Source organism: Variovorax sp. GW821-FHT09B01 (genome assembly GCF_059418345.1).
On the sequence record NZ_JBWKPQ010000009.1, the window covers coordinates 54,884 to 278,446 of the forward strand.

Below are 223,563 nucleotides of genomic sequence, written 5' to 3' on the forward strand. Positions count from 1 at the left end.
AGCGACCATGCGTCTACGTTGACAGTCCCCGCGGTGTTGCTGTCGGCCCTTTACCCGATGACCCCATGGGCGCCTGAGACGCCCCCCCCACCGCGCTGCGCGGCGGCTTCCCTGAGTGCATTGGTTGCGGCTTCGCCGCCGCACGCCATCCTGCACTGCGTCTACCGAACTTGATCGCCTGACCGACCTTGCGCCGCTGGCCTCTTGTGGGCCGGTGCGGCGCGTCGGTCGCGCCCTGCCGTGTTCGTCGAGCTGTGCTCGGCGCATCGGTATGGTCCGACAACCTATCCGCAGGTTCGTCAGGAGACTCCATGTTCCCCATTTCTTTTCCGGCTGCGCCGATCGCTCGATCCGCTCGCCACCCCTTTCGCCCTGTTTGTCTCTGGGCTGTAGCGCTGGTGCTGAGCGCGAGTACCTTCGCATTGAGCGCCCACGCACAACAGTCGCTTTCCCTTGACGCTGCGCTGCGGCTGGCCGAGGAGCGTTCGCGCCAGCTTGTGGCCCAGGACGCGGCCGCCGGCGCCGCACGCGCCATGGCTGTGGCAGCCGGGCAGTTGCCCGATCCCGTATTGAAGGCCGGCATCAGCAATTTGCCGGTCAATGGCAGCGACCGTTTTAGCCTCACGCGCGACTTCATGACGATGCGTTCGATCGGAGTGATGCAGGAATTCACCCGTTCCGACAAACGCCAAGCCCGCGCGGCACGCTTTGACCGCGAAGCCGAGGTCGCCGATGCGGGCCGCGCCGTAGCCTTGGCCAACCTGCGTCGCGACACTGCGACCGCCTGGCTCGACCGCTACTACCAGGGGCGAATGCGGGACCTGTTGCAAACGCAACGAGCCGAACTGAACCTGCAGATCGAGGGAGCGGACGCCGCCTACCGCGGCAGTCGTGGCACGCAGGCCGATGTGTTCACGGCGCGTTCCGCACTGGCTCAACTGGACGACCGCATCCTTGGGCAGGAACGCCAGATCGCCACAGCCCAGACGCGTCTGGCGCGCTGGGTTGGGGCAGGCACGTCCCAGCTCTCGACGGCACTCCCGGATCTGAGCGCCGTCCGCCTGGATGCCCGCAATCTGGAAGCTCAGATCGCCGAGCATCCGCAGATCGTACTGTTGGCGCGGCAAGAGGCCGTAGCGCGCGCGGAAGCCGACATCGCGCAAAGCAACAAGCGCTCCGACTGGAGTGTCGAGCTGATGTACAGCCAGCGCGGCGCGTCGTACTCGAACATGGTGTCGCTGAACGTGTCAATTCCGCTGCAGATCGACCAAAAGAATCGCCAGGAGCGGGAGCTCGCGGCCAAGTTGGCGTTGGTGGAACAACTGCAGGCTCAACGCGAGGAAGCGACGCGAGAGAGTGCAGCCGAGGCGCACTCCTGGCTGCAGCAATGGCAGAGCAACCGGAAGCGACTGGCGCTGTACGACAGTTCGCTCATTCCGCTCGCCGCCGAACGCACGAAAGCGGTGTTGGCTGCGTACCGCGGCGGCGCGGGCACCTTGAGCGCCGCGCTCGAGGCGCGGCGCATGGAGATCGACACGCGCATGGAGCGCCTGCGCCTCGAGATGGAAACCGCCGCCCTATGGGCCCAACTCGAATTCCTGATTCCCGCCGGCCACCCGGCACTCGCCGCCGGCGCGTCGACAACGGCCGTGGACGCCAAGGAGCCACAACAATGAAAACCAAACCCTTTTTCCTTGGATTGATCGCTGCGGCGGTCCTCGCTGCAGCCGCCGTTGGCGCGTACACCTTCGGGTTGCAGCGCGGCAGGAGCATGGCCTCGCCACCCGCCGCCGGGAGCCCTGCGGCATCGGTGCCCACGGCGAGCGCCCAGATGGCATCGCCAACTTCCCCTAACGAGACCGGCGAGGACGCCACACGGCGCCACATTGCAGCAGGACTGAAGGCCGGCGACACCGACCCCGCCAACGGCAAGAAGATCCTCTATTACCACGACCCCATGGTGCCCGGAAACCGGTTCGACAAGCCGGCCAAGTCGCCGTTCATGGACATGATGATGTCGCCCGTCTACGCAGGCGGTGAGGGCGACCAGAACAGCGTGACGGTGAGTGCACGGGTGCAGCAGAATCTGGGCGTGCGAACCGCTCTCGTGTCCGAGGGCAGCGTGTCGCCACAGGTGTCCACAGTCGGCAGCATCGCCTTCAATGAGCGCGACCAAGTCATCGTGCAGGCCCGCGCGACCGGCTACGTCGAACGCCTGAACGTGCGTGCCACGCTCGATCAGGTTAAAAAAGGCCAGGCCCTGGCCGAGCTCTACGTCCCGGACTGGATCGCGGCACAGGAGGAATTCCTGTCGGTGCAACGCATGCGCGGCACCGACCTGGCCTCGCTGGTCGACGGAGCGCGTCAACGCATGCGCCAGGTCGGCATGAACGATGGGCAGATCGAACTGGTTGCGCGCAGCGGCCGCACTCAGCCTCGCATCACCTTGGCCGCGCCCATCGGGGGCGTGGTCACAGAACTGGCCGCGCGCGAAGGCATGACGGTGAGCGCGGGAACCACGCTGTTTCGCATCAACGGCCTTGCCACCGTCTGGGCCAACGCCGAAGTGCCCGAGAGCCAAGCAGCGCTGGTGCGCCTGGGCGCCAGGGTGCAGGCCAGAACGCCTGCCGCGCCCGGCGAGACCTTCGACGGCAAGGTGCAGGCCATTCTTCCCGATGTGAATCCGGCCACACGCACCCTGAAGGCGCGCATGGAGCTGACCAATCCGACCGGCCGGCTGGTGCCCGGCATGTTCGTGTCGATGCAGTTCACGGACGCGCGCGCCGACAAGGCACTGCTGATCCCGACCGAGGCCGTCATCCAGACGGGCAAGCGCTCGGTTGTCATGCTGGCGGAAGACAACGGCCGGTTCCGGCCGGTCGATGTCGAAATAGGCCTCGAAAGCGGCGGGCAGACCGAGATAAAGCGCGGGCTGCAGGCTGGCCAGCGCGTCGTGGTGTCCTCGCAGTTCCTGATCGACTCGGAGGCCAGTCTCAAGGGTGTCGAGGCGCGCCTGAACGCTGCGCCCAGCGCGGGGGCGCCTGCGACGGCGGCCGCTGCCACGCCGGGTGCACCGGCTGCGGGCGCCCCAAGGCATGTGGGCGAAGGCAAGGTGGAAAGCATCACCAAGGACGCGATGACCTTCTCGCACGGGCCGATCCCGACGATGAAGTGGGGAGCGATGACCATGGAGTTCAAGCTGCCGCCCGGCGGCGCACCAGGCAACCTGAAGCCCGGTGACCGTGCGAGCTTCGAGTTCTTCATCGACACGGACGACTTGCCTCAACTGACCCGAGTGACGCCGATGGCATTCACTCCTGCAGCAGGCCCAGTCGCAGACCCCAGAGCGGCCTCGGTCGCTGCGCCAACTGCGCCCGCAGTTCCCGGAAGCAAGCCATGATCGCCAAGCTCATTCGGTGGTCCATCGCCAACCGCTTCCTCGTGCTGCTGGCCACGGTGATGCTCAGCGCTTGGGGCGTGTACTCCGTCCTGCGCACGCCGCTGGACGCACTGCCCGACCTCTCGGACGTGCAGGTCATCATCCGCACGACCTATCCGGGCCAGGCACCGCGCATTGTCGAGAACCAGATCACGTACCCGCTCACGACGACCATGCTGTCGGTGCCGGGCGCCAAGACGGTCCGCGGTTACTCCTTCTTCGGGGACTCGTTTGTCTACGTGCTGTTCGAGGACGGGACAGACCTGTACTGGGCGCGCTCGCGGGTGCTGGAATACCTGAACCAGGTGCAGTCGCGCCTGCCGGCTGGCGCCAAGGCCTCGCTCGGCCCGGATGCCACCGGGGTGGGCTGGATCTATCAATACGCGCTGGTCGACCGCGGCGGCACACAGGACGCCTCTCAACTGCGCGCCTTGCAGGACTGGTTCCTCAAGTACGAGCTGAAAACCGTGCCTAACGTGGCAGAGGTGGCCTCCATCGGTGGCATGGTGCGTCAGTACCAAGTCGTGCTCGATCCCGCGAAACTCGCCGCCTACCGGATTCCACACACCAAGGTGGTGGAGGCGATCCAGAAAGCCAATCAGGAGACCGGTGGCTCGGTGCTCGAGCTCGGCGAGGCCGAGTACATGGTGCGAGCGTCGGGGTATCTGCAGAGCCTAGAGGATTTCCGCAAGATTCCGCTGATGACGACCGATGCCGGTGTGTCGGTTCGCCTGGGCGACGTCGCGCGCATCCAGGTCGGTCCGGAGATGCGCCGCGGCATCGGCGAGCTCGATGGTGAAGGCGAGGCCGTCGGCGGCGTGATCGTGATGCGCTCGGGCAAGAACGCGCTGGAGACAATCACCGCCGTCAAGGAAAAGCTCCAGACCCTGCAGGCCAGCCTGCCCAAGGGGGTAGAGATCGTGCCGATCTACGACCGATCCAACCTGATCGAGCGCGCGGTCCGCAACCTGGGTTTCAAGCTGCTCGAGGAATTCATCGTCGTCGCGGTGGTGTGTTTCATCTTCCTGTTCCACCTGCGCTCCGCGTTCGTCGCGATCGTCTCGCTGCCGATCGGCATCCTGGCGGCCTTCATCGTGATGCGCTACCAGGGCGTCAATGCCAACATCATGTCGCTCGGTGGCATCGCGATCGCCATCGGCGCAATGGTGGATGCCGCCGTGGTGATGATCGAGAACGCTCACAAACACATCGAGAAGTGGAAGCACGATCACCCGAACCAGACGCTGCACGGAGAAACCCATTGGCGCGTGATCGCGGACTCGGCCGCCGAGGTGGGCCCCGCGCTGTTCTTCTCGCTGCTCATCATCACGCTGTCGTTCATCCCGGTCTTCACGCTGGAGGCCCAGGAAGGACGCATGTTCTCGCCGCTGGCCTTCACCAAGACTTACGCGATGGCCGCCGCCGCCGGCCTCTCGGTGACATTGATTCCGGTGCTGATGGGCTACCTGATTCGCGGCAGGATTCCCGATGAGAAAACCAACCCGTTGAACCGGCTTCTCATCGCGGTCTATCAACCGTTGCTGAACGCAGTGCTGCGCTGGCCCAAACTGACGCTGTCGGGCGCCGTGGTCGTGCTGGTGCTGAGTCTGTGGCCGCTGCAGCACATCGGCGGCGAGTTCATGCCACGCCTGGACGAAGGCGATCTGCTCTACATGCCCTCGGCACTGCCAGGCCTCTCGGCGGGCAAGGCCAGCGAACTGCTGCAACAGACCGACCGTCTGATCAAAACAGTTCCCGAGGTGGCGAGCGTATACGGCAAGGCCGGACGCGCCGAGTCGGCAACCGATCCGGCACCGATGGAGATGTTCGAAACGACCATCCAATTCAAGCCACGCGAGCAGTGGCGCGCCGGCATGACGCAGGACAAGCTGGTCGAAGAACTGGATCGCATCGTCAAGGTGCCTGGCCTGACAAACATCTGGGTGCCGCCGATCCGCAACCGCATCGACATGCTGGCCACAGGTATCAAGAGCCCGGTAGGGGTCAAGGTGGCAGGCACGGACCTCGCGACCATCGACCGCATCACAGGCGAGATCGAGCGCGTCCTAAAGGACGTGCCGGGCGTGTCGAGCGCGTTGGCCGAGCGGCTGACTGGCGGGCGCTACGTGGATGTGAACATCAAGCGCGACGATGCGGCGCGGTTCGGCATGAACATCGCCGACGTGCAATCTGTCATCGCCTCGGCGGTGGGCGGCGAGAACATTGGCGAGACGGTCGAAGGCCTGCAGCGTTTCCCGATCAACGTGCGCTACCCCCGGGAGATCCGCGACTCGCTGGAGCAACTGCGAGCCCTTCCGATCGTCACCGAGCGCGGCGCACGGCTCGTGCTCTCCGACGTGGCTGACATTCGTGTCACCGACGGGCCGCCGATGCTGCGCAGCGAGAACGCGCGGCTGTCCGGCTGGGTCTATGTGGACATTCGGGGACGAGACCTGCGCTCGGCGGTGCAAGACATGCAGCGCGTGGTGACCAAGGAGGTGAAGCTGCCGCCGGGCTACGCGGTGTCATGGTCCGGTCAGTTCGAGTTCCTGGAGCGGGCCACGGCGAAGCTGAAGGTGGTGGTGCCGTTCACGCTGCTGATCATCTTCGTGCTGCTGTACCTGACCTTCAAGCGCTTCGACGAAGCCCTGCTGATCATGGCGGCACTGCCATTCGCATTGGTCGGTGGCATCTGGCTGCTCTATCTGCTCAGCTACAACCTGTCCGTTGCCGGCGCGGTCGGATTCATCGCGCTTGCGGGGGTGTCGGCGGAGTTCGGCGTGATCATGCTGCTGTACCTGAAACACGCCTGGGACGACCGCATCGACCAAGGCAAGACGAGCACGGCTGACCTGCTGGACGCGATCCGGGAAGGCGCGGTGTTGCGTGTGCGCCCCAAGGCCATGACAGTGGCCGTCATCCTGGCGGGCCTGTTCCCGATCATGTGGGGAACCGGCACCGGCTCCGAGGTGATGCAGCGAATTGCCGCACCGATGGTGGGCGGGATGATCACAGCGCCTTTGCTGTCGATGTTCGTGATCCCTGCGGCGTACCTGCTGATGCGCCGGCCGCGGGAGTCCGGAGCCTCACGGTGGATGTTCTGGAGACGTCGTCATGTCGCCGCTTGAGCATTCAAGCCGTCGTCACATCGGATGGGCGACCGCAATCGGCCTTTGCCTGGCCTTGCTGCTGGGCTCTGCAGCGCGTGCGACAGGCTCCGTCGCGACGCTCCAGCAAACGGGGCCCATCATGGTCGCCTCGAGCGCTTCGGGTTCCCAGCCCGCAAGCGCCGAGGATTGCCAGACATGCGCGGCCTGCGCCATGGCTCCCGCGCCGGCCGCCGATGGGTTCACCGGCGAGGCCGAAGCTCGAGAGCACGAACCCGAAACATGGAGCAGGCAGGCGGTATCACAGCCGGCTTCTGCCTGGTTCTTCGACGCCGGAGACGGACGTCTGCGATGGCCTGTACGCATCGCGTTCTGCCGGTGGTTGGATTGATCAGATCGGTTTCCCCGAACTCTCAGATCCGATCAACCATAGGAGAACATCATGAAAAAGCTGCTTATTTCCGTCATCGGCGCCTTGACGTTCAGCGCGGGCTGGCCCGCACTGGCAGGCCCCGACTTCCAGGCCATCGAGAAAGCGCGTGCGAACAGACAAGCGGCAGTGGCCGCTCAAGGCACCAGCACCGTCAGAGTCGACAGCACCACAGGCCAGCCAGTGAAGTGCCCGCCCGATCCTCTGGTGCTTCCGCTCGACCACGGCCCCCGCGCACTGACCACGCCAGGGGAGAACCGGATACGCAAGGCGCGCTACGAAGCTCAGTTGAAGGCATGTGCAAACCCCGCGCTATGAGCCACTGAAAACGCTTTCACCGTAGGGACTCGCCGGAGGGCGAGTCCCATTCAAACTCAGAAAAGGAAATCCATCATGAAATTTTTCTCGACCGCAACCTTGATCGCTGCTGTGTCTTTTTCCGTGGCGACCTTCGCCCAGACCGGCGACACGGGCCACATGAAGATGGAGGGCAAGGACATGCACAACTGCATGAACATGAAAGGGATGAAAGGGATGGAAGGGATGGAAGGCATGGACATGAAGGACATGGATGCCAAAAAGTGCCAGGACATGATGAAGGGCATGGATGACAAAGGCGCGACGAAGGCAGTCAAGTCCAGAATTCACGAGGCCGATGCCGTCGTCAAGGCCGTCGATGCAGCTCAAGGCAAGGTGACCTTGGCGCACGGCCCCGTCAAGAGCCTGGGCTGGCCCGCGATGACCATGGCCTTTGCCGTCAAGGACAAGGCGCTTCTCGACAAGCTCGCTGTCGGGAAGAAGGTCCACGTCGGGTTCCAGAAGGAAGGCGACAGTTACGTCGTGTCCTCGGTCAAGTAGGGCGAGCTACGAGACGGCGCGAGCCATCCCACAGGAGCGAGAACTCCGCACTGCGGGCTGTCCGCGCGTCCTGCAGCGCAAAGCGGGCGGCCGAGCACTTTGCACCGTCGTCTTCTGGTGCCCTGAGGGCACAGTAGCTATGCCACGGCCGCCGTCACGTTGAAGAAACGCGATCCGCGCCTACGCGTAGGCGCGGATCGCCTCCGCAACATGACCTCTGCGCCTGGATTGGTGGGCATTTCACCGACCCGAACGAGCAAAACACGCAGCAATCGCCGGGCAGTGGACGCAGCAAGCGCTTGCATCTTTCGCACTCGTAGAAGAACTGGCAGGCGTCTACAGGCATGTCTTCGCACTTCGCATGGCCGCAATGCGGGCACGTCAACACCGAGTCGAGAACCATCGCGTTGTGCAGATTCTGTCCTTGGGTCATGGATGTACCCGCCCGCTCTCGCAGCCAGCCGCGCAGCAACGCTCATGTGCGGGTGACAGGAGGTCCCAGATCGAAATGCCGACCATCAACGCCAGACCCATGTACAGCAGATTCGCGGTCCACCACCGACCAAAGAACAGAAGCATGGCCGCGAGCACCATCACCGGACCGACCATGCCCAGTACGCTGCGGTGCCATTGCCGATGACGCAACCAGCCAAGCGCGTTGGCGATCAGTGCAATCGCCGCGAAGAGCGGGAGCAGTGTGTTGATGAAGAGGCCTTCATACTCGGCGAAGCATCCCAGGCCCATGGCCGAGCCGAGACCAGCGAACGCGGGAAAGCATGTCGGGCATGAGGCTGCCGAGACGATGCTGCCCAAGGCGCCGGCCTTGTCGGCGACACGCGTGATCCATTCCATTGGTCGGTTCCTTGTCTTTCGAGAGAGCCACAATACTTCCGTAGTCAAGTACGGAGTCAAGTGGCATGGACAACCTGAGCATCGGCGTGTTCGCAGACGCAGCCGGGGTCAATGTGGAGACCATCCGGTTCTACCAACGCAAGGGGCTGCTGCCGCAGCCGGTCAAGCCATATGGCGGCATCCGGCGCTACGGTCAGAAAGATGTGGCGAGAGTACGGTTCGTGAGGGCTGCGCAACGCCTCGGTTTCAGTCTCGACGAGGTGGCGGGTTTGCTGACATTGGAAGACGGAACGCATTGCGCCGAAGCTCGTCAGCTTGGGGAGCAAAAACTTGCCGTGGTGCGAGCCAAGCTGGCAGACCTGCATCGCATGGAGTCTGTCCTGGCGAACTTGGTTGACGACTGCTGCTCGAGTCGCGCCAGCCTGCCGTGCCCATTGATCGCGGCGCTGCAGGAATAGCCCGGGCGCGCATCTTCCAGGGAGCACGAAAGGAAACCCGGGTTCGCGCTTCCCGGCGCAACTGTTTGGACTAACCTTCTCGTTGCGCTGCGGAGACCAACTCGCCAAGGATGCCGCACTCTTTCGCTTGATGCCCCGAGGAGCATCGGGCGCGAAGTGCGGTCAGCTGTTTTTCCAGTGCTTTCAAGCTGGTCAAGCGGGCACGCACCCTCGCAATCTGCTCATCGACCAGTCGGTTGATGTCTTCGCAATCCTCATCCGGACGGGATGTGAAATTCAGCAGTCGCCTGACATCAGCCAGCGGAATATCCAGGGCCCGGCAGTGGCGGACAAAGGACAGTCCGTCGACGTGCTCCGGCCCATATGCCCGGTATCCGTTGGTCTGCCGGGCAGGCGGCGGCAGCACACCCGTCTTCTCGTAGAACCGGATCGTGTCGGCGTCCACGCCGGTGGCGTGGCTCAACTCACCAATTTTCATTGCGCAACGCTCGCATGTTATCGGGACAAGCATCGTAGCCGCTTGACCTTGGAGCCGCTCCAAGGTGTGAAATAGCCCCTGTAGGTGGGAGCACAAGGCGACCGGCGCCTGTTCCAAGGCTGGTGGCATCTGCGCTTCGGCTCTCCTGCGCAGAGACTGGCAGGGCCGGCCGGCCTCACCACCTGACTCTTGAAGACGAACGGATCGATCAATGAAAGCAGACACCGAAACCTCCTGCACCACAGCGTGCTGTTCAGCGGGCGCGACGGCGATCGTCGAGCCACTCGTGACCCATTTCGGGATCGCCAACATGGACTGTCCCAGCGAGGAGGCCCAGATCCGCAAGCGCCTGGCGCAGGTCGATGGCATCCGGGGGATGGTTTTCGACCTGGCCGGTCGCCGCCTCGAGGTCACACACGAACCAGCCGGTCAGAACGCCATCCTGCGCGCGCTGCACGACATCGGCATGCAGGCGGCCGTGGCACCCGCATCGCAGCAGGTCGTCTACTTCATCGAGGAGATGGACTGCCCCAGCGAAGAGCGTCAGTTGCGCTCGGCGCTGGAGCCTCTGGAGGGCGTACAGGCCGTGGACTTCGATCTGAAGGCCCACACACTGACGGTGTCCCATTCGCTCGCCGATACGGCCTCCATTGCCCGAACCATCCAGGGCCTGGGAATGCGGCCCGTCGAGAAGGCCGAAGGCAGCGCGGCGCCGGCTGCTGACGACCCGGCCCCCGTGGTGGCTTCGCATGCGCCCCTTGCAGCACCTGCAATAGGAAACGCCACGCGCTTCTTCATCTCCAACATGGACTGTCCGACGGAAGAGGCCACGATTCGCAAGCGCCTCGGCGCAGTCGACGGCATTGAGCGGCTGGATTTCGATTTGATGGGGCGTCGGCTCGATGTCCAACATCACCTGCCGGACACCGCCCCGATCCTCAAAGCGCTAAGTGACGTGGGCATGAAAGCGACCGTCGAGCGCGCTGGCGGCCAGGGCCCTCAAGGTCAGGCCGTGTACCTCATCGAGAAGATGGACTGCCCGACCGAAGAAGGCTTGCTGCGCAAGGCGCTCGAGGGCATGCCGGGCGTGAAAGCACTGGACTTCAACCTGATGGGCCGCACGCTGACGGTGAGCCACGAGCTTGCCGACCTCGCCCCGGTGACGGCGGCGATCGAGAGGCTCGGCATGGCGCCGGTGCTGCGAAGCGCCAGTGAGCCAGCGCCTTCTGTCACGCGTAAATTCGGCACTGGCATTTCGCGTGGGCAATGGATTCGCATGGTCCTCTCCGGCGTGCTGGCGCTTGGCGCCGAGGCCATGGTCTTCGCCGGGACGCCAGAGGCCTCCTGGCCCATCATTCTGGCCAGTCTTGCCGCGATTGGTTTGGGCGGCACGCAGACCCTCAAGAAGGGCTGGATCGCGCTGAAGACGCGGTCGCTGAACATGAACCTGCTGATGACGGTTGCCGTCATCGGCGCGGCACTGATCGGTCAGTGGCCCGAGGCTGCGGTGGTGATCTGGCTTTTCGGCATCGCCGAGATGATCGAAGCATTGAGCCTGGACCGGGCCCGCAATGCGATCCGCAAGCTGATGGACCTCGCGCCAGAGAGCGCGCTGGTGCGCCAGCCCGACGGGCAGTGGAGCGAAGTCAAGGCGGACACGGTGCCCCTTGGGAGCGTCGTGCGCGTGCGTCCAGGGGAGCGCATCGCGCTCGATGGCGAAGTCGTCGCGGGTCAATCCTCGGTGAACCAGGCGCCGATCACCGGCGAGAGCATGCCGGTGGAAAAGGTCGTTGGCGCCACGGTCTTTGCCGGCACCATCAACGAACGCGGCACGCTGGAATTTCGCGTTACCTCGCGCAAGGGCGAGACCACGCTGGACCGCATTGCGCGATCGGTCCAGGAAGCGCAGGGTCAGCGTGCACCCACGCAGCGCTTTGTCGACAAATTCGCCAGCATCTACACGCCCGCGGTGTTCGCGGTCGCGCTCGCCGTCGCGGTCGTTCCTCCGCTCGCCTTCGGCCAACCGTGGTTCGAATGGGTCTACAAGGCGCTGGTGATGCTGGTCATCGCCTGTCCCTGTGCGCTGGTGATCTCCACGCCGGTCACCGTGGTGAGCGGCCTGGCTGCTGCTGCGCGTCGCGGCATCCTGGTCAAGGGTGGCCTCTACCTCGAGCAGGGCCGACACCTGAAGTCCGTGGCGCTGGACAAAACCGGCACGCTGACCCATGGGCGTCCCGCGCTCACGAACGTCATCCCGCAGGGCGCCATGACGAAAGACGAGGCACTGCGCCTCGCCGCAAGCATCGATGTGCTGTCGGAGCACCCCGTGGCCACGGCCATCGTCTCTGGATACGGCAATGCGCCGCTGGTCACCGTCGAGCGGTTCGAAGCGATCCCCGGGCGCGGCGTCAAGGGCGATGTGGACGGCCGCACCTACTACGTGGGCAATCACCGGCTCATCGAGGAGCTTGGCATCTGCTCGCCCGAACTGGAAGCGCAGCTCGATGCACTGGAATTTCAGGCAAAGACCGCCGTAGTCCTGGCCACCACGCAAGAGGTCCTGGCGGTGTTGGGCGTGGCCGACACCGTGCGCGAAACCAGCCGCCAGGCCATCGAGGAACTCAAGTCGCTCGGGATCGAACCGGTCATGCTTACCGGCGACAACAAGAAAACCGCGCAGGCAGTGGCGACCCAGGTGGGTATCGCCAATGCGAAGGGCGAGTTGCTGCCGCAGGACAAACTGCAAGCCATCGAGGAACTGCTCGGACGTGGTCCCGTTGGCATGGTGGGAGATGGCGTCAACGATGCGCCCGCGCTGGCGAAGTCGAGCATTGGCTTTGCGATGGGCGCGGCCGGCACGGACACGGCGATCGAGACCGCCGATGTGGCGCTGATGCAGGACGATCTGCGCAAGCTGCCGGAGTTCATCCGGCTGTCGCAGCGCGTCGGCGGCATCTTGACGGCCAACATCGTGTTCGCCCTCGGGATCAAGGCCATCTTCATGGTCCTTGCGTTCACCGGCCATGCCAGTTTGTGGCTCGCGATCCTGGCCGACATGGGTGCCAGCCTTGCGGTCGTCTTCAACGGTCTGCGCCTGCTGCGCCCGCCCGCAGTAGCCAAGGTCCACAACAGCTGAAAGGGGATTTCTCGGGCCTTGCGGCCCGCCCCTTGTCTTCGCGCGGCTGCCTGGAGTCACTTCCACCATTTACCCAGGCGGCAATGCGAGCCATCGATAAAATGAGAATCAATAGCACTACTACAACATGAAAATGCTCTCCCTCCGCGTCAGGCGATTCCTGGCAATGGCGGCGCTTCTCGCGCTCTGGTCGTCTTCTCTTGCCTGGGCTGCGGACTCCGCTGCGAGTGACCAGGCCAAGCAGACCTGGCAGTTGCTGGATTACCTTGCGGTCGATTACGGCGGCGCCGTGCGCGACGGCAAGGTCCAGAGCGCCAGCGAATACGAAGAGATGAAGGAGTTCGCTGCAACGGCTGGGCAGCAGCTCGCCGCACTGCCGAGCACGCCGGCGCTCCCGGATCTGCAACGCCAGGCCACAGCGCTGAGCGAGCTCATCGCGGCGAAGTCAGATGCAAAGGCGGTGGCCGACAGCGCCCATTCATTGGCTGCGGCACTGGTCAAGGCCTACCCGTTCCCGCTCTCGCCATCCAAGCCGCCAGATCTCGTGCGCGCCAAGGTGCTGTTCGAAGCCAACTGCGCCGCATGCCACGGGGCGACCGGCCGGGGCGATGGCCCACTGGGCGCCAAACTGACCCCGCCGCCGATCGCGTTCACCGATCGCGACCGGGCCCGCTCGCGCAGCGTGCTCGCGCTCTATCAGGTCGCCTCTCAAGGTGTCGCCGGCACGCCGATGCCCAGTTTCGCGACGCTCCCCGACGAGGATCGATGGGCATTGGCATTTTTCGCTGGAACGCTGTCGCACGACGATGCGATGCGCACGCGCGGTGAACAGGCATGGGGACGAGATGCTGCCGCCAAGGCCGTCTTTCCGGACCTGGCGGCCGCTGCCACACTGACCGAGGCTGCCTTGTCGGAGCGGATGTCTCCAGACGCGGCGCGCGACCTCACCGCCTACGTTCGAAGCCACCCGGAAGCCACCGTTGCCGCGAGCGGTCCGGGCGGACTGGGCCTGGCCCGCTCGCGTCTTCAGGAGAGCCTTGCCGCAGCACGCGCAGGTGACCAGGCCAACGCGACGCGCTTGGGTCTGTCGGCCTACCTGGATGGGTTTGAGCCACTCGAGCCTGCATTGCGCGCGCGCAACCAGGTGCTGCTCACCGAAGTGGAAAACTCCATGCTGGCCTATCGCGGTGCGCTCGCCAGTGGCAAGCTGGAGCAAGCCGATGCTGCGGCGCAGAAGCTGGACTACCTCTTTGCACAGGTCGACAACGAACTGGGGGCGGACAAGGCCGATCCGCTGACCACGTTCATCGCCTCGCTCACCATCCTGCTTCGAGAAGGCGTGGAAGCGCTGCTGATCGTCGTCGGCATGGTGGCCTTCCTGAAGAAAGCGGAACGGCGCGATGTCCTGGCCTACGTGCATGGCGGTTGGATCGTGGCGCTCGCTTGCGGCGGCCTGACCTGGGCCGTGGCAACCTATTTCGTGAGCATCAGCGGCGCCAGCCGGGAGGTGACCGAAGGGGTGTCGTCGCTCTTCGCGGCCATCGTGTTGCTGAGCGTGGGTCTCTGGATGCACCAGAAGAGCACCGCCGGTAAGTGGCAGGCCTATTTGAAGGAAAAGCTCTCCGCAGCGATGACGCGTCGCTCGGCGTGGGCACTGTTCGCACTGTCGTTCATCGCTGTCTACCGCGAGGTCTTCGAGACGGTGTTGTTCTACTCGGCGCTGGCCGGTGATGGCAACAACGGCGCCTTGCTCGGCGGGCTGCTGGGTGGGATGGCCATCCTCGCGGCCATCGGATGGCTCATGCTGCGCACCAGCGCTCGCATGCCCATAGGTAAATTCTTCAGCCTCAGCTCGATCCTGGTGGCCGTGCTCGCAGTGGTGCTCGCGGGCAAGGGTGTTGCCGGCCTCCAGGAGGCAGGGTGGCTCAGCGCCAGTCCAATCCACTGGCCCCGCATCGAGGTACTCGGGATGTATCCGTCCGCGGAGACCACCATCGCGCAAGCCGTGGTCCTGATCATTGCGCTGGCGGGCTTTGCGCTGAACTCGATGAGGGCTCGCCAACTGCAGTCGGCATGATGCTCAACGCAATTTCAAGGCGCTTTGACTTCGGCCCAATGCGTTGACCGCGCTGCATGCGCCCGCCTTTCGGGAGGACGCAACGTCGCATGGCAAGGGGCCGCCCGAAAAACCCGCCCTGGTGGTCTCTGTCGTTGCGTTGCCCTCCAATGAACGCGTCGATATACTGATTTCAGCGGAGATGGCATACCTCCCAAACCGCCCACTCGGGCTGATGATGCCTACCAAGGTCCCCAACGGGCCAGCGTAGGTATTGCCGATGCGTCAACCGCACCCAGCACCGTTCGCTCTGGCCTCTTTGACCAAGGAGCGACATGAGCGGCTTTTCATTCCTTGCAGTCTTCGGTGGTGCCGGTTGCGGCGCTTTGCTGCGCTGGTGGCTTGGCGGGTGGCTCAACCCGGTGTTTCCCACCATCCCCTTGGGAACGCTGGCCGCCAACCTCATCGGCGGTCTGCTGGTCGGCGCGGCCAGCGCCTTCTTCACGCACAACGCCGGCGTTGCTCCCAAGTGGCGGCTGCTCATCATCACCGGCTTCATGGGCGGCCTGACGACGTTCTCCACCTTTTCCGTCGAGGTCGTGACGCTGATCGGCCGGCATGAGCATTGGTGGGCCCTGGGCGCGGCGAGCGTGCACCTGGTCGGCTCGCTGATCCTGACCGGGATCGGCATCCTGATCGCCAACGCCTTGTTCGTCAGGGCCTAACAGGAGTTGCCATGGACTCCTTCACCGCGCGAACACACCCCACAAGCAGCCGCATCGAACCCAGCGCAACGAGCCGAAGGAGGCCCATCATGCAAGGCATCTACCTCAAGTTCTACGTCCAGGAGAACCGCCGCCACCACGGCATCCTCGCCTACGAATGGCTGCTCGAGGAGGCCAAGAAAGTGGGAATCCATGGCGGCTCGGCCTTTCGTGCGATCGCGGGTTACGGCCGCCACGGCAAACTGCATGAAGAACACTTCTTCGAACTCGCCGGCGATGTATCGGTGGAAGTCGGCTTCGCACTCAGCGAGCAAGAAGCAAAGAGCTTCCTCGACCATTTGGATGGCGAGGAGCTCAAGCTGTTCTACATCAAGGTGCCGCTGGAGATGGGCGTGGTCGGGGGCACGTCATGACCAGCACCTGGGCGCTGGCTGCGCTCTGGCTCGGGCTGGCCCTGGCCGCAACGCTGCTGTCGATCTGGCTGCGGGTCGCCACTGCCCTGTCGGAGATCGTCGTTGGTGCGATCGCCCAACTTCTGATCGGTGCCTTCATCGGCGGTGCGGCGCTCGGCGTCGGCGAGTCGTGGGTCACGTTCCTTGCGGGGACCGGCGCCATCGTGCTGACGTTCCTAGCCGGGGCCGAACTCGATTCGCGCGTGCTGCGCGCCAAGTGGAAGGAGGCCTCGGCCATCGGCTTGGTGAGTTTCGCCGTGCCCTTCTTCGGATGCACCGCCGTCGCCTATTGGGGTCTGGGTTGGTCCGGCCCGGCGAGCTGGCTGGCCGGCATCGCGATGTCCACCACCTCGGTGGCCGTCGTGTATGCCGTGATGCTGGAGTTCGGCTTCAATGCGACCGACTACGGCAAGACGGTGCTGGCCGCGTGCTTCATCACCGATCTGGCCACCGTGCTGGCGCTGGGCTTCATCTTCGCGCCGTTCACATCCAGGACATTGATCTTCTTCGCGGCGTGCGGTGTTGCAGCCATCGTGCTGCCCTGGCTCACTCCCAGGTTCTTCAAGCGCTTCGGCGGGCGGCCGTCGGAACTGGAGGCCAAGTACCTGATGTTCCTGCTGTTCGGATTGGGGGCGTTGGCGGCCTGGGCGGACAGCGAGGCGGTGCTGCCCGCCTACCTCACTGGCATGGTGCTGGCCGGCACCGTCGGCAAGGACCACGCACTGGTGCGACGGTTGCGCACGCTGACCTTTGGCCTGCTGACGCCGTTCTACTTCATCCGCGCCGGCTCGCTGGTCTCTGTGCCGGCGCTGGTGGCCGCACCCGGCGCCTTCCTCATCCTCTTGGCAGCCAAGATGGCCACCAAGGTGGCTGGCGTCTATCCGCTGTCGCGTTGGTTTGGAGCACCTCGCAAGGAGGCCTCATACACGACACTGCTGATGTCCACAGGGCTCACTTTTGGCACCATCTCGGCGTTGTTCGGGCTGTCCCACAAGGTGATCGATCAGGCGCAATATTCGTATCTGGTGGCCGCCGTGATCGGCAGCGCGGTGGTGCCCACGCTCATCGCCAATGCGTTCTTTCTGCCGCGGCACCTCCTGGGCCAGGTCGAACTGCCCGAGGAAGCTCCAACGACGCAGGCCACGGCGTCGTCAGGGACCCCGCGATGACCTCGTGGTCGGTCATCGCGACTGCGCGCTGGCAAACCGGCCAGCAGGAAAGGAGACACCATGTTCGGCAAAGTCCTTCTGGCGTACGACGGAAGCCAGACCGCTGACCTTGCGTTCACACGCGCCCTTCAAGTGGCGCAGGAAGCCCATGCGCCCCTGCACGTCGTGGCCGTCGCATGGTCTCCTGAGGTAGAGACGCACGCATCCCTGGACAAGGCGCGAGACCAATGCTGGGAATACCTCAACTTGCTGCGCAGCAAGGCGACGGCCGCGCAGGTGGTCCTCGAACTCGAGGTCGTCGAGGGCAACTGCTCCGATCAGATCGTCGCAGCGGCCGATCGCCTGGAGGCCGACCTGATCGTCATCGGCCACCGGCAGCGCACGCTGATGCAACGCCTGTCAGAGGCGTCGCTTGCCAAGCGGGTCGTCGATCACGCGCATTGCTCGGTGTTGATAGCGAGATGAGCGCGAGGCGAGGCGCTTTCACCTCCACTCGTGCGCCGGAATGCACGCGAGTGCATCACCGGCAACACTCGCCTGACACGCGTCCTGGCTGCTCATTCGAATGGCCGCCAGCTGACCCTCCACCGAACTGAGGCTGTACCACTGCCCATCAACCTCGGGCGGCGTGACACTCGCAAGCCACAGCACGGCAAGTGCCCAAAGCGCCAGCGCGATCAGTAGCGATGAATTCGCGCGCAGCCAATCGCCGAAAGTTGGTGCACGCCGAAGGTTGCGAACTGTCAGCATGGTCTGTCTCCTGGTCGTGGCTTTTCAGAAATCAGCGGGAACCCGGGCCATCGTGCGCGAGCGGCAATTCGCAGAGAAACAGCACCGCGCGGACCTTGCGAAGCTCTTCGGCGTGTTCGTGCATGAAGGCGCGCAACCGCTCCTCCGAATCGAGCAGCTCCAGGCATTGCGGATGCTTCATTCCCGACACTTCCGGGTGGTGATGTGTCAGGCGTTCACCCGGCAGGTAGCCCGAACTGATCTGGTGCAGCAACGCCTGCTGGATCTTCGCGCGCCGTGCGACCGCGAGCAGATGCTGGGCGAGCACCGGCGCGCTCAGGTGGTGCCAGAACCGCGTGGCCCTGGCGCGGCTGCCCGCCGGGAAATACAGGCGCAAGGCCGTCAGCTTGTTCTCGCTGGCGTGGCCGGTGATCGTGCTGAAGCTGCCTGTCATCACTGCTTCTCCTCGGGGTTCGCGGCCTTCTTGGCAGCCGCTTGCTTGCGGTATTGGGCGATGTCCGCGATCCGCAGTTCTTCCGGCAGTGTTCGCCGGTGCTTGCTGTGGCCCACGCGCTGCGCGTGATAGATGCCCGCGTGCCCCGAGAACAGGTAGCTGGCAATGCACGCGATGGCCGCAAGCGGGCCGATGGCCGGGCCGAATAACTCCACAGCCATGACGATGGTCGCCACCGGCGTGTTGGCGGCGCCAGCGAACACGGCAACGAAGCCGATGGCCGCAAGCATCGAGAACGGCAGGTGCAGCAGCGGCGCCATGGCGTTGCCGAGCGTGGCGCCGATGTAGAACAGCGGCGTCACCTCGCCGCCCTTGAAGCCGGTGCCGAGCGACGCGACGGTGAAGGCCAGCTTGCCGAAGAAGTCCCACGGGGCAAGAGGTGCCTGGAAAGCCTCGACGATGGTCGGAATGCCCAGCCCGATGTAGCGGTAGCCATCGAGCGCCCAGACCGCCGTGGCGACGACGATGCCGCCCAGCAGCGGGCGCAGCGGCGGGTAGGCGATCCAACGCTTCATCAGCCCGCTGAGCTGGTGCGTGGCGGTTGCGAACACGAGCCCGGTGAGTCCGAACACGATGCCCGCGGCCACCACGGCAACCACGCTCCAGAACGCCACAGGCACCACTTCGCTGACGACATAGTGCGTGTGATGAACGCCCCAGGCCAGGCCGACCTGATCGGCCACGATGGCAGCCACCATGCAGGGGAACAGCGCGTCGTAGCGCATGCGGCCGATGGCCAGCACCTCCAGCCCGAAGATCGCGCCGGCCAGCGGCGTACCGAAGACCGAGGCGAACCCGGCGCTGATGCCCGCCATGAGCAGGATCCGGCGGTCCTCGTGCTTCATGCGGAACAGGTGCGTCAGCTGGTCCGCCAGCGCGCCGCCCATCTGCACGGCCGTGCCTTCGCGCCCGACCGAGGCGCCGAACAGGTGCGAGATCACCGTGCCCCCAAGCACCAGCGGCACCATGCGCAGCGGAACCACCTTCTTCGGGTCGTGGATCTCGTCGATGAGCAGATTGTTGCCGGCGTCCACCGGCTTGCCCAGGCGGTAGTAGACCCACCCGACCGCAAAGCCCGCGATCGGCAGCAGCCAGATGGCTTGGCGGTGCGCCTCGCGCCAGTTGGTGGCCCAGTCGAGGGCAAAGAGGAAGAACGCGGAAGCGGAGCCGGCCAGGAAGGCCACGACGCTGGAGATGATGAGCCACTTGCCGATGTACGGCAGCAGTTCGAGTTGTTCGGGGCGGCGAAAACTGGTCATGTGGATCAGGAGCGGGAACAAGGGGCCTGATCGACCAGCAAAGCAAGATGTGAACGCGAACGCCTACAGCCCTGTGATGTGATCAGGTGTCTGTAGGCATCATCAGCTGCGGGCGATGCCGCGGCGGTTCATGGAGGAATGCCATCTCCAGTGGCGGCGATTATATCGGGCCTTCCTATCGCCCCGACCATGCGACGAACCACAGCCAGAGCCACCCTGCGACCGCCGACAACGCGAACGCGAGCATGAGCGCCGTCGACGCGCGGCCGAGCCAGCCTGCGCAGACGCCGATGCAGTCGTCGCTTCGGGTACGGCACTCTTGCCAGACGCCCCGCGGCAGCATGCGCAATGCCAGCCAGGACAGGACCGCAAGCAACACCAGATCGTCCAGGTAGCCCGGCATGGGCAGCACGTCCGGGGTCCAGTCCACGGGACTCGCCGCGTAGGCAACAACGAACAGCCCGATGGCCTTGGCCGCACGCGGCGTCTCGCGATGCCAGCAGCTGAGCCATAGCGCCAGCAAGGCGCGTGCGCAATGGCGTGACCACGCGGTGGGATTCATGACGCTCTCTCCTTATCGAAGCCACAGCCACAAAGCTACCCCAACACCGAGCCAGACGGCAACAACGAATGCGATGCCCCACGGGCTGCGCGGCTTGCCCTCACCGCGCCGCATCCAGTCGTCCGCCTGTACACGGCATTCGGCGAGCACGTCCTTGGGCAGCAGCCGGATCGCCAGCCATATCAGACCGGGCAACAGGAGCGCATCGTCCACGTACCCCAGCACCGGGATGAAATCCGGGATCAGGTCGATCGGGCTGAGCGCGTAGGCCACGACAAAGGCCGCCAGCGCCTTGGGCAGCCACGACGTGCCCGGATGGCGGCACGCCAACCACAGGGTTACGGCGTCGCGTTTGACGCGGCGCGCCCACTGGCGGATGTTTTGCAGGATCGACAACTGGAACTTCCTCGTGAATACGGTTGCGGGCGGCTTGCGCCGCTCGATCTTTACCGATACATTGATGATGTAACGACCGCTACATTATCCATGAATCAAGAAAAAAGACCCAGTTGGCTCCTATTGACCTACAAGGTGCCCGCCGAACCCTCCAAGTTCCGCGTAGCCATCTGGCGCCGCATCCGCAGCCTGGGTGCCGTCTACCTGCAGAACAGCATCTGCGTGCTGCCCACCACGACCGAACACCAGCGCCAGTTCCGCATGGTCCAGGCCGACATCGACCGCGCTGGCGGCGAGGCCGTGATCTTCGAGACCCTGGCCCTCGACGCAAAGCAGGAGGAGCGCGTCGTTGCCTACTTCAAGCACGACCGCGACCAGGACTACGAGGAGTTCCTGGACAAGTGCGTCGACTACAAAAAGGAGATCGAGAAGGAGGTCAAGGCCGATCACTACACCTTCGCGGAGGTGAAGGAGAACGACGAAGACCTGAAGAAGCTCAAGAACTGGCTGGAGCGCATCAAGACGCTGGACTTCTACGGCGCACCAGCACGCGCGACGGCAGAGCAGCGCCTTGTCGAATGCGAAGAGCTGCTCGAGGCCTATGCCAACGAGGTGTTCGAGCGCGAGCAGAACGCCAAGGGCGAGCCGCTGGAGAAGCCTGCCGCGGCCAAGCGCCCGATCGCAAAGAGCTCGGCGAAGAGTTCGGCCGCAAAGAAGCCTGCAGCGAAGAAGGCTGGCAAGCGCGGAGGTCCAGCATGAAGCTCAAGGTCCTGACCTACAACACGCTGTTCGGCGGCCGTGACGGCACCGATGATCGTCGCGCCCACGCACAGATCGGCCTGATCAACGAGCTGCGCCCGGATGTGTTCCTTATGCAGGAAGCCAAGGGCTTCGAAGCCAACGGCAGCGCGTGGCTGTATGCCCTGGAGGCCAGCCTCGGGATGCGCGGCTTTCTGGCGCTGGCACCGCGTACCGGACAGAACGTGGCCATCTTCTTGCGCGAGCCGCTACAGCCCTTGAGCTTCGATGCCGACGGCGCGCACTTCCACCACGCCCTGGCCACCCTGAAAGTGGCGTTGCCAGGCAGCGATCGCGTGCTGACGCTCATGAGCGCGCACCTGTGCCCGAACGGCCCCGATGTGCGGCGCCGGGAGGCGACCTACCTGGGCGTGCTGGCCGCACCGGACAACCTCACGTTGCTGACTGGGGATTTCAACTCGGCCTCGCCGCATGATCCCGAACCGGAAGGGTTTGACGTGTTGCCGCCCCATCACCAGGCCCGCTACCTGGCCGACGATCTGCGCACGGCCGATCGCACGGTGCTCGCCCGGCTGGAGGCGGCCGGCTGGATCGATGTCGCCCATGCGTTGGGACAGCACGGCGTGCCGACCGTTCCCACCGCCGACTTCACAGGGACCGAGTTCGCCGTGATGCGCTGCGACTACATGCTGGCGTCGAAGGCCTTGGCGGGCTGTGCGCGTGCCTGCGAAGTGGTTCGCACACCGGTCACCGACATGGCCTCGGATCACTATCCGGTGCTCGCCACGTTCGAGATCGCGCCATGAACGGGGAGCCTGTCCATGGTGCCGCCGACATTTTGCGCGCGGTTCCCCATACGGTGGCCGCGGCGCCACGCCGTTGAGGACGAGTCGATGAGTCGCCTGCCCACCCCTTCGGATCGCGCCTCAGACACAGATCCGCAGGAGCACCTGCCCGCGCCCAAAGCGCGCTGGTTCAATCGCACCGTCGCTGGCGCTGGCGTGACCAGTGCCCTGGGAGATTTCTGCTACGAGACCACGACCGTGATCCTGCCGGGCTTCCTCGCGGTGCTGGGCATTCCGGCTGCCGTACTCGGGATCATCGAAGGCATCGCCGACGCCGTCGCCAGCTTCACCAAGATGGTGTCGGGCTACATCGCCGACAAGCTCGGTCACCGCAAGACGCTGGTGCTTGTTGGGTATGCATTGACACCAATCGGGCAGGTGTTGCTCGCGCTGGCGACCGGATGGCCGTTGCTGCTGCTGGGCCGCATCGTGTCGTGGTTCGGAAAAGGCCTGCGTGGTCCGTTGCGCGACGCCATCGTGATCCAGGCTGTCAGCCCGGAAACGCGCGGTCGAGCGTTCGGCTTTCATCGCGCGATGGACACGATCGGCGCGGTCGCGGGCCCATTGCTCGGGGTTGCACTGCTGGGTTGGGCGCAGGGCTGGCATCTGGCCGATGCGACTGCGCCGTTCCGGCTGGTCCTGTGGCTGAGCGTAATTCCCGGTGTGCTGGCCGTCCTGGCGTTCCTGCTGTTGGTTCGGGATCCTCAGCACTCACCGAACCCTGCGCTCAAGTTCTTCAGCGCGCTGCGCGGTCTGCCTGCGCGGTTCAAGCGCTATCTCGGCGCCGTGGGCGTCTTCGGGCTGGGGGATTTCTCGCACAGTCTGCTGATCCTCGCGGCCACCCAGTTGCTCACAGCTTCGATGGGCGTTGTCCATGCGGCGCAGGTGGCTGGGCTTCTGTACGTCGGACGCAACGTGGTCCAGGTCGTGGCGTCCTACCCGATCGGCGTCCTGGCGGACCGCTTCGGCTCGCTGCCGGTGCTGGTCTTTGGGTACGCCTTGGGCACGCTCACTGCGGCGCTCATCGCGTTGGCCTTCTGGTTCCAGACGGCCAGTGTGCCGCTGCTGGCCGGCGTCTTCTTCGTCGCCGGGCTCTATGTCGCTGTGCAGGAAGCCCTGGAATCGACCGTCACAGCGGACATGGTGCGCGCAGACACCCTGGCCATGAGCTATGGCGCGCTGGGCACGGTCAACGGGGCGGCCAAGTTCGTATCGAGCGCATCGGTCGGCCTGCTGTGGACGGCGATGTCGCCGGTTGCTGGACTCGGGCTCGCGGCCGTGCTCATGGCGGCCGGCACGTTGGCCATGGCGCGTCTTCGCGCCAACTAGAAAAAGGAAAAACTCAATGATTGTCTGGACTTCTGCTGCACCGTCTGTGCTCGCATCCTTCATGGCCTCGACGGTAGAGTTCGTCGAGGCGCTGACCATCGTGCTCGCGGTGGGTGTTGTGCGCGGCTGGCGCTCCGCCTTGCTGGGCACCGCTGCCGCGTTGGCGGTGCTCGTGGGCCTGGTCGCCGTCCTCGGCCCCTCGTTGACTCGCATTCCGCTGCCAATGGTGCAGTTGGTCGTGGGCACCTTGCTGCTGCTGTTCGGCCTGCGCTGGCTGCGCAAGGCAATCCTTCGCTCGGCCGGCGTGCTGGCGCTGCATGACGAGGCCAAGGCCTTTGCTGAAAAGACCGCAGCCCTGCGCGCTCAGGGTGCTCAGGGCGGCGTGGCTCGCCAGGTCATCGACAAGCTGGCCTTCGCCACCGCGTTCAAGATCGTCATGCTCGAAGGCATCGAGGTGGTGTTCATCGTGATCGCCATCGGTGCCAGCGGGCAGATGATGCTTCCAGCCTCGATCGGTGCCTTGCTGGCGCTGCTGGCCGTGGTGCTGCTCGGCCTGTGGCTGCACCGGCCGCTGGCACGCGTGCCGGAGAACGCGCTGAAGTTCGGCGTCGGTGTGATGCTGGCCGCGTTCGGGACTTTTTGGGTCGGCGAAGGTATTGGGCTCGAGTGGCCCGGTGCCGACTGGGCAATCCTTGCCTTGATCGGCGTCTTTCTGATGGTCGCACTCGCACTGGTGCAGGTGTGCATTCGACTGCGCAAGGCGTCTGTGGCCGCGTCCAAGGCTCCAGGCAAGGCCGCTTCGGCCGCCGCCGCCAAACCGGGCGTGCTCGCCGTGATCGGCAGCGAATTGTTCGGGCTCTTCTTCGATGATGGATGGCTTGCCGCCGGCATCCTGGTCTGGGTGCTGGCCGCCTGGTTCGGCGAAACCCGCCACACCTTTGTCAGCCCCGTCGACGGGGTGCTGTTCGCCGCGGGTCTCTCGGCTGTGCTGGCGGCCAGCGCCGCTCGCCGTGCAAAGGCAAGGTGACGCGCATTTCGTCGCGGTTGATCCTGATTCGCCACCGGGAGTCGCTGTGGAACCGGGAACAGCACTTCACGGGCTGGGCCGATGTCGATCTGACCGCGGAAGGCGTGGTCCAGATGCAAGATGCCGCTCGCGTGCTGCGTGATGCGGGCGTCGATATTGACTTGACGTTTTCCTCGGTCTTGCGTCGCTGTATTCGTTCGCAGTGGATCCTGCTGGAGTCGATGCATTGCATCTGGGTGCCGCAGGTGCTGGACTGGCGGCTCAACGAGCGCCACTACGGCGCGCTTACCGGGCGCCTGATGTCCGAGGCGGAAATGGAATACGGCCATGCGACAGTGCAGATGTGGCGTCGCTCGTACGCCACCGCGCCGCTGGCGATCGACGCTGCTGCCGCAGCGCATGTGGCCATCGATCGCCGGTACGCCCAACTGCGATCCGACCAGATCCCTGTTGGCGAATCGCTTCAGCAAACCGTGGCGCGCGTGCGCACCCTCTGGCAACAGTCGATCTCCACGGCATTTCGCACCTCCAGGTCCGTGGCTGTCGTCGGTCACGGCAACAGCTTGCGGGCACTGATCAAGATTCTCGAAGACCTGTCGAACGACGAAATCATCGGTGTCGAGGTCGGCAACGGCACGCCGATCGTCTACGAGCTCGACGTGCTTGCCGTCCCTCCACGGCGGGCGTCAGAGATCCTGTGAGCGGGCAGACCTCCGTCTGAGGACGCATGTACCGCTACGTGCCGGCTGTACCGCCGTGCGCCCTGGCCTTTGCGATGCAGCGTCGCCCGAACCTCCAGAACGCCAGGAAGGTGACCGCAAGCACGGCGGCAAGCAACAGGCCTGCCGCAATGTCCAGCGGGAAGTGGACACCGACGTAGACGCGCGCCCAGCCCGTGACAGCGGCAATCACGGTCAGAGCGATCCCTACAGCGCGAAGCCGTCGCCGCACCAGAAACAGCAATGCAGCGGTGAACATGACCACGGCATGCGTGCTTGGCAGGGCTCCACGGCTGGCGTGTTCAATGTAGGCAGGACTCAGTCCGGCCATGAAGGGCCGGGGCAGATTCACCTTGGCCGCAATGGCATGGGACAGGATGGCTGCAACGCCGCAAAGAGCCGACACGGCCACAACGTAGTTGCGCTCTGAAGGTTGGCGCCACCAAGCCCAACCCATCAGAAGGATGCAGATCCAAGCGCCCCCACCGGGGGCGATCGCGCGCGCAAAAAAGAGAATCCAAGGGGTGGGCGTGTAGCCTGCGCCGATCCATTCGAAGAGAAAGGAATGGAGCGCCGTCATGTGCGCTCCCGCATTGCACCAGCAGGCACGCAAAAAGACAGCCAGGGCGGGTGCCGGCCAGATCCGCCGGCACGGCGGTGCACCGACTCGAGATATTGAGACATGGGAAATCCTTCGACCACGAAGAAGAAACCCACCGCGCTGAGCACGGCAGGACCTTCGACGCCGCTTGGGCGTCGTGCTTCAGGTCGCCAAAGGAGGCGCTGTCTTCGGTGGCTGTCGAAGCCAAATGGTTGCTGGCGGAGATGCTCCCGACGGCGGTGGGCGGTCAACTCGGACATCCTTGCCGCCGGGCACTGCGAACAGGCAAAGCGCTACCGTCAGCGGCAGCAGCAAGAACACAAGCGCCATCAGGCCATCAAGGCCGTGTTGGAATGTGTCCGGGTGATCGATGTTCGCCGCGGCCGGCACGAACACGGTGGTTTCCAGCTCGTTTGAGTGGTCCGCGCGGTCGTCGGGCTCGAACTGGGCCGAGGCGCTCACATTGCGGATACGAAACCCCGGCTCATCTTCCCAACCATCCTGGCAAAAGTGAACGGCCAGAAAGGGCTGCAAGGCGGCGAACAATACCCAGGCCAGGCACCAGAACGCCGGGTGCATGGCAACAAGGTGATGGACACGCGCGCTTCGCATCGAGAATTCTATGAGCGGCTCGCGGCGGAAGATGAACTCGGGCTGAACATGCGCACGCAGTTGAAAGGCCAGAAAGGACCATCGCTGGCAGCCGTCGATGAAGATCACATCGTGAGTTGTCCGACGATCAGAGTCCTGATTTCAATGCGCTTCAATAGCGCGCGGCGCCGTTCTCATGTCGGCCGTCATGACCACCAGTGCGAGGCACGCGGACAGGCCAAGCATGGAGGAGAACCATAGCGCGCCATCACCCCACCGTTCCACGGCGATACCGAAGAGAAACGGTGCCCCGGCTTGGACGATGCGCGCCGGCACCATCAGGAACCCTTGGCGCTGTCCGTAGCCTTTCGCGCCAAAGATCAGGAGCGGTAAGGTTCCGATAGCAATGGTCAGGATGCCATTGCCCAGGCCATGCAGCACCGCGAAGGCCGCGGCGGCCGATGTGCCGATCAGACCCAGACAGAGTGCGCCCATCGGATGGGCCAGCGTGGCCAACCGGGCCGACAACAGCGGATGTGCACGTTTGAGAAAGGTGAACTCGATCACCCGTCCCACCACCTGCGCCGGCCCGACCAGGGCGGCGATGCCGACGGCCGCGGCGAGTGTGGCACCGCTGGCCAGTAGCAGTTCCGGCAAGTGCGCGGCCATCGCTGTGCTGATGAACCAGGTCACTGCGAAGACGTATGCCATCAGGAACGCAGCGCGACGCTGATGCGCCGGAGAGAGACCGGCACCAACATCCTGCGCAGTGGCGGTGGACTTCTGCGCAGGGACGGCTTGAGAAGCATGCGGCAGCAATATGTTGAGCGGCAGGCCGATCAGCAGATGCATGGCCGCCCAGGCAAGGCACGCCCCACGCCAGCCCACAGTGCTTTCCAGACACGCCGAAAGTGGCCATCCCACAGTGCTCGCAAAGCCCGCGAACAGTGTGATACCGGTGATGGCTCGTCGCGCATCCTGGCCGTGCAGACGTACCACGGTGGCAAACGCGGCCTCGTAGAGTCCGCTGCCCATCGCCAGGCCCATCAACGCCCAGGCAGCAAACACGTGGCTTGCATGCGTGGACAGGCTCAGTACAGCCAACCCTGCCGCGAAAACCAAGTTGCTGGCAATGAGCACCGGCCGGCCACCCAGACGGTCGATGCGTCGACCGGCGACGGGTCCGATGCCCGCGGCGACGAGTAGTGCCACCGAGAAAGCACCGAAGACCGTGGACGTGGAGATGCCAATGTCCTTGCTGATGGCACTGGCTAGAACTGCCGGCAGGTAGTACGACGAGGCCCACGCCAAAGTCTGCGCTACGCCCAGCATCACCGTCGTCGTGGTCCTGCTTTGCACCTTGGCTTCGCCTCGCTCAGATGCTGCGCAGGTTGACGCGCTTCGACAGGGCTTCTGCGCTTTCGCGCCGCTCGCTGTAGCGGTCGACCAGGTATTCGGCGCAGTCTCGCGTGAGCAGCGTGAACTTCACCAGCTCCTCCATCACGTCGACCACTCGCTCGTAGTACGGCGAGGGCTTCATGCGGCCTTCGTCGTCGAACTCGAGGAAGGCCTTGGCCACCGACGACTGGTTGGGGATGGTGAGCATGCGCATCCAGCGGCCGAGCACGCGCAGCTGGTTCACCGCGTTGAACGATTGCGAGCCGCCCGACACTTCCATCACCGCGAGCGTCTTGCCTTGCGTGGGCCGCACCGAACCGACGGCCAGTGGTATCCAGTCGATCTGCGCCTTCATGATGCCGGTCATGGCGCCGTGGCGTTCGGGCGATGTCCACACCATGCCTTCGGCCCACTGAGCGAGGCCGCGCAGTTCCTGCACCTTGGGGTGATCGTCGGGCTCGGCGTCCGGGAGCGGCAATCCACGCGGGTCGAAAACCCGCGTCTCCGCACCCAGTGCGCGAAGCAGCCGCGCCGCTTCTTCCGTGAGCAATCGGCTGTAGGAGCGCTCGCGAACGGAGCCGTACAGCAACAGGATGCGCGGTGCATGCGTCGACCGCTGCGCCGGCAGCAGCAGGTTCAGGTCTGCCTTCCCGAACAGTTCGGGATCGACGTTCGGCAGCTCACGACTCATACCAACCCCGCGACGAATTCACGACCTTCACCACCGCCAGCATGATCGGCACTTCGATCAGCACGCCGACCACGGTGGCCAGCGCCGCACCCGAGTGGAAACCGAACAGGCTGATGGCTGCGGCCACCGCCAGCTCGAAAAAGTTGGAAGCGCCGATCAACGCCGACGGGCAAGCGATGCTGTGCTTCTCGCCGAGCTTGCGGTTGAGCCAGTAGGCCAATCCGGAGTTCAGCACCACCTGGATCAGGATCGGCACCGCGAGCATGGCGATCACCAGCGGCTGCCTGATGATCGCTTCGCCCTGGAACGCGAACAGGAGCACGAGCGTCAGCAGGAGCGCGGCAATCGACCACGGGCCGATGCGATGCATGGCCCGCTCGAACGCGGCCGGCCCCCCTTTCAACAGTTGCTTGCGCAACACCTGCGCGAAGATCACCGGCAGCACGATGTAGAGCGCCACCGACGTGATGAGCGTGTCCCACGGCACTGTGATCGCCGACAGGCCCAGCAGCAGGCCGACGATGGGCGCGAAGGCGAACACCATGATGGCGTCGTTCAGTGCGACCTGCGACAGCGTGAAGACCGGGTCTCCGCCAGTCAGGCGGCTCCAGACGAAGACCATCGCCGTGCAGGGCGCGGCGGCCAGCAGGATCAGGCCGGCCACGTAGCTGTCGAGCTGGTCGGCCGGCAGCGAACCGGCGAACACCTGGCGCACGAAGAGCCATGCCAGGAAGGCCATGGAGAACGGCTTCACGGCCCAGTTGATGAACAGCGTCACGCCGATGCCGCGCCAATGGTTTTTCACCTGCGCGAGGGCCGCGAAGTCGACCCGCAGCAGCATCGGGATGATCATCACCCAGATCAGCACGCCCACGGGGATGTTGACCTTGGCGACTTCGAGGCGGCCTACGGCCTGGAAGACGGACGGGAACAGTTGTCCCAGCGCGATGCCGACGACGATGCAGAGGAACACCCATACCGTCAGGTAGCGCTCGAACACGCTCATGGGGGCCGCGCTGGCGCGCGGGCTTTCGATGACTGCGCTCATGGTGTCAGTTCGCGGAGATGCGCTTCAACTGCTCTTGGAACTCGGCGTCGCTCATCGCTTCGGGGTTCTCGAGCGCGAGCAGTTGCAGCATGCGATAGGAGATCGCCTGGCGCGTCAGCTCGAAGGCATGGCGTTTTGCCGCATCGCCGCCTTCGGTGTTCGATGGGTCCGGATAGCCCCAATGAATCTTGACGCGCGTGCCCGGCCAGTACGGGCAGGTCTCCTGCGCCGCGCTGTCGCAGACGGTGATGACCACATGCATGACCGGCGTGGAGAACTCGTCCCAGCTCTTGCTGCGAAAGCCTTCGGTGTTCACGCCGGCGGCCTGCAGCACCTCGATGGCAAACGGGTTGATTCGTCCGCTGGGCGCACTGCCGGCGCTGAACGCCTTCACGTCCTTGCCGAGCTTCTGGGCCCAGTGGTTGAGCATGCCCTCGGCCAGCACGCTGCGGGCTGAGTTGTGGGTGCAGAGGATGAGTACGTTGAGCGTCATTGCGGTGCCTTTTGAACCTTGCCGATGTCGCGGATCTCGCGCTGGATGGCCATCGTGTCGAGCCGGGCCAGCGGCAGCGCCAGCATCAGCTCGATTCGGCGCTTCAGCGTGAGGGCCGTGTCCATGAACTGGCGCTCGGTGGCCTCTTCCGTGCCCGCGAAGGCTGCCGGATCTGCCACGCCCCAGTGCGCGGTCATCGGTTGGCCGGGCCATACCGGGCAGACCTCGCCCGCGGCCTTGTCGCAGACGGTGAGCACGAAATCCATCGCCGGCGCATCCGGCTTCGCGAACTCGTCCCAGTTCTTGCTGCGATAACCGGTTTCGGGCAAATGCATCTTGCCCAGCGTGAGCAACGCATAGGCGTTGACCTTGCCGGCCGGGTGGCTGCCGGCCGAATACGCCTTGAATCGCCCTTTGCCCAGGTGGTTGAGCAGGCCCTCGGCCATGATGGAGCGCGCGGAATTGCCCGTGCAGATGAAGAGCACGTTGTAGGTTTTTTCAGCCATGACGGTGTTTCTCGATGGGGTGAGTTGGGGGGATGTCTTTGAACATGCAGACGGCAGAGGCCGGGCACAGGCTCTTGAATTCGCTGCTCGCCTGTACGGAGGCCGGCAGCGCCGTGCGATCACAGCGCTCGAAGCCACGCGCCTCGAAGAACGGCTCTGCCGTGGTGGTCAGGATGCAGAGACGATTCACGCCTTTCGACGCGGCGAAGGCCTCCATGGTCTGCAGCGCCTGATCGCCCATGCCATTGCCGCGCGCGTCGGCGCGAACTGCGAGAGAGCGGAGCAAGGCGGTGTCGCCGAATCGCTCCAAGCCGACACAGGCCAGGATCCCTTCATCACCGGCGCGGCTGACGAAGAAGGCCTCCATGTGCTCTTCCCGAAGATCGGACTCGGGAAGGCCCGCGTCCCTGAGAAGGGCCCGCACGGGCGGCAAGGAGGCCGCCTCGGCGCGAACGAACAGCGATCTGACCAACGATTCGGACGGATCTTTGGACATGGTGCAGCTCTCAGCAGCAGGCGCTCTTAGCCTTGCTAGGTGCTTTGACTGCGACGCCTCGAATGGCGCCGGGCGCACAGCAAGCGGACTCGGCCTCGGCGGCGGGCCTGGGCTGCCCGTAGACCGGCACAGCGCCGTCCAGAGTCTTGAAATGCTCCCATGCGATCCCCTGCGGATCGGTGACCCAGTGCTTCTCGCTGCGCGCGTAGCAGCACACGGTTTCGCCTTCGTCGAGCAGGGTCCGGTCGGCGGCTTGGCTGCGAGCCTTCAGCTCGGTAAGTTCTGCTTCGTCCTCGGCCTGAATGCCGAGATGATCGATGCCTCTGCCCTGGCCGACCGTGGAAATTGCGAAGTTGACGCGTGGATCGTCGAGCATCCATTTCGCATAGTCGGCCTCGACGCGTGCGGGCGGTGACGCGAACAGGTTGGAATAGAACGCGATGCTCTTGGCGAGGTCATCCACGTGCAGGTGGACATGGAAGCGCTTCATGGGGTTCTCCTTCAGCATTCACAGGCAGTGGCGCTGGCAGGCAGGCAAGCCTCGCCCTGGCAGCAGTTCTCCGTGAGGTAGGCGAGCAGGTCATTCATTTGCTCGAACACCGCGCGGTAGATCAGGTTGCGACCGTCACGCTCCTGGCTGACCAGGTTGGCGTGCGTCAGCTCCTTGAGATGAAACGAGAGGCTGGTCGATGGCACGCCAAGCTGCTCCGCCAGTACGCCTGGCGTGAGACCAGCAGGACCAGCTACGACAAGAGCCCGAAAGACCTGAAGGCGAACGGGCTGGGCCAGGGCGGCCAAGGCTTGAATGACGTTTTTCTCTTCCATTGTTCAATAATAATTGAAATGTTTGATTAATTCAATGGGCTTCGACTTTTGAGGGATGGGCGAGGTTTCGCGTCGTGGTTCGAAGAGACCGAAGCTTTGCGGCGTACAGCCGAGGACGTTGGGGTGCGCTGACGCGCTACATGACCGACATCACGGAATTCCAGATCCCCGTTGGCAAGGTCTACCTGTCACCCATCGTCGATTGCTTCGATGGGATGGTGGTGAGCTGGTCCATCGGCACACGACCCGATGCAGAGCTCGTCAACACGATGCTGGACGCAGCAATCGCTTCAGTGAAAAACACAGGCGCACGACCTGTTGTTCACTCCGACCGCGGCGCCCACTACCGTTGGCCAGGATGGCCGTCACGCATCGCCCAGGCCAAGCTGGTACGTTCGATGTCACGCACGGGCTACTCGCCAGACAATGCGGCCTGTGAAGGTTTCTTCGGACGACTGAAGACGGAGTGGTTCTGCGCCCGCGACTGGCAGGCCACGACCATAGAGCAGTTCACTCAGACGCTGGACGCTTACATCCGCTGGTACAACGAGCAACGCATCAAGATCTCGCTGGGCGCCCGCAGCCCCGTCGAGTACCGCAGGGCCTTTGGGATCGCTGCATAACCCGTCCAAGATTTACGCCGCATCCCCGTGGGGGCACGTCCGAATGGAAATCAACAGCTTTTCCACTCGATGAAGTGAGTTGCCAATGTATTTTTGTGCGACTCACAACTTCCTATGAAAGGCCCCGCTGAAGATTCCAAGTTTCCTTGCAAATTCGATGTGGGATTTCAATCGAAACCATACATCGACTATTGCTTACTATGGAATCCAAAGTAACCTATTTACCTTCGTCTTCCTCCAAAGAACCGAAGAAGAAATCGTCAATCAGTTCAGATTCTGAGCTCTCAGAGCTGCATGAAATCTACAGTACTCTGGATCTCACTCACCATGTCGAATTCGTGGAAAAGGATCAGCAGACCAAGCTGCTGATCCATGAAGACTATGAGAAGCTGACCCCCTTCGCTCGAATCGAAAAAATGGTAGAGGAGCTACAGCTGTCCAGCGAGCTGGCATTCAATATCATGCGAACAGCACGAGGCAAGTTGATGCTGGAGAAGAGGGCGTTTTCGAGGTATTACGACGATGCCAAGACGGTCTTGGAGGTGCACGATGAGGGGTACTTCTACAGCCCGAGGATGCAGGCCTTCTTCGACTCCCTTGCTTCCTCTTCATCGCTGGGCATCAGTCTGAAAACGTTCGAACTGGGTCAGCCTCTGCAGGTCTGTCCGTCCTCGGGGTGGTATTACGCAGACATTTTCAACGAGCTGCTCGAGACCATTCGAGCGCATTGCCGAACGCCCAAGTACCGCGCGAGCCTAAGGAAGCACAGAAACAATTGCAAGCGTCCCGTGGGGCGCTTCCTCATGTGGGAAGCAGAATTGTTCCGCAGCCGGTCACGCCATCTGATGGTCGTGGTGCACCTCGGGTATCACCCACGGCACCGCATGCACGTGACGCCGGAGCTGATCCAGACTCATCTGGATCGGATGCTCGATGCTTCTTCGCATCCCTTGCTCAAGGGCATCTGGGACTATGCATGGCGGATTGAGGAAGGCAGGCGTACGGGGCTGCATGCTCATCTTCTGGTTTCCTATGACACCTGGCGCAACAACGGCATCGCGGTGGCACGTGAACTCGGTGAGTACTGGGCGGTCCATGCAACGGATGGCATGGGCAAGTATTGGAACGGGAATCGCGACGGGTGGATTCAACGTTCCAAGAAGCAAGGTACGGGGCTGGGGACAGGCAAAATCGACCACGATGACTTGGCAGCGCGGACCGGGCTACGCAAGATCCTGAGGTACATGGCCAAGGCCAATCAGTACCTCACGCGCAAGAGCGGCCCCAAATACCGGTCCTTCGCCTTGAGTCAGCCCGAGGAGAAGAAAGTTGAGGGACGGCCGCGCCGTGGGCAAGCGTCGTAGCGTCTTTCGGCCATGTCTTGGCGGCTAGTTCTCAAATGAGATCGTTGCTTTCTCCCACGATAACGAGAGCCCGCCATCCCTCTCAAGACTTTGCCTTGAGCTCTTCCAAAGTCAATCCTCGCTTTTCGGCCTCGCTCACCCACTTGGGCTTTCTGCCGATGCCGCCCCATGTCTTAGATCCCTCGGGATTCTTGTATACAACCGGCGGCGCCTTTTGAACGGCATTGTTTGGCTGGCGCTTGCCCGAACCTCTGCGTGAACTGGATGACTGCAGCAAGGCCATCGCCTCTTCCAGGCGCAGTCCATGCTCCGTCAAGGCGGCCTTGAAAGCATCGACGACGCGAAGCAGATCTTTTTGGCGCTCCTGAACTTCTTCGTCCGCAATTTGCGCCAGTCTTTCCTTAAGTTTCTGCGTTTCTTCAGCCAGTGCCTTCAATCGTTCATTTTTCATGGTGATAGGATTCTTGAGCAAAAACAGGAAACGATCGTGCAATCGATCGGGTTAATGTATCTGGCTCTCTTGCTTTCTTCTAGAGCGCTTCACTGGCCTTGCCTTTCGATTCAGCGGGCACTTGCGAGGCGGAAACAAGGGGCGGGCTGTCAAACAGACGATAGCGCATCGTTCGACCAACGGGGTATGAAACTACCCGGCCATCTTGGGTTAAGGCATTCAAGGCGCGTTCGACGCGAAGACGCGTCCAGCTGGCCTCAAGAAAGAGGAACTGCAGATCTCTCAGCGTCACCAGGGGCTGACCTACCATTCTTAGATCATGTAAACGTCGTTGCATTTCTGCTGCGTCTTGGGCGCGGCGATCTTGCACATTTTCTGGAGAGATCAAGCGCAGATACTGCCTAGCATGCCAGCGCACGATTTGGATCGCACGCACAAGTGTCTCGGCTGTGATTGGGCCATCAAGTCCATCTGCCACGTGCAGCACTGCGGCAACTCGGGTCGCTTGTTCCGTGAGTTTTGCCGCAAAGCCGCTCGCCTCGTGGTAGGGGCCCCAGCGGATCTCCCATTGCGCCGCATTGAAAGCCTCGCGAAAGACTTTCTGCGCATCCGGAGAAAGGGGCAGCGGTGTACGCCTATCGTCAATGCCCTCGGTAAGTTTCGCGCCGTCTTCGAGAAGTTGGGTGCATCGCTGCGCATAAGCAGCCAGATGCCTCTTCTCGGGCTCAGCTCCATCGATCCAGCGATTGCCGCTGGAAGGGGGAGGGCTAGTCCAAAGAAAACGATTGATCAAGCCGCTGTCTTCGGCCTCTCGGCCTCGGCGCTGCATGAAACGGTCCAACATTCCTGGCTGGATACCGAGAATCATGGATATTCGCGGTGCCGCCACCGAGACGCGCGCCTGGTTGTTTGCTCGATCCAAGTGAAGGGGGGCGCCGCCCCAGAGATCATTCCAAAAGGCCATGTCGCGCATCAAGCCACCCTTGAAGAAACTACTAGCCTCCATCGAATAAAGCAGCGCAGACGGCCAGCGCAAGCACAGTGATTGTTTCACCGCCAAGGGCGTCGCATCGTTGAAAAGGAGCTTCGGAATCGTCGCGGCCTTGGGTTGTGCGAGATATAGCTTCTTGAGTTCACGCGCGGCTCGGTCGGCTATTCTGCGATTGCCAAGATCTCCTCGATACTTTGCTTCCACCGCCTTTCTTTGCATTTCCCAGAGCTTCGTTGCCACCGCTAGGTCGATCCTAGCTTCGCGCGCCGCATCGGCGGCCTTCTGTTCAAAATCGTGAAATGGGCGCAGCAGTGCGTTCGCCGAAGCGTCCTTTCCTTCGCCAGAACCGGCAATGAGGATCACGTTCAAGGAGATGGAGCTGGGAGCCATCCCGGGCCGTTCAACGTTGTACTGGTTTTGAGCAGCACTGGCCATTGCTGCCAAGGCAACAGGCGCAATCATCTCCATCGGAATCTTGGTGTTTCTACTGTGTTCCTGGATCGCGGGAGCCAGGCACTTCCCGTACGCAGAAATGGGTAGCGCTTCGTCTGATTGGGGCGAGTGCATCACGAGCTCTCTAGAGACTGTTCAGGATCTCCCTTGGTGAGCATCGATCTCTCGTTCTGAGCGGGACGCCCAAGGGTAGGCGATGTCGAGTTTACTTGGTCTAACATGCACAGAGATGCAAAAACCTGTTGCAGGAACTATCTCGACGATGATTATTCGAGGCCTAAAGGGGATAATCGATAAAATCAGAATCTGAAAGCAACAAATTTGCTAACTAAGCGCATCAAAAGTTTTGCTCAAGGCTTTGATCAGATCGCCCGATTATTGAATCTGGAGAAAGGTTGAGCTCGAACGAAGCTGAGGGCAGTTTTCGGGTCCATTCATGAGCTTTGCGCTTCATCGTCGGGATCGTTCTTGATCAGGATGATGTGGATTTTTGAAAGCATTTCCGGACAATCGAGAGATTTCATGTTTCCGAAAAATAGGTCTGCCAAGATCGATTTGCGTGTGTAAAGTCACGGCGTCTTGCCGTGAAATATCAAGCACGGAAGGGAGAGGAGTTGAGATGAAAGAGATTGCTGCCGGCAAGAAAGAAAATACGCGAAGGCTCGGAGAGCAACTAGCGATTTCCGGAACCAGCTCGGACGCATCGACTTCATGCTCATGCTCATAAGAAATGCCAATGACTTCAGCCGCTACGAGGAAGCGCTGTGGAAACTTCCTGTCTCTCAAAGGGGTTCGTTTATCAGTCAGAGTCCGTGCGATGAACAAGTGGTCACGCAGCGGGTGGTGACCGAAGAAGATGATGCACTTGAGGGGATCAAGTCGGGCGCGTTGATGATCAAGTTGATTGTTGAATCCGATGGCGAGCTCTGCTCCATCAAAGAGCGGCGCATCACAAGGAAAGGCGCAATAGCTCGTCTTATGAAGGCGGTCAAGATCTTCGAACCACTAGCAGCGCATCTGGCGATATTGCGAAATCTTGGCCCGGATGAAATACGGAGATTGTTGCCTGGACATCGATTCAACCCTTACTTTGAGCTGTTGTGCAGAGTCATGGAGCGGATTGCTCATGTGCAACCTTCGCTTCATCATTGGCATATGTTCAGTGATGATGAGGCAGAGAAATTCGTCCGACATTTCAACAAGCTTACCAAGCTGGTACGAAAGAAAGGGCGTGGGCAGGAAATGCAAAATGCCCTGGACGGGTGGCGCAAGCGTATGCGCGCACGAACTGCTTCTTCTCGGGAATACATCGAGCAGATCTTTGCGCTGTACCCGGATGTGTTTTCAGTCCATCTGAATCTCAGCTACTGCATGCAAGAGAGTAAGGGAATGCCGGGCTGGGAATCGCCCGTTACCCTACAACAGGCAAAGGCTCATCTCGCAAAATTCGACCGTTTCCTGCGAGAGTACTTCCCGGTGATTGGGCATTTGTACTGGCGGGAGTACGGGTTGAATTCCGGCTTTCACTTTCGCGTCGTCTACTTCATGAACTGCTCGATCAAGAGCATGGACCATCGCGTCATGCCGCTGTTGGAAGAGCATTGGCGAAAGCACATCACCAAGGGATGGGGCCGGCACTACAACTCCCGTTCGGCGCAATATAGATATTTCGGTGCGGATCGATTGCGTGCACATGAGTTTCGCGAGAGCGCGCGCAAGGCATTGCTGAATGACCTGGAGCGACATATCACGCAAGTGGATTTCTGGGCGTTTCATAAGGAAGGCGGGAAATGCTTCGGGCGAGGACAGGCACCAGTGGCGCTTCTCCAGGCCATGACCGGAGGAGTCCGCAGAGGATGACGAGAGAATCTATGCTCAGCGCGAATAGAGGCTATGGTCCTACCTCTCGCTGATCGCAACCGCCGCTGGTGCTCGTGGCGCAGGCCCATCCGTCAATGAACGTCGAGTGCGCGCGTTTCGGCGCCTTGAGTTCTATTGAGAAAGTCCGATGGTTTAACCTAGAAGCACGTCACCTTTTCTCTTCGGGGCGAGAAGCGATCCATGCATCAAGCTCATCTTTGCGGTAGCCCATCGCGCTGTGGCCAATTTGCACCGCGCTGGGGAATGCTACGTCGAAGTAGCGGCTCTTGGGGTTTTACGGCTCGTAGAAGCTTGGGCGCGAAAGGTCGTTACGAACGATGGCTTCCTTGGGGTGAGGCAGTTGTGTGTCGGACTTGTAGAGTGGCGGCGTGGGCGGCGGCGCCCTTGATACTGCGTGCTGCATGGATAGTCCACCATCGTTTGCCTCATTGGCGCGACGCGCGGGTTCTCGCTGCGAGCCAGTTTTCAATTTCGCTTTCCAGCCAGCCAACGCTTGAACTGCCGAGTTTCACCTGTTTGGGAAAGGTGGGGTCATAGCGCGGGGAGTTTGCGTCGAGCCGGTCATAGATGGCCGAGCGTGACAACGAGGTTCGGGCCTCGACTTGGCGCCGGCGCAAGATCACGGTGGCAGTGCTGTGCCGCGTGGGTTCCACCGAAGTTTCTATGCTTTCCCTCGGTGATCGGTGAGTCTTGCCGTCCTGTTGGGAAGATGGCGGCTTCATTTTTGGCCGCGGGGATGCCGAGATCGGCGTCGTTACGGGAGCAGCGAGGTCAACGAGTGCGGTCGTACCTTCGGGGGCGTTGGTCGAGTCTGCTTTCACCGAATCACTTTGATGATCGGCTTCAAGTGCTTTGGGTGATGTTGCCGCTTTTGTGGCCGAGGCTTTCGGTTTCGAGGCCGAGTGGATGGAGCGAGAGCCCGGATCATCAACCGTGCGAAACCGATGTGCCTTGAGGTAGTTCAACGCATCTTCGCGACGGATGAAGATGTTCTTTCCTGCACGGCCCTCGTCGATGTGATGCTGGTTGAATGCGATGAGCTTGCCGGATGCGATTTCTTGCTGAAGTGCGAGGCGATGCTTCTCCTGAATCTGGAGTATCTGGTGGCCGTTGGCGGCAACCGTTTCTTCGCTCACAAACACGGGCCTCCAAGGGAGGCGATCAGGATGCTTCAGATAGGCATCCATGAACACCTCTCGCTCTCTTGGGGGCATACCGGCGTGTGGTGGCAGGCCTGGCAAGATTCGAAGCAGCGCTGTTCGTTCTGCCGCTGACATATCGGATTGGATCTCGAAATCCGAGGTCGGCAGCTTTACGAGTTTCTTCTGGAGCCAGGCATAGTCTTCGGCTTCTCGCATGCTGGGGCAGATGGACTTGGCGATGAGCCGGGTGAAATCCCAAAGATCGATGGGATCATCGAGGGGAAGTTGGATGTCAGTCTTCTGCACGCACGACTTTCTTGGAAAATGCCATCTGGATCTCGATTGTTCGACGGGGCGTGGAGCTCGGGGTCGAATGTATCAACCTTGATTGCCAGATAGGGAGTGAAAATTGAGAGGAAGGGAGCAGGCTGCCTGCCTTCAGGCTTCTTCTTTTTTCTCTACCTTGGAGCAGAAGTCATCCCATTCCTGCATCATCAAACGGCGCTTTTCCAGTGCATCCCCACGCCGATAGGCGGCCTCGACCTTGTTGTCCAGGGCGTGTGCAAGGGCCTGCTCAGCCAAGTCCCGTGGGTAGTTGGTGCGCTCTCTCGCCCAATCGCGAAATGTAGAGCGAAACCCGTGGGGCACGGCATCCACATCCATGCGGCGCATGACGGCAGTCATCGCCATGTCGGAAAGCTGCTTGCCCCGTGCGGAAGGGAACACCAACTCGTTATCTTTGAGGTGAGGTTGAGCACGGAGAATCCGAAGCGCTGATTCGGACAAGGGAACGCGGTGCTCCTTGGTGGCCTTCATTCGCTCTGGCGGGATGGTCCAGACACCAGCGTTCAGGTCGAACTCCGGCCAGACCGCGCCGCGCACCTCGCCGCTGCGCGCTGCGCACAGCACGGTGAACTCCAGCGCCTTGGCCGCAGTTCCTTCTCGTTGACGCAGGTCGGACATGAAAGGCACAGTGGCATCGATGGGTAACGCGCGGTGATGCTCTACCTTCTGAATTTTCCCGGGCGCCGGCAGCAACATGTCCAGGTGACCCTTCCATCGTGCCGGGTTCTCTCCTGTACGGTATTTGCGGACGGTGGCCCAGTCGAGAACGTTCTCGATTCGGCCTCGCAATCGTGATGCGGTTTCGTTCTTGGTTTTCCAGATGGGCTCCAGGGCCGCGAGCACATGCTCCTGGCCCACGTCACGAACGAGCAGATCGCCCATGACTGGATAGGCGTAGGTTTTCAGGGTGCTGGCCCATTGAGTGCGGTGCTTAGGGTTCTTCCAGGTGTCCCCATGCGCCTCCAGGAACCCTTCGGCCGCTTGTTGGAACGTTTTTTCGGTCGCTTGCTGGGCGCGCAGCAGGCTGGCCGCCGCTCTACGTTGCGCAATGGGATCAATACCTTGATCGATCTCGTCGCGAGCTGCTCTTGCCTTTTCTCTGGCTCGAGCAAGAGGGACATCGGGAAAGCCGCCGAGCCCCATGTGTCGGCGCTTGGTGCCGACCATGGTGCGAAGCACCCATGAGCGAGCACCTGCGTCATTGACGTACAGGTAGAGGCCGGACACGCCGCCAACGGCGTGGTTGCCTGGGGAGGTCAATCGACCCACTTGGAGTGCTGATAATTCCTTTGCCTTGCGCGCCATGACAGTCCTGCATCCTTAGATATTGACCTACCATCCTTTCTACCATAAAATTTAGGATTGAAGCGGATCGGAAGGGATCGGTCAGGAATGCTGTTGAGGCGTTTCCCCAATGAAGGAGCATGAAAATCGGTCGACTTAGGACTGCTTGGGACGTCGCAAAGGCAGACTCCCTCTCCTCCAAGAATGGCCCCGCAAGGGGCTATTTTTTTGCCTGCTCGCGATCGGAAACCCAGCAGGATCAAGGCCTTAGCCGATTCTGACGTCTGCGTTTCCGTCGATTCCCTACCGTCAAAAGCCGTTCCACACCGGCGTTCGGTAGGCATCTTTGTAGGCATCGAACGGCATCCGATCACGATGCCTACAAATACCCTCACCGACACTATCTGCAAGACGGCTAAGCCGGGCGAAAAGCCGATCAAGCTCTTCGACGGCCATGGCCTTCACCTCTTCATTTTCCCGGCGGGCGCCAAGGTCTGGCGCCTGGCCTATCGCATCGATGGCTTGCCGAAACAGAAGTCGCTTGGGGCATACCCCTTAGTCACGCTGGCGGAAGCTCGTATGCGGTCCGCAGAGCTGCGGAAAGGGCTGTTGCAGGGCGTGGCCCCAGTCACGAAGAAGAAGCGCCCGAAAACTACGTTCTGGGAGGACTGCGAGGCGTACTGGAAGGGGCGCGAAGATGTATCCGCCGACTACAAGGCCAACGCGCTCCGCGCTCTCGAGCTTCATTTAAAGCCGCAGCTCGGGGATAAGGCGACTGCAGAGATCGACCGGGCTATGCTGCTGACCGAGTTGAACAAGATGGACGCCAAGGGCGTTTTGTGTACGTCAGGGGAGAGGCTGTCCGCGTGTAGCGCCGATCATCGCGCGTACCCGTGACCTAATGCTTTACGAGGATGCCGAGCAACACCGCAAGAACCTCGAAACGCGGTTGGCGGTCATCGGTTCGGGTGATGTGGATGGCATGGCCGAGGACGAGAGCGAGACTGTCAAGGAGAGCCGCAGTATGGGCGAGCTGCCGAGCGGCGGGATGATGCAGGTTCCGTCCGGCACAAACCTCACCGTCGTGCAGCCCAACGCGGCGCCCGGGTACGTCGAGTACCTGAAGATGCAGCTTCACCTCATTGCCGCCGGCGCTGGCTGGACCTACGAGATGATGACGGGCGATGTGCGTGAGGTGAGCTACACCAGCGCACGTATCCGCAGGCTCGACTGTCGCCGCGAGGCTGAGCAAGAGCAGTGGCTGCACGTCATCCCGAAGTTGATCGCCCCGATAGTCCGTGCGTTCTCGAACGCGTGCGAGCTGGCGGGCCGAGTGAAGAAGGCCGACTACAACCTTCGCTATGCGACGCCGAAGTGGGAGTACACCAATCCGAAAGACGATGTGGCCTCGGACCTCGACGAGATCGCTGGTGGTCTCAGCAGCTTCAGCGAGAAGCTGCGCAGCCGCGGCTACGAGCCGGATGAGGTATTCGACGAACTGGCGGAAGACATCGACAAATTGCGGAAGCGCGGCATCTTGGACGTGATCCTGATGTTGCGAAAGGGCACGCAAATGGACGAGCTGGCTGTCAAGAATCAGCCGCCATAAAGAAGAACAGCTTTGCTGTCCGTGGGCCGTATTTCTTCTTCGTTTCCTCACTCTCAAGAAAGTCGGTATATTGACCGATGCACTTGCATCCGGATAAGCACTTTCGCTTGTGTATATCGATGTCTTTGATCCCACCCTGCCATGCCGAGGCAAGTAGCGCCCCGACAGTTTGGCTGTACACGTCGTTGTCTTGATACTCCCAGTTGGGATCGTCTAAGAGGATGTCCTTGAGGTGGGGAGCCAGGCGCAGGACACCGCCCGCGTTGCGAAGCATGAACATGCTTCCGAAGTCCCCCTTCTTATAGCCGGACTTGAATTCCTCAACGGAAGAGTAATAGCGATCCGTGGCGGGCTCACCCGTTTGCCATTCGGTTGGATTCTTTTTGGTAACCCATATCGAGGGAAGCCAATCTTCTGAAAGCAGATCTAACTTGAACCTAAAAAGAACGGGGCCATAGAAATTTCGCGACTTGGCGCGCTCATGAATATCCACGCTGTCGAGAAAGAGGTCATTCCAGATTCCAAACCTCTTGTCCAAGTCGTCAGATTTTTGAGCTGTCTGCTCCAAGCCTCTTTCTTCAACGGTGCCTCTGGAAAGAATTCGACCATGCTGAAGAAAGAGGCATGAAGTCTGCACCGTATTTGCATGGTGGAGCGTGTCAATGCCCTTGCTCTTTAGGACTTCGAGAACTTCGCGTGAGTTGAGTTCCATGGCTGCTTTCTATGGTTGACGTCTTCAAAGTGACTAAACCGGATGGGGCGTCCTAGGCATTCATATTGCAGTCGTCGCCATCCACTCAAAAGAGTCTAGCTTGTCTCATTTTTTCTTGGAAATGAGACGGCGTGCTGGGCACAGTGCTCGGCACGCCTCAAGCACAAGACACCACCACTCGCCGCGACGATCTTCCGCTGGCCGGTCGTTCCATGGAGCTTCGCGGCTTTACGCGCGTATCGGATGAAGGCACGGCACAAGCCGAGCCTTCGCTCGCTACCGCGCAGCTCGTCTTTGCCGCTGGCGCGTCCGTGCGGCGCTATAACTGATACCGCGAGCGCAGCTACCTAGAGCAGCTGGTAGTCGAAGAAGGCTCGATTCGTCTAGATCGCCTGACGCGCGGCGCGCCACTGCTCAACACGCACAACGCATGGAGCCTGGAGGCGCAGCTCGGCGTTGTCGAAAACCCAAGCATCGCATCAGGCGAGGGCCTATGCGATGTGACGTTCTCGCGTCGCGATTTCGTTGCCGGCTATGTGCAGGGCGTGGCAGACGGAATCATCCGCAATGTCTCGGTGGGCTACGTGCGTCACCGCGTCGAGATGGCAACTAAGACGAGTTTCAAAAAGGGCGATCTTGTCACTTGGAAAGACGGTCTGCGAGATCGGCTGCATCCTGAGCCTGGATGGCCGGCGATTGTTCTAGACATTTTTATCGATCCCATCATTGATCCCGTTCAAGACACGCAATCGCCCACGTTCAGACGGGAGTTTGATTTGCTCTGCGGTGTGGTTGTGGGGGGCGTTATGTACACGTACTTCTTCGAGAGTCGCCGGATGAGAAAATTTGAGGGTTCGGCTGAGGGGTTGTAGCGCTCGGTTCTGCGGTTGCTGCGCCGACAGCGCACGCCGGGCAAGTGCTCTCCGGGTGGCCAGCTATGCGAGGGGTGCCGTTGCTTTTTTGCACTTCGCTGGCCTTCAGCGCGTAGGCATTTTTGTAGGCATCTGTGCGCTAAAGGGGTTGGAAGCCGCATGAATGCTGACTGTTTGCCTCCCCTCCCTCTCCTTCAATGATTCAAGGGTCAGTGGCCACCAGGCTACTGACCCTTTCTCATTGGTGCCTCCCGCTTGCCCCCCCGGTCTCGCCTAGGCAGCCGGCAGCCCAAGCTCCGCCTGCATGCCCGAAACCCGCCGCACATAGAACTCCACGAAGGCCCGAATGCGCATCGGCATGTGTTCGCGGCTGGGATAGCAGAGGTAGTGCGCCCGCCCCTGGGGCGCATAGGCGTCGAGGCAACGGACCAGCTGGCCGGCGCGCAGATCGTCGGCGACCTGGTAGCCCGCGACCTGGGCGATGCCCAGGCCATCCCGCAAAGCGCCCACCACCAGTTCCGGATCGCTGTAGATCCGGCTGCCCTTCGGCATGAGCTTGCGCACCCGGCGACCGCCGCGCTCGTCGTCCGCGGGCGGCTCCATGAACTCCCATTCGTACAGTCCCCCCGATCCGAGACGGAACTGGATGCACGCGTGGCGCTCGATGTCCTCGAGCGTCTCGGGCAGGCCGTGGCGCGCCGCGTATGCGGGCGATGCGCACACCATCATCTCCATGGGCGCGAGCTGGCGCGCGATGATGCTGCTGTCCGCGAGGCGGCCGTTGCGGAAGCTGACGTCGATGCGGTCGGCGGTGAAATCGGTGATCCGGTCGTCGAGGATGAGCTCGACGTCGATGCCGGGGTGCAGCCTGTAGAAGTCGGCCAGCAGCGGACCGACGATCCGGCGGCCGAAGCCGATCGTCGAACACACGCGCAACTGCCCGCGCGCGGGCCCGTCCTGCAGTTCGTGCACCTGCTGCATCGCCTGCATGATCTGCTCGACGCCCGGGCGGCTGAGCTCGTAGAACATCTCGCCCTCGGGCGTGAGGGCGACATTGCGGGTCGAGCGCTGCAGCAGCCGCGTCTTCATCTGGGTCTCGAGCCGCTGCACGTTGCGGCTCACGGCCGAGCGGCCGAGGCCCAGGCGGTGGCCCGCCTTCATGAAGCTCAGTTCCTCGGCGACCGCCATGAACGACAGCACGCCGGTGTAGCTGGCGGCCAATCCGGAAGCCAGTGCATCGGGCATCGAAGGGGTGAGGACGGGATTCTTCATGGTCGATGGGTCGGGTGGAGCGGCGCGGGCCAAAGCATCGCGCGGCCTCGCCGGCAGGAGCGCTGGCTAATCATGGGAGGTAGGAGCGCCGATGTCGGTGCGCGTTCGCACAATCGGCGCGTGGTGGCCGGTCATTGGTGATCAAAGCTGGATATCGGATTGCATCGGGGCATGCCAATTTGCGCGGGCGTGCCTCCTACGATGGCCGTTTCAGACGGATCTCCCCGCCATGGCGCTCGCCCTTCATCGTCCAGTTCTTTTCTCCTCCAGCTCGGATCTCGCTTGGTCATGGCTGCCGCCATTTGCCGCGGTGCTCGCGTATCCGCATCTGCTCGCGGCGTTCTACCAACGCTTCAACGGCAGTCCGGTGCTCGCCGTGCTCGCCATGGCATCGGCCTTTGCGGTCACCGCCTTGGGATTTGCCTTCGCGTGGCGGCTGGGACACGCGCCGCATCCGACGGCGCGATCGCTGACCTCGCGCCGCTTCGCGTACCTCACGGTGGCGGCACCGCCGCTGTTCACCTTCATGGGCGTGCTGCTGTACCTGATGAAGATCGAGGGCGCGGATGCGGCGGTATGGACCGGCCTGTGGACGGCCGCGGCGGCATGGGTCGCGATGCTGCAACTCACGCGGCGGTCCGACGTGGACGCCGTCGATGAAGCCGGTGCCGCGGCAGGCATGCAGGCCACGCGCGGACTCGCGGCATTGCGAGTCACCCACGGCATCTCGGCGGCCGCGCTGATCGTCGTCTTCCTCGCGCCTCATCTGTTCAACCATCTCGTCGCCTGGCTGGGCGACCAGGCGCACCAGTCGCTGATGCTCCAGCTGCGCAAGCTCTATCGCCATGCCTGGGTCGAGCCCGCGATGCTGCTCGCGATGGCATTCCAGTTGCTGTCGGGACTGGCGCTGTGGTTGCCGAAGACGCGCCGGAAGGCGAATCTCTTCGATGTGCTGCAGCTGGCATCGGGCATCTATCTGACTTTCTTCATTGCCTCGCATGTCAATTCGGTGTTCGTGCTGGCCCGCCATTTCGGTGTCGACACAAATTGGGCCTGGGCCGTGAGCGCACCGGCCGGACTCACGGGCGACGCATGGAGCGTGCGGCTGATTCCCCACTACGCAATTGCGGTGTTCATGCTGCTCGGGCACCTGGCCTGCGGCCTGCGCGTCGTTCTGCTGGGACATGGCGTGAGCGATGCGAGGGCAGGGCGCTGGGCCTCGATCGCGCTGGCGGGGGCAACCATCGTCGCGATCGCCATTTCCGCGGCAATGCTCGGCGCCCGACTGTGAACGCGGGAATTGGCATGCCCGGACTCCGAATGCGCATGCCAATTGCAGAGTTGTTGAATTATTCTTTGAAGTCGATTGAACAAATAGCGTAAAGAATAATTTCTCCGAAATCGGAAAAACATTGACCCGGATTCGTTGCATTCATAGCATCGCCCCCGCTATTGAAGCGACTCCAAATCTTTTTTCTGATCAAGGGGAGATAGATGACATTTCGGTCGACTGTTCTTCATTTGACATTGCTGTTGAGCATTGTCACCAGCGGCTGTTCGGACGGCAACGCCAACGCGTTCTTCTACAGCAGCACATTGGACCAAAGAACCAAGGACGAGCAGCCCGCGGTGCTCAAGACCCTGGAGGAATTGGTCAATATCGAAAGCGGCACCAATGACGCCATCGGGATTCCTGAAATGGGCAATTACCTCGAAGGACGCCTCAAGGCACTCGGCGCCGAGGTCACGAGGACACCCGCCAGCAGCGGCGTGGTCGGCGACATCATCGTCGGTCAATTCAAGGGCAGCGGCGGTCGCCACATCCTGATGATGGCGCACATGGACACGGTCTATGTGCGCGGCTCGCTGGCCAAGGCGCCATTCCGCATCGATGGCGACCAGGTTCTCGGCGCCGGCATTGCCGATGCGAAGGGCGGCATCGCGACCATCCTGCACACGCTGGCATTGTTGAAGGCGCAGAGCTTCCAGCAGTTCGGCACCATCACCGTGATGTTCAACACCGACGAGGAAAAGGGCTCGCTGGGGTCGAACGAACTGATCCAGAAGCTCGCAGCGCAGAGCGACATCGTGCTGTCGTACGAAACCGGCTTCATCTACGAGGGCCAGGAGTTCTTCGTCACCGGCACCTCGGGCGTGGCGGTCGTGGAGGCACGGGTTCACGGCAAGGCGTCGCATGCGGGGGCCGCGTCCCCGACGGCGGTGAATTCCATGACCGAGGCCGCGGACCTGATCCTGCGAACCCAGGACCTGCAGGACCCGCAGCAGGAGCGGCTGTTCAACTGGACGACCATCAAGGGCGGCAGCGCCACCAACATCATTCCGGACCTCACGGTCGTCTCGGCTGACATGCGCTATGGCCGCAACGAGGATCTTCCGCTGCTGGAGGCCGCGCTCGCCGAGCGTGCGCAGAAGAAGCGCCTCGAAGGGGCGCGCATCGATCTCCAGGTGACGCGCCTCATCCCGCCGTACAACGCCACGGACGCCGCCCGGGGCGTGATGAACAAGGCCGTCGCCATCTACGCCGAAGTGGGCGCGAAGCTGGTGGCCGCCAACGTGCGCACCGGCGGCGGCTCGGACGCGGGCTGGGCCGCGCTCTCGGGCAAGCCGGTCGTCGAGAACCTGGGCCTGCCCGGCGGCAACCAGCATGCCGATGCCGGTGAGTACGTGCTGGCCTCGGCCATACCGCGCCGGCTCTACCTGTCGGCGCGCCTGGTCTCGGAGCTCGGGCAAGGGCTCTGAGCGAGGACCAAGGTCTACCGATTCAGTCGATTACCGACCGATCCGGTAAGCGCCTGCGATAGACTGCAGGCCGATGCCCAAGCCCACCCGCTCCCAGATCGACGCCGAAATCATCGACCGCGCCGCGGGCCTGTTCGCCAAGCACGGCTTCGCCCACACCTCGCTCCAGCAGATCGCGGACGCGGTCAACTATTCGAAGGCCGGGCTGCTGCATCACTTCCCGAGCAAGCAGGCGATCTACGACGCGGCGCTGCAGACCTGCCGCGACCAGGCGCAGGCGCTGCTCGATGCGGTCGGGCACCTGCCGCCAGGCGCGGCGCGCGAGCGCGTGGTGGTCGAGGCCTCGGTCGACCAGACCTACGAATGGCCGGGCGTGTCGGCGCTCGCGAACCGGCTCGCCGACAACGGCAAGGGCACCGATCCCGCTTTGACCGAGATGGCGGTGATGGTCTACAAGGCGCTCGGCATCGACCTGCAGGCCACCACCATGGAGCGCATCGTGCGCGTCACGAGCGCGCTGTCGGGCCTCGGCGCCTCGGCGATGGTCGCGGCCCACGTGGGGCTGCAGCGCGAATGGCGCACCCCCATCATCGAAGCGGCCATGGACGCGCTCGGCCACGGCGGCAAGCCGCAGCGCCCGGCGCGCAAGCGCGCCTAGTCTTCCGCGCCGGGCCGGCGCCTCAGAGGCCGCCGATCAGTCCGCTGAGCTTCGGTGCGAAGACGCCATAGCCCATGCTCACCGACACGCGCAACTCGGGCATGAAGGCCGCGAAGGACATGCCGAACCCGACCAGCCCGCCGACCACCAGACCGAGCACGGCGAGCGCTCTCCCGTGCTGCTTGAGGATCGACAGGGTGGCGTGGAGGAAGGTCAATGCGGTGTTCCTTGAAGGCGGAGCACCGGATTATTCAACCAATTTGGTTGGATTTCAACCATTTCGGTCGAAATCGATGGAGAGACCTTTCAAGCCGCGGGCAGAAACTTCCTCACATGCGCCGCGAAGGCCGCGGTCAGGGCGGTCGGTGCCTCGCGCGCCAGGGCCAGCGTGACGCCCACGCTCGGCAGCTCGGGAAAGCCGTTGCTCGCGTCGAGGATCTGCAGGTCTTCGGGCACGGCCGTGCGCGTGAGCACGGTGACGGCTTGGCCCGAACGCGCCATGCCCACCAGGCCCGACAGGCTGCTGCTCGCATAGGCGAGCCGGTAGGCGCGGCCCGCGGCCTCGAGCGCACGCCGCGGCAGCAGGTGGTCGAGCGCATCGGGCGCGCCGAGCGCGAGCGGCAGCGGATCGAGGGCGACGGCCGCGCTGCCGCGCTGCGCCACCCACACCAGCGGCTCGTGGCGGATCAGGTCGGCGCCCGCGGCATCGGCGGCCACCGACACCAGCGCGAGATCGACCGCGTGCCGCGCCAGGAGCTCGTGCAGCCGCGGCGTGGGCGCGCACATCACCTCGAGCTGCACGCCCGGATGCAGGCTCGCGAAGCCCTGCAGCAGGTAGGGCAGGAACACCACCGCGTAGTCATCGGGGCAGCTGAAGCGCAGCACGCCCGACAGCTGCCGGCCGCGCAGCTCGGCCAGTGCCTCGTCGTGCCGGCGCAGCAGTTCGTTGGCGCGCACCAGCAGGCGTTCGCCGGTCGCGGTGAGCGTCACGCCGCGGCCGGTGCGGTGCAGCAGCGGCTGCTCGACGATGCCCTCGAGCTTCTGCATCTGCATGCTCAGCGCCGATTGCGTGCGGCCCACGCGCAAGGCGGCCTGGCCCAGCACGCCGGTCTCGGCGATGGCGACGAAGCTGCGCAGCAGGTCGATGTCCAGCGATTGGCTCACGGCATGAGTTCCCTTGATAGCTGATCTCAAAACAATTCGCTTCCACGCGCGCGGGGCGCCGCGTAACGTGGGCATTTTGATCGGGAAGCACCCCATGAGCAGGAACGACGACCCCCAGTTCTGGCAACAGGCACAGCGCCATCTCGTGCGCTACGGCGGCAGCTTCGAGCCGCTGATCATCGAGCGCGCGCAGGGCTGTTTCGTCTACGACGCCGACGGCCGCGCGATCCTCGACTTCACTTCGGGCCAGATGAGCGCGCTGCTCGGGCATGCGCATCCCGAGATCGTCTCGGTGGTGTCGGAGCACGTGCGCACGCTCGACCACCTGTTCAGCGGCATGCTGTCGCGCCCGGTGGTGGCGCTGGCCGCGGAGATCGCGCGCCATGCGCCCGGTGCGCTCGAACGCTGCCTGCTGCTGAGCACCGGCGCCGAATCGAACGAGGCGGCGCTGCGCATGGCCAGGCTGGTGACCGGCGGCCACGAGGTGGTGGCCTTCACGCAGTCGTGGCACGGCATGACCGGCAGCGCGGCGGCCGCGACCTACAGCGCGGGCCGCAAGGGCTACGGCCCGGCGGCAGTCGGCTCGTTCGCGATCCCGGCGCCCAATGCCTACCGGCCGCGCTTCGCGACGAAGGAGGGCGAACTCGACTGGCGCCGCGAACTCGACGACGGCTTCGAGCAGATCGACCGCCAGTCGACCGGCGCGCTCGCGGCCTTCATCGCCGAGCCCATCCTCAGCAGCGGCGGCATCCTCGAGCTGCCGCCGGGCTACATGGCGGCGCTCAAGAAGAAGTGCGAGGAACGCGGCATGCTGCTGATCGTCGACGAGGCGCAGACCGGCGTGGGCCGCACCGGCCTGATGTTCGCGTGCGACCGCGACGGCGTGGCGCCCGACATCCTGACCCTGTCGAAGACCCTGGGCGCGGGCCTGCCGCTGGCCGCGATGGTGACCACGGCCGCGATCGAGGACGAGGCCCATGCGCGCGGCTTCCTGTTCTACACCACGCACGTTTCCGATCCGCTGCCCGCGGCGGTCGGCCTGAAGGTGCTTGAGGTGGTCGAGCGCGACGGGCTGGTCGAACGCGCGCGCGTCGCGGGCGAACGGCTGCAGCAGGGGCTGCGCCGGCTGCAGTCGCGCCACGAATGCATCGGCGACGTGCGCGGGCGCGGCCTGCTGCTCGGCCTCGAGGTGGTCAAGAGCCGCGACACGCGCGAGCCGGCCTTCGAGCTCGGCGAGGCCGTCACGCGCGAGTGCATGAAGCTGGGCCTGAGCATGAACATCGTGAAGCTGCCCTCGATGGGCGGCGTGTTCCGCATCGCGCCGCCGCTGACGATCAGCGACAGCGAGATCGCCCTCGGCCTCGAACTGCTCGACAAGGCCATCGCCACGGCGGTGCGTTTGCAGCCGGCTTCCTGAGCGATCGCCCGGACCTTCAGCCCGGCTTAAGTTTCGCGAACGATACTGGCTTCGACGGTCTTTCGGCGTTGGTAGAGGTTGCTTCGGCACCCGCTGGCTTGCAGCGGTTCCTCGAGCCGGAGGTCGTCACGAATTCCGCGGAACGGCGCACAGGATTGCGCCGGCGCCGACAACCGGCGCCTGCCGTCTTCCTACGTCCCGCCCGACGCGCCATCGCAGGATGGCCCCATGACAAAGGCATCCGCGGACCCGGCGGTCCACATCGGCATCTCCGGCTGGCGCTATGCCCCGTGGCGCGGCAAGTTCTATCCCGCCGGGCTCGCGCAGCGGCAGGAACTCGTCTTCGCCTCACGCGTGCTGCCGACCATCGAGATCAACGGCTCCTTCTATTCGCTGCAGCGGCCTTCGTCGTACGAGGCCTGGCGCGACGACACGCCCGCGGGCTTCGTGTTCGCGGTCAAGGGGCCGCGCTACATCACCCACCTGCGGCGCCTGAACGACGTGCGGGTGCCGCTCGCGAATTTCTTCGCTTCGGGGGTGCTCGCGCTGCGCGACAAGCTCGGGCCGATCCTGTGGCAGTTTCCGCCGCGCATGGCCTGGGAGCCCGAGCGCTTCGAGGCCTTCTTCTCGCTGCTGCCGGCCACCACCGCGGCCGCGCTGAAGCTGGCGCGCGAGCACGACGACAACGTGGCGGGCCGCACCTGGCTGCACGGCGGCGGGCGGCGGCGCCTGCGGCATGCGGTCGAGGTGCGCGATTCGAGCTTCGTCGACCCGGCCTTCATCGCGCAACTGCGCCGCCACGGCATCGCGCTCGTGGTGGCCGACACGGCGGGCCGCTGGCCGCTGCTCGAGGACCTCACGGCCGACTTCGTCTACCTGCGGCTGCATGGCGACAAGAAGCTCTATGCGAGCGGCTACGGCGAACCGGCGCTCGCGCACTGGGCCCGGCGCATCGCGGCCTGGCGCCAGGGACGGCAGGTGCGCGACGCGAAGCGCGCTTCGAAGGTGGCGGCACCGCGCGGCGCGCGCGAGGTGTTCTGCTACTTCGACAACGACATCAAGGTGCATGCGCCCTACGACGCGGCGCATCTGGCGCAGGCGCTGGGCCTGCCGGCACGGCTGGAGCAGGGCGCGCGCGACCGCTTCGCGCTGCCGCCGGGGATCTCGCTGCGGCCGGCGCGGAAGAAGAAGGCGTAGGACGCCCGCACGGCCATGCTCGCCTGCCAAGTGCATCCAGGTTGCAGCAGCGTCCTACAGGGGGGCCGGCGGACGCGCCCTACTTTCGGTGTCCCGAGGTCACCGACGAGGCGCACATGCCGAGGCCGAACGAGCAGGACGAAGACCGTGCCGGCGCCAGCGCAGGCGCTGAGCCTCCCGCCAAGCGCGGCTTCCTGAACCGCCTCGGCCCCGGCCTCATCACGGGCGCCGCCGACGACGACCCCAGCGGCATCGCCACCTACACCCAGGCCGGCGCGCAGTTCGGCTACGGCATGGGCTGGACCCTGCTGCTGACCTATCCGCTGATGGTGGGCATCCAGCTCGCGAGCGCGCGCATCGGCCGCACTACGGGGCGTGGGCTCACCTCGGCCTTCGCTGCCTTGTGGCCGCGGCCGGTCGTGTTCTTCGCGGTCGTGCTGCTGCTGGTCGCCAATATCGTGAACCTCGCGGCCGACATCGGCGCCATGGCCGAGGTCGCGCGGCTGGGCCTGGGCGGACCCGAGGCGCTCTATGCGCTGGGCTTCGGCCTGCTGTCGCTGGCGCTGCAGGCCTGGCTGCCGTACCACCGCTACGTGCGCGTGCTCAAGTGGCTCACGCTCTCGCTGCTGGCCTACGTGGGCGTGGCGCTGGTGGCGCACGTCGACTGGAAGGCCGCGCTCGCGGGCGCGCTGGTGCCGCGCATGCACTGGGATGCCGAGAGCATCAAGATGGTGGTCGCGATCCTCGGCACCACGATCAGCCCCTACCTGTTCTTCTGGCAGGCGGCGCAGGAGGTGGAGGAGATCGAACGCATCCCCGAGGACCATGCGCTCAGGACCCACCCCGCGCAGGCGCGCGCGCAACTGCGCCGGCTGCGGCTCGACACCTGGGTCGGCATGGGCTTCTCCAACGCGATCGCCTTCTCGATGATCGTGGCTTCGGCCGCCACCCTGCATGCCCACGGCCAGACCGACGTGAGCTCAACCGCGCAGGCGGCCGAGGCCCTGCGCCCGGTGGCGGGCAGCGCGGCCTTCGCGCTGTTCGCGCTGGGGATCATCGGCACGGGCCTGCTGGCGCTGCCGGTACTCGGCGGTTCGGCCGCCTATGCCTGCGCCGAATTCCTGCGCGTGCGCCGCGGGCTCGAGCAGCCGGTCGGGGCGGCGCCGGCCTTCTACGGCATCCTCGCGGCCGCCATGGTCTGCGGCATCGGCATCAGCCTGTGCGGCGTCGATCCGATGGACGCGCTGGTGTGGGCGGCGGTGATCAATTCGCTGATGTCGGTGCCGATCATGGTCGGCGTCATGTGGGCCGCCGGCAGCCGCCGCCTGATGGGCGAGCTGGTGCTGCCGCTGCACTGGCGGGTGCTGGGCTGGGCCGCGACCGGGGTCATGGCGCTGGCGACCCTGGCCTTTCTCTGGACCAGCCTGCGTTCCTGAGCGCTGCCCGCCCGCAGCCCGGGCCTCCGTTCCCGCTCCCACCGATTCCCGTAGTACTTAGTCGGGTTTTGTAATCTAGTGTGTTTAATTGCAACGAGTGTTATATTTTTGGCGAGAAACACTATTTAACACTTAGGCATTCAATCAATGGCGGGCCGCGAGGCTTTCCGGGGATGTTTCATCGATGGAAGCGCTTGAATTGCCATTCGGATCGCCAAAAAGCCCCAGTTTGGTGCATCGCCTGCCGGCCGACCGCCGGTCCTCCTCGGACCACGCATGACCGGTTTCAGCGCCTCGCCCCGCGACCGCCGGCCGCTGCTGAGCTTCAGCATCGAAGGGCTGCCGGCCCGTGACGAACTGCTTTTCAAGTCGCTGGTGCGGCTGCTCGACCACCGCACCCACCAGCACTGGGCCTGGCAGGTCGAGGGTGCCGACCTTCGCGTGGTGGGCGACCGGGCCGCGGTGCTGTCGGCCGAGGCGGCCGATTCGCCGCTGCCGCCCGTGCCGCTGCTGACGGTCGGCGACACGCCGCCGCCGCGCGGCCCCTTCCTGCGGCTGCCGCTGCATGCCGATGCGCTCGAGGCCATGCTCAACCGACTCGGCGCGATGGTGGTCCATGCGCGCGAACTCGGCCTTGCCGCGTCGGCCGAACGCGGCGCGCGCGGCGAGGAATACCGGCTACTGCGCTGGCCCTCGGTCGCGCTGCTCGACTCGCCCGTGCGCATGAAGCTCGCGACCCTGCTCGCGAGTCGCCCGTCCACGCTGGCGGCGCTGCAGCAGCGCTCGAACGCCAGCGCGCAGGAGTGCGCCGACTTCATCGCCGCGCTCGAGCGCGCCGGCTTCGTCGCGGGCCATGGCGGCGCCCCTTCGCGCGCGCCCGAATCGATCTGGCCCGATTCGCAGGTGCATCCCGGCAGCGAGGCGCCGCCCCCGGCGCGCGAGGGCGTGCAGCCTGGCCTGCTCGCGCGCATCCGCAGCCGCCTCGGGCTGCTGTCCTCGGGATCGCGCGCCTGATGCGCCGCGATCCGCCCTGCATGACCCCAACCGATTCCGATTGAGCGTGGAGCACAAGATCCTTTTCACCGGCACCATGGGTGCCGGCAAGACCACCGCCATCGCGGCGGTGAGCGAGATTCCGCCGGTCAGCACCGAGGTGCGCAACAGCGACACCTCGGTCGCCAAGGCCACCACCACCGTCGGCCTGGACTACGGCGAGCTCACGCTCGACAACGGCGAGAAGCTGCGCCTGTACGGCACGCCCGGGCAGATGCGCTTTGACTTCATGTGGCGCATCCTCGCGCGCGGCGCGCTCGGTCTGGTGATCCTGGTCGACAACAGCCGGCCCGATCCGCTGGCCGATCTCGAGGTCTACCTCGACGGCTTCGCCGAGCTCATCGAGCAGACCGCCTGCGTGGTCGCGGTGGGCCGCACCGAGACCCATCCCGAACCCGGCCTCGACGCCTATGCCCAGCGCATGCAGGACAAGGGCGTGCTGTGCCCGGTGCTGCCGGCCAACGTGACCGATCCGCAGCAGGTGGTGCAGCTGCTCGAACTGCTGCTGATCCAGCTCGAAGCCTGAGCGCGGCGCTCCTTTTCTTTCCTTTCTCTTCCGACATGAACATCCCACCCCGCCTCAAGGACGCCGCCGAGTCCGCCGTCGACACGCTCATGCGCGAGATCAAGGGCGTGAAGGCCGTCGTGATCTCGACCGAGGACGGCCTCGAGCTGGCCGCGCGCGTGGAGAACACCGCGCAGGTCGCGCGCCTGTCGGCCATCGCGAGCTCGCTGGCCGCGCTCGGCGCGGTGGCCGGCGAGGAGAGCGGCCTGGGCCAGTGCGAGAACGTTGCGATCGAGTCCGCGCTGGGCCACATCCTGATGCTGCAGGCGCGCCATGACGAGGCCGACCTGATCGTGAGCGTGGTCGCGGGCAAGGACGCGGTCATCGGCCAGGTCCTGTACTTCGCCAAGCAGGCGACGCTGGCGCTGCAGCGCGCCTGAGGCGCGCGCCTCCTCTCTTCACTCTTACCAACCGGCTGCCGCTCATCACTCGCCCGGGTGGCGGCCGATCCTCAGGGCGATGGACTACGAAAGACACCGATGGCAAATATCAAGCAATCCATGGACGAACTGATGACGATCGACGGCGCGCTGTGCGCGGCGCTGGTCGATTCCGGCAGCGGCATGATCCTGGGTCAGGTCGGCTCGGGCGTGGACCTCGAAGTGGCGGCCGCGGGCAATACCGAGGTGGTGCGCGCCAAGAACAAGACCATGCGCGCGCTCGGCCTGAACGACACGATCGAGGACATCCTGATCACGCTCGGCCGCCAGTACCACATCATCCGTCCGCTGCAGAAGCACGAGGGCCTGTTCGTCTACCTGGTGCTCGACAAGTCGAAGTCGAACCTCGCGCTCGCGCGCCGCAAGACGCAGGACGTGGAGCAGGCCCTGGCCGTCTGACGCGGCGCGCGTCGGCAACGGACAATGCCGGCGGCACGCACCACGCCGCCGACCCCACGCCGGACACCGCCGATTGAAGCCCTTTCCCCCCGCCCCGCCGTACCGCATCGTCGCAGCGGACCAGTTGCCGCCGGACCTCGAACAGGCCGCGGGGCTCGACTGGAAAGCCGCGCGGGTGCTGTCGTCCGCGCCCGCCGAGGCACCGCGCGACCAGGCCGCGCCGGCCCTGCCGCCGGCCGCGAGCTGGGCGCTCTACGACCTCGCGGCCGACCGGCTGCTGGGCCACGAGCCCGCGGCCGGCAGCTATCCGCCGGCCGGCCTCGCCAAGCTCGCGACCGCGATGCTGGTGGAGCGCAAGCTGGTCGCCGAACGGCGTGACCGCCGCGCCGAGCGCACGCCGGTCGCGGTCGGCGCCGAGGCCATGGTGCGGCTGTCGGTGCAGCGCCTGCTCGAGGCCGTGCTGATCGCCTCGTCCGACAGCGCGGCCTTCGCGCTCGCCGCCTGGCACAGCGGCACCACCGAGGCCTTCGTCGAGGCCATGAACCGGCAGGCCGCGGCCTGGGGCCTGCGCGACACCCGCTTCGCCTGCCCCGCGGGCCAGGACGAGAGCGCGCGCAGCAATGCCGGCGACGTGCTGCGGCTGGCCGCGCGGCTGATGCACGAGCATCCGGCGCTCGCGGCCATCGCGGGCAAGACCCGGCTCGATCCCTGGGAGCAGGCGCTGCCCAACGTCAACCTGCTGCTGGGCACGGTGCGCGGTGTCGACGGTTTGGCCGCGGCCTTCTCGCCCGCGACGGGCGCACATCAGATCGCCACCGCGGCGCACGAGGGCCGGCGCCTGCTGGCCGTGGTGCTCGGCGCGCCGGACCGCGTGGTCTGTGCCCGGCTCGCGGCGGCGCTGCTGCGCAAGGGTTTCTCGATGCCGGCGGCGGTGCCGGCGCCGGCCTGAGCGCCGCGGCCCGCGGTCAGGCGCGGCCCGACATCGGCCACAGCCGCACGGCCAGCGCCGCGGCCGAGGAGACGATCGCCAGTGCCGTCACCGCGGCCCAGCCCCATTGCGCGAGTGCCAGCGCACCCACCGCGGAGCCGATCGCCATGCCGATGAACATGGCCGTGAACAGCACCGCGTTGAGCCGGCTGCGCGCGCCGGGCTCGATGCCGTAGACGATGGTCTGGTGCGCGATCAGCGTGGCCTGTACGCCGAGGTCGAAGCCGACCACCGCCACCACGATCACCGCGAGCTGCGCGCCCGGCGCCATCAGCGGCGCGAGCGCCATCACCGCGAACGAGACCACCACCAGCGCGGCGCCCAGCCGCGTCACCAGTTCCGGGCCGCGGCGGTCGGCCAGCCGGCCCGCGAGCGGCGCGGCCAGCGCACCGGCCGCGCCCGCCAGGCCGAAGGCGCCGGCCGCGGTGCTGCCGAGGTGGAAGGGTTCGCCGTGCAGCATCACGGCCAGCGTGGACCAGAAGGCGCTGAAGCCGATCGAGATCAGGCCCTGCGCCCAGGCCGCGCGGCGCAGCGCGCCGTGGCGCTGCCACAGCGTGGCGAGCGAGCGCAGCAGCGCGCCGTAGGCCAGGTGCGTGGTGGCCTTGAAGCGCGGCAGCCCGCGCCAGGCGGCCGCGCCGATCAGCGCGATGCTGGCGGCGGCGGCCACGAACATCGTGCGCCAGCCGAAGTGCTCGGCCACGAAGCCGCTGACCACGCGCGACAGCAGGATGCCGAACAGCAGCCCGGTCATCACCGTGCCCACGGTCTTGCCGCGGCTGGCCTCGGGCGCCAGCGTGGCGGCGGCGGGCACGATGTCCTGCGCCATGGTGGCGGCCAGCCCGATCGCCAGGCTCGCGGCCAGCAGCATGCCGACCGAGGGCGAGGCGCCCGCGAGCAGCAATGCCACGCACAGCACGGCCGCCTTCGCGAGGATGATGCGGCGCCGGTCGTAGCGGTCGCCCAGCGGCGCCAGGAACAGGATGCCCAGCGCATAGCCGAGCTGGGTCAGCGTGGGCACGAAGCCGACCGTGCGCGTCGGCGCGCCGATGTCGGCCGCGAGCACGCCCAGCATCGGCTGGCTGTAATAGAGGGCGGCCACCGCGAAGCCGGCGCCGCTGGCGAGCAGCAGCACCAGCGAGGCGGGCAGGGCCGGCGCGGCCGGTGCCAGCGGTTCGGCACCCGCATGCGCTGCTTGAATGGAAGACATGGTATTTACCCTTGGATTCGGCGGAAAGTGCGCGGAGTTTGCAGGGCTGAGCGCTCGAACGGTAGTCCTCGGCAGCGAACAACGTATATACGCCTGATGCATACAAGGCGCAAAATCGCGCCATGGCAACGAATTCCGCCCCCGCAACGCCCGCCGTTCCGGTCGCCAGCGCCCCGGCCGACCGCGTCGAGCTCATGCAGACCTTCGTGCGCATCGTCGAGGCCGGCAGCCTGTCGGCGGCCGCAGCCCAGCTCGGCATGAGCCAGCCCACCGTGAGCCGGCGGCTGCAGGCGCTCGAGCGCTCGCTCGGCCTGCGCCTGCTGCGGCGCTCCACCCACGGCATGAAGCTCACCGAGGACGGCGAGCGCTGCTTCGTGCGCGCGAAGGAGCTGCTGGCCGACTGGGCCGCCTTCGAGGACGAGCTGCGCGGCGCCGGCCGCGCGGCCGAGGGCACGCTGCGCGTGATCGCGCCGCATGCGCTCGGGCAGGACCTGCTGATGCATCCGCTGTACCGCTACCTGCGCGAGCATCCGCGCGTGGACGTCGAATGGCTGCTGCACGACCGGCGCCCCGACTTCATCACCGAGAACATCGACTGCGCGATCCAGGTCGGCGAGATCGACGACCCCTCGGTGGTGGCGCTCAAGCTGTCGGAGATCCCGCGCATCGTGGCCGCCGCGCCGGCGCTGATGGAAGGCCGGCCGCCGATCGCGCATGCCTCCGAGCTCGCGGCGCTGCCCTGGCTGGCGCTGCGCACCTTCTACCGCACCGAGCTGCGGCTCTCGCACGTGACGACCGGCGAGGAATGCCGCGTGCCGATCCGCCCGCGCCTGAGCACCGACGGCCTCTACGCGCTGCGCAACGCGGCCGTGCTGGGGCTCGGCGCCTGCATGGGCTCGGCCTGGCTGCTCAACGACGACATCGCGCGCGGCCGGCTGCTGCGGCTGGTGCCGCAATGGCAGGCGCCGCCGCTGCCGGTGTACCTGGTCTATCCGCAGACGCGCTTCCAGTCGGCCAAGCTGCGGCACTTCATCGAGGCGGTGCGCGCCGCGCTGCCGCGCGCGATCGACGTGGCCGATTCGCTCGCGGGCGTGGTGGCCTGAGGCACGGCGACGCCAGCGGAGGACTTCATGCTCACCCACAAGCAGTTGCGCTACTTCGTCGACATCGTCGATGCCGGCAGCTTCAGCCTCGCGGCGGAACGGCTCTACATCGCGCAGTCGGCGCTGAGCCGGCAGGTCAAGGAGATGGAAACGCAGCTGCAGGTGCCGCTGCTCGAGCGCGGCACGCGCCAGCTCGAGATGACGCCGGCCGGCCGCTCGCTGTATGCCGACGCGCGCCAGATCCTGCGCGCGCTCGATGCCGCCGCGCTGGGCGCGCGCCAGGCGCAGCGCGGCATCGAGGGCACGGTGCAGCTGCTGCATTCGAGTTCGGTGCCGCTGTCGCCGGTGCTGCTCGGCGCGCTGCGCTCGCATGCGCTGCGCTGTCCGGGCGTGGCGATCGAGGTCGCGCAGGCCTCGTCCGAGCACCAGGCGCTCGACATCGCCGAGGGCCGCGCCGACATCGGACTCGCGCGCGCGCCGGTGCTGCGTCGCCATCCGGGCGTGGGCCATGCGCCGCTGTTCGACGAGCCGCTGGTGGTGCTGCTGCCCGCCGCGCACGCGCTGGCCGGGCGCGCGCGGCTGCGGCTCGCCGAGCTGCGCGCCGAGCCCTTCGTCGCGCTACCGTACCGCGAGCGCGGCGGGCTCAGCCATGCGGTGGCCGAACTGTGCCGCGCCGAGGGCTTCGAGCCCGTGGGCGCGCAGGTGCGCTCGCGCAAGTGGTCGCAGCTCGCGCTGGTGCAGGCCGGCTTCGGCCTCGCGATCGTGCCGGCCTCGATGGCCGCGCAGGCGCCCGCGGGCGTGCGCGCGCTGCCGCTCGACGGCGAGGGCTGCCGCAGCGGCGTGCTGGTGCTGTGGCGCGAGGGCGGGCCGCGGCATGCGCTCGCGCTGCGCGAGTCGCTGCAGGCCGCGTTCGCGCCATCGATCTGATTTCGAGATCGCCGCGCGTCGCATTCGGCATTGGCGCGGCGCGCCGCGAGCGCCTAGATTCGCGTTCGCCCCCACGAAGCGAACGCCCATGACCTTTTCGTCGTCCCTGCAGCACCTGCTGCCCTTCACGCCGCTGCAGCTACTGGCCATCTGTGCCGGCATCGTCGCGGCCTACGTGATCTTCGGCATCGCCGGCTTCGGCACCGCGCTGGTCGCCGGGCCCGTGCTCGCGCAGTTCGTGCCGGTGGCCACGGTCGTGCCGCTGCTGGCGCTGCTCGACTTCGTCGCGGCCGTGGTCAACGTGAGCCGCGACGCCGGCGCGGCCGACCGCGCCGAGCTGCGCCGCCTGGTGCCGCTGATGGCGTTCGGCAGCCTCGTGGGCGCCGCGCTGCTGCTGCTCGGGCGGCCGCAGGCGATGCTGCTGGCGCTGGGCATCTTCGCGGTCGCCTATGCGCTGTATGCGCTCAGCGGCTGGCGGCCGGTCGCGCGGCTCTCGGCGCGCGCGGCCGTGCCCTTCGGCTTCGTCGGCGGCATCTTCTCGGCCATGTTCGGCAGCGGCGGCTTCATCTACGCGATCTATCTCGCGGGCCGCATCGACGAAAAGGAACGCGTGCGCGTCACCCAGTCCACGCTGATCGGCCTCAGCACGCTCACGCGCGCGCTGCTGTTCCTGGCAGCGGGCGTGTATGGCGAGATCTCGATCCTCGCGCTCGCCGTGCTGCTGCTGCCCGCGATGCTGCTGGGCACCGCGCTGGGCCGGCGCATCACGCTGCGGCTGTCGCGCGAGCAGTTCCTGCGCGTGGTCGCGCTCGCGGTGCTGTGCTCGGGCGCCTTCCTGATCGTGCGCTACGCGATGGGCTGAAGCCCGTGCGCTCAGGCCGCCTGCAGCCGGGGCGGCGCGACCTCGGGTTCCGCGCGCGGTTCGGCGCGCCGCGCGGCGATCGCCTCGGCGAGGAATTCCGCGTCGCGCGCCACGCCCGAGAAACGTCCCGAACCCCAGGTATGCAGCCACGGCAGCCCGAGGAAATACAGCCCCGGCTCGCGCGTGACGCCGCGCTGGTGCACCGGGTGGCCGCGGCCGTTGAACACCGGTGCGTCGACCCAGGCGAAGTCGGGCGAGAAGCCGATGCACCACAGCACGCTGGTGATGCCCGCGGCCGCGAGATCGAGCCGGGTGCGTTCCTCGGCCGGCTCCCACACGGGCGCGTAGACCGAGGGCGGCGGCGCCTCGATGCCGTTGGTGGCGATGAACTTGTCGATCGAGGCGTTGATGCCGTTGTAGATGCGGTCGGCATGGTCGAGGTGCTCGCGCAGGTTGGGCTGGAACTGCAGCACGCCCTGGTCCAGGTCGGTCAGCAGGCCGAACAGTTCCATGCCCTCGCGCGCGAAGCGCCGCAGGTCGATGTCGCGCCCGCCGTCGCGGCCGGTCACGTAGTGGTTGGTGTTGTCGCGCACGCCCTCGCGCAGCGGATGGGCGGTGACCGGCATGTCGTAGTACTGCATGTCGGCCAGCCAGTCGACCACCTCGCGGCCGCGGTAGAAGCGCGCGCAGCGCGGTGCGTCGCCCGTGGCCAGGTAGACCTTGCGGCCGGCCAGGTGCAGGTCCTCGGCGATCTGCGCGCCCGACTGGCCGCAGCCCACCACCAGCACCGCGCCCTCGGGCAGTTGCGCGGGGTTGCGGTACTGCGCCGAGTGGTACTGCGCCACCGAGGCCGGCAGCTTCTCGGCCAGCCGCGGCACGATCGGCTTGTGGTAGCCGCCCGAGGCCACCACCACCTGGTCGGCGGTGTAGAGGCCGGCGTCGGTCTGCACCTCGTAGCGGCCGCGCTCGCCGCTTTGCGGCACGTGCACCACGCGCTGCACCGTCACGCCCTCGAGCGCGGGCGGCTTCACCTGCGCCACGAAGCCCGCGAGCCAGTCGTTGATCTGGTCCTTGACCATGAAGCCGTGCGGATCGTCGCCCTGGTAGGGCCAGCCCGGCAACTGGCATTGCCAGTTGGGCGTGACCAGGCAGAACGAATCCCAGCGCTGCGTGCGCCAGCTGTGGACCAGGCTGCGCTTCTCGATCACGAGGTGGTCGATGCCGCGCTGCTGCAGGCAGTGGCTCAGCGACAGGCCGGCCTGTCCGCCGCCGACGATCGCCACGCTGTAGTGGCTGCGGCCGCCGTAGGGATGCTCGGGATGGGTGGGGTGGGACATGGGGTCTCTCTTTCTCGATGGGGGCGCAAGGGGGAGGTCAGTCGAAGGCCAGCACGGTGACTTCGGCGGCGGGCTCGAAGCGCGCGGCGATGCGCTCGATCTCGGCGAGCTGGTCCATCGCCTGCGAACAGGCGAAGCCGTACTTCGCGCGCACGCGTTCGGAGGCGATGCCGAGCGCCTCGCGCGTGCGCCGCAGGAAATCGTCGAGCGCATAGCGTTCGCCGGGCGCGAGGAAGTCGCGCACCACCAGCGAGGGCGAGTAGCAGCGCGATTCGCTGGCATCGGGCCAGCGCACCTGGAAATGCATCACCGGCATGGGGCGGTCCTCGTCTCGATGGCGTGGGGGCGGCGCAGGCCTTCGCGGTACAGGGCGACGTGCCGCTGCGCGCTCTCGGCCCAGCTGAAGTGCCGCGCGAGCCGGGCCGCCGATCGCGCGATGCGCGCGTCGTCGCGCCGCGCGAGCGCATCGGCCAAGGCCTGCGCGATCGAGCCCGCATCGAGCGGGTCGGCCCAGCTCACGTCCTCGGGCGCGAGGTAGTCGATGAAGGGCGCGATGCGCGAGGCCACCACGGGCCGGCCGCTCGCCAGGCCTTCGAGCACCACCAGGCCGAAGCCTTCGCGCAGCGAGGGCATCGCGACCACGTCGGCCAGGCGATAGAGCGCGGGCATGTCCTCATCGGCCAGCGGCCCGGTGAGCCGCACGGCGCGGTCCGGACCTTCGGCCAGCCCGAGGCGCGCGAGCGCGCTGGCGAAGGCCTGCATGGTGGTGCTGTGGTCGAGCAGGCTCGCGCCGCCCGCGATCACCAATTGCGCATCGGCCTGGCCCGGGCGCTGCCGCAGCAGTGCGAAGGCCTCGAGCAGGCGCAGCGTGTTCTTGCGTTCCTCGACGCCGCCGACGGCCAGCACCACCGGCGCGCTGGTGCGCAGACCGAGCCGCCGCGCGAGCGCCGCGTCGCCGGCCTGCATGCGCGGCGAGAAGCGCGCGGTGTCGATGCCGTTCGCCACCTCCTGCGCCGCGATCCCGTGCTGCCGAGCGAGATGCTCGCACCAGAGCCGGCTCACGCAGAACACCTGTCGCGCGCGAACGAAGGCCTGGTGCTGCCAGTGCGCGAGCTGCGCATCGGCGAAGTCGTCGAGGTGATGGACCGTGCGCACGAAGCCCTCGATGCGGCCCATGTCCTGCAGCCGTGCCAGCGCATTGCCGCCGATGGAGTCGTGGGTGTGGAGCACGTCGAAGCGCTCGTGCTCGAGCAGCGCGCCCAGGTGATCGACGAAGGCCGCGATGCGCGTGCGCACCATCGCCACCGTGTCGGCCGGCGTGCCGTGCACCGGCACGAGCTCGGCGCGGCAGGGCGGTTCGCGGAAGAAGCGCTGGCCCGGCGCGGCCGGCGCGAACACGGTGACGGCATGGCCGGCCTCGTGCAGCGCACGCGCGAGTTCCAGCGTGTGGACCACGCCGCCGCGCGGGTTGACCGAATGCGTGAGCAGCCCGATGCGCAGCGGGCGCTCGAGGTCGTCGTCAGCCATGGCGGGCCTCCTCGCGCAGGCCGGACGGCGCCGGCGGCTGGATGAAGGCATCGCGGCCGAAGTCCCACAGCAGGGCCTCCTCGCCATCGGCGCGCAGGCGCACGGTGCGGCTGGGGTCCACGGTGCCGATCACGCCGCAGGCGATGTCGCGCGCCGCGAAGCGCGCGAGCACGCGCGCGAGCTGCGCGGGCGCGACGCTGAGCACGAAGCCGTAGCTCGGGAACGACGACAGCCAGCGCAGCAGCGGCACGCCCTCGGGCTTCGGCAGCGCATCGAGCTCGATCGAGGCGCCGACGCCCGAGCATTCGAGCAGCATCATCGCGGTGCCGACCGCGCCGGCCATGCTGATGTCCTTGCCGGCGCGGCACAGGCCGGCCTCGGCCAGCGCGGGCAGCAGCTCGAGGTCGGCGCGCAGCCGTGCGGCCGGCGCGCGCGTCGAGGCGTTCCAGTAGGGGAAGGGCTCCTCGTAGGCGCCGCGCAGGTCGGCCGCCATCACCAGCAGGTCGCCGGGCCGCGCATCGAAGCTCGTGATCAGCCGGCGCGCATGGCCGAGGATCGCGACCGCGAGTTGCGGCCGCTCGCTGCGGTTGTTGCTGTGGCCGCCGACGATCGGCACGCCGTAGCGCGCCGCGGCCTCGGCCATGCCGCCGAGCACCTGGTCGGCCGGGTTCATGCCGCTGCTCCACAGCGCATCGACCACCGCGGTCGGGCGCCCGCCCATCGCGTAGATGTCGCTCACGTTGACCATCACGCCGCAGTAGCCCGCGAACCAGGGCATGCGCACGATGAAGTCCTCGACCAGCCCCTCGATCGCGAACAGCAGGTAGCCGCCGCGGCCGTCGGGAATGGCGGCGCAGTCGTCGCCCACGGGCACGGCCTGCGCGAGCGCCGCGTGGCCGCCGGGCAGCGAGCGGCCCAGCGCGGCCACCACCTCGCTGATGTCGCGCTTGTGGGCGAAGCCGCGCGTGGCGCGCAGCGCTTCGGCGATCTCGGCGGCGCGGCTCATCGCGGCACCTTCGCGCGCGTGACGAAGCCGCTGACCGGGTCGTGGCAGGGCGGATAGAAGCCGAGGTCGGCGCGCATGCGCGCATGCGGGCGGCCCTGCACCTCGCATTCGCCGAGCGTGGTCCAGCCGAGCTTGCGGAACAGCGGCTCGTTCTGCAGCTGCACCTGCGCGAGGAACAGCGTGCAGCCCAGCGCATGGGCGCGCGACACCGCGAGCCGGATCAGCGTCGCGCCCAGGTGGCCCTGGCTGCGGAAGGCCGGGTGCACCGCGAGCCGCGAGCCCCACCATTCACCCGCGGCCGCGCCGCGGTGGATGCGTACCGTGCCCACCACCTGCTCGGGCATGCCGGCGTTGCACGACATCGCGACCAGCAGCAGCGCGTGGTCGTCGATCGCGTCGCGGTCGTCGCGCGCGAAGATGCCCTGCTCGATGCAGAAGACGGCGCGGCGCAGCGCCATCGCCTCGTCGCGTTCCCATTGCTGGGAAGCCTCGCGCACGAGGTATTCGACCGGCGCGTAGGCCAGCGGCAGCTCGCTCCAGGCTTTGGCGGTCTTCATCTCAGGCCTCGTAGACGGACAGGGACGAGCAGGCGCCGCACTTGCCGCAGCCGGCCTTGATGTCGGCCGAGCGCAGCCCGGCCGCCGCGACGCGCCGGCCCAGCGGCTCGAGCAGCGACTTCATGAACTCGGGCGTGGGGGCGGGATGGTCCTCGAGCGGCGTGCCGCTGATCGGTACGAAGGGCACGACGAAGGGATAGACGCCGCGCGCGAGCAGTTCGTCGCAGATCGAGAGGATGGCCTCGCGCGAATCGCCGAGACCCGCGAGGATGTAGGTGCTGACCTGGCCGCGGCCGAACACCGCCACCGCGGCCTCGAAGGCGCTCATGTAGCGCGACACCGGCACGCTGGCCTTGCCCGGCATGATGCGTTCGCGCACCTCGGGCGTGACCACCTCCAGGTGCATGCCCAGCGTGTCGATGCCCGCGGCCTTCATGCGCTGGAACCAGCGGTCGTCGTCGGGCGGCTCGCACTGGCCCTGGATCGGAATGTCGACCGCAGCCTTGATCGCGAAGGCGCTCTCGCAGAGCACCGCCGCGCCGCGGTCGGTGGCGTTGGGCGTGCCGGTGGTCAGCACCATGTGCTTCACGCCGTCGAGCAGCACGGCTGCGCGCGCCACCTCGGCGAGCTGCTGCGGCGTCTTGTGCGCGATGGTGCGGCCGGCCGCGAGCGACTGGCCGATCGCGCAGAACTTACAGCTCTTGCGCCGGCTCTCGTAGCGGATGCAGGTCTGCAGCACGGTGGTGGCGAGCACGTCGCTGCCGTGCAAGGTGGCGATGTGCGAATAGGGCACGCCGTCGAAGGTCTGCATCGCATAGAAGCGCGGCTGGCGCGGAAAGGCGATGTTTGCGATCGGGATGCTGCCGCGCATCACGCGGCTCACGCCCTGCGCGTTCGGCGCCTCGGCCGTGAACGGCGAATGCCAGGCGCTCGCGGTGTGCACCGGCACCATGATCGTGTGGCCGTCGACCAGCACGGCCTTGTGGTCCGAGGGGCCGGCGCCGCCGCGGCGGCTGGCGGCACCCGCGCCGGGATCAACCAGCCGCAACCCGAAGGACTGGAGCTCCGTCATCAGCTGGCGGCTGTCCACCGGCGCGGAATTCGGTGCGGGATTCGGTGCGAGGGCGGCGGTCGTCGTCATGGTCGGGGCTCCGTGGGTGGGAAGAAAGGGTGTGCATCGGCACGGTGGTGGCCGCGGGCCGGTCGTCGATGGCGAGCGAGAGCAGCTCGGGGCGCGCGTAGTGGCCCACCGAATCCATCATTCGCTTGCGCTTGGCGATCAGCGCCATGTCGAGGTCGGCGATCACCATGCCCTCGCCCTCGGTGAGCGGCGGCGCGAGATGCCGGCCCTCGGGCGAGACGATGGCCGTGTGGCAGCCGCCGCGCAGCGCCTTCTGCAGGTTCGGGTCGGGCGTGACGCTGCGGATCTGCTCGTCGCTGAGCCAGCCGGTGGCGTTGACCACGAAGCAGCCCGACTCGAGCGCGTGGTGGCGGATCGTCACCTCCATCTGCTCGGCGAAGATCGGGCCCACCAGCGAGCCCGGGAACTGCGCGCAGTGGATCTCCTCGTGCTGCGCCATCAGGCTGTAGCGCGCCAGCGGGTTGTAGTGCTCCCAGCAGGCCAGCGCGCCGACGCGGCCGATGGCGGTGTCGACCACCTTGAGCCCGGCGCCGTCGCCCTGGCCCCAGACCATGCGCTCGTGGTAGGTCGGCGTGATCTTGCGGCGCTTGAGCGCGAGCGTGCCGTCGGCGTCGAACACCAGCTGTGTGTTGTAGAGGCTGCCGTGGTCGCGCTCGTTCACGCCGAGCACCACCACCACGCCGCGGACGCGCGCCCGCTCGGCCACGGCCTGCGTGACCGGGCCGGGCACCACCACCGCGCGCTCGGCCAGCAGCAGGTGCGGCGCGCCCTGCAGCACCGGCGGCAGCACGAAGCTGAAGTAGGGGTAGTAGGGCACGAAGGTCTCGGGAAAGACCGCGAGCTGCGCGCCCTTTGAAGCGGCTTCGTCGATCGCGCTGCACACCCGATCGAGCGTGCCGTCGGGACGGTCGAAGTCCGGCGCGATCTGGATCGCCGCGGCGCGGACGATGCGGGGTGCGGTGGCCATCGCTTACAGCGTCCAGGTGTCGAGGATGAAGGCGTTCTGCTTGCGGTGCAGCAGGATCAGGTCGAGCACGTCGAGCGGGTTGATCGGCTTGATGCCCTCGATCAGCGCGCCCTCGCCGTGGCCGTAGAGCGCCTGCAGCGCGAAGCGGCAGGCGTAGACCTTGCCGCCCTCGGCGATGAAGGTGGCGATCTGCTTGTTGAAGTTCTGGTGGCCCGGGAAGGCCTCGTCGCCCAGGGTCGGGAAGCCGCGCTGCACGCCCAGCGTGACGCCGGGGCCGTAGAGAAGGATCGAGGTCTCGAAGCCCTTGCGCTTGAGGCGGGTGGCCTGCAGCAGGTTGACGAAGCCGATCGAGCCTTCGAAGGCCACGGTGTGGAAGGTCACGAGCGCCTTCTCGCCGGGCTCGGCCTTCACGTCTTCGAACACCTTCTCTTCGTAGTCGACGAGGAACTCGCCTTTTTCGTTGCGGGGACGGGTCACGGTGGGCATGGGGTACTCCGGTGAAAGGGATGAAGGAGAGGAACGCAGCAGCGTCTGCGCGCCTTCTTCTTCGCATGCCATGTGCCAAGGCGCGGGGCCCGCGATGCAATCAAGTTGCGATCAAGGCGCAGCGGTGCCGCATGCGGGCGCGAAAAAAATTTCGCGCGGGTGCCGCGAGCGGGTCGCGCGGCGTTCGCGGCGGGCCGGGCCGCACCGTGGCGAAGCGTTCGGCGTGCGATCAATGCACCCGATCAATGGGGTTGATCGCACCCGTTCGAGGCATCGCCGGCCCTGGTAACCCCCAGGGGACGGGCACGTTTCCTGCGGGTTGATCGGTCCCCCGATGCAATCAATGGATGCAATCAAGTGGCCGCCACCGACACCGCCCCGATCGCCCCCATCACGCTGCACTGGCGCAAGCAGCTGCGCGCCAGCGCCAAGCCGGCCTACCTGCTGCTGGCCGACCTGATCGCCGACGACATCCGCACCGGCCGGCTCGGCGCGCGCGACCGTCTGCCCACGCTGCGCGAGCTGGCGGCGGACCTGCAGCTCAACTACACGACCGTGGCGCGCGGCTATGCCGAGGCGCGCAAGCGCGGGCTGATCGATTCGCGCGCGGGCACCGGCACCTTCATCCGCACCGGCAGCCCGAGCCTGCGGCTGCGCGGCGGCAGCGGCGCCGAGATGACGATGAACATGCCGCCCGAGCCGCGCGACGAGCACCTGGTGGCGCGCATGCACGAGGGCGCCGCGCAGGCCTTCGCGCAGGCCGACCTCTACGACCTGCTGCGCTACCAGGACTTCGGCGGCACGGTGCACGACCGCGAGGCCGCGATGCAGTGGCTGCGCCCGCACGTGCCCGAGGCCGGCGTCGACCGCATCCTCGTGTGCCCCGGCATCCACGGCGTGCTGACCGCGCTGATCTCGCAGCTCGCGCGGCCCGGCGAGCTGGTGTGCGTGGAGTCGCTGACCTATCCGGGCATCAAGGCCATCGCGGCCCAGCTCGGCGTGCAGCTGCATGCGCTGCAGCTCGACGACGACGGCCCGATCGCCGATGCCTTCGAGCACGCCTGCAAGACCCTGAAGCCCAAGGCGCTGTACTGCAACCCGACCCTGCTCAATCCCACCACCGGCACCGTGAGCCGCGCGCGGCGCGAGGCGCTGGCCGACGTGGCGCTGCGCTACGCAGTGCCGATCATCGAGGACGACGCCTACGGCATGCTGCCGCGCCAGATGCCGCCCACGCTCGCCACGCTGGCGCCCGCGCTCACCTACTACGTCACCGGCTTCTCCAAGTGCTTCGGCGCGGGGCTGCGCAGCGCCTATGTCTGCGCGCCGACCGCGCGCCAGTCGCAGCGGCTCGCGGGCGCCCTGCGCGCCACCACGGTGATGGCCTCGCCGGTCACCAATGCGCTGACCACGATGTGGGTCGAGGACGGCACGGCCGACGCCATGCTGCAGGCGGTGCGCGCCGAATCGGCCGCGCGCCAGCTGCTGGCCGCGCGCCATCTCGGCGGCCACGGGCTGCAGGCCCATCCCGAGGGCTTCCATGCCTGGCTGCCGCTCACGCCGGGCTGGAGCCCGGTCGAGTTCGCCTCCTTCCTGCGCACGCGCAACGTGGGCGTGGTCGCGAGCGCGGCCTTCTCGACCGACGGCGATCCGCCCGACGCGGTGCGCATCTGCCTCGGCGGCCCGATGTCGCGCGAGGAGTGCGACGACGCGCTGCGGCTGATCGCGGACACGCTGACGCATCCGCTGCATCCGCACGCGACGGTGCAGGAAAGAGCCTTCTAGCTAGGCAGGGTCGTGGCAGCAGACGCAGAGCTTGTTGCCATCGGGATCGCGGAAGTAGGCGCCGTAGTAGTTGGCGTGGTAGTGCGGGCGCAGCCCGGGCGGGCCCTCGCAGCGCCCGCCGTGGGCCAGCGCCGCGGCATGGACGCGGTCGACCGTGGCGCGGTCGGCCGCCAGCAGCGCGACCATCTGGCCGTTGCCCACCGCCGGCTCCTGGCCGTCGAAGGGCGCGCCGATCAGGAACAGCGGGCGCGGCGCATCGGGGCGCTGCCAGCCGGCCCAGGGGCGGCTGTCGTCGCGAAAGCGCAGCGCATGGCCGAGCTCGGCCATGAGGGCGGCATGGAAGCCGAAGGCGCGCTCGAAGTCGCTCACGCCGAGGAATACGTGGGAAAGCATGGCGGCAGGCCCGGGAAGCGAGGGGGACGGCTATCGTGCCTCAAGGGCCGCGCTATCCCGGCCGGTTGTTACGGCGTGAAACACCGGCCTACAGCCCGGTAAGATCGCCGGACTGGCCGGAACGCCGTTCCGGCCGCCGGCTCCACCCGCACCCTCATCCATGGTTTTGGCCCGCTACCGAAGAAAAGGCGCTGCCTGATGGCGACCGCCGCCTCGATCACCAGCCTCACGCCCGTGCCGGCCTCCGCCGACGAGGCCGAGGCCTGGGTGCGCGGCGAGCTGATCCGCAGCCTGATGCGCTCGGCGCGCGGTTCCTACCTCGTGTCGGGCACCTTGATGGTCGGCATGGCGGCGCTCAACTGGTCGGCGCTGCCGCGCTGGGAGGTGCTGACCTGGCTCACCGCCGGCCTGATCTCGATGGCCTGCCGGGCCTGGGCCGCGCGCGTGTACGCGGTGCGCTACGTCGGGCGCAGCGCGCTGGCGCAGCAGCAGTACGCCGACCGCTATGCCTTCGTCTGGACCGCCAGCGCCTTCGTCTGGGGGCTGTCGGTGCTGCTGTTCTTCGAGCGCGTGCCGCAGGTCAACCAGTTCATCAGCTGGCTGGTGATCGCGGGCGTCGCGACCTCGCCGCTCAACGGGCTGGCGCTGCACCCGCCGCTGCTCAAGCGCTTCGTCAACACGCTGTTCGCCACCGTGCTCGGCTCGGTGCTGGTGCGGCTGGTGGTCATCAACCTCGAGCATCCGCAGTTCCAGTACGGCTTCCTGCTGCCGATCCTGCCCACGCTGCACTGGTACCTCCTGCTGCGCGCCGGTCATCACATCCACGAGACCGCGCGCAACAGCCTGGAGCTGCTGTTCCACAACCACATCCTGATCAAGTCGCTGACCCAGCAGCGGCAGGCGGCGGTGGCGGCCGTGGCGATGAAGAACCGCTTCCTCGCGAGCGCCGCGCACGACATGCGCCAGCCGGTGCTGGCCCTGTCGCTGTACGCCGACTGGCTGCGCAACGAGCCCGAGCTGGTGCTCGAGCTGGCACCGAAGATCGTGCGCGCCACCCATGCGGTCAATGCGCTGTTCGATTCCATGTTCGACCTCGCGCGTATCGACTCGGGCCAGGTGCGGCTGCACATCGAGCGCGTGGACATCGCCGAGCTGCTGCAGGACCTCGAGCTGCAGTACCGCCCCGTGGCCGAGAGCAAGGGGCTCGATTTCCGCGTCCACGTGACCGAGGGCAGCTTCCTCACCGACCCGATCCGCGTGCGCCGCATGATCGGCAACCTGCTGGCGAATGCGATCAAGTACACGCCCGAGGGCGGCGTGCTGCTGGCCTCGCGCCGCACCCGCGAGGGCATGCGCGTGGAGGTCTGGGACACCGGCATCGGCATCGCGCCCGAGCACCTGCGTGACGTGTTCCTCGAGTTCTACAAGGTGGCCGACCATGCCGGCACCTCCGACGGCTTCGGCCTCGGCCTGGCGATCGTCGCGCGCCTGTCGCACGTGCTGGGCCACCCGGTCAGCGTGCGCTCGCGCCTGGGCAGCGGCAGCGTGTTCCGCGTGGCACTGCACGATGCGGACGAGGCGGTGGCGCAGGCGCGGGTGAGCGCGGCGGTGGGCTGAGAGCCTCCGCGTCGTCGGGCCGACCTAGGGATTTGGCGCAGGGCCGAGGTGCCCGCTGCTGTTATCTTCCCCGCCATCTCGAAACGGAACCGCAGAGCCGCATCCAGCAGGCCGGTTCCGTTCTTTCAAGACAGGGCACGGGAGGGCCCGCAGAGATGATCCACAAGTTCAGATACGCCGTGGGAGCGGCCTTGGTCGCGATGTTGTGCGCATGTGGTGGCGGAGGCGGCGGTGGTTCCGCCGGTTTCGCTTTCCTGCCGCCGGTTGCTCCGCCCGCGACGGGCGGTCCTTCCGGTCCGTCCGGCCCCTCGGAACCCGAAACCCCCACGCCCACCGACAACGCGCCGCCGGTCGCCGCGGCTGCGAAGGCTTCGGCGGGCACGCTGGGGCTGGTCGCCACGCTCGACGGCAGTGGCAGCAAGGCTTCGGCGGGGCGGTCGCTGAGCTATGCCTGGATGCTGCAGTCCAAGCCGCTGGGCAGCCAGTCGGTGCTGGCCGATGCGAATGGCGCGAAGCCGTCGCTGCTGCTCGACGAGCAAGGCGACTATGTCGTGCGGCTGGTGGTGAACGATGGCGTGAAGGACAGCGAGCCGGCGTACCTCACCGTCACGCCCGTGCTACCCGCCGCTACAGGCCCGCTGTTCAAGTTCGCGCTGGTCGAAACCGTCGCCGCGGTCGATCCGGGCCGATCGGGCTCGTACTCGGACTGCCAAGCCTGGCGCGCTGGAGACCATGTACGCGACTTCTGGCCGGTCGACGTCAACGCGAGAGATTGCAACAGGGTAGGAAGCCTTCCATCCGATTTCGAGGTGCGGTCGCGCGGGCTCGGCAGCCTGTTCGGGCTCGAGCCCGAGCGTTTGCCCGTCTTCATTTCCACGGTCCTGGGAACGCCCAGGCTGGGCGTGTTTCCCGCGGATGCACCGGCGACGCCGGTCAGCACGAGCTATGAAATTTCGCCGGACATCGTTGCGCTGGCACGCACGCCATTCGGCAAGAGCACGGGCGCGTCGCTCTACTTCTCGCTCAACGGCAATCGGATGGTCTACCTGCCCGACGATCCGGGAGTTCTGCCGGTGCGTCCGAAGGCGCGCTATCGGATCGTGGGTGCGGTGCTGCCCGAGAACGCGCCCGAGGGCTGGGAGGCTGCCGTGGAGATCACGGTCCGGTTGCGCGTGAATGCCAGCGACCTCCTCACGCCGGTCGCGAGCTTCGACGTCTACTCGAAGCGCTTCAGTGCGGATTTCTCGGAGGACGTGATGCTCGATCTCAACGCGGCTGTCTATCCGCAAGCAGCCGGGGCGACGCAAGCGAGCTATCTGCTCGAGGTGACGCAGCAGGTGGCCTACCAGCGCAAGACGCTGCCTTGAGGCCGGAACCGATACCCCCCCGCGCCTGAAAAGAAAAAGCCGCGCCCAGGGGCGCGGCTCGTTCACTGCACTGCCGCAAGGGCCTCAGCCCGACAGCAACCCGTTCGTGCGCGCGTAGTGCAGCGCCTGCGTGCGGCTCTTCACGCCGAGGCGGCGGAACAAGCGCCACAGGTGAACCTTCACCGTGTGCTCGCTGATCTCGAGGTCGGTGGCGATGTCGCGGTTGCTCATGCCCTTGTCGAGCATGGCGATCAGCTGGGTCTGGCGCTTCGAGAGCTTGCTGTTGCTGGCCAGCGGCGGCTCGTCGGTTTCTTCCGAACCGGCCATCAGCAGGCCGCGCAGGGCCGCCGCCAGCTCGGCCGAGCTGGCCGACTTCTCGATGTAGGTGTCGGCACCGGCTTCGATGCAGGCGTCTTCCATGTCGGCCGAGGGCGCCGCCGAATAGACGGCGATCGGCACGTTGGGATAGACCTGCTTGACCGCGATCACGCCCGAAACGCCGTTGGTGTCGGGCAGCTTCAGGTCGAGACAGAAGAGCGTGGGCGCTCCGCGCTGCGCGACGGAACTCGCGAGCTTGTCGAGCCGTTCGAGCTCGACGATGTTCTCGGCCGGACGAAGGCGCCGCAGGACCATCACGATCGCGTCGCGCATCAGGGGGTGGTCGTCGATGACATATATGCTCATGTTTTCTTCCTTTGTGATCGCACCGTCTTCTCTCTTCACGTCCACCGGCGGATGGGCCGATGGCGGTTGCCGGATCATCCGCCCTTGGTGGTGGCGGTGGCCTCCGACAGTGCCTCCAGCGCCTCGCTCGCGGCGCGCAATCCTTCATCCGTGGCGATCGGCTCGAGCCGATCCGCATAAGTCGTCAAGGCCGCGCCGCGCTGCTCCTGCAGCGCCGCGATGGTACGGCCGGCCTCCTGCGGCGAGGCGAATGCTCGGCTCTGCAGCAGGGTTTCGCCGCTCGCGTCGAGCAGCTTGAAATAGAACATCCCGTCGCGCTCGCGGTACTGTTTGAAGCCGGCCTTGCCGGCCCCCTTGCCGCCCTTGCGCGCCTTGGCGCCGTCGCCCGCGTCGGCCAGGTTGCGCAGGCCGACCGCGTGGCGCAGCCGCGTCATGAACGGGCGCGACAGCGCGCGCGCCTTGTCGGCGCCGACGAGCAGCGTGCGCTCGATCTGCGCCGGGTCGGCCATCAGCGCCTCGTAGCGCTCGCGCAGCGGCGCCACCTCGCGGTCGATGCGCTCGAACAGCACCTGCTTGGCGTCGCCCCAGGCGATGCCCTCGGCGTAGGACTTGCGCAGCGCTTCCGTTTCGTCGGCGCTCGCGAAGGCCTGGTAGATCTGGAACAGCGCCGAGCCCTCGGTCTCCTTGGGCTCGCCGGGCGCGCGCGAGTCGGTCACGATGCTCGCGATCTGCTTCTGCAGCTGGGCGCGCGGCGTGAACAACGGGATCGTGTTGTTGTAGCTCTTGCTCATCTTGCGGCCGTCGAGGCCGGGCAGGGTGGCGACGGCCTCGTCGATCTCGGCGTCCGGCAGCGTGAAGTGATCGCCATAGAGGTGGTTGAAGCGCTGCGCCATGTCGCGCGCCATCTCGATGTGCTGCACCTGGTCGCGGCCCACGGGCACCTTGTGGGCGTTGAACATCAGGATGTCCGCGCCCATCAGCACCGGGTACATGAACAGGCCCGCGGTGACGTCGGCATCGACGTCCTCGCCCTTGGCCGTGTTCTTGTCGACCTGGGCCTTGTAGGCATGGGCGCGGTTGAGGATGCCCTTGCCGGTGACACAGGTCAGGAACCAGGTGAGCTCGGGGATCTCGCCGATGTCGGACTGGCGGTAGAAGGTGACGCGCTCGGGATCGAGCCCGCAGGCCAGCCAGCTGGCGGCGATCTCCAGCGTGGAGCGCTGGATCTTCGCGGGCTCCTGCACCTTGATGAGGGCGTGGTAGTCGGCCAGGAAGAAGTAGCTCTCGACGCCGGGTGCGACGCTCTGGCGCACCGAATGGCGGATCGAGCCGACGTAGTTGCCGAGATGGGGCGTGCCGGAGGGCGTGATGCCGGTGAGGACGCGCAGCGGGGAAGGGGAGGACGAAGCCATGGTCGGAACTGGAAACTAACGCAACATCAACGCAACAGGGCCTGCAGCGGCCCGATCAGCAGATCGAGCACCTCGTAGCCCACGCTCATCAGCGGCATCAGCCAGAACTTGCTGACGATGCCCGCGAGCACCAGGCCCATCACGATGAAGAAACCGTAGGGCTCGATGCGAGCGAGGAAATTCTGCGCCGGCCCGTTGGGCAGCAGCCCGGCCAGCACGCGGCCGCCGTCGAGCGGCGGCAGTGGAAAGAGGTTGAAGGCCCACATCACGAGGTTGACCAGCACGCCGCCCTGCGCCATCTTGACGAAGAAGGGCTCCTGCACGCCCACGCCGATGAGCACCGCCCAGATCACGGCCCAGAGGATCGCCTGGATGAAGTTCGAGGCCGGACCGGCCAGGGCCACCCAGACCATGTCGCGCTTGGGATGGCGCAGCCGGCCGAAATTGACCGGCACCGGCTTGGCATAGCCGAACAGGAAGGCGCCCGAGGTCGCGAAGTAGAGCATCAGCGGCATCAGGATGGTCCCGATGGGGTCGATGTGCTTCATCGGATTGAGCGTGACGCGGCCCATGACCGCCGCCGTGTTGTCGCCGAGGTAGCGCGCCACGTAGCCGTGCGCGGCTTCGTGCACGGTGATCGCGAAGATCACGGGCAGCGCATAGATCAGGACCGTCTGTATCAGATTGGAGATATCCACTGCGAGATTGTGTCAGACGGAACAAGAGAAGAACGAGGGTCGCATCACAGGCCCAGCACCGAGAGCGCCCCGCGCCCCTGCCGCACCACCACCGGATCGTCGCCGCTGCCCATGGGCGTGAGGTCGACCACGGTGGTCGGCTGGGAGGGGCAGGCGCCGGCGTCGATCACGCCCGCGATCTGCTTCTCGAAGCGCTCGCGGATGACCTCGGCGTCGTTGAGCGCCTCGGTCTCGCCGGGCGCGATCAGCGTGGTGGCCAAAAGCGGCGCGCCATGCAGCGCCAGCAGCTCGAGCAGCACCTTGTGGTCGGGCACGCGCAGGCCGATGGTCTTGCGTTGGGGATGGCTCACGCGCCGCGGCACTTCCTTGGTGGCTTCGAGCAGGAAGGTGTAGGGGCCGGGCGTGGCGGCCTTCAGCAGGCGGTACTGCTTGTTGTCCACGCGCGCGTAGTTCGCGAGCTCGCTGAGGTCGCGGCAGATCAAGGTCAGGTGGTGCTTGTCGTCGACCTGACGGATGCGGCGCAGCTGGTCGACCGCGTCCTTGTCGTCGAGGTGGCAGGCCAGCGCATAGCTGGAGTCGGTGGGCACGGCGACGATCTCGCCGCGCTGCAGCAGCGCCGCGGCCTGCTTGAGCAGCCGCTGCTGGGGGTTCTCGGGGTGGACTTCGAAGTACTGGGCCATGAAAAACGCTCCTGATCAGGATTCCGCCGGTTCGATCGGCACGCGGCGCTCGCGCACGGTGAGCCAGGCACCGGCCGCGCCGCAGACGGCGATCATCGCCATGCCGACCAGCGACACGACATCGGGCACGTGGGAGAACATCAGCCAGCCGCCGAGCATCGCGAACGCGATCTGCGCATAGAGGTAGGGCGTGAGGGTGGAGGCCGGCGCGCGCTGGTAGGCGAGGATCAGCATGAAGTGTCCCACCGTGCCCATCAGGCCCATGAGGCACAGCAGCGCCCACCAGTGCCACGAGGGCAGCGCGGTCCAGGCGAAGGGCACGGCCAGCGAGGCCAGCAGGGTGCCGACCCAGCCGGTGTAGAAGTGCATGGTCAGCGGGTTCTCGGTCTGCGCGAGCTTGCTCGTGAGCACCTGGAACCAGGCGTTGGTCATCACCAGCCCGATCGGCAGCAGGATGGCCCAGCTGAAGGCACCGCCGCCGGGCCGCAGGATGACCAGCGTGCCCGCGAAGCCGCCCGCCACCAGCGTCCAGCGCAGCGGCGAGACATGCTCCTTGAGCGTGGTGGCCGCCAGCAGCGTGATCACCAGCGGCGCGATCAGCACGATCGAGGTGAACTCGGCCAGCGGCATGTAGCGCAGGCTCATGAAGGCGAACAGGCTCGAGCCCAGCAGCAGCGCGCCGCGCAGCGCCTGGTAGCGCGGATGGGCGGTGCGCAGCAGCGCGGTGCCGCGCAGCGGCAGCAGCACGGCGGTGGTGGCCACGGCCTGGAAGGCATAGCGGAACCACACGCCCATCAGGATCGGCACGCTCGCGGTCGAGATCTTGGTGGCGGTGTCGAGCGTGGCGAAGCAGGCCACGGCCAGCACCACAAGGCCGATGCCGGCCAGGATGCGTTCGGATTCGCGGCTGGAGGCGGCCTGGGCCGCGGCGCGGGCCTGGGCCAGCGCCTGGGTGGCGGCGCTCTCGGTCGCGGTCCCGGACAGCTGGCTCACGCTTGTATTCGGTGAGCGAGCAGTTCCCATACCGGCGTGAGCGAAGCGTGCAGCGGCGGCAGCTTGCCGAGGTCGCAGTGGCTCTCGTCGGGGCTGTGGAAATCGCTGCCGCGCGAGGCGGCGAAACCGAACTCGAGCGCCTTGTCGGCGTACTCGACGTACTCGGCCGGGGTGTGGCTGCCGGTGACGACCTCGATCGCCTGGCCGCCATGCGCCTTGAACTCGAGGAACAGCGCGTACTCCTCGTTGGCGCTGAACTTGTAGCGGCCCGGGTGCGCGATCACGGCCAGGCCCTTGGCCGAGGTGATCCAGTGCACCGCGTCCTTCAGCGTGGCCCAGCGGTGCGGCACGTAGCCGGGCTTGCCCTCGGTGAGGTACTTGCGGAACACCTCGGGCGTGTCGCGGCAGTGGCCCTGCTCGACCAGGAAGCGCGCGAAGTGGGTACGAGAAATCAGCTCGGGGTTGCCGACGAACCGCAGCGCGCCTTCGTAGGCGCCCTGGATGCCGACCTTGGCCAGCCCCTCGGACATTTCCTGCGCGCGCTTGCCGCGGCCGCCGCGGGTGTCGTACAGGCCCTGGGTCATGGCGGCGTCGTCGGGGTCGAAGCCCAGGCCGACGATGTGCACGGTCTCGCCCGCGAAGGTGACCGAGATCTCGGTGCCGGTGAGGTAGCGCATGCCGTTCTCGCGCGCGGCGGCGGCGGCGCGGTGCTGGCCGCCGATCTCGTCGTGGTCGGTCAGCGCCCACAGGTCGACGCCATTGCTGGCGGCGCGCACGGCGAGTTCTTCGGGCGTCAGTGTGCCGTCGGACACCACGGAGTGGCAGTGCAGGTCGGCATTGAGAATGGAGGACACCGGTCGATTCTAGGCGCTCCGGCCTGTCGACACGGTCGCATGGGTGCTCGTATTTGCTACTAGATAAATAGCATTAACCGCAGCGGTGGAGCGGCTCAGCGCTTCTTCCTGAAAGCGGCCCAGGCGGCCACCGCGGTGAAGGTGGCGACGATCGCGACCACGATCCAGAAGCCGTGCTTGTGCTCGGCCAGCGGGATGCCGCCGACGTTCATGCCGAACAGGCCGGCCAGGATGTTGATCGGCAGCGCCAGCACCGTGACCACCGTCAGCACGAACAGGCTGCGGTTGTTGTCCTCGTTGACGTTGGCGGCGATCTCTTCCTGCAGCAGCTTGATGCGCTCCTGCAGCGCCTGCATGTCGCGCAGCACCACCGAGAACTCCTCGGTCGCGCCGCGCAGCTCCTGCGTGTCGTCCTCGGCCATCCAGCCCGGCGGGCGCTGCAGCAGCCGGAACAGCGCCGCCGGCTCGGGCGCCAGCAGCCGCTGCAGCCGCACCAGCAGCCGGCGCATCAGGCCCAGGCGGGCGCGCTTGTTGTCGAGCCGGCCGGCCAGCAGTTCGTCCTCGATGCGGTCGACCCGGCCGGTCACGCCGCGCACGATCTTCACCAGCACGTCGGCCTGCGCGCGCAGCAGGTGCTCGAGCAGCTCGGTGCTCGAGCGCGGCGCGTCGCCGGCCTTGACCGCGGTGCGCAGCGCGTCGACCGAGCGCAGCGGCTTGCTGCGCGCGGTCACGACCAGCCGCGCGCCGACCGCGATCCACAGCGTCGAGATGTCCGAGGGCTCGAAGCTGAAATCGAAGTGCACGTCGTTGATGACCGCGATCAGCGCATCGTCGGCGCGCTCGATGCGCGTGGAGGGGAGGCCGTCGTGCAGCGTCTCGTAGAAGGTGTCCGACAGCCGCGCATGGCGCTGCAGCCAGCGCTCGGCCTGGGCATGGCTCAGGTTGAAGTGCAGCCACGCATAGGGGCCCGCGTAGGCGCCTTCGGCAGGCGCGGCGGCCAGCTCCTCGTCGGGCGGCAGGGCGTCGAGCCAGGCCGCGGCCTGGCTCGAATCGATCTCGCGCGAGGCGTCGGGGCCCGACGCGCCGGGGTCGAACAGGTAGCCGCAGATCAGCCCGGCTTCGTCGCCGCCATACGAATTGGCGGCCAGGTCATGGAGTGCCGGCAAGGTGCGCGATGCTTCAGAACAGGTGCGTGAAGAACCAGTACAGCCCGCCCGACAGCAGCATCGCCGCCGGCAGGGTCAGCACCCAGGCCAGCGCGAGGTTGCGCAGCGTGGACATCTGCAGGCCCGAGCCGCTCGCGGTCATGGTGCCCGCCACGCCCGAGGACAGCACGTGCGTGGTCGAGACCGGCAGGCCGTACATGTCGGCCGCGCCGATGGTCACCATCGCCACCACCTCGGCCGAGGCGCCCTGGGCATAGCTCAGGTGGGTCTTGCCGATCTTCTCGCCCACGGTCACCACGATGCGCTTCCAGCCGATCATGGTGCCCAGGCCGAGCGCGATCGCCACTGCCACCTTCACCCACAGCGGGATGAAGCGGGTGGCGTCGTCGAGTTCCTGGCGCAGCGCGCCGACGCGGGCCTTGGTGTCGGCGTCGAAGCGCGCGGCACCGCTCTTGTCCAGATGGCGAATCGCCTCGGAGGTCAGGTACATGTCGTTGCGCACGTTGGCCACCGCGTCGGCCGGCAGGCGGGCCAGCGAGCCGTGCTGCTTGACCTGCTGCGCGATGCTGCCGGTGACCGAGGCCAGCGCGGGCACCACCGTGTCGTTGAACTCGCGGGTGCGCACGTAGGTCGCGAGCGAATCGCGCGCGGCCGCCGGCTGCAGCGCGGGCAGCGAGGTCGGCAGGCTGCGCTGCATCGCGCCCTGCGCCACCTCGGCCACGGCGACGAACTTCACCGTCTGGTCGGCCGGCATGGCGCGGTTGAGCGCATAGGCCATCGGCACCGTGCCCACCAGGATCAGCATGATCAGGCCCATGCCCTTCTGGCCGTCGTTGGAACCGTGCGCGAACGAGACGCCGGTGCAGGTCAGGATCAGCAGGCCGCGGATCCACCACGGCGGCGGCTCGCTGCCCTTGGGTTCTTCATAGAGCGCGCGGTTCTTGACGAAGGCGCGCAGCGCCAGCAGCAGCAACGCGGCGCAGCCGAAGCCCACCAGCGGCGACAGCAAGAGCGAATAGCCGACCTTGGTGGCCTGCGCCCAGTCCACGCCGCTGGTGCCGTCGCGCCCGTGCATCAGCGCATTGGCCACGCCCACGCCGATGATCGAGCCGATCAGCGTGTGCGAGGAGGAGGCCGGCAGCCCCAGCCACCAGGTGCCGAGGTTCCAGATGATGGCGGCGATCAGCAGCGCGAACACCATCGCGAAGCCCGCGCCCGAGCCCACCTGCAGGATCAGCTCCACCGGCAGCAGCGCGATGATCCCGAAGGCCACCGCGCCGCTGGAGACCAGCACGCCCAGGAAATTGAAGAAGCCCGACCACACGACCGCGAAGTTCGGCGGCAGCGAGTGGGTGTAGATCACGGTCGCTACCGCATTGGCGGTGTCGTGGAAGCCGTTGACGAACTCGAAGCCCAGCGCGATCAGCAGCGCCACGCCCAGCAGGATGTAGGGCACCCAGGTGGTCATGGGCGCGCCGGAGTCCGACACGTCGCTCACCAGGCTCCAGGCCGTGTAGAGCAGGCCGACGGCGAGCAGGCCGACGAAGGTGATCAGGGCGACCGGACCGGGCCGGGCGTCGAGCTTCGGGCGGTGGGCTGCGGACCCTGCCGGCGCGGCCGGCATGTCCGTATTCGGGGCGGCGAGCGTGTTCATGGGAGCGTTCTGGAGTGTTGTAGTGGGGAGAAATGGTGTTCGCGCCGTGTGACAACGGCGTGTCGGCCTACGGGAATCGGCCGCAAAACCGTCACGCCGGCGTCATCTGGTCCATGCAGCATGGTTTTCCCCGATCCCGCCACTCTTGCCCTTTCACCATGCCGACGAGCGCCCTTCCCGACCACGAAGAACTGATGCAGCGCATCGCCCGAGACCTCATCGACAGCTACGACGAGGAGCTCGAGCTGGAGATCGAGGACCGCAACATCGACGGCCTCGACGGCGAGCCCGCCGGCACCAACAGCGCTTCCGACAAAGCGGCCCGCCAGGCCTATTTCAAGGAACTGTTCCGCCTGCAGGGCGAACTGGTGAAGCTGCAGGACTGGGTCCAGCACAGCAAGCAGAAGGTCGTGATCCTGTTCGAGGGCCGCGACGCGGCCGGCAAGGGCGGTGTCATCAAGCGCATCACCCAGCGCCTGAACCCGCGCGTGGCCCGCGTGGCCGCGCTGCCGGCGCCGAACGACCGCGAACGCACCCAGTGGTACTTCCAGCGCTACGCGGCCCACCTGCCGGCGGCCGGCGAAATGGTGCTGTTCGACCGCAGCTGGTACAACCGCGCCGGCGTCGAGCGCGTGATGGGCTTCTGCTCGGACGACGAGTACGAGGAGTTCTTCCGCACCGTGCCCGAGTTCGAGAAGATGCTCGTGCGCTCGGGCATCAAGCTCATCAAGTACTGGTTCTCCATCACCGACGACGAGCAGCACATGCGCTTCCTCGGCCGCATCCACGATCCGCTCAAGCAGTGGAAGCTCAGCCCGATGGACCTCGAGAGCCGCCGTCGCTGGGAGGAATACACCAAGGCCAAGGAAACGATGCTGGAACGCACCCACATCCCCGAGGCGCCGTGGTGGGTGGTGCAGGCGGTCGACAAGAAGAAGGCGCGCCTGAACTGCATCAGCCACCTGCTGGGCCAGCTGCCCTACGAGATGGTGCCCCATGCGCCTGTGGAGCTGCCGGCCCGCGTGCGCCACGCGGACTACCTGCGCCAGCCCGTCCCGTCCAGCATGATCGTCCCCGAGGTCTACTGACCTTCCAGGGGCAGCGAGCGATCGCTGTCCCGTCCCGGCGCCATGCGTCACACTGCGCCATGGCCCGCCGTTCCACCGCTTCCGTCTTCGCCCGCGCCTACGAGCGCAACCTGAAGGCGCTCACGAAGCTCACGCTGCGCAACAGCCAGCGCGTGGCCGGCCAGGTGCAGCGCGCGACGGCCAAGCGGCTCAAGCCGCCGCCCGGCAAGGGTGACTGGCTCAGCGGCATGGCGATCGGTCCCGGCGGCGCGCGGCGCTATCACCTGTTCCGTCCCGCCGACCTGCATCTGCAGCCCGGCGAGAAGCTGCCGCTCATGGTCATGCTGCACGGCTGCGGCCAGACCGGGCGCGACTTCGCGGCCAGCACGCGCATGAACGCGCTGGCGGCACGCCAGCGCTTCCTGGTGCTCTACCCCGAGCAGGACCGGCTCGCGCATCCCCAGGGCTGCTGGAACTGGTATGAGCGCCGCTCCGGCAAGGCCGATGCCGAGGCCGCGACGCTGATGGCCGCGGTCGACCAGGCCTGCATGCTCTACCCGGCGGACCGCGAGCGCGTCGCGCTGGCCGGCCTCTCGGCCGGCGCCAGCATGGCGGCGCTGCTGGCCACGCGCTATCCGCAGCGCTTTCGCGCCGTGGTCATGCATTCGGGCGTGGCGCCCGGTGCGGCGAAGTCGTCGGCCACCGCGCTCGGCGCGATGCGCGGCCAGAACGTGCCGCCGATGCCCGTCACCGCCGTCGGCAAGGCGATGGGCGCCGCGGCCGTCCTCGCGACCCTGCCGCCGATGCTCGTGCTGCACGGCGATGCCGATGCCGTGGTCGTGCCCAGCAATGCCGTCAACAGCGCCGCCGTGTGGGCCACGGCCATGGGCGCGCGGCCCGGCGTGGCGCGCGACGTGCAGCGCGGCAAGCGCCGCCCGATGCGCGTGACCGACTTCAAGCGCAAGGGCCGCACGGTGGTCTCGCTGTGCGAGATCGCGGGGCTGGGGCATGCGTGGAGCGGTGGCGCGTCGAAGCTGATGTTCAGCGATGCGGCCGGGCCCGATGCCACGCGGATGGCCTGGGCCTTTGCCATGGCGCAGTTCAGGCACGCGGCCAAGCAGGCCTGAGGCGCTCTTTCACGCCGTGGCGTTCTCGCGCGCCGCGGCGCGCCATGCACCGGGCGCCATGCCCTTCTCGCGCTTGAAGGCCTTGCTGAAGGCGGCTTCCGATTCGTAGCCCACCGCGCCGGCGATGGTGCCCAGCGCGGCGTTGCCCTGGCCCAGCATGTTGCCGGCCTTGAACATGCGCCACTGCGTGAGGTATTCCAGCGGTGCCTGCCCCACGCGCTCGCGGAAGCGCTGCGCGAAGGCCGAGCGCGACAGGCTCGCGGCCGAGGCCAGCGATTCCACCGTCCAGGCGCGTGCCATGTCCTTGTGCATCGCGCGCAGCGCGGGACCGATGCGCGCATCGGCCAGCGCGGCCAGCCAGCCGGTCTGCGCATCGCCCGCGGCCGCGACGTGCGCGCGCACCGCCTGCACGAACACGATGTCGGCCAGCCGGCTCACGAGCAGGCCGGAGCCCAGGCCGGGCTCGCCGGTCTCCATCGCCAGCAGTTGCAGCGTGCCCTGCAGCGCGAGGGCGCGCGCCTGCTCCATCTTCACGTGCAGCAGCACCGGCAGCAGGTCGAGCAGCGGGCGCGCGGCGCGCTGGTCGAAGTGGAACCAGCCGCAGATCACCGAGGCCGCGGTGCCCGTGCCGCCCAGCTCGACGACGCCGCCGATGCGGTCGCGCACGACCGAGGCGCAGCTCACCGTGGGCGTGGTCGGATGGTCGCGCAGCACATAGGGCGTGCCGTGGGCCAGCACGTAGCAATCGCCCGCGGCGAGCGCGACGGGGTGGTCCGCCCCCTCGACCTCGAGCAGGCAACCGCCGCGCACCACGAGGCCGAAACGCGCGCTCTCGCCGCCGGCCAGGCTCACGCCCCAGGGCGCACCGGCCTCGAGCCGGGCATACAGGGCGCTGCGCACGCGCATGGCCGCGAAAACGTCGTCGAGAGGGTCCATGAAGGCTCCGGTGGCGGTGGACGAATGGACAAGATTGTCGGCTTTGCAGGCATTCACTGTCCATCGAGTGCGGCAGAAACTGCCGCTTCACTCTCACCGCACAGGAGCACACACCATGCATGCCAAGACCCGCTTCACCGAACTGGCCGACCGCTACGTCGCCCTCTGGAACCTGACCGACGCCGACGCCCGCCGCGACGCCATCGCCGCACTGTGGGTGCCCCAGGGCGAGCACTGCGTGCGCACGCTGCAGGCCAAGGGTTACGAGGCGCTGGCGCAGCGCGTCACCGGCTCGCACGAGAAGAACGTGCGCGATGGCGGCTTCCGCTTCATCGCCACCGGCGATGCGCAAGGGCTGCACGACACCGTGATGTTCCATTGGCAGATGGTCCCCGCCGCGGGCGGTCCCGTGGCGGCGCTCGGGCTCGAGTTCCTGCGGCTGGCCGAGGACGGCCGCATCGCCGTCGACTACCAGTTCATCCTGCCGACCCCCGGCGTCTGATCGCTTGACCTCCGGGGTCATTGCCGCAGCGCGCTCTCCCTCCAAGACTCGAGCCCGCCATGACGCAGTCCAACATCGCCGTTCCGGCGGCATCGCTTTCCTCCACGGCCGGCCAGAGCGCGGACGCGGCCAGGCCCGGCCGGCTGGCCCTGTGGGTCATGCTCAGCGGCACCTTCCTGGTGGTGCTGGACTTCTTCATCGTCAATGTCGCGCTGCCCTCGATGCAGCGCGAACTGCTCGCGAGCACCGCCACCTTGCAACTGGTGGTGGCGGGCTACGGTCTCGCCACCGCCGCGGGCCTGATCACCGGCGGCCGGCTCGGCGACCTCTTCGGGCGCCGCCGCATGTTCATGGCGGGCCTGCTGCTGTTCACGCTGGCCTCGACGGCCTGCGGCCTGGCGCCCAATGCCGAGCTGCTGGTGGCGGCCCGCGTGCTGCAAGGCCTGGCCGGTGCGCTGCTGCAGCCGCAGGTGCTCGCGATGATCGGATTGGTCCATACCGGCGAGGACCGTGCCCGTGCCTTCGCCGCCTACGGCCTCACGCTCGGCCTCGGCGCCACGCTGGGCCAGCTCGTGGGCGGGCTGCTGATCCAGGCCGACCTCTGGGGCCTCGGCTGGCGCAGCTGCTTCCTCATCAACCTGCCGATCGGCCTGCTCGCGCTGCTGCTGGCGCCGCGCGTCATTCCGCCGCTGGCCAATGGGGGCCACCAGAGCCGGCTCGATCCCGCCGGCATGCTGCTGGTGGCCGCGGCGTCGGTGGCGGTGGTGCTGCCGCTGGTCGAGGGCCGGCAGCAGGGCTGGCCGTTGTGGAGCTGGCTGTGCCTCGCGGCCGCGCTGCCGCTCGCGCTGCTGTTCGCCTTCCAGCAGCGCCGGCTCGCCGCGCGCGGCGGTGCGCCGCTGGTGGCGCCGGTGCTGATGGCCGATGCGCGCTTCGTCAACGGCCTGCTGACCACGCTGGCCTTCTATGTCGGCAATGCCTCGCTGTACTTCGTGCTCGCGCTGTACCTGCAGCAGGGCCTCGCGCTCGGCGCGCTGCGCTCGGGCCTGGTCTTCACCGCGCTGGCGCTCGGCTTCTTCGCCACCTCGATGGGCGGTGCCCGCATCGCGCGCCGCTTCGGCGGCAAGCCGCCGATCGCGCTCGGCGCGCTGCTGCTCGCGGCCGGCCATGCGCTGCAGTACCTCAACGTCGCGGCCTTCGCGGGCCATGCCCACCTGCTCGCGTGGATGGTGCCGCTGCTGCTGGTGCAGGGCGCGGGTCTGGGCCTGGTGATGGCACCCCTGGTCTCGAGCGTGCTCGCCGGCCTGCCGCCGCAGCATGCGGGCGTGGCCTCGGGCGTGCTGTCGATGGTGCAGCAGGCGGGCAATGCGCTGGGCGTGGCGCTGATCGGGATCCTGTTCTACGGGCGGCTCGGCGAACGGGGCGATGCGGCGGCCTATGCGGCGGGGCTCGGGGTGGCGCTGGTCTATCTGATGGGGTCGGCGTTGCTGGTGGCGGTGTTGCATTGGCGGGGCGCGCGGCGGCCTTCGACGAGCCGCTGACGAACCTGCCCAATCTGGGCACGAGCCTGCCCAAATTGGGTAAATGGAGGGCTCTCGGCGCGCATGTCACACTGACCGCCCCTCCAGAAAAGCCACCATGGATTCCGACCTCCAGACCCTCACCCAGGCCCTGCGCGACTTCGCCCGCGAGCGCCACTGGGAACCCTTCCACTCCCCCAAGAACCTCGCCGCGGCGCTCTCGGTCGAGGCCGCCGAGCTGCTCGAGCATTTCCAGTGGCTCACCGAGGCGCAGAGCCGCGAGCTGTCGGCCGACAAGCGCGCCGAGGTCGGCACCGAGATCGCCGACGTGCTGCTCTACCTGCTGCAGTTGGCCGACCAGCTCGGCATCGATCCCATCGAGGCCGCGCGCAGCAAGATGGTCGCGAACGCGCGCAAGTACCCGGCGCCGTAGCCCTGCGCGCCGTTGACGCGGCTGAGTACCTCCGTGTACGCCACCCGGCGTATTTCTCCTTCCTGGTGCATTCCGCAGACTCCCTCCCATCGCTCGGCACCGCGCCGGCGAACAGGTTCAACCCACCGGAGCAGGAGTCCACATGCAACGTCGTTTCACTCTCAAGGCGCTCACCGCCGCCGTCGCGCTGGCCAGCATCTCCGCTGTGCCGGCATTCGCCGCCGACACCATCAAGGTCGGCGTGCTGCACTCGCTGTCGGGCACGATGGCCATCTCGGAAACCGTGTTGAAGGACACGGTGCTGATGGCGATCGACGACATCAACGCCAAGGGCGGCGTGCTCGGCAAGAAGCTCGAGCCCGTGGTGGTCGACCCGGCCTCGAACTGGCCGCTGTTCGCCGAGAAGACCAAGCAGTTGCTCGGCCAGGACAAGGTCTCGGTGATCTTCGGCTGCTGGACCTCGGTGTCGCGCAAGTCGGTGCTGCCGGTGGTCGAGGAAATGAACGGCCTCTTGTTCTACCCGGTGCAGTACGAGGGTGAAGAGCTCTCGAAGAACGTGTTCTACACGGGTGCCGCGCCCAACCAGCAGGCGATTCCGGCCGTCGACTACCTGATGAGCAAGGAAGGCGGCGCCGCCAAGCGCTGGGTGCTGCTGGGCACCGACTACGTCTACCCGCGCACCACCAACAAGATCCTGCGCGCCTACCTCAAGAGCAAGGGCGTGAAGGACACCGACATCGACGAGAAGTACACCCCCTTCGGTCACAGCGACTACCAGACCATCGTCGCCGACATCAAGAAGTTCTCGGCCGGCGGCAAGACGGCCGTGGTGTCGACCATCAACGGCGACTCCAACGTGCCCTTCTACAAGGAACTCGGCAACGCCGGCCTGAAGGCCAAGGACGTGCCGGTGGTGGCCTTCTCGGTCGGCGAGGAAGAACTGCGCGGCGTGGACACCAAGCCGCTGGTCGGCCACCTGGCCGCGTGGAACTACTTCATGTCGATCAAGAACCCGACCAACACGGCCTTCATCAAGCAGTGGAGCGACTACGCCAAGGCCAAGAACATCGCCGGCCACAAGGACAAGCCGCTGACCAACGACCCGATGGAAGCCACCTGGATCGGCATCCACATGTGGAAGCAGGCGGTCGAGAAGGCCAAGTCGACCGACACCGACAAGGTGATCGCCGCCATGGCCGGCCAGACCTTCACCGCGCCCTCGGGCATCGTCTCGAAGATGGACGAGAAGAACCACCACCTGCACAAGAGCGTGTTCATCGGCGAGATCAAGGCCGACGGCCAGTTCAACGTGGTGTGGAAGACGCCGGGCCCGGTCAAGGCCAAGCCGTGGAGCCCGTACATCGAAGGCAACGACAAGAAGCCCGACTACCCGGCCGGCAAGTCGATGTAAGTGCGTTCCTCCCTCCCCCGCCCGGGGGAGGGCCTTTCCTACTTCCGCTTCAAGATGCTTCGACGAACCCTCCACTGCGCATTCGCCGCCATGCTGTTCATGGCAACGGCCGCCCAGGCGCTGACCGCCGACGAAGCCCGGGCCATCGCCGCCGGCGATTCCGAAGCCCGCATCGCGGCGCTCAACAAGGCCGTCACCAGCGCCGACGAGAAGACCGCCGCCTTCATCCAGGCGATGTCGGACGACGCGGTCAAGTACACCGAAGACAAGGTCTTCGTGATGAAGGACGACAAAGGCTACGACCCCGTGACCGGCGCCGAACTCAAGGTGCCCGACACGGCCGAGGACGTGGTCAACAACAACCTGATGCGCGGTGCGCTCGATGCCGCGCAGGCCGCGCTCAAGCTCGGCAGCAAGGACGACGCGGTGCGCGCCGAGGCCGCGCAGGCGCTGTTCAAGGAGCCCGACGAATCGCGGCTGCCGCTGGTCGAGAAGGCGCTGGCCGCCGAGACACATCCGAAGATCAAGGCGCAGCTCGAACTGGTGCGCGCCGCCAGCATGCTCGGCAGCGCCGACAAGGCCAAGCGCCTCGTGGCCGCGCGCGAGCTCGGCGAGAGCCGCAGCCCCGACACCAAGCTGCTGCTCAACCAGCGCCTGGCCGACGAGACCGAGGCCGACGTGAAGGCCGCGATCGTGGCCTCGATCGCCAGCATCGACGGCTCGCTGGTCTGGGGCGACCGCCTCAATGCCGTGTTCAGCGGCGTCAGCCTGGGCTCGGTGCTGCTGCTGGCCGCGCTGGGCCTGGCCATCACCTACGGCCTGATGGGCGTCATCAACATGGCCCATGGCGAGCTGATGATGATCGGCGCCTACGCCACCTACGTGATGCAGGGCATCTTCCAGAAGTACCTGCCCGAGGCCGCCTTCGGCTGGTACCTGGTGGCGGCGATCCCGGTCTCGTTCCTGGCCTCGGCGCTGGTGGGCGCGGTGCTCGAACGCGGCGTCATCCGCTTTCTCTACGGCCGCCCGCTCGAGACCCTGCTGGCCACCTGGGGCATCAGCCTGATGTTGCAGCAGCTGGTGCGCTCGCTGTTCGGCGCGCAGAACGTGGGCGTGGAGAACCCGGCCTGGATGAGCGGCGGCCTGTCGCTGCTGTCGAACGTCACGCTGCCGTGGAACCGCCTGTGCATCATCGTCTTCGCGGTGCTGGTGCTGCTGGCCATGGGCTGGCTGATCGGCCGCACGCGGCTGGGCCTGTTCGTGCGCGGCGTCACGCAGAACCGCCCGATCGCCTCCTGCATGGGCGTGAACACCGCGCGCATCGACACCTACGCCTTCGCGCTGGGCTCGGGCATCGCCGGCCTCGCGGGCTGCGCGCTGAGCCAGATCGGCAACGTCGGCCCCGACCTGGGCCAGAGCTACATCGTCGACAGCTTCATGGTGGTCGTGATGGGCGGCGTCGGCCAGCTCGCGGGCACCGTCTACGCGGCGCTCGGCCTGGGCATCCTCAACAAGTTCATCGAAGGCTGGGCGGGCGCGGTGCTCGCGAAGATCGCGGTGCTCGTTTTCATCATCATCTTCATCCAGAAGCGGCCGCAGGGCATCTTCGCGATGAAGGGCCGGAGCGCGGAAGCATGAGCAAGGTCACGTTGCCAACCAAGGGGCCGCTGCTGAGCGGCAAGGGCTGGACGGCCTTCTTCGTCGCGCTGATCGTGGTGTGCGCGGTGGCGCCCGTGCTCAACATGTGGGTGCCCGCCGACAGCCCGCTGCACATGAGCGACTACGCCGTGGCGCTGGTCGGCAAGATCATGTGCTACGCGATCTGCGCGCTGGCCATGGACCTGATCTGGGGCTACACCGGCATCCTCTCGCTGGGCCACGGCCTGTTCTTCGCGCTCGGCGGCTACATGATGGGCATGTACCTCATGCGCCAGATCGGCCGCGACGGCAACTACAAGAGCGACCTGCCCGACTTCATGGTGTTCCTCGACTGGAAGACGCTGCCCTGGCACTGGACCTTCAGCGACAGCTTCATTGCCACCTTGGTGCTGATCGTCGCGGTGCCGGGCCTGATCGCCTTCGTGTTCGGCTTCTTCGCCTTCCGCTCGCGCATCAAGGGCGTGTACTTCTCGATCATCACGCAGGCCCTGACCTTCGCGGCCATGCTGCTGTTCTTCCGCAACGAGACCGGCTTCGGCGGCAACAACGGCTTCACCGACTTCAAGCGCATCCTCGGCATCCCGATCGCCACGCAGGAGATGCGCATGACCATCTTCGCGCTCACCGGCGTGACCCTGCTGGCCTTCTTCCTGTTCGCCAAGTGGCTGATCGGGAGCAAGTTCGGCCGCGTGCTGCAGGCCATCCGCGACGCCGAGTCGCGCGTGATGTTCTCGGGCTACAACCCGCTGCCCTACAAGCTCAGCATCTGGGTCATCTCGGCCGTGATGTGCGGCGTGGCCGGCGCGCTCTACGTGCCGCAGGTCGGCATCATCAACCCGAGCGAGATGAGCGCGGCCAACTCGATCGAGATCGCGATCTGGGCCGCGGTGGGCGGGCGCGCGACCCTGATCGGGCCGATCATCGGCGCCTTCATCGTCAACGGCGCGAAGAGCTGGCTCACGGTGGCCTATCCCGAGTACTGGCTGTACTTCCTCGGCGCGCTGTTCATCGCGGTCACGCTGTTCCTGCCGAACGGCATCGTGGGGCTGGTGCGCCAGTGGCTGTCGCGCGAGAAGGCGGCGCCCGTTGCGGCATCGCCGGCGCGTGCCGAGGCCCAGCGTTCGCTGGCAACGGAACAGGGCATGGAGCCGGAAGCGATCGCCGCGCCGCTGCATGCGGAACCGAAGGGAGCCCGCGCATGACGCCCGACCTGATGGAAGCCGGCGCCGAGCGCGCCTCGCGCGCCAAGGGCCAGCCGCACGACACCGGCGCCACCGAATCGGGCGGCCGCACGGCGGGCTTCAGCCGCATCGCGACGCCCGGCGAGGTCGACGTGACCCACGGCCGCATCCTCTACCTGGAAGACGTGAGCGTGAGCTTCGACGGCTTCAAGGCGATCAACAAGCTGTCGCTCGACATCGCGCCGGGCGAGCTGCGCTGCATCATCGGCCCCAACGGCGCGGGCAAGACCACGATGATGGACATCATCACCGGCAAGACCCGGCCCGACGAGGGCACGGTGTTCTTCGGCAGCACCATCGACCTGCTGCGCCACAAGGAGGCCGAGATCGCGCAGCTGGGCATCGGCCGCAAGTTCCAGAAGCCGACCGTGTTCGAGCACCTCACGGTGTTCGAGAACCTCGAGCTCGCGCTCAAGACCGACAAGGGCGTGCGCGCCTCGATGCTGTTCAGGCTCGATTCGGCGCAAAGCGACCGGCTGGCCGAGGTGCTCGAGACCATCCACCTCGCGGCCAGCGTGTCGCGCATGGCGGGCAACCTGAGCCACGGCCAGAAGCAGTGGCTCGAGATCGGCATGCTGCTGATGCAGGACCCGAAGCTGCTGCTGCTCGACGAGCCCGTGGCCGGCATGACCGACGAGGAGACGGCGCGCACGGCCGAGCTGTTCCTCACGCTCAAGGGCAAGCATTCGCTGATGGTGGTGGAGCACGACATGAGCTTCATCCGCACCATCTCCGAGATCGTGACCGTGCTGTGCGACGGCTCGGTGCTCGCGCAGGGCTCGCTCGACGAGGTGCAGGCCGACGAGCGCGTGATCGAGGTCTACCTGGGCCGCTGAGGAAACCACGCCATGCTGACAGTCAAGAACATCCACCAGTACTACGGCGGCTCGCACATCCTGCGCGACGTGAGCTTCGAGGCCACGCTGGGCAAGGTCACGGTGCTGCTGGGCCGCAACGGCGTGGGCAAGACCACGCTGCTGAAGTCGCTGATGGGCCTGGTGCCGATCAAGAGCGGCAGCATCGAGCTCGAGGGCCGGCCGATCCACAAGGCCACGCCCTACGACCGCGCGCGCGCGGGCATCGGCTTCGTGCCGCAGGGGCGCGAGATCTTCGCGCGCCTCACGGTCGAGGAGAACCTGCGCATGGGCCTGGCCTACAAGCGCGGCGGCACGCCGATCCCGGCCGAGCTGTTCGAGCTGTTCCCGGTGCTCAAGCAGATGATCGGACGCCGCGGCGGCGACCTCTCGGGCGGCCAGCAGCAGCAGCTCGCGATCGCGCGCGCGCTCGCGCCCAAGCCGAAGCTGCTGATCCTCGACGAGCCCACCGAGGGCATCCAGCCAAGCATCATCAAGGACATCGGCCGCGTGATCCGCATGCTGGCCGACCGCGGCGACATGGCGATCGTGCTGTGCGAGCAGTACTACGACTTCGCGCAGGAGCTGGCCGACGACTACCTCGTGATGGAGCGCGGCGAGGTGATCGCGCGCGGCCTCGGCAAGGACATGGAGGCGCAGGGCGTGCGCCAGTTGGTGGCGATCTGACGCCTCAGCGCGCCCAGTCGCGGCGCAGGTCGGCCGCGAGGCGCAGCAGCAGTTGCGCGTGCGCCTCGATGGCGTCCGTCGACACTTCCTCCGCGGTGGGGAAGCTCACGTTCATCGCATAGAGACTGCCCGAGGGCGCGCGCAGCGGCAGCGCCACCGCGGTCATGCCCGCGGCCCAGCTTGCGTGGCAGAAGCCGCGCTCGCGCACGGCCTCGAGCGCGGCCTCCACCCGCGGCTGCAGCGCGCGCCATTCGGCGCCGTGCGCCTGCCGCAGCCGGCCCAGCAGGGCTTTGCGCTCCGCGGCCTGCATGCCGGCGAGGAAGGCGCAGCCCAGCGAGGTGCTCGCGATCGGGAGCCGCGAGCCCGGGAGGATGCGCCGGAAGATCCCGAGCCGGCTCAGGCGCACCGACTCCAGGTAGACCATCTCGAGCTGGTCGGCCACCGCCAGGCCGACGTTGACGCGCCGGCCCTCGGCCAGCGCGCGCATCAGCGGCAGCGCGCGCGCCAGCGTGGCCTCCGAACTGCGGAAGGACAGCGCGAGGCTCAGGCAGGCGGCCGTGAGGCGGTAGCCGCGCTGCTCGAGGTCGTAGGCGAGAAAACCCGCATCCACCAGCGAACGCGTGAGCCGGCTGACCGTGGGCCGCGGCAGCTGCGTGCGGTCGGCCAGCTCGGCGTTGGTCAGCACGTCTACGCCATGGCGGAAGGCGCGCAGCAGCGCGAGGCCGCGTTCGAGCGAATGGCTGCCGGGCGTGCTGCGCACGAAGGTGCCGGTGGCCTGCGTGCGGGCGCGCGTCGAGCCGGCGGTGGAGGGGCGGGGCGTGGCCATGATTTCGTTCTCCGAAATTCTAAGGTTGTCGCCGCCGGAGCCCGCCGGAATACTGGCCGCATGCCCATCGCAGGGCGCAACGGACCAGGAGACACGCTTGGATTTCACGCAACTGAGGTACGCGGCGATCGGCCGCGTGGCCTCGATCACCTTCGACCGGCCCGACCGGCTCAATGCCTGGACGCCCACGCTCGAGGCCGAGCTGCGCGCGGCCGTCGCGCAGGCCGAAGCCGACGACGCGGTGCGCGCCATCGTGCTCAGCGGCGCCGGCCGCGCCTTTTGCGCCGGCATGGACATGGCGGTGCTGTCCGACCCGGGCCGGCCACCCGTGCCGCAGGCCGACTCTGACGACGACGCGGCGCAGCGCTACGGCTACCTCGGCGCGCTCGCCAAGCCAATGATCGCCGCGATCAACGGCGCGGCCGCGGGCGTGGGCCTGTGCATCGCGCTGCATGCCGACTTGCGCTACGTGGCGGCCGGCGCGAAGCTCACGCTGCCCTATGCGCGCCGCGGCCTGGTGGCCGAGCACGGCACGGCCTGGCTGCTGCCGCGGCTGATCGGCCCGATGCATGCGGCCGACCTGCTGCTGACCGGCCGCACGCTGCAGGCCGAGGAGGCCGATCGCATGGGGCTGGCCAGCCTGCTGCCGGCCGAAGGCTTTCTCGATGCGGTGCTCGCGCGCGCCACCGAGATCGCCGAGCTGAGTTCGCCGCGCGCGGTGCGCATCATCAAGCGGCAACTGGTCGAGGCCCGCTACCAGACCCTCGGGCAGGCCACGCGCGTGGCCGACCGCGAGATCGCGGCCTGCCGCGACACCGAGGATTTCCGCGAGGGCGTGCGGCATTTCGTCGAGAAGCGCGCGCCCCATTTCACGGGACGCTGAACCATGACGGACGACGTGAACAACAACACCGCGCTGCCGCTGGCCGGCATCAAGGTCATCGAGCTCGGGCAGAACATCGCCGGGCCCTACGCGGGCGAGATCCTGTCCTCGCTCGGCGCCGAGGTGGTGAAGATCGAGCGGCCCGGCACGGGCGACGACGCGCGCGGCTGGGGCCCGCCGTTCTGGCGCGGCACCGCGACCACCTTCCAGGCCATGAACCATGGCAAGAAGAGCATCGCGCTCGACCTCAAGGACCCGGCGCAGGCGCAGTGGCTGCGCGAGCGCGCAGCCGAGGCCGACGTGTTCGTGCAGAACATGCGGCCCGGCTCGCTCGAGGAATTGGGGCTCGGTTCCGAGGCGCTGCGCGCGCTCAACCCGCGGCTGGTGTACTGCTCGCTCTGGGCCTTCGGCCACAAGGGGCCGATGCGCCTCGCGCCGGGCTACGAGCCGATGGTGCAGGCCTTCGCGGGCATCTTCAGCATCAACGGCGCCGAGAGCGGGCCGCCGGCGCGCGTGGGCATGCAGGTGCTCGACCTGGGCACCGGCGTCTGGGCCGCGCTGGGCTGCATCGCGGCATTGCTGCGCCGCGCTTCGACCGGGCAGGGCTGCGTGGTCGACACCTCGCTGTTCGAGACCGCGCTGGGCTGGCTGCAGGTGATGATGGCCGGCTTCCATGCCACCGGGAAGCAGCCCGAGCGGCACCGCAGCGGCAATCCCAACGTGGTGGTGTTCCAGGCGCTGCCGACCGGGGACGGCGAGATCGTGGTGGCCGCGGCCAACGACCGGCTGTTCGCCAAGCTCGCGCGCGCGGCCGGCCACGAGGAATGGACGCGCGACGAGCGCTTCGCGAGCAACGCGCTGCGCGTGCAGCACAAGGCGCTGCTGATCCCTGCGCTCGAGGCGGTGTTCCGCACGCGCTCGACGCAGCAGTGGCTCGAGGCGCTCGAGGCCCTGGGCATTCCCTGCGCGCCGATCCAGGACTTCGCGCAGGTGCTCGCGCAGCCGCAGACCGAGGCCATCGGCATCTTCCAGACCATTCCCGGCGAGGAGCTGCGCATCGTCGGGCTGCCGCTGTCCTTCGACGGCGAGCGGCCGCGGGTGCGGCACCGCGCGCCCGGCGTGGGCGAGCACAACGAGGCGCTCGGCGCGAAGGCCCCCGGCTGAGCGCGCCCTTCCATCGACACCAACAACAGGAGACGACATGCAGAGAAGACAGTGCCTCGCCGCGCTCGCGGCCTTGCCGTTCGCGGCCGCGATGGCGGCGGACAACCACAAGCCGATCCAGATCGTCGTGCCCTTCGGCCCCGGCGGCTCGGGCGACATCTCGGCGCGCATGCTGGCCGAGTTCCTCACGCGCAAGACCGGCCGCGCGGTGGTGGTCGACAACCGTCCCGGCGGCAACGGCATCATCGGCGTGGAGGCGGTGCGCAACGCGCCGGCCGACGGCTCGGTGCTGCTGCTGGCCACCACTTCCACCCACCTGGCCAACCCCAGCCTGTTCCGCAAGCTGCCCTACGACCCCGGGCGCGACTTCCGGCTGGTCGGCTCCTTCGGGCCCGGTTCCACCTACATGCTGGTGCGGCCCGACGCGCCCTACAGGACGCTGCAGGACTTCGTCGCCGCCGCGAAGAAGGCGCCGGGCACGATCAACTACGGCCACTTCAACGCCACCTCCAAGGTCACGGCGGCGCTGTTCGCGCACGAGGCCGGCATCGAGCTCGCCGCGATTCCGTACAAGCAGGTGAGCCAGGCGATGTCGGAGCTGATCGCGGGCCAGATCCAGGTGGTGTTCACCGACACCGTGGCCGGCGATGCCTTCGTGGCCTCGGGCCAGTTGCGCGCGCTCGCGGTGCACAGCGACGCGCGGCTCAAGCGCTATCCCGAGCTGCCGCTGATCGCCGAGAGCTATCCGGGCTTCAGCATCCGCGGCGGCTTCCTCGGCATCGCGGTGCCGGTCGCCACGCCGGCGGCGCTGCAGCAGCAGCTCAACCAGTGGATCAACGAGGCCGTGACCACCGATCCGATCCGCGCGCGGCTCGAGGGCTTCGCCTTCGCGCCCGCGAAGATCAGCCTGGCCGAGCTCGCGAGCTTCGAGCGCCAGGAGCGCGAGAAGTGGAAAGGCTACGTCGACATCGCGAAGCTGGAGGTGCAATGAGCGCGCTCGCTTCGCTGGACTCGGGCCATGAACACGTGGCGCTGCTCGAACTGCGGCGCGCGCCGTTCAACTACCTCGACGTGGCGCTGCTGCGCGAACTGGCCGACCGGCTCGCGCAGCTCGATGCCGATCCCGATTGCCGCGCCGTCGTGCTCGCGGCCGAAGGCCGGGCCTTCAGCGCGGGCGCCGACTTCAGCGGCAAGGACGATGCGCGCGATCCCGCGCCGCTCTACGAGCAGGCCATGCGCCTGTTCGGCAACGCCAAGCCGCTGGTGGCCGCGGTGCATGGCCCGGCCATCGGCGCCGGGCTCGGCCTCGCGCTGGCGGCCGACTTCCGCGTGGGCTGCGCCGAGGCGCGCTTCAGCGCCAACTTCAACCGCCTCGGTTTCCATCCGGGCTTCGGCCTGAGCCTGACCTTGCCGCGGCTGGTGGGCGCGCAGCAGGCCGCGCTGCTGTTCTACACGGGGCGCCGCGTCGGCGGCGAGGAGGCGCTGCGCATCGGGCTGGTCGACCAGCTGGTGCCGGCCGATGAAGTGCGCACCAGCGCGCTGGCGCTCGCGGCCGAGATCGCGCTGTCGGCCCCGCTCGCGGTGGAATCGACGCGCGCGACCCTGCGGCGCGGCCTGGCCGAGGCGGTGGCCGCGGCGAACCGGCACGAGCGCGAGCTGCAGTGCGTGCAGTTCGCGAGCGAGGACTTCAAGGAGGGCGTGCAGGCCATGGCCGAACGCCGCGCGCCGCGCTTCCTGCGTCGTTGAGCGGCAGAGGCAAAAAGGTATCGGACGGGGCGCAAGACCTCATCAGCGCGCGTTAAGGGTTTACCCTAAAATCGGGCTTTGCCCGCGCTCGCCGGGCATCCCCCCAGGAGCTCCGGCCTTGAACGCCCCACCATCCGCCCTCGAAGGCGCGGACACCCCCGCCATTCCGCCCGTCTCGTCGGCCCAGTTCCTGCGCGCCGTGCTCGCGCTCGGCGTCGGCGGCTTCGCCATCGGCACCGGCGAGTTCGTGATCATGGGCCTGCTGCCCGAGGTCGCGAACGACATCGCCGTCAGCATCCCGCAGGCCGGCCACGTCATCAGCGCCTATGCGCTGGGCGTGGTCATCGGCGCGCCCGTGCTCGCGGTGCTCGCGGCCGGCTGGCGCCGCCGCGCCTTGCTGATCGCGCTGATGGCCGTGTTCGCCGCCGGCAACTTCGCGAGCGCGATGGCGCCCGGCTACACCTCGCTGAACCTGCTGCGCTTCGCGACCGGGCTGCCGCACGGCACCTACTTCGGCGTGGCCGCGCTGGTGGCCGCCACGCTCGCGCCGCCCGGGCGCCGCGCGCGCGCCGTGGGGCTGGTGATGCTGGGGCTCACGGGCGCCACGCTGGTCGGCGTGCCGATCGCGGCCTGGCTCGGCCAGTTGTTCGGCTGGCGCGCGGCCTTCGTGTTCGTGGGCGTGATCGCGCTCATCGCCGTGGTGCTGCTGCGCCGCGACATCCCCGACCTCGCCGCGCCCGCGGGCGCCAGCCCCTGGCGCGAACTCGGCGCGCTCAAGCGCAAGCAGGTCTGGTTCACGCTGGGCATCGGCGCCATCGGCTTCGGCGGCATGTTCTCGGTGTTCAGCTACATCAAGCCCACGCTGATCGAGGTCGCCGGCATGCCGCTGGGCGGCGTGCCGCTGGTGCTCGCGCTGTTCGGGCTCGGCATGGTGGTCGGCAACCTGGTCGGCGCGCGGCTGGCCGACAAGTCGCTGATGCGCACCATCGGCGGCCTGATGGCCTATGCGGCGCTGGTGCTGGCGCTGTTCACCTTCTCGGCCCACAACATCTACACCGCGGGCTTCAACGTGTTCCTGATCGGCACCACCGTGGCCATCGGCCCGGCGCTGCAGATCCGGCTGATGGACGTGGCCGGCGATGCGCAGACCCTGGCGGCCGCGCTCAACCATTCGGCCTTCAACATGGCCAATGCGCTCGGCGCCTGGCTCGGCGGCGTGGCGATCGCCGCGGGCCTGGGCTGGACCTCGACCGGCTGGGTCGGCGCACTGCTCGCGCTCGCGGGCATGGGCGTCTTCTGCTGGGCGGTGGCGAGCGCGCGCGCCGATGCGCGGCGGCCGCGCGTCGCGGCGTGCGAAGGCTGAAGTCCTAGCGCGGCTTCAGCTGCTCGCGCAGGATGCGCCGGATCTCGAGGATCGCGAGCGGGTTCTCCTGCACGCTGTGCGCCGACGGGATCACCAGCTCCGAGGCCGCGCCGTCGAGGTGCGCGCTGGCATAGGGCACGATGCCGTCGCTCGACAGGGCTTGCGCCAGGCCCGGCGTGTCGTTGCCGATGATCGAGTGGAAGCGCACGCGCGGATTCATCGGCAGGCCCGAGGAGAGCCGCACGAAGGGATCGCGGTCGCTGAGGTTGTCGATGCTGTTGGGAATGCGCAGCGGCCCCGCGTCCTGCCGGCCCGGCGCGATGCGGATCAGCTCGCGCGAGATGTCGCTCAACTGCCCCAGCATCGCCACTGGCAGCGTGATGAGGTTGGCGACCCAGCGCGAGATGCGGTTGTTGGCGAAGTCGGTGCCGCGGTGCGGCGAGGCGATGAAGATCGCGTCGCTGACCTGCGGCAGCGGCTCGAAGCGCAGGTAGGGCGCGAGCTTCTCCTCGATGCGCCGCTGCTGCGCGTCCTGCATCGGGTAGCTGGCCAGCAGCGCGTCCCAGAGCTTGTCCTCCGACGACGACACCATCAGCCGCGACAGCACGCCGCCCATGCTGTGGCCGATCAGCGTGATGTCCTTCGAGGCCGGGGCCTGGCCCGTGGGATCGAAGTGCTGCAGCGTCTGCGTCACGGCCTCGCGGATCGCGAAGTTGTTGAGCGGCAGCGGCGCATTGGTCGGGTAGTAGACCTGCCAGATCTGGTAGCGGCGGCGCAGGGTCTCGTCGCCGAGCACCTCGTTGGCCACGTTGATCCAGGCCTCGGGGCTGCTCGCGAGGCCGTGCAGCATGATGACCGTGCGGCGCTCGGGATCGTAGGGCTGCATCAGGTAGATGCGCGGCTGCGTGAGCCCGTCGCGGCCGCCGAACAGGCTGCGCAGCGCCTGCAGCGCGAAGTCGGAGCGGGCCAGCCACAGGCCGTAGCCCGAGGTGAAGTTGGCGGCCAGCGGCACCTCCTGAGCGGCCAGCTGCACGTTGGCGGTGCGGTAGGGGTCGTAGGCCGCGATGCGCAGCGTGCGCGTGGCCAGCACCTCGGCGAGGTTGCCGCCGTCGAACAGCAGCAGCGCGGTGACGGCAGGGAAGGGCATCTCGCGGTAGGGCGGGCGCGGGTCGGCGGTAGCGAGCGCGGGCGCCTTCTCGTCGGTGCGCTGGCTGTCGGCCGCCACCAGCTCGGCGCCGAAGCCGTCGCGCCGGTAGGTGTTGCGCAGGCCCGAGAAGGTCAGCGAGGCGGCGGGGATCAGCTCGTCGGGCAGCGGCGCGTCGGCCGGCAGGCGCAGGCCCGAGACGTCGGCCTCGATGCGCCAGTCGCCCACGCGCGGCACCTGCGGCTGTGCCGCTGCGTTGCGCCGCACGCCGCGGTACAGGCCCGTGATGGCCTGCTGCACCGCGTAGTTGTAGTAGTCGCGCACCTGCGTCTGCCGGTCCTCGAAGGCGCGGTCGCGCGGCTTGCGCGCGGTGAAGAACAGGTAGGCATAGGCGTGGCGCGCGCTCTCGAGCCAGGCCTCGATGGCGGTCGTGTCGGCCGCCGAGCCCGGCTGCGTGGCACCGCCGCTCTTGTCGGCCGCGATCGCCACCTGCAGCCACACCTCCGACAGCGCCGACAGCCGCTGCTCGTCGCTCAGCCCCGGCGAGTCGGCCAGCGCGTTGCGGCAGGCCGGGCCGTCCTTGCCGCACAGCTCGGCGTCGGAGCCGATCACGCGCAGCACCTCCTCGGCCGAGGTGCTGAGCCGGCCCGTGGTGAGCACGTCGCCGCGGCGCTGCGCGAGGTATTCGGCGGGCGAGATCGAGCCCACCTTCACGCCCGCGCAGCCCGCGAGCAGCGCGGCGGCGCAGAGCAGGGCCGCCAGGCCGGGAAGACGCGCGCGCATCGTCACGGAGCCTCGGCGCCCGGCAGCCCCTGCCGGATCGCGCGCGAGAAATCGACGCCCGGCACGGCATCGCTCGCGATCGCGCGCTGCGTGATGCGCCCGTTCGCGCGCAGCGCCTCGAGGCTGTAGCCCGGCGTGAGCCCGCCCACGTCGTACAGGTAGTCGGGCAGGTAGCCCGAGGCCAGCAGCCGCCAGTCCATCGGCAGGCCCGGCACGATGCGCCTGGCGAGGTCGTAGACGATGGTGGTGCAGTTGGCCGTCAGCGTGTTGTAGAAGCTCGGCGCGCGCAGCAGCGCGGCGCTCTGGTCGAGGTAGGCCAGGAACAGCGAGCGCATCTCGGCCTGCGGCAGCCGCACGCGGTACATGTGGACGTCCTCGCCGCGCACGTTGGTGCGCACGCGCAGCACGTCGCGCTCCTCGGCCGCGACCAGGCTCAGCTCGAAGCGCCGGAAGAAGCCGCCGATCGACGAGAAGCTCTCGCCGCGCTCCTTGCGGATCTCGATCGAAAAGGTGAGGAAGCGGCCGTCGTCGAAGCCGAAGGACACCAGCGTGTGCGCGATCGCCGGGCCCATCCAGTACGAGACCGAGACATCGACCGAGCGCAGGCGCTCGAGGTCGTAGCGGCGCGTTTCCCAGCGCGGCGTGTAGTCGGTGTCGCTGCGCCAGTCGAAGTTGCGCACGTTCTCGAGCGTGACCATGTTGCCGTCGACGCGCGCCACCAGCTGGCGCGCGACGTCGTCGGCCCAGTCGCGCTGCTGCAGCGGCACGATGGTGTTCCACCAGCCCAGCAGCAGCGCGAAGCCGATCGCGTAGGACAGCAGGGCGCGCGCGGCCCGGCCGCGCCACAGCAGCACCAGGGCCGCGAGGCCGAAGCCGCTCCACAGCACGGCGGCGAGAACCTTGCCCGTCTCGCCCACGGGCAACTGGTACCAGAGCGCGAGGCAGGCCCAGCCCGCCGACAGCAGCAGCACCAGCGAGGCCGCGACGCGGCCAACGATGCGCAGCAAGGTCCGGAACCCGGCGGTGGAATGCGTGATGGCTGGGGAGGGGGAGGAGGAGGGGCTCATTCGGGAAACGCGTGATCGCCGCCGAGCTTAAACGCAGTCCCGCGCGCCGACCACGACCGCGCGCGGTGTGCCGAAACGAAGACGGGATCGGCGGCCCGATCCCGTCTTCAGCCGCTAAGGGCGCACCGCCGTCCTCGCGTGCAGCAGCGCCGCGAAATGGCGCAGCTCGGCCGCATTGAGGTCCGACACGGCCCAGGCCTGCATGCCGCCCTGGGTCCAGTGCGCGAGCTGGTAGCCCTGCCGCGTCGAGAAGGCCGGAGCCTGCGGCTTCGCATCGGCCGCGGGCCAGACGAAGACATTGATGACGTGCGGACCCGAGCGATAGACCAGCGCCGCCACCGTTCGGCCGTCGAGGTAGTCGAGCCGCCCGCCCGTCAGCGCGAAGCCCTCGGCGGCGAGGTCCACTACGGGCGGCGAGAAGTCGAGCTTGCCGGCGAACCAGGGCTTGACCGTGTGCTGGTCGGTGGAGGCCACGTCGGCCAGGTGCGAGGCCATCAGCGAGCGCACGTGGTTGGCCGTGACCTGCGCGCCCAGCAGCTCGAGGGGCGCCGGCGATGCCAGCAGCACCAGCGCCAGGCCCCAGGCCGCGGCCGCGCCGGTTCCGAACCCGAGCAGGCCCTGCCACCAGCCGTGACGGCGCGGCGCCGGCGTTGCGGGTGCGCCGGCCTCGGCGCGCACCGACAGCGCGATGCGCTCGGCCAGGCCGGCGGGCGGCGCATGGCGCGTGGCGTGCTGTCGCATCAGCGCTCCCAGCTCGTCGTCAGGAATTGGCATGCCGCGTCCTTTCCTGCGCCGGGCCCGGGCGCTCGTCGCGCAGGCTTTCGCGCAGCAGGGCCCGCGCGCGCGACAGCCGCGACATCACGGTGCCCAGCGGCACGCCGGCGATGCGTGCGATGTCTTCATAGCGCAGCTCCTCCAGTTCGCGCAGCACGATCGCTTCGCGGTAGACCGCGGGCAGGGCGTCGATCGCGGCATTGACGCGCTCGCCCTGCACGCGCCGCTCCCACAGCCGCGCGGGATCGCCGGCCTCCGGGGCCGTCGCGCCGGCCGACTCGCTGTCGCGCAGCTCGTCGAACTCCACCTGGTCGGCCAGCTGCCGGTTCTGCCGCATCCAGTCGTAGCAGGCGTTGCGCACGATGCCCAGCAGCCAGGGCCGCGCGTTCTCGCCGCGCAGCCCGTCGAAGAAACGGAAGGCCCGCAGGTAGGCCTCCTGCACCGCGTCCTCGGCCAGGCGGTCGTCGCGCAGCAACCAGCGCGCGAGATTCCAGGCCGCATCGAGATGCGGCAGGGCGGCGGCTTCGAACTGGCGGGTGCGGTCGGTCAAGGGACGTGCTTTGGGGGCATGACGCGGCGGGCGCGCGTTTTATTCCAGCCTCGCGCGAAAAAATTTCGGGGAATAGACGAAGGGCACCGCGCGTCATGCCCTGTGCCGATTCTCTTCCTCTCTTCTTTCAGGAGTCTTTCCCCATGACCGCCTTTCCAGGATTCGCACGCCTGCTCGCCGTTCTCGCGGCCTCCGGCGCCCTGGCCTTCCCGGCGCTGGCCGCCGGCCCCAAGGCCTATGTCGGCAACTTCAAGGACAGCACGCTCAGCGTGATCGACACCGGCAGCGAGCGCGTGCTCGCCACCGTGCCGGTGGCCGCGGGGCCCGACGGCATCGTGATCTCCCCGAACGGCCAGCGCGTGTTCGTCAGCGGCTCCAGCGCCTCGGCGGTGAGCGAGATCGACGCCGCGACCGACCGCGTGACGCACACCATCGAGGTCGGCCAGGGCCCGCAGGGCCTGGCCACCACCGCCGATGGCCGCTGGGTGCTGGTGGCCGTCAACGGCGACGACCGCGTGGCCTTCATCGACACCGCGACCCATGCCGTGGCCGCGAACGTGGCCGTGCCCAAGCCGCACACCATCGCCGTGCGGCCCGATGGCCGGCAGGCCTACGTGGCCTCGCAGGCACCGGGCCATTTCGCGCTCGTGGTGGTCGACCTGGCGACGCGCAAGGCGGTCTCGGAGATCGCGCTCGACAAGCCGCCGCGCGACCTCGAGTTCGGCCCCGACGGCAAGGCGCTCTACCTGACGCTGGCGGGCGTGCCCGCGGTGCAGGTGCTGGATGCGACCACCAACCAGTGGCTGGCGCCGATCCCCACCGGCGTGTCGCCCCACATCGCGCAGCACTTCGCGGGCATGGCGAGCGGCGTGGTCGTGGTGCAGGGGCCGGGCGAGGTGATGCTGTTCGACCCCGCGACGCGCACGCCGGGCCGCAGCATCGCGGTGGGCAAGCAGCCGCACTGGCTCGACATCTCGGCCGATGGCGGGAAGCTGTGGGTCAGCAACGAGGGCTCGAACGACGTGAGCGTGATCGACCTGGCCGGTGGTCCGTCGCACACCGTGGCGGTCGGCAATGCGCCGCGCAAGGTGGCGGTGCAGCGCGGCGCGCCGGCCGAGCATGCGGGCGGTTCGGCGCACGTGGCGATCCGCAACTTCGCCTTCGAGCCGGCGCAGATCACCGTGAAGGTGGGCCAGCCCGTGCGCTGGAAGAACGACGACGGCGCGCCCCATGGCGTGGTGTTCAGGAAGGGCGGCCCCGCGGGCATGGACCTGATGCTGCCCGGCCAGGACTTCACGCAGACCTTCGACAAGCCCGGTGTCTACGACTACGCCTGCTCGGTGCACCCCTACATGACGGCGCGCGTCACGGTGATTGCACCCTGACGTGCAGGCCTCGGGCGGCCTGCCTATGATGGTCGTGCAGCCACGCGCGTCTGCGCGGTTCGGCCGTTTCACAGGAACCATCCACCATGAGCATTCCCACCACCCGCCTGGGCCGCACCGGCCTGACCGTCTCCCGGCTCGCGCTCGGCACCATGACCTTCGGCCTGCAGACCGACGAGGCCGTGTCGCACCGCATCCTCGACAAGGCCGCCGAGGGCGGCATCAACTTCCTCGACACCGCCGACGTCTACCCGCTGGGCGGCACGGTCGAGACCACGGGCCGCACCGAGGAGATCATCGGCAACTGGCTCGAGAAGCAGGGCCCCGCGGGCCGCCGGCGCTTCGTGGTCGCGACCAAGGCGGTCAACAAGGTCGGCCCCAATCCCTGGGACCAGGGCGCCTCGCGCAAGCACCTGCTCGATGCCATCGACCTCTCGCTCAAGCGGCTGAAGACCGACCACGTCGACCTCTACCAGCTGCACATGGACGACCGCGAGACGCCGCTCGAGGAAAGCATCGAGGCGCTCGACACCATCGTGAAGTCGGGCCGCGCGCGCTATGTGGGCGTGTCGAATTTCCTGGCCTACCGGCTCGCGCGCGCGCTCGGCAAGGCCGACCTGCTGCGGCTCACGCGCTTCGTCTCGGTGCAGCCGCGCTACAGCCTGCTGTTCCGCGAGATCGAGCGCGAGCTGCTGCCGCTCGCGAGCGAGGAAGGCCTGGGCGTGATCCCCTACAACCCGCTGGCCGGCGGACTGCTCACCGGCAAGTACAAGCCCGGCGCCAGCCCCGAGGCGAACACGCGCTTCACGCTCGGCACCGCCGGCAACATGTACCAGGACCGCTACTGGAACGAACGCAGCTTCAACACCGTGACGCAGCTGCATGCGCTGGCCGACGAGGCGGGCGTGCCGCTCGCGACGCTGGCCGTGGCCTGGGTGATGGCGAACCCGCTGATCACCGCGCCGCTGCTCGGCGCGAGCCGGCCCGAGCAGCTCGACGCCACGCTCGCGGCGGCCGAGTACAAGCTCGACCCCGCGCTCAAGCAGAAGCTCGACGAGCTGACGGCCGAGTACCGCAAGGGCGACGCGCCGCGCTGAACGCGGCCGGAGGCGCCTTGCGCCTCAGCGCCAGCCGCGGTGCCAGCCCGCGTGCGGGTTGTACCAGCCCCAGCCGTAGTGCGGGTGGTAGCGCCAGCCCCAGCCGGGGCCGGGCGAGACATAGGTCGGGCCGATGATCGCCACGCCCACCGGCGGTTCGATCGGCGCGGCATACACGGCCGCGCCGTGCACCGGCCCCACCGGTGCCACCACGCAGGCACTGAGACTGGCCGCCGCGACGATGGCCGCGGCAATCGCTGCGAGTTTCATGGGTTGCTCCTGAAGAACGAGTCGTTGAAGGCTTCGGCTTCTTCAATGCCGCGACCGGTGCGCGAGCCGACGCGGCGGCGGTAAAGATTTCTTAGCGCGCGCCAACTGACAGCTTTGTCAGGAAGTCGACAGCGAGCGGTTGGAAGGCGCGGCCTAGAGTGGCCGCACCATGGCTCGCTCCGCTGCATCCTCCTTCCCCGACCTTCCGCGCCGCGCCCTGCGCGTGCCCGCCGCGGCCGCGCTGGCCGCGCTGCTGATCGCGGGCTGCGCGGTCGGCCCCGACTACGTGCGGCCCTCGATGGAGCTGCCCGCAGCCTACAAGGAAGACGGTGCGTGGAAGACCGCCACGCCGCAGGCCATCGATCCCTCGCACCCCTGGTGGGAGGCCTACGGCGACGCCACGCTGAACGGGCTGGTGGTGCAGGCCAATGCCGCCAACCAGAACATCCGCCAGGCCGAGGCCCAGTACCGCGAGGCGCGCGCACTGGCCTCGGCCGCGCGCGCCGGCTTCTATCCCACCCTCGGCCTGAACGCCGGCGCCAACCGCGCGCAGACCAACAGCACCGGCAGCACCGAGCGCCGCACCACCGACACCCTGGGCCTTGCCGCGAGCTGGGAGCCCGATGTCTGGGGCGCGGTGCGCCGCTCGGTCGAGGCCGGTGACGCCAGCACCCAGGCCAGCGCCGACGACCTCGCGGGCGCGCGCCTGAGCATCCAGACCACGCTGGCGCAGGACTACCTGCAGCTGCGCGCCATCGACCTGCAGCGCGCGCTCTACGCCAACACCACCGCCGCCTATGCGCGCGCGCTCGAGCTCACGCAGCACCAGTACGCGGCCGGCACCGTGCTGCGCTCCGACGTGGCGCTGGCCGAGAGCCAGCTGCGCACCGCGCAGGCGCAGGGCGTGGACCTCGAGGCGCAGCGCGCCCAGCTCGAGCATGCGATCGCGGTGCTGACCGGCCAGGCGCCGGCGCGCTTCACGCTGGCCGCGCTGCCGGCCAGCGAGAACCCCGCGCTCGCCAATGCGGGCACGCTCGGCGTCCAGCTGCCGCTCGCACCCGCGGGCCTGCCTTCGGAACTGCTCGAGCGCCGTCCTGACATCGCCGCGGCCGAGCGCCGCGTGCAGGCCGCCAATGCGCAGATCGGCGTGGCCAAGGCCGCCTACTTCCCGCAGATCGTGCTGAGCGCGAGCGGCGGCTTCAGCGCCGGCAAGCTCGCTTCGCTGTTCGATACGCCGAGCCGCGTCTGGTCGCTGGGCGCGGTGCTCGCGCAGACCGTGTTCGACGGCGGCCTGCGCAAGGCCCACAGCGAGCAGGCCGTGGCCGCCTACGACGCCTCGGTCGCGCTCTACAAGCAGACCGTGCTCGGCGGCTTCCAGCAGGTCGAGGACAACCTCGCCACCCTGCGCGTGCTCGACCACGAATCGCAGCTGCAGGCGCAGGCCGTGCAGGCCTCGCAGACCGCCGAGCGCCTCGCGCTGGCCCAGTACCGCGCCGGCACCGCCACCTACCTGAGCGTGGTGACCGCGCAGCAGCTCTCGCTGACCAACCAGCGCACGGCCGCGCAACTGCTGGCGCGCCAGCTCGCCGCCAGCGTGGCGCTGATCGCGGCCACCGGCGGTGGCTGGCATGCCGATGCCGATGCCACCACCGCCGCCGCTGCAACGACTTCCGGAACCTGATGCCATGACGAATCCCGCTCCCTCCTACACCGGCTCCGCCAGCGACGATGCCGTTCCCCCCGCGCGACGCAGCGTCGCCTGGTTCGCCGTCGCCGCCTTCGTCGCCGTGCTCGGCGGCGGCGCCTGGACCCTGGGCCACAAGGCCTCGGCCGCCACGCCCGAGGCCAAGGCGCCGCCGGTGCTGGTGACCACCGCGCCGGTGCAGGCGCAGGACGTGCAGGTCTACCGCGGCGGCATCGGCACCGTGGCCTCGATGGCCACCGTCACCGTCAAGGCGCGCATCGATGGTCAGCTCGACAGGATCGGCTTCGTCGAGGGCCAGGACGTGAAGGCCGGCCAGATGCTCGCGCAGCTCGACCCGCGCACCTTGCAGGCCCAGCTCGCGCAGGCCAGCGCCACCCAGGCGCGCGACCAGGCGCAGCTCGAGAACGCGCGCGCCGACCTCGCGCGCTACACCACGCTGATCGCGCAGGACGCGGCGACCAAGCAGCAGCTCGACACCCAGAAGGCGCTGGTCAGCCAGCTCGAGGCCACCGTCAAGACCGATGCCGCGCAGGTGCAGTTCGCGCAGGTGCAGCTGAGCTTCACGCGCATCGACGCGCCGATCGACGGCCGCGTGGGCGCGCGGCTGGTCGACCCCGGCAACATCGTGCATGCGGCCGACACCGGCGGGCTGGTGGTCATCAACCAGATCGACCCGATCGCGGTGCAGTTCACGCTGCCCGAGGACGCGGTGCAGGACATCAACCGGCTGCAGCCCAAGGGCGCGGCGCCGCTCTCGGTGGTGGCCTACGACCGCGCCGGCACGCAGCTGCTGGGCACGGGCAAGCTGATCCTGCTCAACAACCAGATCGACACCACCAACGGCACGGTGCAGCTCAAGGGCAGCTTCGCCAATCCTCAGCACACGCTGTGGCCCGGCCAGTACGTCAACGTGCGGCTGCAGCTCGACCGCCGCGCGGGCGCGCTGACCGTGCCGGCCGCGGCGGTGCAGCGCAGCCAGGACGGCACCTACGTCTGGGCCGTCGATGCCGAGAACAAGGCCGCCTCGGTGCCGGTGCACGTGGTGCAGATCGCCGACGGCACGGCCGTGCTCGACCAGGGCGTGGCCGCCGGCCAGCGCGTGGTGGTCGACGGCCAGTACAAGTTGCGGCCCGGCGCCACGGTGGCGGAGAACAAGACCGCGGCCAAGGCCGCGCCCCCGGCCGCCGCGGCCGGCGCCGGCAACGCGAGCGGGGTGCGCAATTGAGCATTTCCGCCGCCTTCATCAAGCGCCCGATCGGCACCACGCTGCTCGCGCTGGCCATCCTGCTGGTCGGCGCCGCCGTGTTCCCGCTGCTGCCGGTGGCGCCGCTGCCGCAGGTCGACTTCCCGACCATCCAGGTCTCGGCCAACCTGCCGGGCGCCAGTCCAGAGACCATGGCCTCGAACGTGGCGCAGCCGCTGGAGCGCCAGTTCTCGCTGATCGCGGGCCTGTCGCAGATGACCTCGACCAGCGGCCTGGGCAACACCCAGATCACGCTGCAGTTCGACCTCGACCGCAACATCGACGCCGCCGCGCTCGACGTGCAGGCGGCCATCAACGCCTCCACCGGCCAGCTGCCGGCCAACCTGCCGAGCCCGCCGACCTTCCGCAAGGTGAACCCGGCCGACTCGCCGATCCTGATCCTGTCGGTGCAGTCGAAGACGCTGCCGCTGACCGAGGTCAACGACTACGCCGACAACATCCTCGCGCAGCAGATCTCGCAGATATCGGGCGTGGGCCTGGTCAACATCGGCGGCGCGCAGAAGCCGGCCGTGCGCATCCAGGTCGACCCGGCCAAGCTCGCGGCGCTGGGCCTGAGCCTGGAGGACGTGCGCACCGTGCTGTCGTCGGCCACCGTCAACGCGCCCAAGGGCACGATCGACGGGCCGAACCAGAGCTTCACCGTCTACACCAACGACCAGCTGCTCAAGGCCCAGCCCTGGAACGACGTGGTGCTGGCCTACCGCAACGGCGCGCCGATCCGCGTGCGCGACCTCGGCGTAGCGGTCGACGGTCCCGAGAACGCGAAGATCGCGGGCTGGGCCTATGCCGGCGCCGCCGCGCCCGAGGGCAGCACGGTGCAGAACGGCCGCTCGATCGTGCTGGCCATCACCAAGCAGCCGGGCGCCAACGTGATCGAGACCGTGGACCGCATCAACGCCGCGCTGCCGCGGCTCAAGGCCTCGATCCCGCCGACGGTGGACGTCAACGCCATCATCGACCGCACCCAGACCATCCGCGCCTCGGTCAAGGACGTGGAGTTCACGCTGCTGCTGACCATCGCGCTGGTGGTGGCCGTGATCTTCGTGTTCCTGCGCAACGTGCCGGCCACGCTGATCCCCAGCGTGACGGTGCCGCTGGCGCTGCTGGGCACGGTGGCCGTGATGTACCTGCTGGGCTACAGCCTCGACAACCTCTCGCTGATGGCGCTGACCATCGCGGTCGGCTTCGTGGTCGACGACGCGATCGTGATGCTCGAGAACATCTACCGCTACGTCGAGGAGGGCATGGCGCCACTCGAGGCCGCCTACAAGGGGGCGGGCGAGATCGGCTTCACCATCGTCTCGATCTCGGTCTCGCTGATCGCGGTGTTCATCCCGCTGCTGCTGATGGGCGGCATCGTCGGGCGGCTGTTCCGCGAGTTCGCCGTCACCGTCACCCTGACCATCGTGGTGAGCGTGGTGATCTCGCTCACGCTCACGCCGATGCTGTGCTCGCGCTTCCTCAAGAACGAGCATGCGCGGCGCCATGGGCGGCTGTACCTGCTGTTCGAGCGCGGCTTCGATGCCATGCTCAATGGCTACAAGCGCGGGCTGCACGTGGTGCTCGACCACCAGTTCATCACCTTGATGGTGTTCATCGCCACCGTGGTGGCCACCGGCGCGCTGTTCGTGGTGATCCCGAAGGGCTTCTTCCCGCAGCAGGACACGGGCTTCATCTCGGGCTTCGCCGAGTCGGCGCAGGACGCCTCCTTCGCCTCGATGAATGCGCGCATGCTCGAGCTGGCCGACGTGGTGCGCAAGGACCCCGACGTGACCGGCTTCGGCATGAACGGCAGCTCGTCGACCTACAACACCGGCAACTTCTTCATCAGCCTCAAGCCCAAGGACGAGGGCCGCACCGCCAATGCCGACGAGATCATCGCGCGGCTGCGCCCGCAGCTCGCGAAGGTGCAGGGCGTGAACCTGTTCCTGCAGGCCGGGCAGGACATCCGCGTGGGCGGGCGCTCCTCGCGCACCCAGTACCAGTACACGCTGACCGACTCGAACCTCGACGAGCTCAACACCTGGGCGCCGCGCCTGCTGGCCAAGCTGCGCCAGGTGCCCGAGGTGACCGACCTGGCGACCGACCAGCAGAACGCCGCCGCCTCGGCCGTGCTGACCATCGACCGCGACCGCGCCTCGAGCTTCGGCATCTCGCCGGCCGCGATCGACGCCACGCTGTACGACGCCATCGGCCAGCGCCAGGTGGCGCAGTACTTCACGCAGCTCAACAGCTACCACGTGGTGCTCGAGGTGACGCCCGCGCTGCAGCAGGACCCGGCGCTGTTCAGCAAGCTCTACCTGAGCTCGCCGATCACCGGCCAGCAGGTGCCGCTGTCGACCTTCGTGAAGGTCGACACCAGCAAGACCGCCTACCTCTCGATCAGCCACCAGGGCCAGTTCCCGGCCGTGACGATCTCGTTCAACCTCGCGCCCGGCGCCTCGCTGGGCCAGGCGGTCGACGCGATCAAGGCCGCGCAGTCCGAGATGGGCATGCCGCAGTCGCTGACCGGTGCCTTCCAGGGCACGGCCCAGGCCTTCCAGGATTCGCTGGCCTCGCAGCCCTACCTGATCGCGGCGGCGCTGGTGGCGGTGTACATCGTGCTGGGCCTGCTCTACGAGAGCTACATCCATCCGCTGACGATCCTCTCGACCCTGCCCTCGGCCGGCGTGGGGGCGCTGCTGATCCTGATGGCGGGCGGCTACGACCTCAGCGTGATCGCGCTGATCGGCATCATCCTGCTGATCGGCATCGTCAAGAAGAACGGGATCATGATGATCGACTTCGCGCTCAAGGCCGAGCGCGAGCAGGGCATGAAGCCGCACGAGGCGATCTACCAGGCCTGCCTGCTGCGCTTCCGCCCGATCATGATGACCACCATGTGCGCGCTGCTCTCGGGCCTGCCGCTGATGCTGGGCCACGGCTCGGGCTCCGAGCTGCGCCGGCCGCTGGGCTACGCGATGGTCGGCGGGCTGGTACTCTCGCAGGCGCTCACGCTGTTCACCACGCCGGTGGTCTACCTCTACCTGGACCGCGCCCACTACTGGTACCTGCGCCGCAAGGAAGCGCGCCGGATCCGCAAGGGCGGCCAGGCCCCGGCGGCGGCCGAGGCGCATTGAGCACCGGAGACAACGCACCGCCTCGCACCGCAGCACGCCACGCCATGAAGATCCTGATCGTCGAAGACGAGTTGAGAACCGCCGACTACCTCTCGAAGGGGCTGACGGAGCAGGGCTGCGCGGTCGACATGGCGCACAACGGCATCGACGGCCAGCACCTGGCGCTCACGCACGACTACGACGTGATCGTGCTCGACGTGATGCTGCCGGGCCAGGACGGCTTCTCGGTGCTGCGCGGGCTGCGCGCCGTGAAGCAGACGCCGGTGATCATGCTGACCGCGCGCGATCGCGTGGAGGACCGCGTCAAGGGGCTGCACGAGGGCGCCGACGACTACTTGGTCAAGCCCTTCTCGTTCCTCGAGCTGCTGGCGCGGCTGCAGGCGCTGAACCGGCGCGGCCGCAAGCAGGAGCCGATGCAGCTGCGCATCGCCGACCTGCAGATCGACCTGCTCGCGCGCAAGGCCTTCCGCGGCGCCACCCGCATCGACCTCACGGCCAAGGAGTTCGCGCTGCTCGCGGTGCTGGCGCGGCGCCAGGGCGAGATCCTCTCGAAGACCGCCATCGCCGAGCTGGTGTGGGACATGAACTTCGACAGCAACACCAACGTGGTCGAGGTCGCGATCAAGCGGCTGCGCGACAAGATCGACGTGCCTTTCTCGCCCAAGCTGCTGCACACCATCCGCGGCATGGGCTACGTGATGGAGCTGCGCGAGGACGGCGCCACGCCATGAAGCGCTCGATCACCGCGCGGCTGGTGCTGATGTTCGCGGCGGCGGCGCTCGCCACCTTCGCGCTGATCGGCGCGGCGCTGCAGGGCGTGCTGCTGCGCGAGCTCGAGCGCCACCAGTACGAGGAGCTCGACACCACGGTCAAGAGCCTGCAGTTCTGGATCCAGGCCATCGGCACACCCGAGCGCTGGTCGCGCGTGCAGGCGCGCATGGACGCGCTGACGCCCGAGGACGGCAGCACCCGCTTCTGGGTGCTCAGTGACGATCCGCGCTTCCAGTACGGCAAGGGCATGGCCGAGATCGACGCGCTCACGCGCGAGACCGGCCGCAGCCTGCTGCTGCCCGGCGAGGAGAAGCCCTACCGCACGCTGTCGGCCCACATCCCGCCGTTCGAGCAGCGCCCGGCCGTGCGGCTGATCGTCGGCAAGAACACCGAGCCCTATGCGCGCACGCGCCGCACCTTCCTCACGGCGCTGGTGTCGCTGGGCCTGGGCGCGGTGCTCGTGGTGGCCGCCGCCGGCTACTGGATCGCGCGCGTCGGCCTGCGCCCGCTCGACCAGCTCTCGCGCGAGGCGCAGGCGCTGCGGCCCAAGATGCGCTCGCAGCGGCTGCGCTCGGGCGCGCTGCCGGTCGAGCTGTCGGGGCTGGCCGAGGCCTTCAACGGCGCGCTGGCGCGGCTCGAGGAGGCCTATGGCCAGCTCGAGGCCTTCAATGCCGACGTGGCGCACGAGCTGCGCACGCCGCTGGCCAACCTGATCGGCAGCACCCAGGTCGCGCTCTCGCGCCAGCGCAGCGCGCCGCAGTTCGAGGAGGTGCTGCAGGCCAACCTCGAGGACCTGGAGCGGCTGCGCTCGATCGTCAACGACATGCTGTTCCTCGCGCGCGCCGACCGCGGCGAGGTCGCCACCGGGCTGGTGCTGACGCCGGTGGCGCAGGAGGTGCGCAAGACCATCGAGTTCTTCGAGTTCGTGCTCGAGGAGAGCGGCGCGCGGGTCGAGATCGAGGGCGACGTGCTGGCCGAGGCGCAGCTCGAGACCGCGCTGTTCCGCCGCGCGATGTCGAACCTGCTGCAGAACGCGATCGAGCATTCCCCGCCGGGCGCGCGCATCGCGGTGCGGCTGCGCGAGACGCCCGCGGCGACCTGGATCGGCGTGTCTAATCCCGGCGCGCCGATCGCCGAGGCGCACCTGCAGCACCTGTTCGACCGCTTCTACCGCGTCGATGCCGCGCGCAACGACGGCGGCGAGCACCATGGCCACGGGCTCGGGCTGGCGATCGTGCGGGCCGTGGCCAGCATGCACGGCGGGCAGGTCGCCGCGGCCAGCGCGGACGGCGTGAATACCTTCGAATTCAGCGTCGCCCGGCCGGCGGCCTGAACCCGTCGCGCGGGGGCCGGCCATGACCCCCGAAACGCGCCGCAACCCGCATGGCCAATGGCCTCCCGGCGACAGGCCCTTGCGCCATGCCGCAGAATCCATGCCGCCCATGACCACGTTCGCACCCTCTTTCGCCATCACGGAGCCGTTGCCATGGCACAGCTGATGTCGCTGCTGGTGCAGAACGCGATCCTGGTGGTGTTCGCCGCCAGCTTCGCCGCCCGCCTGGGCCTGCCGGTGCCGGCGGCCGCGGTGCTGGTGGTCACCGGCGCGCTGCTCGCGGCCGGCGACATCTCGCTGGCCGGCGTGGTGCTCGCGGCGGTGGCGGCCAACCTGCTGGGCGACGGCGCCTGGTTCTATGCCGGCCGGCGCTTCGGCTACCGCTTCATGCGCCTCTTGTGCCGGATCTCGCTGGCGCCCGACTCCTGCGTGCGCCGCGGCGAATCGCTGATCGGCGACTGGGGCGGCCTGTCGCTGGTGGCCGCCAAGTTCGTGCCGGGCGTGTCGGTGGTGGCGCCGCCGATGGCGGGCGCGCTCGGCATGTCGGTGCCGCGCTTCATCGGCTTCGACATCGGCGCCGCGCTGATCTGGACCGGCCTGTTCCTCGGCCTGGGCTGGGGCTTCCGCAACCAGATCCAGGACGTGCTCGCGGTGATGGCGCAGGCCGGCGGCATCGCCACCATGGCCCTGGGCGTGCTGCTGGTCGTGTTCCTGGTGGTGCGCTGGTGGCGCCGCCGCGCCTTCATGCGGCTGACCGGCATGCCGCGCATCTCGGTCGACGAACTGCACGAGATGCTCGCGGGCGACGAGCCGCCGCTGGTGATCGACGTGCGCGGCGCGGCCGGCCAGCAGGTCGATCCGCGCCGCATCCCGGGTGCGCTGTCGTACACGCTCAAGGCGCTGCAGCAGCGCGGCCTCGACCTGTCGGCCGCGGCCGGGCGCGACGTGGTGCTGTACTGCAACTGCCCCAACGAGGTGTCGGCCGCGCAGGCCGCGCGCGTGCTGCTGGCGCGCGGTGCGCGGCGCGCGCTGCCGCTGACCGGCGGGCTCGATGCCTGGGTGGCCTCGGGCCGGCCGACTTCGCCGCACTGATCCTCATGCGCGGCGGGCGCGTGCCATGACCAAGACCCGCGTGCCCGCGCCTTCCATCGTCGCCGCGCTCGAGCGCGCGCTGGGCCCGGTCCATGGCTTCGTGCCGCTGGCCGAGGGCGAGGAATCGCAGGCCTTCGCCTTCCGCGCCGAGGGCCTGGGCAGCGCGGCCCAGGCCGAGCACGTGGTGCGCATCCACCGTTCGCGCGAGGGCTTCGACAAGGACGACTTCGCGGCGCGCCGCTTCGCGCGGCCGGGGCTGCCGGTGCCCGCGGTCACGGCCATCGGGCGCATCGAGGACCTGTCGTTCGACCAGAGCTTCGAGGGCCCGTTCTTCGGCAAGCCCTTCTATTGCGTGTCGCGGCGCCTGCCGGGCAGCACGCTGCAGGACCTGCCGATCGACATGCTGTCGCTGCTGGCCGAGCCGCTGGCGCGCACGCTCGACGACCTGGCCGCCAGCGACCTCGCGGGCACCACCGGCTTCGGCCGCTTCGACGCCAACGGCACCGGCGAGCATGCGAGCTGGCGCGCTTTCCTCGATGCGGTCGCCGAGCGCGACTGGAGCGCGGCGCGGCTCGATGCGCAGGCCCTGTGGCGCGTCGAGCGGCAACTGGCGATCGTGCGCGGCCTCGCGCCGTCCTGCCCCGAGGTCCGCCGGCTGGTGCACGGCGACTTCGGCTCGAACAACGTGCTGACCGACGGCCGCGAAATCACCGGCGTCATCGACTGGTCGGAGGCGCTGTTCGGCGATCCGCTCTACGACGTGGCCAACATCTTCTTCTGGCGCCCCTGGCTCGCCTGCATGGAGCAGCAGGCGCGCCACTTCGAGCAGGCCCTGCCGGCCGACCCCGGCACGGCCGAGCGGCTGCGCTGCTACCAGCTCCACATCGGCCTGCGGCAGATCCACGACTGCGCGCTGGCCGGCGAGGCCGAGGACCTGCTGTGGGCGCTCGAGCGCAACGCCCGGATCGCCGGCCAGGCCTGAGCCGGGGCCGCTGGCGGGGGCGGTGGTAGTCTTCGCGCCCGAGATGAACCTGCGCACCAAGATCGTGGCCCTGGCCGTCGCACCGCTGCTGGTGGCGCTGGTGCTGGTCGCGCTCGCCGTGCGGCACCAGGAACACGACCTCGCGCAGCGCGAGCGCGCGCTGATCGAGCAGAGCTACATGACCCAGCGGCGCAACGAGCTGCGCAGCTATGTCGATCTCGCGATCAGCATCGTCAAGCCGCTGTACGACGCCGGCCAGGACGACGAGGCCACGCGTGCCGAGGCGCTGCGCCGGCTGGCCGCGCTCGACTACGGCGACGACGGCTACTTCTTCGTCTACGACCTGCAGGGCCGCTCGCTGATGCACTCGCGCCAGCCCGACCTCGTGGGCCAGGACCTCTGGGGGCTCAAGGATTCGAGCGGCCGCTTCACGATCCAGGACCTGATCGCGCGCGCGAAGGAGGGCGGCGGCTATGTCGAATACGAATGGCGCAAGCCCTCGAGCACGCAGCGCGCGCCCAAGCTCGGCTACGTGGTGGCGCTGCCGCGCTGGAACTGGATGGTCGGCACCGGCCTGTACCTCGACGACATGGAAGCCACCGTGCAGTCGCTCGACCGCCAGATCAGCGCCAACGTCACGACCACCCTGCTGTGGATCGCCGGCATCGCCGCGCTGTGCCTGGGCGTAGTCAGCGCCGGCGGCCTGCTGCTCAACCTCAGCGAGCACCGCGTGGCCGAGGCCAAGCTGCGCCTGCTCGCGCGCCGCGTGGTGCAGTCGCAGGAGGAGGAGCGCGGCCATCTCGCGCGCGAGCTGCACGACGGCACCAGCCAGACCCTGGTGTCGGCCAAGCTGCTGATCGAGTCGGCCGTCGATGCGCTCGACCGCGCGCAACATCCCGCGCCGCCCGCGCTGGGCAAGGCGCTGCAGCGGCTCAACGATTCGCTGACCGAGGTGCGCCGCATCTCGCACCGGCTGCGTCCCGCGCTGCTCGACACGCTGGGCCTGCCGGCCGCGCTCGAGCGGCTGGTCGACGAATTCGGCGAGGAGGGGCAGGGCTCGACCGCCGCCTCGCTGATGGTCGAGGGCGAGCCCTTCGAACTCTCGCAGGAAGTGAAGACCGCGCTGTTCCGCACCACGCAGGAGGCGCTGACCAACGTGCGCAAGCATGCGCTCGCGCACGAGGTGCACATCGCGCTGGCCTTCGGCGAGCGCGAGGTGCGGCTCGAGGTCGGCGACGACGGCATCGGCTTCGACGTCGATGCCGTGCAGCTCGACCCGCGGCGCGGCATCGGCCTGCGCAACATGCGCGAACGCGTGGCCTCGATCGATGGGCAGCTCGTGGTGCGCTCGGGCAGCGGACGCACGCGCATCGTCGCGATCGTGCCCGCGGCGGCCGCGCGGGCCGTGGGCGGCGCCTCGGGCTGATCGAACCGCGCAACCCCTTCCTTCATCCACCCCAACGAATGCCCCGACGATGACGACCGCCAAGGCCCGCACCCCGGCTCCGATCCGCATCTTCCTGGTGGACGACCATCCGCTGGTGCGCGACGGCCTGCGCGCGCGGCTCGGCGCGCTGCCCGGGCTGGAGATCGCGGGCGAGGCCGGCAGCGCAGCCGAGGCGCTCGCGCAGATGGACAGCGTGCGGCCCGACCTGCTGCTGGTCGACATCGGCATGAAGGACATGAACGGCATCGAGCTGGCCGCGCTGCTGCTCGAGCGCGAGCCCGCGCCGCACGTCGTGATGCTCAGCATGTACGACAACCCCGAGTACGTGCAGCGCGCGCTGCAGGCCGGCGCGCATGGCTACGTGCTGAAGGACGCGCCGGCGTCGGAGATCGTCGCGGCCATCGAGGCCGTGTCCGCGGGCGGTACCTTCCTGAGCCCGGCCGTGTCGAAGAAGCTGTTCCGCAACCAGACGCCGCGCCCGCTGCTCACGCCGCGCGAGAGCGAGATCCTCGCGGCGCTGGGCCGCGGCGAATCGAGCAAGCAGATCGCGCGCGACCTCGGCCTGAGCGTGCGCACGGTCGAGGCGCACCGCCAGAGCATCAAGCGGCGGCTCGGGATCGAGGGGCAGGCCGAGCTGATCAAGTATGCGGTGGAGCATGCGAGGGAGTTCGAGCGGCGCTGAATGCGCCGCAAAAGTTCCCGTCTGCACGCAGTTGGCGCGAACTTCGGAGTTTCCGAACGAAACGGACGTAAACGAATGAGCGCCGGCCTCGCGCCGACCGCACAACCTGCCTCCGCATGAGGTAGAACCGCAGCCTCGCCGCGCGGCGACGGATCGCTCCGAAGCCGTGCATCGTTCACGCTGCCTCGCTTTCGCGTGCGTGCCGGCCGAAGGCCGGCGTAGCGCCCGTTAAATTCGAGCCGGTGCGTCCCCGCCGCTTCGCTGCGCGGGGGCGTCACCGAAATGTCATCCATCCACAAGGAATCACTCGTTTTGAACAAGACCGACCTCATTGCCGCCATTGCCAACGACACCAGCCTGAGCAAGGCCGACGCCGCCCGCGCCCTCGACGCGGCGCTCGACAACCTCTCGCGCGCGCTCGCCGGCGGCGACACGGTGCAACTGATCGGCTTCGGCACCTTCGCGGTGACCAGCCGTCCCGAGCGCACGGGCCGCAATCCGTCGACCGGCCAGCCCCTGACGATCAAGGCCAGCAAGGCCCCCAAGTTCACCGCCGGCAAGGCGCTGAAGGACGTGGTGAACGGCGTGGCGCAGCAGGCCTGATCCCGTGCTTCGCGGCGCGCGGTTCACGCGCGCTGCACCCCAGCCCTCCGCGGGCCCGCGCATCCGATGCGCGTGGAACGCGGAGGGTTTGCTTTTGGCGCGCGGGCATTCGCGCTAGAGTGCGCGCACGTTCACAAGACCCGTCCATCGACATGCACGACGCACGCGCGCACGACCCCGGCCACCGCATCCCGACGCAACTGCATCGGTTCCTTGCCGCCGGGGCCTGCGCGGTGGCGATCCTGGCCGCGGGCTGCGCGAGCCGGCCCCCGTCGACCTCTTCGCCATCGATTCCCGCGGTGCGCAGCTCGCCGCTGAGCGACGAGCAGTCGAACAGCATCGCGATCCATGCGCTGGGGCTGGTCGGCACGCCGTACCGCTACGGCGGCAACACGCCCGATGGCGGCTTCGATTGCAGCGGCCTGATCGGCTACGTCTACCGCGAGAGCGTGGGGCAGTCGACGCCGCGCACGGTGGCGCGCATGGCCTCGTTCGGGCAGGGCGTGCCGGCCTCCGAGATGCGCACCGGCGACCTCGTGATCTTCGGCGCGGGCACGCCGACGCATGCGGGCATCTACGTGGGTGCGAACCGCTTCGTGCATGCGCCCTCGACGGGTGGCGAGGTCAGGCTCGACCGGCTCGACGGCATCTACTGGTCGCGCCAGCCGGTGCAGGTGCGGCGGCCCGGCTGAGCCGCGCGCTCACTCCTCGGCCTCGCGTCTCGCGCGCTGCTTGCGCCGGCGCCAGTCGGCCTGTTCGTCGTCCTCGGCCCAGCGCGCGAGCAGCGCGGCACGGGCCGTGCCGTGGGTCGCGCGCAGGGCCGCGGCATCGTCGCGGGTCAGGGGCAGCCAGTCGTTCGCCTGCATGAGGTAGAGCCACTGCGCGCCGCAATGGCTGCACGACGCGAGCCGCAGTTCGTGCCTGCCGGCGTGCCCGAGCAGCGCCTGCGTGCCCAGCGCGGGCGTGCCGCAGCAGGTCCACAGCAGCGTCATGTCGGGACGGGCCCGCACCTGGCCGGCCCAGGCCGCGGCGCGGTGCCACAGGGCGTTGTTCGTGTTCATGCGCGTGCTCGCAGTGCTGGCATCGGAAATGCATCGAGTATGGAAAGCCGCGCATAAAAACGGCGTCGAATGCGCGGCGGGGTGCATCAAGAAGCCGTAAACGCCGCCGATCGCGCGGCCCTCGGGTTTTCCATTACGCAAAGCCACGCGCTTCGCCCGCGCGGTGCGACGGATGGCAGCGCGCGCGCATCCGGCAAGACTCCCGGGGTTCGACAAATCCGAGGAGACAAAGCATGCAGAGCATCCGCCGCCACCTGGTGTGGCTCGTCATCGCGGTGTTCGGCGCCTTCGCGCTGGGCACCGTGGCCCTGAGCCGTGGGGAAACGATCAACGCGATCTGGGTGGTCGCCGCCGCGATCTGCACCTACCTGATCGCCTACCGCTACTACAGCCTGTTCATCGCCGACAAGGTGCTGGGCCTGGACGGCAACCGCAAGACGCCGGCGCACCGCCACAACGACGGCCTGGACTACGTGCCGACCGACAAGAACGTGCTGTTCGGCCACCACTTCGCGGCCATCGCGGGCGCGGGCCCGCTGGTGGGGCCGGTGCTGGCGGCGCAGATGGGCTATCTGCCCGGACTGCTGTGGGTGCTCGCGGGCGTGGTGTTCGCGGGCGCGGTGCAGGACTTCATCGTGCTGTTCATCTCCACGCGCCGCGACGGCCGCTCGCTCGGCGACCTGGTCAAGCAGGAGATGGGCGTGGTGCCCGGCATGATCGCGCTGTTCGGCACCTTCATGATCATGATCATCATCCTCGCGGTGCTGGCGCTGATCGTGGTGAAGGCGCTGGCCGAATCGCCGTGGGGCACCTTCACGGTGGCGGCGACGATTCCGGTGGCGGTCTTCATGGGCCTCTACCTGCGCTACATCCGCCCGGGCCGCATCGGCGAGGTGTCGATCATCGGCTTCGTGCTGCTGATGCTCGCGATCTTCGGTGGCCAGTGGGTCAGCCAGGACCCGGTCTGGGGCCCGGCCTTCACCTTCGACGGCAAGGCGCTGACCTGGATGCTCGTGGGCTACGGCTTCGTCGCCGCGAGCCTGCCGGTGTGGCTGCTGCTCGCGCCGCGCGACTACCTGTCGACCTTCCTGAAGATCGGCACCATCATCGCGCTGGCGATCGGCATCGTGGTGGTGGCGCCCACGCTGCAGATGCCCGCGGTGACGCAGTTCGCGCAGGGCAACGGCCCGGTGTGGTCGGGCAACCTGTTCCCGTTCCTGTTCATCACCATCGCCTGCGGCGCGGTGTCGGGCTTCCATGCGCTGATCTCCTCGGGCACCACGCCCAAGATGCTCGACAACGAGCGCCATGCGCGCTTCATCGGCTACGGCGGCATGCTGGCCGAGTCCTTCGTCGCCGTGATGGCGCTGGTGGCGGCCTCGTGCATCGAGCCCGGCATCTACTTCGCGATGAACAGCCCCGGTGCCCTGATCGGCACCACGGTGCAGCAGGCGGCGCAGACCATTTCGGGCTGGGGCTTCGTGGTCACGCCCGAGATGCTGCTGCAGACCGCCAAGGACGTGGGCGAGACCACCATCCTGGGCCGCGCCGGCGGCGCGCCCACGCTCGCGGTCGGCATGGCGCACATCCTGCACCAGGTGATCGGCGGCCAGGCCATGATGGCTTTCTGGTACCACTTCGCGATCCTGTTCGAGGCGCTCTTCATCCTCACGGCGGTCGATGCCGGCACGCGCGCGGGCCGCTTCATGCTGCAGGACCTGCTGGGCAGCTTCGTGCCCGCGCTCAAGCGCACCGACTCGCTGCCGGCCAACCTGGTCGCGACCGCGCTGTGCGTGGCGGCCTGGGGCTACTTCCTCTACCAGGGCGTGGTCGATCCGCTGGGCGGCATCAACACGCTGTGGCCGCTGTTCGGCATCTCGAACCAGATGCTGGCCGCGGTGGCGCTGCTGCTCGGCGTGGTGGTGCTGTTCCGCATGAAGCGCGAGCGCTATGCCTGGGTGGCGGCGGCGCCGGCCGTGTGGCTTCTGGCCTGCACGCTGACCGCGGGCTGGCAGAAGATCTTCTCGAGCGATCCGAAGATCGGCTTCCTCTCGCATGCGGCGAAGTACAGCGAAGGCCTGGCCAACGGCGTGCTGGTGGCCCCGGCCAAGACCACGGCGGCGATGGAGCGCATCGTCTTCAACGACCGGCTCGATGCCGCGCTGTGCGCGCTGTTCATGTTCGTGGTGCTCAGCGTGCTGGTCTACAGCATCAAGGCCTGCATCGCGGCGCGCGCGGCCAACCGGCCGACCGCGCACGAGACCCCGTTCGAGCCGATGGGCGGCGCGGTGGCGGCGCGCGGCGCGCACTGAGTGCGCGAACCGCAAGGGAACGCACGATGCCCATCGATGAAGCGCTCGCCACCACGGAAGGCCGCGGCCTCGCGGACACCGGGCGCTACATCGCGCGCTCGATCCGGCAGTCGCTGCGGCTGATGGTCGGGCTGCCCGACTACGACGTCTACCTGAGCCACATGGCGGCCACGCATCCCGACCGGCCGCCGATGAGCTACGAGGCCTTCTTCCGCGAACGGCTCGAGGCGCGCTACGGCGCGGGCAAGGGGCGCTGCTGTTGAGCTGGGCGAGAATGGTCCGCTGACGATCACCACGCTTCCGAAGGAAGCGTTTTTTCATTCATGCAAGAAGAGTTGGAGACGGCGATCGGCCTGCTGAACGCAAGCCGGCGCGTCGTCGTTTTTTCCGGCGCGGGGCTGTCCCGCGCCTCGGGCATCCCGACCTACCGGGACGCCGATGGGCTGTGGATGCAGCAGAACGCGATCCAGTTCTCGCATGCGGAGGACCTGGCGCGCGACCCGGCGGGCTTCACGAAGTTCTGGGGGCAGCGGCTGGCTGTGATCGAGGAGGCTGTTCCGAATTCGGGGCATCGGGCGCTGGCTGCGTTGCAGCGGTTGCGGCCGGCTACGCGGTTGATCACGCAGAACGTCGATGGGCTGCTGACGCAGGCGGGATGCGTGGACGTGCTGGAGCTGCATGGGAATTTGCGGCGGTGGCGGTGTGATCGGTGTGGGAATCGGCATGGGCCCTGGCCGTTTCATCGCTGCCTGCGGTGTGGGGGGCATGCGCGGCCGGATGTGGTGATGTTTGGGGAGATGCTGAATCCGGGGGTGTTGATGGATGCGCAGGAGGCTTCGGTGGACTGCGATCTGTTCGTGCTGGTCGGGAGTACGGCTGTGGTTTATCCGGCGGCGGATTTGCCTGTGTTGGCGATGGGGCACGGGGCTGCTTTGATCACGCTGAATCTTGAGCCTGTTGGGCATCTGGATGATCGGGCGCGTGTTGTGTTGAGAGGGGCTTCTGAGGTCTTGCTGCCTTTGATGGTGGATGGGTTGAGGGTGGGATGAGATTGCAGGCCGGGTCTCGCCCCGGCGGGCGAGTCACTTTCTTTTGCTTCGCCAAAAGAAAGTAACCAAAGAAAAGGCGACCCCACTGTCTGCGACCCTTCGCTTCGCTACGGGCAACCTGCGGTGCTCGCGTTTCGCGGGGTCTCGCAGAACTCGCTTCGCTCAAACAGCTGCGAGCCCTGATCCGCGAAACGCTGCGCTCCTCGGCGCAGCCAGAGGGGAGTGATTCGGGCCTTTGCTTCGCTCGGCCTTGCAATGCCGCTCGGGCCATCGCTTCGCTCGGCCTCTTGTCCCCTCTCCCTCTGGGAGAGGGTCAGGGTGAGGGCTCCGGGCCTCGCAACTGGACCGGGCCCGTCCATCGCCGCATTCGCGCGGCGCTACGACGCGGCAGGAAAGCGGTGGTACATGAAGTACTTGCTGTCCTGCTCCCAGCCTTGCCGTTCATAGAGCTGCTGCGCCGACACGTTCTCGCGCGCGACGTTCAGCGAGATGCGCGCGGCCCCCAGTGACCACGCATACGACTCGACAGCCGCGAGCAGGCGCGAGGCGACGCCCTGGCGGCGCCCGGCCGCGGCGACGAACAGGTCGTTGAGGATGAACACGCGCGTGAGCGAGACCGACGAGAAGATCGGGTAGAGCTGCGCGAAGCCCACGGGCACGGTGCCGTCGTGGCAGAGGAAGACGACCGACTCGCCATGGTCGAGGCGCTCGCGCAGGAAGGCGCGTGCGGCGGGAAGGTCGCCGGGCTGGCCCTGGAACTGGCGGTACTGATCGAACAGCGCGGCCAGTGCATCGAGGTCGGCCATCACGGCCTGGCGGACGGAGATCGTGGTCATGGGGCTGTCGGATGAGATGAAGCGCGCAGGGTAGCAAAGCGCCCCGCGCGCTGCGGACTCAACGAGGCTCGCCGCGCCAGACGGGGCGCAGTGCATCGTCGATCGCCCAGTGCGCCTGGCGGGGCTCGATGCGCACGCCGCCGATCCAGCGTTCATGGCTCGCATGGTCGATCCAGTACGTTTCTCCTGCGAGCACGCGCCGGCCCAGCGTCGTGAGTTCGAGCGGGCGCTGGGGCCAGTCGCGCTGTGCATCGGATTCCACGATCAGCGGCTCGGCCGCGTCGATCAAGGGACGCACGAGCGCATGGAACATCAGGTCGCCGAGAAAGGGCAGCGGCTCGCGGTGCTCGTTGAGTTCGGCGTAGACCTGGCCGAACGCGAGCCGGTCGTGCTCGTCGATGGTCTGGAGCACCAGGCGCTCGGTCAGCGAGAGGCCGTCGCGCAGCGAGGGCAGCTCCTGCAATTGCCGCCGCAACGCGGGCGCGAGGAAGGGCAGGGCGGGCGTCTCGCCGTGCGCGATGTCGGCCCAGGCCTCGGGCGAGGGCGCGCGGTAGGCACGCCATGCGTTGCGCGCGAGTTCGAGCGCGGACGCATCGATGGGCCTGCGGCGCGGCCACAGCCAGGCCAGCACGGCGGGTGCGAGCTGGCCGATGCCGATGAAGCGGTCGACGCCGGGCACGCGATCGATCTCGATCAGCTCGAGCTTCGCGGGCAGGCGCTCGAGCCGCGCGAGCACGGCGATCAGGAACAGCTGGTCGTAGGCATCGGCCTCGCACCAGAGCACGGCGTGGCTTGCATCGGGCAGGCGCGCGAGCGCTTCGTATTCGCCGCGCATGCGGCCGCGTGCGTCGTCGGGCGGCAGGCCGAAGGTCCGGGCGACGAAGGTGCTGCGCGTCTCGATGAAGGCGGCTTCGGGCTGCTCGGGAACAGGGCCCATGCACAGCGGGTCCGCGAACATGTGGAAGGCGCCGCGGAAACCGGCCAGCTGCAGGGTGTGGGCGATGTCGTTGCCGCAACGCCAGTGCCGGGTGCCGGCTTCGTCGTCGGCCACGAATCCCGGATGCGCCGCGGCGAAGTCGACCGCGTCGACATGGGCCTTGAGCCGGGGCCAGCTCGCGAAGCCGAGCTCGCGCGCGATCAGCCATTGGGCGTCGGCCAGCCGTGGTGCCGAAGCGCTCCGACGCGAAGGAAGGGACGGTGGCGCAGCGGCGCTGCCATCGGCGAGCCGCGCGAGCAGTTCCTTGGCGCGCTTGCGCTGCTGCTCGAGGTTGATGTGGCCGCTGCGGGCCGAGGCGCGATGGGTGTCGCGAGGGGTGTTGGACATACGAACTCCAGTGTCGGCCGTGTCCGCTGTCTGGCCGGGAGTCGCATGGGCATGCGATGGGGGATGAAACCTGGGCGCAGCCCTTTCCGCGGACGGGAGGCGTGGAAGACGCCGGCCCGCATTCTAGGACGCGCCCCGGCCTCGCTACCAGGCGTAGCCGACCTGCACCCGCGTGGCCACGTGGTTGGCGCTGCCGCTGGTTCCGGTCGACACGCCCAGCCCCAGGTTCAGGCGTTCGCTGACCTGGTAGCCGAAGGCCACGCCCAGCGCGGAGGCGCCTGCGTAGTTGCCGACCGCGGCGCCCACCCAGCGCTGTCCGGGCGAGAGCATGGGGATGCCGGGCATGGCCAGTGCCGATGCGATGCCCTGCGCGGCGAAGCTGCGGACTTCGTTGGTCGCGGTGGCGACGGCCTGCTGCATTTGGCCGAGGTTGACGGCATCGCCGGGCAGCACGCCCGGCGCGACGTTGGTGATGGTGCGTGCGAGCCCGGTGGCCTGGTTGCCCACCGACACGCTGTTGTCGCGCGTGGCGACCGACCCCTGGCCCAGTGCCACGGCATTGCGGCCGGTGGCGAGCGTGTTGGCGCCGAGCGCGACCGAATCGTTGCCGAGGGCCTGGGCGTTGTTGCCGACCGCGGTGGTCGGATCGGCCAGCGCGCGCGCGCCCGCGCCGATGGCGACCGAGCCCGCATGGCTGGCTTGCGCGCCGTTGCCGACCGCCACGGTGTCGTTGCCGTTGGCCTGCGCGTTCGGGCCGAAAGCGGTGGCGCCCTGGCCGCTGGCGCTCGCGCCCGTGCCGCAGGTGACGTTGCCGCCCGAGAAGCTGCACAGCCCGTTCGAAAACGCCTGGTTCATCAGTGTCTGCAGTGCCATGACCTGCTGGCTGGTGAAGTTGTTCGCGCTGCTGATCGCGCCTTGCTGGGCCTGCTGCACCTGGCCCACGTTGGCGGCGTCGGTGGCGGCCTGGCCCGCGCGCACGTTGCCGATGAGGGTGCCGGCGCCGCCGTTGGCATTGAGCGAGACGCTGCCGCCGCCCGCGTCGTACTGCACCGAGTTCTGCGCCAGGCCGAGCGCGTTGTCGGCGGTGCCCTGCGCCTTGTTCGCGCTGGCCTGCGCCGCATTGGCCGCGCCGAGCGCCGTGTTGGCCGTGCCCTGGGCCGAGGCCGCGGCGACACCGGCCGCGTTGGCCGTGCTCTGCGCCTGCGCGGTCGAGGTCGACAGGCTGGCGACCGAGTTGGCGGTGGACGTCGACAGCGTGGCCACGCCGGTCGAGAGGTTGTTCAGACCGGTGTTCAGTGTCGAGACGCCGGTGGAGAGCGAACCGATGCTGGTGGAGGTCGATGCCGACAGCGCGCCGACGCTGGTGGAAAGAGAGCCGATGCTGGTGGCGGTCGAGGTCGACAGTGCGCCGACGCTCGTGGAGAGCGAGCCGACGCTGGTGGAGGTCGAGGTCGACAGTGCGCCGACGCTCGTGGAGAGCGAGCCGATGCCGGTGGACGTCGACGCCGACAGCGCATCGACGCTGGTGGACAGCGCGCCCACGCCGGTGGACAGCGAGCCGATGCTGGTGGACGTCGATGTCGACAGCGTGCCGACCCCGGTCGACAGGTTCGCCACGGCTGTCGACAGGCTCGAGGTGTCGAGCACCGCGGTGCTCAGGCTCTGGCCCAGCGCATAGACTTGGCCGCCGGTCACGGCGTCGGTGCTGCCGGCGGCGATGTTGCCCGCGCCAACGTTGGTGATCACGCGCGTGGTGCCGTTGCCGCCGACCGAGACCGTGTTGTCGCCGCTCGCGACCGAGCCCTGGCCCAGCGCCACCGAGTTCTTGCCCGAAGCCAGCGCGCCGTTGCCCAGCGCGGTGGCGTTGTCGGCCGTCGCGCGTGCGCTGTTCATGCCGGCGTTCGAGCCGCCGATGGCCGTCGTGTAGTTGCCGCTGGCCACGGCACCGCTGGCACCCGACTGGCTGGGTCCCGTGCCCGAAGCGCCGCTGCCGATGGCCGTGCTGGCGATGCCGCTGGCCTGGGCGCCATTGCCGCCGTTGCCGCCGCGAAGCTCGTCGCTGACACCGCTGCCGCCGCTGCCGATGGCCGTGGCACCGCTGGCCGTGGCACTGGCGCCGTTGCCACCGACACCGCCCGAGAAGAAGCCGCTGCCGCCGCCACCGCCGCCGCCGATGGCCGTGGCGCCGCCGACGCTGGCGAGCGCGCCGCCGCCGCCGGCACCGGCGGAGTCGATGCTCGGCGCGTCGGCGCCGTTGGCGCCGATGCCGATGGCCACGGCGCCGTTCGCCGCGGTGCTGCCGCCGCCGCCGCCCGCGGACAACCAGGCCGGGCCCGCGCCCTGGCCCGGCGCGCCGCCTTGGCCCAAGTTGTTGGTCAGGTAGCCGTTGCCGCCGGCCGCGCCCGGCGCGCCGCCCGCACCGCCCGCGCCGTTGCTGCCGGCACCGCCATTGCCGCCGCTGCCCAGTTGCACGCCTTGCGCGAGCACGGCCGATGGCGCGGCCGCCAGCAGCAGCAAGGCCGCGCTCAGGGTCGACAGCGCGATGCCGTGCGAGCGCGGCCGCCGCGGCGGGCAGGAGAAAGAAGAAACAGTGAGACGGCCGGACATGCGAACTCCCAGAATCGAGTCGTGAAAAAAAGACGGTTGCGAAACAGCGTGCGTACTCTGCGTGCAAGCCCATGGCCGCTCAATCCCCGAAAACAAGTAAAAAAGTTCGTGTGCTCCTCGGCCGGTACGTGGAGGACAGGTCGCTCCGGTCTGTCCGCGGACCGTTCGGCATCGGAGAGGTTTTGGACGTCGTATAAACTTGGACGACGTTCAATATCAAGGTGTCCGCCTTGCCATCGCCCAAACTCCCCGAACCTCCCGGCCGCCGCGAGCGGCGGCGCGTCCAGACGCTCGACCACGTGGCGACCACCGCCATGCGGCTGTTCGAGACCCAGGGCTACTACGCCACCACGATGGAGCAGATCGCGCTGCAGGCCGACGTGGCCAAGGGCACGCTCTACAACCACTTCGCGACCAAGGAAGCGGTGCTCGCGCACTGGATCCACCTCGAGCTCGCGGCCGATAGCGCGCGGCTGGCCGAGCTGGTCGGCGCGCCCGGCGGCTTCGAGGCGCGGCTCGCGCGCCTGCTCGAGGCCTCGGCCGCATGGTCGCAGCGCCATCGCGCCTACCTGCTCGACTACTTCCGCTTTCGCTTCCTCAACATCGAGAGCGAGATCGACGGCGGTGGCGATCCCGAGGGCCGGCCGCGAGACCTGATCGGGCTGTTCGCGCTGCTGATCCGCGAGGCGCAGCACGAAGGCAGCCTGCGCGCCGACCTGGCGCCCGAGCATCTCGCGCAACTGCTGCACCACCTGTACTTCGGCGCGCTGATGCGCTGGCTCACGCTGCCGGGCCTGGAACTGGACGAGGAGTTCGCGGCGATCGTCGAGGTCTTCGTCGACGGCACGCGCGCCGGCGCCAAGGCCGCGCGGAGGAAGCGCGCATGAAGATCGCGGTCGTCACCTACGGCACCGAGGGCGATGCGCGTCCGCTCGCCGCGCTGTGCCATGCGCTCGACGCGGCCGGCCATTCGACCTTGCTGCTGGCCGATGCCTCCACGCTCGGCACCGCGCAGCGCCTGGGCGTGCGCTCGCAGGCGCTGGCCGGCGACATCCAGGGCGCGCTGGGCGCGAGCGGCGCGATCGCCAACGTGGTGGCGCAGAGCCACAACCCGGGCGCGGCCGCGAAGGCGCTCGCGGCCATCGCCAACGCCAATGCCGTGGCCTGGCTGCGCCAGACCGTCGAGGCGGCGCAGGGTTGCGATGCCATCGTGTCGGCGGGGCTCGCGGCCTTCGTCGGGCTCTCGGCCGGCGATGCGCTGCGCGTGCCGGTGATCGGCGCGGGGATGTTCCCGCTCACGCCCACGCGCGATTTCGCGACGCCCTTCGTGCCGCCCGCGAAGGTGCCGCGCTGGCTGCACCGCACCAGCCATCGCTTCGTCAATGCGATGCTGTGGCGCGCCTTCCGCCCGGCGATCAATGCGGCGCGCGCCGAGGTCTGCGGCCTGCCGGCACGCGGGAAGATGTGGGACGGGCACCCGATGCTCTACGGCTTCTCGCCGAGCCTGCTGCCGCGCCCGGCCGACTGGCCCGGCAACGCGGTCGCCTTCGGGCAGTGGATGCCGCCCGCCAGCGCTTGGCAGGTGCCCGCGGCGCTGCAGGCTTTTCTCGACGCGGGCGAAGCGCCGGTCTACCTGGGCTTCGGCAGCATGACGGGCTTCGATGCGGTGCGCATGCGCGCGACCCTGGTCGAGGCGATGGCGGGCCGGCGCACGGTGTTCAACCCGGGCTGGAGCGGCATGGCGCTGCAGGGGCTGCCGGCCAACTTCCACGCGGTGGGCGACGTGCCGCACGACTGGCTGTTCGCGCGCATGGCGGCGGTGGTGCACCACGGCGGCTCGGGCACCACGCATTCGGCGGCGCGTGCGGGCGTGCCCTCGGTGGTGGTGCCGTTCGCGGGCGACCAGTTCTTCTGGGCCCACCAGCTCGCGCGTGCCGGCGTGGCCCCCGCGGCGGTGGCCGGCACGCGGCTCACGGCGCAGGACCTGGCGCGCGGCATCGCCTGGACCGACGACGCGGCGGTGCGCTCGCGGGCGCGCGAACTCGGTGAGCGCATGCGCGCCGAGCAAGGGTTGGCGCGCGCCGTGGCCTTCATCGAGGCCACGCTCGCGCGCTGATCAGGGGCGCACCAGCGGGATCTGCAGGTTGGTCGGCCGGTTCTGCTCGGTGTCGAAGCCGCGGCCGTCGATGTGGCGCGCGCCCCAGAACAGCATGTCGCCGCGCAGGTAGACGAGGTCGTACTCCATGAAATGGCGGCCCGCGGCCAGGCCGAAGGGCGCGAAGCTCTTGCCGAACACGCTCTGCGTGCCGTTGAGCTCCCACTTCGCATAGCCCTGGCTCGCCACCTGGTTCAGCAGGTCGGCGAAGCCCTGGATCAGCGGCGTGACCTCGTAGGCCTCGTCGGCCACGAAGTCCACCTTCTGCGCGCCGGCCGCGATCGGGTGCGCGCCGCGCCAGAGCATGTGGCCCTTGATGAGGATGCGCGCGAGCGGCACGGCGCCGTTCGGGTCGGCCGAGTTGACGATAGCGAGTTCGAAGCGGTCGCCGGGCAGGGCCTTGAAGGCGCGCTTCAGATAGAAGGGCTTGAGCGTGCCGTCGGCATTCTTCGCGGCGCTGGGCCGGACTTCGGGCGCGATGCTGATCCAGTCGCCTTGAATGGCTTGTCGGGTCTGTTCCTCGGTCATGGGTCTGCTCTGGTTGGAAGAAGAAGAAGAGGGAAAAGGGGGAAAAGAGGGAAGGGCGTTCGGCGCCGTGCCGCAGCCGGCAAGCGCCGCCGCGCAGGCGACCAGTGCCGTGGTGAAGGCCTTGCGGCCGTGCGATGCAAGCGTTGTAGCCATGGTCGGACTCCAGGGAGGCCGGCAGTGTGCGGCGGGAGGCCGAACGCTCGTTAACCCAAATCGGCAAAATGCGCGGGCCGGCGTACGCTGGCAACCCACCGCCCCTTTGCCCACGCATGGCCCTCACCCTCGACCTGTTCGACGACTTCCATCTGCATGGCGCCTCCGCGCCCGAATGGCAGCAGCGCTACCTGCAGCTGTCGCAGGGGGTGATGCGCAGCACGCTGGCCGAGGCGGTCTCGGGCGGGGTGCATGTGTTCCGCAAATGGATGAGCGAGCGCGTGGTGCAGCAGGGCTGCCTGCCCGCGGGGCGGCTGTGCTTCGCGGTCGGCAACGGCCAGGGCGCGGGCATTCCGCGCGTGCAGGGCCGTGCGCTCGAGGACCACAGCCTGTTCCTGCTGCGCGCGGGGGACGACTTCACCTTGCAGCGCCCGCGCGGCATGGAACTGCTGGCCGTGACCTTCGAGGCCGAGCAGTTCCGCCGCCTGCTCGATGCGCGGCCGTTGCCGCCGCAGGCGCTGCGCCTGCTGTCGCAGCCGGTGCTGCGCGCGCCGGCCGGAGACGTGGCGCAATTGCGGCGCGTCTTGCTGGGGCTGGTGCAGGGCGGCGATGCCGCGCACGAGGAAGCCGCCGCGCGCATCGCCTTCGAGGCCTTGCATGCCGTGCTCGAGGGCGCGGCCGGCGCGCCACCGGGCGTGGCCGGCAGTTCGGCGAGCTTCATCGTCTCGGAGTGCCACCGCATCGTGGCCGCCAGCGGTGCCGCGCCGCCCGACATCGAGGCGCTGTGCCGGCGCCTGCGCACCAGCCGGCGCAGCCTGCAGAACGGCTTCCGTCAAATGGCCGACACGACGCCGGTGCATTACCTGCGCAGCCTGCGGCTCAATGCGGTGCGCGATCGCCTGCTGGCCACATTGCCCGCGCAACTGAGCGTGTCGCAGGCGGCCGAGGCACAGGGCTTTCATCAATTGAGCCATTTCTCGCAGCGCTACAAGGCGCTGTTCGGCGAGTTGCCGTCAGCGACGCCGCGCGCCGGGGCGTAGCGATCTCGCAATTCCCGACGACACGGGGACTCTTCGGGCGATGCTCAATTGAGGCCAGCGCCGGTTCGCATCCGGCGCGGTGCCGAGATGAAGACAGACCGTCGATCGATGTCTCTGCGTCGCTGCGCAATTCAGGTCAGCCCAAAAAAAGACATGCGGCCGCAAGGGCCGCATGTGCAATTCGAAAACGCCGAAGCGGACTTCGGGATGGCGCGCTGGTGGTAGCAGGGCCTCCCGAAGACCGTCGCTTTATTTCGCGAGCAGTTCGTCGGGCGACTTGCCCGCTTCGAGCGCGGCCTTGAACCAGCCGGGACGCGGACCACGGCCACTCCACACATTGCCCTGGTCGTCCCGGAACTTGGGCGCATTGCCCGTGGCGGCCTTGCGACCCTTGCGGCCCTTGCGCGCGGCGGGCTTCGCCGCGGCGGCCGGACGGCCCGGCGAGCGACCGAAACCCAGTTCGGCGGCCGTGAAGCCATACACCTCGATGGCTTCGCGGATGCGTTCGAGAACGCCGTCCGCTTCCTTCTTGCGAAGCTGATCCGCTTCTTTCTGGAGTTGTTCGATTTGCTTCTGGACCTGTTGGAATGTCTTGGCCATGGAGATGCTTTGTATTGGAGTGAAGAGAGAGGAGAGCAGGCGAGATTAGGCCGCGAACGCTTTTTTCGTTGTCAGCAATTGTCGCAAGATCGAAATCAGGACAGGTCGCCGACAGGTGGTCTGCAAAAAAAGCATCCGTTGGCCGATCGCCAATCCGTGCCGGCTTTCGGATCCGGCCCGCCGACTTTATCTGATTGGCAACCGGAATTCGGATTCCATTTTGGGAATTGGGGAGTTTGCCAACGCATCGACCGGCGCATTGGGAATCCGGCCAGCGGCAGTCTTGGCCGGGCGCGGACTGCACATCAATAGCTTCCCCGATCGATGAATGCATTCGACTTCATCGCAGCCGCAAGTGGCCCGGCATTGTGCGGCGCGGCATTCGCCGCGGATCGTCGAGTCCGCAATTGGGCGGGCACAAAGAACGCCGCCGGGAATATTCAGATCGTCGTGTTCGGGGCGCGATCGGAAATCCCAATTCGCAAAGTCCACCCAATTCCGGTGGGGATCGCGAGACCCGTCGTCAGTCGGAGGCTATCGCCCGTCGGCCAGGAAGGACCGCGGATCGACCGCGCGTCCGCCCACGCGAACCTCGAAATGCAGCTTGACCCGGTCCGCGTCGGTATTGCCCATCTCGGCGATCTGCTGGCCCTTCTGCACGGTCTGGCCCTTCTTCACCAGCGCGGTGCGCAGGTGGGTGTAGACCGTCATGCGCGAGCTACCGTGGTCGATCATGAGCACGTTGCCGTAGCCGCGCAGGGTCTCGCTGACCGTGACCACGCCCTTGGTCGCGGCGACCACAGGTTCGCCGAGCTTGCCGGCGATGTCGACGCCCTTGTTGCTGCCGCCGTTGAAGCCGGCGATCACCTGGCCCTGCGCGGGCCAGGCCCAGTCGCCGGTGCCGACGCGCGACGGCGGCGGGCCCGATTCGCGCGGGGCCGGCGGCACGGGCCGCTTCGAGGGTTCGCGCTCGCCGCCTGCTGCGGTGCGCGGCGGCGGTTCCGACGCGCCGCCCGGCGGCACGATGCGCAGCACCTGGCCGACTTCGAGCTTGTCGGGGTCGTCGATGCCGTTCCAGCGCGAGATGTCCTGCATCCGGCGGCCGGTCTTCGAGGCGATGCGGTACAGGGTGTCGCCCGGCTGCACCACGTAGTTGCCGGGACCGCGTGCATCGCTCTTCTCGACGGGCGCGTTGCCCGGGGATGGGGTGGAGCAGCCCGCGATGGCCAGCGCCATCGTCAGTGCCACGAGCGGCGCGGCGTGCCTGCGCCAGTTCCTGCCTGTCGAAACCAAAACCGGATACCTCCTGGATCAAAAGCCGCCGTGCGCGGCGGGGCATGATCGCACGAGGCGGCGGCGGGCCGTCCGGAAGGCGGCCGCGAGCCCGCGTAGGAGGCCGGGAGGCTCAGGCGATGACGTTGAACCAGCGCGTGGCGCTGGCGCCGTCGATGCGCGCTTCCTGCCGCGCATGGGCGGCCTGTTCGAGCACCGCCGTGACCGGCCGCGCCGGATCGCCGATGGCGAAGCCGACCTTGCAGTCCAGCCCGTGGCCGAGCGCCCGCGCGCCGCGCACCAGCGAGGAGCCGACGCGTTCGGCCGCCTGCGCCAACCCGTCGCGCGGGCCGGTCAGCACGATGACGAAGGTGTCGGCGTCGACGCGCCCGCAGGCGTCGCCGGGCCGCACCGAGCGGCGCATGCGGCCGACGAAGGCCTGCAGCAGCCGTTCGGCCGCTTCCTCGCCGAGGCGGTCGCGCGCCGCGGCGAGGCCGCCGAGCTCGACGCTGATCGCGCACCAGAGGAAGCCGGGGCTGTTCTCGGCCACGCTGCGCGCCTGCCGCACCTGCGCGAGAAAGACCTCGGGCAGCGGCAGGCCGGTGGTGTCGTCATGCGCCATGTCGTCGGGCGCGGGCGCCACCTCTGCGGCCACGCCGGGCTTGGGCATGGCCTCGGCCGCGGGGCCGGGCACGGTGAGCGCGCGCGCGGTGGCGCTGGGCACCACCACGTCGGGCACGTTGAGGAACGCGGGCCGGAACTCGCGGTTGAGCCGGCGCGCGATCAGCGCCGAGGCGGCCAGGCCCAGCACGATCAGGCAGCTGCCCATGCCGAGCAGCGAGGCCAGCGGGTTGCGGGCGCTGCGGTTCAGGGTGTCCTCGGGCACGCCGACCGCGACCCACCAGGCGGTGCCCGGCACCGGCGCGATGGTGGAGAGCACCTTCAGGCCGTCGAGCGTGAGCGTGCTGCTGACGCTGCGGTCGGCGCCGGCGATCTTCTGCCGCAACTGCGGCGTGGCGTGATGGCCGAGGTAGCGGTCCTCGTCGCGCGAGCGCGCGACCACCTTGCCGCTGGCGTCGACCAGCGAGGCGATCCAGCCCTCGGGCCAGATCTGTTCGCGCAGCACCACGCCGAAGCCCTCGGGCCGCAGGCTGGCGCGCGCGATCGCGGCATCGGCCAGCGCGTTCGGGTTGTACTGGCGGTAGAGGGCATGGAGCGCGACCGAGGTCTCGCCCGAGGCCAGCACCTCGAAACGCTGGCCCGCGCCGGGCAGGGTGGCGAGTTGGTGCACGTCGGCGCGCAGGCGGTCGGCTTCGCGCGCCATCGCGGCGGCGGTGCTGTTGGCCTTGTCGAGCAGCAGCTGGCGCTCGCGGGCCTCGGCCTGGTCGCCCATGCGCGTGGTGACGTAGACGCTGAAGACCAGCATCGGCACGAGCACGAAGAGCTGGACCGCGATCAGCCAGGGGATGAAGCTCGCCGGGCGCGAGGGCGCGCTTCCCGGCAGGAAAGTGGTGCGTTGGAAGAAGCCGATCCGGTTCATGGCAGGTATGCGCTGCGCTGGAGCCTGAATGTAACCTTTGGCCTTAAGAAAAGGTCACTAATTGTTGCCCGGTGCGGGGGCTTTTTTCACGCCCCGGCGACCGGCGGTGGCTGGCGCGGGTGCCGGCGGCGGTGCCGGGGCGTCCTGCCGCTCCTGGCGGGCGGCCGTGATCATGGCGTCGAGCAGGCCCGGGAAGCGCCGCGCGAGGTCGTCGCGCCGCAGCCGCATGTAGCGCGCGGTGCCCTCGGCGCGGGTCTGCGTCAGGCCCGATTCGCGCAGCCGGGCCAGGTGGTAGGACAGCCGCGACTTCGATCCCAGCCCCAGGAAGCTCGAGCAGTTGAGCTCGGTGTGCTCGTCCAGCAGCAGCAGGATGCGGCGGCGCGTGGCATCGCGCAGGGCGTCGTAGACGGCTGACAGGTCGATGTCTTCGGTGGCCGGGTGCGGGAGCTCGGGGGTCGACATGGCGCAGCAGGGTAACCCAGCGACACCTTGGCGTTAAGCCGAAGGACTCCAAGGACCTCGAAGTTCAACGGTTATTGAACAAAGACCGGCTTCGCAGTACGCTCGCGGCCCTTGTTCAACAGTCGTTGAACCAACCGGAGAGAAACGGATGCTGACAAAACTGGTGTGGCTGATGGCGGGCGCGTTTGCCATCGGCACCGAGGGCTTCGTGATCGCGGGCATCCTGCCCGCGGTGTCGCGCGACCTGCACGTGACCATCGCGCAGGCGGGCCACCTGGTGATGGCCTTCGCCTTCACCTATGCGATCGCGGCGCCGGTCACGGCCACCTTGACCGCGAGCTGGCCGTTTGGCCGGCAACTGCGGCTGGCAATGGGCGGCTTCACGCTCGCCAACGTGATCGCCGCGCTCGCGCCGGGCTTCACGGCGCTGCTGATCGCGCGCGTGCTGCTGGCGCTGTTCGCGGGGCTGTTCATGGCGGCGGCGGGTTCGTATGCGGCTGCCTCGTCCGAGCCGTCGCGGCGCGGCCGGGCGCTGGCGTTGCTCTACATGGGCATGACGGCCGCGACCGTGCTCGGCGTGCCGCTGGGCACCTGGGTCGGCAACAGCTTCGGCTGGCGCGCCACCTTCTGGATGATCGGCCTGTTGTCGCTGGTGTCGCTGCTCGGCCTGACCCGGCTGCGCCCGCTCACCGTGCCCTGGCCCGTGCCCAGCCTGCGCGAGCGGCTGCGCATCGCCGCGCGGCCCGACGTGCTGATGACGCTGGGCGTCACGCTGGTCTGCTTCGCGGGCATCTTCGGTGTCTACACCTACCTGTCGCCGCTGCTGCGGCTGGTGGCCGGGCTGTCGGACGACGGCGTGGCGCTGGCGCTGCTCTCGTTCGGCGTCTGCGGCGCCATCGGCAACCTGCTGGGCGGCCACATGGCCGATCGCTTCGGCGCGCTGCGCGTGGGCGGCCTGGCGCTGGCCGCGCTGGGCCTGGTGCAGGCCGGCCTGGCCTGGGTCGCGCATGCGGCGTCGCCGCAGGTCGCGGTCTACCTGGTGTTCGGGCTGATCATGGCCTGGGGCGTGGTGGGCTGGTCGTTCCCGCCGGTGCAGCAGGTCACCTTGGTGCAGCAGGCCCCGCAGGCGGTGTCGGTGGTGCTGTCGCTCAATGCCTCGGCGATGTACTTCGGCATCGCGCTGGGCGCATGGATCGGCTCGCTGGTGGTGGCGGCCGACAAGGTGCGCTCGCTGCCGTGGGTGGGTGCCGCGGGCGTGTTCGCGGCGGCCGGCCTCGCGGCCGTGGTGCGCGGCCGGTTGCGGCGCGCGGCCCGGCGCGCGCAGGCCGCGCCGCTGCCGGCCTGAACACGTTCTCAGGCGGCGTGCAGCGCCGCGAAGCCGCGCCCGAGGTCGGCCACCAGGTCGGCCGGCGCCTCGAGCCCGACATGCAGCCGCACCACCGCGCCGCGCGCGCTCCAGTCGCTCACGCTGCGCGCCGCGCGCATGTTGGCCCAGGCCACGAGACTCTCGTAGCCGCCCCAGGACGAGCCGCGCCCGAACAGCGCGAGCGCGTCGACCAGCCGCTCGACCGCGGCCGGCGCGATCTCCGGCCGCAGCTCGAAGGACAGCAGCCCGTTGGTGCCGCTGCAGTCGCGTCGCCAGAGATCGTGGCCCGGATGCGTGGGCAGCGCGGGGCAGAACACGGTCGCGACCTCGGGCCGCGCCTGCAGCCAGCGCGCGACCTCGAGCGCATGCTGCTCGTGCAGGCGCAGCCGCGCCGACAGCGTGCGGATGCCGCGCAGCACCAGCCAGGCATCGTCGGGGCTCACGGTCATGCCGAAGGCGTCGCAGCGCTCGTTGAGCGCGCGCCAGGCCTCGCGCGTGGTGGCCACCGTGCCCATCATCACGTCGGAGTGGCCCGAGAGGTACTTGGTGGCAGCCATCAGCGAGATGTCGGCGCCGAGCGCGAGCGGGCGGTACTGCAGGCCCGAGCCCCAGGTGTTGTCGGCCGCCAGAAGCGCGCCGCGCGCATGCGCGAGCGCGGCCAGCCTCGGCAGGTCGCACATCTCGTAGACCAGCGAGCCCGGGCACTCGGCGTAGACCAGCCGCGTCGCGGGCTCGAACAGGTCCTCGATGCCGCTGCCGTCGGCCGCGAAGAAGCTGCAGCGGATGCCGTAGGGATCGAGGAAGGAATGCACCAGGTGGCGCGCCGGCTCGTAGACGCTATCGGACATCAGCACGTGGTCGCCGGGCTTGAGGTAGGACAGCAGCACCATGCCGATGGCCGCGAGGCCGGTGGGGAAGAGCCGCGTGCGGTAGCCGCCCTCGAGCTCGCTCACCGCATCCTCGAGCGCGAAGGTGGTGGGCGTGCCGCGCGCGCCGTAGCTGAAGACGCGCTCCTCGCCGCGCCGCGCGCGGGCCTCGCGCATCGCGGCCACGCTGTCGAACACCACCGTGCTCGCGCGCACCAGCGGCGGGTTGACCGGCGCGCCGCCCGCATGGGCCGGGTGCTTGCCCAGGTGGGCGATGCGGGTCTCGAGCGACAGGCCGGTGGGATCGGTGGGCGAGGCGGGCATGGGCGTCTTGTCTCGTTGTGACGTTGCCGATGCTAGTCGGCGCGCGCGCCCGACAGCTTGACGATGCGCGACCAGCGCTCGATGTCCTGCCGCAGCTGCGCGGCGAAGGCCTCGGGCGTGTTCGCGACCACCTCGCTGCCGCCGTCGGTGACCTGCCTGTTCACCTCGGGCAGGTGCAGGGTGCGCACGATCGCCTCGTTGAGATAGGCCACGCGCTCGGGCGGCGTGCCGGCCGGCGCGAAGAAGCCGTACCAGTCCTCGAAGCGCGCATTGGCATAGCCGAGCTCCTCGAGCGTGGGCGCCTTCGCGAACACGCCGATGCGGCGCGGGCTGGTCACGGCCAGCACGCGCAGCTTGCCGCTTTGCACCATGCCCGCCACCGAGGCGGTGGAGGTCACGAGCACGTCGACCTGGCCGCCGAGCAGGTCGGTGAGCGCGGGGCCGGCGCCCTTGTAGGGCACGTGCGTCATGTCGACGCCGTTGTCCTTCTGCAGCACCACGCCGACCAGGTGCGAGAGCGTGCCGTTGCCCGGCGTCGCATAGGTGAGCTTGCCGGGGCTGGCCTTGGCCTTCGCGGCCAGGTCGGCGAAGGACTTGAGCGGCGAGTTCGCCTCCACCACCAGCGCGAGCGGCGCCGCGTTGATTTGCGTGATCGGCACGAAGTTCTTGACCGGGTCGAAGCCCGGTGCCGCGTACAGCGCGGGGTTCACCGCCATGATCGAGACCTGCGAGGTCAGCACGGTGTAGCCGTCGGCCTTGGCGTCGGCCACCGCCTTGGCGCCGATGTTGCCGCCCGCGCCGCCGCGGTTGTCGACCACGGCCGGCTGGCCCGTGATCTCGGCCAGGCGCGTGGTCACCAGGCGCGCGGTGGCGTCGTTGCCGCCGCCGGGCGGGAACGGCGAAATGAAGCGGATCGCCTGCGTGGGGTAGCCGTTGCGCGCGGGCAGCGGGTCGGCCGCCGCGCCCTGCAGCACGAGGGCCGCGCTCCACGCGGCGGCGAACAACCAGCGCGCGCGGCGCATGCGGGACGGACGGTGCGTGGAAAGGCCGGAAGCAGTCGACATGGTGAACTCCTGGACGGAACGAACGAGGACGAGCGAAGGCCGGACCGTGGCGCGAAGCCGCGGTCGGTGGACTGACGGGGAAGGGTTCGAGGGCTAGGCCTGCGGCGCGCCCGGCAATCGGAAGGCGGCGCGCTCCTGCGCGTCGAGCTGCGCGACCAGGCCGGTCTCCCAGGCGAGGTAGCGGCGCGCGGCCTCCTTGTTGCCGTCGTGGCGGTCGTGCACGAAGAACAGGTAGTCGATGCAGTCGGCATCGCCGGGCAGCGCGGGCGTGGCCTCGAGCGGCAGCCCGGCGGCGCGCCATGCGGCCATGCCGCCTTCGAGCAGCAGCGGCGCCGCGTGGTCCGCGAGTTCGGAGGCGGCGGCCCAGGCCGCGAGTGCCGGGTCGTCGGCGATGAGCACCAGGGGCCGCGTCTCGTCGCGCAGGTCGTCGGCCAGCCGGGGCCGGATCGACCATCGCGCGCCCGCGATGTGGCCGGCGCGGTACGCCATGCCCGGACGAAGGTCGACCAGCGCGACTTCGCCGCTTTCGATGCGAGTCGATAGCGCACGCGCATCGATCGTGGCGAGCGGCTTCGGCGCAGGCGCATCGATCGCCTCGAGCGCCAGCCCGCTCGCGAGCCCGCCCTCGAGCACGCTCGCGTCATGGCCCATCTGGCGCAGCCAGCTCGCGACCGTGGGCGCGCGCACGCCGTCGCTGTCGAACAGCACCAGCCGCGCGCCGCGTACGCCCAGGTACTGGTCGGCCGCCTGCAGCAGTTGCCCGCCCGGCGTGTGCTGCGCGCCGGCCAGGCTGCCGGCCGCGAATTCCTCGGGCGTGCGCACGTCGCACAGGAACAGGCTGCGGCCGGCGTCGCCGGCCCAGTCGCGCACCGTGCGCGCGTCGACCGTGGGCGCGCCGAAGCGCGCGGCCAGCGCCTGAGCGGCACCGCGCAGTTCGGTGGTGCCGCTGTCGTCGGCATAGCGCTCGGTGCCGCCGTGCGCGAGCGCATGGTCGGCCAAGTACCAGCCCTGGGTGCCGTTCTCGAGCGCATAGACCGGGTTCGGAACGCCGAGGTTGATCAGCGTCTGCGCGCCGATGATGCTGCGCGTGCGGCCCGCGCAGTTGACGACGATGGTCGTGCGGTCGTCGGGCACGAGCCGGCGCACGCGGTAGGCGAGCTCGCCGTTGGGGCAGCAGGTCGCGCCCGGTATGTTCATCTTGAAGAACTCGCTCACGGGCCGGCCGTCGAGCACCACCACGTCGTCGCGGCGCGCGAGCATGGCGGCGAGTTCGTCGGCGCCGATGCGCGGCGTGTGATAGGCCTCCTCGGCCAGTTCGCCGAAGGTCTTCGAGGGCAGGTTCACGCCCGCGAACAGCGCGTGGCCCGCGGCCCGCCAGGCGCGCGTGCCGCCTTCGAGCACGTGCACGTCGGTGTAGCCCAGCGCCCGCAGGCGTTCGGCGGCGCGATCGGCCACGCCCCGGCTCTCTTCGTCGCCGCTGTCGTAGGTCACGACGCGCACGCCGCGGCGCGGCAGCAGGCGCGGCGCATCGAGCTCGAGCCGGCTGAAGGGCAGCGGCACGCCGTAGAACAGGTGCGACTCGCCGTACTGGCCGTGCTCGCGCACGTCGAGCAGCGCGATCTCGCCGCCGTCGTGCAGCCAGCGCTTGAGGGTCTTCGGGTCGATGGAGGTCATGGAGAGCGGAAAGGAAGGAAGCGAGGGAGCCGGCTCAGCGCCGCGTCTGCACGCCGATGCCCATGGTCTGGCAGGTGCCGGCCGCGAGGTCGTAGGCGGTGCGGCGGTCCAGCGTCTCGAGCGCGCGGCCGTACATGTGCAGGTGGCGGATGGTCTGCTCGCCCTGGATCTCGACCGAGTGGATGTCCTCGGGCATCAGTGCGATGCCGGCGCCGGGCGCGACCACCACCAGCGCGGTCTCCTCGAGCCGGCCCACGCCAGGCACCGAGCCGTCGTCCAGCCGCTGGTAGACGCGGTTGTGCTCGGTGCCTTCCACCGCGGCGATGCAGGCCCAGGTCGTGTGGTTGTGCGGCACGATGCGCTTGCCCGGGCGCATCACGTTGAGATAGAGCGCATAGCTCTGGTCGGCGTCCTCGGCGATCAGGTAGCGCGCCTGGTGCTCGCCGGGCTCGGGCGGCGGGTAGTCGCCGGCCTGCCAGTAGTCGCGCTGGGCCGCCAGGCCCTGCAGCGCTTCGAGCACCTCGGCCAGTTTCTCGCGCGTCGGTTCACCGCCGTCGATGGTTTTCTTCATCTGGCCGATAGCGTTCTGGACGGCCTCGCGGCGCGGGGCGGATGCGGTGCTCATGCGGTTTCTCCTGTGGGGATGCCTGATTTCTGTGCAGCCACTGTAGTGAGCCCGGCGCCGCCGAACAATCCAGCACGGGCGCAAAACACATCAATAAAATTAATGGATGCCCACGCTCGACCTCGAACTGCTGCGCACGCTCGCGGCCGTCGTTACCCATCGCAGCTTCGCCGCCGCGGCGGTGCACCTGGACCGCACGCAGTCGGCCGTCACGCAGCAGATGCAGCGGCTCGAGGAGCAGATCGGCCATCCGCTGTTCGCGAAGCAGGGCCGGCAGAAGCGGCTGACCGAGCACGGCCAGCGCCTGCTCAACTACGCGCACCACCTGCTGGCGCTCAACGACGAGGCGCTGCGCAGCCTGCGCGAGGGCCAGCTCGAGGGCAACCTGCGCATCGGCGCGCCGCACGACGTGGCCGAGACCATGCTGCCGCTGCTGCTGACCGAGGTGGCGCGCACCTCGCCGCTGCTGCAGCTCGACATCCACGTGGCGCGCAGCCCCTACCTCATGACCTCGCTCAAGCGCGGCGAGGTCGACATGATCATCTCGAACCGCATCGACACCCAGTTCGAGGGCGTGGTGCTGCGCAACTCGCCGACCGTGTGGCTGTGCGCCGCGGGCTATGTGCACGACCGCGCGAAGCCGGTGCCGCTGATCATGGCCGACGGGCCCAGCATCTTCCGGCGCATCGGCCACGAGGCGCTCGACGCGGCCGGCGTGCCCTGGACGCCGCGCTACACCTCCTCGAGCCTGATCGGCATCAAGGCGGCGCTGCGCGCGGGGCTCGGCGTGACGGCGCGCGGCGTGGAGCAGCTCGACGCGGGCCTGCGCGTGCTCGGCGTGGGCGACGGCATGCCGCGGCTGCCCGACCTGGCCTACCACCTCTACGTGCGCAGCCACGTGGTGAACCCGGTCACGCGGCAGGTGTTCGAGCACCTCAAGAAGCACCTGCGGCTGCCGCGCACCGACGCGGCGGGCTGAGCCGAGGGCTGAGCGGCGCGGGCGCGCTCAGCGCGCCGCGGTCGAGGCGTGGGTGTCCTGCTTGGCGCGGTACATCGCCTGGTCGGCGGCCGCGAGCAGGTCCTGCGGCAGCTCGCCGCCGCTGCCCAGCGCGATGCCCACCGACACGCCGATCAGCGTGCTCGCGCGCGCCAGCTGCAGCGGCTCGGCGATCGCCGCGATGCAGCGCTGCGCCAGCACCTGCGCGCCCTGTTCCGCGGGCTCGGCGAGGCCGGTGGCGAGCAGCACGAACTCGTCGCCGCCGATGCGCGCCACGGTGTCGGTCTGCCGCACCAGCGCCTGCAACCGGCCCGCGATCTCGCGCAGCGCGAGGTCGCCGGCCTCGTGGCCCAGGGTGTCGTTGAGCCGCTTGAAACCGTCGAGGTCCAGGTAGAGCACCGCCACCTGCTGCCCATGGCGCGCGGCCTGGGCCAGCGCCTGCTGCAGCCGCTCGTCGAGCAGCTTGCGGTTGGGCAGGCCGGTCAGCGTGTCGTGGTGGGCCAGCCGCGCCAGCGCCTGCTGGTTGTCGACCAGCTTGGCCAGCAGCCGGTTGAAGGCCTGCGTCAGGTGGCCGATCTCGTCGTCGCGCACCACGCGCAGCGGCGTCAGCGGCAGTTCGCCGCGCGTCATGCGGTCGGCCTGGTCGGCGGCGCGCAGCAGCGGGCGCAGCAGCCAGGTCATGATCAGGCCGATCACGATCAGCACCATCGTCACGGCCGGTGCGCGCTGCTGCAGGATGAAGGCCTGCATGCGCGCCACCGGCGCCAGCGCCTCCGACACCGGCAGCCGCGCCACCACGAACCAGCCGGTGGTCGGCACCGAGGCGATGGCCGAGATCTCGTCGATGCCCCTCGCGTTGCGCGTCGTGCCGCTGCCGCGGTAGCCCGCCATCGCGCGGTCGTGCAACGGGTTCACGCCGTCGGGCGGGGTGGGGGTGAGCATCATCGTCGCATCGGTCGAGGCGACGAACAGCCGGTCGCGCGGCGAGATCACGAGGATGCCGCCGGCCTGGCCCACGCGGCCTTCGAGCAGATGGTCGAGCAGGCCGTCGGCCGTGAGGTCGGCGGTGCCGAGCAGCACGGCCACCACGTCGCCGCGGCCGTCGCGCAGCGGCACGGCCATGGGCAGGGCCGCGTGGTGCTGCGCGGTGGCCTGCGCCCGGCCCACCGCGCGCCGGCCGGCGCGCGCGGCCGCGAATTCCAGCGCCTCGGTCGCGAACTGGCCGTCCTGGTCGAGCCGCCTGCCGTCGGGCGTGGCGAGCGCCAGGCCGAGCGGGAACAGCGGGTTCAGCGCGCCACGCTCCGCGAGCCAGGCATGCAGCGGCGCGGGTTGCGCCAGCAGCTCGGGCGGCACGGCCTGCGCCAGCCGCTCGAGGAAGGCGAGCCGTTCTACCAGGTAGTTGTCGACGTCGCGCGCCACGTAGGCGGCCAGTGCCGTCTGCTGCGAGGCCACCGATTGCGTCAGGTCCTCGCGCAGGAAGCGGCTGAGCTGGATGTAGCTGGCGGCGGTGCCGACGATCGCCATCACCAGCCCCATCACCAGAAGGCGGACAACCAGGCTGCGAGCGGATGTTCGGAGAGTCACTCTGGCGGCGGGTCGTGAGGCGGGGAGGTGCGGGACTGTAGCCGAAGCCTCCGTGCCGCCGCCAAGGCGGGGGACTTCAGGTCGACCAGATGCGCGGCGTGGCGGCCGGCAGCGACCACAGCTCGGCGCGCCAGTCCTGCCACACCTGGCGCAGCAGCCGCATCGCGGGCTCGACCACCGGCGCGAGCACGCGCAGCACCACCACCTCGGCATGCGGGCTGGTGGCACCGGCGCTGTCGGCCAGGCCCTGGGCCTCGATGCGTTCGCGCGCGAGCGCGAGCAGCGCCTCGCGCCGGGCGCGCGCGGCCGGCGTGCCCGCCACGTAGAACAGCGAGGCCAGGCAGCGGTGGCCGCCCAGGCCCAGCGGGCTTTGCAGCAGCCGCTGGTCGGCCGCGTCGATGCGGCCGCGCTCGAGCCACACGCCGGGCGCCTCGATGTGCTGCAGCAGGCTGCCGCGCTCGAAGGGTTGGCGCGCATGGGGCAGGCCCAGCGCCGTCACGTCCCAGCCGATCATCTCGGCGCCGGGTTCGGCCTCGATGGCGATGCGGTTCTCGGCCATGCAGCCGCTGTAGCAGATGGCCTCGAGCGGCAGCCATTCGAGCCGCGCGCCGGCCGCCAGCCGCAGCCGGGTGCGCTGCACCGCGAGTTCGCCCTCGCTGCGGTAGAAGCGCGAGGCGCCGGGCGTGGTCACCAGGCCATGGCTGCCGGCGGCGGCCTCGACCTCGATCTCGAGCGTGTCGCCGCCCACCAGCCCGCCCGGCGGATGCACCAGCACGTTGTGGCAGACGGTGTCGCCCTCGGGGTAGAGGCTCTGCAGGATGCGCAGCGGGCCGTCGTGGCGGAAGCGGGCGACGGTGCGGTCGGCTTCGTGTCGGTAGGAGAGATGGAGGCGGGCGTGCCAGGGCATGCGGGGAGTCTAGGTCCTCGCGGTGCGCCGCTTCAGGTCTTCCAGGCGCCGTCGTGGGCCGCGCTGGCCTCGTCGATCAGCGCCGGGCCGATGCATTCGATCGGATGCGGCGAGGCGCGGAACACGTCGCGGCACGACAGCTCGGCATCGCGCTGGTCCTGCCGCTCGCCGCGGAACACGCGCAGCCGCTCGGCGTCGATGCCGAACACCACGCGGCCGATGTTCGACCAGAAGATCGCGCCCGCGCACATCACGCAGGGCTCGCCCGAGGCATAGAGCGTGGCGCCGGCCAGTTCCTCGCGCGAGATGCCGCGGCCCGCGAGTGCGCGGATCGCGTTGGTCTCGGCATGGCCGGTGCAGTCGCCGGTCTCGCCAGTGTTGTTGTAGGCCTCGCAGAGCACTTCGCCCGCGGCCGAGACGATGACCGAGCCGAAGGGCCGGTTGCCGCGCCGGCGCGCGAGGTGCGACCAGACGATGGCCTTGCGCAGGTAGCGGCCGTCGCGTTCGTCGAGCGCGGTTTCGGCGGGAGCGGTGGGGGTGGTGGTGCTGGGGGAGTTCATGCCTTGGGAAGAGTGCGTTCGGTGCGCGATGGGAGCATCGTGGTGTTGAAGATGGCGTCGGAGGCGGGCTTGACCTTCAGACCGAAGACGTCGGCCACTTCGTCGACCTGCCGCTCCAGCGTGAGCTTGCGGATGTCGCCGAGGCCGTGGCCGCGTGTGTCGGCGGCGCCCACGTACTGGGCCGTGATGTTCCAGCGCTCGCGCTCGATTTTCTCATCGAGGATGGGCTCGCGCTGGCGCATGGCCGCGATGCTCGGCGCCGGATCGGCGAAGGTCTCGACGATGGCGCGGTTGCTCGCGCGCAGGAAGGCGGCCACCAGCTTGGGGTTCTGCGCCACCAGGTTGCTGCTCGCGAGGATGGCGTTGCCGTAGAGGTCGACGCCCGCGTCGGCGTACTTGAGCACCGACAGCGTCTCGGGCCGCATGCGCGCGAACAGCGAGACCGCCGAATCGTGGAAGTAGGTGGCGGCATCGACGTCGCCGCGCACCATCACGTTGTCGCGCGCGCTGAAGTCGGTGGTCTGCCACTGGAAGGCGTCGGCGCGCAGGCCCTGCCTGCGCGCGACCAGCGGCCAGGCGCGCCGCGTCGATTCGACCGCGGCGGCCGCCACCTTCTTGCCCGCGAGGCTCTTGAAGTCGCCGGTCACGCCGCGGTCCTTGCGGCCGATGATCACGAATGGTGCGCGGTTGTAGTACTGGTAGACGGCCTGCACCGCCGGCGTGCCCGGGGTCTGCGCATTGAACTCCACCAGCGAGCTGATGTCGCCCAGCCCGAGCTGGTAGACGCCGCTGGCGATGCGGGTGATGGAGGCCACCGAGCCGGCGCCGGTGTCGATGCTCACGTCGAGCCCTTCTTCCTTGTAGTAGCCCCTGGCCAGCGCGAGGAAGAAAGGCGCGGTCTGGCCGTTGATGCGGAAGTCGAGCGTGAACTTGAGGGGGGTGAGCCGGCCGTTGCCGCCCTGGGCAAGGACGGCCGGAGCGGCGAGGGTGGCGGCGCTGGCCGCGAGGAAGGATCGACGGTGCATGGGAAGCCTCGGAATCTTCGGTTCTTGAATCCGTTCGCCCTCTGGGGACAGAGGGCGGCGGGCATTTCAAGAGCAATTTCCGGGCGGGCGCACGTTCGTGGTGCGTGCGCTGCTGAACGCTTCTACTCTTGGGCTCGTCAAAGCAGAAGGCATGCCAAGGGCTTTGCTCGGGCATGGGCGGCGGGGCTTGGCAGGGCACGCGCGCCGCGCAACAATCCGGGCGCGCAATTTGCAAGGCAGTTGCGCAGAGTAGAAGCGTTCAGCCCCATCGTCATCGCGCCATCGCGGTCCGGCACGGGGTGGGAAATTGCTCTTTCAGTTCGTCCCACACGACCTCAGAAGGAGTCCGCCCATGCTCGTTACCCGTCAACCCGTCTTCCGCAAGTTCTGGCATGCCGTCATGCCGCTCACCGACCTGGCCCAGGGCCCCAAGCCCTTCCGGCTGCTCGGCGAGGACATCGTTCTCTTCCTCGATGCCGAGGGCCAGCCGGCCGCGCTGCGCGACCGCTGTTGCCACCGCACCGCGAAGCTCTCCAAGGGCTGGTGCGTCGATGGTGCGGGCCAGGCCTGCGCCCAGGGCGCGATCCAGTGCGGCTACCACGGCTGGACCTACGACCGCGGCGGCCAGGTCATCCGCATCCCGCAGTACGACCCCGAGCGGCCCATTTCGCCCGACTACCGCACCACGGCCTACCGCTGCACCGCGCGCCATGGCTATGCCTGGGTGGCGCTCGAGGAGCCGATCGCCGACATCCCCGCCATTCCCGAGTTCGACGATCCCGGCTACCGCACCATCTTCCAGTTCCACGAGGAATGGCAGACCAGCCCGCTGCGCGCGCTCGAGAACTCCTTCGACAACTCGCACTTCAGCTTCGTGCACCGCGCCACCTTCGGCGTGGCCGCGAGCCCGAAGCCGAGCAAGTACGAACTGGTGGAGAACGAGGCGGGCTTCTACGCGGAGACGGTCATCGAAGCGACCAATCCCGAGAAATTCCACGCGATCAGCGGCGTGACCGATCCCATCACCACGCGCCACATGCGCAATGCCTATTTCCTGCCGTTCTCGCGCCGCCTCGACATCGAGTACCCGAGCGGCATCCGCCACATCATCATCAACTGCTTCACGCCGATCGACGACCACCGCATGCAGCTGTGCCAATGGCTGTTCCGCAACGACACCGAGGCCGATTGCCCGGCCGCGATGCTGATCGCCTTCGACGACGAGATCACGCGCGAGGACAAGGACATCCTCGAGTCGACCGACCCCGATGCGCTGGTCGACACGCGCCGGCGCGGCGTCGAGTACTCGATGGAATCGGACCGCCCCGGCATGCTGATCCGCAAGCACCTGATGCAGCTGCTCGCGCGGCATGGCGAGGCCGAGGTGTACCGCGGCATGGAGGCCGCGGTGGCGGTCGCGAAGGCGGCCTGATCGATCAGGCCGTGGCCGGCGAGGTGCTCGGCCGCGCGGTGCGCGAACGGCCCTCTACGTAGCGGTCCATCGCGAGACCGTCGGTGCGGATCTCGGGCCGCTGGCCGGTCACGATGTCGGAGATCAGCTTGCCCGAGCCGCAGGCCATGGTCCAGCCCAGGGTGCCGTGGCCGGTGTTGAGGAACAGGTTGGGGTAGCGCGTGGCGCCCACGATCGGGGTGCTGTCGGGCGTCATCGGGCGCAGGCCGGTCCAGAAGCTGGCGCGCGGCAGGTCGCCGCCCGGGAACAGGTCGCTCACCACCTTCTCGAGCGTGGCGCGGCGTTGCGGGTTCAGGCGCAGGTCGAAGCCCGAGAGCTCGGCCATGCCGCCCACGCGGATGCGGTTGTCGAAGCGCGTGACGGCCACCTTGTAGGTCTCGTCGAGCACGGTCGATTGCGGCGCCAGCGATTCGTCGATCAGCGGCACCGTGAGCGAGTAGCCCTTGACCGGGTAGACGGGAATATCGAGGCCCAGCGAGGCGATGGCCGCGCGCGAATAGCTGCCGAAAGCCATCACGTAGCGGTCGGCCGTGAGCACCTTGCCGGCCGTGGTGCGCACGCCGCTGATGCGGCCGCCCTCGGTCTCGAGCGCCTCGACGCCCTGGCCGAAGCGGAAGTCCACGCCCAGGCCGCGCGCGATCTCGGCCAGGCCGCGCGTGAACAGGTGGCAGTCGCCGGTCTCGTCGTTCGGCAGCCGCAGGCCGCCCGCGAGGCGGTCGCGCGCGCCGGCCAGCGCGGGTTCGACGCGTGCCAGCGCATCGCGGTCGAGCAGTTCGTAGGGCACGCCGCATTCCTCGAGCACCGCGATGTCGCGCTGCACCGCGTCGAGCTGCGCCTGGGTGCGGAACAGCTGCAAGGTGCCACCGGTGCGGTGCTCGTACTGCAGCCCGGTCTCGGCGCGCAGCGCCTGCAGGCAGCCGCGGCTGTACTCGGCCACGCGCATCATGCGTTCCTTGTTGATCGCATAGCGCTCGGGCGAGCAGTTGCGCAGCATCTGCGCCATCCAGCGCAGCTGGAACAGCGTGCCGTCGGGGCGGATCGACAGCGGCGCATGCTTCTGGAACATCCACTTGATCGCCTTCAGCGGAATGCCGGGCGCGGCCCACGGCGTGGAGTAGCCGGGCGACACCTGGCCCGCGTTGCCGAAGCTGGTTTCCTCGGCCGGACCGGCCTGCCGGTCGAGCAGGGTGACGTCGGCGCCCGAGCGCGCGAGGTAGTAGGCCGTGGTGGTGCCGATCACGCCGCCGCCCAGAACGATGACTTTCATGGTGTATCCGCTGATTCGAATGGAATACCGAGAATTTATGCGTCAGAATGAAGTGGATTCCACTGTTTTCAAGCGTTCGGCAGCGGAATCCCCTGTGTAGAACCTTCCTATGCGCCGCGCGGAGTGAAAGTGCCCGAGCTCGACCGAATCGACCGCAAGATCCTCGACCTGCTGCAGCGCCAGGGCCGCATTTCCATGACCGAACTGGCCGAGCGCATCGGCCTGTCGGCCTCGCCCTGCGCCGAGCGCGTGAAGCGCATGGAGCGCGACGGCGTCATCAGCGGCTACCACGCGCGCGTGTCGCCCGAGGCGCTGGGCAAGACGCTGCTGGTGTTCGTCGAGATCAAGCTCTCGGCCAAGTCGGGCGACGTGTTCGACAAGGTCAGGCAGGAGCTGCTGCACATGCCCGAGGTGCTCGAATGCCACCTCGTGTCGGGCAGCTTCGACTACCTCGTGAAGGCGCGCCTGAGCGGCATGAGCGAATACCGCCACCTGCTCGGCGACATCCTCAAGAAGCTGCCGGTGGCGGCCGAGTCGCACAGCTACGTGGTGATGGAGGAGATCAAGGAAACCCTGATGCTGGCCACCGACCGCTGAAGGCACGGCTACCATCGCCGGCCCATGTCCCAAGACCCGATCACCATCCGCCCCTGGCGTCTCGACGACTTCGACGCCGTCAAGGCCATCCTCGACGACACCTTCGCGAGCACCTGGCTGCCGCAGCTCACGCCCGAGGCCGCGCGCGGCTACCGCGAGAGCGGCGAGCCCGTGGGCTACATCGACGAGATGGGACCCGAGTTCTTCGTCGCCGAGATCGGCGGCGAGGTGGTCGGCATGGTCCATTGGCAGCGCGACTTCGTGCAGGCGCTGCACGTGCCCGCGGCGCAGCAGCGCAAGGGCATCGCGCGCGCGCTCATGGCCTTCGCCGAAGCGGGCATGCGCGCCGACGGCGTCGAACTCGCGCGGCTCGAGACCGACACCTTCAACACCGCGAGCCAGGGCTTCTACCTCGCGCTCGGTTAACGCGAGGCCGACCGCTATCCCGACCTCGAATGGCACAGCGGCTTCACGACCATCCTCTACGTGAAGCCGCTGGCTCCCTGAATCCCTTCCCACCCAAGGACACCGCCATGAGCATCTCGATCCGCCGCGACGGCACCACCGGCACGCGCCACATCCTCAAGATCCGCAACCACGAGATCGCGGTCGATGCCTCGCCGGCCGGCGGCGGCAACGACGACGGCCCCGAGCCGCACGACCTCTACGACGCCTCGCTGGCCGCCTGCAAGGCGCTCACCGTGCTGATCTACGCGCGCCGCAAGGGCATCCCGGTCGAGGACATCGAGGTGGTGGTCGATCGCGACGACAGCGAGGAGCGCAAGGGCATCTACCGGCTCGACTCCACGCTGCGCGTGAGCGGCAACCTCACCGACGCGCAGCGCGACGAGCTGCTGCGCGTGGCGGGCAAGTGCCCGGTGCACAAGCTCATGACCGAGGTGACGACCGAGATCCAGACCCGCTGGGCCGACTAGGCTCAGCGCAGCACGCGCCAGGCCCGCACCGCGCGCAGCAGCGACCACAGGCCGGCCTCGGCCGGCACCTTCTTCTCGTTGAAGGACACGGCGATGTAGAGGTCGTCGGCCGGCACGTAGGCGACCACGCTCGTGAAGCCCTCGATGCCGCCGCTATGGCCCAGCATCAGGCCCGGCCCGTCGGGCACGTCGTAGAGCTGCACGCCCATGCCGTACGAGGCATTGCCGCCGCTGTAGGGGCCGAGCATCGCGGGCATGTCGATGAACATGCGCCGCACTGTGGCCACCGGCAGCACCCGGCCGCCGAGCAGCGCGTGCCAGAAGCGCACGAGGTCTCCCGCGGTCGAGGCCAGCGCGCCCGCTGCATAGGGCGTGGCGTACTGGTCGGGCGCATCGACCGGCCGGCCAGCCGCGTGGCCGCTGACCACCGGCAGTTCGACGCCGGGCCGGCGCATCGTGGTGTGCGTGAGCGCGAGCGGGCCGATCAATCGCTTCGTCAGCACCTGTTCGAAGGGCACGCCCTCGAGCTGCTCGACGAGGGCGCCGAGCATCGCGTAGCCGGTGTTGCTGTAGCTCCAGTTCGTGCCGGGGCAGAACTGCGGCTTCTGCGCGAGGCCCAGCGCGATGATCTCCGCGGGCGGCCGGTACTTCGTGCCGAAGTCGGGCAGCGCGTTGAAGCTCACGAGGCCGCTGGTGTGGCGCAGCAGGTGTTCGATGGTGACGAGCCCGGCGTTGGGCGCCTCGGGGAACCAGCGCTCGATGCTGTCGCCGAGCGCGAGCCGGCGTTCCTCCACGAGCTGCAGCACGATCGCGGCGGTCAGCGTCTTGGCCGTGCTCGCGACCTGGAAGCCCTGGTCGGGCCGTACCGCTTCGCGCGGCTCGGTGCGCGCCAGGCCGCGTGTCGCCCGCCAGCTGCCTTCGCCGGGCATCGCGACCGCCACGCTCGCGGCCGGCACATGCTGCAGCATCCTGTCGAGCGCATCGCCGAGGCTCTGCTGCAAGTCGGCGGGCAGCTCGCCGTCGATCGCGCGGCCGAAGTCGCGCTGCCAGACCGCATCGGGCGCGGAACGCCGCGGCGGGCCGGCATAGGCGGCGCCGGCCGCGCAGCCCGCGTCGGCCCGCGCGCTGCCCCAGGGCAGGGCCATCGCGATCATCGTGGCCAGCGCGCCACGGCGCGTTGGTTCCGAAAGCGTCGTCCTCATCGGATCTCCCTCAGCCCTGTTTGGCCGCTTCCGACTGCTTGCGCGCCGCCTCCACGCGCTTGGCATAGCGGTCGCCCCAATCGGCGAGCGGACCGAGCGCCGCATTGAGCGTGGCGCCCAGCTTGGTCTCCGAATACTCGACGCGCGGCGGCACTTCGTGGAACACCTCGCGCGCGACGATGCCGTCGGTCTCGAGCTCGCGCAGCTGCTGGATCAGCATCTTCTCGCTGATGCCCGGCAGCATGCGCCGCAGCTCGCCGAAGCGGCGCGGCTGCAGGTGCAGCTCCCAGAGGATCAGTGCCTTCCACTTGCCGCCGATGACTTCGAACGCGGGGCCGATGCCGCAGACGTAGGGCTTCTTCGCTGCCATGCCGTTCTCCAATACTGACGTTTTGGTAAGTACCGCACTTTATCGTAGGTACTTGACCATCGGGAGGTGCGATTTCTACCATGCAGCCATCGTCAATCCTTTTGGAACACCCCATGAGCAACAAGCAGAAGATCACCGTCATCGGCCTCGGTTCGATGGGCGCCACCATCGCGCGCCTCTACCTCGAGCAGGGCCACGAAGTCACGGTCTGGAACCGCAGTGCCGACAAGGCCGCGCCGCTGGTCGCTCAGGGCGCGGTGCTGGCCGACAGCGCCGCCGCCGCGGTGCGCGCGAGCCGCGTGGTGCTGATGTGCGTCTACGACTACCGCGCGGCCGATGCGATCCTCGGCGCCGAGGGCGTGGCGGCCGCGATGGACGGCCGCCTGCTGGTGCAGCTCACCACCGGCAGCCCGCAGGATGCGCGCGATGCGCAGGCCTGGGCGCAGCGCCATGGCGCCACCTTCCTCGAGGGCGCGATCCAGGCCGCGCCCGAGCAGATGGGCCAGGGCGACACGCCGATCCTGATGTCGGGCGACGAGCCGGTGTTCCGTGCCGTCGAGCCGCTGCTCGCGGTGCTCGGCGGCGGCATCGTCTACCTGGGCGAGAAGATCAGCAATGCAGCGGCCATGGACCTCGCGACGCTCTCGACCATCTACGGCACGATGCTGGGCTTCCTGCATGGCGCGCGTGTGGCCGAGTCGGAGGGCTTCGACGTGGCCGAGTTCGGGCGCATCGTCGCGGGCATCATGCCGACCTTCGCGGGCTTCCTGCAGCACGAGGGCGCGGTCATCCAGTCGGGCGACTTCAAGATCTCGCAGAGCCCGATGCGGATCTCGGTCGAGGCCACGCAGCGCATCCTGCAGACGGCGCGCGAGAGCGGCATCAACAGCGAGTTCCCGGCCTTCGCGGCCGGCCTGTTCCAGCGCGCCGATGCCGCGGGGCTCGGCGGCGAGGAATTGGCCGCGCTGATCAAGCTGCTGCGCGCGCCGAATTGACGTCACCGGCCGGCCCTCAGGCCCAGCGCATCGCCTCGATGGCGCGCACCAGCTCGGCCTCGCGCTCGATGAAGAAGTCGCCGTGGCAGGCGTCCTCGAACACGATCTGGTGGTGGGTCTTCAGTGCCGCCATGAGGCGGGCCGCGTCGTCGACGCGCACGTAGCGGATCACGCGCAGGTAGGCCGCCGCATCCTTCTGCGTGGCCGCGTCCAGCGTCTCGGGCAGCGCGGGGAAGATGTCGCGGATGTCGCCCGGCATCGCGGTCACGACGAGAGCGGGCGCTCGCACCGGCGCGTAGTCGGGCGAGAAGGAATGGCTCGCGGTCTCCATCGCGGCGGCCACCGCGGCGGGCGTGTTGAGGCGCACGCTGCCGTCGGGCTGCAGGTCGAGCTGGTCGCGCAGGTTGGCCTCCAGCGGCGCCGACCAGTGGCGCACGGTGCGCCGCGCGTAGGCGAGCGCCGCCTCCATCGAGGCGCCGTCCTCCTCGCGCGGCACCGGTTCGCGGAACAGCCGGTTCTCGGGCACGGGCAGGCCGCCGGTGGCGGGATCGCGCGTGTGGTCGAAGGTGGCATCGATGTAGACCAGCCCGCGCACGCGCTGCGGATGCCGGCCCGCGAAGCGCGTGAGCTCGTTGCCCGCGATCGAATGGCCCGCGAGCACCACGCGGTCGAGGCCGAGTCCGTCGAGCAGTGCATGCAGGTCGGCCACCAGGGTGTCGACCTCGTAGTGCTGGGTGGCGGTGCGCACCGGCAGCGGCTTGTCCGACTGGCCGTAGCCGCGCCGGCTCACCGCGATCACGCGCGCACGCGGCGCGAGCGCATGGGCCAGGCCGTCGAAGACGTAGGCATTGGCGCCCAGCCCGGGCAGCAGCACGATGGTCGGGCCGCGGCAGTTGTCGCATTGCCAGTCGCGCACGTGCAGCGAGACATCGTGCGCCACCTTCACCCGGCGGTCGGTCACCGACACCACGGTCGGGCCGGCGGGCACGACGGCCGGCGGGCTGCCCGGATGGCTGCTGCCGCCACAGCCGCCGAGGGTGACGAGGCCGCCGAGGCCCGAGAGCGAGACGGCCGAGGGCCAGGCCAGCGCGGCGCGCAGGAAGGCGCGCCGCGGCGGGAAGAAGAGGGGATGGAACCGGGGCATGGCGGGCAGTGTGGGCACGCGACCTGAAGCCAGCCTGTGGCCTTCATGAAGGAATCCTGAAGTCCTCGAACGCCGCTTGGCAGATACTTCCCGCTCCCCAGGTGCCGGGCGGCGCACCGCACGGAGACTGTCATGAATCTTTTGCTCGTGGAGGACGACCTCGAACTCGGCAACGGCGTGCGCATCGCGCTCGCCAACCAGGGCATGGACGTGGTCTGGGTGCGCCGTCTCGACGACGCCATCCGCACCCTCGACAGCGGTGCCTTCGACATGGTGCTGCTCGACCTCGGCCTGCCCGACGGCGACGGCATCGAGCTGCTGCTGCGCCTGCGCCGCGAACGCCAGATCCTGCCGGTGCTCGTGCTCAGCGCGCGCGACGCGCTCAACGACCGGCTGCGCAGCCTCGACGACGGCGCCGACGACTACCTGGTCAAGCCCTTCGCGCTGGCCGAGCTGCTGTCGCGCGTGCGCGCGCTCGCGCGCCGCAGCTACGGCTTCGACGACGAGACCATCCGCATGCGCGGGCTGGCGCTGCACGAGCCCACGCGCGGCGTGCTGGTCGACGGCCAGCAGGTGGAGCTCTCGCGCTGCGAGTTCGACCTGCTCGCGCTGCTGCTCAAGCGCACCGGCCGCGTGGTCACGCGCCGCGTGATGGAGGAACAGGTGCTGCCGGGCGGCCCGGGCATCGGCAGCAATTCGCTCGAGGTCCACATCTCGAACCTGCGGCGCAAGATCGGCCAGGGCTACATCCGCACCGTGCGCGGCATCGGCTACGTGGTCGACGCCCAGTCGCTGGCGCGCGCCGGCAGCCCGCGCGCATGATTCGAACCGCGCTGCGCTTCATCGGGCGGGTGATCCAGCCCTCGCTGATGCGCAGGCTGGTGCTGGCGCAGATGGCGGTGGTGGCCGCGCTGTGGACGCTGATCGTCGGGCTGCTGTTCTACGACTCCTACAAGGACCCGGAGCTGCTGCGCTTCAGCAAGATCTACGAGAGCGTGGCGGCGATCGCCATCAACCTGGCCGACGACCCGAAGCGCCAGTACGACACCCTGCATGCCTTCGACCTCGCGCTGCTCGAGACCGCGAGCGACGGCAACGCCGAATCCGACACCTCGCCGATGCTGCAGGTGTGGCAGCGCGGCAAGCTGATCTACCGCACCACCGATGCGGTGCCCGAGATCGTCAACAGCGTGCCCGACCTGATCGAGACGGTGCACGTGGGCGGGCGCGAATGGCGCGCGCGCACCCTGCATTCGCCGCAGTTCGACACCCGCGTGATGATCGCCGAGCCCGGCATCTGGCGGCTGGTGGTCAACATCACCTACCGCGGCTACTACCTGCTGCCGCTGCTGGTGAGCCTGCCCTTCCTGGTGGTGCCGGCCTGGCTCACGGTGCGGCTCGCGCTGCGGCCCTGGCGCCGCGTGAGCCGCGAGACCTCCGAGCGCGGGCCGGCCGACCTCACGCCGCTGTCGTACCGGCCGCCGCACCGTGAGCTGCAGCCGCTGGTGCAGAGCATCAACACCCTGCTGCAGCGGGTGCGCGACAGCACCACGCGCGAGCGCAGCCTGATCGCCGACGCGGCCCACGAGCTGCGCACGCCGCTGGCCGCGATGCGCGTGAACGTGGAGGCGCTGAAGGCGCAGAGCATCGATTCCGGGCAGCGCGAGCTGATGGGCAACCTGCTGCGCAGCAACGACCGCGCGACCCGGCTGGTGGGCCAGCTGCTGCAGCTCATGCGCAGCGACGCCGTGTCCGATGCCGCGCTGCCGGTGGCGCTGTCGCTCGATGCGCTGGTGCAGGACCGGCTCGCGATGATCGAGGGCGTGGCGCATGCGCGCGGCGTCGAGCTCGAACTGGCCTGCGCGGGCGAGGTGCCGGTGCTCGGCGAGCGCGAGAGCCTGGTGTCGATGGTCGACAACCTGGTGGACAACGCCATCAAGTACAGCCCCCGCCGCACCGTGGTGAAGGTGCAGGTGGCGCGCGAGCAGGGCCATGCGGTGCTGCGCGTGGCCGACCAGGGCCCGGGCATCCCGCCCGGCCTGCGCGAGCGGGTGTTCGACCGCTTCTTCCGCAGCCCGGGCCAGACCCAGAGCGGCAGCGGGCTCGGGCTGGCGATCGTCAAGTCGGTGGTCGACAAGCATGGCGGCACCGTGGTGCTCGAGACCGGCGCGGGCGGGCGCGGGCTGCTGGCGGTGGTGCGGCTGCCGCTGGCGGTCGAGGGGCAGGAGCAGCCGATGCTCGAGGGCCGCACTTGAGGCGCGGAGCCGTTTTGGGGGCCAAAACCCGCGTCAGGCTCGTTGAAGTGTGAAGAATTAAACTAGCGGGTGCTCTCCAGCGCTCCCCCCGAACAGGACACTCTCACATGAAGTGGGTCATTCTCGCCATCTTCGCGCTCAGTGCGCTCTACGTGCATTTCCGCGGCCAGGTGCGCCATCGTTTCTTCCGCCAGCTGTCGGACCACTCGACCTTCCTCGCGCCGCTCAACGTGTTCATGTACCTTTTCTCGAAGGTGCCGAGCACGCCCTACCTGTCGCCCAAGGAATTCCCCGAGATGCGCGTGCTCGAGGAGAACTGGGAGGTCATCCGCGAGGAGGCGCTCGCCATGCGCAACGGCGGCAGCATCAAGGCCTCGAGCCAGTTCAACGACGTGGGCTTCAACTCCTTCTTCAAGAGCGGCTGGAAGCGCTTCTACCTCAAGTGGTACGACGAGGCCCATCCCTCGGCCGCGGTGCTGTGCCCGCGCACGACCGAGCTGCTGCGCGGCATCGGCACCATCAAGGCCGCGATGTTCGCCGAGCTGCCGCCCGGCAGCCGGCTGGTGCGCCACCGCGACCCGTTCGCGGGTTCGCTGCGCTACCACCTGGGCCTGTGGACGCCGGGCGTGGAGGGCTGCTACATCGACGTCGACGGCCAGCGCTACCACTGGCGCGACGGCGAATCAGTGGTGTTCGACGAGACCTACATCCACTATGCCGAGAACACCACCGACCACGACCGCGTGATCCTGTTCTGCGACATCGAGCGTCCGCTCAAGTACCGCTGGGCCAGCGCCGTCAACCGCTGGTTCGCGAAGAACCTGCTGGCCGCGGCCAGCTCGCCCAACGATGCCGGCGACAAGACCGGCGGCATCAACCGCGCCTTCAAGTACATCTACCAGATCCGCGTGATCGGCAAGCGCCTCAAGGCCTGGGACAAACGCGTGTACTACCTCGTGAAGTGGGCGATCTTCGGCGGCCTCGCGCTCTGGATCTTCTGGTAATTAAGGCCGGGCGCCGCCTCAGACGCCCACGAGGATCAGCCGTCGCCGCGCGGGGCCGGTGATCCAGCTCATGAACCCCGCCAGCGCCGTGCCGCCGAGCACGTCGAGCAGCACGTGCTGGCGCGTGGCCAGCGTCGAGTAGACGATCCCCGCCGCCCACAGCCAGTTGAGCGCCAGCACCCAGCCGGGCGCGTCCACGCTGCGCAGCTGGCGCGTCATCAGCACGGCCGTGAACACCGCGAAGGACACGTGCAGCGAGGGGAAGGCATTGCCGCCCGCGTCGGTGCTCTTGAGGAACTGCAGCGAGGGGTACTGCGTCCAGTCGACCGCGAACACCGGCACCACGGTCGGGAAGAGCCAGAACACCGCGAGCCCGATGGCGGCCATCAGCGCCGCGGCCTGCGCGTGCAGCAGCAGCTCGGCGCGGTCCTTGGCCAGGGCCGGCGCGAGGCCCACGTAGAGCCACAGCGAGGCGTAGAGCGGCAGCGCGTCGTCGCTCAGCGGCACCCAGTGGTCGACGGCCGTGAGCGGCATCGTGAGCGGCAGGCCGAGCGGGTGGTGCATGACCCAGAAATACAGCACGAAGAAGCCCGAGATGCCGAGCGTGGTGCCGAGCATCTTGGTGACCCAGAGCGTGGCGATGCGGCGCGCCAGCGCCGAGTGCCATGGTGTCTTGATGGGCCGGGACGAGAGGGGTGTCACCTGGGCTCCCTGGATGGATGAACCGGCCAGGGTAGGCGCCGGCATTGCGTGAACATTACGAGGTCCGATCGGGGCCGGCCTCTAGAATTCCCGCCCGATATGAGAATCCTGCTGGTCGAAGACGAAGCCGAACTCGCGCAGGCGCTGGCGGCGGCACTGCGCCAGAACCAGGCGGTAGTCGACGTGGCCGGCTCACTGCGCGAGGCACAGGACGCGGTGCTCGCGGGCCAGCACGAGGTGATCGTGCTCGATCGCGGCCTGCCCGATGGCGATGGCCTGAGCCTGATCGAGTTCCTGCGCGCCAACGGGATTGCGGCCGCGGTGCTGGTGCTCACCGCGATGGCCGACATCTCCGAGCGCGTGCTGAGCCTCGACGGCGGCGCCGACGACTACCTCGCCAAGCCCTTCTCGATGGACGAGCTGATGGCGCGCGTGCGCGCGCTCGCGCGCCGTCCCGCGCTGCGCGCGAACCCGGTCACCGCGCTGGCGCGGCTGCAGTTCGACCACCTGCAGCGGCAGGCGCATGTCGATGCGCAGAGCCTGCTGCTCACGCGGCGCGAACTGCTGGTGCTCGAAGCCCTGCTCGAGCAGCGCGGGCGCACCGTGCTGCGCGAATCGCTGCACGACCGCGTCTACGGGCAGGAGGGCGACATCCATTCGAACGCGCTCGACACCCATGTCTCGCGCCTGCGTTCCAAGCTCGACAAGGCCGGCGCCCAGGTCGAGATCCACGCCATCCGCGGCGTGGGCTACCTGCTGTGCGCGGCGCCGGGCGCCGCATGAAGCTGCTGTCGCTGCGCTGGCAGCTGATCTGGAGCCTGATCCTGCTGCAGGTGGTGGTGGGGCTGCTGGTGATGGGCGGCTTCATCGGACTGGCCTGGGTGCTGGGCCGGGTGGTCGACGAGACCGGCGAGGAGACGGTGCGCGTGATCCGCGATGCGGTCGTGCGCGCGGGCGACGGCGCACTCGCGCTCGCGCCCACGCCCGAGTTCGAACAGCTGCGCGGCAACGCCGGCGCGGGCCTGTGGTTCATCGTGCGCGATGCGCAGGGCCACCAGCTCGTGCAGGGCGAGGTGCCCGAGCGCTACCTCGGCCTGGCCGGACGCTTCGACGGCATCGACCGCGTGTGGATCGACCTCGCCACCAGCAACGGCCAGCCGAAGGCGCGCTTCGAGCGCGTCGAGACGCGCGCCGGCCCGGTCGCGATGATGGTCCAGACCGGCAGTCCGCTGTCGATGAAGAGCACGCTGCGCGGCACCGGCGTGGCCTTCCTGTTCCTGGTGGCGCCGATGGCGCTGGTCACCTGCCTCGGTGTGATCCTCGCGACGCCCTTCGTGGTGAAGCGCGGACTCAAAGGGCTGATCGCCACCGCCGCGCATGCCGAGAGCATCGACGTGCACGAGCGCACCACGCGGCTGCCGCTCGACGGCGTGGCCGGCGAGATCCGGCCGCTGGTCAATGCCGTCAATCGCGCCTTCGACCGGCTCAACGAAGGCTACGACCGGCAGGAGCGCTTCCTGGCCGACGCGGCGCACGAGCTGCGCACGCCGATCACCATCCTGCAGATCCGCCTCGAGGGGCTGCCCAACGATCCGCTCAAGGTCAAGCTGATGCAGGCCTCGGCGCGCTTGGCCACGCTGGCCGAGCAGTTGCTCGACCTGCAGCGGCTCGACGGCGTGGTGGTGCAGGCGCAGCAGGTGGACCTGAAGGCGCTGTGCGAGCGCGCGGCGGCCGACCTCGCGCCGCTCGCGATCATGAACCGCTGCAGCCTGTCGGTCGATGCGCCGCTGGCGATCGTGGTCGGCGGCGATGCGCCTTCGCTCGAGCGCGCGCTGACCAACCTGATCCAGAACGCGATCGAGCATGGCGGGCAGGGCTGCGACATCCAGGTGCGGCTGTGCGAGCCCTTCTGCATCGAGGTGCTCGACTCGGGGCCCGGCATTCCCGAGTCGGAACGCGAGCGCGTGGTCGAGCCCTTCCACCGGCTGGTGCCGCGCGGGCGCGGCGCCGGGCTCGGGCTGCACCTCGTGGCCGAGGTGGCGCACCTGCACCGCGGGCGGCTCACCATCGGCAGCAACGACACCGGCGGCGCGCGGATGCGGCTGGAGCTGAACCTCGGGACCTGATCAGGTCTTGCGCAGCCAGCGGTTGCAGGGCTCGGAGAAGCCTCGTGCCACCACCTGGCCCAGCAGCCCCGACGCGGCCAGCAGCGCGAAGTAGCAGAGCGGAATCCATGCGGCGCTCAGGCCCGTCTGCAGGAACAGCCAGGCGCCGGGAATCACCACGAACATGTGGATCAGGTAGACCTCGTAGCTGTGGCGCCCGAACCAGCGCAGCGGCGCGGCGGCCGCACCCGCGCACCAGCGCCAGGGCCGCCAGTGCGCCGCCACCAGCAGCAGCGCGAGGCCCAGTTCGAGCAGCGTGACCTGCAGGCCGAAGCGCGTGAGGCCGAGCTGGAACACCTCGCGCCGGAAGCAGAACACGCCCGCCACCAGCAGCGCCCCCGCGGCCAGCAGCAGCCGATGCACCGTGGCCGAGGGCGCGCGCGGCACGCGGTGCGCGAGCAGTGCCGCGAGGCAGCCGAAGGCGATGCCGTCCATGCCCGAGAGGTACGAGTGGTCCTGCCACAGCTCGTTGTCGCTCCACACGCTGCGCGCCAGCGGCCCGAGCGCGATCGGCACCAGCATCAGCAGCGCGAAGCGGCGCTCGCCGCGCGCGAGCAGGCACAGCCACGGAAAGCCCAGGTAGAAGGCCTCCTCGACCGAGAGCGACCACAGCACGCCCCAGGGGCCGGGCAGGTAGCCGACCTGCGCCTCGAGCCAGTTGAGGTGCAGGCCCAGCGCCGCGAGCAGCGCGCGCGGCAGCGAGACCTTCGTCGTGTCGAGCGCGGACCAGGCGCTGCCCGCGAGATGCAGCACGCTCAGTACCGCGAGCAGCAGCAAGAGGCTCGGCAGGATGCGCGCCGCGCGCAGGCGGTAGAAGGCACCGGGCGGCACGCGCGACAGCGTGCCCCAGCGGCGCAGCGAGGCGCTCGTGATCAGGTAGCCCGACACCACGAAGAACGCGATCACCGCGTAGTAGCCGCTCCTGAACACGATGCCCTGCAGGCGCGGCCCGAGCGCCTGCGCGAGCTCGGGCGGACCGAAGGGCAGGCGCAGGTTCGCATGCAGCAGGATCACGAAGACCACCAGCAGGCCGCGCAGCAGGTCGACGTGCGGCAGGCGGGGCAGGGCATCGGAGCGGACCATCGCGGCGATTCTGCGGACGATCGCCCGCGCGGCCTGAAGGGCTGCTGAAGCACCGACAATCGCGCCTCGACCGCCCCGCACCGCATGCCCGCTTCGCCTTTCGCCGACCCGGCCCTTCTCGCCACGCCGACCGACCTCGCCAGTGCCCAGGCCCTGATCGCGCGCATCGCGCCGCTGCTGGCGGCGCGCGGCCTCGCGATGCGCACGCCGCCGCCCGAACCCACCACCTGCTGCGGGCGCGGCTGCAACGGTTGCGTCTGGGAAGGCTGGCTCGCGGCGGTCGCCTACTGGCGCGACGAGGCCTCGTTGCTGCTCGACTGAGCGGCGCGCTTGCGCGGTGCCTTGCGATCGGGCGCGGCGATGGCACCCGTGCCCGCGGCGCGCAGGATGCGTCGGAAGGTCGGGCATTCCATGTGGCTGGGCGCGCGGCACACGGCCGCATGCCGCAGGCCGTCGCGCATCGCGGCGAGCTGGCGGATGGTGCGGTCGAGCTCGTCGGCCTTGGTCTCGAGCATGCGGCGGTCGATGCGCGGCTGGCCGTCGGGCGCGAACATGCGCGCGATCTCGTCGAGCGAGAAGCCGGCGGCGCGGCCCAGCGAGATCAGCGCGAGCTTCTCGAGCACGCCGGGATCGAACAGCCGGCGCAGCCCCTGCCGGCCCGTCGAGGCGATCAGCCCCTTCTCGTCGTAGAAGCGCAGCGTGGAAGCGGGCACGCCCGATTGCCTCGCCACCTGCGCGATATCCAGTGGTGCCATCCTCTTGACCTCAAGCCGACTTGAACTTGCATAGTGCGTTCTCCGCCTTCCGAAGGCAAGCCAGAAAGGAAAGAAAGATGCACCACACGCAAGAGTCCGGCAGCGAGCAGTCGCGGCTGTGGAACGGCCCGGCGGGCCGCGCCTGGGTCGACCGGCAGCCGCTGCTCGACCGGCTGTTCGCACCGCTCGGCACGCTGCTGACCGAGGCCGTGGCCGGGCGTCCCCTCGGCCGCGTGCTCGACGTGGGCTGCGGCACCGGCGCCGTCACGCTCGCGCTCGCGAGGCCGTCGGGCCATGCCGGCGAGTGCGTCGGCATCGACATCTCGGCGCCGATGATCGAGGCCGCTCGCGCACGCGCCGAGCGCGCGGGCTCGCAGGCGCGCTTCGTGTGCGCCGATGCGCAGACCCATGCCTTCGCGCCCGCCGGGTTCGACACCATCGTCTCGCGCCTCGGCGTGATGTTCTTCGACGACCCGGTCGCGGCCTTCGCGAACCTGCGGCGCGCCGCGCGCGACGGTGCCGCGTTGCGCTTCCTCGCGTGGCGCGCGGCCGCCGAGAACCCGTTCATGACCACGGCCGAACGCGCCGCGGCGCCGCTGTTGCCTCGACTGCCCGCGCGCCGGCCGGGCGCGCCGGGGCAGTTCGGCTTCGCGGACCGCGAGCGGGTCGAGGCCATCCTCGCGGAGGCCGGCTGGGGCGCCATCGCGATCCGTCCCGTCGATCTGGCGTGCAGCCTGCCCGCGCAGGAGCTCGTGCCCTACCTGAGCCGCCTCGGGCCGGTCGGCCTCGCGCTCGAGCAGGCCGATGCGGCGACGCGCGAGCGTGTCATCGAAACCGTGCGTGCCGCCTTCGAACCCTTCGTGCAGGGCGACGAAGTGCGCTTCACCGCGGCCTGCTGGCTGGCCAGTGCCGAGGCGGCCGTGCCGCACGAGGTGTTCCATGGCTGAGATCGGCGAACTGCTGGTGCGCGCCGTGCCGATCGGCATCGGTGCCACGGTCATGATGGACCTCTGGGCCGTCGTGCGCCGGCGCGTGTTCGGCCTGCCTTCGCTCGACTACGCGCTGGTCGGCCGCTGGGTCGCGCACCTGCCGCGCGGGCGCTTCGTCCATCGCCCGATCGCGGCCACCGCGCCCGTGCCCGGCGAGCGCCTGCTGGGCTGGGTGCTCCACTACGCGACCGGCATCGCATTCGCGCTCGTGCTGCTGGGAGTCGGTGGCCTCGACTGGGCGCGGCGGCCGACGCCGGGCCTCGCGCTGCTGGTGGGCATTGGCACGGTGGCGGCGCCCTGGTTGCTGATGCAGCCCGGCATGGGCACGGGCCTCGCCGCGCGCCGCACGCCGCGCCCGTGGGTGGCGCGCTGGCACGGCCTCGTCACGCACGCGGTGTTCGGCCTGGGGCTCTACCTCGCGGCCTGCGCGCTGTCGGTGCTCAGCCCCTGAAGCGCCTCACTGATTCTGCGACCCGCGGTGCGCCCAGCCCGTGGTGTGCTTCTCGACCACGCTGAAGAGCTCGTACATCAGCATCGCCATCGCGCCCACCACCATCAGCCCGGCGAAGGCCAGGCCCATCTGCATCGACGAGCCGGCCGAGATCAGCAGGTAGCCGATGCCCTCGTTGGCCGCGGTCATCTCGCTGACCGTGGTGCCCACGAAGGCCAGCGTGATCGCGACCTTGAGCGAGCCGAAGAAGTAGGGCATGGAGCGCGGCAGGCCGATCTTCATGAGCACGTCCCAGCGCTTGGCGCCGAGCACGCGCAGCACGTCCTCGAGCTCGGGCTCGAGCGTGGCGAGGCCGGTCGCGATGTTGACCATGATCGGGAAGAAGCTGATCAGGAAGGCCGTGAGGATCGCGGGCCCGATGCCGATGCCGAACCACACGACCAGGATCGGCACGAAGGCCGCCTTGGGCAGCGCGTTGAAGGCCGTCATCAGCGGATAGATGGCCGCATAGGCCAGGCGCGAGCTGCCGATCACGAAGCCGAGCAGCACGCCCACCACGATCGCGAGGCCGAAGCCCGCCATCGTGACCCAGAAGGTGCGCCAGGCATGGCCCGCGATGATCTCCTTGAACTCCCAGAATTGGTTCCAGATGCGCAGCGGGCTCGGGAAGATGAAGTCCGAGACGCCGAAGCCCGCGCAGATCACCTGCCACAGCAGGATCACAGCCACGAGCAGCAGCCAGGGCGACCAGCGTTCGAGTTGCTTGTTGTTCTTCATGGCCGCTCCTCAGTGCGCCACCGCCGCGGCACCGGTCGCGCCGGCGGCATTGCCGCGGATCGCGCCGATGTGGCTGCGCAGCTCGAGCACGATGTCGGTGAACTCCTTGGTGTAGGTGAGCTCGAGCTCGCGCGGGCGCGGCAGCTCGATCTCGCGCTTGACCACGAAGCGGCCCGGGCTCTTGCTCATCACGTAGACCGTGTCGGCCAGGAACACCGATTCGCGCAGATCGTGCGTGACCAGGATCACATTGAAGCGCTGCTCGGTCCAGAGGTCGCGCAGGATGCACCAGAGCTCCTCGCGCGTGAAGGCGTCGAGCGCGCCGAAGGGCTCGTCGAGCAGCAGCATCTTGGGCTCGTGGATCAGCGCGCGGCAGATGCTCGCGCGCTGCTGCATGCCGCCCGAGAGCTGCCACGGGAACTTGTCCTCGTAGCCGCCCAGGCCCACCTTCTGCAGCAGGCGGCGCGCGCGTTCCTCGTACGCCTTGCGCTTGGCCTTGAAGTTCGAGCGGTAGGGCTCGACGATCTCCAGCGGCAGCAGCACGTTGTCGACCGTGGTGCGCCAGGGCAGCAGCGAGGGTGCCTGGAAGGCCATGCCCGAGATCTTGAGCGGCCCGGTCACTGGCGCGCCGTCGATGCGGATGCGGCCCATCGACGGCATCCTGAGCCCGGTCGTGAGCTTCATGAAGGTCGACTTGCCGCAGCCCGAGGGGCCGACGATGGCGATGAATTCGCCGCGCTTCACCTTGAGGTCGATGGCCTCGACCGCGAAGTGGTTGGCGCGCAGCAGCTCCTCGTTGTAGGCGAGCCAGACGTCCTGGAAGTCGACGAAGGGGGCGGCCTCGTTCGCAGCGTCCGCCATCACTTGCGCAGGATCCCGCTGAGTTCGGCCGCCGGCGGCAGCAGCGCGGAGGACCACACGGCCTCGGGGCTCACGCGGGTCTTGGTGTTGAAGGCGTCCGACACCTGCGAGGCCATCAGCGACAGGCGACCCGCATTCACCGCGCCGAAGCCGTCGGCGCGCGCGTCGGCGCTGTTGATCACGGTGTCGATCGCGAGCTGCAGGCGGCGCGTCTCGAGCTTGCTGTCGACGATGCCGTCGCGCGCCTTCACCGATTCGATGCCCTGCGCGGGATTGGCGATCACTTCCTTGGCGCCCTTGGCGAAGGCCGAGAGGAATTTCTTCACCGCTTCGGGGTTCTCCTTGATGAGCTTGGGCGAGGCGATGATGACGTTGCCGTAGAGCTTCACGCCGTAGTCGGGGAAGGGCAGGATCACCACGTCGGCCGTCTTGGCGCCGCGCGCCTCGAGGTTGAGCAGCGAGGTGAAGGTGAAGCCGGTGATGGCGTCGATGTCGCCGCGCATCAGCATGGTCTCGCGCAAGGTCGGGTCCATCGCGGTCCAGTTGACCGTGCCGATGTTGTTGGCCTTGGCGAAGATCGGGAACGCGCGGCGGCCCGCGTCGAACACCGGCGCGCCGAGCTTCTTGCCCGTGAGGTCGGCGGGCTTGGTGATGCCGCTCTTCTTGAGCGTCATGACCGAGGCCGGCGTGTTGTTGTAGACCATCATCACCGCGACCGGCTTGTTCGGGCTGTCGGGGTTGTTGGCGTGGAATTCCATCAGCGCCGCGAGGTCGGCGAAGCCCATGTCGTAGGCACCCGAGGCCACGCGCGTGACGGTGCCGCCCGAGCCGTTGCCCGCGTCGATGGTCACGTCGAGGCCGGCTGCCTTGAAGTAGCCCTTGGCGGCCGGATGCAGGAACAGCGCGGCCGGTCCCTCGAAGCGCCAATCGAGCTGGAACTTGATCGGCGTCGTGGCCTGGGCGAAGGCCGAGGGCAGGCCGAAGCTCAGGGCCGAGGCGGCGAGGAAGGACTGGAGCAGATGGCGCTTGTTCATGCGGGCTTGGTTCCGTGAAAGTGAATGCTTCCGGATTCAAGCAAAAACGGTGCCCGCACGTGATTGGTGCGAACCCTTCCCGCGATTCAAGGCGGTGCGCGCCCAGTGAAAAACTGCACCGCGCACGGGAAAAACCTTCGAAATTCAGAGGACGTTGGCACCGAAAGCGAGCCAATACGGGTCGCCGATGCGCTTGCCCACGTTCGCCGCGGCATCGCGCACCACGGCGCCGTAGCGCTCGACCAGCGGCTCCGACAGCAGCTCGGCCGGCAGCGCGACGCCGAAGGCATAGGTCTGGCGCGTGGCCGCGTCGAACACCGCCGACGAGATGCCCGCCACGTTGGTCACGTACTCGCCGCGCGACAGGGCCCAGCCGGTCTCGCGGATCACGGCCAGCCGCGCCATCAGGTCCTTGCGCGTGCGCGGCGCGTCGCCGCGGCCCTGGTCGAGCCGGCCGCCGAGCAGCGCCGTCACTTCCGCATCGCTCAGGCGCGCGAGCAGCGCGCGGCCCATCGCGCTCGAGTAGGCCGGCGCGCGGCTGCCCGGCGGCGTGTAGATCTGCAGCGCGCCCGCACCGGCGCGCATCTGGATCACCAGCGTGTCGGCGCCGTCGAGCACGTTGATGTAGCCCGTGAAGCGGGTCTGGTCGACCAGCGCGGCGAGCGCCTCCTCCACCAGCGAGGCGGCGTTGCGCGAGGCGCGGAAGTGGTAGGAGGCTTCCATGATCACGCCGCCCGGGCGGTAGGCGCGCGTGGCGGCGTCGCGGTCGAGGAAGCCGTAGCCGGCCATCATGCTCAGCGTGCGCGAGGCCGAGCTCTTGGGCAGGCCGAGCTCGTTCACCACGTCCGTCACCGTGATGTCGCGGCGCAGGCGCGCGATCAGTTTCAGGACGTCCATGGCGTTGGCGAGGGTGCTCATATCTGGGGTCGGTGGATCGAGGGAATCATAGGTTCGGCGCGCGACGGAGATACGGGCTCGGGTGAACCGCGCTTGACAGCGCCCGGACCGGTTCTATGATGCGGTTCAATATTATTGCATCAAGTTCCAAAAAATGGAACTACTGAAAAGATGAGCATCGATACCGAGGCCACGGCGCTCGCGCCGCTGCACGACCACACCCCGCCCGCGCTGCACCCCAAGGCCCTGGCACCGGCCAACCTGGTCCTCACGCTGGTGCTCAGCGTGTTCGGCGCCATCGTCGGCATCCAGATGCTCGCGAGCCTGGGCATCACGCCGAGCACCTCGCTGATCGGCGCGCTCGCGGCCATGACCCTGGCGCGCGTGCCGCTGGCCATGTTCCGCGGCTTCCGCTCGGTGCATGCGCAGAACCTCGCGCAGACCAGCATCTCGTCGGCCACCTTCGGCGCGGCCAACAGCCTGTTCCTGCCGATCGGCATCCCGTTCCTGTTCGGCCTGCCCGAGATGGTGGTGCCGATGCTGGTCGGCGTGAGCCTCGCGATGCTGCTCGATGCCTGGCTGCTCTATCGCATGTTCGACACGCCGGCCTTCCCCGCGAAGAACCCGTGGCCGCTGGGCATCGCGGCGGCCGAGGCGATCAAGGCCGGCGACGGCGGCGGCAAGCAGGCCTGGCTGCTGCTGGGCGGGCTGGCCACGGGCGCGCTGGGCGCGGTGTTCAAGCTGCCGATGTCGGCCTTCGGCGTGGCGCTGATCGGTGGCCTGGGCGCGATGACCGCGTTCGGCATCGGGCTGCTGGTGCGCGGCCATGCCTTGCCCTTGACCGGCATCGACATCGGCGCGCTCTACCTGCCGCACGGGATGATGATCGGCGCCGGCATCGTGGCGCTGGCGCAGGTGGGCCACGTGGTGCTGAAGAAGCACGGCGTCACTGCAGGCGCGCCCGATGCGCGCGGCGCCCGCGCGCTGGGCCGCTCGCTGCGCCTGGGCGGCATCGGCTACCTCGCGATCATGGTGCTGCTGGCCGTGGGCACGGGCGTCTACCACGGCATGTCGCTGGGCATGCTCGTGGGCTTCGTGCTCTACGGCACCTTCGCGGCCTTCGTGCACGAGCTGATCGTGGGCATCGCGGCCATGCATTCGGGCTGGTTCCCGGCCTTCGCGGTGGCGCTGATCTCGCTTCTGATCGGCATCCTGATCGGCTTTCCGCCCGAGGCGCTGGTGGTGCTCGCGGGCTTCTCGGCCGCCACCGGGCCGGCCTTCGCCGACATGGGCTACGACCTCAAGGCCGGCCACCTGCTGCGCGGCGAGACCTCGGGCACGGCCTTCGAGACCGCGGGCCGGCGCGAACAGATGATCGCCGGCATGGTGGGCTTCGCGGTGGCGATCGTGGTCGTGGCCTGCAGCTGGCGGCTGTTCTTCGCCAACCACCAGACGGCGCCGATCAACGCGGCCTACGTCGCGGCCATCCAGGCCGGCATCTCGGGCGACACCGCGCGCAACCTCGCGCTGTGGGCCGTGCCGGGCGCGCTGCTGCAGCTCGCGGGCGGCGCGCGCCAGCAGCTCGGCGTGCTGTTCGCCACCGGCCTGCTGATCGCGAGCCCGCTGGCCGGCTGGATGGTCGCGGCCGGCATCGCCTGCCGGCTGCTCGTGCAGCGCGTGATCGGCAGCGCCGCGCGCGAACGGCTCGAGGTGTTCGCGGGCGGCGTGATCGCGGGCGACGCGCTCTACAGCTTCTTCTCGGGCGCGGTGAAGAGCCTGCGCAAGTAGCCATCCCTTCTTCTCATTCGTCACACACAGGAGCCATGCATCCATGAAACGCAATCTGACCCCCGACGACGTCCGCGCGGCCATCTGGGGCGGCGCCATCCTCGGCGGTGGCGGCGGCGGGCTGATCGCGGCCGGCGAGCGCGCCGCCACGCTCGCGCTGCAGGTCGGCACGCCGCAGCTGTGGAGCGTCGACGAGTTCGAGCCCTCGGCGCTCACCGCCACCATGGCGCTGGTCGGCGCGCCGGCCGCGCCCGATCCGCACGTGCAGCCCGCGCACCTGCTGCGCACGCTCGAGCTGCTGCGCCGCGAACTGCCGCCGGGCCGCAAGCTGGTCGGCCTGCATGCCAACGAGAACGGCGCCGAGACCACGGTCAACGGCTGGTTCCATGCCGCGATGAGCGGCCTGCCCGTGATCGACCTGGCCTGCAACGGCCGCGCCCATCCGTCGAGCGTGATGGGCGCGCTGGGCCTGCACACCGAGCCCGACTACCTCTCGGTGCAGGCCTATGCGGGCGGCGAGCCGCAGCGCTATGTCGAGGGCGTGGTGTCGGGCCGGCTCGAGCGCACCTCGGCCGTGGTGCGGCGCGCCTCGGTGGAGGCGGGCGGCCTGGTGGCGGTGGCGCGCAATCCGGTCGAGGTGGGCTATGCGCAGCGGCACGGCGCGCCCGGCGCGATCAGCCATGCGATCGCGCTCGGCCAGGCCTGGCTCGACGGTGGCGTCGACGCCGTGGCGCGCTCGCTCGAGGGCCGCATCGTGGCCGAGGGCACGGTGCGTGGCTACCGCTGCGAGCAGCAGGAGGGGCTGGACGTGGGCGTGGTCGAGCTCGACGATGCATCGCGCACCGTGTTGCGCTTCATCAACGAATACATGCTGCTCGAGCAGCAGGGCCGGCGCGTCGCGCGCTTCCCCGACCTCGTGATGACCTTCTCGGACGAAGGCCGGCCGGTGGTGTCGGCCCATGTGCGCGAGGGCGCGCGCCTGCGCGTGCTGGTCGCGCCGCGCGCGCGGCTGCTGCTGTCGCGCACCATGTTCATGCCCGAGCTCTACCGGCCGCTCGAGCAGTCGCTCGGCGAGGCTTTCGCACCCGCCGAGGACGCCGTGGTCTGAAGCGACCCGCTTACTTGTCGACCGTGACCTTCGCCACCGCCAGCGCCGTCATGTTGATGATGCGGCGCACCGTCGACGAGGGCGTGAGCACGTGCGCCGAGCTCGCGGCGCCCAGCAGCACCGGACCCACCGTGATGCCGTTGGCGCCGGTCATCTTCAGCACGTTGTAGAGGATGTGGGCCGAATCGAGGTTCGGGCACACCAGCAGGTTGGCCTCGCCCGAGAGCGTGCTGTCGGGCAGCGCGGTGCGGCGGATCTCTTCCGAGAGCGCCGCGTCGCCGTGCATCTCGCCATCGCATTCGATGTCGGGCGCCATCTGCGCGAACAGGTCGCGCGCCAGGCGCATCTTGCGGCCCGAGCCGCGCGAGGAGCTGCCGTAGTTCGAGTGCGAGAGGAAGGCCACCTTCGGCGGCAGGCCGAAGCGGTGGATCTCTTCGGCCGCCATCAGCGCGATGCTGGCGAGCATCTCGGCGCTCGGGTCCTCGTTCACGTTGGTGTCGGTGATGAAGATGGTGCGCTTGTCGAGCGTGAGCGCGTTCAAGGTCGCGAAGCCGGGCGCGCCGCGCTTCAGGCCGATCAGGTCGCGGATGTGCTCGAGGTGGGCGTCGAAGCGTCCGACCATGCCGCAGATCATCGCGTCGGCGTCGCCGAGGTGGATCATCAGCGCGGCGATCACGGTGTTCGAGCGGCGCACCGCGGCCTTGGCGGCCTCGGGCGTCATGCCGCGGCGGCCCATGAGCTTGTGGTAGCTCTCCCAGTAGATGCGGAAGCGCGGATCGTCCTCGGGGTCGACCACCTCGAAGTCGGTGCCCAGGCGGATGTGCAGGCCGGCCTTCTTGATGCGCGTCTCGATCACGGCGGGGCGTCCCACCAGGATCGGCCGTGCCAGGCCTTCGTCGACCGCGTACTGGGCCGCGCGCAGCACGCGCTCGTCCTCGCCCTCGGCATAGGCCACGCGCTTGGCGGTGGCCAGCTTGGCGGCGGTGAACACCGGGCGCATGAACATGCCGGTCTGGTAGACGAAGCGCGTCAGGTGCTGGCGGTAGGCATCCATGTCCTCGATCGGGCGCGTGGCCACGCCCGAGGCCTGCGCGGCCTTGGCGACGGCCGGCGCGATGCGCAGGATCAGGCGCGAATCGAAGGGCTTGGGAATGATGTAGTCGGGGCCGAAGGCCAGTTCCTGGCCCGCGTAGGCGGTGGCCACTTCCTCGCTGATGTCGGCCTTGGTCAGGTCGGCGATCTCGCGCACGCAGGCCAGCTTCATCTCTTCCGTGATCTTGCTCGCGCCGCAGTCGAGCGCGCCGCGGAAGATGTACGGGAAGCACAGCACGTTGTTGACCTGGTTCGGATAGTCCGAGCGGCCGGTGGCGATGATGCAGTCGGGCCGCACGGCCTTGGCGAGCTCGGGGCGGATCTCGGGCTCGGGGTTGGCCAGCGCCAGGATGATCGGCTGGCGCGCCATGGTCTTGACCATGTCGGCCGTCATCACGCCCGGGGCCGAGCAGCCGAGGAACACGTCGGCGTCCTTCACCACGTCGGCCAGCGTGCGCGCGCCGGTGTCGGGCTGCGCGTAGCGTGCCTTCGATTCGTCGAAGCCGCCCGCGCGGCCGGTGTAGATCAGGCCCTTGGAGTCGCAGGCGTGGATGTTGGCGGGCTTCACGCCCAGGCCCACCATCACGTCGAGGCAGGCGATGGCGGCGGCGCCCGCGCCCGAGACGGCGATCTTCACGTCCTCGATCTTCTTGTCGACCAGTTCCAGGCCGTTGATCAGCGCGGCGGCCGAGATGATGGCCGTGCCGTGCTGGTCGTCGTGGAACACCGGGATGTTCATGCGCTCGCGCAGCTTCTTCTCGATGTAGAAGCACTCGGGCGCCTTGATATCCTCGAGGTTGATGCCGCCCAGCGTGGGCTCGAGCGCCGCGATGATGTCGACCAGCTTGTCGGGGTCGTTCTCGGCCAGCTCGATGTCGAACACGTCGATGCCGGCGAATTTCTTGAACAGGCAGCCCTTGCCTTCCATCACGGGCTTGGCGGCCAGCGGGCCGATGTTGCCCAGGCCCAGCACGGCCGTGCCGTTGGTGACCACGCCCACCAGGTTGCCGCGCGCGGTGTATTCGGCGGCGGTGGACGGATCGGCCGCGATGTCGAGGCAGGGATAGGCCACGCCCGGCGAATAGGCCAGCGACAGGTCGCGCTGGTTCAGCAGGGGCTTGGTCGGGGTGATCGAGATCTTGCCCTTGACGGGCGAACGGTGGTACTCACGGGCAGCTTCGCGCAGTGCTTCTTCTGCCGGTGACAGGGGGGCGGCCATGGAAAGTCTCCTTGTTTCTACGGGCGACGAGGCTACCGCAAAAGCGCTACCTCTTCTTGCCAGGGCGATGCCGAAAAAGCCTGAACCCATAGCGGGCGTGGGAGAGAGCGGGTGCGCCTGGTCCGGAACGGGGGGCCGAAACGGGTTCGACGCGGCCCGAGGGTTGGCTAAACTGCGCTTTGGCCGGTTGCGGCCCTGCCGCGAGGGCGGCTTCATCCTCCACATGACAGAACGACAACAAGAGGCTTGCAGCGAATGACTTCCGGACCTTTCACCAGCACCGAACCCGACGTCGTGGTCATCGGCGGCGGCCCCTCGGGCTCCACCGTGGCCGCGCTGCTCGCGGACAAGGGCCACGACGTGGTGCTGTTTGAGAAGGCGCAGCATCCGCGCTTTCACATCGGCGAATCGCTGCTGCCGATGAACATGCCGCTGTTCGACCGGCTCGGCGTGCGCACCGAGGTCGAGGCCATCGGCATCCGCAAGCACGGCGCCGAGTTCGTCTCGCCCTGGCACGACCACAGCAGCCATTTCGACTTCGGCGAGGCGATGGACAAGAGCTTCCCGTATGCGGTGCACGTGCGCCGCTCGGAGTTCGACGAGCTGCTGTTCCGCCATGCCGGCAAGCGCGGCGCGCGGACCTTCGAGGGCCAGCGCGTCACGGGCGTCGACATGGACGCCGGCAAGGGCACGCCCGACAACCGCCCGCTCGTGAAGATCAAGGCCGACGACGGCACCGAGACCGCATGGCGCCCGCGCTTCGTGATCGACGCCAGCGGGCGCGACACCCTGCTGTCGAACCAGTTCGACGCCAAGCAGCGCAACCGCAAGCATGCGAGCGCCGCGCTCTACGGCCACTTTGCCAATGCCGAGCGCCGGCCGGGCCGCTTCGAGGGCAATATCTCGCTGTTTTGGTTCGACCACGGCTGGTTCTGGTACATCCCGCTCAAGGACGGCACCGTGAGCGTCGGCGCGGTGGCCTCGCCGGCCTACTTCAAGCGCCGCCAGGGCGCCTCGCTCGAGGACTTCCTGATGGAGACCATCGCGCTCGCGCCCAAGCTGGCCGCGCGCTTGAAGAACGCCACGCTGATGGAGGGCGCCACCGCCACCGGCAACTACGCCTACGACTCCAAGTTCTGCCGCGGCGACCGCTTCATGATGGTGGGCGACGCCTATGCCTTCGTCGACCCGATGTTCTCCTCGGGCGTCTACCTCGCGATGAACAGCGGCTTCGAGGCCGCGACGGCCGCCGACCTGTGGCTGCGCGGCGAGGCCAGGGAGGCCGAGCGCGCGTTCCGCCACTACGAGAAGGTCATGAAGCGCGGGCCGAGGATGTTCTCGTGGTTCATCTATCGCATCACCTCGCCGGCGATCCGGCGCCTGTTCATGGCGCCGCGCAACGTCTGGCGCATGCAGGAGGCGCTGCTGTCGATCCTGGCCGGCGACCTGTTCCGCGACACCCCCATCGGCCCGCGCTTCTGGGGCTTCAAGGTGACCTACTACGCCTCCTGCCTCGGCATCCTGCCGCAGGCCATCAAGACCTGGGCCTGGCGGCGGCGCAACCTCAAGGAATCCCTCGAGGCTGCGAAGACCTGAGTCGCAGGCTCAGTCCGGCGCCACCGTGTGCTGCGCCAGCGCTTCCAGCGCACGCACCAGCGCCGAGTGGTCCTGCTGCCCGTGGCCGAGTGCCGCGCAGGCGTTCATCAGTTGCGCCGCGCCGGCCGTCTGCGGCAGCGCCACGCCCAGCGAACGCGCGCTCTGCAGCGCGAGGTTCAGGTCCTTCTGGTGCAGCGAGATGCGGAAGCCCGGCGCGAAGGTGCGCTTGATCATGCGTTCGCCGTGCACCTCGAGGATGCGCGAGCTCGCGAAGCCGCCCATCAGCGCCTGGCGCACCTTGGCCGGATCGGCGCCGGCCTTGCTCGCGAACAGCAGTGCCTCGCCCACGGCCGCGATGTTCAGCGCCACGATGATCTGGTTGGCCACCTTGCAGACCTGGCCGTCGCCCACGCCGCCCACCAGCGTCACGTTCTTGCCCATCTTCTCGAGCAGCGGGCGCACGCGGCCGAAGGTGCCTTCGTCGCCGCCGCACATGATCGTGAGGCTCGCGGCCTTGGCGCCCACTTCGCCGCCCGAGACCGGCGCGTCGATGTAGCCGCAGCCCAGCGCCTCGATGCGCTGCGCGAAGCCCTTGGTGGCGATCGGGTCGATCGAGCTGCAGTCCACCACGATCTTGCCCTTGCTCAGGCCCGCGGCCACGCCGTCGCGGCCCGGTTCGCCGAACAGCACCTTCTCCACGTCGGGCGTGTCGGGCACCATCACGAACACGATGTCGGCCTGGCGCGCGACCTCGACCGGCGAGGCGCAGATGGTGGCGCGCGAGATGAAGGGCTCGGGCGTGTTGCCGTGCGTGTTCACGAACAGCTGGTGGCCGGCCTCGAGCAGGTGGCCCGCCATGGGCGCGCCCATGATGCCCAGGCCGATGAATCCGATGCGTTGCGATGCTTGTTGCGTCATGTCTGAGGTTTCCTTGAATCTGGTCGTGTCGTCGTTCACTGCGCGCGGGTCAGCGCCTCGCGCCAGCCCAGGCCTTCGACGGTGGTGGCGCGCGGCTTGTATTCGCAGCCGATGAAGCCGTCGTAGCCGAGCGCATCGATGTGCTGGAACAGCCACGGGTAGTTGATCTCGCCCGTGCCCGGCTCGCCGCGGCCCGGGTTGTCGGCCAGCTGGATGTGGCCGATGCGTGCGAAGTGCTTCGTGAGCGTGTTGCCCAGCTCGCCCTCGGTGCGCTGCGCGTGGTAGATGTCGTACTGCACGCGCAGGTTGGCCGAGCCCACCTCGTCGATCAGCGCGATCGCCTGCTCGGTGCGGTTCAGGAAGAAGCCGGGAATGTCGAAGGGGTTGATCGGCTCGATGAGCAGGCGGATGCCCGCCGCCTCGAGCTCGGAAGCGGCGAGGCGCAGGTTCTCGACCACCGTGCGGTGGGCGATGTCGTGGCTCACGCCGGCCGGCACCTTGCCGACCAGGCAGTTGACCTGCGGGCAGCCGAGGGCCGTGGCGTAGTCGATGGCCATCGCGATGCCTTCGCGGAACTCGCCGGTGCGGTCCGGATGGCAGGCGATGCCGCGCTCGCCCTTGTCCCAGTCGCCGGCCGGCAGGTTGTGCAGCACCTGCACGAGACCGTTGGCGCGCAGCGCGGCGGTGAGGTCCTTCTTCTCGAAGGGGTAGGGGAACAGGTACTCCACCGCCTCGAAGCCCGCCTTGGCGGCGGCCTCGAAGCGCTGCAGGAACGGCAGCTCGGTGAAGAGCATGGTGAGATTGGCTGCGAACTTGGGCATGGTGTGGTCCTTCGAATCGATCCGGTGATGGCCCGTGCTCAGTCCAGCAGCACCGCCGCCACGGCGGTGGGTGCATCGGCCGGCGTTTCCGCGAGCGGCTCGAACTCGGTGATGTTGTCGATCTCGGTGCCCATCGCGATGTTGGTCACGCGCTCGAGCATCACCTCGATCACCACCGGCACGCCGTGCTCGGCCATCAGCGCCTCGGCGCGGCGGATCGCGGGGGCGATCTCCTCCTGGCGGTTGACGCGGATCGCCTTGCAGCCCAGGCCCTCGACCACCTTCATGTGGTCCACGCCGTAGCTGCTCTCGATGCCGGCGTCGGGGCCCGCGTTGATGTTGTCGAAGGCCAGCTGCACGCAGTAGTCCATCTCGAAGCCGCGCTGCGCCTGGCGGATCAGGCCGAGGTAGGAGTTGTTGACCACGATGTGGATGTAGGGCAGCTTGAACTGCGCGCCCACCGCGAGCTCCTCGATCATGAACTGGAAGTCGTAGTCGCCCGAGAGCGCGACGATCTTGCGCGTGGGGTCGGCCGCGCGCACGCCGAGCGCGGCGGGAATGGTCCAGCCCAGCGGGCCGGCCTGGCCGCAGTTGATCCAGTGGCGCGGGTTGTAGACGTGCAGGAACTGCGCCGCGGCGATCTGCGACAGCCCGATGGTGCTGACGTAGCAGGTGTCGTTGTCGAAGTTGTTGTTCATGCACTGGTACACGCGCTGCGGCTTCATCGGCACTTCGTCGAAGTTGGTCTTGCGCAGCATGGTCCTCTTGCGCTCGATGCACGCGTTGGCCCACTCGCGGCGGCTCGGCAGCCGGCCCGCGGCCTTCATCTCCTCGGCCACCTGCACGAACAGCTCGAGCGCGGCCTTGGCATCGGAGACGATGCCGAAGTCGGGCGTGAACACGCGGCCGATCTGCGTGGGCTCGATGTCCACGTGCACGAACTTGCGGCCCTTGGTGTAGACGTCGACCGAGCCGGTGTGGCGGTTGGCCCAGCGGTTGCCGATGCCCAGGACGAAGTCGGAGGCCAGCATGGTGGCGTTGCCGTAGCGGTGGCTGGTCTGCAGGCCGCACATGCCGGCCATCAGCGGATGGTCGTCGGGGATCGAGCCCCAGCCCATCAGCGTGGGGATCACGGGCACGCCGGTGGCTTCGGCGAAGCGCACCAGCAGTTCGCTCGCGTCGGCGTTGATGACGCCGCCGCCGGCCACGATCAGCGGGCGCTCGGCCGCGTTGAGCATCTCGATCGCGCGCTCGATCTGGGCGCGGCTCGCGGCCGGCTTGTAGGGCTTGAGCGGTTCGTAGCTGTCGATGTCGAACTCGATCTGCGCCATCTGCACGTCGAAGGGCAGGTCGATCAGCACCGGGCCCGGGCGGCCCGAGCGCATCAGGTGGAAGGCCTGCTGGAACACTTGCGGCACCTGGCCGGGTTCGCGCACCGTCACCGACCACTTGGTGACCGGCTTGGAGATCGACTCGATGTCGACCGCCTGGAAGTCTTCCTTGTAGAGGCGCGCGCGCGGTGCCTGGCCGGTGATGCACAGGATCGGGATCGAATCGGCCCAGGCCGAGTACAGGCCCGTGATCATGTCGGTGCCCGCGGGGCCCGAGGTGCCGATGCACACGCCGATGTTGCCGGCGACGGCGCGGGTGTAGCCCTCGGCCATGTGCGAGGCGCCCTCGACGTGGCGCGCGAGGATGTGCGCGATGCTGCCGCGTTGCCGCAGCGCCGAGTACATCGGATTGATGGCGGCACCGGGCACGCCGAAGGCCTGCGTCACGCCCTCCTTCTCCATCACCAGCACGGCGGCCTGGACCGCGGTCATCTTTGCCATTGAAAGTCTCCTTGAAAGCTTGGGTCCACTGTAGGAAGCGGGGCGGATTCCAAGAAGACGGCACGGGACCATAAAACCTATTCCATTGCGGAATAAGTGATTAGGATGGCGGCGATCCGAAGGAGTGGCGATGGACCGGCTGTTGGCAATGGAAATGTTCGTGCGCGTGGTGGAGACCGGCAGCTTCTCGAAGGCCGCGGTCGAGTTCCATACCACCCAGCCCACGGTGACCAAGCAGATCGCCGCCACCGAGGCGCGCCTGAAAGTCAGGCTGCTCAACCGCAACACGCGCGGCGTGAGCCTCACCGAGCCCGGCGCGCTCTACTACGAGAAGTGCAAGTCGATCGTGCGCGACGCCGAGGAAGCCGACAGCGTGGTGCAGCTGCGCCAGAACCAGGCCCAGGGCCTGCTGCGCGTCGGCACCTCGGTGGCCTTCGGCCGCCGCGTGGTGGTGCCGCTCGCGCTCGAGTACATGCGCCGGTATCCGCAGGTGCAGATCGACCTGAGCTTCGAGGACCGCTACGTGGACCTGATCGCGCAGGGCATCGACGTGGCGGTGCGCATGGGCAAGCTGGCCGATTCCTCGCTGGGCGCGCGCTACCTGGGCGCCAACCCCTGGGCCATGGTCGCCTCGCCGGCCTACCTCAAGAAGCACGGCACGCCCAGGCGCGCGCAGGACCTCAGCGCGCACGTGGCGCTGATCTACAGCAGCGTGGTGGGCGACGAGTTCTGGCGCATGCACACGCCCAAGGGCGAGCCGGTGACGGTGCCGGTGTCGGGCCGTTTCCGCTCCAACAACCTCTCGGCCGTGCTGGCGGCCGCGCGCGACGGCCTGGGCATCGCGCTGATGCCGCGCTACGTGGCCAGCGAATCGCTGGCCGCGGGCAAGGTGCGCGCGGTGCTGGCCGACCATGCGCTGCCCGAGCAGGAGATCCACGCCGTCTTTCCCTCGCCCAAGCTGGTGCCGGGCAAGGTGTCGAGCTTCGTGGCCTTCCTGCAGGGGCGCTTCGACGAAGGCTGGTGGGACGCCTGAGGCGTCCCCTCGCGCCTCAGGCCTTCACGAAGGCGCCGTGCAGCCCCAGCGGCAGCGCATAGGGCAAGGTGGCCTGCGCCACCGGCCCCGCGGCGAGGTGGTCGGCCGCGAAGCACGACAGCACCGTGCACTTGCGGCCGAAGTCGAGCGAGGTGCCCAGCACCCAGCCCGGCTTCCTGCCGTCGGGTACGAACACATGCTCCTCGACGATCGACTGCGCGCCATGGACGAAGCGCTCGCTGCGGCCGCTCTCGACGTCGGTGCGCGCCACCGCCTGGAAGCCTGGCACGTCGGGCCGCGTCAGCGTGGCATGGATCACCTGGCGATGGCGCAGGCCGACGCGGCGCGGATCGATGCGCGGGAACTCGGCCTCCTGCGGCAGCACCTTCTGCGTGGCCCGGCCGGCGGCCAGGTCGAGCGTGGCGACGGTCAGGCGCGGTTCGTTCTGGCGCACGCGGCGCGCGCGCATCAGCTCGCGGTTGGTCGTGAACACCGACTCGGCATCCTCGGTGCGCACGTAGTCGATGTGGATGCGCGGGCCGCGCGGCGTGTCTTCCTCCCAGGCATTGCCGACATGGAACAGGAAGCCGGCCGGCAGGGTCAGCAGCTGGCGCCGCTCCCAGTCGCGCTTGTCGACCACCAGCGCGCGCATGCCGAGCTCGGGCCGCCAGACATGGGCATCGAGGAAGCTGGCGCCGGCCTCCTTGCGCTTGCCGTCGTACACCAGCGGCGGCATCAGGAACACCAGGTGGCGCTCGGTCACGGCGAAGTCGTGGACCATCGGCAGGTCGGGCACCGGCACCGCGGCGGCACGGCGCAGCGTGCCCTCGGGCGCGATCTCGTAGAGCGCGAGCAGGCTCGCGCCCGAGCTCACGCCGAAGTTCCACACCGTGCCGTCGGGGTCCACCTTGGGATGGGCCGAGAACGGCATGCCCGCGAGGTCGGCGCGCCAGGTCTTCAGGCCCAGCGTGTCGAGCGTGCGCGCGTCGAGGCGCGTGGCCGAGCCGCCTTCCCACAGCGCGAGCACCTCGCCCTGCAGCGGCAGCACGCTGGTGTTGGCGACGTTGATGGCATCGGGCGAAGTCGGCGGCTCCACGCCCGGCGGCACGGTGCCGAAGGCCTCGACCAGCCGGCGCCCGGCGCGCAGCTCGGCCACGCGTTTGGGCGTGGACACGTAGCGGCCCTGGTGCAGCACCTCGCCGCCCGCGATCGCGAAGCGGTGCACCATGCCGTCGCCGTCGAACCAGTGGTGGTAGCGCTCGCCGCCCAGGTCGTGGCCGGTGGGGCCGACGCGGAACAGCGTGCCGGCCACCGCGTCGGGGAAGCGCCCGCGCACCGTGGCACGGGTCGGCGGCAGGTCGCCGGGCGGCGTGGCGAAGCCGATCTTCCAGGGGGCGTCGGCGGCCTCGAACTGGGCCTGCCAGTTCTCCTCGCCCGCTGCTCGGGCCCAGGGCGCGAGCAGGGGCAGGGCGCCGGTGCCGGCCAGCAGGCGCAGCAGTTCGCGTCGTTGCATGGCGGCCTCCTCAGCGCAGGTGGATGGCGCTCTGCAGGTCGGCGTCGACGCCGATCGCCGCGGCCTCGAAGTCGGGCGCGCCGAGCTTGCCCTTGGCATCGTTCGAGAAGCCGTAGCGCTCGGTCGGCAGGCGCACGAGGTTGGTGTCGAGCTTGCCGTTGCCGTTCTCGTCGGCATAGGCGCGCACCGCATAACGGCCCGGCGGCAGGCCCGCGAACACCACGCGCGCCTTGCCCTCGCGCAGCGGCAGGCTCTGCGAGGCCAGCGGCTTGCTGGCGCCGAAGCTGGCGGCATCGGCGTACAGCGCGATGTAGAGCGTGGCCTCGGTGGCCGGGCCCTCGGCCACGTTCAGGCTGAGGTCGGCGGCCCGCGCGCTCAGCGGGACGAGCGTGGCGGCCGCGAGGGCAGCGACGGCGGTCGCGGCGTACAGGGTGCGCGCGGCCGGGCGGGGCAGGAAAGCGGGAAGGTGCATGGCGGTCCTCGTCGTGGTGGATGAAAGACCCGACGATCCCAAAGGCGGCGGCCGCTGCCCAGCGTCATGCGACGGAATGCGCGAATGCACGCGCGAAATGCGCGCAGGCCGGCGCGAACGGCCGGCCCCCGGACCGGCTTCAGCCCTTGTGCTGGCCCTTGTGTTGGCCGCCGTGCTGGCCGTGGTGGCGGCCGTCCTCGGCCTCGTCGGCCGGCTTTTCGTGGCCCGTGCCCACGTGGCCCGAATCGGCGAACAGGCTCCATGCCGCCATGAACAGCGCCGCCACCACCGGCCCGATCACGAAGCCGTTGATGCCGAAGATCGCCATGCCGCCGATGGTGGACATCAGCACGATGTAGTCGGGCATCTGCGTGTCCTTGCCCACCAGCACCGGGCGCAGGATGTTGTCGACCAGGCCGATCACGAACACGCCGACGAAGATCAGGATGCCGCCCTGCCAGAAATGGCCGGTGGCGAGGAAGTAGATCGCCACCGGGCCCCAGATCAGCGCCGCGCCCACGGCGGGCAGCAGCGACAGGAAGGCCATCAGCACTGCCCACAGCAGCGCGCCCTGCACGCCGAGGAACCAGAACGCCAGCCCGCCCAGCGCGCCCTGCGCCACCGCCACCGCCACGTTGCCCTTGATGGTGGCGCGGATCACGGTGGTGAACTTGTTGAGCAGGTAGTGCGTGTGCGGCTTGGCCAGCGGCAGCGCGTCGCGCATGGTCTTCGACAGCGAGGCGCCGTCGCGCACCAGGAAATAGAGCAGGTACAGCATCACGAAGAAGCTGACCACGAAGTCGAAGGTGTTCTGCCCGATGGCCAGCGCCTGGCTCGCGATCAGCTGGCTGCCCTGGCCGGCGATGGTCGAGATGCGCGCCTGCCAGGCCGCCGCGTCGCCGAGGTTGAAGCGCTCGACCAGGTTCAGCAGCCACTGCGGCGTGGCGGCCAGGATCTGCTGGAAGTAGGCCGCGAAGTTGATCTGCCCCGAGCGGATGCTCTGCGTGACCAGCGCCACTTCCTGCACCAGCGACACGCCGATCATCGCCAGCGGCAGGATCACGATCACCAGGCAGATCGCGAGCGTGGACAGCGCCGCCGCGTTGGGCTTGCCGCGCATCTTCCTGAGCAGCCACTTGTAGAGCGGCGTGAACAGGATCGCGAGCGACACGCCCCAGAGCACCGCGCCGAAGAACGGCATCAGCACCCACAGGAAGGCGACGGTGACGATGGCGAGCAGGGCGAGGAACACGCCGCGCTGGAGTTGGGGAGAGTTCATGGTTGACCCGGACTGTAGCCGAGCCCGCCGGGCCGCCTCTGTAGTCGCGGGCCCCTTCGTGCGCCGCCGCCGGCGGCCGGCGCGGACCTAATGCACGTTTCTCAGCGCTTGGCGCGCGGCAAGGCCACCGGCGCCAGCGTGGCGCGCAGCCGCGCCGAGGCATCGGGTTCGGCGCTGGCCTCGACCTCGAGCGCGCGCTCGACGTTGCCGATGTGGGCCAGCATCAGGCTGCGTGCGCGCGCGCTGTCGCCGCGCTCGAGCGCGGCCACGATCGCCTCGTGCTCGGCGCAGGACTGGCCGGCCTCGTGCTTCGACTGGTAGAGCGTGGCCGCCAGCGTGGTGCGCGCCGTCAGGTCGCGCAGCACGTCGACCAGCAGCTGGTGGCCGAGCTGCTCGGCCAGGCAGACGTGGAAGTCGGCCAGCAGGAAGGCGCGGGTGGCGGCGTCGGCGCCTTCCACCGCGCGCTGCTCGTCGGCGATGTGGTCGCGCAGCTTGCGGATCACCTTCGCCAGCGGCCGGCCCTCGGGCTCCGAGAGGATGCCCGACTCGATGATGCGGCGCGCGCGGAAGGCGTCGCGCGCCTCCTCGGCCGAAGGCTCGACCACGTACCAGCCGCGGCGCGACTGCACCTCGACGAAGCCGCGCGCCTGCAGCTGCATCAGCGCCTCGCGCACCATGGTGCGGCTGACCGCGAAGTTCTCGGCCAGCGCCTGCTCGCCGAGCCGCTCGCCGGGGGCGAGCTTCTGCGCGAGGATCGCCTCGACCACGCGCTCGGCGATGACGGTGGGGCTGACTTCGGTGGTGCTCATCGGTGGCGGGGCGGCTTGCTTCAGTGGCGTTCGAGGGCGGCGCCGACGGGCGGCGCGCCGGATTCTGCCAGCGCCGGTTCATCGGGTGCCGCGCGGCCGTCGAGCACCGCATGGGCGCGCTCGCGGTCGATGTCGCCTTCCCAGGCGGCGATCGCCACCGTCGCCACGCAGTTGCCGATCAGGTTGCCGAGCGCGCGCGCGATGCCCATGAACCAGTCGACCGACAGCACCAGCACCAGCCCGATCGCGGGAATGGCCGGAATCGCATGCAGGGTGGCGGCCAGCACCACGATCGCCGAGCCCGGCACGCCGTGCGCGCCCTTGGAGGTGACCAGCGAGATCGCGAGGATCGTCAGCAGGTCGGTCATGGTGATCGGCGTGTTGGTGGCCTGCGCGATGAACACCGCCGCCAGCGTGATGTAGATCGAGAAGGCGTCGAGGTTGAACGAGTAGCCGGTGGGGATCACCAGGCCCACCGTCGAGTCGCGGATGCCCATGCGGCGCAACTTGGCCATGATCTGCGGCAGCACGCTGTCCGACGAGGTGGTGGCGAACACGATCGCGAGCTCTTCGCGCAGGTAGCGCAGCAGCTTCCAGAGGCTGAAGCCCGACATGCGCATCACGAAGCCCAGCACCACGAACACGAACACCAGCACCGCGAGGTAGAACAGCGCGATCAGCATGCCGAGCTGCTTGAGCGAGCCCACGCCGTACTGGCCCACCGTGAAGGCGATCGCGCCGAGCACGCCCAGCGGCGCCAGCTTGATCAGGATGCCCATGATCTTGAACAGCACCAGCGAGAGCGCGTCCACCACCACCGCCACCGGCTTGCCGCGCTCGCCGAGCAGCGACAGCGCGCAGCCGAACAGCACCGCGAACAGCAGCACCTGCAGCACGTCGCCGGTCGCGAAGGCGTTCACCACCGTGGTGGGGATCAGCTTCATCAGGAACTCGACCGTGCCGCCGCTCGTGAGCTTGTCGGCATTGGAGGCATAGGCGCTCATCGCGGCGGGATCGAGCTTGCCCGGATCGACGTTCATGCCCACGCCGGGCTGGAACACGAAGGCCAGCACCAGCCCCATCGCCAGCGCGACGGTGGTGAGCAGCTCGAAGTAGATCAGCGCCTTCACGCCGACGCGGCCCACGCGCTTCAGGTCGCCCGCGCCGGCGATGCCATGCACCACCACGCAGAAGACCAGCACGGGAATGATCATCTTGATCAGCTTGATGAAGCCGTCGCCCAGCGGCTTGAGCTTGACGGCGAACTGCGGGGCCAAGAGGCCCAGCACCACGCCGATCAGCAGGGCGAGCACGACCTGGCCGAACAGGGAGCGGGTGAAACGACGCATGGCAATCTCCTGTGTTATTTGCATGCAAGTCGTCGGAAATCTTGCATACAAGCAATGTAGGCAAGAAAGGGCCTGGGTTGGCAGAGGGTATTCCCGGGCCTGGAGGAGGCCTTTCTTCAGGCATCGACCCCATGAAAAATGCCCCGCATCGGCGGGGCATCGGGCTCGAAAGCGGGGTCCGCCTACTTCGCGGACAACAGGAACACCTGCTGCGTCTGGTCACGCTGCAGCCGCGTGGCGTTGCGCGTGCTCGCGAAGGCGATGATGCCGCCCGAGGTCACGGGCCAGGTGTTGATGCCGGAGCCCTTGAGCAGCGTGCCGGTGTCCCAGCCCGCGGGCTTCTTGTAGACCGCGGTCATCACGCGCCAGCGCCAGTCGGCCGAGCGCGAGTCGAACCAGACCACGCGCACCGAGCCGTCCTTGTCCACGCCCAGGCGCGGGCGCTGGCTCATGGTGGTCGGCTCCGCGGCCAGCACCGTGGGGGCCGAGAAGGTGGCGCCGCCGTCGCCCGACACCGCCGCGAGCACCGCGATGTTCTTGCCGGCCGGCTCCTGCTCCTTGCTTTCCCAGGCCACGACCAGGTCGCCGTTGCCGCCGAAGATCACGTCGGGGTGGCGATCGGCGCGGTCGGTGGCGCCGAGGCTCACGGGCGTCTTCCAGGCGCCGGCCGCGTCGCGCACCGCGACCTGCACCTGCCAGTCGTCGGGGTTCGAGCCGTCGCCGTAGGCGGCGGCGCCGGTCCACAGCGGATCCTGGTCGTTGCGGTTGTCCTGCCAGGCCACGGCGACCCGGCCGTCGGCCGCGACCGTCAGGTTCGGCAGCACGGAAGCCGGGTAGTGCGGCGAGCGCGTGTCGTCGAGCACGCCGGCGTCGACCGACTTGCCGGCGCGCGAGAGGTTGCGCGGCTGCGCATCGGTGCCGACCTCCTGCACCATGATGTCGAAGGGCTGGTCGGCCTGGATCTCCTGCCAGGCCAGCACCGGCTTGCCGCTCGCGGCCACGGCGACGTCCGGATGCTCGGCACGGCCCTCGAGCGAGCGCACGGTGTCGGTCGAGGCCCAGGTCGCGCCGCCGTCGGCCGAATGGCGCAGGTTGATGACCGGGCGGTGCGGCACCTGCACCGCGTCTTCCTCCCAGGCCACCCAGACGTCGTTGCCGCGCACGGCCACGCGCGGGAAGCGCGCCTGGCCCTTGCCGCTCAGCGTCTGGCCGGCATCGCTCCAGACGCCCTTGGCATCGCGGCGGCGGTAGACCACGGTGCTGGTGGCATCGCCATGCATCTCGGTGACCACGTGCGTCACGCCGTCGGCGGTCACGAGGTCGGGGAAGCCGGCGAAGTCGCCGCGCGCACCGGCGACGCGCAGCGCGCCGTCGGCCACGCTGTCTTCCTTCGGCACGGCGATCTCGGCCTTGGCCTCGACCGGGGCCGGCGAGACGAAGATCGGCGACACGGCCGCCTTGAGTTCCATCGCGGCCGCGGCCGGCGGAATCGGCACGTTGATGCCGCGCACCTCGACGCGGTACCAGTCGGGCTGCGAGCCGGCGGTGATGTCGACCGTGTAGGTCTCGTCGTCGCGGGTCGGCTTGAAGGTCTTCATCGGGCCGGCGCTCTTGCCGGGCATGCGGAACAGCAGCACGTCCATGCCGGCGGCGCGCTGCACGCCGATGCGCAGGTGGCCGGTGGTGCCCGCGGGCACGAAGACCTCGTCGCCGCTCATGGCGGTGTAGCCGCCGCCCTTGAGGTCCGTGGTCATCGAGACGCCGGGGCCGGTCGGGTTGATCGACAGGCTGGTGTAGCCCGCGCGCAGCGCCTCGAGGATGCCGCGCTCGTTGTAGCCCTTGGCCAGCACTTTGGTCACCGGCATGCCGGGGCTGTTGAGGTAGGGCGCGCCCCAGTACTCGCGGAAGTGGTTGTCGCTGGCGCCGGCCACGCCGAAGCGGAAGCCCGCGTTCCAGCGATTCTCGGCGTAGTCCATCTGCTTGTCGGGGCTCTTCGAGCGGTTCCAGACCTCGACCAGGTTGACGCCCTGCACGTTGGCGTTCACGTTGGGCGTGCCGTCGGCATTCGTCTCGCCGTCGTCGGCATGCGCGACCGACCAGATGGCGCCCTGGGAATGCGCATCCCAGATCGACTGCTGGACCAGCGCGAACTGCGCGCGGTCCGGATGCATGGCCCCCTGCTCGACCGAGTCCACGCCGCCGAGCGCAATGGCGTGCGGCTTGCCGTTGGCTTCCTCGCCGCGGATCAGCAGCAGCGACGACGATTCCCACAGCGGGTCGTAGTGCTGGTCGTAGGTGCGGTGGTCGGTGAAGGGCACGAAGTCCAGGCCGGTGCGGCCGGCCTGGCCGATCTGGTCGGCCAGCGAGAGGTTGCCCTTGGCCTTGTCCTTGTTGAGCTGGCGCGGCGCGCTGCCGTCGTCGGAGTGGTCGTCGTGCACGTGGGTGTCGCCCTTGAACCAGGTGCCGGTGGGTGCCGCGTTCGCGGCCAGCGAGAACTTCGCCACCACGTTGCGGGCCTGGTCCATCGTCAGTTCGCAGACCTCGGTGCCTTCGCAGGCGCCTTGCCAGCCGTCGAAGACCGAGCCGCGCGCGGCGGTGGCGATGAGCTTGACGCTCGTGCCCTGGGCGTAGTCGGCGCTGCACTGGGTGTCGCAGGCGAGCGCGGTGTCGAGCGACTCCACGTCGCCGTGGCCGTCGCCCTGCAGGCTCACGGCCGCGGCGTGGCGCGCGTTCGGGTCCTCAGGCGTGCCGGGGCCGCCGGAGCCCCCCGAACCCTGGTCGGCGGGCGGAGGAAGAAAAGCGAATCCGCTGTTGCCCGAGCCGCCCCCGCACGAGGCGAGAAAGACTGCGCAGGCCACCGCGAGGAGGCGTTTGGAAAAAGACTGGGGCGTCGTGAACACCATGAACCTCTGGAAAAGAAGACGGGTTCCGCAAGGCAGGGCTGCGCTGCGGGAAGAGTTCCGTCGAAATGAAAACCAAAGGATGGTGTTTGTTCGTTACATCGGCATGAAAAATATTCAGTCTAATTTTCAACTCAGATAAATAAAACTCAAAGCCGGGCCGACGGCGCCAGCAGCGACTCGATCGTCGCGCGCAAGGTCTGCGCATCCACGGGCTTGTGCAGCAGCGGCCAGCGCGTGGCGCGCGCTTCGCGCAAGGCCTCGGACGAGGTCTCGCCGGTGATGAAGACCACCGGAAACTCGCCATGCAGTTCGCGCAGCCGCGCGACCAGCGCCGGCCCGTGCTCGTTGCCGCGCAGCCGCAGGTCCGCGATCAGCAGGTCGGGGCAGCCGCCGGCGTCGAACAGCGCCGCCGTGCCGGCGGCATCGAGGGCGGCGCGCACCTCGAGCTGCCAGGCCTGCAGCAGGGTCGTCATGCCGCGCACGATGTCGGGTTCGTCGTCGACCAGGTAGACCGTCGGCCGGCCGCCGGTCGTGGCCTCGAGCGCGGCGGCCGGCGGTGGCAGCACGGCCGCGGCCACGGGCGGCGGCGTCTCGCGCACGCCGGGCATGCGCACCTCGAAGCGGCTGCCGGCGCCGAGCCGCGAGCGCAGCGAGATGCGCGCGCCGATCAGCACGACCAGCCGCTCGACGATCGCCAGCCCCAGGCCCACGCCCTGGCTGCGGTCGCGCCCCGCGTTGCCGAGCTGGTAGAACTCCTCGAAGATGCGGTCGTGCTCGGCGGGGGCGATGCCCCTGCCGCTGTCCTCCACCACCAGGATGGCGCACAGGCCGTCGTGCCGCAGCCGCACGCGCAGGCCGCCGCGCTCGGTGTACTTGATGGCGTTGTCGATCAGGTTGCGCGCGATGCGCAGCACCGCGGTGGGGTCGCTCTCGAGCGTGACGGGCCGCAGCTCGCGCGTGAAGTACAGGCCCTTGGTCGCCGCGGCCGCCTCGAATTCGGCGCAGACGCTCGCGATCACCGCGTCGAGCGCGAAGCGCTGCCGCACCGGCACGTAGTGGCCCGAGGAGAGCTGCGACAGGTCGAGCAGCCCGTGCAGCAGCGCACCGAGCGAACGCACCAGCTGGTCGATGTGCGCGGCGACCTCGTCCAGCGTGGCCGGCGTGGGGCTCGCGGCCAGGATCGCGCTGTAGACCGACAGCGCGTGCAGCGGCTGGCGCAGGTCGTGGCTCGCGGCCGCGAGCACGCGCGTGCGCGCCAGCGCCGCGGCCTCCGCGCGCGTGACCGCCGCCTGGACCTCTTCATTGCTGCGCTCGAGGTGGCGCACCATCTCGTCGCGCTCGCGCCGGATCGCCACCGAGCGCGTGAGCAGCTTCTCGTTCTCGTTGGCTGCGAACAGCAGCGCGAGCATGTAGGCCATGGTCATCGCGGTGGTGGCCTGCAGGTGCTCGGGATGCAGCAACACCCAGGCGGTGGAGGTGGGCACGAGGATGGCGGCTGCGTAGACGCCGGCGAGCAGGCGCGAGGAGATCGAGACCGCGACCCCGATGGCCGGCAGCGCGACCAGGATGAAGGTCAGGAAGGTCTGGTTCAGCGCGCTGAGGTCGGTCTTGAACAGCGGCAGCATCACGCCGGCCTCGGCGCCGGCCAGGAAGCCCAGGGCGACCTGCTGGCGCAGGGCCTTGCGCAGGTCGAGGCGGGAGAGCCGCCGCAGCAGATGCCAGGCATGGGCGGCGCGCGCGCCCTCCATGCACAGCACCGCGACGGCCCACAGCGCGAACTCGACGAGCGGCACCTGCGGCAGCAGCACGAAGGCCGAGCCACCGACCAGCAAGGCCTGCACCAGCGGAATGCGCAGGGTGACGCGTGCATGCAGCTCGACGAACTCCCGCAGCAGTTCGCGCTGGAACGAGGCCTCTGCCGCGGGGTCGGGGAGGGCTGGCACGCTGTCCCCGTCGCGGTTCAGGAAGGACGCGGCAGGTCCAGCAGGCCGAGCCGCCCCGCGGTGATCACGGCCTCGGTCCGGTTGTGGACGTCGAGCGCCTCGAACAGCCCGCGTATGTATTCCTTGACGGTGTATTCGGACAGCCGCAGTTCGCGCGCGATCGTCTTGGTCGGCAGGGCCCGGGCCAGGCCGCGCAGCACGTCGAGCTCGCGCGGGCTCAGCGCCGGGCGCCGGGGTGCCACCGCGACGGTGCTCAGCACTTCCTCGGGCAGATGGATCTGGCCGGCCAGCACCCGTTGCAGCGCCTGCGTCAGGGTCGCGGGCGGCATGCTCTTGGGCACGAAGCTCATGGCGCCGGCATCGATGCAGGCATGCACGGTCGCGAGATCGCTGGTGGCCGAGACGATCACCACGGCGACATCGGGCGCGGCCGCCTTGAAGGCCGTGAGCGCATCGAGGCCGCGTTCGCGCGCGAGCGTGAGGTCGAGCAGGCAGACGGAGAGATCGGGATGTTCGGCGGCGAGCGCGGTCGCCTCGCCGAGGGTGGCGGCCTCGTAGACGGCCGCGCGGCTCTCCATGCCGGCGAGCAGCAGGCGCAGACCCGCACGGAACAGTGCGTGGTCGTCCACGACAAGAATCTTCATCTTGTGCCTCTCCCTGCGCGGGGCCGGTGCTGGCTGCGCGGCCGCGTTTTTACACCATCGAGGGGGCTGGCGGCGCGTTGGCCCCTCGCATGAGGGGATGTGCGGCGGGCGCGGAAAAACTATGGTCGGCAGATGACGCTCAAGCGCCTTCATCAATTGCTGCGAGTGGCTTCGCACCTGCTGGACCAGGCGGCGGACGACGCCCACAAGACCCGGCTCCAACCCCTGTCCGACAACATCGAAAGAATAGGCCGCGCGCTGATCGAGGTGATGGAGGTGCAGCGGCAGATCCACCTCGTGCAGCCCGAGCTCCGGCTCCGCTCGCTGGCCGCGCCGCCGCGCGAGCGCGATGCCATCCTGCTGTTCGCGCGCTGCATGGCGGAAGCCATCGAGCTCGAGGAACGTGGCGAGACCCTGGCCGCCATCGCGACCTACGAATGGTTCATGGGCAATTCGCGCTCGCTCGCGCGGCGGGCGATCGCGAAGGCGCAGATACGGCGGCTGTCTTCGGCGTCGGAGCCGACGCGCTGAGCGCCGCGAGGCTCAGTGCAGCGTGCCCGGGTGCTCGGCTTCCAGGCGCAGGCGTTCGGTCTGCTGTGCCAGCGCGACGGTCTCGGCGATCTCGCGCAGCGTGAGCCGCCCGGCCAGTTCGGCTTCGCCGGCCAGCACGTGTTGCAGCGCCTCCCGGCCCTTGGGGCCGGCCAGCCAGGTGGAGGCCGACGAGACCGATCCGCCGCCGAAGCGCACCTGCAGCGCCTTGCCCGCTGCGCGGCTGATGCGCATGAATGCCTCATGGTCGGTCGCGGCCGAGGCCTGGCGCACCACCAGGCAGAAGGCCTCGAGCTTGTCGGTCTCCACGCGCAGGCGGCGGGCCCTGGCTTCGCTCGGGGCGGCCGCACCGAGCAGCGCCGATGCCGCGGCTTCGCTGAACAGGCGGATCTCGCGCCCTTCCTCCCAGGCGGCATCGCCGCGCGACAGCACCTCGACCCGCCGGCCCTGGGCCCGGGCCGCGCGCTCGGCGGCGGCGCGCGCTTCGTCGGCCTGGTCCGCGTGCCAGGCGAGCAGCGGCGCGTCCGCCGTGCCGTGCACCGCCCAGCGGCCCGCGGCATTGAGGCAGCGCGCATGCGTGTCCGGCCGGTCCGAGGCTGGCGAGGTCGAGAGGGAAAGGAACAGGTACGGGGTGGGCGACATGGGAGCGGGCTTTTCGGACGAGGGCCCGATTGTCCCCCTCGCGCCCCTCAGGCCGCCTTGCGCTCGTCCGATTTCCTGGCCGGCGCGGCCTTGGCCCGCGTGGTCTTCTTCGCCGCCGTCTTCCCGGCCGTCTTCCCCGCCTTGGGCGCCGCGCGCGCCCCCTTCTTCGCGGCGGCCCCCGCCTTCGCGCCCTTGAGGCTGCGCGTCAGCAGCTCGGTCAGATCGATCACCTTCGCGCCCGGGCCCGGCGCCTCTTCCTCGGGCTCGATCACCGTCTCGGTGTCGCCGGCCTTGACCTTCTTCTGCACGATCTTCATCACCGCGTGCTTGAACTCGTCCTGGAAGTCCTCGGGGTCCCAGGCGCCCGACATGTCCTTGACCAGCTGCTCGGCCATCTTCATCTCGGCCGGCGTGATCCTCGCGCTCTTCACGCCCTCGGGCGGCAGCTCCAGACCCTCGAGCGACTTCACTTCGTCGCCCCAGCGCATCAGGTTCAGCACCAGCGCCTTGCCCGAGGGCACGAGCACGGCCAGGTGCTGCTTGGTCGAGATCACCACCTTCGCGAGCCCGACCTTGCCGGTCTTCACGAGCACCTCGCGCAGCAGCGCGTAGACCTTCTGGCCCTTGTTGATCGGCGCCACGTAGTAGGGCCGCTCGAGGTAGACGAAGGGAATGTCGTTGGCATCGATGAAGCGCTCGATCTCGATGGTCTGCGTGGTGCGCGGAAAGGCGGCCTCGATCTCGGCCGGCGAGACGATCACGTACTTGCCGTCCTCGTACTCGACGCCCTTGACGATGTTGTCGCGGTCGATCTCGCGGCCGGTGCGCTTGTTGATGCGCTTGTAGCCCACCGGGTCCATGCTGCGCTTGTCGAGCCAGTCGAAGTCCACGCCCTGCTCGGTGCTCGCGGTGTGCAGGCCGACGGGGATGTGGACCAGGCCGAAGGTGATCGCGCCTTTCCAGAGGGTTCGGGTGCCGGTGGCCATGGTGGGTCCTCGTGATGGGTGGTGGGGGCGGTTCAGGAAGGCCGGCCGAAGCCGAAGGCCGTGCCGCGCGGCGCGGGCCGGGCCGAGGCCTCGGCGCTGTCGTCCTCGTCCTCGTCGGCCGGGGTCTGTTCCCTCGGCCCCGCGTCGAGGTCCTCGACCTGCTGCTGCAGCTTCAGCAGGCCGGCCGCCATCGCGCGCTGGTAGCTGTCGACGCCGCGGCGCGCACGGGCGATCGTCTGCACGTGGTCGTCGGCATCGAGCTCGCCCAGCACCCATTCGAAGCGGCCGTCATCGGGCGCCTCGACGAACACCGCCAGACGGCGAAGCGGGAGCAGGGACATGGCACCACGATGCGCAGCCGAGCTGCTGTCGGGCGTAGGAAGCCGGCGGCTGATGGCGTCGGAAGGAGGGCGCAGCCGATGCGGCCGCGCTCAGCCGGCCAGCACCACGCGGTCGCGCCCCAGCGACTTGGCGCGGTACAGCGCCTCGTCGGCCTGGCCGAGCATGTCGTCGATGTCGGCGCCCGGCTGCTGCGGCGCCACGCCGATGCTCACGGTGAAGGCGCCCACGGCGGCCAGCGGCGAGTCGGCCGGGAAGGCCTCGCCGGCGCTGGCCTTGACGCGCGCCGCGAGCTCGGTGGCCTCGGCGGGCGAGGCCTCGGGCAGCATCACGACGAACTCCTCGCCGCCATAGCGCCCGAGCAGGCCATGGCCGCCGATGGCGCGCTGCATGCGGCCGACGGCCTCGCGCAGCACGGCGTCGCCGGTCTGGTGGCCGAAGCGGTCGTTGATCGACTTGAAGTGGTCGACGTCGATCATCAGCAGCGCCATGCGCCGCGTCTTCGAGCCGCCGTCGCGCCCGGCCGCGGCCAGCTGGGCCTGGCAGGCGTCGAGCAGCGCGCGCCGGTTGAGCACGCCGGTCAGCGGGTCGTGGGTGGCGAGGAACTCGAACTCCGAATGCATGCGGTCGGTCGCCATCAGGATGGCGGCGATCGACAGCAGCAGCACGGTGAAGGAGTACATCGAGATGTAGATCGACTGCAGCAGGGTCGCGTCCATCAGGCCGACGCCGGCCATGCCCAGCAGCGCCGACACCAGCCGCGCCAGGGCCACCAGCGCCTGAAGCAGCAGCAGCACGATCATCAGCCGCATGCCGAGCACGCGGCCGCGGTTGCGGATGTAGAGCAGCGCGTGGTTGAAGAACAGGGCGGCGACCAGCGCCGTGACGATCACCAGCCGGATCTCGTAGTCGGGCTTGAACGCGCTGAACCAGAACAGCGCGCAGGCCATCAGCACGGTCAGGCCGTGCCAGCCGGCGGTGTCGCTGCGGCCGTGCAGGAAGCGCTGGCTGCCGGCGTAGTAGAGGAGGCAGGCCTCGAACAGCACCACGTTCGCGACCACGATGGTGAGGAAGTCGGGCAGCACGTCGCGCGCGGCGAACAGCAGGGTGCTGACGAAGGCCACCAGCGGCGCCCAGGCCCACTCGCGCAGGCCCTGGATGGTGGCCGGGTAGCTGCGGCGCATGAAGAACACCACCACCGACATCACGACGCCCATCAGCCCCGCCAGCATGATGACGGAGCGGGGGTCGAGGACGGAAGGCAGCGCAGCCATGGGACCGGATTCTGCATTGCCGCGCGCAGCCCGTGCCGGCGCGGGGCTGCGGGAGAACCCTGGGCGCGGCCCGATCTTCAGGAACGCGCGCTCACAGCATCGCGAAACCGCCCGAGGCGCCCAGCGTCTGGCCGGTGACGAACAGCGCGCGGTCCGAGGCCAGGAAGGCCACCACGCCCGAGACGTCCTCGGGCCGCGAGAGCCGGCCCACGCCCTTGGCGATCGGGTAGACGTTGAGCATCTTGGGCAGGCGCTCGTCGTTCTCGACCGTGGCGTCCACGCGCAGCGGGCCGTCCTTGATGCCGGCGTGCGAGACCGCGCCCAGCGCGACCGAGTTGACCGTGATCGCGTGCCGGCCGTGCTCGCGCGCCAGCGCCTTGCCGAAGCCCGCGATCGCGGCCTTGGCGCCCGAGTACACCGCCATGTTGGCCTCGCCGATGCGCCCGGCCTCCGAGATGATGTTGACGATGCGCCCGCCCTTGCGCGCCACCATGCCCGGCAGCACGGTGCGGCAGCAGTGCATGGTGCCGTAGACGTTGAGGTTGACGATCTTGGCCCAGTCCTCGATGGGCATGTCGAGGAAGGGCGGCGTGCGCCCGCCCTTCTCGCGCCGCTCGGGAATGATGCCGGCGTTGTTGACCAGCACGCTGACCGGTGCGTCGAAGTGCGCCGTGCCTTTGGCGACCATGGCCTCGACCTGGTCGGCGCGCGTGATGTCGGCCGGCGCCGCGAGGGCCTGGCCGCCGGCGGCCGCGATCTCGGCCGCCACCGCTTCGGCGCGCTCGGCGAACAGGTCATTGACGATGACGCGCGCGCCCTCGGCCGCGAGTTCGATGCAGATCTGGCGGCCGACGCCCTGGCCGCCGCCGGTGACCAGCGCGACCTGGCCTTCCAATCCGAGTTTCATGGGATGCGTTCCTTGTCTTGTAGGGGAGGGGGAAGAAATGGAGGGACGGGCTCAGCGGCCGGTGAACACCGGCTTGCGCTTCTCGACGAAGGCGCGCATGCCTTCCTTGCGGTCCTCGCTGTCGATGATCATGGCGGCCGCGTAGCGCTCGTACTCCAGGCCCGAGTCGAGGTCGGTCTGCATGCCGCGGTTGATGGCGCGCTTGGCGAAGCGCACCGCCAGCGGCGGATGCTCGGCGATGCGCTGGGCCAGTTCGAGCGCGGCCGGCATCAGCTCGGCCTGCGGCAGCACGCGGCTCACGATGCCGTAGCGCAGCGCGGTGTCGGCGTCGACCAGGTCGGCCGTGAGGATCAGTTCCTTGGCGCGCGCCTCGCCGATCAGCCGCGGCAGCCGCTGCGTGCCGCCGGCCGCGGGGATCACGCCGAGCTTGATCTCGGGCAGGCCGAAGCGCGCGGCCTGCGAGGCCAGGCGGATGTCGGCGCACAGCGCGATCTCGAGGCCGCCGCCGAGCGCCACGCCGTTGATGGCGGCGATCACCGGCTTCTCGAACTCCTCGATGTTGCGGAACAGGTCGTGCGTGGCCTTCTGCGCCACGAAGTAGTCGGTGCCGAGGGTGGCGTGGCCGGCGCGTTCCTTGATGTCGGCGCCGGCGCAGAAGGCGCGCTCGCCGCTGCCGGTGACCAGCACGGCGCGCACGCGCTCGTCGGCGCGCGCGTACTCGAAGAAGGCGCGCGCGAGGTCGGGCTTCATCGAGCCGCCGAGCGTGTTCATGCGATCGGGCCGGTTCAGTGTGACCACGGCGACATTGCCGCGCACTTCGTACAGCAGGGTTTCGAGGGCAGGGGTGTTCGGGTTCATGGGGAGCTTCTTCCTGTGTCGTCTGTTCTTCAGCCGCGCGCCGTGCCGCCGAGCACGTGCGCGATCGCCACCGACCCGAGGCCGATCATGTGGGCCATGCCCCAGCGCGCGGCCGGGTGCTGGCGGCCCTCGGCCTCGCCGCGGATCTGGCGCACGATCTCGGCGATCTGGCCGATGCCCGTGGGCCCGAGCGGATGGCCCATGCCGATCAGCCCGCCCGAGGCATTGATGGCGCAGCGCCCGCCGATGCGCGAGTCGCCGCGCTCGAGGTAGGCCGCGCCCTCGCCCGGCTGGCACACGCCCACGGCCTCGCTGTAGAGCAGCTCCTCGACCGAGAAGGCGTCGTGCAGCTCGAGCAGGTCGAGCTCGGTGGCCCCGATGCCGGCCTGCTCGAGCGCGGCACGCGCGCTGTCGCGCACCAGCTCGATCGGGCCCTCGCCGTAGCGGGTCTCGTCGCGCTCGCTGCTGGCGGCCGAGGCGTGCACGCGCACGCAGCGCGCCGGATCCAGCCCGAGCCGCGCCAGCGCCTGGCCCGACACCAGCAGCACCGCGGCGGCGCCTTCGCCGCGCGGGCAGCACTGCTGCACCGTGAGGTCGCCCGCCACCTTGGGCGAGGCCAGCACCTGCTCGAGCGTGCGGGGCTTGCGGAACTGCGCATAGGGGTTGAGCGCGGCGTTGCCATGGTTCTTGACCGCCACCTTCGCCATCGACGCCATGCCGCCGCCGTGCTCGCGCAGGTAGCTGCGCGCCATCAGCGCGAACTTCACGGCCGGGATGGTGGCGGTGTCGCTCAGGCGTTCGAGCCCGTCCTTGTTGGCCGCGCGGCGGCCGTCGCCATGCTTGTCCACGCCCATCGCGAGCACCACGTCGCTGATGCCGTGCGCCACTTCCATGCAGGCCTGGCGGAAGGCGAAGGAGCCCGAGGCCGAGGCGTTCTCGACCTGCGTCACCGCGAGACCGGTCGAGCCCAGGTGGCGCAGCATCACGCGGCCCGCGGCCATGCCGATCGAGGTGGTGCCCACGTACGCGGCCTGCACCTGCTGCCAGGCCAGGCCGGCATCGGCCAGCGCGGCGCGCACGGCCGTGAGGCCCAGGTGGGTGTAGGGCGTGTCGCTCGGGAACTGATAAGGATGCAGGCCGATGCCGACCACGTAGACGCCGCCGTTGCCGGCCAGCCAGTTGCTGCTGCTCATGCCGCCGCTCCTTGCGCATCCGCCGGCACGAAGTGGCAGCCGTAGTGCTCGCCCGAGGGCAGCGGCACCGCCACCGCGCGCAGCGCCATGCCCGGTGCGAGCAGGCTTTCGTCGGCCACGCCGATCACGCCTTCCTCCACCACCTGTTCGGCGATGCGGATGTCGCCCGCGATGCTGGGCGCGCTCAGGCCCGGCACCATCGCCACGTGCAGGGTCACGTACTCGAGCAAGGTGCCGCCGCCGGGCCGTGCCACCTGCGCCGAGGCATCGATGGCGTGGCCGCAATGCATGCAGCCCGGTGCGTTGGCCGGAAAGCTCAATTGCCGGCATTGCGGGCACTGGGCGAACAGGAAGTCGAGCGAGCGGCCGTCGGCCGCGAGCCGGTAGAGCGTGGGCCGCAGGGGCTGGAGCGTGGTCAGGTCTGGGGTCATGGAGAAAAGAGTCGCGGAGGGAAGGAAGAGGCGTGGGGTCAGTCGATGCGGGCGCCCGACTGTTGAACCACCTCGCGCCAGCGCACCATCTCGGTCTTGACGAACTCGCCGAGCTTCGCGTCGCGCAGGTCCTTGAGCGGCACGCTGCCGAACTTCTCGGTGACCTGCAGCATCTCGGGGTCGACGATGGCCAGCGCGATCGCGTCGCCTAGCTTCTTCACGACCTCGGGCGGCGTCTTCGCGGGCACGAAGACCGCGCTCCAGGCCGAGGACTCGGCGCGCGGGAAGCCCAGCTCGCCCACGGTGGGCACCTCGGGCATCACCGACAGCCGCGCGCGGCCGGTCATCGCGAGCGGCTTGAGCTTGCCGGCCTGCACGAAGGGCATGACCACCACCGGGTAGTCGAACATCAGGTCGAGGTTGCCGGCCATCAGGTCGGTCAGCGCGGGGCTGCTGCCCTTGTAGGGCACGTGGGTCATCTTGGTGCCGGTGGCGACCTGGAACAGCTCGGCCGTCAGGTGCGTGCCGGTGCCCGGGCCGGCCGAGCCGAAGTTGAGCTTGCCGGGGTTGGCCTTGGCGTAGGCGATCAATTCGGGCACGGTCTTGAACGGCCGGTTCGGGTTGATCACCAGGATCAGCGGCGTCTCGGACATGGCGTGCACCGGCACGAAGTCCTTCACCGGGTCGTAGCGGATGTTCTTGTAGAGCGCGAGGTTGGCCGCCTGCGTGCCCTGGGTGCCGTAGATCAGGGTGTAGCCGTCGGGCGGCTGGCGCGAGGCCGCCTCCACGCCGATCGAGCCGCCCGCGCCGGGCCGGTTGTCGACCACCACCGGCTGCCCCAGCTTGTCGCCCACGATCTTCGCGAGCACGCGCGAGGTGTTGTCGGTGATGCCGCCCGGCGTGAACGGCACCACGAAGGTGATGGGCTTGGTGGGCCAGGCCTCGCCGGCCGCCCGGGCGGTGCCGCCGAGCAGGGCGGACACGGCCGCCAGCCCCACGAATGCTGTCTTCCAGAACTTCTGCATGCCTTGTCTCCGGGTTTGTTTTGGGTCTCGTTTGTCTACGAGTAATCGCAATATACTTCGGCCATTCGTAGGAAAACAAGAGGAAATCCGCCGATGCCGGAAAAACCCGTATCGGAAGAAACTGCCCGTCACCAATGGAAGTTCTAGACCGTCCCTTCGTTAATATTCGTGGGTCTCTACGAAATATCGGAGGAAATATGCCCACACTCGTCCCCGCCGCCGCCCGCACCATGGCGCTGCTCGAGCTGTTCGCGCGCGAAAAGCGCGAGCTCTCCAATTCCGACCTGGCGCGGCTCATGGACCTGCCCGAGAGCAGCTGCTCGGACCTGCTGCACACGCTGCACGAGCTCGGCTACCTGCTGCGCACCGCGCGCAGCCGGCGCTTCTATCCAACCGCCCGGCTGCTGGCCGTGGCCCGGGAGATCTCGGCCAGCGACCCGCTCTATGCCGTGGCCTCGGAAGCCGCCGAGCTGCTGCGCGACAAGACCGGCGAGACCGGGCTGGTCGGCCGCGTCGAGGGCGGCGTGGTCAAGGTGCTGGCCTTCTTCGAGGGCCGCCATCCGCTGCGCTACATGCAGAACCCCGGCGACAAGCTGAGCCTGCATGTCTCGGCGCTCGGCAAGGCGGCGCTGGCGCTCGGCACGCCCGAGGAGGCGGCGCGCCAGTTGCGCCTGAAGCCGCTGCGCCAGCTCGCCGAGGGAACCATCACCGACCTCGCCGCGCTCGAGGCGCAGGTGGCGCGCGCGCGCGAGCAGGGCTGGATCTGGGTCGAGAACGAAGGCGGCGACGGGCTCTCGGCCCTGGCCGTCGCCGGCTACGTGGGCGGCGAGCCGATCGCGCTCTCGGTGGCCGGCCCCACCGACCGCCTGCGCCAGCAGCGCGAACCTTTCCTGGCCGCCCTGCAGGAAGTGCAGGCGCTGGTCTTCCGTCCCCGCAACGCCCGGGAGCCCGGCGCCTCGTAGACCGAGGGCCGGGCGCCCGGCGTGCGTCCCTTTCCATCCAACGCCACAGGAGACATCTCGATGAATTTCACCCCCGACGCCGACCAGGAACTGCTGCGCGACAGCATCCGGCGCTTCATGAAGAGCGAGGTGGCGCCCCTGGTGGCGAAGCACGACGTGGAGAAGACCTTCCCGTTCGAGATCCTGAAGCAGCTCGCGCAGTTCGGCTACATCGGCGGCCGCCTGCCCGAGTCCGAAGGCGGCATGGGCCTGGACCAGATGACCTGGGCCATGCTGATGGAGGAGGCGGGCCACACCTGGCTGTCGCTGCGCACCATGCTCAACATCACGAACGGGCCGATCCACAAGATCGCGAGCGAGGGCACGGCGGCGCAGAAGAAGCGGTTCCTCGAGCCGCTGCTGGCCAGCGAGCGCCGCGTCTTCACCGCCATCAGCGAGCCCGGCACCGGCTCGAACATCGCGCAGATCCAGACCCGCGCCGACCTGCAGGGCGACCACTACGTGCTCAACGGCCGCAAGCTGTGGATCACCAACGGCGCCTTCGCCGACTTCGGCATCGTGGTGGCGCGCACCTTCAGCCCCGATTGCCAGGGGCAGCTGTCGACCTTCCTGGTCGAGCGCGAGGTCTCGCCCTTCGAGGCGCGCCGCGTCGACACCATGGTGCTGCGCAGCACCGGCACCGCCGAGCTGAGCTTCGACAACGTGAAGGTGCCGCGTGAGAACCTGCTGGGCGAGGAGGGCAGCGCGCTCAAGCGCATGCTGGTGGGGCTGGACGGCGCGCGCGTGAACATCGCGATGGGCGCGGTCGGCGCCGCGCGCGCGGCGCTCGAGCTGTCGATCGACTATGCGCGCACGCGCACCCAGTTCGGCAAGCCGATCGGCAGCTTCCAGCTGGTGCAGAAACTCATCGTCGACATGACGGTGCGCGTGGAGGCGGCGCGCGCGCTGGCGCTGCGCGCGGCCGCGGCGCTCGACGCCAACGCAGACGACGCGCGCATGGCCTGCTCGATCGCCAAGCTCTATGCCACCGAGGCCGCGCACGAGGTCGCGAGCATGGCGCTGCAGGTGCATGGCGGGCTCGGCTATTCCACCGACTACCCGATCGAGCGCATCTTCCGCGACACCCGCGGCGGCACCATTCCCGAGGGCACGACCGAGGTCCAGACGCTGATCGTCGGGCGCGAGATCCTCGGCATGTCGGCGATCGCCTGAGGGGAGCACCGCAATGCAAGGCACCCAGGACACGCGCCCGGTCGACATCGCACGGCTGATCCGCCCGCGCTCCATCGCGCTGGTCGGCGCCTCCGAGCGCGAAGGCAGCATCGGCGAGCGCACGCTGACCAACCTGATCGAACACTCCGAATTCGATGGCGAGGTCTACCTCGTCAATCCCACCAAGCCCGAGCTGCGCGGCCGGAAGTGCTGGCCCAGCGTGGCCGCGCTGCCCGCCACGCCCGACGTGGCCGTGGTCGCGGTGCCCGCGAGCGGCGTGCTGGCCGTGATCGAGGAATGCACGGCGCGCGGCGTGGGCTTCGCCGTGATCCTCAGTTCGGGCTTCGGCGAGGCCGGCGAGGAAGGCGAGCGCGAGCAGCAGCGCATGAAGGAGATCGCCGCGCGCGGCGGCCTGCGGCTGTACGGCCCCAACTGCCCGGGGCTGACCAACGTCAACCACCGGCTGGGCCTGACCTTCTCGCCCTCGTTCCCGCACGATCTCACGAAGGGCCCGATCGGCCTGGCCACGCAGGGCGGCGGCCTGGGCCGCAACGTGATGCAGGCGATGGAGCGCGGCATCGGCATCGGCCTGTGGGCTTCGACCGGCAACGAGGTCGACCTGCAGGTGGCCGACTTCATCCACTACATGGCCGACGCGCCCGACATCCAGGTGGTCGTCACGCTGCTCGAAGGCATCAAGGACGGCGCGAAGTTCGCGGCCGCGGTGCAGCGCTGCGCGGCCAACGGCAAGCCCGTGATCGGGCTCAAGGTGGGCCGCTCCGAGTACGGGCGCAAGGCCGCGCAGTCGCACACCGCCTCGCTCACCGGTTCGGCCGAGGTCAACAGCGCGGTGTTCCGCCAGTTCGGCGTGATCGAGGTCGACGACATCGACGAGCTGGTCGACACCGCCTGGCTGTTCGCGCGCGCCATGCCGGGGGCGCAGGAGGCGCTGGGCATCTACTGCTCCTCGGGCGGCACGGCCGCGCTGACCGCCGACGCGGTGGGCGCCGCCGGCCTCACCTTGGCCAGCTTCGCGCCCGAGACCACGGCGGTGCTGCGCGCCAAGCTGCCCGACTACGCGGCCATCGGCAACCCGGTCGACACCACGGCGATGGTGCTCAGCGACAAGACCGTGGTCGAGACCACGCTGGGCTGCGTGGCGAACGATCCGCACACGGGCCTGACCATCGTGCCGATCGCGCTCGACTACGGCGAGACCACCACGCGCATGGCCGACAACATCATCAACGCGCAGAAGGACAGCGCCTCGCCGATCGTGCCGATCTGGATGAGCGACCGGCTCGGCGAGGGCTATCGCAAGCTGGTGGCGGCCGGCTTCGCGCCGCCGCGCTCGGTCAACAAGTCGATCGCGGCGATCGCGCGCTGGGTCGAGTACGGGCGCTGGAAGCGCGCGAATCCGTCGAACCCCGAGGCGCAACCAGTGCTGCCGACGCGCGCGCCCGAGGGCGAGTTCGCGACGCGCAGCCTGTCGGAATCGCAGGCCAAGGCGCAGTTGAAGCAGGCGGGCATCGCGCTGCTGCCGCAAGGGCTCGCAAGCTCGGCCGAGCAGGCGCGCGCGCTGGCGGAAGGCATGGGCTACCCCGTGGTCGCGAAGATCGCGAGCGCGCAGATCGTCCACAAGTCCGACATCGGCGGCGTGAAGGTGGGCCTGCGGGACGCGGCCCAGGTCGCCGAGGCCTGGCGCGAGATCATGGCCGCGGCCGCGAAGCACCATCCCGAGGCCATGGTCGACGGCCTGCTGATCGAGAAGATGGCGCCGCGCGGCGGCACCGAACTCATGGTGGGCGTCACGCGCGACCCGGTGTTCGGCCATGTCATGACCTTCGGCCTCGGCGGCATCTACGTCGAGGTGCTGCGCGACGTGACGCGGCGCATGCTGCCTATAGGCCCGCGCGACGCGGCGGCGATGGTGCGCGAGATCCGCAGCTTCGCGCTGCTCGACGGCGCGCGCGGCCGGCCCAAGGCCGACCTCGCGGCGCTCGAGGCGCTGCTGCTGCGCGTGTCGGAGTTCGTGGTGGCGAATGCCGATCGCATCGAGGAGATGGACCTCAACCCGGTCTGGGTGGGCGCGGTGGGCGAGGGCGCGCTGCCGCTCGACGCCGTGATCATCGAGCGCGTGCCGGCATGACGCACCCCGTGGCAACGCCGCCGCTGGCCGGCATCGTGGTGGTCGACTTCAGCGAGCTGCTGCCCGGCCCCTTCTTCACGCAGAACCTGGCCGAGCTCGGCGCGCGCGTCATCAAGATCGAACGCCCGCCGCATGGCGACAACGTGCGGCGCATGGGCCCGGGCGTGTTCGAGGCCGTGAACCGCGGCAAGCAGAGCCTGCTGGTCGATCTGAAGGACGAGGCGCAGCGCGCCGAGGTGTGCGCGCTGATCGCCACGGCCGACGTGGTGGTGGAGTCGTACCGGCCCGGCGTGATGGCGCGGCTGGGGCTCGATGCCGACAGCCTGCGCGCGGAGTTCCCGCGGCTGGTCTACGTGTCGCTCAGCGGCTATGGCCAGCAGGGGCCGTGGGCCGACCTGCCGGGACACGACATCAACTACCTCGGCGCGGCCGGCGTGCTCGCGGTCTCGGGCGTGCCCGGCGGCGGTCCGGCACAGAGCTTCGGCCTGCCGGTGGCCGACCTCTGCGGCGCGATGTATGCGCTGTCGTCCACCCTGGCCGCGCTGCTGCAGCGCCAGCACACGGGCCAGGGCCAGCACCTCGACGTGGCGCTGGCCGACTGCGCGCTGCACTGGATGAATCCGCGCCTCGGCGCCTGGCGCTCGTCGGGCGATGCGGACCTGGCAGCGCAGCGCGAGGCCACGCTGGTGAAGGCGGCCTACGGCGCCTTCCTGTGCCGCGACGGCAGGCACCTGTCGGTGGCCGCGCTCGAGGACCACTTCTGGGCCCGGCTGTGCGAAGCGCTCGATCTCTCGCCCTATGGCGACGCGGCCTTCCGCTCGCATGGTGCGCGCAAGAAGGTGGCGCCGGCGATCAATGCGCGGCTGGCCGAGGCACTGGCCGCGCTCGATGCGGACGACGCCTTCGCGCTGCTGCAGCGGCACGACGTGCCGGTGGCGCCGGTGGTGGAGCCGGCCGCGCTCGCGGCGCTGCCGCAGTTCGCACAGCGCGGCAAGTTCGAGGGCGATGCGGCGCTCGCGCTCGCGCGCTATCCGGTGCCGATGGCGGGCGTCGTGCCCGGCGGTCTCGGCGGCGCGCCGCGGCTCGACAGCGCGCGCGGCTGAACGGCCATGACGGCACCGTTCTTCCGCACCCGCATCACCGAGCTGTTCGGCATCGACCATCCGATCCTCGGCGGCGGGCTGATGTGGCTGTCGGACGCGCGCTACGTGGCTGCGCTGGTGAACGCCGGCTGCATGGGCTTCGTCACGCCGCGCTCCTTCGCCGACGACACGGCCTTCGCGGCCGCGCTCGTGCAATGCCGCGAGTTGACGCGCGGGCGGCCCTTCGGCGTGAACCTCACGCTCTCGAAGCGGCCCGAGGCCAACACGGCGGTGCGGCGCTGGATGGAGATCGCGCTCGCGCACGGCGTGCGCCATTTCGAGACCGCGGGCTATGCGCCCGGCGAGCTGATCGGCACCTTGCACGCGGCCGGTGCGGTGGTGCTCCACAAGGCGCCGGGCCTGCGCCATGCGCTCGCGGCCGAGCGCGCGGGCGCCGATGCGGTGGCGCTGGTCGGCATGGAGGAGGGCGGCCATCCGGGCGCCAACGAGCTGCCGACCATGCTGCTGGGCGCGCTCGCGGCCGAACAGCTGCGCGTGCCGGTGGTGCTGGCCGGCGGCATCGGCCATGGGCGCCAGCTCGCGGCCGTGCTCGCGCAGGGGCTCGACGGCGTGCTGATCGGCAGCCGCTTCCTGGTGGCTGAGGAGATCGCCACCCATCCGGCCTACAAGCGCCATCTGCTCGACTGCGACGAGCAGTCCACGGTGCGGCTGCTGCACACGCTGGGCAACACCTGGCGCGTGCTGCGCAACGAGACCGCGCGCGAGGTCGAGGCGATCGAGCGGGCCGGCGCGGCCGACCACGCCGCCTTCGGCACGCTGATCGACGGCCGCGCGACGCGCGACCACTGCTATGCGCAGGGCGACTGGCAGCGCGGCATGGTGTCGCTCGGGCCCTCGATCGCCTTCGCGCGGCGCATCGAGCCGCTGGCGGCCATCGTGGCCGAACTGCTGGCGCAGGCGCGGGCCTCGCTCGCGCGCCTGCCTTCCCTCGTGTCCCCCGTACCGGAGCCCGCATGACGCAGCGCCTGCCTTTCCTCGATCGCCTGGCGGTGCCCGCGATCGCCGCGCCGATGCTGCGCGTGTCGGGCATCGAACTGGTGTCGGCCGCCTGCCGCGCCGGCGTGGTCGGCGCCTTCCCGACCGCCAATGCGGAATCGCTCGAGGCCTTCGCGGGCTGGATGGCACGGCTCAACGACGAGGCGGCCGCGGCGCGCGATGCCGGCACCGCGCATGCGCCCTGGTGCCCCAACCTGATCATGCGGCGCGACCCGGCACGCGTGCGCGCCGAGGTCGAGCTGATCGTGCGGCACCGCGCCGAACTCGTGATCACCAGCGTGGGCTCGCCCGCGGCGGTGATTCCCGCGCTGCACGACGGCGGCTGCCTGGTGCTGGCCGACGTGGCCTCGGTGCACCACGCCGAGCGCGCCATCGAGGCCGGCGCCGACGGCCTGGTGCTGCTGACGGCGGGCGCGGGCGGCCACACCGGCTGGGCCAATCCCTTCGCCTTCGTGCGCGCGGTGCGCGCCTTCTTCGACGGCCCGCTGGTGCTGGCCGGCGGCCTGCCCGACGGCGTGGCGCTGCGCGCGGCCACCGTGCTGGGCTGCGACCTGGGCTCGATGGGCACGCGCTTCATCGCCACCGAGCAGAGCCTGGCCTCGGCGCCCTACAAGAAGATGCTGGCCGCGAGCTCGCTCGACGACGTGATGACCACGCGCGCCTTCACCGGCCTGCCGGCCAACTTCCTGCGGCCCTCGGTGGTGAACGCGGGGCTCGATCCGGCGGCGCTCGACGAGACGGTGTCGGTGCAGGAGGCGCGCCAGCGCTTCGGCGGCGGCTCCGAAGGCGCCGTGATCCAGCGCTGGGCCGACCTGTGGAGCGCCGGGCATTCGGTCGGCGGGGTGGCCGGGCTGGCCACGGTCGAGCAGGTGGTGCGCGGGCTGCGCGCGGAATTCCACGCCTCCGCATCGGCCTAGGGTTTTCCCTGAAAGGCGCGTCCGAAACGCCGGACGGCCCGCGCGGGCCGCGTCCGGAAGCGCGGCGCGGGGCCTTGTTGGATCCTGATTTTCTTCAATGAAATCAACGACTTGAGTCGGGTTCGCGTGCCATTTTTACTGGCATGTGCGTTGCTCTGTGTTCTCCACTGCCGGCGCTGCCTTTTCGGACGGCGCAGCCGGCGACAACGAGCCCAGGAGACAACCATGACCCTCAGCCGACCGGCCTTGCGGCCCCCTTCGCCAGCACGCCCCGCTCACCGCGGCGGCGCGCCGGCGCGCTGACCCCCGTCCGACCGCGCCCGTCGGGCGCACCCCATTCCATCCCAGTGTTCAGTCCCGGCCGGCCCCCGGCCTCAAGGAGATTTCCCGTGGACCACGTATCCGCATCCGCCCCCAAGCCCTTCTACAGATCGCTGTACTTCCAGGTCATCACCGCCATCGTCATCGGCGTGCTGCTCGGCCACTTCTATCCCGACACCGGCGCCGCGATGAAGCCGCTGGGCGACGGCTTCATCAAGCTGATCAAGATGATCATCGCGCCGATCATCTTCTGCACGGTGGTGGTCGGCATCGCCGGCATGGAGGACATGAAGAAGGTCGGCAAGACCGGCGGCCTCGCGCTGCTGTACTTCGAGATCGTCAGCACCATCGCGCTGATCGTCGGCCTGGTCATCATCAACATCGTGCAGCCCGGCCACGGCATGAACGTGGACCCGAGCCAGCTCGACGCCAAGTCGATCGCGGCCTACACCGGCCCGGGCAAGATGGCCTCGACCACCGAGTTCCTGCTCAACGTGATCCCGACCACCGTGGTCGATGCCTTCGCCAAGGGCGAGATCCTGCAGGTGCTGCTGTTCGCCGTGATGTTCGGCTTCGCGCTGCACCGCTTCGGCGGCCGCGGCACGCTGGTGTTCGACTTCATCGAGAAGTTCTCGCACGTGCTGTTCACCATCGTCGGCTACATCATGAAGGTGGCCCCGATCGGTGCCTTCGGCGCGATGGCCTTCACCATCGGCAAGTACGGCGTGGGCTCGCTGGTGCAGCTCGGCGCGCTGATGGCGACCTTCTACGCCACCTGCCTGTTCTTCATCTTCGTGGTGCTCGGCGCGATCGCGCGCGCGCACGGCTTCAGCATCTGGAAGTTCATCAAGTACATCAAGGAAGAGCTGCTGATCGTGCTGGGCACCTCCTCGAGCGAGGCCGCGCTGCCGCGCATGATGGCCAAGATGGAGAACCTCGGCGCCAAGAAGTCGGTGGTCGGCCTGGTGATTCCCACCGGCTACTCGTTCAACCTCGACGGCACCTCGATCTACCTGACCATGGCCGCGGTGTTCATCGCCCAGGCCACCAACACGCCGATGTCGATCACCCAGCAGATCACGCTGCTGCTGGTGCTGCTGCTGACCTCGAAGGGCGCGGCCGGCGTGACCGGCAGCGGCTTCATCGTGCTGGCGGCCACGCTGTCGGCCGTGGGCCACGTGCCGGTGGCGGGCCTGGCGCTGATCCTGGGCATCGACCGCTTCATGTCGGAAGCGCGCGCGCTGACCAACCTGATCGGCAACGGCGTGGCCACCATGGTGGTCGCGAAGTGGACCGGCGACCTCGACACCGAGCGCCTGACCAGCCAGCTGAACCAGGGCAGCGGCGCCGAGGCCGACGAGCCCGAGCTGGTGCTCGACGCCAAGGAAGCGCACATGCCCGCGGGCAGCGGGCGCTGATCGGGGCCGGCGTTCGCGCCGGTCTTTCCTCGGACGCCCGCCTCGCGCGGGCGTCCTGCCTTGCGGCTTCGCAATCTGCATTAACCTGCGCCCCGAGAACCGAACCCGAGCGGCGCGCCCTTCCATGGAGACTTCCACCGTGACCTTCCGTCCCCGCACCCGGCGCGCGGTGGTGCGCTGGTGCGCCGCGCTCGTGCTGGTGGCGCTGTCCGCCCTGGTCGGCCACCACCTTTCCACGCAGGCTGGCCTGGCGCGATTGCGCGAGGCGGCAGAGCATCGGCTCGACATGGTCGCCACCGGGCTCGATGCCGAGCTGACGCGCTTCGACTACCTGCCCGCGCTGCTCGAGATGACGCCGGTGGTGCCCGCGCTGCTGAACGCGCCGGCCGACGCCTCGCTGCGCGACGCCGCCAACCGCTACCTCGCGGGCGTGAACGCCACCGCGCGCGCCGAGATGCTCTACGTGCTCGATGCCGGCGGCACCTCGCTCGCGGCCTCCGACTGGGACCGGCCCGGCACCACGCTGGGCCAGCACTACGAGTTCCGGCCCTACATGATCGATGCGCTGGCCCAGGGGCGCGGCCGCTTCTACGGCGTGGGCATCACGAGCCGACGGCCCGGCTACTACCTCTCGTACGCGCTGCGCCGCGAGCCGGCCGTGCCCGGCGTGGTCACGGTGAAGATCAACCTCGAGGACAACGAGGCCGCGTGGCGCAAGCTGCCGGGCGACGTGATGGTGGTGGACCAGCGCGGCGTGGTGATCCTTGCCACGCGCGACGACCTCAAGTTCCGGCCGCTGCTGCCGCTCGACGCGCTGCAGCGCGCCGAGGTGCTGCGCTCGCGGCCCTATGGCGAGGCCGCGCTCGCGCCGCTGCGCTGGCAGCGGCTGGAGGCGCTGGCGCCGGGCGTGCAGCTGATCCGCGTGGAGGGCGCCGACCGGCTCGTCGCCAGCCGCACCCTGCGCAACGCGCCGTGGCAGCTGCTCACGCTCGACGACATGGCGCCGCTGCGCGTGGCCGCGCGCAATGCCGCGGTGACCGCCGGGCTCGGCATGGTCGCGCTGCTGCTGCTGGGCGTGACCCTGTGGCAGCGCCGCCGCGCCGAGCGCCAGAAGCTCGCCAACCAGGCCGCGCTGCAGGCCGCGCACGACAGCCTCGAGTCGATGGTGGCGGCGCGCACCGCGCAGCTGCGCGCCGCGCAGGACGAGCTGGTGCAGGCCGGCAAGATGGCCGCGCTGGGCCAGATGTCGGCCGGCCTCGCGCACGAGCTCAACCAGCCGCTGACCGCGATGCGCACGCTGTCGGAGAGCGCGGCCATCCTGCTCGACCACGAACGCCACGACGAGGTGCGCGGCAACCTCAAGCGCATCCGCGACATGGTCGACCGCCTCGCGCGGCTGACCGCGCAGCTCAAGACCTTCTCGCACAAGAACCAGCTCGGGCCCTCGCCGGTGGCGCTGGCCGCCGCGATCGACGATGCGCGCGTGATCGTCGCCGGCGCCGAGCAGAAGCACGGCGTGCAGGTCGAGGTCGACATCGAGCCGCCGCAGCTCGCCGTGATGGCCGACGAGGCCGCGCTCGGCAGCGTGCTTGTGAACCTGATGCGCAACGCGATCGAGGCCATGGAGCACATGCCGCAGCGCGTGCTGCGTTTGCAGGGGCGGCTCAGCGAGGACGGCCGCGCGGTGCTGACCGTGAGCGACACCGGCCCCGGCATCCGCGACGACGTGGTGCCGAAGCTGTTCGAGCCCTTCGTCACCACCAAGCCCGCGGGTTCGGGGCTGGGGCTGGGCCTCGTGCTGTGCGCGCAACTCGTGCGCGCCATGAACGGCGGCCTGCGGGCGGACAACCGGGAGGGCGGCGGGGCATACTTCGTCGTCGACCTGCCGGCCGCCAGCCCCCACGCCCACCCATGACACCACCGCCCGCCAACGAAGCCTCCGCCATCCGCGTGCTGCTCGTCGAAGACGACGACGACGTGCGCCTGAGCACCGCGCAGATGCTGGGCCTGGCGGGCTTCGAGGTCGAGGCCTTCGCGAGCGTGGAGCGGGTGCGGCCGCACATCGCCTTCGGCGTGCCCGCGGTGGTGGTGTGCGACGTGCGGCTGCCGCGCATGAGCGGCACCGAGTGGCTGGTGGAGGTGCGCGGCATCGATCCCGAGCTGCCGGTGATCCTGGTCACGGGCCATGGCCACATCGCGATGGCGGTGGCGGCGATGCGCGACGGCGCCTACGACTTCATCGAGAAGCCCTTCACCACCGAGCGGCTGGTGGCCATCGTGCGGCATGCGATCGAGCGGCGGCAGCTGGCGCTGCAGGTGCGCAGCCTGCGCGAGGCGCTCGACAACTGGAACGGCATCCAGTCGGTGCTGATCGGCCGCTCGGCCCAGATGCAGCGGGTGCGGCGCAACGTGATGACCCTGGCCGGCACCTCGGCCGACGTGCTGATCTACGGCGAGACCGGCACCGGCAAGGAGATGGTGGCGCGCTGCCTGCACGACCACAGCGAGCGGCGGCGCGAGCACTTCGTGCCGCTGAACTGCGGCGGCCTGCCCGAGGCGCTGGCCGAGAGCGAGCTGTTCGGCCACGAGGCCGGCGCCTTCACCAGCGCCAACCGCACGCGCGTGGGCAAGTTCGAATACGCGAGCGGCGGCACCCTGTTCCTCGACGAGATCGAGAGCATGCCGATGGCGGTGCAGATCAAGCTGCTGCGCGCGCTGCAGGAGCGCAGCATCGAGCGCATCGGCTCGAACAAGCCGATCCCCTTCGACTGCCGCGTGGTGGCCGCGAGCAAGGAGGACCTGAAGGCGCTGAGCGACCGGCAGAAATTCCGCGCCGACCTCTACTACCGCATCGGCGTGGCGTTCATCGAGCTGCCGCCGCTGCGCGAGCGGCGCGAGGACATCCCGCTCTTGTTCGAGCACTTCACGCTGCAGGCTGCGAAGAAGTACGACCGGCCCGCGCCGGTGCCCAGCCATGCGCAGCTCGCCGACCTGATGGCCTATGCCTGGCCCGGCAACGTGCGCGAGCTGCGCAACGTGGCCGACCGCTTCGTGCTGGGCCTGCTCGGCGAGCGGCTCACCTTGCTGCGCGCGAGCGACGAGGAGGTGCTGCCACAGGCCCTGCCGCAGCAGGTGGAGGCCTTCGAGCGTGCCGTCATCGTCGAGGCGCTGCGCCAGCACCAGGGCGATCAGCCGGCCACCGCGGGCGCGCTGGGCATCGCGCGCCAGACCCTGTTCGACAAGCTGCGCAAGCTCGGCATCGCGGCCGAGGAATTCAAGTAACTCGCGTGCAGGCATTCGGCCGGCGCTAGCATGGCCCGATGCGAACACTCTCCTTTCCCCAAGGCGCCGGCAACGGCAACGAGATGCCCGTGCTCGGGCTGGGCACCTGGCGCATGGGCGAGGCCGCGGGCCGCCGCCAGGCCGAGGTGGCCGCGGTGCGCGAGGCCATCGCGCTCGGCTACCGCCTGATCGACACCGCCGAGATGTACGGCGAGGGCGGCGCCGAGACCGTGGTGGGCCAGGCCGTGGCCGAGGCGCTGCGCGCCAACGAGGTGCGGCGCGACGAGCTCTTCATCGTCAGCAAGGTCTATCCGCACAACGCGAGCCGGCGCGGCACGCCCGAGGCCTGCGAGCGCAGCCTGAAGCGCCTGGGCCTCGATGCCATCGACCTCTACCTGCTGCACTGGCGCGGCAGCCATCCGCTGGCCGAAACCGTCGATGCCCTGCAGGCGCTGGTGGCGCGCGGGCGCATCGCGCGCTGGGGCGTGAGCAACTTCGACACCGACGACATGGAGGAACTGGCGCCGCTGGGGCAGGGCGGCCCCTCGTGCGCGGCGAACCAGGTCTATTTGTCGCTCGGCGAGCGCGGTCCCGAGTTCAGCCTGCTGCCCTGGCAGCGCGAGCGCGGCATGCCGCTGATGGCCTACAGCCCGATCGACCAGGGCGCGCTGGCCGACGACGAGGGGCTCGGCGAACTCGCGGCGGACCTGGGCGTGAGCGCGGCCCAGCTCGCGCTGGCCGCGGTCATCGCACGGCCGGGCGTGGCGGCGATTCCGAAGGCGGTGGGCAGCGCGCATCTGAAGGAGAACTTCGCGGCGGCCTCGTTGACGCTCGACGCCGGCGTGCTCGCGAAGCTCGACCGGCTGCATCCGCCGCCGAAGCGCAAGACGGCGCTCGCGATGATCTGATCGGCGGCGGCTAGGCCGCGTCGCCGCTGCGGTCGCAGAGGTAGCTGATCACCATGTCCGAGGCGTGCCTGAGCCGCGACTGCTGGCGGTCCGAGGCGCCGAGGTCGACGTCGAGCACATAGGAGAGCGTGTAGCGGTTGGTGATGAAGTACGAGCCCAGGCCCGAGATCGAGACGTAGAGGTCGACCCAGTCGGCATCGCGGCGGAACACGCCCTTCTGCTTGCCCGACTCGAGGATGGTCGACAGCGCGGTGCGCAGCGGGTTGAACATCTCCGAGATCACCTTCGACTTGCGGATGTGCACCGCCTTGTGCAGGTTCTCGGTCGACAGCAGCTGGTGGAACTCGGGCTGGTCGATGAAGTGCTGCACCGTCTTCTCGACCAGCTCGCGCATGTCGCGCACCGGGTCCTCGCCCGTGAGAGCGAGCTCGTTCTGGCGCTCGCGCATCGCGCCGTAGGCGCGCTCCATCACCTCGATGAACAGCGCCTCCTTGCTGTCGAAGTAGTGATAGACGAGGTTCTTGCTGATCTTGCAGCGGGCCACGATCGCGTCGATGCGCGCGCCGTCGTAGCCGTGCGCGGCGAACTCCTTGCTCGCGATCTTCAAGATCCGGTCTCGCGTTGCCACGGCATTGCGCTGCCGCGGCTTGGGCGTCTTTGTGTCGTGTGTCATGGGTCCTGATGTCGGCGAGGCACCACCGAGGCCGCGAGTCTACTTCCGGCGCGGGCGCGAAAAAGATGCAAAACAAAGGTTGACATCGTGCGGTCACGGCTCCTATATTTCGCCCTCAATGGTACTAGCCAGTTAGTTAGTTAAGGCCGGTCCCATTATCGTCCAACCCCGCTAGAACGGAGCATCACAATGGGTTCTGCACCACAGCGAAGCAAAGGCGTGCGCGTCGGATGCGATATCGGAGGAACCTTCACCGATATCGTGCTCGCGATGCCCGACGGCCGGCTCTTCGTCAACAAGACGTCCACCACGCCGGAGGACCTCGGCAAGGCCATCGTCAACGGCTTGCGCGCATTGATCGACCAGGCGGGCATCGCGCCCGGCGACATCGCCGAGATCGTGCACGGCACCACCACCGCGTCGAACACCATCCTGCAGAAGGTCGGCGCCAACACCGGCGTGCTCACCACCGAGGGCTTCCGCGACGTGCTGGAGATCGGCCGCATCCGCACGCCCACCATGTTCGACCTCGGCTGGCAGAAGCCGCAGCCGCTGGCCACGCGCCGCTGGCGCCGCGGCGTGCGCGAGCGCATGGGCTCGCGCGGCGAGGTGGTCGTGCCGCTCGACGTCGAGCACCTGCTCGAACAGGCCGGCGAGCTGGTGGCCGACGGCGTGAACGCGGTCGCGCTGTGCTTCCTCAACAGCTACATCAACCCGGCGCACGAGCTCCAGGCCAAGGCCGCGCTGCAGGCGCGCTTTCCCGAGCTGCTGCTGAGCGTGTCGTGCGAGGTGCTGCCCGAGATCAAGGAGTACGAGCGCACCAGCACGACGGTGGTCAACGCCTACATCCTGCCCGCGATGAAGACCTACCTCGCGCGCCTGAAGAAGGACCTGCGCGACATGGGCGTCGATGCCTCGCTGCAGGTGATGGCTTCCAACGGCGGCATGATGGGCATCGCCTCCGCGACCGAGAAGCCGGTGTTCGCCGTGGCCTCGGGTCCGGCGGGCGGCGTGGCCGGCGCCGCGCGCATCGGCGCGATGGGCGGCGACGACGACCTGATCGTCTTCGACATGGGCGGCACCACCGCCAAGGCCTCGGTCATCGTCGGCGGCCAGCCCTCGCTGACCAACGAGTACGAGTTCCGCGACGGCATCAGCGCACCGAGCCGCTTCGTCAAGGGCGGTGGCTACGTGCTCAAGGTGCCCGCGATCGACATCGCCGAGGTGGGCGCGGGCGGCGGCTCGATCGCCTGGATCGACGGCGGCGGCCTGCTGTGCGTCGGGCCCGAATCGGCCGGTGCTTCGCCCGGGCCGGCATGCTACGGCAACGGCAACGAGCGCCCGACCGTGACCGACGCCAACATGGTGCTCGGCTACCTCAATCCCCAAGCGCTCGCGGGCGGCAGCCTGCCGGTGTCGCCCGAGCTCTCGGCGCGGGCGATCGATGCCCACGTGGCCGGGCCGCTGAAGCTCGACCGCCTCGCCGCGGCGCACGGCATCCGCCAGGTCGCCAACGTGAACATGGCGCGCGCGATCCGCGCGGTGACGGTGGAGCGCGGCCGCGATCCGCGCGACATGTCGATGATCGCCTTCGGTGGCGGCGGCCCGCTGCATGCGGTGGCGGTGGCGCGGCTGCTCGGCATCCGCCGCGTGATCGCGCCGATCATGGCCGGCGTCTTCTGTTCGGCCGGCATGCTCTCGGCCGACGCCGAGCACAACTTCGTGAAGGCGGTGCTGCGCCCGCTGGCCGATTGCGAGCCGGCCGCGCTGGCACGCGCCACCGCGGTGCTCGCCGACCAGGGCTTCACGGTGCTGGCCTCCGAAGGCTACGCGGCCGACGCGGTGCGCGTGGAGCGCTTCGCCGACCTGCGCTACCTCGGCCAGAGTTCGGAACTCACGGTGGCGCTGCCCGCGGGCACGCTCGACACGGCCGTGCTCGAGCAACTGGCGCGCGACTTCCATGCGCTCTACCAGCAGACCTTCGGCTACAGCAGCGACGAGCCGCTCGAGCTGGTCAACCTGCGCGTCAGCGCCCATGGCCGCAGCGACTTCCGCCTCGACTTCGCCCAGTGCCGCGTCGACGCGACCGCGCTGCAGGGCACGCAGGGCGAACGCCTCGTGAGCTTCGCGCCCGGCGAGGCGCCCGCTTCGACGCCCGTGGTCCCGCGCGCCAGCCTCGGTGCCGAGTCGGTGCAGGGGCCGCTGATCGTCGAGTCCTACGACACCACCATCGTCGTGCCGCCGCACTGCAGCGCACGTGCCGATGCCATCGGCAACATCGTCATCGACCTCCAGGAGATCCCGGCATGAACCGCGCCATCGACCCGATCACCTTCGCGGTGGTCAAGAACGCGATGGATTCCATCGTCGACGAAGTGGCCTACACCGTGCTGCGCACTGCGCGCTCGGAGATCGTCAAGGACGTGATGGACTACTCGGCCGCGATCTGCGACCGCCACGGCCAGATGATCGCGCAGGCCAAGACCATCGCGCTGCACCTGGGCGCCATCCCCGAGGCCATGGCCGAGGTGCGCAAGCGCTACGGCGACGCGCTCGCGCCGGGCGACGCGGTGATCGTCAACGACCCCTACCAGGGCGGCATGCACCTGCCGGACATCTTCATGTTCGTGCCCTTCTTCTACCGCGAGGAACTCGAGGGCTTCTGCGTCGTCATCTGCCACCACACCGACGTGGGCGGCCGCGTGCCCGGCTCGAACGCCAGCGACTCGACCGAGGTCTACCAGGAAGGCCTGCGCATCCCGGTGGTCAAGCTCTACGAACGCGGCACGGTCAACGACATCATGGAACGCGTGATCGCGCAGAACGTGCGCGTGCCCGACCGCGTGCTCGGCGACCTGCGCGCGCAGTACGCGGCCTCGCAGGTGGGCGTGCGCGAGCTCACGGCGCTGTTCGACCGCTACGGCCGCGACGACGCGCGGCGCTACTTCGCCGAACTGCTCGACTATGCCGAGCGGCTCACGCGCGAGGAGATCCGCCGCTGGCCCAAGGGAACCTTCCACTTCGAGGACTTCATCGACGACGACGGCCTCTCGCCCGAGCCGATCCCGATCCGCGTCGCGCTCACGGTGCACGAGGACCGCGTCAGCGTGGACTACACCGGCTCCTCGCCGCAGGTGCGCGCGGCGATCAACTCGACGCTTTCGTACACCAAGTCCTGCACCTACCTCAGCGTGCGCTGCGCATTGAAGGGCGACGTGCCGAACAACGCCGGCGTGTTCCGCTGCATCGAGGTGCACGTGCCCGAGGGCACCGTGCTCAACCCGATCGAGCCGGCCGCGGTCGCGGCGCGCGCGCTCACCGGCTACCGCGTGTTCGACGCGATGCTCGGCGCGCTGGCCCAGGTGGTGCCCGACCGCATTCCCGCCGCGGGCGAGGGCGGCAACACCGTGGTCTGCCTCTCGGGCAAGAAGGACGACGGCAGCAGCTACATCATCGTCGACATGATCTGCGGCGCCTGGGGCGGCCGCCCCGGTTCCGACGGCATCGAGGCGATCACCAACGCCTCGCAGAACCTCTCGAACACGCCGGTGGAAACGCTGGAGGCGCAGCATCCGGTGCGCGTCGAGGCCTACGAGCTCGAGCCCGATTCGTGCGGCGCCGGCCGCTACCGAGGCGGCCTCGGCATCCGGCGCAGCTACCGCGTGCTGGCCGACGACGTGCTGCTGCAGCTGCGCGCCGACCGCATGAAGTTCCAGCCCTACGGCCTGCAGGGTGGCCTGCCCGCGAAGTCGGCCTCGAACCGGCTGCAGCACGCGGGCGAGACCACCGAGCTCGCGAGCAAGGTTGGCATGCGCATTGCAAGAGGCAGCGTGGTGACGCACACGCAACCCGGTGGCGGTGGCTTCGGCGATCCGCTGCTGCGCCCCGCGCAGGAGATCGAGCGCGACGTCTGGGACCACAAGCTCTCGGCCGACTTCGTGCGCCAGCACTACCGCGCGGTGGTCGATCCGGCCAGCGGCCGCCTCGACGCCGCTCGGACCCAGGCACTGCGCGCCGGCACGGCGGACTGAAGCACCGCGCCGCTCCCGCGATTCCCCCACCACCCCATGACGAAGAAGCAGAGGTAAGCGATGAAAAGACGTACGTTGACCCAAGGCCTCGCGGCGATGGCCGCGCTCCCGGCGCTGTCCCTCGGCCTGCGAACGGCGCAAGCGCAGGGGGCCACCAAGCTGCGCGTGCGCATGGACTTCTCGCCCTGGGGCATGCACGGCGCGGTGCACCTGGCCCAGCAGAAGGGCTGGTTCAAGGACGAGGGCCTGGAGGTCGAGGTGCAGGACGGCACCGGCACCATCTCGACGCTGCAGCTGCTCGCGGCGGGGCAGGTCGACGTCGGCCAGGTGGCGCTCGGCACCATGGCGGTGGCGAAGGAGAACGGGCTCGAGCTGGTCTCGATCGCCGGCTTCGCGCGCACCGGCGACCTCGCCGTCATGACCGACGCGGCGCAGGGCGTGAAGTCGCCGAAGGAGCTCGCGGGCAAGAAGATCGTGTGCTTCACGACCAGCCCGTGGGCGCCGTTCATCGAGCCTTTCCTCAAGGCCAACGGCATGAGCAAGAGCAGCATCGAGCTGGTGATGGTCACGCCCAGCGCGATGATCTCGACCTATGCCTCGGGCAACAGCGACGGCTTCATGTCGCAGGCCCCGTTCGGCCAGCCGATGGTGCTGAAGACCCGCAAGGCCAGCGCACTGCTGCTGGCCGACAGCGGCATCAGCTTTCCGAGCTACGGGCTGGCCACGACGCCGAAGGCGATCGAGTCGAAGCAGGCCGCGATCGCGAAGTTCACGCGCGTGCAGCTGCGCGCCTGGCAGTACATCCACGACAACCACATCGACGAGGCGGTGGCCGCCATCGTGGCGCAGCGGCCCAATGCGCGGCTCGACCCCGAGGTGCTCAAGGGACAGCTCGTGGCCTACCGCCCCTTCTTCCAGAGCCCGGGCGACAAGAACCTGCCGATCGGCCAGCAGTCCGACGCCGACTGGGCCGCGGCGATCCGCTCGATGGAACAGACCGGCCAGATCAAGCCGGGCCGCAAACCCTCCGACTACTACACCAATGCGCTCCTTTCCGTCTGAAGCGCCCGCGCGCGGAGCCCACCACGTGGCCGATTTCCTGTCGATCGACGGCCTCCACAAGGTCTACCAGTCCGGCCGCAAGCCGATCACCGCGCTGCAGGACGTGCACCTCGGCGTCGCGCGCGGCGAGTTCGTCTCTATCGTGGGCCCGAGCGGCTGCGGCAAGAGCACGCTGATGCGCTGCATCGCCGGGCTCGAGCCGATCACCAGCGGCCGGCTCGCACTCGACGGCGTGCCGATCACCGAGCCGCCCGACAACATGGGCGTGGTGTTCCAGCGCGACCTGCTGCTGGAATGGCGCAGCATCCTCGACAACGTGCTGGCGGCCGCCGAATTCCATGGCCTCGAGCGTGCGCGGCATGCGCCGCGCGCGCGCGAACTGCTGGCCCTGTTCGGCCTGGCCGACTTCATGGACCGCTATCCGCGCGAGCTCTCGGGCGGCATGCGCCAGCGCGTGTCGATCTGCCGCGCACTGCTGCTCGATCCGCAGTTGCTGCTGATGGACGAGCCCTTCGGCGCGCTCGACCCCTTCACGCGCGATGCGCTCAACGCGGAGCTGCAGCGCACCTGGATGGCGACCGGCAAGACGGTGATCTTCATCACCCATTCGATCACCGAGGCCGTCTATCTCGGCGGGCGCGTGGTGATGATGGCGCGCGGCCCGGGTCGCATCGCCGACATCCTGCCGATCGAGCTCGAGCGGCCGCGCGGCCTCGACGTGCGCGAGACGCGCGAGTTCGCGGCCTACGTGTCGCGCATCAAGGAAACCTTCCGCGAACTGGGCGCCTACTGACCATGAAGACACTCTGGAACCACACCGAGCGCAGCCGCCAGGCCCTGCTCACGCTCGCCGTGCTGCTCGTGGCCTGGGAGGCGTGCGTGCGCCTGCTCGGCATCCGCGACTTCCTGCTGCCCGCGCCCTCGAAGATCATCGGGCAGTTCCTCGCGCAGCCCGGCTACCTGCTGCGCGAGACGCTCGACACGCTGCTCACCACGCTGTACGGCTTCGTGCTGGCCGTGGTGCTCGGCGTGGCCGCGGCCATCGGCATCGTCTACTCGCGCTTCCTCGACCGCACGCTCTACTCGCTGCTGGTGGCGCTCAATGCCGTGCCCAAGGTCGCGCTCGCGCCGCTGTTCGTGATCTGGATGGGCACCGGCGCGCTGCCCAAGGTGGCGATCGCGATGCTGATCGCGATCTTCCCGATCCTGATCGACTGCGTGCTGGGGCTGCGTTCCACCGATCCCGACATGCTCGACATGGCGCGGGTCAACAAGGCCACGCGCGGGCGCATCCTCTGGAAGATCCGCTTTCCCAATGCGCTGCCCAGCCTGTTCGCGGGCATGAAGGTCGGCGTGTCCTTCGCGCTGGTGGGCACCATCGTCGGTGAGTTCGTGGCCGGCGAATCGGGGCTGGGCCACGTGATCCTGGTGGCGCAGGGCAGCTTCGACACCTCCACCGTGTTCGTCGCGCTCGCGCTGCTGTGCGTGCTCGGCGTGGTGCTGTTCAAGGGGATCGAACTGGCCGAGGAGCGGCTGCTCGGCTGGCATGCCTCGCAGCGCGGCGTGCCGGCGCACGCGGTCTAGCAGGCTTCGGGCGCTGCATGAAAAAAGGGGCCGTCGGCCCCTTCGTTCGTTGTGGCGTGCAGCGGCTCAGTGCGCATCCGCATGCTTGGCCGCCGCGATCACCGCCTGCTCGTCGTGCTTCGCGCCGTTGAGGAACAGGTTCAGCAGCACCGCCGCGATCGACGCCAGCAGGATGCCCGACTCGATCAGCGAGTGGATCGCATGCGGCATCCATTGCTTGAAGTTGGGCGCGATCAGCGGAATCATGCCGACGCCGATCGAGACCGCGACGATCATCGCGTTGTGGCGGTTGTGCTTGAAGTCCACGCCCGAGAGGATGCGGATGCCGGTGGCCGCCACCATGCCGAACATCACCAAGCCCGCGCCGCCGAGCACCACGGTGGGCAGCGACTCCACCAGTGCCGCCATCTTCGGCAGCAGGCCCAGCACGATCAGGATCACGCCGCCGGCCACGCAGACATAGCGGCTCTTGATGCCGGTGACGGCGACCAGGCCCACGTTCTGCGAGAAGCTGGTGTAGGGGAAGGTGTTGAAGATGCCGCCGATCAGCGTGCCCAGGCCGTCGGTGCGCAGGCCCTTGGCGAGGTCCTGCTGCGAGATCTTGCGCTCGGTCATCTCGCCGAGCGCGAGGAACATGCCGGTCGATTCGATCATCACCACCACCATGATCAGCGTCATCGTGAGGATCAGGATCGGGTCGAACTGCGGCATGCCGAAGTGGAAGGGCAGCACGATGTCGAACCACGCGGCCTTGCCGACCTTCTCGTAGGTCATGAGGCCGGTGAGCGAGGCCACGACCGCGCCGATGACGATGCCCAGCAGCACCGAGATGTTGGCGACGAAGCCCTTGGCGTACTTCACGATCAGCAGGATCGACACCAGCACCAGCGCGGCCACGCCCAGGCCCGAGAGGTCGGCGTACTTGGGGTTGGGCACGGTGGGCATGATCGCGAAGCCCTTGGGCACCGCGGGGATGGAACTGCCGGGCGAGGTGACTTCGGCCAGCCACTTGGCGTAGACCGGGTCGACCAGCGCGGGCGCCGTCGGGCCCACGGGATTGCCGAAGATCCAGTTGATGCCCACGCGCATCAGGCTGATGCCGATCACCGCGATGATGGTGCCGGTGACCACCGGCGGGAAGAAGCGCAGCATGCGGCTCACGAAGGGCGCGATCAGTATCGAGACGATGCCCGCGCCGATGATGGCCCCGAACAGCAGCTGCGCGCCGTTCTGGCCCGGGTTGGCATTGGCGATGGCCACCATGGGCGCCACCGAGGCGAAGGTCACGCCCATCATCACGGGCAGCTTGATGCCGAACCACTGCGTGGCGCCGAGCGCCTGGATCAGCGTGGCGATGCCGCAGCAGAACAGGTCGGCCGAGATCAGCAGCGCGACCTCGTCGGGCGAGAGCTTGAGCGCGCGGCCCACGATCAGCGGGACCGCGACCGCGCCCGCGTACATGACCAGCACGTGCTGCAGGCCCAGGGCGGTGAGCTTGCCGGTGGGCAGGCGCTGGTCCACCGGATGGACTGGGGAAAGGGAGTCGGCCGTCATCGTGAATCTCCTGCTGCGGCAATGAGAGAAAGACAGGGAGATGTGCGGCGCGCAGTCGTCGGGCGCGTCCACCGCATCTGGTGTACGCGAAACTGTATACAATTTATGCGGCAATCCGGACTGAGGAAAACCCGGAGGGCCCGGGTGGGCCGGATGACGTGCCCGCGGCTCGTTCAGGCCACGGGGTAGGGCCCGTCCTCGAAGCGCTGCGCGTGGTAGCCCTTGCTGCCCACGGCATGCGCCAGGTCGCTGCGGAAATCGCGGCCCTCGCGCAGGCTTTGCAGCACCTGCGCGAAGTCGTGCTTCGGCACCCAGCCCAGGTCGCGCCGCGCGCGCTCGTTCACGTACACGCGGTCGAGCTGCGCGGGCAGGGTCCAGCCGCGCCGTTCGTAGAGCGCCTCGCAGTCCGGGAAGTGCCGGCGCAGCACGGCCGGCGCATCGCTGCGCAGCAGCGCGAGTTCTTCGTGCGCGAAGGGCGTGGTGGCCGAGACGATGTAGCGGCCGAAGCCCAGCGCCGGTGCGCGCCGTGCCGCGCACAGGTGCGCATCGACGATGTCCGCGATGTCGGCGCGGCGGTGCAGCAGCTCGTTGGCCTGCGCGTTCTCGAGCGAATGGCGCTCGCGCGCGCGCGGATCGTCGTCGTCCTCGGGGAAGAAGCGCGAGGTGCGCAGCACGATCGCGTGCAGGCCGTGCTCGCGATGGAACAGCTGGCACAGGTCCTCGGCCGCGGTCTTGGTCACACCGTAGATGTTCTTCGGGATTGGCGTCACCTCTTCCGTGATCCAGGCGGCGGGCTCGCCCGCGGCCGGCGTGAGCGCCGAGCCGAAGCTGCTGGTGGTGCTCGTGAACACGAAGGCCTGCACGCCGGCCGCCACCGCCTCCTCGAGCAGCGCGAGCGTGCCCGCGATGTTGGTCTCGACGAAGTCCTGCTTCGCTTGCGTGGCCACGTGCGGCTTGTGCAGGGTGGCGGTGTGCAGCACCGTGCGCACGCCGCGCATGCACTCGCGCACGAAGGCGCGGTCGGCGATGGAGCCGGTGCGGTCGGTGAAGGGCGAGGCGAGCAGGTCGATGCCGCGGGCTTCGCCCAGGGTGTCGGGGTGCGCGCGCAGATGGCGCATCAGTGCTTCGCCGAGATGGCCGGCGCTGCCGGTGACCAGGATGGTCATTGGAATGGGTTCCTTCCTGCGATGGGGATTCTCGAAACCGCGAGGCTAGCGCGAGGCCGCTCGCGCCGTCCACGCATAAGTTATGCGTGGAGCGGTCCGCCCTCAGGCGATGGTGGTGACCAGCCGGCCCGCGCTGCCGTCGGCCAGCGCGATGCGCTCCCACAGCACGCGGCCCGGCAGGATCGGGATCACGGGGTCGAGCGTGCCGGCGGTCGCGATCTCGAGCGTGGCCAGTTCGCCCTCGTGCCAGCCGCGGGCCGCGAGCGTGGCCTCGGCCGCGAGGATCTCCTGCGAGGCATAGCCGATCAGCGAGCGGCCGATGAACTCGGCCGGGTCGGCGCGCCATTCGGACTGGCGCGCGGGCGAGGCCGCGAGCAGCCGGTGCGTGCGGTCGCAGATCAGGTGCACCTTGCGCGAGGACGACTCCACCAGCCGCTTGAGGGCGGCGTCATGGCGCGGATCGCGCGCCGCGGCCAGCAGCCGGTGCGCGGCCGCCTGCTGCGCCTTCGACAGCGGCAGCTCGCCGCGCTCCCAGCGCGACACCGTGGCCTGGTGCACGCCCATGAGCTGCGCGAAATGGCTCTGCTTGAAGCCGCGCAGCAGCCGCAGGCGCCTGAGCGCGAGACCGGTGTCGTGGGCCGCCATGCGCGCGCTCCTCAGGCCAGCAGCGCCTTCACCAAGTCGAGCTGGCGATCGGGCTTGCCGGTGCCGAGCTCGAGGCTGGCCTCGATGCGGTCGAGGTGTTCGATCATGCAGTTCACGGCGGCTTCGACGTCGCCGGTGCGGCAGATGCGCAGGAAGTCGGCATGCTCGTCGGACGAGCAGTGCGGGTCGTTCGACGAGTGGTAGAGCATCGCAATCAGCGAGCTGCGCGCGACCAGCTCGCGCACCAGCTCGGCCAGCGTGTGGTTGCCGGTGGCCTCGGCCAGCGCGACGTGGAAGTCGCCCAGCAGCTTCTCGCGCACCGTGCCCATGGTGGTGGTCTGGCGCAGCGCGTTGCGCTCGAAGCGGATGTGCTGGTCGAGCGCCTGGTAGTCGCGCGGCCGCGCGTTGGCGATGAACAGCCGCACCACCTCGCGCTCGAGGATGCGGCGCACCGCGAACACCTCGCGCGCTTCCTCCACCGTGGGCTGGCAGACGAAGGCGCCCTTGTCGGGAATGATCTCGATCAGCTTGTCCTTCGACAGCATCAAGAGCGCCGCGCGCACCTTGGTGCGGCTCACCGAATAGACGCGGCCCAGCGCCTCCTCGCGCAGCCAGGTGCCGGGCGGCAGGCGCTTCTCGACGATGGCGGTGGCGATGTCCTGGGCGATGCTCTCGATGGAGCTGGCCTTGTCCGCCTTCTCGCTGGCGGCGGCCGGGCCGTCGCCGGACGCAACCGGCGCGGCGGGGGAAGGAGCGGGGGTGGAACGTGCGCGGGGCATCGGTGGATTGTCGCTTGGCGAAAGCCGGTGCCGGGCGCACATCCCGCTATGGCCTCGCGAGGGTGAAGCCTTCGAGCGCGCCGACCATGGTCTTGGGCAGCGGCCGCGCGAGCTCGCCGCGCTTGCTGGTGCGCAGCTTGAGCCGCACCAGCGATTCGATCAGCTGCGTGCCCGCGGCCACGCCGTCGATCACCGGCACGCCGAGCAGCTCGCCGATGTGATCGCACAGGTCGGTCATGCCGGCGCAGCCGAGCACGATGCAGTCGGAGCCGTCCTCCTCGAGCGCGCGCCGGCATTCCTCGACGATGCGTTCGCGCGCGCGCGAGCCCGGTTCCTCGAGCTCGAGCACCGGCAGCTCGCAGGCGCGCACGTTGGCGCAGAAGCGCTCCATGCCGTAGATCT

At 68.8% G+C, this 223,563-nt stretch carries 216 protein-coding genes, 2 pseudogenes and 2 riboswitches (2 of these 220 only partly in view); of the genes and pseudogenes, 111 read left to right on the forward strand and 107 right to left on the reverse strand.

Going from position 1 to position 223,563, the window contains the following annotated elements; genetic code table 11:
• The 6 genes from AC07RV_RS23835 to AC07RV_RS23860 form a co-directional block, all read left to right on the forward strand.
• Positions 1–174, forward strand: partial view of a hypothetical protein gene (locus AC07RV_RS23835; RefSeq protein ID WP_108137384.1) — the 3' end only. 276 nt of this gene lie to the left of the window's left edge; 174 of the gene's 450 nt are visible here — the last part of the coding sequence; its start codon lies beyond the left edge, outside the window; the stop codon is at positions 172–174.
• A gap of 137 nt (positions 175–311) precedes the next feature.
• Entirely contained in the window at positions 312–1,676 is a 1,365-nt protein-coding gene (locus AC07RV_RS23840; RefSeq protein ID WP_108137385.1) for a TolC family protein, read from the forward strand.
• A complete protein-coding gene (locus tag AC07RV_RS23845) occupies positions 1,673–3,400 on the forward strand; it encodes an efflux RND transporter periplasmic adaptor subunit (RefSeq protein WP_108137386.1) in 1,728 nt (575 codons plus the stop codon). The genes AC07RV_RS23840 and AC07RV_RS23845 overlap by 4 nt, the downstream gene beginning before the upstream one ends.
• The gene (locus AC07RV_RS23850) at positions 3,397–6,567 is read left to right on the forward strand and encodes an efflux RND transporter permease subunit (RefSeq protein WP_108137387.1); all 3,171 of its coding nucleotides are present in this window, start codon (positions 3,397–3,399) and stop codon (positions 6,565–6,567) included. The genes AC07RV_RS23845 and AC07RV_RS23850 overlap by 4 nt, the downstream gene beginning before the upstream one ends.
• A gap of 421 nt (positions 6,568–6,988) precedes the next feature.
• A complete protein-coding gene (locus AC07RV_RS23855) occupies positions 6,989–7,294 on the forward strand; it encodes a hypothetical protein (protein ID WP_108137388.1) in 306 nt (101 codons plus the stop codon).
• A 75-nt stretch (positions 7,295–7,369) separates the two neighbouring features.
• Positions 7,370–7,834: a copper-binding protein gene (locus tag AC07RV_RS23860; RefSeq protein ID WP_108137389.1), complete on the forward strand. Its 465-nt coding sequence runs from the start codon at positions 7,370–7,372 to the stop codon at positions 7,832–7,834.
• Positions 7,835–7,988: 154 nt separating this feature from the next.
• Here the strand turns inward: AC07RV_RS23860 and AC07RV_RS23865 are convergent, their stop codons facing one another.
• Positions 7,989–8,237, reverse strand: coding sequence for a GDCCVxC domain-containing (seleno)protein (locus AC07RV_RS23865; RefSeq protein ID WP_296723210.1), 249 nt, complete (start codon positions 8,235–8,237; stop codon positions 7,989–7,991).
• Positions 8,238–8,263: 26 nt separating this feature from the next.
• Positions 8,264–8,686, reverse strand: coding sequence for an organomercurial transporter MerC (gene merC, locus AC07RV_RS23870; protein WP_108137391.1), 423 nt, complete (start codon positions 8,684–8,686; stop codon positions 8,264–8,266).
• Between the two features lie 65 nt (positions 8,687–8,751).
• Here merC and merR point away from each other — a divergent pair, with 65 nt between their 5' ends.
• Complete coding sequence (gene merR / locus AC07RV_RS23875) at positions 8,752–9,144, forward strand: mercury resistance transcriptional regulator MerR (protein ID WP_108137392.1); 393 nt, start codon at positions 8,752–8,754, stop codon at positions 9,142–9,144.
• Between the two features lie 70 nt (positions 9,145–9,214).
• On the opposite strand, the gene cadR is transcribed toward merR, so the two are convergent.
• On the reverse strand, positions 9,215–9,655 hold the full coding sequence (cadR, locus tag AC07RV_RS23880) for a Cd(II)/Pb(II)-responsive transcriptional regulator (protein WP_492714269.1): 441 nt from the start codon (positions 9,653–9,655) through the stop codon (positions 9,215–9,217).
• Between the two features lie 178 nt (positions 9,656–9,833).
• Between cadR and AC07RV_RS23885 the strand changes: the two genes are divergently transcribed.
• The 6 genes from AC07RV_RS23885 to AC07RV_RS23910 all read left to right on the forward strand — a co-directional run bounded on the left by AC07RV_RS23885 (position 9,834) and on the right by AC07RV_RS23910 (position 17,625).
• A complete protein-coding gene (locus AC07RV_RS23885) occupies positions 9,834–12,758 on the forward strand; it encodes a heavy metal translocating P-type ATPase (RefSeq protein ID WP_181361135.1) in 2,925 nt (974 codons plus the stop codon).
• A 127-nt stretch (positions 12,759–12,885) separates the two neighbouring features.
• Positions 12,886–14,835 carry a cytochrome c/FTR1 family iron permease gene (locus tag AC07RV_RS23890; RefSeq protein WP_108137393.1) on the forward strand — a complete coding sequence of 650 codons (1,950 nt, stop codon included), beginning with the start codon at positions 12,886–12,888 and terminating at the stop codon, positions 14,833–14,835.
• 168 nt (positions 14,836–15,003) lie between these two features.
• Positions 15,004–15,066: riboswitch (Fluoride riboswitch) on the forward strand.
• An 83-nt stretch (positions 15,067–15,149) separates the two neighbouring features.
• Positions 15,150–15,539 (forward strand): fluoride efflux transporter CrcB, encoded by a 390-nt coding sequence (gene crcB, locus AC07RV_RS23895; RefSeq protein WP_108137394.1) that lies wholly within the window; start codon positions 15,150–15,152, stop codon positions 15,537–15,539.
• Positions 15,540–15,628: 89 nt separating this feature from the next.
• On the forward strand, positions 15,629–15,952 hold the full coding sequence (locus AC07RV_RS23900; protein WP_108137395.1) for a DUF190 domain-containing protein: 324 nt from the start codon (positions 15,629–15,631) through the stop codon (positions 15,950–15,952).
• A complete protein-coding gene (locus tag AC07RV_RS23905) occupies positions 15,949–17,160 on the forward strand; it encodes a cation:proton antiporter (protein ID WP_108137396.1) in 1,212 nt (403 codons plus the stop codon). The genes AC07RV_RS23900 and AC07RV_RS23905 overlap by 4 nt, the downstream gene beginning before the upstream one ends.
• A 60-nt stretch (positions 17,161–17,220) precedes the next feature.
• Complete coding sequence (locus AC07RV_RS23910) at positions 17,221–17,625, forward strand: universal stress protein (RefSeq protein WP_108137397.1); 405 nt, start codon at positions 17,221–17,223, stop codon at positions 17,623–17,625.
• An 18-nt stretch (positions 17,626–17,643) separates the two neighbouring features.
• Here AC07RV_RS23910 and AC07RV_RS23915 read toward each other — a convergent pair whose 3' ends face one another.
• From AC07RV_RS23915 to AC07RV_RS23935, 5 genes are all read right to left on the reverse strand, one after another.
• Entirely contained in the window at positions 17,644–17,910 is a 267-nt protein-coding gene (locus tag AC07RV_RS23915; protein WP_132970516.1) for a hypothetical protein, read from the reverse strand.
• A gap of 31 nt (positions 17,911–17,941) precedes the next feature.
• Complete coding sequence (locus AC07RV_RS23920; protein ID WP_108137398.1) at positions 17,942–18,343, reverse strand: hypothetical protein; 402 nt, start codon at positions 18,341–18,343, stop codon at positions 17,942–17,944.
• The gene (locus AC07RV_RS23925; RefSeq protein ID WP_108137588.1) at positions 18,343–19,662 is read right to left on the reverse strand and encodes a voltage-gated chloride channel family protein; all 1,320 of its coding nucleotides are present in this window, start codon (positions 19,660–19,662) and stop codon (positions 18,343–18,345) included. The genes AC07RV_RS23920 and AC07RV_RS23925 overlap by 1 nt, the downstream gene beginning before the upstream one ends.
• Positions 19,663–19,748: 86 nt before the next feature.
• Positions 19,749–19,820: riboswitch (Fluoride riboswitch) on the reverse strand.
• Positions 19,821–19,837: 17 nt separating this feature from the next.
• Entirely contained in the window at positions 19,838–20,224 is a 387-nt protein-coding gene (locus tag AC07RV_RS23930; protein WP_108137399.1) for a YkvA family protein, read from the reverse strand.
• A 12-nt stretch (positions 20,225–20,236) separates the two neighbouring features.
• A complete protein-coding gene (locus tag AC07RV_RS23935) occupies positions 20,237–20,620 on the reverse strand; it encodes a YkvA family protein (protein WP_108137400.1) in 384 nt (127 codons plus the stop codon).
• 90 nt (positions 20,621–20,710) lie between these two features.
• Between AC07RV_RS23935 and AC07RV_RS23940 the strand changes: the two genes are divergently transcribed.
• From AC07RV_RS23940 to AC07RV_RS23960, 5 genes are all read left to right on the forward strand, one after another.
• Positions 20,711–21,379 carry a Chromate resistance protein ChrB gene (locus AC07RV_RS23940; RefSeq protein ID WP_444813576.1) on the forward strand — a complete coding sequence of 223 codons (669 nt, stop codon included), beginning with the start codon at positions 20,711–20,713 and terminating at the stop codon, positions 21,377–21,379.
• Positions 21,376–22,185 (forward strand): endonuclease/exonuclease/phosphatase family protein, encoded by an 810-nt coding sequence (locus tag AC07RV_RS23945; protein ID WP_108137401.1) that lies wholly within the window; start codon positions 21,376–21,378, stop codon positions 22,183–22,185. The genes AC07RV_RS23940 and AC07RV_RS23945 overlap by 4 nt, the downstream gene beginning before the upstream one ends.
• A gap of 87 nt (positions 22,186–22,272) precedes the next feature.
• Positions 22,273–23,553, forward strand: coding sequence for an MFS transporter (locus AC07RV_RS23950; RefSeq protein WP_108137589.1), 1,281 nt, complete (start codon positions 22,273–22,275; stop codon positions 23,551–23,553).
• Between the two features lie 16 nt (positions 23,554–23,569).
• Positions 23,570–24,580, forward strand: a complete 1,011-nt coding sequence (locus tag AC07RV_RS23955; RefSeq protein ID WP_108137402.1) for a COG4280 domain-containing protein — start codon at positions 23,570–23,572, stop codon at positions 24,578–24,580.
• Entirely contained in the window at positions 24,577–25,281 is a 705-nt protein-coding gene (locus AC07RV_RS23960; RefSeq protein ID WP_208512926.1) for a 2,3-bisphosphoglycerate-dependent phosphoglycerate mutase, read from the forward strand. Before AC07RV_RS23955 ends, AC07RV_RS23960 begins: the two co-directional genes overlap by 4 nt.
• 34 nt (positions 25,282–25,315) lie before the next feature.
• Here the strand turns inward: AC07RV_RS23960 and AC07RV_RS23965 are convergent, their stop codons facing one another.
• The 10 genes from AC07RV_RS23965 to AC07RV_RS24010 all read right to left on the reverse strand — a co-directional run bounded on the left by AC07RV_RS23965 (position 25,316) and on the right by AC07RV_RS24010 (position 31,948).
• Entirely contained in the window at positions 25,316–25,879 is a 564-nt protein-coding gene (locus tag AC07RV_RS23965) for a phosphatase PAP2 family protein (protein ID WP_108137404.1), read from the reverse strand.
• A gap of 183 nt (positions 25,880–26,062) precedes the next feature.
• Positions 26,063–26,620, reverse strand: coding sequence for a hypothetical protein (locus AC07RV_RS23970; RefSeq protein WP_296723047.1), 558 nt, complete (start codon positions 26,618–26,620; stop codon positions 26,063–26,065).
• Positions 26,621–26,653: 33 nt separating this feature from the next.
• Positions 26,654–27,850 (reverse strand): MFS transporter, encoded by a 1,197-nt coding sequence (locus AC07RV_RS23975; RefSeq protein WP_408908507.1) that lies wholly within the window; start codon positions 27,848–27,850, stop codon positions 26,654–26,656.
• 16 nt (positions 27,851–27,866) lie between these two features.
• Positions 27,867–28,580 carry an arsenical resistance protein ArsH gene (arsH, locus tag AC07RV_RS23980; RefSeq protein WP_108137406.1) on the reverse strand — a complete coding sequence of 238 codons (714 nt, stop codon included), beginning with the start codon at positions 28,578–28,580 and terminating at the stop codon, positions 27,867–27,869.
• Positions 28,570–29,628 (reverse strand): ACR3 family arsenite efflux transporter, encoded by a 1,059-nt coding sequence (gene arsB / locus AC07RV_RS23985; RefSeq protein WP_108137407.1) that lies wholly within the window; start codon positions 29,626–29,628, stop codon positions 28,570–28,572. The genes arsH and arsB overlap by 11 nt, the downstream gene beginning before the upstream one ends.
• A gap of 4 nt (positions 29,629–29,632) precedes the next feature.
• Positions 29,633–30,121, reverse strand: coding sequence for an arsenate reductase ArsC (locus tag AC07RV_RS23990; RefSeq protein WP_108137408.1), 489 nt, complete (start codon positions 30,119–30,121; stop codon positions 29,633–29,635).
• Complete coding sequence (locus tag AC07RV_RS23995; RefSeq protein WP_108137409.1) at positions 30,118–30,627, reverse strand: arsenate reductase ArsC; 510 nt, start codon at positions 30,625–30,627, stop codon at positions 30,118–30,120. The genes AC07RV_RS23990 and AC07RV_RS23995 overlap by 4 nt, the downstream gene beginning before the upstream one ends.
• Positions 30,620–31,123: an arsenic resistance N-acetyltransferase ArsN2 gene (gene arsN2 / locus AC07RV_RS24000; protein WP_108137410.1), complete on the reverse strand. Its 504-nt coding sequence runs from the start codon at positions 31,121–31,123 to the stop codon at positions 30,620–30,622. Before arsN2 ends, AC07RV_RS23995 begins: the two co-directional genes overlap by 8 nt.
• A gap of 10 nt (positions 31,124–31,133) precedes the next feature.
• The gene (locus AC07RV_RS24005) at positions 31,134–31,613 is read right to left on the reverse strand and encodes an ArsI/CadI family heavy metal resistance metalloenzyme (RefSeq protein WP_108137411.1); all 480 of its coding nucleotides are present in this window, start codon (positions 31,611–31,613) and stop codon (positions 31,134–31,136) included.
• 11 nt (positions 31,614–31,624) lie between these two features.
• Complete coding sequence (locus tag AC07RV_RS24010; protein ID WP_108137413.1) at positions 31,625–31,948, reverse strand: ArsR/SmtB family transcription factor; 324 nt, start codon at positions 31,946–31,948, stop codon at positions 31,625–31,627.
• Between the two features lie 134 nt (positions 31,949–32,082).
• On the opposite strand from AC07RV_RS24010, the pseudogene AC07RV_RS24015 reads away from it, so the two are divergent.
• Both AC07RV_RS24015 and AC07RV_RS24020 read left to right on the forward strand, forming a co-directional pair.
• Positions 32,083–32,571, forward strand: a pseudogene (locus tag AC07RV_RS24015) (IS3 family transposase); the annotation flags it as partial.
• A gap of 200 nt (positions 32,572–32,771) precedes the next feature.
• Entirely contained in the window at positions 32,772–33,935 is a 1,164-nt protein-coding gene (locus AC07RV_RS24020) for a hypothetical protein (RefSeq protein ID WP_132970517.1), read from the forward strand.
• 82 nt (positions 33,936–34,017) lie between these two features.
• Here AC07RV_RS24020 and AC07RV_RS24025 read toward each other — a convergent pair whose 3' ends face one another.
• Positions 34,018–34,386: an H-NS histone family protein gene (locus tag AC07RV_RS24025; protein ID WP_108137417.1), complete on the reverse strand. Its 369-nt coding sequence runs from the start codon at positions 34,384–34,386 to the stop codon at positions 34,018–34,020.
• Between the two features lie 79 nt (positions 34,387–34,465).
• Positions 34,466–35,944 (reverse strand): YfjI family protein, encoded by a 1,479-nt coding sequence (locus AC07RV_RS24030; RefSeq protein ID WP_108137419.1) that lies wholly within the window; start codon positions 35,942–35,944, stop codon positions 34,466–34,468.
• A 597-nt stretch (positions 35,945–36,541) separates the two neighbouring features.
• Between AC07RV_RS24030 and AC07RV_RS24035 the strand changes: the two genes are divergently transcribed.
• Positions 36,542–37,690, forward strand: coding sequence for a hypothetical protein (locus AC07RV_RS24035; RefSeq protein ID WP_132970518.1), 1,149 nt, complete (start codon positions 36,542–36,544; stop codon positions 37,688–37,690).
• Between the two features lie 169 nt (positions 37,691–37,859).
• On the opposite strand, the pseudogene AC07RV_RS24040 reads toward AC07RV_RS24035, so the two are convergent.
• The 3 genes and pseudogenes from AC07RV_RS24040 to AC07RV_RS24050 form a co-directional block, all read right to left on the reverse strand.
• Positions 37,860–37,952, reverse strand: a pseudogene (locus AC07RV_RS24040) (hypothetical protein); the annotation flags it as partial.
• A 184-nt stretch (positions 37,953–38,136) separates the two neighbouring features.
• Positions 38,137–39,159, reverse strand: a complete 1,023-nt coding sequence (locus AC07RV_RS24045; RefSeq protein ID WP_296723057.1) for a helix-turn-helix transcriptional regulator — start codon at positions 39,157–39,159, stop codon at positions 38,137–38,139.
• Positions 39,160–39,291: 132 nt separating this feature from the next.
• Positions 39,292–40,503, reverse strand: a complete 1,212-nt coding sequence (locus AC07RV_RS24050; protein ID WP_108137428.1) for a tyrosine-type recombinase/integrase — start codon at positions 40,501–40,503, stop codon at positions 39,292–39,294.
• Positions 40,504–40,857: 354 nt separating this feature from the next.
• Here AC07RV_RS24050 and AC07RV_RS24055 point away from each other — a divergent pair, with 354 nt between their 5' ends.
• Positions 40,858–41,379 (forward strand): DUF4102 domain-containing protein, encoded by a 522-nt coding sequence (locus tag AC07RV_RS24055; protein ID WP_444813575.1) that lies wholly within the window; start codon positions 40,858–40,860, stop codon positions 41,377–41,379.
• Between the two features lie 4 nt (positions 41,380–41,383).
• Positions 41,384–42,091, forward strand: coding sequence for a phage portal protein (locus AC07RV_RS24060; RefSeq protein ID WP_444813574.1), 708 nt, complete (start codon positions 41,384–41,386; stop codon positions 42,089–42,091).
• Here AC07RV_RS24060 and AC07RV_RS24065 read toward each other — a convergent pair.
• Positions 42,072–42,803: a hypothetical protein gene (locus tag AC07RV_RS24065; protein WP_444813573.1), complete on the reverse strand. Its 732-nt coding sequence runs from the start codon at positions 42,801–42,803 to the stop codon at positions 42,072–42,074. The genes AC07RV_RS24060 and AC07RV_RS24065 overlap by 20 nt on opposite strands.
• Positions 42,804–42,934: 131 nt before the next feature.
• Between AC07RV_RS24065 and AC07RV_RS24070 the strand changes: the two genes are divergently transcribed.
• Entirely contained in the window at positions 42,935–43,132 is a 198-nt protein-coding gene (locus AC07RV_RS24070; protein WP_444813572.1) for a hypothetical protein, read from the forward strand.
• A 171-nt stretch (positions 43,133–43,303) separates the two neighbouring features.
• Complete coding sequence (locus tag AC07RV_RS24075) at positions 43,304–43,675, forward strand: hypothetical protein (protein ID WP_444813571.1); 372 nt, start codon at positions 43,304–43,306, stop codon at positions 43,673–43,675.
• Between the two features lie 273 nt (positions 43,676–43,948).
• On the opposite strand, the gene AC07RV_RS24080 is transcribed toward AC07RV_RS24075, so the two are convergent.
• Positions 43,949–44,947, reverse strand: a complete 999-nt coding sequence (locus AC07RV_RS24080; protein ID WP_444813570.1) for a LysR family transcriptional regulator — start codon at positions 44,945–44,947, stop codon at positions 43,949–43,951.
• A 229-nt stretch (positions 44,948–45,176) separates the two neighbouring features.
• Here AC07RV_RS24080 and AC07RV_RS24085 point away from each other — a divergent pair, with 229 nt between their 5' ends.
• The 3 genes from AC07RV_RS24085 (at position 45,177) to AC07RV_RS24095 (ending at position 48,365) form a co-directional block, all read left to right on the forward strand.
• Positions 45,177–46,238: a hypothetical protein gene (locus AC07RV_RS24085; protein WP_444813569.1), complete on the forward strand. Its 1,062-nt coding sequence runs from the start codon at positions 45,177–45,179 to the stop codon at positions 46,236–46,238.
• Positions 46,239–46,441: 203 nt separating this feature from the next.
• The gene (locus AC07RV_RS24090) at positions 46,442–47,707 is read left to right on the forward strand and encodes a glutamate carboxypeptidase (protein WP_444813568.1); all 1,266 of its coding nucleotides are present in this window, start codon (positions 46,442–46,444) and stop codon (positions 47,705–47,707) included.
• 73 nt (positions 47,708–47,780) lie between these two features.
• Complete coding sequence (locus tag AC07RV_RS24095; protein WP_444813567.1) at positions 47,781–48,365, forward strand: TetR/AcrR family transcriptional regulator; 585 nt, start codon at positions 47,781–47,783, stop codon at positions 48,363–48,365.
• 22 nt (positions 48,366–48,387) lie between these two features.
• On the opposite strand, the gene AC07RV_RS24100 is transcribed toward AC07RV_RS24095, so the two are convergent.
• Both AC07RV_RS24100 and AC07RV_RS24105 read right to left on the reverse strand, forming a co-directional pair.
• On the reverse strand, positions 48,388–48,582 hold the full coding sequence (locus AC07RV_RS24100; RefSeq protein WP_093340795.1) for a hypothetical protein: 195 nt from the start codon (positions 48,580–48,582) through the stop codon (positions 48,388–48,390).
• Positions 48,583–48,671: 89 nt separating this feature from the next.
• The gene (locus AC07RV_RS24105; protein ID WP_444813566.1) at positions 48,672–49,529 is read right to left on the reverse strand and encodes a LysR family transcriptional regulator; all 858 of its coding nucleotides are present in this window, start codon (positions 49,527–49,529) and stop codon (positions 48,672–48,674) included.
• Positions 49,530–49,623: 94 nt separating this feature from the next.
• Between AC07RV_RS24105 and AC07RV_RS24110 the strand changes: the two genes are divergently transcribed.
• From AC07RV_RS24110 to AC07RV_RS24145, 8 genes are all read left to right on the forward strand, one after another.
• Positions 49,624–50,946, forward strand: a complete 1,323-nt coding sequence (locus tag AC07RV_RS24110) for an aspartate aminotransferase family protein (protein WP_492714286.1) — start codon at positions 49,624–49,626, stop codon at positions 50,944–50,946.
• Between the two features lie 228 nt (positions 50,947–51,174).
• A complete protein-coding gene (locus tag AC07RV_RS24115) occupies positions 51,175–52,143 on the forward strand; it encodes a DUF72 domain-containing protein (RefSeq protein ID WP_444813564.1) in 969 nt (322 codons plus the stop codon).
• A gap of 116 nt (positions 52,144–52,259) precedes the next feature.
• Positions 52,260–53,579: an Nramp family divalent metal transporter gene (locus AC07RV_RS24120; protein WP_492714288.1), complete on the forward strand. Its 1,320-nt coding sequence runs from the start codon at positions 52,260–52,262 to the stop codon at positions 53,577–53,579.
• A gap of 276 nt (positions 53,580–53,855) precedes the next feature.
• Entirely contained in the window at positions 53,856–54,593 is a 738-nt protein-coding gene (locus tag AC07RV_RS24125) for a hypothetical protein (RefSeq protein WP_296787181.1), read from the forward strand.
• A 46-nt stretch (positions 54,594–54,639) separates the two neighbouring features.
• Positions 54,640–55,158, forward strand: a complete 519-nt coding sequence (locus tag AC07RV_RS24130; protein WP_093340785.1) for a GTP-binding protein — start codon at positions 54,640–54,642, stop codon at positions 55,156–55,158.
• A gap of 35 nt (positions 55,159–55,193) precedes the next feature.
• A complete protein-coding gene (locus tag AC07RV_RS24135) occupies positions 55,194–55,577 on the forward strand; it encodes a roadblock/LC7 domain-containing protein (protein ID WP_093340783.1) in 384 nt (127 codons plus the stop codon).
• 99 nt (positions 55,578–55,676) lie between these two features.
• On the forward strand, positions 55,677–56,036 hold the full coding sequence (locus tag AC07RV_RS24140; RefSeq protein WP_057595890.1) for a hypothetical protein: 360 nt from the start codon (positions 55,677–55,679) through the stop codon (positions 56,034–56,036).
• 73 nt (positions 56,037–56,109) lie between these two features.
• Positions 56,110–56,985, forward strand: coding sequence for a D-alanyl-D-alanine carboxypeptidase family protein (locus AC07RV_RS24145; RefSeq protein WP_296787177.1), 876 nt, complete (start codon positions 56,110–56,112; stop codon positions 56,983–56,985).
• A gap of 16 nt (positions 56,986–57,001) precedes the next feature.
• Here AC07RV_RS24145 and AC07RV_RS24150 read toward each other — a convergent pair whose 3' ends face one another.
• A complete protein-coding gene (locus AC07RV_RS24150; RefSeq protein WP_296787175.1) occupies positions 57,002–58,231 on the reverse strand; it encodes an MFS transporter in 1,230 nt (409 codons plus the stop codon).
• Between the two features lie 122 nt (positions 58,232–58,353).
• Between AC07RV_RS24150 and AC07RV_RS24155 the strand changes: the two genes are divergently transcribed.
• The 3 genes from AC07RV_RS24155 (at position 58,354) to AC07RV_RS24165 (ending at position 61,123) form a co-directional block, all read left to right on the forward strand.
• The gene (locus AC07RV_RS24155; RefSeq protein ID WP_218159345.1) at positions 58,354–59,334 is read left to right on the forward strand and encodes a LysR family transcriptional regulator; all 981 of its coding nucleotides are present in this window, start codon (positions 58,354–58,356) and stop codon (positions 59,332–59,334) included.
• Between the two features lie 27 nt (positions 59,335–59,361).
• Positions 59,362–60,261, forward strand: coding sequence for a LysR family transcriptional regulator (locus tag AC07RV_RS24160; RefSeq protein ID WP_296787173.1), 900 nt, complete (start codon positions 59,362–59,364; stop codon positions 60,259–60,261).
• Between the two features lie 88 nt (positions 60,262–60,349).
• Entirely contained in the window at positions 60,350–61,123 is a 774-nt protein-coding gene (locus tag AC07RV_RS24165) for a sulfite exporter TauE/SafE family protein (protein ID WP_296787172.1), read from the forward strand.
• Between the two features lie 11 nt (positions 61,124–61,134).
• Here AC07RV_RS24165 and AC07RV_RS24170 read toward each other — a convergent pair whose 3' ends face one another.
• Genes AC07RV_RS24170 through AC07RV_RS24205 form a run of 8 tightly spaced genes read right to left on the reverse strand, consistent with a single transcriptional unit; the run spans position 61,135 to position 68,144 of the window.
• Positions 61,135–62,460 (reverse strand): MSMEG_0569 family flavin-dependent oxidoreductase, encoded by a 1,326-nt coding sequence (locus AC07RV_RS24170; protein ID WP_296787170.1) that lies wholly within the window; start codon positions 62,458–62,460, stop codon positions 61,135–61,137.
• 37 nt (positions 62,461–62,497) lie between these two features.
• On the reverse strand, positions 62,498–62,776 hold the full coding sequence (locus AC07RV_RS24175) for an MSMEG_0570 family nitrogen starvation response protein (protein WP_057594432.1): 279 nt from the start codon (positions 62,774–62,776) through the stop codon (positions 62,498–62,500).
• Positions 62,767–63,987 carry an MSMEG_0565 family glycosyltransferase gene (locus AC07RV_RS24180; RefSeq protein ID WP_296787167.1) on the reverse strand — a complete coding sequence of 407 codons (1,221 nt, stop codon included), beginning with the start codon at positions 63,985–63,987 and terminating at the stop codon, positions 62,767–62,769. The genes AC07RV_RS24175 and AC07RV_RS24180 overlap by 10 nt, the downstream gene beginning before the upstream one ends.
• Positions 63,980–64,993 (reverse strand): sll0787 family AIR synthase-like protein, encoded by a 1,014-nt coding sequence (locus AC07RV_RS24185; RefSeq protein WP_296787165.1) that lies wholly within the window; start codon positions 64,991–64,993, stop codon positions 63,980–63,982. Before AC07RV_RS24185 ends, AC07RV_RS24180 begins: the two co-directional genes overlap by 8 nt.
• A complete protein-coding gene (locus tag AC07RV_RS24190) occupies positions 64,990–65,550 on the reverse strand; it encodes an MSMEG_0567/Sll0786 family nitrogen starvation N-acetyltransferase (RefSeq protein WP_296787163.1) in 561 nt (186 codons plus the stop codon). Before AC07RV_RS24190 ends, AC07RV_RS24185 begins: the two co-directional genes overlap by 4 nt.
• Before the next feature lies 1 nt (position 65,551).
• The gene (locus AC07RV_RS24195; protein WP_296787189.1) at positions 65,552–66,622 is read right to left on the reverse strand and encodes an MSMEG_0568 family radical SAM protein; all 1,071 of its coding nucleotides are present in this window, start codon (positions 66,620–66,622) and stop codon (positions 65,552–65,554) included.
• Positions 66,585–67,658 carry a Nit6803 family nitrilase gene (locus AC07RV_RS24200; protein ID WP_296787161.1) on the reverse strand — a complete coding sequence of 358 codons (1,074 nt, stop codon included), beginning with the start codon at positions 67,656–67,658 and terminating at the stop codon, positions 66,585–66,587. Before AC07RV_RS24200 ends, AC07RV_RS24195 begins: the two co-directional genes overlap by 38 nt.
• A 3-nt stretch (positions 67,659–67,661) precedes the next feature.
• Complete coding sequence (locus AC07RV_RS24205) at positions 67,662–68,144, reverse strand: MSMEG_0572/Sll0783 family nitrogen starvation response protein (protein ID WP_057594427.1); 483 nt, start codon at positions 68,142–68,144, stop codon at positions 67,662–67,664.
• Positions 68,145–68,525: 381 nt separating this feature from the next.
• Between AC07RV_RS24205 and AC07RV_RS24210 the strand changes: the two genes are divergently transcribed.
• Entirely contained in the window at positions 68,526–69,929 is a 1,404-nt protein-coding gene (locus AC07RV_RS24210) for an aminotransferase-like domain-containing protein (RefSeq protein WP_093341244.1), read from the forward strand.
• Here the strand turns inward: AC07RV_RS24210 and AC07RV_RS24215 are convergent, their stop codons facing one another.
• Complete coding sequence (locus AC07RV_RS24215) at positions 69,930–70,322, reverse strand: VOC family protein (RefSeq protein WP_093340758.1); 393 nt, start codon at positions 70,320–70,322, stop codon at positions 69,930–69,932. It abuts the gene before it with no gap.
• A 198-nt stretch (positions 70,323–70,520) separates the two neighbouring features.
• On the opposite strand from AC07RV_RS24215, the gene shkS reads away from it, so the two are divergent.
• Both shkS and AC07RV_RS24225 read left to right on the forward strand, forming a co-directional pair.
• The gene (gene shkS, locus AC07RV_RS24220) at positions 70,521–71,939 is read left to right on the forward strand and encodes a surface-behavior sensor histidine kinase ShkS (protein ID WP_057594426.1); all 1,419 of its coding nucleotides are present in this window, start codon (positions 70,521–70,523) and stop codon (positions 71,937–71,939) included.
• Between the two features lie 155 nt (positions 71,940–72,094).
• Entirely contained in the window at positions 72,095–73,306 is a 1,212-nt protein-coding gene (locus AC07RV_RS24225; protein WP_296787157.1) for a PKD domain-containing protein, read from the forward strand.
• Positions 73,307–73,390: 84 nt separating this feature from the next.
• Here the strand turns inward: AC07RV_RS24225 and AC07RV_RS24230 are convergent, their stop codons facing one another.
• The 8 genes from AC07RV_RS24230 to AC07RV_RS24265 all read right to left on the reverse strand — a co-directional run bounded on the left by AC07RV_RS24230 (position 73,391) and on the right by AC07RV_RS24265 (position 81,447).
• Complete coding sequence (locus AC07RV_RS24230) at positions 73,391–73,990, reverse strand: response regulator transcription factor (RefSeq protein ID WP_057594424.1); 600 nt, start codon at positions 73,988–73,990, stop codon at positions 73,391–73,393.
• Positions 73,991–74,064: 74 nt separating this feature from the next.
• A complete protein-coding gene (locus AC07RV_RS24235) occupies positions 74,065–75,402 on the reverse strand; it encodes a tryptophan--tRNA ligase (RefSeq protein ID WP_093340754.1) in 1,338 nt (445 codons plus the stop codon).
• Between the two features lie 26 nt (positions 75,403–75,428).
• A complete protein-coding gene (locus tag AC07RV_RS24240) occupies positions 75,429–76,100 on the reverse strand; it encodes a site-2 protease family protein (RefSeq protein WP_296787155.1) in 672 nt (223 codons plus the stop codon).
• Positions 76,101–76,144: 44 nt separating this feature from the next.
• Entirely contained in the window at positions 76,145–76,780 is a 636-nt protein-coding gene (locus AC07RV_RS24245) for an L-threonylcarbamoyladenylate synthase (RefSeq protein WP_296787153.1), read from the reverse strand.
• Between the two features lie 15 nt (positions 76,781–76,795).
• Positions 76,796–77,773 (reverse strand): DMT family transporter, encoded by a 978-nt coding sequence (locus tag AC07RV_RS24250; RefSeq protein ID WP_398499679.1) that lies wholly within the window; start codon positions 77,771–77,773, stop codon positions 76,796–76,798.
• A complete protein-coding gene (locus AC07RV_RS24255; protein WP_093340746.1) occupies positions 77,770–78,627 on the reverse strand; it encodes a 3',5'-nucleoside bisphosphate phosphatase in 858 nt (285 codons plus the stop codon). The genes AC07RV_RS24250 and AC07RV_RS24255 overlap by 4 nt, the downstream gene beginning before the upstream one ends.
• 95 nt (positions 78,628–78,722) lie before the next feature.
• A complete protein-coding gene (locus AC07RV_RS24260) occupies positions 78,723–79,793 on the reverse strand; it encodes a transporter (RefSeq protein ID WP_296787149.1) in 1,071 nt (356 codons plus the stop codon).
• A 13-nt stretch (positions 79,794–79,806) separates the two neighbouring features.
• A complete protein-coding gene (locus tag AC07RV_RS24265; protein WP_093340742.1) occupies positions 79,807–81,447 on the reverse strand; it encodes an inorganic phosphate transporter in 1,641 nt (546 codons plus the stop codon).
• A gap of 158 nt (positions 81,448–81,605) precedes the next feature.
• Between AC07RV_RS24265 and ppk2 the strand changes: the two genes are divergently transcribed.
• Together ppk2 and AC07RV_RS24275 are read left to right on the forward strand one after the other, a co-directional pair.
• Positions 81,606–82,535: a polyphosphate kinase 2 gene (gene ppk2 / locus AC07RV_RS24270; protein WP_296787146.1), complete on the forward strand. Its 930-nt coding sequence runs from the start codon at positions 81,606–81,608 to the stop codon at positions 82,533–82,535.
• Positions 82,536–82,594: 59 nt separating this feature from the next.
• Positions 82,595–83,641, forward strand: a complete 1,047-nt coding sequence (locus AC07RV_RS24275; RefSeq protein WP_296787143.1) for an extracellular catalytic domain type 1 short-chain-length polyhydroxyalkanoate depolymerase — start codon at positions 82,595–82,597, stop codon at positions 83,639–83,641.
• 9 nt (positions 83,642–83,650) lie between these two features.
• Here AC07RV_RS24275 and AC07RV_RS24280 read toward each other — a convergent pair whose 3' ends face one another.
• Entirely contained in the window at positions 83,651–84,577 is a 927-nt protein-coding gene (locus AC07RV_RS24280; protein ID WP_296787141.1) for an AraC family transcriptional regulator, read from the reverse strand.
• A 115-nt stretch (positions 84,578–84,692) separates the two neighbouring features.
• On the opposite strand from AC07RV_RS24280, the gene AC07RV_RS24285 reads away from it, so the two are divergent.
• From AC07RV_RS24285 to urtE, 8 genes are all read left to right on the forward strand, one after another.
• Positions 84,693–85,079 carry a nuclear transport factor 2 family protein gene (locus AC07RV_RS24285; RefSeq protein ID WP_296787139.1) on the forward strand — a complete coding sequence of 129 codons (387 nt, stop codon included), beginning with the start codon at positions 84,693–84,695 and terminating at the stop codon, positions 85,077–85,079.
• A 59-nt stretch (positions 85,080–85,138) separates the two neighbouring features.
• Positions 85,139–86,617: an MFS transporter gene (locus AC07RV_RS24290; protein ID WP_296787137.1), complete on the forward strand. Its 1,479-nt coding sequence runs from the start codon at positions 85,139–85,141 to the stop codon at positions 86,615–86,617.
• Between the two features lie 97 nt (positions 86,618–86,714).
• A complete protein-coding gene (locus AC07RV_RS24295) occupies positions 86,715–87,029 on the forward strand; it encodes a nucleotide pyrophosphohydrolase (RefSeq protein WP_296787134.1) in 315 nt (104 codons plus the stop codon).
• Between the two features lie 142 nt (positions 87,030–87,171).
• A complete protein-coding gene (gene urtA, locus AC07RV_RS24300; RefSeq protein ID WP_057594412.1) occupies positions 87,172–88,440 on the forward strand; it encodes an urea ABC transporter substrate-binding protein in 1,269 nt (422 codons plus the stop codon).
• A gap of 90 nt (positions 88,441–88,530) precedes the next feature.
• Complete coding sequence (urtB, locus tag AC07RV_RS24305) at positions 88,531–90,078, forward strand: urea ABC transporter permease subunit UrtB (RefSeq protein ID WP_296787132.1); 1,548 nt, start codon at positions 88,531–88,533, stop codon at positions 90,076–90,078.
• Complete coding sequence (gene urtC / locus AC07RV_RS24310) at positions 90,075–91,301, forward strand: urea ABC transporter permease subunit UrtC (RefSeq protein ID WP_296787130.1); 1,227 nt, start codon at positions 90,075–90,077, stop codon at positions 91,299–91,301. The genes urtB and urtC overlap by 4 nt, the downstream gene beginning before the upstream one ends.
• Positions 91,298–92,176, forward strand: coding sequence for an urea ABC transporter ATP-binding protein UrtD (urtD, locus tag AC07RV_RS24315; protein WP_296787128.1), 879 nt, complete (start codon positions 91,298–91,300; stop codon positions 92,174–92,176). The genes urtC and urtD overlap by 4 nt, the downstream gene beginning before the upstream one ends.
• A gap of 12 nt (positions 92,177–92,188) precedes the next feature.
• Positions 92,189–92,881, forward strand: a complete 693-nt coding sequence (gene urtE, locus AC07RV_RS24320; RefSeq protein WP_057594408.1) for an urea ABC transporter ATP-binding subunit UrtE — start codon at positions 92,189–92,191, stop codon at positions 92,879–92,881.
• Between the two features lie 4 nt (positions 92,882–92,885).
• Here urtE and AC07RV_RS24325 read toward each other — a convergent pair whose 3' ends face one another.
• Positions 92,886–93,707, reverse strand: coding sequence for an IclR family transcriptional regulator (locus tag AC07RV_RS24325; RefSeq protein ID WP_296787125.1), 822 nt, complete (start codon positions 93,705–93,707; stop codon positions 92,886–92,888).
• Positions 93,708–93,804: 97 nt separating this feature from the next.
• Here AC07RV_RS24325 and AC07RV_RS24330 point away from each other — a divergent pair, with 97 nt between their 5' ends.
• The 5 genes from AC07RV_RS24330 to AC07RV_RS24350 all read left to right on the forward strand — a co-directional run bounded on the left by AC07RV_RS24330 (position 93,805) and on the right by AC07RV_RS24350 (position 98,863).
• Positions 93,805–94,590: an enoyl-CoA hydratase-related protein gene (locus tag AC07RV_RS24330; RefSeq protein ID WP_296787124.1), complete on the forward strand. Its 786-nt coding sequence runs from the start codon at positions 93,805–93,807 to the stop codon at positions 94,588–94,590.
• A 3-nt stretch (positions 94,591–94,593) separates the two neighbouring features.
• Positions 94,594–95,754 (forward strand): CaiB/BaiF CoA transferase family protein, encoded by a 1,161-nt coding sequence (locus AC07RV_RS24335; RefSeq protein WP_296787122.1) that lies wholly within the window; start codon positions 94,594–94,596, stop codon positions 95,752–95,754.
• Between the two features lie 37 nt (positions 95,755–95,791).
• Positions 95,792–96,745, forward strand: a complete 954-nt coding sequence (locus tag AC07RV_RS24340) for a Bug family tripartite tricarboxylate transporter substrate binding protein (protein ID WP_296787120.1) — start codon at positions 95,792–95,794, stop codon at positions 96,743–96,745.
• A complete protein-coding gene (locus AC07RV_RS24345; protein WP_296787118.1) occupies positions 96,742–97,500 on the forward strand; it encodes an enoyl-CoA hydratase/isomerase family protein in 759 nt (252 codons plus the stop codon). The genes AC07RV_RS24340 and AC07RV_RS24345 overlap by 4 nt, the downstream gene beginning before the upstream one ends.
• A gap of 118 nt (positions 97,501–97,618) precedes the next feature.
• Positions 97,619–98,863: an MFS transporter gene (locus AC07RV_RS24350; RefSeq protein ID WP_203202446.1), complete on the forward strand. Its 1,245-nt coding sequence runs from the start codon at positions 97,619–97,621 to the stop codon at positions 98,861–98,863.
• A gap of 4 nt (positions 98,864–98,867) precedes the next feature.
• Here AC07RV_RS24350 and AC07RV_RS24355 read toward each other — a convergent pair whose 3' ends face one another.
• From AC07RV_RS24355 to AC07RV_RS24370, 4 genes are all read right to left on the reverse strand, one after another.
• Entirely contained in the window at positions 98,868–100,790 is a 1,923-nt protein-coding gene (locus tag AC07RV_RS24355; RefSeq protein ID WP_296787117.1) for an esterase/lipase family protein, read from the reverse strand.
• A gap of 2 nt (positions 100,791–100,792) precedes the next feature.
• A complete protein-coding gene (locus AC07RV_RS24360; protein ID WP_296787115.1) occupies positions 100,793–101,857 on the reverse strand; it encodes an Lnb N-terminal periplasmic domain-containing protein in 1,065 nt (354 codons plus the stop codon).
• Positions 101,858–101,971: 114 nt separating this feature from the next.
• On the reverse strand, positions 101,972–102,631 hold the full coding sequence (locus AC07RV_RS24365) for an anti-sigma factor family protein (protein ID WP_296787113.1): 660 nt from the start codon (positions 102,629–102,631) through the stop codon (positions 101,972–101,974).
• Complete coding sequence (locus tag AC07RV_RS24370) at positions 102,618–103,181, reverse strand: sigma-70 family RNA polymerase sigma factor (protein WP_208507814.1); 564 nt, start codon at positions 103,179–103,181, stop codon at positions 102,618–102,620. Before AC07RV_RS24370 ends, AC07RV_RS24365 begins: the two co-directional genes overlap by 14 nt.
• A gap of 143 nt (positions 103,182–103,324) precedes the next feature.
• Here AC07RV_RS24370 and AC07RV_RS24375 point away from each other — a divergent pair, with 143 nt between their 5' ends.
• Both AC07RV_RS24375 and AC07RV_RS24380 read left to right on the forward strand, forming a co-directional pair.
• Complete coding sequence (locus AC07RV_RS24375; protein ID WP_296787110.1) at positions 103,325–104,566, forward strand: YVTN family beta-propeller repeat protein; 1,242 nt, start codon at positions 103,325–103,327, stop codon at positions 104,564–104,566.
• A gap of 86 nt (positions 104,567–104,652) precedes the next feature.
• On the forward strand, positions 104,653–105,663 hold the full coding sequence (locus AC07RV_RS24380; protein WP_093340700.1) for an aldo/keto reductase: 1,011 nt from the start codon (positions 104,653–104,655) through the stop codon (positions 105,661–105,663).
• A 24-nt stretch (positions 105,664–105,687) separates the two neighbouring features.
• On the opposite strand, the gene AC07RV_RS24385 is transcribed toward AC07RV_RS24380, so the two are convergent.
• Complete coding sequence (locus tag AC07RV_RS24385) at positions 105,688–105,933, reverse strand: hypothetical protein (RefSeq protein WP_296787107.1); 246 nt, start codon at positions 105,931–105,933, stop codon at positions 105,688–105,690.
• Between the two features lie 169 nt (positions 105,934–106,102).
• Here AC07RV_RS24385 and AC07RV_RS24390 point away from each other — a divergent pair, with 169 nt between their 5' ends.
• The 11 genes from AC07RV_RS24390 (at position 106,103) to AC07RV_RS24440 (ending at position 119,623) form a co-directional block, all read left to right on the forward strand.
• Complete coding sequence (locus AC07RV_RS24390; protein ID WP_296787105.1) at positions 106,103–107,614, forward strand: efflux transporter outer membrane subunit; 1,512 nt, start codon at positions 106,103–106,105, stop codon at positions 107,612–107,614.
• Between the two features lie 4 nt (positions 107,615–107,618).
• Positions 107,619–108,863, forward strand: coding sequence for an efflux RND transporter periplasmic adaptor subunit (locus AC07RV_RS24395; protein WP_296787103.1), 1,245 nt, complete (start codon positions 107,619–107,621; stop codon positions 108,861–108,863).
• A complete protein-coding gene (locus AC07RV_RS24400) occupies positions 108,860–112,021 on the forward strand; it encodes an efflux RND transporter permease subunit (protein ID WP_296787101.1) in 3,162 nt (1,053 codons plus the stop codon). Before AC07RV_RS24395 ends, AC07RV_RS24400 begins: the two co-directional genes overlap by 4 nt.
• A gap of 44 nt (positions 112,022–112,065) precedes the next feature.
• Positions 112,066–112,752 (forward strand): heavy metal response regulator transcription factor, encoded by a 687-nt coding sequence (locus AC07RV_RS24405; RefSeq protein ID WP_057597212.1) that lies wholly within the window; start codon positions 112,066–112,068, stop codon positions 112,750–112,752.
• On the forward strand, positions 112,749–114,125 hold the full coding sequence (locus AC07RV_RS24410) for a heavy metal sensor histidine kinase (protein WP_296787099.1): 1,377 nt from the start codon (positions 112,749–112,751) through the stop codon (positions 114,123–114,125). Before AC07RV_RS24405 ends, AC07RV_RS24410 begins: the two co-directional genes overlap by 4 nt.
• A gap of 153 nt (positions 114,126–114,278) precedes the next feature.
• Positions 114,279–115,217, forward strand: coding sequence for a DedA family protein/thiosulfate sulfurtransferase GlpE (locus AC07RV_RS24415; RefSeq protein WP_296787097.1), 939 nt, complete (start codon positions 114,279–114,281; stop codon positions 115,215–115,217).
• Between the two features lie 25 nt (positions 115,218–115,242).
• Positions 115,243–116,199, forward strand: coding sequence for a phosphotransferase family protein (locus AC07RV_RS24420; RefSeq protein ID WP_296787095.1), 957 nt, complete (start codon positions 115,243–115,245; stop codon positions 116,197–116,199).
• A gap of 43 nt (positions 116,200–116,242) precedes the next feature.
• Positions 116,243–117,625, forward strand: a complete 1,383-nt coding sequence (locus AC07RV_RS24425; protein ID WP_177239237.1) for a cache domain-containing protein — start codon at positions 116,243–116,245, stop codon at positions 117,623–117,625.
• Between the two features lie 49 nt (positions 117,626–117,674).
• A complete protein-coding gene (locus tag AC07RV_RS24430) occupies positions 117,675–118,328 on the forward strand; it encodes a response regulator (protein ID WP_093340682.1) in 654 nt (217 codons plus the stop codon).
• A gap of 312 nt (positions 118,329–118,640) precedes the next feature.
• A complete protein-coding gene (locus AC07RV_RS24435; protein ID WP_093340680.1) occupies positions 118,641–118,931 on the forward strand; it encodes an HU family DNA-binding protein in 291 nt (96 codons plus the stop codon).
• Between the two features lie 152 nt (positions 118,932–119,083).
• Positions 119,084–119,623 carry a C40 family peptidase gene (locus tag AC07RV_RS24440; RefSeq protein WP_296787089.1) on the forward strand — a complete coding sequence of 180 codons (540 nt, stop codon included), beginning with the start codon at positions 119,084–119,086 and terminating at the stop codon, positions 119,621–119,623.
• A gap of 9 nt (positions 119,624–119,632) precedes the next feature.
• On the opposite strand, the gene AC07RV_RS24445 is transcribed toward AC07RV_RS24440, so the two are convergent.
• Positions 119,633–119,992, reverse strand: coding sequence for a hypothetical protein (locus tag AC07RV_RS24445; RefSeq protein WP_296787086.1), 360 nt, complete (start codon positions 119,990–119,992; stop codon positions 119,633–119,635).
• A gap of 233 nt (positions 119,993–120,225) precedes the next feature.
• On the opposite strand from AC07RV_RS24445, the gene AC07RV_RS24450 reads away from it, so the two are divergent.
• From AC07RV_RS24450 to AC07RV_RS24460, 3 genes are read left to right on the forward strand one after another with little or no spacing between them, the layout of a single operon-like run.
• Positions 120,226–122,304 (forward strand): carbon starvation CstA family protein, encoded by a 2,079-nt coding sequence (locus tag AC07RV_RS24450; protein WP_296787083.1) that lies wholly within the window; start codon positions 120,226–120,228, stop codon positions 122,302–122,304.
• Positions 122,305–122,330: 26 nt separating this feature from the next.
• Positions 122,331–122,567 (forward strand): YbdD/YjiX family protein, encoded by a 237-nt coding sequence (locus tag AC07RV_RS24455; RefSeq protein ID WP_093340672.1) that lies wholly within the window; start codon positions 122,331–122,333, stop codon positions 122,565–122,567.
• A gap of 60 nt (positions 122,568–122,627) precedes the next feature.
• Complete coding sequence (locus tag AC07RV_RS24460; RefSeq protein ID WP_296787080.1) at positions 122,628–123,353, forward strand: SIR2 family NAD-dependent protein deacylase; 726 nt, start codon at positions 122,628–122,630, stop codon at positions 123,351–123,353.
• Between the two features lie 377 nt (positions 123,354–123,730).
• Here the strand turns inward: AC07RV_RS24460 and AC07RV_RS24465 are convergent, their stop codons facing one another.
• The 3 genes from AC07RV_RS24465 to AC07RV_RS24475 all read right to left on the reverse strand — a co-directional run bounded on the left by AC07RV_RS24465 (position 123,731) and on the right by AC07RV_RS24475 (position 128,120).
• On the reverse strand, positions 123,731–124,189 hold the full coding sequence (locus tag AC07RV_RS24465) for a GNAT family N-acetyltransferase (RefSeq protein WP_296787076.1): 459 nt from the start codon (positions 124,187–124,189) through the stop codon (positions 123,731–123,733).
• A gap of 58 nt (positions 124,190–124,247) precedes the next feature.
• On the reverse strand, positions 124,248–125,513 hold the full coding sequence (locus AC07RV_RS24470; RefSeq protein WP_296787073.1) for a DUF1835 domain-containing protein: 1,266 nt from the start codon (positions 125,511–125,513) through the stop codon (positions 124,248–124,250).
• Between the two features lie 144 nt (positions 125,514–125,657).
• Positions 125,658–128,120, reverse strand: coding sequence for a YadA family autotransporter adhesin (locus AC07RV_RS24475; RefSeq protein ID WP_492714312.1), 2,463 nt, complete (start codon positions 128,118–128,120; stop codon positions 125,658–125,660).
• Between the two features lie 221 nt (positions 128,121–128,341).
• Here AC07RV_RS24475 and AC07RV_RS24480 point away from each other — a divergent pair, with 221 nt between their 5' ends.
• A complete protein-coding gene (locus AC07RV_RS24480) occupies positions 128,342–129,007 on the forward strand; it encodes a TetR/AcrR family transcriptional regulator (protein WP_444814513.1) in 666 nt (221 codons plus the stop codon).
• Entirely contained in the window at positions 129,004–130,236 is a 1,233-nt protein-coding gene (locus AC07RV_RS24485) for a glycosyltransferase (RefSeq protein ID WP_296784582.1), read from the forward strand. The genes AC07RV_RS24480 and AC07RV_RS24485 overlap by 4 nt, the downstream gene beginning before the upstream one ends.
• On the opposite strand, the gene AC07RV_RS24490 is transcribed toward AC07RV_RS24485, so the two are convergent.
• Positions 130,237–130,956 carry a hypothetical protein gene (locus AC07RV_RS24490; protein ID WP_296784579.1) on the reverse strand — a complete coding sequence of 240 codons (720 nt, stop codon included), beginning with the start codon at positions 130,954–130,956 and terminating at the stop codon, positions 130,237–130,239.
• A 116-nt stretch (positions 130,957–131,072) separates the two neighbouring features.
• On the opposite strand from AC07RV_RS24490, the gene AC07RV_RS24495 reads away from it, so the two are divergent.
• Positions 131,073–131,996, forward strand: coding sequence for a helix-turn-helix domain-containing protein (locus AC07RV_RS24495; RefSeq protein ID WP_296784575.1), 924 nt, complete (start codon positions 131,073–131,075; stop codon positions 131,994–131,996).
• A 249-nt stretch (positions 131,997–132,245) separates the two neighbouring features.
• Here the strand turns inward: AC07RV_RS24495 and AC07RV_RS24500 are convergent, their stop codons facing one another.
• The 4 genes from AC07RV_RS24500 to AC07RV_RS24515 form a co-directional block, all read right to left on the reverse strand.
• Positions 132,246–132,596 (reverse strand): H-NS histone family protein, encoded by a 351-nt coding sequence (locus AC07RV_RS24500; RefSeq protein ID WP_093340656.1) that lies wholly within the window; start codon positions 132,594–132,596, stop codon positions 132,246–132,248.
• A gap of 534 nt (positions 132,597–133,130) precedes the next feature.
• A complete protein-coding gene (locus tag AC07RV_RS24505) occupies positions 133,131–133,844 on the reverse strand; it encodes a peptidoglycan DD-metalloendopeptidase family protein (RefSeq protein ID WP_296784569.1) in 714 nt (237 codons plus the stop codon).
• A 157-nt stretch (positions 133,845–134,001) separates the two neighbouring features.
• Positions 134,002–135,408 (reverse strand): sensor domain-containing diguanylate cyclase, encoded by a 1,407-nt coding sequence (locus AC07RV_RS24510; RefSeq protein WP_296784567.1) that lies wholly within the window; start codon positions 135,406–135,408, stop codon positions 134,002–134,004.
• A gap of 57 nt (positions 135,409–135,465) precedes the next feature.
• Positions 135,466–135,870, reverse strand: coding sequence for an ArsR/SmtB family transcription factor (locus AC07RV_RS24515; protein ID WP_208510167.1), 405 nt, complete (start codon positions 135,868–135,870; stop codon positions 135,466–135,468).
• Between the two features lie 148 nt (positions 135,871–136,018).
• On the opposite strand from AC07RV_RS24515, the gene AC07RV_RS24520 reads away from it, so the two are divergent.
• The gene (locus AC07RV_RS24520) at positions 136,019–137,215 is read left to right on the forward strand and encodes an MFS transporter (RefSeq protein WP_296784563.1); all 1,197 of its coding nucleotides are present in this window, start codon (positions 136,019–136,021) and stop codon (positions 137,213–137,215) included.
• Between the two features lie 8 nt (positions 137,216–137,223).
• Here the strand turns inward: AC07RV_RS24520 and metC are convergent, their stop codons facing one another.
• From metC to AC07RV_RS24540, 4 genes are all read right to left on the reverse strand, one after another.
• Positions 137,224–138,426 carry a cystathionine beta-lyase gene (metC, locus tag AC07RV_RS24525; RefSeq protein ID WP_296784560.1) on the reverse strand — a complete coding sequence of 401 codons (1,203 nt, stop codon included), beginning with the start codon at positions 138,424–138,426 and terminating at the stop codon, positions 137,224–137,226.
• A 32-nt stretch (positions 138,427–138,458) separates the two neighbouring features.
• Positions 138,459–139,448 carry a Bug family tripartite tricarboxylate transporter substrate binding protein gene (locus AC07RV_RS24530; RefSeq protein WP_296784594.1) on the reverse strand — a complete coding sequence of 330 codons (990 nt, stop codon included), beginning with the start codon at positions 139,446–139,448 and terminating at the stop codon, positions 138,459–138,461.
• A 135-nt stretch (positions 139,449–139,583) separates the two neighbouring features.
• The gene (locus AC07RV_RS24535; RefSeq protein ID WP_296784558.1) at positions 139,584–141,164 is read right to left on the reverse strand and encodes a rhodanese-like domain-containing protein; all 1,581 of its coding nucleotides are present in this window, start codon (positions 141,162–141,164) and stop codon (positions 139,584–139,586) included.
• Positions 141,165–141,198: 34 nt separating this feature from the next.
• The gene (locus AC07RV_RS24540) at positions 141,199–141,789 is read right to left on the reverse strand and encodes a cysteine dioxygenase family protein (protein ID WP_296784556.1); all 591 of its coding nucleotides are present in this window, start codon (positions 141,787–141,789) and stop codon (positions 141,199–141,201) included.
• Between the two features lie 106 nt (positions 141,790–141,895).
• On the opposite strand from AC07RV_RS24540, the gene AC07RV_RS24545 reads away from it, so the two are divergent.
• Positions 141,896–142,768, forward strand: coding sequence for a LysR substrate-binding domain-containing protein (locus AC07RV_RS24545; protein ID WP_296784553.1), 873 nt, complete (start codon positions 141,896–141,898; stop codon positions 142,766–142,768).
• 27 nt (positions 142,769–142,795) lie between these two features.
• Here AC07RV_RS24545 and AC07RV_RS24550 read toward each other — a convergent pair whose 3' ends face one another.
• The 4 genes from AC07RV_RS24550 to AC07RV_RS24565 all read right to left on the reverse strand — a co-directional run bounded on the left by AC07RV_RS24550 (position 142,796) and on the right by AC07RV_RS24565 (position 146,862).
• Entirely contained in the window at positions 142,796–144,370 is a 1,575-nt protein-coding gene (locus AC07RV_RS24550; protein ID WP_296784549.1) for a GGDEF domain-containing protein, read from the reverse strand.
• A 76-nt stretch (positions 144,371–144,446) separates the two neighbouring features.
• Positions 144,447–145,277, reverse strand: coding sequence for an urease accessory protein UreD (locus AC07RV_RS24555; RefSeq protein WP_296784547.1), 831 nt, complete (start codon positions 145,275–145,277; stop codon positions 144,447–144,449).
• Positions 145,278–145,309: 32 nt separating this feature from the next.
• Positions 145,310–145,837 (reverse strand): nucleoside deaminase, encoded by a 528-nt coding sequence (locus tag AC07RV_RS24560; RefSeq protein ID WP_093340634.1) that lies wholly within the window; start codon positions 145,835–145,837, stop codon positions 145,310–145,312.
• On the reverse strand, positions 145,834–146,862 hold the full coding sequence (locus tag AC07RV_RS24565; protein ID WP_296784542.1) for an ABC transporter substrate-binding protein: 1,029 nt from the start codon (positions 146,860–146,862) through the stop codon (positions 145,834–145,836). The genes AC07RV_RS24560 and AC07RV_RS24565 overlap by 4 nt, the downstream gene beginning before the upstream one ends.
• A gap of 352 nt (positions 146,863–147,214) precedes the next feature.
• On the opposite strand from AC07RV_RS24565, the gene AC07RV_RS24570 reads away from it, so the two are divergent.
• Positions 147,215–148,294: an aromatic ring-hydroxylating dioxygenase subunit alpha gene (locus AC07RV_RS24570; RefSeq protein WP_296784539.1), complete on the forward strand. Its 1,080-nt coding sequence runs from the start codon at positions 147,215–147,217 to the stop codon at positions 148,292–148,294.
• Positions 148,295–148,298: 4 nt separating this feature from the next.
• Here AC07RV_RS24570 and AC07RV_RS24575 read toward each other — a convergent pair whose 3' ends face one another.
• Complete coding sequence (locus AC07RV_RS24575) at positions 148,299–149,600, reverse strand: D-amino acid dehydrogenase (RefSeq protein WP_296784535.1); 1,302 nt, start codon at positions 149,598–149,600, stop codon at positions 148,299–148,301.
• Between the two features lie 129 nt (positions 149,601–149,729).
• Here AC07RV_RS24575 and AC07RV_RS24580 point away from each other — a divergent pair, with 129 nt between their 5' ends.
• The 3 genes from AC07RV_RS24580 to AC07RV_RS24590 all read left to right on the forward strand — a co-directional run bounded on the left by AC07RV_RS24580 (position 149,730) and on the right by AC07RV_RS24590 (position 151,132).
• On the forward strand, positions 149,730–150,197 hold the full coding sequence (locus tag AC07RV_RS24580) for an Lrp/AsnC ligand binding domain-containing protein (protein ID WP_057591580.1): 468 nt from the start codon (positions 149,730–149,732) through the stop codon (positions 150,195–150,197).
• A 24-nt stretch (positions 150,198–150,221) separates the two neighbouring features.
• Positions 150,222–150,623: a GNAT family N-acetyltransferase gene (locus AC07RV_RS24585; protein WP_296784533.1), complete on the forward strand. Its 402-nt coding sequence runs from the start codon at positions 150,222–150,224 to the stop codon at positions 150,621–150,623.
• Positions 150,624–150,730: 107 nt separating this feature from the next.
• Positions 150,731–151,132 carry an OsmC family protein gene (locus AC07RV_RS24590; protein ID WP_296784529.1) on the forward strand — a complete coding sequence of 134 codons (402 nt, stop codon included), beginning with the start codon at positions 150,731–150,733 and terminating at the stop codon, positions 151,130–151,132.
• A 2-nt stretch (positions 151,133–151,134) separates the two neighbouring features.
• On the opposite strand, the gene AC07RV_RS24595 is transcribed toward AC07RV_RS24590, so the two are convergent.
• Positions 151,135–152,334, reverse strand: coding sequence for a serine hydrolase domain-containing protein (locus AC07RV_RS24595; protein ID WP_296784526.1), 1,200 nt, complete (start codon positions 152,332–152,334; stop codon positions 151,135–151,137).
• A gap of 10 nt (positions 152,335–152,344) precedes the next feature.
• Positions 152,345–152,704, reverse strand: coding sequence for a winged helix-turn-helix transcriptional regulator (locus tag AC07RV_RS24600; protein WP_296784523.1), 360 nt, complete (start codon positions 152,702–152,704; stop codon positions 152,345–152,347).
• A 113-nt stretch (positions 152,705–152,817) separates the two neighbouring features.
• On the opposite strand from AC07RV_RS24600, the gene AC07RV_RS24605 reads away from it, so the two are divergent.
• On the forward strand, positions 152,818–153,699 hold the full coding sequence (locus AC07RV_RS24605; RefSeq protein WP_296784521.1) for an NAD(P)-dependent oxidoreductase: 882 nt from the start codon (positions 152,818–152,820) through the stop codon (positions 153,697–153,699).
• 16 nt (positions 153,700–153,715) lie between these two features.
• Here AC07RV_RS24605 and AC07RV_RS24610 read toward each other — a convergent pair whose 3' ends face one another.
• Complete coding sequence (locus AC07RV_RS24610) at positions 153,716–154,843, reverse strand: alpha/beta fold hydrolase (RefSeq protein WP_296784518.1); 1,128 nt, start codon at positions 154,841–154,843, stop codon at positions 153,716–153,718.
• A 132-nt stretch (positions 154,844–154,975) separates the two neighbouring features.
• Between AC07RV_RS24610 and AC07RV_RS24615 the strand changes: the two genes are divergently transcribed.
• From AC07RV_RS24615 to lpxO, 3 genes are all read left to right on the forward strand, one after another.
• Complete coding sequence (locus AC07RV_RS24615) at positions 154,976–155,665, forward strand: response regulator (RefSeq protein WP_057591573.1); 690 nt, start codon at positions 154,976–154,978, stop codon at positions 155,663–155,665.
• Positions 155,662–157,098, forward strand: a complete 1,437-nt coding sequence (locus tag AC07RV_RS24620; protein WP_296784515.1) for a sensor histidine kinase — start codon at positions 155,662–155,664, stop codon at positions 157,096–157,098. The genes AC07RV_RS24615 and AC07RV_RS24620 overlap by 4 nt, the downstream gene beginning before the upstream one ends.
• A gap of 107 nt (positions 157,099–157,205) precedes the next feature.
• Positions 157,206–158,102 carry a lipid A hydroxylase LpxO gene (lpxO, locus tag AC07RV_RS24625; RefSeq protein ID WP_093340613.1) on the forward strand — a complete coding sequence of 299 codons (897 nt, stop codon included), beginning with the start codon at positions 157,206–157,208 and terminating at the stop codon, positions 158,100–158,102.
• Between the two features lie 18 nt (positions 158,103–158,120).
• Here the strand turns inward: lpxO and AC07RV_RS24630 are convergent, their stop codons facing one another.
• Complete coding sequence (locus tag AC07RV_RS24630) at positions 158,121–158,804, reverse strand: phosphatase PAP2 family protein (RefSeq protein ID WP_296784512.1); 684 nt, start codon at positions 158,802–158,804, stop codon at positions 158,121–158,123.
• Between the two features lie 99 nt (positions 158,805–158,903).
• On the opposite strand from AC07RV_RS24630, the gene AC07RV_RS24635 reads away from it, so the two are divergent.
• Complete coding sequence (locus tag AC07RV_RS24635) at positions 158,904–159,587, forward strand: response regulator (protein ID WP_093340609.1); 684 nt, start codon at positions 158,904–158,906, stop codon at positions 159,585–159,587.
• Positions 159,584–160,930, forward strand: coding sequence for a sensor histidine kinase (locus tag AC07RV_RS24640; protein ID WP_296784507.1), 1,347 nt, complete (start codon positions 159,584–159,586; stop codon positions 160,928–160,930). Before AC07RV_RS24635 ends, AC07RV_RS24640 begins: the two co-directional genes overlap by 4 nt.
• On the opposite strand, the gene AC07RV_RS24645 is transcribed toward AC07RV_RS24640, so the two are convergent.
• Positions 160,931–162,052, reverse strand: a complete 1,122-nt coding sequence (locus AC07RV_RS24645; RefSeq protein ID WP_296784503.1) for an acyltransferase family protein — start codon at positions 162,050–162,052, stop codon at positions 160,931–160,933.
• A gap of 84 nt (positions 162,053–162,136) precedes the next feature.
• Here AC07RV_RS24645 and AC07RV_RS24650 point away from each other — a divergent pair, with 84 nt between their 5' ends.
• The gene (locus AC07RV_RS24650) at positions 162,137–162,373 is read left to right on the forward strand and encodes an oxidoreductase-like domain-containing protein (protein WP_296784501.1); all 237 of its coding nucleotides are present in this window, start codon (positions 162,137–162,139) and stop codon (positions 162,371–162,373) included.
• On the opposite strand, the gene AC07RV_RS24655 is transcribed toward AC07RV_RS24650, so the two are convergent.
• Entirely contained in the window at positions 162,337–162,807 is a 471-nt protein-coding gene (locus AC07RV_RS24655) for a helix-turn-helix domain-containing protein (RefSeq protein WP_296784499.1), read from the reverse strand. The genes AC07RV_RS24650 and AC07RV_RS24655 overlap by 37 nt on opposite strands.
• A 77-nt stretch (positions 162,808–162,884) precedes the next feature.
• Here AC07RV_RS24655 and AC07RV_RS24660 point away from each other — a divergent pair, with 77 nt between their 5' ends.
• Positions 162,885–163,754, forward strand: a complete 870-nt coding sequence (locus AC07RV_RS24660) for a class I SAM-dependent methyltransferase (RefSeq protein ID WP_296784497.1) — start codon at positions 162,885–162,887, stop codon at positions 163,752–163,754.
• The gene (locus tag AC07RV_RS24665; protein WP_296784495.1) at positions 163,747–164,247 is read left to right on the forward strand and encodes a DUF2938 domain-containing protein; all 501 of its coding nucleotides are present in this window, start codon (positions 163,747–163,749) and stop codon (positions 164,245–164,247) included. The genes AC07RV_RS24660 and AC07RV_RS24665 overlap by 8 nt, the downstream gene beginning before the upstream one ends.
• Positions 164,248–164,253: 6 nt before the next feature.
• Here the strand turns inward: AC07RV_RS24665 and AC07RV_RS24670 are convergent, their stop codons facing one another.
• From AC07RV_RS24670 to AC07RV_RS24685, 4 genes are all read right to left on the reverse strand, one after another.
• Positions 164,254–165,024 (reverse strand): ABC transporter permease, encoded by a 771-nt coding sequence (locus tag AC07RV_RS24670; RefSeq protein ID WP_093340600.1) that lies wholly within the window; start codon positions 165,022–165,024, stop codon positions 164,254–164,256.
• Positions 165,025–165,033: 9 nt separating this feature from the next.
• Positions 165,034–165,885 carry an ABC transporter ATP-binding protein gene (locus AC07RV_RS24675; RefSeq protein WP_093340599.1) on the reverse strand — a complete coding sequence of 284 codons (852 nt, stop codon included), beginning with the start codon at positions 165,883–165,885 and terminating at the stop codon, positions 165,034–165,036.
• Complete coding sequence (locus AC07RV_RS24680) at positions 165,885–166,919, reverse strand: ABC transporter substrate-binding protein (RefSeq protein WP_296784491.1); 1,035 nt, start codon at positions 166,917–166,919, stop codon at positions 165,885–165,887. Before AC07RV_RS24680 ends, AC07RV_RS24675 begins: the two co-directional genes overlap by 1 nt.
• A 144-nt stretch (positions 166,920–167,063) precedes the next feature.
• Entirely contained in the window at positions 167,064–167,837 is a 774-nt protein-coding gene (locus tag AC07RV_RS24685) for an IclR family transcriptional regulator (RefSeq protein WP_296784488.1), read from the reverse strand.
• Positions 167,838–167,987: 150 nt separating this feature from the next.
• Between AC07RV_RS24685 and AC07RV_RS24690 the strand changes: the two genes are divergently transcribed.
• Both AC07RV_RS24690 and AC07RV_RS24695 read left to right on the forward strand, forming a co-directional pair.
• Positions 167,988–169,604 carry an OPT/YSL family transporter gene (locus tag AC07RV_RS24690; RefSeq protein WP_296784485.1) on the forward strand — a complete coding sequence of 539 codons (1,617 nt, stop codon included), beginning with the start codon at positions 167,988–167,990 and terminating at the stop codon, positions 169,602–169,604.
• Positions 169,605–169,647: 43 nt separating this feature from the next.
• Positions 169,648–170,712 carry an S-methyl thiohydantoin desulfurase domain-containing protein gene (locus tag AC07RV_RS24695; RefSeq protein WP_296784482.1) on the forward strand — a complete coding sequence of 355 codons (1,065 nt, stop codon included), beginning with the start codon at positions 169,648–169,650 and terminating at the stop codon, positions 170,710–170,712.
• 10 nt (positions 170,713–170,722) lie between these two features.
• On the opposite strand, the gene AC07RV_RS24700 is transcribed toward AC07RV_RS24695, so the two are convergent.
• Positions 170,723–173,023, reverse strand: coding sequence for an NADP-dependent malic enzyme (locus tag AC07RV_RS24700; RefSeq protein WP_093340591.1), 2,301 nt, complete (start codon positions 173,021–173,023; stop codon positions 170,723–170,725).
• Positions 173,024–173,278: 255 nt separating this feature from the next.
• Here AC07RV_RS24700 and AC07RV_RS24705 point away from each other — a divergent pair, with 255 nt between their 5' ends.
• Positions 173,279–174,619 carry an NAD(P)/FAD-dependent oxidoreductase gene (locus AC07RV_RS24705; protein ID WP_093340589.1) on the forward strand — a complete coding sequence of 447 codons (1,341 nt, stop codon included), beginning with the start codon at positions 173,279–173,281 and terminating at the stop codon, positions 174,617–174,619.
• Between the two features lie 9 nt (positions 174,620–174,628).
• Here AC07RV_RS24705 and AC07RV_RS24710 read toward each other — a convergent pair whose 3' ends face one another.
• The 3 genes from AC07RV_RS24710 to gcl are packed head-to-tail and all read right to left on the reverse strand — an operon-like array spanning position 174,629 to position 178,190.
• Positions 174,629–175,537: a 2-hydroxy-3-oxopropionate reductase gene (locus AC07RV_RS24710; RefSeq protein WP_057591560.1), complete on the reverse strand. Its 909-nt coding sequence runs from the start codon at positions 175,535–175,537 to the stop codon at positions 174,629–174,631.
• A gap of 35 nt (positions 175,538–175,572) precedes the next feature.
• Positions 175,573–176,358, reverse strand: a complete 786-nt coding sequence (gene hyi / locus AC07RV_RS24715; RefSeq protein WP_057591559.1) for a hydroxypyruvate isomerase — start codon at positions 176,356–176,358, stop codon at positions 175,573–175,575.
• 38 nt (positions 176,359–176,396) lie between these two features.
• Positions 176,397–178,190, reverse strand: coding sequence for a glyoxylate carboligase (gene gcl / locus AC07RV_RS24720; protein ID WP_057591558.1), 1,794 nt, complete (start codon positions 178,188–178,190; stop codon positions 176,397–176,399).
• A 130-nt stretch (positions 178,191–178,320) separates the two neighbouring features.
• On the opposite strand from gcl, the gene AC07RV_RS24725 reads away from it, so the two are divergent.
• A complete protein-coding gene (locus tag AC07RV_RS24725) occupies positions 178,321–179,223 on the forward strand; it encodes a LysR family transcriptional regulator (RefSeq protein WP_296784470.1) in 903 nt (300 codons plus the stop codon).
• A 16-nt stretch (positions 179,224–179,239) separates the two neighbouring features.
• Here the strand turns inward: AC07RV_RS24725 and AC07RV_RS24730 are convergent, their stop codons facing one another.
• The 8 genes from AC07RV_RS24730 to AC07RV_RS24765 form a co-directional block, all read right to left on the reverse strand.
• Positions 179,240–180,736: a carotenoid oxygenase family protein gene (locus AC07RV_RS24730; RefSeq protein ID WP_296784467.1), complete on the reverse strand. Its 1,497-nt coding sequence runs from the start codon at positions 180,734–180,736 to the stop codon at positions 179,240–179,242.
• A gap of 10 nt (positions 180,737–180,746) precedes the next feature.
• On the reverse strand, positions 180,747–181,208 hold the full coding sequence (locus tag AC07RV_RS24735; protein ID WP_296784463.1) for a DUF2141 domain-containing protein: 462 nt from the start codon (positions 181,206–181,208) through the stop codon (positions 180,747–180,749).
• 139 nt (positions 181,209–181,347) lie between these two features.
• Positions 181,348–182,487 (reverse strand): AI-2E family transporter, encoded by a 1,140-nt coding sequence (locus AC07RV_RS24740; RefSeq protein WP_296784460.1) that lies wholly within the window; start codon positions 182,485–182,487, stop codon positions 181,348–181,350.
• Between the two features lie 101 nt (positions 182,488–182,588).
• Complete coding sequence (locus AC07RV_RS24745) at positions 182,589–183,296, reverse strand: GntR family transcriptional regulator (protein WP_093340571.1); 708 nt, start codon at positions 183,294–183,296, stop codon at positions 182,589–182,591.
• A 20-nt stretch (positions 183,297–183,316) separates the two neighbouring features.
• Positions 183,317–184,645, reverse strand: coding sequence for a C4-dicarboxylate transporter DctA (locus AC07RV_RS24750; protein WP_296784452.1), 1,329 nt, complete (start codon positions 184,643–184,645; stop codon positions 183,317–183,319).
• 182 nt (positions 184,646–184,827) lie between these two features.
• The gene (locus tag AC07RV_RS24755; RefSeq protein WP_296784447.1) at positions 184,828–187,356 is read right to left on the reverse strand and encodes a CehA/McbA family metallohydrolase; all 2,529 of its coding nucleotides are present in this window, start codon (positions 187,354–187,356) and stop codon (positions 184,828–184,830) included.
• A 338-nt stretch (positions 187,357–187,694) separates the two neighbouring features.
• Positions 187,695–189,491, reverse strand: a complete 1,797-nt coding sequence (locus AC07RV_RS24760; protein ID WP_296784440.1) for an ATP-binding response regulator — start codon at positions 189,489–189,491, stop codon at positions 187,695–187,697.
• 17 nt (positions 189,492–189,508) lie between these two features.
• Positions 189,509–190,135, reverse strand: coding sequence for a response regulator (locus tag AC07RV_RS24765; RefSeq protein ID WP_177239234.1), 627 nt, complete (start codon positions 190,133–190,135; stop codon positions 189,509–189,511).
• Between the two features lie 132 nt (positions 190,136–190,267).
• On the opposite strand from AC07RV_RS24765, the gene AC07RV_RS24770 reads away from it, so the two are divergent.
• The gene (locus tag AC07RV_RS24770; protein ID WP_296784433.1) at positions 190,268–190,666 is read left to right on the forward strand and encodes a hypothetical protein; all 399 of its coding nucleotides are present in this window, start codon (positions 190,268–190,270) and stop codon (positions 190,664–190,666) included.
• A 12-nt stretch (positions 190,667–190,678) separates the two neighbouring features.
• On the opposite strand, the gene AC07RV_RS24775 is transcribed toward AC07RV_RS24770, so the two are convergent.
• The 9 genes from AC07RV_RS24775 to AC07RV_RS24815 form a co-directional block, all read right to left on the reverse strand.
• Positions 190,679–191,326, reverse strand: a complete 648-nt coding sequence (locus AC07RV_RS24775) for a hypothetical protein (RefSeq protein WP_296784429.1) — start codon at positions 191,324–191,326, stop codon at positions 190,679–190,681.
• Positions 191,327–191,373: 47 nt separating this feature from the next.
• Entirely contained in the window at positions 191,374–192,312 is a 939-nt protein-coding gene (gene ku, locus AC07RV_RS24780; RefSeq protein ID WP_296784427.1) for a non-homologous end joining protein Ku, read from the reverse strand.
• A 32-nt stretch (positions 192,313–192,344) separates the two neighbouring features.
• Positions 192,345–192,653 carry a hypothetical protein gene (locus AC07RV_RS24785; RefSeq protein WP_177239233.1) on the reverse strand — a complete coding sequence of 103 codons (309 nt, stop codon included), beginning with the start codon at positions 192,651–192,653 and terminating at the stop codon, positions 192,345–192,347.
• A 90-nt stretch (positions 192,654–192,743) separates the two neighbouring features.
• Entirely contained in the window at positions 192,744–193,925 is a 1,182-nt protein-coding gene (locus AC07RV_RS24790; RefSeq protein ID WP_296784425.1) for a GGDEF domain-containing protein, read from the reverse strand.
• A gap of 91 nt (positions 193,926–194,016) precedes the next feature.
• Positions 194,017–194,832: an SDR family NAD(P)-dependent oxidoreductase gene (locus AC07RV_RS24795; RefSeq protein ID WP_296784422.1), complete on the reverse strand. Its 816-nt coding sequence runs from the start codon at positions 194,830–194,832 to the stop codon at positions 194,017–194,019.
• 51 nt (positions 194,833–194,883) lie between these two features.
• Positions 194,884–195,690 carry an enoyl-CoA hydratase/isomerase family protein gene (locus AC07RV_RS24800; protein ID WP_296784419.1) on the reverse strand — a complete coding sequence of 269 codons (807 nt, stop codon included), beginning with the start codon at positions 195,688–195,690 and terminating at the stop codon, positions 194,884–194,886.
• A 29-nt stretch (positions 195,691–195,719) separates the two neighbouring features.
• The gene (locus AC07RV_RS24805; RefSeq protein WP_296784417.1) at positions 195,720–196,883 is read right to left on the reverse strand and encodes a thiolase family protein; all 1,164 of its coding nucleotides are present in this window, start codon (positions 196,881–196,883) and stop codon (positions 195,720–195,722) included.
• Positions 196,880–197,314 carry a zinc ribbon domain-containing protein gene (locus AC07RV_RS24810; protein WP_296784414.1) on the reverse strand — a complete coding sequence of 145 codons (435 nt, stop codon included), beginning with the start codon at positions 197,312–197,314 and terminating at the stop codon, positions 196,880–196,882. The genes AC07RV_RS24805 and AC07RV_RS24810 overlap by 4 nt, the downstream gene beginning before the upstream one ends.
• A 38-nt stretch (positions 197,315–197,352) precedes the next feature.
• Positions 197,353–198,339, reverse strand: a complete 987-nt coding sequence (locus AC07RV_RS24815) for a Bug family tripartite tricarboxylate transporter substrate binding protein (protein ID WP_296784411.1) — start codon at positions 198,337–198,339, stop codon at positions 197,353–197,355.
• Positions 198,340–198,536: 197 nt separating this feature from the next.
• On the opposite strand from AC07RV_RS24815, the gene AC07RV_RS24820 reads away from it, so the two are divergent.
• The 10 genes from AC07RV_RS24820 to AC07RV_RS24865 all read left to right on the forward strand — a co-directional run bounded on the left by AC07RV_RS24820 (position 198,537) and on the right by AC07RV_RS24865 (position 211,667).
• Positions 198,537–199,301 carry an IclR family transcriptional regulator gene (locus AC07RV_RS24820; protein WP_203202367.1) on the forward strand — a complete coding sequence of 255 codons (765 nt, stop codon included), beginning with the start codon at positions 198,537–198,539 and terminating at the stop codon, positions 199,299–199,301.
• Between the two features lie 60 nt (positions 199,302–199,361).
• Positions 199,362–200,513: an acyl-CoA dehydrogenase family protein gene (locus AC07RV_RS24825; RefSeq protein WP_057591539.1), complete on the forward strand. Its 1,152-nt coding sequence runs from the start codon at positions 199,362–199,364 to the stop codon at positions 200,511–200,513.
• A 13-nt stretch (positions 200,514–200,526) separates the two neighbouring features.
• Positions 200,527–202,662, forward strand: a complete 2,136-nt coding sequence (locus AC07RV_RS24830; RefSeq protein ID WP_296784405.1) for an acetate--CoA ligase family protein — start codon at positions 200,527–200,529, stop codon at positions 202,660–202,662.
• Entirely contained in the window at positions 202,659–203,765 is a 1,107-nt protein-coding gene (locus tag AC07RV_RS24835; RefSeq protein ID WP_296784402.1) for a CaiB/BaiF CoA transferase family protein, read from the forward strand. Before AC07RV_RS24830 ends, AC07RV_RS24835 begins: the two co-directional genes overlap by 4 nt.
• Before the next feature lie 6 nt (positions 203,766–203,771).
• A complete protein-coding gene (locus AC07RV_RS24840; protein WP_296784400.1) occupies positions 203,772–204,782 on the forward strand; it encodes an NAD(P)H-dependent flavin oxidoreductase in 1,011 nt (336 codons plus the stop codon).
• The gene (locus AC07RV_RS24845; protein ID WP_296784397.1) at positions 204,779–205,738 is read left to right on the forward strand and encodes an NAD(P)H-dependent flavin oxidoreductase; all 960 of its coding nucleotides are present in this window, start codon (positions 204,779–204,781) and stop codon (positions 205,736–205,738) included. Before AC07RV_RS24840 ends, AC07RV_RS24845 begins: the two co-directional genes overlap by 4 nt.
• Before the next feature lie 389 nt (positions 205,739–206,127).
• Positions 206,128–207,477, forward strand: coding sequence for a dicarboxylate/amino acid:cation symporter (locus tag AC07RV_RS24850; protein ID WP_057591534.1), 1,350 nt, complete (start codon positions 206,128–206,130; stop codon positions 207,475–207,477).
• 139 nt (positions 207,478–207,616) lie between these two features.
• Positions 207,617–209,392, forward strand: coding sequence for a sensor histidine kinase (locus AC07RV_RS24855; protein WP_296784394.1), 1,776 nt, complete (start codon positions 207,617–207,619; stop codon positions 209,390–209,392).
• Entirely contained in the window at positions 209,389–210,759 is a 1,371-nt protein-coding gene (locus AC07RV_RS24860) for a sigma-54-dependent transcriptional regulator (RefSeq protein WP_209544087.1), read from the forward strand. The genes AC07RV_RS24855 and AC07RV_RS24860 overlap by 4 nt, the downstream gene beginning before the upstream one ends.
• Positions 210,760–210,797: 38 nt before the next feature.
• Positions 210,798–211,667 carry an aldo/keto reductase gene (locus AC07RV_RS24865; RefSeq protein ID WP_296784392.1) on the forward strand — a complete coding sequence of 290 codons (870 nt, stop codon included), beginning with the start codon at positions 210,798–210,800 and terminating at the stop codon, positions 211,665–211,667.
• A 10-nt stretch (positions 211,668–211,677) separates the two neighbouring features.
• Here the strand turns inward: AC07RV_RS24865 and AC07RV_RS24870 are convergent, their stop codons facing one another.
• The gene (locus AC07RV_RS24870) at positions 211,678–212,340 is read right to left on the reverse strand and encodes a TetR/AcrR family transcriptional regulator (RefSeq protein WP_093340533.1); all 663 of its coding nucleotides are present in this window, start codon (positions 212,338–212,340) and stop codon (positions 211,678–211,680) included.
• A 189-nt stretch (positions 212,341–212,529) separates the two neighbouring features.
• Between AC07RV_RS24870 and AC07RV_RS24875 the strand changes: the two genes are divergently transcribed.
• From AC07RV_RS24875 to AC07RV_RS24895, 5 genes are read left to right on the forward strand one after another with little or no spacing between them, the layout of a single operon-like run.
• A complete protein-coding gene (locus AC07RV_RS24875; protein WP_296784387.1) occupies positions 212,530–214,650 on the forward strand; it encodes a hydantoinase/oxoprolinase family protein in 2,121 nt (706 codons plus the stop codon).
• Positions 214,647–216,371 (forward strand): hydantoinase B/oxoprolinase family protein, encoded by a 1,725-nt coding sequence (locus tag AC07RV_RS24880; RefSeq protein WP_296784383.1) that lies wholly within the window; start codon positions 214,647–214,649, stop codon positions 216,369–216,371. Before AC07RV_RS24875 ends, AC07RV_RS24880 begins: the two co-directional genes overlap by 4 nt.
• A 60-nt stretch (positions 216,372–216,431) precedes the next feature.
• Positions 216,432–217,433: an ABC transporter substrate-binding protein gene (locus tag AC07RV_RS24885; protein WP_261210783.1), complete on the forward strand. Its 1,002-nt coding sequence runs from the start codon at positions 216,432–216,434 to the stop codon at positions 217,431–217,433.
• On the forward strand, positions 217,414–218,226 hold the full coding sequence (locus AC07RV_RS24890; protein ID WP_444813865.1) for an ABC transporter ATP-binding protein: 813 nt from the start codon (positions 217,414–217,416) through the stop codon (positions 218,224–218,226). Before AC07RV_RS24885 ends, AC07RV_RS24890 begins: the two co-directional genes overlap by 20 nt.
• Positions 218,227–218,228: 2 nt before the next feature.
• Entirely contained in the window at positions 218,229–219,017 is a 789-nt protein-coding gene (locus AC07RV_RS24895; protein WP_057591526.1) for an ABC transporter permease, read from the forward strand.
• 66 nt (positions 219,018–219,083) lie between these two features.
• On the opposite strand, the gene AC07RV_RS24900 is transcribed toward AC07RV_RS24895, so the two are convergent.
• The 5 genes from AC07RV_RS24900 to AC07RV_RS24920 all read right to left on the reverse strand — a co-directional run.
• On the reverse strand, positions 219,084–220,571 hold the full coding sequence (locus tag AC07RV_RS24900) for a nucleobase:cation symporter-2 family protein (RefSeq protein ID WP_296784376.1): 1,488 nt from the start codon (positions 220,569–220,571) through the stop codon (positions 219,084–219,086).
• A gap of 173 nt (positions 220,572–220,744) precedes the next feature.
• Positions 220,745–221,737, reverse strand: a complete 993-nt coding sequence (locus AC07RV_RS24905) for an NAD-dependent epimerase/dehydratase family protein (protein WP_296784373.1) — start codon at positions 221,735–221,737, stop codon at positions 220,745–220,747.
• 102 nt (positions 221,738–221,839) lie between these two features.
• The gene (locus AC07RV_RS24910) at positions 221,840–222,382 is read right to left on the reverse strand and encodes a helix-turn-helix domain-containing protein (RefSeq protein WP_296784370.1); all 543 of its coding nucleotides are present in this window, start codon (positions 222,380–222,382) and stop codon (positions 221,840–221,842) included.
• Between the two features lie 11 nt (positions 222,383–222,393).
• Positions 222,394–223,161, reverse strand: a complete 768-nt coding sequence (locus tag AC07RV_RS24915; protein WP_057591523.1) for a GntR family transcriptional regulator — start codon at positions 223,159–223,161, stop codon at positions 222,394–222,396.
• Between the two features lie 46 nt (positions 223,162–223,207).
• Positions 223,208–223,563: the end of an aspartate/glutamate racemase family protein gene (locus AC07RV_RS24920; protein ID WP_296784367.1), read on the reverse strand. It continues 385 nt past the right edge of the window; only the last 356 of its 741 coding nucleotides appear in the window; the start codon falls outside the window, past its right edge; it ends in the stop codon at positions 223,208–223,210.

Coding starts and splice junctions, on each gene's coding strand:
- AC07RV_RS23840 (WP_108137385.1), top strand. CDS start 312: ATGTTCCCCATTTCTTTTCCGGCTGCGCCGATCGCTCGATCCGCTCGC.
- AC07RV_RS23845 (WP_108137386.1), top strand. CDS start 1,673: ATGAAAACCAAACCCTTTTTCCTTGGATTGATCGCTGCGGCGGTCCTC.
- AC07RV_RS23850 (WP_108137387.1), top strand. CDS start 3,397: ATGATCGCCAAGCTCATTCGGTGGTCCATCGCCAACCGCTTCCTCGTG.
- AC07RV_RS23855 (WP_108137388.1), top strand. CDS start 6,989: ATGAAAAAGCTGCTTATTTCCGTCATCGGCGCCTTGACGTTCAGCGCG.
- AC07RV_RS23860 (WP_108137389.1), top strand. CDS start 7,370: ATGAAATTTTTCTCGACCGCAACCTTGATCGCTGCTGTGTCTTTTTCC.
- AC07RV_RS23865 (WP_296723210.1), bottom strand. CDS start 8,237: ATGGTTCTCGACTCGGTGTTGACGTGCCCGCATTGCGGCCATGCGAAG.
- merC (WP_108137391.1), bottom strand. CDS start 8,686: ATGGAATGGATCACGCGTGTCGCCGACAAGGCCGGCGCCTTGGGCAGC.
- merR (WP_108137392.1), top strand. CDS start 8,752: ATGGACAACCTGAGCATCGGCGTGTTCGCAGACGCAGCCGGGGTCAAT.
- cadR (WP_492714269.1), bottom strand. CDS start 9,655: ATGCTTGTCCCGATAACATGCGAGCGTTGCGCAATGAAAATTGGTGAG.
- AC07RV_RS23885 (WP_181361135.1), top strand. CDS start 9,834: ATGAAAGCAGACACCGAAACCTCCTGCACCACAGCGTGCTGTTCAGCG.
- AC07RV_RS23890 (WP_108137393.1), top strand. CDS start 12,886: ATGAAAATGCTCTCCCTCCGCGTCAGGCGATTCCTGGCAATGGCGGCG.
- crcB (WP_108137394.1), top strand. CDS start 15,150: ATGAGCGGCTTTTCATTCCTTGCAGTCTTCGGTGGTGCCGGTTGCGGC.
- AC07RV_RS23900 (WP_108137395.1), top strand. CDS start 15,629: ATGCAAGGCATCTACCTCAAGTTCTACGTCCAGGAGAACCGCCGCCAC.
- AC07RV_RS23905 (WP_108137396.1), top strand. CDS start 15,949: ATGACCAGCACCTGGGCGCTGGCTGCGCTCTGGCTCGGGCTGGCCCTG.
- AC07RV_RS23910 (WP_108137397.1), top strand. CDS start 17,221: ATGTTCGGCAAAGTCCTTCTGGCGTACGACGGAAGCCAGACCGCTGAC.
- AC07RV_RS23915 (WP_132970516.1), bottom strand. CDS start 17,910: ATGCTGACAGTTCGCAACCTTCGGCGTGCACCAACTTTCGGCGATTGG.
- AC07RV_RS23920 (WP_108137398.1), bottom strand. CDS start 18,343: ATGACAGGCAGCTTCAGCACGATCACCGGCCACGCCAGCGAGAACAAG.
- AC07RV_RS23925 (WP_108137588.1), bottom strand. CDS start 19,662: ATGACCAGTTTTCGCCGCCCCGAACAACTCGAACTGCTGCCGTACATC.
- AC07RV_RS23930 (WP_108137399.1), bottom strand. CDS start 20,224: ATGAATCCCACCGCGTGGTCACGCCATTGCGCACGCGCCTTGCTGGCG.
- AC07RV_RS23940 (WP_444813576.1), top strand. CDS start 20,711: ATGAATCAAGAAAAAAGACCCAGTTGGCTCCTATTGACCTACAAGGTG.
- AC07RV_RS23945 (WP_108137401.1), top strand. CDS start 21,376: ATGAAGCTCAAGGTCCTGACCTACAACACGCTGTTCGGCGGCCGTGAC.
- AC07RV_RS23950 (WP_108137589.1), top strand. CDS start 22,273: ATGAGTCGCCTGCCCACCCCTTCGGATCGCGCCTCAGACACAGATCCG.
- AC07RV_RS23955 (WP_108137402.1), top strand. CDS start 23,570: ATGATTGTCTGGACTTCTGCTGCACCGTCTGTGCTCGCATCCTTCATG.
- AC07RV_RS23965 (WP_108137404.1), bottom strand. CDS start 25,879: ATGACGGCGCTCCATTCCTTTCTCTTCGAATGGATCGGCGCAGGCTAC.
- arsH (WP_108137406.1), bottom strand. CDS start 28,580: ATGAGTCGTGAGCTGCCGAACGTCGATCCCGAACTGTTCGGGAAGGCA.
- arsB (WP_108137407.1), bottom strand. CDS start 29,628: ATGAGCGCAGTCATCGAAAGCCCGCGCGCCAGCGCGGCCCCCATGAGC.
- AC07RV_RS23990 (WP_108137408.1), bottom strand. CDS start 30,121: ATGACGCTCAACGTACTCATCCTCTGCACCCACAACTCAGCCCGCAGC.
- AC07RV_RS23995 (WP_108137409.1), bottom strand. CDS start 30,627: ATGGCTGAAAAAACCTACAACGTGCTCTTCATCTGCACGGGCAATTCC.
- arsN2 (WP_108137410.1), bottom strand. CDS start 31,123: ATGTCCAAAGATCCGTCCGAATCGTTGGTCAGATCGCTGTTCGTTCGC.
- AC07RV_RS24005 (WP_108137411.1), bottom strand. CDS start 31,613: ATGAAGCGCTTCCATGTCCACCTGCACGTGGATGACCTCGCCAAGAGC.
- AC07RV_RS24010 (WP_108137413.1), bottom strand. CDS start 31,948: ATGGAAGAGAAAAACGTCATTCAAGCCTTGGCCGCCCTGGCCCAGCCC.
- AC07RV_RS24020 (WP_132970517.1), top strand. CDS start 32,772: ATGGAATCCAAAGTAACCTATTTACCTTCGTCTTCCTCCAAAGAACCG.
- AC07RV_RS24025 (WP_108137417.1), bottom strand. CDS start 34,386: ATGAAAAATGAACGATTGAAGGCACTGGCTGAAGAAACGCAGAAACTT.
- AC07RV_RS24030 (WP_108137419.1), bottom strand. CDS start 35,944: ATGCACTCGCCCCAATCAGACGAAGCGCTACCCATTTCTGCGTACGGG.
- AC07RV_RS24035 (WP_132970518.1), top strand. CDS start 36,542: ATGCTCATGCTCATAAGAAATGCCAATGACTTCAGCCGCTACGAGGAA.
- AC07RV_RS24050 (WP_108137428.1), bottom strand. CDS start 40,503: ATGGCGCGCAAGGCAAAGGAATTATCAGCACTCCAAGTGGGTCGATTG.
- AC07RV_RS24055 (WP_444813575.1), top strand. CDS start 40,858: ATGCCTACAAATACCCTCACCGACACTATCTGCAAGACGGCTAAGCCG.
- AC07RV_RS24060 (WP_444813574.1), top strand. CDS start 41,384: ATGCTTTACGAGGATGCCGAGCAACACCGCAAGAACCTCGAAACGCGG.
- AC07RV_RS24065 (WP_444813573.1), bottom strand. CDS start 42,803: ATGGAACTCAACTCACGCGAAGTTCTCGAAGTCCTAAAGAGCAAGGGC.
- AC07RV_RS24080 (WP_444813570.1), bottom strand. CDS start 44,947: ATGAAGAATCCCGTCCTCACCCCTTCGATGCCCGATGCACTGGCTTCC.
- AC07RV_RS24085 (WP_444813569.1), top strand. CDS start 45,177: ATGGCGCTCGCCCTTCATCGTCCAGTTCTTTTCTCCTCCAGCTCGGAT.
- AC07RV_RS24090 (WP_444813568.1), top strand. CDS start 46,442: ATGACATTTCGGTCGACTGTTCTTCATTTGACATTGCTGTTGAGCATT.
- AC07RV_RS24095 (WP_444813567.1), top strand. CDS start 47,781: ATGCCCAAGCCCACCCGCTCCCAGATCGACGCCGAAATCATCGACCGC.
- AC07RV_RS24110 (WP_492714286.1), top strand. CDS start 49,624: ATGAGCAGGAACGACGACCCCCAGTTCTGGCAACAGGCACAGCGCCAT.
- AC07RV_RS24115 (WP_444813564.1), top strand. CDS start 51,175: ATGACAAAGGCATCCGCGGACCCGGCGGTCCACATCGGCATCTCCGGC.
- AC07RV_RS24120 (WP_492714288.1), top strand. CDS start 52,260: ATGCCGAGGCCGAACGAGCAGGACGAAGACCGTGCCGGCGCCAGCGCA.
- AC07RV_RS24125 (WP_296787181.1), top strand. CDS start 53,856: ATGACCGGTTTCAGCGCCTCGCCCCGCGACCGCCGGCCGCTGCTGAGC.
- AC07RV_RS24135 (WP_093340783.1), top strand. CDS start 55,194: ATGAACATCCCACCCCGCCTCAAGGACGCCGCCGAGTCCGCCGTCGAC.
- AC07RV_RS24140 (WP_057595890.1), top strand. CDS start 55,677: ATGGCAAATATCAAGCAATCCATGGACGAACTGATGACGATCGACGGC.
- AC07RV_RS24150 (WP_296787175.1), bottom strand. CDS start 58,231: ATGTCTTCCATTCAAGCAGCGCATGCGGGTGCCGAACCGCTGGCACCG.
- AC07RV_RS24155 (WP_218159345.1), top strand. CDS start 58,354: ATGGCAACGAATTCCGCCCCCGCAACGCCCGCCGTTCCGGTCGCCAGC.
- AC07RV_RS24160 (WP_296787173.1), top strand. CDS start 59,362: ATGCTCACCCACAAGCAGTTGCGCTACTTCGTCGACATCGTCGATGCC.
- AC07RV_RS24165 (WP_296787172.1), top strand. CDS start 60,350: ATGACCTTTTCGTCGTCCCTGCAGCACCTGCTGCCCTTCACGCCGCTG.
- AC07RV_RS24170 (WP_296787170.1), bottom strand. CDS start 62,460: ATGTCCCACCCCACCCATCCCGAGCATCCCTACGGCGGCCGCAGCCAC.
- AC07RV_RS24175 (WP_057594432.1), bottom strand. CDS start 62,776: ATGCCGGTGATGCATTTCCAGGTGCGCTGGCCCGATGCCAGCGAATCG.
- AC07RV_RS24180 (WP_296787167.1), bottom strand. CDS start 63,987: ATGGCTGACGACGACCTCGAGCGCCCGCTGCGCATCGGGCTGCTCACG.
- AC07RV_RS24185 (WP_296787165.1), bottom strand. CDS start 64,993: ATGAGCCGCGCCGCCGAGATCGCCGAAGCGCTGCGCGCCACGCGCGGC.
- AC07RV_RS24190 (WP_296787163.1), bottom strand. CDS start 65,550: ATGAAGACCGCCAAAGCCTGGAGCGAGCTGCCGCTGGCCTACGCGCCG.
- AC07RV_RS24195 (WP_296787189.1), bottom strand. CDS start 66,622: ATGACGGAGCTCCAGTCCTTCGGGTTGCGGCTGGTTGATCCCGGCGCG.
- AC07RV_RS24200 (WP_296787161.1), bottom strand. CDS start 67,658: ATGGCCACCGCACCCCGCATCGTCCGCGCCGCGGCGATCCAGATCGCG.
- AC07RV_RS24205 (WP_057594427.1), bottom strand. CDS start 68,144: ATGCCCACCGTGACCCGTCCCCGCAACGAAAAAGGCGAGTTCCTCGTC.
- AC07RV_RS24215 (WP_093340758.1), bottom strand. CDS start 70,322: ATGCTTTCCCACGTATTCCTCGGCGTGAGCGACTTCGAGCGCGCCTTC.
- shkS (WP_057594426.1), top strand. CDS start 70,521: ATGGCGACCGCCGCCTCGATCACCAGCCTCACGCCCGTGCCGGCCTCC.
- AC07RV_RS24225 (WP_296787157.1), top strand. CDS start 72,095: ATGATCCACAAGTTCAGATACGCCGTGGGAGCGGCCTTGGTCGCGATG.
- AC07RV_RS24230 (WP_057594424.1), bottom strand. CDS start 73,990: ATGAGCATATATGTCATCGACGACCACCCCCTGATGCGCGACGCGATC.
- AC07RV_RS24235 (WP_093340754.1), bottom strand. CDS start 75,402: ATGGCTTCGTCCTCCCCTTCCCCGCTGCGCGTCCTCACCGGCATCACG.
- AC07RV_RS24245 (WP_296787153.1), bottom strand. CDS start 76,780: ATGGCCCAGTACTTCGAAGTCCACCCCGAGAACCCCCAGCAGCGGCTG.
- AC07RV_RS24265 (WP_093340742.1), bottom strand. CDS start 81,447: ATGAACACGCTCGCCGCCCCGAATACGGACATGCCGGCCGCGCCGGCA.
- ppk2 (WP_296787146.1), top strand. CDS start 81,606: ATGCCGACGAGCGCCCTTCCCGACCACGAAGAACTGATGCAGCGCATC.
- AC07RV_RS24275 (WP_296787143.1), top strand. CDS start 82,595: ATGGCCCGCCGTTCCACCGCTTCCGTCTTCGCCCGCGCCTACGAGCGC.
- AC07RV_RS24280 (WP_296787141.1), bottom strand. CDS start 84,577: ATGGACCCTCTCGACGACGTTTTCGCGGCCATGCGCGTGCGCAGCGCC.
- AC07RV_RS24285 (WP_296787139.1), top strand. CDS start 84,693: ATGCATGCCAAGACCCGCTTCACCGAACTGGCCGACCGCTACGTCGCC.
- AC07RV_RS24290 (WP_296787137.1), top strand. CDS start 85,139: ATGACGCAGTCCAACATCGCCGTTCCGGCGGCATCGCTTTCCTCCACG.
- AC07RV_RS24295 (WP_296787134.1), top strand. CDS start 86,715: ATGGATTCCGACCTCCAGACCCTCACCCAGGCCCTGCGCGACTTCGCC.
- urtA (WP_057594412.1), top strand. CDS start 87,172: ATGCAACGTCGTTTCACTCTCAAGGCGCTCACCGCCGCCGTCGCGCTG.
- urtB (WP_296787132.1), top strand. CDS start 88,531: ATGCTGTTCATGGCAACGGCCGCCCAGGCGCTGACCGCCGACGAAGCC.
- urtC (WP_296787130.1), top strand. CDS start 90,075: ATGAGCAAGGTCACGTTGCCAACCAAGGGGCCGCTGCTGAGCGGCAAG.
- urtD (WP_296787128.1), top strand. CDS start 91,298: ATGACGCCCGACCTGATGGAAGCCGGCGCCGAGCGCGCCTCGCGCGCC.
- urtE (WP_057594408.1), top strand. CDS start 92,189: ATGCTGACAGTCAAGAACATCCACCAGTACTACGGCGGCTCGCACATC.
- AC07RV_RS24325 (WP_296787125.1), bottom strand. CDS start 93,707: ATGGCCACGCCCCGCCCCTCCACCGCCGGCTCGACGCGCGCCCGCACG.
- AC07RV_RS24335 (WP_296787122.1), top strand. CDS start 94,594: ATGACGGACGACGTGAACAACAACACCGCGCTGCCGCTGGCCGGCATC.
- AC07RV_RS24340 (WP_296787120.1), top strand. CDS start 95,792: ATGCAGAGAAGACAGTGCCTCGCCGCGCTCGCGGCCTTGCCGTTCGCG.
- AC07RV_RS24345 (WP_296787118.1), top strand. CDS start 96,742: ATGAGCGCGCTCGCTTCGCTGGACTCGGGCCATGAACACGTGGCGCTG.
- AC07RV_RS24355 (WP_296787117.1), bottom strand. CDS start 100,790: ATGCGCGCGCGTCTTCCCGGCCTGGCGGCCCTGCTCTGCGCCGCCGCG.
- AC07RV_RS24360 (WP_296787115.1), bottom strand. CDS start 101,857: ATGAGCCCCTCCTCCTCCCCCTCCCCAGCCATCACGCATTCCACCGCC.
- AC07RV_RS24365 (WP_296787113.1), bottom strand. CDS start 102,631: ATGCCAATTCCTGACGACGAGCTGGGAGCGCTGATGCGACAGCACGCC.
- AC07RV_RS24375 (WP_296787110.1), top strand. CDS start 103,325: ATGACCGCCTTTCCAGGATTCGCACGCCTGCTCGCCGTTCTCGCGGCC.
- AC07RV_RS24380 (WP_093340700.1), top strand. CDS start 104,653: ATGAGCATTCCCACCACCCGCCTGGGCCGCACCGGCCTGACCGTCTCC.
- AC07RV_RS24385 (WP_296787107.1), bottom strand. CDS start 105,933: ATGAAACTCGCAGCGATTGCCGCGGCCATCGTCGCGGCGGCCAGTCTC.
- AC07RV_RS24390 (WP_296787105.1), top strand. CDS start 106,103: ATGGCTCGCTCCGCTGCATCCTCCTTCCCCGACCTTCCGCGCCGCGCC.
- AC07RV_RS24395 (WP_296787103.1), top strand. CDS start 107,619: ATGACGAATCCCGCTCCCTCCTACACCGGCTCCGCCAGCGACGATGCC.
- AC07RV_RS24405 (WP_057597212.1), top strand. CDS start 112,066: ATGAAGATCCTGATCGTCGAAGACGAGTTGAGAACCGCCGACTACCTC.
- AC07RV_RS24410 (WP_296787099.1), top strand. CDS start 112,749: ATGAAGCGCTCGATCACCGCGCGGCTGGTGCTGATGTTCGCGGCGGCG.
- AC07RV_RS24415 (WP_296787097.1), top strand. CDS start 114,279: ATGGCACAGCTGATGTCGCTGCTGGTGCAGAACGCGATCCTGGTGGTG.
- AC07RV_RS24420 (WP_296787095.1), top strand. CDS start 115,243: ATGACCAAGACCCGCGTGCCCGCGCCTTCCATCGTCGCCGCGCTCGAG.
- AC07RV_RS24425 (WP_177239237.1), top strand. CDS start 116,243: ATGAACCTGCGCACCAAGATCGTGGCCCTGGCCGTCGCACCGCTGCTG.
- AC07RV_RS24430 (WP_093340682.1), top strand. CDS start 117,675: ATGACGACCGCCAAGGCCCGCACCCCGGCTCCGATCCGCATCTTCCTG.
- AC07RV_RS24440 (WP_296787089.1), top strand. CDS start 119,084: ATGCACGACGCACGCGCGCACGACCCCGGCCACCGCATCCCGACGCAA.
- AC07RV_RS24445 (WP_296787086.1), bottom strand. CDS start 119,992: ATGAACACGAACAACGCCCTGTGGCACCGCGCCGCGGCCTGGGCCGGC.
- AC07RV_RS24450 (WP_296787083.1), top strand. CDS start 120,226: ATGCAGAGCATCCGCCGCCACCTGGTGTGGCTCGTCATCGCGGTGTTC.
- AC07RV_RS24455 (WP_093340672.1), top strand. CDS start 122,331: ATGCCCATCGATGAAGCGCTCGCCACCACGGAAGGCCGCGGCCTCGCG.
- AC07RV_RS24460 (WP_296787080.1), top strand. CDS start 122,628: ATGCAAGAAGAGTTGGAGACGGCGATCGGCCTGCTGAACGCAAGCCGG.
- AC07RV_RS24465 (WP_296787076.1), bottom strand. CDS start 124,189: ATGACCACGATCTCCGTCCGCCAGGCCGTGATGGCCGACCTCGATGCA.
- AC07RV_RS24470 (WP_296787073.1), bottom strand. CDS start 125,513: ATGTCCAACACCCCTCGCGACACCCATCGCGCCTCGGCCCGCAGCGGC.
- AC07RV_RS24475 (WP_492714312.1), bottom strand. CDS start 128,120: ATGTCCGGCCGTCTCACTGTTTCTTCTTTCTCCTGCCCGCCGCGGCGG.
- AC07RV_RS24485 (WP_296784582.1), top strand. CDS start 129,004: ATGAAGATCGCGGTCGTCACCTACGGCACCGAGGGCGATGCGCGTCCG.
- AC07RV_RS24490 (WP_296784579.1), bottom strand. CDS start 130,956: ATGGCTACAACGCTTGCATCGCACGGCCGCAAGGCCTTCACCACGGCA.
- AC07RV_RS24495 (WP_296784575.1), top strand. CDS start 131,073: ATGGCCCTCACCCTCGACCTGTTCGACGACTTCCATCTGCATGGCGCC.
- AC07RV_RS24500 (WP_093340656.1), bottom strand. CDS start 132,596: ATGGCCAAGACATTCCAACAGGTCCAGAAGCAAATCGAACAACTCCAG.
- AC07RV_RS24510 (WP_296784567.1), bottom strand. CDS start 135,408: ATGAACCGGATCGGCTTCTTCCAACGCACCACTTTCCTGCCGGGAAGC.
- AC07RV_RS24515 (WP_208510167.1), bottom strand. CDS start 135,870: ATGTCGACCCCCGAGCTCCCGCACCCGGCCACCGAAGACATCGACCTG.
- AC07RV_RS24520 (WP_296784563.1), top strand. CDS start 136,019: ATGCTGACAAAACTGGTGTGGCTGATGGCGGGCGCGTTTGCCATCGGC.
- metC (WP_296784560.1), bottom strand. CDS start 138,426: ATGCCCGCCTCGCCCACCGATCCCACCGGCCTGTCGCTCGAGACCCGC.
- AC07RV_RS24530 (WP_296784594.1), bottom strand. CDS start 139,448: ATGCGCCGCGCGCGCTGGTTGTTCGCCGCCGCGTGGAGCGCGGCCCTC.
- AC07RV_RS24535 (WP_296784558.1), bottom strand. CDS start 141,164: ATGACCTCCATCGACCCGAAGACCCTCAAGCGCTGGCTGCACGACGGC.
- AC07RV_RS24540 (WP_296784556.1), bottom strand. CDS start 141,789: ATGAGCACCGCATCCGCCCCGCGCCGCGAGGCCGTCCAGAACGCTATC.
- AC07RV_RS24545 (WP_296784553.1), top strand. CDS start 141,896: ATGCCCACGCTCGACCTCGAACTGCTGCGCACGCTCGCGGCCGTCGTT.
- AC07RV_RS24555 (WP_296784547.1), bottom strand. CDS start 145,277: ATGCCCTGGCACGCCCGCCTCCATCTCTCCTACCGACACGAAGCCGAC.
- AC07RV_RS24560 (WP_093340634.1), bottom strand. CDS start 145,837: ATGAACTCCCCCAGCACCACCACCCCCACCGCTCCCGCCGAAACCGCG.
- AC07RV_RS24565 (WP_296784542.1), bottom strand. CDS start 146,862: ATGCACCGTCGATCCTTCCTCGCGGCCAGCGCCGCCACCCTCGCCGCT.
- AC07RV_RS24570 (WP_296784539.1), top strand. CDS start 147,215: ATGCTCGTTACCCGTCAACCCGTCTTCCGCAAGTTCTGGCATGCCGTC.
- AC07RV_RS24575 (WP_296784535.1), bottom strand. CDS start 149,600: ATGAAAGTCATCGTTCTGGGCGGCGGCGTGATCGGCACCACCACGGCC.
- AC07RV_RS24585 (WP_296784533.1), top strand. CDS start 150,222: ATGTCCCAAGACCCGATCACCATCCGCCCCTGGCGTCTCGACGACTTC.
- AC07RV_RS24590 (WP_296784529.1), top strand. CDS start 150,731: ATGAGCATCTCGATCCGCCGCGACGGCACCACCGGCACGCGCCACATC.
- AC07RV_RS24595 (WP_296784526.1), bottom strand. CDS start 152,334: ATGAGGACGACGCTTTCGGAACCAACGCGCCGTGGCGCGCTGGCCACG.
- AC07RV_RS24600 (WP_296784523.1), bottom strand. CDS start 152,704: ATGGCAGCGAAGAAGCCCTACGTCTGCGGCATCGGCCCCGCGTTCGAA.
- AC07RV_RS24605 (WP_296784521.1), top strand. CDS start 152,818: ATGAGCAACAAGCAGAAGATCACCGTCATCGGCCTCGGTTCGATGGGC.
- AC07RV_RS24610 (WP_296784518.1), bottom strand. CDS start 154,843: ATGCCCCGGTTCCATCCCCTCTTCTTCCCGCCGCGGCGCGCCTTCCTG.
- AC07RV_RS24615 (WP_057591573.1), top strand. CDS start 154,976: ATGAATCTTTTGCTCGTGGAGGACGACCTCGAACTCGGCAACGGCGTG.
- AC07RV_RS24620 (WP_296784515.1), top strand. CDS start 155,662: ATGATTCGAACCGCGCTGCGCTTCATCGGGCGGGTGATCCAGCCCTCG.
- lpxO (WP_093340613.1), top strand. CDS start 157,206: ATGAAGTGGGTCATTCTCGCCATCTTCGCGCTCAGTGCGCTCTACGTG.
- AC07RV_RS24635 (WP_093340609.1), top strand. CDS start 158,904: ATGAGAATCCTGCTGGTCGAAGACGAAGCCGAACTCGCGCAGGCGCTG.
- AC07RV_RS24640 (WP_296784507.1), top strand. CDS start 159,584: ATGAAGCTGCTGTCGCTGCGCTGGCAGCTGATCTGGAGCCTGATCCTG.
- AC07RV_RS24645 (WP_296784503.1), bottom strand. CDS start 162,052: ATGGTCCGCTCCGATGCCCTGCCCCGCCTGCCGCACGTCGACCTGCTG.
- AC07RV_RS24650 (WP_296784501.1), top strand. CDS start 162,137: ATGCCCGCTTCGCCTTTCGCCGACCCGGCCCTTCTCGCCACGCCGACC.
- AC07RV_RS24655 (WP_296784499.1), bottom strand. CDS start 162,807: ATGGCACCACTGGATATCGCGCAGGTGGCGAGGCAATCGGGCGTGCCC.
- AC07RV_RS24660 (WP_296784497.1), top strand. CDS start 162,885: ATGCACCACACGCAAGAGTCCGGCAGCGAGCAGTCGCGGCTGTGGAAC.
- AC07RV_RS24665 (WP_296784495.1), top strand. CDS start 163,747: ATGGCTGAGATCGGCGAACTGCTGGTGCGCGCCGTGCCGATCGGCATC.
- AC07RV_RS24670 (WP_093340600.1), bottom strand. CDS start 165,024: ATGAAGAACAACAAGCAACTCGAACGCTGGTCGCCCTGGCTGCTGCTC.
- AC07RV_RS24675 (WP_093340599.1), bottom strand. CDS start 165,885: ATGGCGGACGCTGCGAACGAGGCCGCCCCCTTCGTCGACTTCCAGGAC.
- AC07RV_RS24680 (WP_296784491.1), bottom strand. CDS start 166,919: ATGAACAAGCGCCATCTGCTCCAGTCCTTCCTCGCCGCCTCGGCCCTG.
- AC07RV_RS24685 (WP_296784488.1), bottom strand. CDS start 167,837: ATGAGCACCCTCGCCAACGCCATGGACGTCCTGAAACTGATCGCGCGC.
- AC07RV_RS24690 (WP_296784485.1), top strand. CDS start 167,988: ATGAGCATCGATACCGAGGCCACGGCGCTCGCGCCGCTGCACGACCAC.
- AC07RV_RS24695 (WP_296784482.1), top strand. CDS start 169,648: ATGAAACGCAATCTGACCCCCGACGACGTCCGCGCGGCCATCTGGGGC.
- AC07RV_RS24700 (WP_093340591.1), bottom strand. CDS start 173,023: ATGGCCGCCCCCCTGTCACCGGCAGAAGAAGCACTGCGCGAAGCTGCC.
- AC07RV_RS24705 (WP_093340589.1), top strand. CDS start 173,279: ATGACTTCCGGACCTTTCACCAGCACCGAACCCGACGTCGTGGTCATC.
- AC07RV_RS24710 (WP_057591560.1), bottom strand. CDS start 175,537: ATGACGCAACAAGCATCGCAACGCATCGGATTCATCGGCCTGGGCATC.
- hyi (WP_057591559.1), bottom strand. CDS start 176,358: ATGCCCAAGTTCGCAGCCAATCTCACCATGCTCTTCACCGAGCTGCCG.
- gcl (WP_057591558.1), bottom strand. CDS start 178,190: ATGGCAAAGATGACCGCGGTCCAGGCCGCCGTGCTGGTGATGGAGAAG.
- AC07RV_RS24725 (WP_296784470.1), top strand. CDS start 178,321: ATGGACCGGCTGTTGGCAATGGAAATGTTCGTGCGCGTGGTGGAGACC.
- AC07RV_RS24730 (WP_296784467.1), bottom strand. CDS start 180,736: ATGCAACGACGCGAACTGCTGCGCCTGCTGGCCGGCACCGGCGCCCTG.
- AC07RV_RS24735 (WP_296784463.1), bottom strand. CDS start 181,208: ATGCACCTTCCCGCTTTCCTGCCCCGCCCGGCCGCGCGCACCCTGTAC.
- AC07RV_RS24740 (WP_296784460.1), bottom strand. CDS start 182,487: ATGAACTCTCCCCAACTCCAGCGCGGCGTGTTCCTCGCCCTGCTCGCC.
- AC07RV_RS24745 (WP_093340571.1), bottom strand. CDS start 183,296: ATGAGCACCACCGAAGTCAGCCCCACCGTCATCGCCGAGCGCGTGGTC.
- AC07RV_RS24750 (WP_296784452.1), bottom strand. CDS start 184,645: ATGCGTCGTTTCACCCGCTCCCTGTTCGGCCAGGTCGTGCTCGCCCTG.
- AC07RV_RS24765 (WP_177239234.1), bottom strand. CDS start 190,135: ATGAAGATTCTTGTCGTGGACGACCACGCACTGTTCCGTGCGGGTCTG.
- AC07RV_RS24770 (WP_296784433.1), top strand. CDS start 190,268: ATGACGCTCAAGCGCCTTCATCAATTGCTGCGAGTGGCTTCGCACCTG.
- AC07RV_RS24775 (WP_296784429.1), bottom strand. CDS start 191,326: ATGTCGCCCACCCCGTACCTGTTCCTTTCCCTCTCGACCTCGCCAGCC.
- ku (WP_296784427.1), bottom strand. CDS start 192,312: ATGGCCACCGGCACCCGAACCCTCTGGAAAGGCGCGATCACCTTCGGC.
- AC07RV_RS24785 (WP_177239233.1), bottom strand. CDS start 192,653: ATGTCCCTGCTCCCGCTTCGCCGTCTGGCGGTGTTCGTCGAGGCGCCC.
- AC07RV_RS24790 (WP_296784425.1), bottom strand. CDS start 193,925: ATGGCTGCGCTGCCTTCCGTCCTCGACCCCCGCTCCGTCATCATGCTG.
- AC07RV_RS24795 (WP_296784422.1), bottom strand. CDS start 194,832: ATGAAACTCGGATTGGAAGGCCAGGTCGCGCTGGTCACCGGCGGCGGC.
- AC07RV_RS24800 (WP_296784419.1), bottom strand. CDS start 195,690: ATGAACCCGAACACCCCTGCCCTCGAAACCCTGCTGTACGAAGTGCGC.
- AC07RV_RS24805 (WP_296784417.1), bottom strand. CDS start 196,883: ATGAGCAGCAGCAACTGGCTGGCCGGCAACGGCGGCGTCTACGTGGTC.
- AC07RV_RS24810 (WP_296784414.1), bottom strand. CDS start 197,314: ATGACCCCAGACCTGACCACGCTCCAGCCCCTGCGGCCCACGCTCTAC.
- AC07RV_RS24815 (WP_296784411.1), bottom strand. CDS start 198,339: ATGCAGAAGTTCTGGAAGACAGCATTCGTGGGGCTGGCGGCCGTGTCC.
- AC07RV_RS24820 (WP_203202367.1), top strand. CDS start 198,537: ATGCCCACACTCGTCCCCGCCGCCGCCCGCACCATGGCGCTGCTCGAG.
- AC07RV_RS24825 (WP_057591539.1), top strand. CDS start 199,362: ATGAATTTCACCCCCGACGCCGACCAGGAACTGCTGCGCGACAGCATC.
- AC07RV_RS24830 (WP_296784405.1), top strand. CDS start 200,527: ATGCAAGGCACCCAGGACACGCGCCCGGTCGACATCGCACGGCTGATC.
- AC07RV_RS24835 (WP_296784402.1), top strand. CDS start 202,659: ATGACGCACCCCGTGGCAACGCCGCCGCTGGCCGGCATCGTGGTGGTC.
- AC07RV_RS24840 (WP_296784400.1), top strand. CDS start 203,772: ATGACGGCACCGTTCTTCCGCACCCGCATCACCGAGCTGTTCGGCATC.
- AC07RV_RS24845 (WP_296784397.1), top strand. CDS start 204,779: ATGACGCAGCGCCTGCCTTTCCTCGATCGCCTGGCGGTGCCCGCGATC.
- AC07RV_RS24860 (WP_209544087.1), top strand. CDS start 209,389: ATGACACCACCGCCCGCCAACGAAGCCTCCGCCATCCGCGTGCTGCTC.
- AC07RV_RS24865 (WP_296784392.1), top strand. CDS start 210,798: ATGCGAACACTCTCCTTTCCCCAAGGCGCCGGCAACGGCAACGAGATG.
- AC07RV_RS24870 (WP_093340533.1), bottom strand. CDS start 212,340: ATGACACACGACACAAAGACGCCCAAGCCGCGGCAGCGCAATGCCGTG.
- AC07RV_RS24875 (WP_296784387.1), top strand. CDS start 212,530: ATGGGTTCTGCACCACAGCGAAGCAAAGGCGTGCGCGTCGGATGCGAT.
- AC07RV_RS24880 (WP_296784383.1), top strand. CDS start 214,647: ATGAACCGCGCCATCGACCCGATCACCTTCGCGGTGGTCAAGAACGCG.
- AC07RV_RS24885 (WP_261210783.1), top strand. CDS start 216,432: ATGAAAAGACGTACGTTGACCCAAGGCCTCGCGGCGATGGCCGCGCTC.
- AC07RV_RS24890 (WP_444813865.1), top strand. CDS start 217,414: ATGCGCTCCTTTCCGTCTGAAGCGCCCGCGCGCGGAGCCCACCACGTG.
- AC07RV_RS24895 (WP_057591526.1), top strand. CDS start 218,229: ATGAAGACACTCTGGAACCACACCGAGCGCAGCCGCCAGGCCCTGCTC.
- AC07RV_RS24900 (WP_296784376.1), bottom strand. CDS start 220,571: ATGACGGCCGACTCCCTTTCCCCAGTCCATCCGGTGGACCAGCGCCTG.
- AC07RV_RS24905 (WP_296784373.1), bottom strand. CDS start 221,737: ATGACCATCCTGGTCACCGGCAGCGCCGGCCATCTCGGCGAAGCACTG.
- AC07RV_RS24910 (WP_296784370.1), bottom strand. CDS start 222,382: ATGGCGGCCCACGACACCGGTCTCGCGCTCAGGCGCCTGCGGCTGCTG.
- AC07RV_RS24915 (WP_057591523.1), bottom strand. CDS start 223,161: ATGCCCCGCGCACGTTCCACCCCCGCTCCTTCCCCCGCCGCGCCGGTT.